Below are 230,686 nucleotides of genomic sequence, written 5' to 3'. Positions count from 1 at the left end.
GATCAGCGCGATAAGCTTACCAAAGTATCACGTTTTCCAAACAATTCCTTAGGCTGGCCCATCATTGTGAACAATCAGGTATGGCTTACCAGTAAAAATGGATTAATATGCTACAATCCCAAAACAAAACAGCGCTACCTCCTGAATCAATATGACGGTTTACCGGTCAAAAATCTACTTGGTGCCAAAGTCTTTGCCAGCAAAGCAGGAACACTATTCGTCACGACACTAAATGGTGTAGTTGCCCTGAATACCCAAAAAATAATTTTCAATCAGACTATCCCCGAGGTACTCTTCCGAAATATATTTCTCGAAGAGGCCCCATTAAACTACGGACGAATTCAGAAAACGATAGATCCCAACAGTTATCAGCTCAAGCTCCGACATGACGAAAACTTTGTTACGATCAATTTTTCCAGTTCCAATTTCATCAAACCGCAAAAGAATAAATACCGATACAAGCTTGAAGGTTTTGACAAAGATTGGATTGAAACTAGTACTCCTTCAATACGATATACCAATATTCCTACAGGTATGCATACCTTGACCATATTTGCCAGTAACAACGATGGTATCTGGAGCAGCATACCCCTGCGGATCAATATCGATATTAAACCTCCCTTTTGGAGGACCTGGTGGGCCTATCTATTCTATGCAGTTTTGTTTACCCTGGGTGTACATCTGGTCATTAAATTTGTCGTCGAACGTGAGATGCTGATTAATTCAGAACGGGAACAGGAAAAGAAAATAAAGTTCTTCACACAGATATCCCACGAAATTCGCACACCGCTGACCTTGATAACAGCTCCATTGGATGAAATTATTTCCGAAACAGCCAATCTTTCCGCTACCCAAAACAAAGTAAAACGAATAAAAAAGAATGCCAGTAAACTCCTAGGTGTCATAAACGAACTGCTCGACTTCAAAAAGTTCGATGACAAACACTTTGTCCTGAAGAAAACAGACATCTCTTTTCGGGAATATATAGAAGATACATTTTACCTATTAAATGACCTTGCCAAAGCAAAACACCTCAATTACTATATCCGGCAGCTGGATGCCGTAGGGCTACAATCCATAGATACTGTACAATTTGATAAAGTCATGTTTAACCTCTTGTCAAATGCGATCAAGTACACACCAGAACATGGTACAGTTTATCTGGAGCTGATCGAAAGCGATGACTCATTTTCCATAAACATAGTTGATAACGGCATCGGTATTGCCACAGACAATCAGTTCAAAATATTTGAAGAATACTATCGTGAAGAGCAAGGTAATGATGCCATCGGCACAGGCATTGGATTGGCACTGACCAAACAAATCGTACAGCAGCACAAGGGAGACATTCGTTGTTTCTCACAGGAAGATGAAAAAGGGAAATGGACGGTATTTACGGTAACCTTACCGAAAAAAGCTGGCGAGAAAATAGAGCCGCAAGCGATAGATCTCCTTGCAAAGGAAATAGAAGACGTTAACATACAAGGCTCCAGCACATTCGACACCTCCTTGCAACAAACTATCTTAATTGTAGAAGACAATAAAGAATTATTAGCAGCCGTTGTTAGCCTATTTGGGGAGAGCTTCAGCATTATTACTGCTGTCAATGGTGAGGAAGCCCTTTCTAAAGCATTGGAATATATCCCTGATCTGATTATTTCAGATCTGATGATGCCTTACATGGACGGTGCTCAGCTATGCCAAGCCATTAAAACAAATATGACGACCAGCCATATACCATTCATCTTGCTGACTGCTGTAACCGATAGCGATTCCCAAACGTTGGCCTTAGAGCATGGCGCAAACATCTATTTGACAAAACCCTTCGATAATAAACAGCTCTTCCTTTCTGCTCAAAATCTCTTGGCTATCAGCCAGAAAAAGAGTAAAGGATTTCAAGTCAAAACAACTTCATTCGACAATGAACTTGATGCGCAATTCATCTCATCCCTAAATCAGTTGATCGAAAAAAATATCCAGTCAGATGGCTTTGATGTTAATTTTATAGCCCGTACAATGGGAATGAGTGCTCCAATTCTCTATCGCAAGCTGAAGGCCATATCCAATTTATCGCTCAATAATTATGTAAAAACGTATAGGTTAAACAAAGCAAAAGAACTACTGAATTCTGACATGAACATCAGTGAAATCGCCTATGCTGTGGGATTTTCCGATAGAAAATATTTTAGTAAGGAATTTAAAAAACAATTCGGATACAATCCGTCAGAACAAACGGCGAATGCTAGCCAGACCACTGAAACTTAGCGATATTTGAAGATAACCCACATCCTGTTCCATAAAAAAAAAGAGATGTCCATAACATCTCTTTTTTTTGATCCGTGCCTGTGTACTTAAATCGAGTTAATTTATCATCGACACCCTTTTTCTTTGATGGTCCTATTTCGCGATCTCTTTGATCATAGGCTCTCCTGACAATAGGCGTTGATAACGCACCAAGGCTTCAACATAGTAATAATCTGCATAAGTCAAAGGCACATCGATTTCGGAATTCAATGGCAACGCTCCAACACTATGTTGTAAAATGTAACCGCCATTTTGGCCATAAGGAGCAAGATAAGGCGCCTTCGACAGGTTTTTAAGAATAATTTCTGCTTTGTTAAAATAGTTCACAGCCTCACTTCCTTTTGTGTATTGCGAAAGTTCTAATAAGGCCGATGCATACAATGCCGCCGCCGACACATCCCGCAGGTCCTTATTTGGATACATTTTGTCCGACTGCGCAATTTTATCTTTATCAAAATCCCAGTAAGGAACCAGATCAGCAGGCATATTTGGGTTACTTAAGATATATTTTGCGATTTGCTGTGCCTGCTTCAAAAATTCTTTCTTCTTGGTTTCACGATACATCATGGTATAACCATAGAGTGCCCATCCCTGCCCTCTTGACCATGCTGATTCATCAAATGCACCCTGATGTGTTTTTTTTCCAATAGCCTTACCTGTGTTCTTATCATAATCGATCACATGGTAAGAACTATAATCTTTTCTGAAGTGGTTTTTCAAGGTTGTTTCGGCATGAGCTACCGCAATGTCATAGAATTTTTTATCTCCAGTCATTTTAGATACCTGTGTCAAAAATTCCAAATTCATCATGTTATCAATGATTACGGGATACTGCCATGATCCGTGATCCCAAGAACGGATCGTTTTAGTAACGGGACTATAGCGAGATGCTAGAGAATTTGCACCGGTGCTGAGTATTGGCTCATACTTTTGCGTATCGCCCGTGAGACGAAGCGCGTTTCCAAAACTACAGAATAACATAAACCCTAAATCATGCGTACCCTTGTTGTTCTTTTCTTTCTCGAGATACGTCAATTTCTCGGTTGCTTTCTTTAATAATCCCTCATCCTTGGTGCCTTCATATAAATACAGCAATGTCCCCGGATAGAAGCCCGAACACCACCAGCTCGATGAAGAAAAGACCTCTTTTCCATTTTCGAAAGTTTTTGGAAACTTTTCTGCCGGCGTTTCATTCGCCAGGACTTTTATTTGCTTCGCTGCAGCATCTAACTGTTGCTGAATAAACTCTTTGGATAGATTCGGTTTTGCTGTTTGGGCCTGAACGGCAGTCGAAGTGCCCAAAACGGCCAATAATAACACAGAAAGTTGTTTTAATTTCATTATTTTTTATTCGTTTATTTTTATTTGGTCAGCACATAAGCGCGTCAATTCTATCGTTAAATAATCAGCTCTTTTCTCCATTTTAATATGGAGCGTTGGTTCACAGCATCTGCCTATCCAGCTTTTCCTGTCTTCCTCTCTTTAATCTCGGTTATTAATGTGTGTTGATCAAAGCGACTGCTCCCTTATTGAGCTGCAGATCAATCATTCCGTCTTGCGCTATATTAAATGTGCCTTTTCCCTGTATCTTCACCTCTGGTGCCCCAATGCCAGCTTTTAATCGTAGACGACCGCCATATTGACTTTTGATCTGGATGCCGATCGTTTTTCCATTTTTCCGCTGTGCCGATACGAGATTTCCACCATCCGCCAAAAAATTGGAAAAGGACACATTCTCCCATTTATGAGGAATAGCAGGAAACACGCGTAATACGCCATTCCAATACTGCATACACAATTCTTGAATACTTGCCATCGCTGCGAGCGGGGTTTCTATCACCGGACCGCTTTCGGCATATAGCGTATTGGGTTTAATATATTTCTGTAATAAAACATCCAGCGAAGCCAAAGCCGCATCTCCTCTCCCCATCATGGCATACATCGAGGCAGCACCCGTAAATGAATAGCCCTGCAACCATTGCTTTTTGCTCTGCCAATGTGCAATAGAACGCTCAATAAGCGCTTGGTTATTTGCCTGATCCCAGTTTATGTCGTAAAACGGATAAATCATCATGAGATGCGAATAGTGACGATGCGACTCGCCGTAAGGAAGGTCTTTTGCGATCATAAAGCCATCGGTATCTTGCGGATAATCGATCAAGTTGGCCAATACGTCTTTCCATACAGCATGAAGTTTATCCTTACCGCCTCCTTCTTGATCCAGCTCAATAAGTGTCTTGAGCCCCCATCTTAAAATGGAAAGGTCGTAGTTTGTATCATAAGCGTAGCCCTTAGGATACTCTGGTGAATAGGTTTTTACTCCGATATGGTATTTCCCCTGTTGATCCTTTTCCAATAAGTGCAAATGATAATTTATCGCTTCCTTCAGCAGCGGGAACAAGCGATTATATATGTCTTGCGACAGGGTCGCTCGGTAATACTGATAATAGCTATGCAAGAGCCAAACGAGATTTCCCAATTCTTTTTCACCATCGGAAGCTCCTTCAAGTGATACATTCTTAGCCAAAAGAACGGGGCTCCATAAAGATGGTCCCGAGGAGCGGCCTACAGCCAAACTATTGTAACGATAAGGTTCCGGAACATTTTGTTTTAGCTTATCTTTATTTCGATCAATCATCTGGATTAAAGAATTTGCGATACCGAGTTGGTTAGCTTTGAATACTGGTGAATAGGCAAGTTGCATATTAAGATTAAGCCAATAAGCTGGCCAAGGAGTTGGACTCGTCCATGGCCCCTGTAAATCCATAGCGGGTTTACCTGACCTTGTTGCACTGGCAAGCTTATACAACTGCATATCATAAAACCGCTGATAAACCGTATCTGGCAGCTCGAGTGTCGATGCCTTAAAATAATTGTTCCACCACTTGCGATGGGACGCCAATCCTTTCATTAACTTTTGCTTATTAAAGTTCTGAACATAATTGATCGCCTTTTTGACATAAGCGGTCCCATGCTGGCTATAATCTACAGTAATTAAATAGGTATCCACGTCTTTATCAGATTTGCTCCAATAAGCCGTTACATACCCTCCCCCGGCTAGAAGAGGCTGGTCAAAATATTTTGTTCCGCCCTGTGTCCCAAAACTGCCTTTTGGGTTCGCTGGATAATTTTTCGGTTTTTGCGTATAGCTGAATCCCATCCTTGGACTGATGGCTTCGTCGGGTTTCCAAGTAAGCTGGTAATTTCCCTTAAAATCTTTTTTAAATACCTCTAGCAAGATAATATTGTCATTCGATAAGGTAGTCGTCCGAATTCTCATCATGCCCTTATCCGTGCTGACTTTCGCCTCTGCATAAGCATCTTTTAAATAAATTTCTCCTTGTGCCTGCACAATCGGGCTTTCAAATTCCATTTCAAAATGACCTAACGACATACGCGCCTGATCAAACAATTTGTCGGTCGAATTTGCGCGATGATCAAACACATCAGTTCGTCCAATATCAACACGCATGGAATTCTTATCGGCTAAATAAGTCATTGTTCCCAATAGACCATTCCCGGTAAATACACCTTCATAAATGGTATGACCCAGTGTGGGAATTCTAAATTGTGCTGATCCAGAAATTGACTGGAATAGCGCGCAAATGAGAAAAAATAGTATTCTTAGATTCATCTTTAGGATTAAATGCTATCAGAGCGACCATAAAGATGCTGGATTATTCGACTGAAATCAAGCACCTTTTACGAAAACGATTGAGAAAAATCTAGATTCAAGCTCTTATCTGTCCATCACATCGAATAGCTACACCACTGAAATGTAACAATTTAGCAGATAAAACAACAAAGCATAGGCAATAATGGTGTGGCTATATATGAAAGAAATGAATTCAACAGTATTCTTTTGTTATTTTTTAATAAAACACAAATAAACAATACGTAAAATTTTAGTTATCAGTTTACATTTATCAGTTTTTTATCTATTTTTAAGATTAAATATCCAATGCCGTTATTTTTAACAGCCTAATAGTGGATCAATTATAAAACAACTAATCCAACCAAAATGAAAGAACAGAATTCATCAAGGCGTGATTTCATAAAAAAATCCGTGGTCGGTGCTGCGGCATTTTCTATTGTACCACGCTTTGTACTCGGAGGACAGGGCTATCTTGCTCCGAGCGACCATCTAACCAAAGGTGTAATTGGTGTCGGCAATATGGGCCGTGGGCACTTTGGCTACGCCGGAACTAAAACAGTAGCTATTTGTGATGTGGACAAAACCCATCTGGCGGCAGCACAAGCAGACTTAGGCGGTGGTGTGAAGGAATACCATGACTTTAGGGAGTTGATTAAATCTCCGGAAGTAGATATCGTACATATTGCTACTCCCCCACATTGGCATGGACTGATGTCTATTGAAGCAGCAAAAGCAGGAAAAGATATCTGGTGTGAAAAACCGATGACACGCACTATCGGTGAAGGTAAAAAAGTGAAAGAAGCCATTGCACAGCATGGTAATATCTTTCGTTTAAATACCTGGTTTCGTTTTAAGGATGATTTTTATGGAATGAATGTTCCCGTAAGCAAAATCAAAAAATTGGTTGATACAGGGATGTTGGGTTGGCCGTTGAAAGTGACAATAAGCAAACATACGGGCTTTGACTGGAAATTCTATTGGGTAGGAAAGGAAAACTTACCAGAAGAGAAAGTACCAGCGGAACTTGACTACGATTTTTGGTTAGGTCCAGCACCATACAAACCTTATAATAAGCACCGTGTACATACAACCTTTAGAGGATATTGGGATTATGATGGAGGCGGCTTAGGAGATATGGGACAACACTATATGGATCCTGTTCAATACTTCTTAGGTAAAGACAACGAAAGTCCTGTTACTGTCGACGTGGATGCTCCGCAGCAACATCCGGACGCTGTGGGCACATGGAGACGAATTACATTTACCTATGCCGATGGTTGTCAGATCATTCTAGACGGTGAAGCGAAAGATGAAAAGGCAGCTTATATTGAAGGTCCAAAAGGTAAATTATATCGAGGGTTTCAATCAGATATACCAGATTTGGAAAGGAAACTTGCACAGTACCCTGAACCAGCACCACAGATTACTGACTTCCTGGAATCCGTGCGCACAAGAGAAAAGTTTGCACTGAATGAAATCAATGGACACCGTTCTTGTACTTTGGTCAACATGGGATTAGCAGCATTGCGACTAAATAGATCATTAAAATATGACTCTCAAAACGAGCTATTTATCAATGATGACGCCGCAAATAGATTGATTCACCAACCAATGAGAGGCCCTTGGTCTATTTAAAAAGATATCCCAATGAAAAGAATATTCAATTCGCTGACTGTATTGCTTCTTATATCTAGTGCAACTTACGCTCAGCAACCACAAAATAGAACGACTGCAACCAAAATAGCAGACGTATTGGCACAGCAGCCTGCCGAAGAAAAAGAAAAATTTTTGCTTGCCATGCATGAGCTGGAAGGTTTTTCGTCTGACGACGTTGTCACTTTCCTCAAGGGACTTAAAGCACCGGGAAGCAATAATGCTCCGATAGAATTTGCAGCAAACAGCTATTCATTCTATGTAAATCAACCAGGTAAAGAACAGCAAAAAAGAGTTTTTGTTGAAGGTTTGGCAAAATCCATCTCGCAATTGAGTGAACCAACAAATCAGGTCTTTGCCCTACGCCTATTACGTCAATGTGCAGATAATACCGCTATACCTGCTGTCGCAAATTGCTTGGCAAACGATTATCTTGCCGATGCTGCAGCGAGAACTCTAGTATCTATTCGTACCCCTGAGTCGACAGCAGCCTTAGAAAAAGCTTTAGCAACGTCAACAACAGAGAAAACTGCTATCGCCTTAGTTACTGCGCTCGGAGATTTAAAGGATAAAAATGCTGAAAATGCTATTTTGGGATTGACCAAAAAATATAATTCGGACGGTTTTCAACGGACAGCATTAATCGCATTAAGCAAAATCGGTGGCACAGCTTCTGAATCGCTATTCCAGGAAAAACTAACTGCTGCAGGTTACAGCTACGACAAATTTGATGCGGTTGGTCTTGGTATCGACTATGCTCAAGCATTGATCGACAATAAGCATGATCAAGATGCAATCAAGTTTCTGAACAAATTTTTCCAAGAATCCCAAAAAGCCAAATCAATCAACGGTCAAATTGCATCGCTTAAATTATTGACAACCATTGACCCAGCGAAACAACAAAAGAACTTATTAGCAGCAGTTAAGAGCGATAATGGTGCTTACCGTAACATTGCTTTACAATTACTCGGAAAATACGGAAAGGGCAGCGACGCAAAAAGCTTGCTTGCTTTAGCAAGCAAGGGTACGCCTGAAGTTCAAGAAAGTGTATTGAACTACTTAGCCCACAATGGTTCGGCAAGCAGCTTAAAACTAATCCAGGCTTTAGTAAATAAAACACAGTCTCCAGTAACTAAATTAGCCGGACTAAATGCACTAAATACGCTATCACAAGGAAAAGAAACCAATACTTTAATCCAGGCTCTCAACGCAGATCAACAGTTCAACAATTCGGTAAAAGCGTTGATCCTGTCGTCTAAAGATGCAAATGTCGTTACCGATGTCAACAATGCGCTCGCTACGGTAGACGACGACAAAAAAATTCAATTGCTGGATATTTTAAGTAAACGTTCCAACAATGCATCATCCAAAGCTGTATTAGCAATAAAGAGTTCAAATCCTGCTGTCGAGGAAGCGATCAACAAAGCACTTCCCAATGTTGCCCAGGAGTCGGATTTAGAAGAACTATTCAATAGGCTAAACAATACGACCGATAATAAATCTGCCGTTCTATTGCAACGTGCCATTGTCAATGTGATTCAGTCAAGCACAAATTCAAAAGGATTAACAGAAAAACTAGCAGCTAATATAGCGAAATCAGCAGCGCCTAATACCGCCAAATATTTCCCTATTTTTGCTGGGCTTGGTGACGCACAGTCATTGAAAGCTGTAACAGCATACCTTAACAATAATAATACGAGTCTACGGTCAGCAGCAATTGAATCTTTGGCTAGCTGGTCTTCCTCCAATGCACTTCCAGAATTGGTATCTCTTTCCCGAACAGAAAAAGATGATAATCTGTTCAATACGGTATACCGGGGATTAATTAAATCAATTTCTTCTTCTTCGAATACGCCTGAACAGAAAACGTTGTTATTAAGAGATGCATTCAGCGTTGCCAAAACAGCAGATCAGAAAAAAGCAGCATTATCGGCGTTACAACCTACAGGAACATACCAGTCTTTAATTTTTGCCGCCGACTTAATGAACGATGCACAACTGGGCGGAACTGCCGCCAATGTAGCAATGAACATTGCCATGGACAACAAGTTCTATGGAAAAAAGGTCAGAGAGGTTCTTGAGCAGGTCATCGGTAAATTGTCGGGTAGTGAAAGTGGATACCTTAAAGAAGCCGTTGTTCGCTATCTCGCTGAAATGCCCATCAAAGAGGGGTACGTTTCGATGTTCAATGGTAAAGACCTAAGTGGCTGGAAAGGTTTGGTAGCGGATCCGATCAAACGCAGTAAGATGGACGAGAAGACTTTAGCAGCAGAACAAGCTAAAGCCGACGATATCATGCGCAAAGGATGGAAAGCATCCAATGGCGAAATTGCCTTCAGTGGTAAAGGAGATAACCTGGCTACCGTAAAGAAATATGGCGATTTTGAAATGCTCGTAGATTGGAAATTGGAGAACTATGGTGGTATAGAAGGTGATGCCGGTATTTACTTGAGAGGTACTCCACAGGTACAAATTTGGGATATTGCGAATACAAGAGTCGGTGCCCAAGTTGGCTCTGGTGGATTATATAACAACCAGAAAAATGAAAGCAAACCATTGAAGGTTGCCGACAATGCTACCGGCGAGTGGAACACGTTTAAAATCAAAATGGTAGACGATAAAGTCACGGTTTGGTTAAATGGACAGTTAGTAACCGATAATATTCCTCTTGAAAACTATTGGGATAGAAACCAATCCATTTTCCCTACCGAACAAATTGAGTTACAAGCGCATGGTTCAGTTGTTTATTATAGAGATCTTTTTATCAAGGAATTCCCAAGAAAGCAAATCTTTAAGTTGAGCGATCAAGAGAAAAAAGAAGGTTTTGAAGTACTTTTTGATGGAACAAACCTCGACAAGTGGACAGAAAACCAAGCTTATGTCATCAATGACGAAGGTTATATCTGGGTGTATCCAAATGCAAAATTTGGTGGAAACCTCTACACAAAAGAAGAATACGCAGACTTCATTTATCGCTTCGACTTCAAATTAACCCCTGGTGCCAACAATGGTGTGGGAATAAGGGCTCCTCTAGAGGGGGACGCCGCATATGAGGCAATGGAAATTCAGGTACTTGATGATGGCGCAGATGTTTATAAAGACTTGAAGCAATACCAATATCACGGTTCGATTTATGGTGTTGTTCCTGCCAAAAAAGGTCATTTAAAACCTGTAGGTGAATGGAACTCTGAGGAAATAGTCGTGAAAGGAAATCGTATCAAAGTTACACTGAATGGCGCTGTTATTGTTGATGCGGATATCGCCGAGGCAAGCAAAAACGGAACCTTAGATGGCAAACAACATCCTGGACTTAAACGAACCTCTGGTCATATCGGCTTCCTTGGACACGGTACCGAAGTATTCTTTAAAGATATTCGAGTAAAAAAACTCAAATAGTCTTAACTTATACGTAGAGAGGGGATAAGGAATCTTATCCCCTTTTTGCTAATTAGCCCACTTGTTTGTCAAGTGAGAAAAATAACCAAATGATTCCAAAACTTTTGCTAAATTAAAGCCCTGAGGATTCTATTTCAAAATATGATGTTTTATGACTAAAGCCGTAAACTTACTGATTAACAAAAAATTGGAGAGTAAACCTGAAAAGAAAAATCTGTTCAATAAAATCTCCATTATAAAATTAATAGCCGAATTAGGATCTGTATCGGTAAATGACATTGTAAAAAACCTCTATTTAAGCCTGCCTACGGTGAATAGCCTCATTGCAGAGTTGCTGGAAGATGATTTTATCCGTCAATTTGACAAAGGAGAATCTATTGGCGGACGTAAACCCAATTTATATAAACTATGTGATGGATTGTTTCAGGTGCTTTCGATTGAGCTCCAACGTTTCTCCATCACGATGAGCATAATGGACAACAACCAGAACATTATTGCTGAAACTGTTGAGCTGGATAATGAATTATCTCGCAATGGAGAAAATCTAGCCGCTATCACACAAATCGTTGATCAATATCTTATCGATAAATCAGTTGATATCGAGAACCTAACAGGAATTATCATTGGTATGCCTGGGCTAATCAACGCTGAAGAAGGTACCAACGAGACTTTTTTACATGACGATAATCAATCCATAACAAGCTACTTTGAGCGTATATATAAAAAACCGGTCTTCATTCTCAATGACGTCAAAGGCGCTGCTTATGCTGAATTGAAATTTGGATTGGCAAAAAACACAAAAAACAGTTTAATTATCTTAATGGATTGGGGGATTGGTTTAGGAATCGTCTCCAATGGCGAAGTCTATCTGGGACGTGATGGCTACTCTGGCGAAGTGGGACATATGCCCTTTATCGATAATGGCGAGCTATGCTACTGTGGGAAAAGAGGTTGTTTGGAAACCGTAGCTTCCGGAATTGCTTTGGTCAACAATGCTAAACAGGAAATCCAGAAAGGAGAGCTGACTAAATTAAATGAATTGCAACCCGATGAATTACAACACTTAACACCGACACATATTATTGAAGCTGCAAACAAAGGTGATCAATTTGCAATAAACCAGATTTCAAAACTAGGGACAAATCTAGGGAAAGCATTTGCATCCTTGATACAGCTCCTCAACCCCGAATTGATCGTATTGGGTGGTAAGATTGCAAAAGCAAATGAACTGATCACGATTCCCATACAGCAAGCCATAAATTCGTATACCATGGCGATCTTGAAGGAACATTGTGACATTAAAGTTTCAAGTCTAAATCTTGACAGCAATACCGTGGGGCTAACAAATTATTTTATCACGAAGTATCTTTCGGTTGAATTACTTCATAAGTCCAAAATCTAAAATTGCCCTGTACTCAACAAGACAAGAGTACAGGCTCTTTCTGTTTTAATGCCGTGCTCCATAGCGAGCTGTTCCAATGTTGAATTCTCTGCACCAGGATTAAATATGATTCGTTTTGGCTTCGTAGCCAATATATAATCATAGTATTCTTTCTGATTAGGCTCGCTAAGGTACATTGTCACCGTATCAATATCTGTATAGATCTCACCTTTCTTTTCAATGGGAACTCCAGCAGCTTCACCTCCACTCAGGCCAATATTGACAATAGCATGCCCATGTTTATGCAGCATATTTGCCGCTTTATTCGAATAACGCGAAGGATTGGTGCTAGCACCCAAAATCAATGTTTTTTTCATCCCTATATATCTTTTGTATGTACCTATTGCCCCGTCCATTTAAGGTATTTCTATTATCTCCTTTGCGCTCTAGTTTACAATAAGGAAGATAGATAAAGAAAATAACCTCCATGCTCAAAATGGCATCGCTCAGAAATTACTCATCGATGATAAAATCACCATGGGTGCTATAGGCATTTTTACGCAATACCGGCATTCCCATGATTTTATAAAGCTCATCCAATTTGACCAAGCTTCCATTGGTCATATTAGAAAGTAAAACAATAACAATGTTTCTTTTTAAATCTCTTACATAAATATGTCTAAAACCGTGCCACCAGCCTGTATGGTATACGATATGATCATTACCATGCTCAAAGGTACGCCAACCATAACCATAGCTAAAAATTCCCTTTTTGGCATCGGGATATCCTCGGTATGCTGAATCCAATGTTGACTGCTTTAACAATCGTCCATCTCTCAAAGCCAGATCAAAACGATAAAGGTCACGCACTGTACTATAAATTCCTTTGTCACCAAGCGGTCCATCCTGAAAATTTTGCACCACCGATCTTCGCCATACCTTATCATGTCCAATAACGTTGGTCGGAATTTTATCATACACGGCCTTAGAGAGTGCGGCTGTATTTGTCATTCCGGCAACATTGAATACGCTATCTTTCATATACGTCGCATAATCTTGCTTTGATATCTTTTCAATAATGGCCCCTAAGACCATAAAGTTCGAATTATTGTAAAAGAAACGGCCTCCTGGCGCACCATAGCGATTAGGCTTAAATTCGGTCAGCATTTTCATCACATCTTGATTTGTCATTCCTTTCTTGCGATCAGGCCAATGTTCCTCCGAAAAATAAACATAATTAGGTAATCCCGAGCGGTGTGTCAATAACATTTTTATGGTAATACCAGGATAAGGAAAATCCGGATAGAAGTCATTGATCGTTTGATCGAGACGTAGCTTTCCTGCCTCCACTAACTTCAAAATTCCGACAGCTGTTAACGGTTTAGAAACGGAAGCGAGTTCAAATTTGTCATCTATTTTTAGACTATCCCGTTTTAAGTAATTGGCCCAGCCGAATGTATTCTGATATAAGATTTTCCCATCTTTAGCAACAAGAACGTTCCCATTGAATGCAGCTTTTGAATGAAGGTTTTTCATAAAAGCATCGATTTTCTGATCTGCATTATTTGGATTATAGACGAGTCTCGTGCTATCTACTTTTGCCTGCGCTATTGCTGCTTCCTTCTGTTTTTTCTCTTTTGAACTACAAGCCACTGTAGATACCATCAAAAGAGCGACCATTCCCTTTAAAAAAAATAATTTCACTATACTAAGTCTCCCGGATTTTTGTGTTTTATGTATTGTTTATCAATAAATACCTCCTATTTCCTTTGTTCTAAACAACATCAAATTATTGAAGCTCGTAATAGAAGGACCAGCCTACTGATAATAATGCTAAAATGAAGATTTTAGTATAAAAAAACGAATTTTTCATCACAATAATTGATATTCATCGGATATGTTACCTTTTTTAAGTGCGCAGTCTCTTTCACTCTAGCAACGGACAACCTGGGCTTACTTCAAACAAATGGATAACGATGGAAAACTATAGGTAAAAAAACTTTTCCCTATCATAAGATTAACCAATTAAGGCCATAAAAAAAGCCACCTTATTACTAAAGTGGCTTTTAATTCCTCAACTAAAGGATTATGCTAATAATCTTACTGGATTTTCAACCAAAGATTTTAATGTTTGCAAAAATGCAGCTCCAGTTGCACCATCGACCACGCGGTGATCACAACCCAATGTCACTTTCATTACATTACCAGGAACTACAGCACCGTTTTTAACAACAGGAACTGCTTGAATAGCACCAACAGAAAGGATTGCTCCATCTGGTGAGTTGATAATGGATGTAAATTCGTCAATTCCAAACATACCTAAGTTGGACACTGTAAATGTAGATCCTTCCCAATCCGCAGGCTGTAATTTTTTAGCCTTCGCTTTTTGAGCGAAGTCTTTCACCTCTGCAGAGATATGCGACAATGATTTACCATCTGCAAAACGCACAACAGGAACTAATAAACCATCTTCAACAGCCATTGCAACACCAATGTTGGTATGCTCATTGAAACGGATTTTATCGCCTTGCCATGAAGAGTTTACAGCAGGATGTTTTTTCAAGGCAACAGCAACAGCTTTTACAACGATATCATTGAAAGAAACTTTTACTGGAGCAACCTCATTGATCTGCGCACGAGCAGCCATTGCATTGTCCATGTCAATTGATACAGTCAAATAGAAGTGTGGAGCTGTAAACAATGACTCTGCTAGACGACGCGCAATAGTTTTACGCATTTGGTTAACTGGTTTTTCAGTATAACGCTCTTCACCAACAAATGTAGGTAAAGTGATTGCTTTTGCTTCTGTTGCAGGAGCGGCTGCAGCTTTTGTTTCCGCAGATTGTGCAGCAACAGGAACAAATGATTCTACGTCTTTCTTCACAATACGGCCACCATCTGCAGAACCTTTGATATCACTTAAGTTGATACCTTTCTCCTGCGCAATTTTACGTGCTAAAGGAGAAGCTTTCACACGAGAATCATCGCTTGAAGTCGATGCTACCGGTGCGGCAGTTACAGCAGCAGCTGAGTCAGCTTTAGGAGCTTCAGCAGTTTCTGCCTTTGCAGGTGCAGATTTTTGATTTAACAAAGGTGTGATATCAGTTCCTGCAGGACCAACGATCGCGATGATGTCGTTAACCTTTGCCGCTTGTCCAGCTTCAAGACCAACATATAATAAAGTACCATCAGCATACGCTGTAACTTCCATTGTCGCTTTATCAGTTTCTACATCAGCAATAGCATCGTCAGATTTAATCGTATCACCAACTTTGAAGTTCCATTGCGCAATGACACCCTCTTTCATGGTATCACTTAACAAAGGCATTGTAATTACCGTACATCCCAATTCCTCAGGAGTTACAGTACTAGCCGAAGATTCTGGACCAGAAACTTCTTCTGCTTTTTTTTCTTCTGTTTTTTCCGGTGCTTTTTCAGCAGCAGGCGCATCACCGCTCAACAATGCTTGAAAATCTTCACCTGGCTCACCTAAAACAGCGATAACAGCATCAATAGCTACTGCTTCGCCTTCTTTAGGACCAATATATAAAAGAGTTCCTTCTTGGTAAGACTCAAAGTCCATTGTAGCTTTATCTGTTTCAATCTCAGCTACTAAATCACCAGAATTTACTTTATCGCCAACTTTTTTGTGCCATTTCGCGATGACCCCTTCGGTCATTGTATCGCTCATTTTCGGCATTCTTACTACTTCAGCCATTCTTTATTATATTATCAAGTTAAAGAGTATTAATCTAAAATAAATGGATAGTCTTGTTGTACATATACATCTTTGTACAATTCATCTGCAGTTGGATAAGGTGATTCCTCTGCAAATTTTACAGACTCTTCAACGACCTTTTTCACATCAGCCTCAACCTCTGCAAACCAAGCGTCATCCGCATAGTTGTTTTCTAAAATAGCATGTTTAGTCGACAACAATGGGTCACGGTCTTTATATGCTTCTAGCTCTTCTTTCGTACGATATTTAGCCGGATCAGACATCGAGTGGCCTTTGTAACGGTATGTGCGAATTTCTAAGAATGTTGGACCTTCACCCGCACGAGCACGTTGAACCGCTTCGTCCATCGCATTGTGTACAGCAACCACATCCATTCCATCAACCGGAGCAGAAGGCATATCGAAACCTAAGCCCATTTTGTAAATATCCTGCATGTTCGTTGTACGTTGTACAGAAGTACCCATGGCATAACCGTTGTTTTCACATACGAAGATAACCGGGAGTTTCCACAACATCGCCATGTTCAATGTCTCATTGAATGCACCTTGACGCACAGCTCCATCACCCATATAACAGATATTTACATTATCTGTACCAAGATATTTTTCAGCAAATGCGATACCAGCACCTAAAGGAATCTGACCACCAACAATACCATGGCCACCCATGAATTTGTGCTCTTTAGAGAAGAAGTGCATAGAACCTCCTTTACCTTTTGAACAACCAGTGATCTTTCCATATAATTCAGCCATACAAGCATTTGCAGAAACGCCTTTAGCCAAAGCGTGGGCGTGATCACGATAAGCAGTGATTAGAGAATCCTCAGGTTTGATTACTGACATCGTTCCAGCGACTACAGCCTCTTGTCCTATGTACAAGTGACAGAAACCACGAATCTTTTGCTGTCCGTAAAGTTGACCTGCTTTTTCTTCAAACTTACGCATAAGTAACATAGACTTATACCACTCCAAATATGTCTCTTTTGTTATAGGTGTTGAACTCATTTCAAAGTTTTGATTTTCTTACTATTCTAGACTACAAATCTAATAATTTTGGACGAATTTCCTTACCCAAAAATCAATTTTATTTATACTTTAAGACACTTCTAAGACATTTGATTTAAAGTATATAGCATTTGATTACAAATAAATGAACGGCACAATCAAATAAATCAAAAACTTATGAAAATAAAAAAGCCAAAGGACTTAATAATCATTTGGCTTAATCTATTTTATGCAAACTGTTTGCTATCGAAGTTTTTGGATCAGCTCACTTTCAGTTACCTTTACCTGCTCCCCGCTTTCCATGTCCTTTAATGACAATTGCCCCGATGCAGCCTCCTCTTCACCGACTAATAACACATAGGGAATACCTTTCCCATCCGCATAGCCCATTTGCTTTTTCAATTTTACAGGAGAAGCATAGAGTTCCGAAGCGATATTTTCCTTGCGAAGTTTGTTGAGTAAGCTCAGGGTATAACTTTCCAGCTGTTTGTCAAAATTGATGATCAGGAGCTTGGTAGAATCAGCTTTCCCAGCAGGAAATAAGTTCAGCTCTTCCAGCACATCATAAATGCGGTCCGCACCAAAGGAAACCCCGACCCCGGTCAGTCCCTTCAAACCAAACATACCTGTAAGATCATCGTAGCGACCACCTCCACCTATACTTCCCATGGCAACTTCATTCGTCTTGACCTCAAAGATACAGCCCGTATAATAATTGAGACCTCGGGCCAATGTAATATCCAGATCTATGATTTGATGAAGCAACTTTTCTTCAGCACCTAATTTGGCCACATAGTCAAACACGTCCTCAATCTCTGCAATACCATTTAAGCCGACAGCAGAAGTTACTAAAATCGCTTTTAAGGAAGCAAGTTTCTCATCATTTGAGCCTTCCAATAAAATTATAGGTTTCAAAATAGCAAGATCTGCTTCTGTAAAACCTCTTTCCAACAACTCTTTGTTGACACCTTCCAACCCGATTTTATCCAATTTATCGATCGCGACAGTCATGTCCACAATCAGCTCCGGTTTGCCGATGATTTCAGCAATACCCGAAAGAATTTTCCGGTTGTTGATTTTGATATTAAAATCTTTCAGTCCAAACCGTTCGAAGGCTTCTTGATAAATCAAAATAAACTCCGCTTCATTCAATAAACTTTCTGACCCGACCACGTCGACATCACATTGATAAAACTCGCGGTATCTTCCGCGCTGCGGACGATCTGCACGCCACACAGGTTGCACCTGAAAGCGCTTAAACGGTAAAGTAATATCATTTTGGTGCATCACAACATAGCGTGCAAAGGGCACTGTAAGATCATATCTTAGTGCTTTCTCTGTTATATGCGGAATGAGCTTATTGGAATTTTTATCGTGAAGCAGGCTGTCGGGCGCTTTTGTCAGGTAGTCACCCGAATTAAGAATCTTAAAGATCAATTTATCGCCCTCGTCGCCGTATTTACCGGTAAGGGTCGTCAAATTCTCAAATGAAGGGGTCTGTATTTCATTATAGCCATATTTTCTGAATACCGTTTTCAGTGTATCGAAAATATAGTTGCGTTTGATCATTTCGGAAGGCGAAAAATCACGCGTTCCTTTTGCCAAAGAAGGTTTTACTACTGCCATATTTGGCAAAGTTAATAAAATCCTTTATTCTACTTCCAGAATTTTAAGGAATTCACAGGCTTTTTCGGCGGCAGATTTCTCGGCAGACTTCTTATTAAAATCACGGCCAAGTCCACAAACAATACCATCCACGACCGCTTCAATACTAAACATCTTAGAAGATTCCCCTTCTGGGTTGTCTGTTTGCCTAAATACGATCTCTTTGCCAGTATGTTGACACCACTCAATCAACCGACTTTTAAAGTTTGTTTCCGTCTGTTCCAATAGGTGAATATCGACGTGCGGTTTAATAATTCGATTCAACAAAAAGCTCTTGGTAAAAACATAGCCCCTATCCAGATAAACTGCCCCAATCAATGCCTCAAAAGCATCACCCAATAAAGATCCTTGTTTATTCGGAAAACTGATCATTCGCGCATCAAACTGGATAAGCTCATTAAACCCCAATTTTCTGGAAAGCTGGTTTAGGTTTGCTCTACTGACAATTTTTGAGCGCATTTCTGTCAGGAACCCTTCATCTTTATAAGGATATTTCTTAAATAACAGTTCGGCCACAACCGAACCCAAAACAGCATCACCTAAGAATTCTAAACGTTCGTTGCTATTTTTTGCGCCCTCTTTAATTGTAACGGCGACAGACTTGTGTCTAAACGCCATCTTGTACAGATGTACATTTCCGGGAACAAATCCAAGCAGGTTTTTTAGTTTTCTAACGTATTCCCGATCTGGCGAAAAATATAATTTATATATCCTTGCAAAAGGCATCTCTTCTAAAAATAAGGCGACAAGTCCTAGTTAAAGAACCTGTCGCTAGCTCATATTATCAAACCATGTTTGAAGGATCAAACATTAAGCTTTATATTTTTTCACAATAACGGTAGCATTATGCCCACCGAAACCGAATGTGTTGCTCAAAGCGGCATTAACGATACGTTTTTGCGCTTTGTTGAATGTAAAATTCAAGTTGTTATCAATTTCCGGATCGTCTGTAAAGTGATTGATTGTCGGAGGGACAATATCATTTTGAACAGCCAATATAGAAGCGATAGTTTCAATAGCCCCTGCAGCCCCCAAAAGGTGTCCTGTCATTGATTTAGTTGAACTGATATTCAATTTATAAGCGTGTTCACCAAACAGGTCAACAATAGCCTTCGTTTCACTAATATCACCGACCGGTGTAGATGTTCCATGAACATTGATATAATCAATATCTGAAAAATCCATCTCTGCATCATTTACAGCCATTGTCATAGCCAGTTTTGCGCCCAATCCTTCAGGATGCGAGGCTGTGATGTGATGTGCATCTGCACTCATTCCACCCCCTGCAATCTCTGCATAGATTTTTGCTCCACGTGCTAAGGCGTGCTCCAAACTTTCTAAGATCAATGCACCCGAACCTTCTCCCGAAACAAAACCATCTCTATCTTTATCAAAAGGACGTGAGGCTGTTTTAGGGTCGTCATTCCGGGTTGACAACGCATGCATAGCATTGAACCCACCAATTCCAGCTTCATTGACTGTCGCTTCTGATCCACCTGTAACAATCACATCAGCTTTGCCCATACGAATATAGTTAAAAGCATCTATCATTGCATTGGTAGCCGAGGCACAAGCCGATACGGCAGAAAAGTTAGGGCCACGTAGACCATGACGCATTGAAATATGTCCTGGAGCAATATCAACGAGCATCTTAGGAATGAAGAAAGGATTGAAACGAGGTGTTCCATCTCCCTTTGCAAAGTTTGCAACCTCTTCAGTGAAAGTTGTTAAACCTCCAATTCCTGATCCCCAAATTACTCCGATACGATTTGTATCTAATTTTTCAAAATCTAAGCCAGCATCTTTAATTGCCTCATCTGTTGACGCAATTGCATACTGTACAAAAGGATCGACTTTACGAGCTTCCTTACGATCCATAAATTCATGCGGATCAAACCCCTTTACCTCACATGCAAACTGAGTCTTGAATTTTGACGCATCAAAATGCGTAATAGGAGCAGCTCCGCTTACACCATTTATTAACGCCTCCCAGTAAGCTGAGACGGTATTACCAATTGGTGTAAGGGCGCCTAATCCTGTTACTACTACTCTTTTAAGCTCCATTTATTACGATTAGCCTAATTAAATTAGTTAGTTAACGTTTTTTTCTAAATAAGCGATTGCTTGACCAACAGTACCAATAGTCTCTGCTTGATCATCAGGAATAGCAACGTTGAATTCTTTTTCAAACTCCATGATCAACTCAACAGTGTCAAGTGAATCAGCACCTAAATCATTAGTGAATGAAGCTTCTGGTGTTACTTCGTTTTCGTCAACACCTAATTTTTCAACGATAATTGCTTTTACTCTTGAAGCGATATCTGACATGATTTTATAGTTTAATTGTTTAATAAATCTGTGCAAAGAAAAATAAATTTCATCAAAATTCAAACCTAAATTGATATTTAGATGAAAGTCACCATGTTAGGCGACCGAACTTATTCGCGTCTTATACTAGCTAACCCACTCTATATTAACTTAGTTCAAGTATAACAAAAAATATTTTGTATTCCAAACGCTCAGCTAATTAACTCAAATTTTACACAAAAAGTATATTCCTACCTCAAAATTATTAGTACCTTCGTTAGCAGAGGGACATATATTTAAACAATAAAGTGGTCAATAAGTTAGTAGCAAGATTGGATATGGACATGAATGAAGAGTTGGATTTTACCCTACTCGCCATCACCTGTTCGTTGAAAGATTACCGACTCTGCCATTTCATCAACAAAGAGACTAACCTGAATTTTTCCAGAGGAAAAGAAAGCAAATACGACCATGATGGTCGACAAAAAAACAAAACCGAAGAAGAGCTTGAATATCACATTGTCTTTGATCCAAAGAAAAAAACAAGCTACCACTTCACTGCTTTTCATTACCTTATCCCCGATGCCGACACCGAATATTTTCTGATCAATAATAAGAGCATCGAAGGCACTTATTTAATCCCGGAAAACCCCCACTTCGATTTTTTTATCATCATCAAAAACTACATCTGTGAGGATGACGTGGAACATATTATCAAAAGGATCAACAAATTACCCGAAGTCGTCATTGCAAAAGAAATATCACCAAAAATATTGAAATCTAAAGAAAATCTCATATTTTAGCAAACTGTAGGTTAGTGTAGCAAATACACCCCAACTTAGATCTAAATTAATTCGATTTAGTTTTGACAAAACACAACAATATAGTAGGCTATTTGTTGTGATTAATGAAGAACATTTAAAATACAAAATAACAGATGGAAAAAGTTCAAAAAAGGACTAAAATTGTCGCAACATTAGGCCCTGCCTCGGCAGACAAACAAGTTTTGACCAACATGATTGCCAAAGGGGTTGATGTGTGCCGGTTGAATTTCTCTCATGGCAGCCAGGAAGATCACCTTAAGGTAATCGAAACTATAAATGCAATAAATAATGAAACAGGATTCAATGTTGCCATCTTAGCCGATTTACAAGGTCCAAAAATTAGGATCGGAAAAATGAAAGAAGGTGGCGCTATTCTCGTGAATGGTTCAAAAGTTGAAATTACAACACAAGAACTTATCGGAGACGAAAACAGAATCTACATTACATACGAAAACTTTCCAAACGATGTTGAAGCCAACGAAATCATTTTACTTGATGACGGAAAACTTCAACTTCGTGTTTTAGAGACCAATCATAAAGATACTGTTACCTGTGAAGTTGTACACGGAGGTGTCCTTACTTCACGTAAAGGCGTTAACTTACCGAATACCAAAGTTTCTATCCCATCGTTGACGGAAGAAGATTTAGACAACTTGAATTTTGCCCTGGATCATGGTGCAGACTGGATCGCGATGTCTTTCGTACGTTCGGCAGATGATATTTTTCAATGTAAAAAAATCATCGAGGCAAAAGGAAGCCATGCACGTGTCATCGCAAAAGTTGAAAAACCAGAAGCGATTGAAAATATTGATGCCATTATAGAAGCTACAGACGCTGTTATGGTTGCTCGTGGTGACCTGGGTGTTGAACTTCCAATGGAAGAAGTACCAGGACTTCAAAAGATCATCGTACAGAAATGTAGAGATCTTTCAAAACCAGTGATCATTGCGACACAAATGTTGGAAAGTATGATTACTACACCGCGTCCTACACGCGCTGAAGTAAACGACGTAGCCAACTCCGTATTGGATGGAGCGGATGCTGTGATGTTAAGTGGCGAGACTTCAGTTGGTGAATTTCCTGAAATCGTTATCGAAACAATGAGTAAAATCATTATCCACGTGGAACAAACTTCTTATCCTTATTATAATGAGAAAGTTAGTGAAATCCACGACGGAACACTTATTCCGGACGCGATTTGTGCATCTTCGGTTTATCTTGCTCAAAAAACAAATGCTTCAGCAATTGCGGTATTAACATCATCTGGAGCAACGGCTTTTGAAATTACAAGTTATAGACCAAATGTAGATATCTTAGTTTTCACAGGAACACAAAAATTGCTAAAACAACTCAGCTTACTTTGGGGTGTAAAAACATTTATTTACGACAAGTTCGAAAGCACGGATGGATCTATCCATGATGTTAACAAATTTATTGTAAAAAATAACTACGTTAAACCTGGATCTATCATTATCAATACAGCGTCGACACCGTTGATCGAAAAAGGTAAAACAAATACAATCCGTGTTTCCCAGCTATAATGGACAATAAGGATTAAAGCAAAAAAAATAGCGTTCTAAATAGAACGCTATTTTTTTTGCCTATTTGGATACAAGGAGTCGATTTTTAATTTAAAATCCTTCACCTTTAGTGAATCATCTAAGCGCCTTAACGGAAGATTTTCAGCTTTATTCTCCCCTTTCGGCATTTTTTCAGTCCCTGGCATTGGCGCCAGACCATCCACGCGATTTAGCTTCTTAATGGGCATATGATACTTCCCATCTGAAGAATCCAATTTAAGGACAGGCATTTTTGATTCTTTTTGTTCCATTAAAGGAATCTGCGGTTTCACCCTCACTTGCCCTAAAGCAATGGTTCCGACTGAAGATAATACCAATAATAATATGTAACTTTTCATCTTTATATAGTTATTAAAGAGCACTCATTGTACCAATGAACGCGTCATATTCGGCTTATTCACTTCTCCAGCAGTCAGACTCAACCGCGTAGATTAAAATTTGTTCACAGCGTAATTCAGCCCATAATCCATTTCTATTCACTAATTTACAAAGAACAGCATCTATATTTAAACAGATTGCTGTTAAACATTGTTAAAACAGCTTCAAAACACATTAGCATCTTTATATTTGTAACAATTTAAGAAAAAATGAGCTATCGCACCTTAAATGGCCGCTCACATGGCATAAGGGATGAATACGCAAATGGTAAATAAACTGAGCGTTATAAACTTTGTGATATATTCAAAATACATTTATTTAATACCCAACACTAATGAAGAAAAATAGCATTGTATTAATCATTGGACTGATGTCTCTCGCTCTAATTGGGGTATTGGCCATGCAATTCTATTTTCTGAGAGATTCTTATCGCCAAAAGTCTCAATTATTTGATGAGTCCGTCAATGCTGCGATTACAGCTGTAGCCGGAAAGCTTGAAAGACGGGAGGTAGTTGACTTTGCTAAGGTTCAACAGGAGCGTAATATTGAAAAATCCAAGCAGGAACAAGCCAAACAACGTCTTTTGGCCGAGCAACTCGAAATACAGTATAGAATTGAAGAATTAAAAAACAAACAACATGTTGTTTTCTCAAACTTTAAAGAGCAAGAAGACCAATTGCGTGCTTTGTATCCAAATGTAATTGAAATCAAAAATTCATTCTACGAGACATACATCAAAAGACCGGAGTACCAGAAATTCATCAAATTTTCTGTTTCAAATGAGCTTACCGACGATAATTTGGTACAAGCATATATCATGTTAAATGCGTCAAAGGTGGATGATCAGATTAGCGGAAAAGACGATAGCACACGGTTTGTTATCCCATTAATGGACCCGCTGGTCAATCAACAGACAAAATTCAGGGTAGCCACATTGCCACCTAGGGAGAATGCGAAGCTTGCAAAGACAATTTCTGATCTCGAAAAAAGATTGGATGTTCTCAACAGAAAAAACGCGTGGAGCGGTTTTAATGTATACGATTCCGTTGCGATGCTGGGAGGCAAAAAAGCAGACTACATCGAAGATGTTGCTATTGGAATGGAACTGGCTAAACGTCCGTTAAAGGATCGATTGAATGTGATCATCGTCCAAGAACTTATCAAAGAAGAGTTAGCTCAACGCGACATTAAAGCTCCTTTTAATATTGAAATATGGAGCACAAACAATATATTACTAAATAATATTTTAAACGAAGCCGCTTTAAATAATCCAACAAATACAACTAAATACTCGACGGCACTTTTTAAAGGCGATATCGGTGCTGCACCTGGAAAATTAACCATCTATTTCCCCAATAAAAAGGCGATAATCGCGGATAATATGGGCTATCTGTTGCTGCCTATGCTGGCGCTACTTTTCTTATTGGTGGGTTGTTTTGCATATACACTGATTATCATATTCAGACAAAAGAAAGTTTCGGAAATGAAAACAGATTTCATCAACAACATGACGCATGAGTTTAAAACACCTGTTGCGACGATTATGATAGCCAGTGAGTCCCTTAAAGATCCAGACATCAATGCCGACCACAAGCGGGTGCAGAAATTGGCTAATATCATCTACGATGAAAATGTTAGACTCGGAAATCATATTGAACGTGTGCTCGATTTGGCAAGACTAGAAAAAGAAACGCTAAAACTCGACCAGGTAGAAGTATGCATCAATGATCTTGTTTCGGCAGTAACGGACAGCATGCAGCTACGGATGCAGAATATTGGCGGCAAATTCAGTATAGATCTTGCAGCGACCAAGGATATTGTCATCGGTGATGAATTACATTTTTCAAATGTATTTTACAATCTATTGGATAATGCCATCAAGTACAGCAAAGGAGATTTACATGTCAACATCCATTCAAAAAACGTTGGCGATACCATTATTGTCACCATAGCCGACAACGGTATTGGGATGAGCCGGGATCACCTGCAAAAGATTTTCGACCAGTTTTACCGTATTCCAACTGGAAATGTTCATAATGTCAAAGGGTTTGGTCTTGGCTTAAGTTATGTACAGGATATCCTGAGAAGGCTTAACGGAAAAATTACAGTTAAAAGTGAAAAAGATAAGGGCACGACCTTTGAAGTAATTTTGCCTATTAAAAAATAAAACGTTCCTTTTTTGTATATTTCCTCTTTAAAAAATTTCAAAGGTTGAGGAAAGCTGATTTATCAGCATCAAGGGACATTGGTGAAAATTAATATATTCATTATGCAAAAGATATTATTAGCAGAAGATGATCCTAATTTGGGGGATCTTTTAAAAGACTATCTCGAATTAAAGGGAAAATTTGACGTCACATTATGCACGGATGGAGATGAAGCGATTTCTCAATTCAAAAAAAATAACTACGACCTTTGTATTTTTGATGTCATGATGCCCAAAAAGGACGGATTTACAGTTGGACGTGAAATCAGAAAAACAAACAATACTGTTCCTATTATCTTTGCCACAGCAAAGGGGATGATGGAAGATAAGACCGAAGCCTTTGAGCTAGGAGGAGATGATTATATCACCAAGCCTTTTCGAGTGGAGGAATTATTGCTCCGCATCAATGCTTTGCTGAAACGCAGTGTTCGAGACAAAGAAGAAGAAGTGGTTGCTGATAAATTTGAAATTGGCGATTATTTCTTTGATTATACAAGTCAGCAGATTTCTTACAAAGGACAGATGCAAAAACTATCCACGAAAGAAGCTGAACTACTCCGCTTGCTTTGCTTAAAGAAAAATGATGTGCTGACCCGGGAAGAAGCCTTGTTAAAAATATGGCATGATGATAACTACTTTACGGGTAGAAGTATGGATGTATTTCTCAGTAAACTTCGTAAATATCTAAAAGAAGACAGCAAAGTTGAAATTGTCAATGTGCACGGAAAAGGTTACAAACTTTTGGTAAGCTAAAAAAAAGGGGAATGAAAAATATAGTCATTCCCCTTTTTATACTACACACGTATTGTAGCGTGACTTACTCGAATTCGTGGATGAAAATAAAAGAACAAAACAATTTCATCCTTAGTAGAATATAAAAAATTGACGCACTTTTATAAAAAATTTGCATTTCAAAAAGAAATGTTCTAACTTAGCGTCGCTTATAGAGAAAGGCAGAGGGAATAGACCCGATGAAGCCTTAGCAACCTGTCCCTTGACAAGGTGCTAAATTCTACCCTACTTGATATGGGAATGATAAGCCGAAGTCACCAAATTCTAGTGTGTCCTTCTCTCTCTAGCAAGAAATATAGTTGAAAAAGAAATATTAAAAACATTCATTATGTTATTGACTAACAATTTAGGTTACCCTCGTGTGGGCGCGTTCCGCGAATTGAAAAAAGCCAATGAGGCCTATTGGGCTAAAAAATCTTCTGTTGAGGAATTATTGGACACAGCAAAAAAAATTCGTGAAGGCAATTGGAAAACACAAAAAGATGCTGGAATAGATTTGATCCCTTCCAATGATTTCTCTTTTTACGATCAAGTATTGGATTTAACCCTCACTGTTGGTGCAATTCCTGCTCGCTACCATTCTTTATTGAATAAAGTAGACAACAATTACAGTTTAGATCTATATTTTGCCATGGCACGCGGTTTCCAACAAGAAGGAATCGACGTGACTGCAATGGAAATGACCAAGTGGTTGGATACGAACTACCACTACATGGTACCAGAATTCACCAAAGATCAAGAATTCAAATTGACTTCCGAAAAATTCTTAAATGAATACAACGAAGCAAAATCATTGGGCATCGATACTAAACCAGTTCTATTAGGTCCTATCACATACCTTTTGATCGGTAAAGAAAAAGAAGCTGGCTTCGACCGTATCGATTTATTGGATAAACTTATTCCAGTATATGAGCAAATTCTAGCTAAACTAGCTGATGCTGGTGCACAATATGTTCAGATTGACGAGCCTTTCTTAGCATTGGATTTAGATGCTAAAGTAAAAGCTTTATATCAACCTACTTTCGAAAAATTAGCTGCAGCAGCAAAAAATATCAAATTAATCGCAACGACTTACTTCGAAGCTTTAAAAGACAACGAAGATATCGCAGTTAACTTACCTATCCATGCTTTACATTTGGATCTGGTACGCGGTGAAAACCAATTGGATACGGTATTGGCTAAAGTTCCTGCTTCATTAACATTATCTTTAGGTATTGTTGAAGGCCGTAACATCTGGAAAAATGATTACGAAAAATCATTGGTCAAAATCAAACAGGCTGTTGATGCATTAGGAAAAGACCGTGTATGGGTAGCTCCTTCTTCATCACTGCTGCACGTTCCTTTTGACTTGGACAATGAACACAATGAGCAATCGCTACCGGCTGAAGTAAAAAACTGGTTAGCATTTGCTAAACAAAAATTAGCTGAAGTAAAAGATTTAGCCGTACTAGCGGAAGGTGAAGTTGACGCTGAAACAGCAAAACGCTTCGAAGCGAACAAAGCGGCTGCTGAAAGCCGTCGTACCTCTCCATTGATCCACAAACCAGAGGTCAAAACACGTACAAGCAATATCACTGATGACGATGCAAAACGTACTTCAGCATTTGCTGAGCGTAAAGCGGCGCAACAAGCAAAATTCAACTTACCGGCATTCCCGACCACAACTATCGGTTCATTCCCACAAACGAAAGATGTTCGTAAATGGAGAGCAGACCTGAAAAAGGGTGCTATTACGCAGGCAGAATACGATAAAGCAATCGCAGAAGAAACAGAAAATACCATCCGTCTTCAAGAGCAATTGGATATCGACGTATTAGTACACGGCGAATTCGAACGTAATGACATGGTTGAATACTTCGGTGAACAATTGGCTGGTTACGCATTCACACAAAATGGTTGGGTACAATCTTACGGTTCACGTTGTGTAAAACCTCCGATTATCTATGGTGACGTATACCGTCCTGAAGATATGACTGTCCGTTGGTCTTCATATGCACAATCATTGACAAATCGTCCGGTTAAAGGTATGTTGACTGGTCCTGTAACAATTTTACAATGGTCTTTCGTACGTAACGATCAACCGCGCTCGACAACGACTTACCAAATTGCATTGGCGATCTTGGATGAAGTACAAGCCTTGGAAAAAGCAGGTATCAAAATCATACAAATCGATGAACCAGCTATCCGTGAAGGATTACCGCTACGTAAAGCTGATCAAAAAGATTACTTGAACTGGGCAGTACGTGCTTTCCGTGTTTCTTCATCAAATGTTGAAGACGATACACAGATTCACACACACATGTGTTATTCTGAGTTCAATAATGTGATCGAAGATATCGCTGCAATGGATGCCGACGTTATCACGATTGAGACTTCACGTTCTCAAATGAAATTATTGAATGCTTTCGCCGGTGATTTCAAATATCCAAATGATATTGGTCCAGGTGTTTATGACATTCACTCACCACGTGTTCCAAGCAAAGATGAGATGGTAGATCTATTGCGCAAAGCAAAAGCAGTAGTTCCAGCAGAACAACTTTGGGTTAACCCTGACTGTGGTTTGAAAACTCGTGCTTGGCCAGAGACCAAAGCGGCTTTAGAGTCGATGGTTGAGGCTGCAAAAATCTTAAGAGCAGAATAATTCTTAACTATATTGATAAAGCCCTAGCTGAAATTTCAGCTAGGGCTTCTTTATTGGGCTTCGTTCAAAATAAAAACTGTTATCCGAATAAGGTGAGATTATTTTCGGCTGCTCTTCCGTTCTTTCTTGTTTTCCTTTTCTTTCCCGTTCTTAATTTCCTGTTTTCCTTTAATCCGATCTTCAATCGCCTTCAGGCTTGACGAAAAATCGAGGTCAACATTTTCAAGTTTAGCCTTTTTTAACGCCTTCAATGCCTTTTTGTATTTTCTCATTTTTTCAAATAGAAGTGCTTTCTTGATCCAGATTCCTGTCAAGGGCATGGCCGGAAGTGTCAAAGCAAATTTGATCGTCTTTTTTGCAGCTTCATACTCCCCCATATCAATCAATGTCTGAATGAAATAAGGATATACTTCCAGTGCCTGCACATTATGCACCAAAGCTTCCTGGAAATACCTTTTTGCCTGCTCATAGTCCAATAGCTGTTCGGCATGAACTCTTCCCATCAAACACAGCGCCATTGTATTGGACTCATCATAGGATAGCGCATAGGATAAGGATTCCATGGTCTCCTCCAAATACATCGGATAGTTATCCAGCGCCTGAAGGACATATTTATTTACTGAATTCATAAAATTTTCTAAAACATAATATTCATATCCAGCTTTCACGATAACGTTGAAAGTAACTGGATTTTTAAAACTCCTGAATAAGCTAAGCATATTGGAAAAGTGGACTACCATTTCGAGCGCCACGTTTTAGCCAATATCAACCTAAGTTACTTAACGTATTAAGAAGAAGATTAGGAAAGGGCCGTATTCCGAAGAATATTCCCGAGAATCTTCTCAGTGGACGAAGCGGGATTTTCTAATATTGCAAACATATTCTTCCGTTTTTATTAATTACTCTATTGAATTGCAAAGATTCAAAATATTTACCAAATTCCAAAAACTTTTGATTATTAATCTGTTATATTGTTCAGCACGATATTGGCATATTATTGTCGCATCAATTTCACTAAACTTAAGCGACTATTTCCCCATCTTTGAACCATGGAAAGTCAATCAGCTAATCAATTAATCAAACTAGCAAGAAAACGTAAGGGACTAACGCAGCAGGAACTCGCCGATCAAGCGGGGGTATCGCTAAGAACAGTGCAACGCATAGAAAAAGGCACGGAAGAAATCAGTGGATTTAGTCTCAAACAGATCAGTCAAATTTTGGAAATACCATTAGAACAACTCATTATGCCAAATGTAAATCAAATCAGTATCGACAACAATCAAACAGGAAGTATTAAAGCGCTATATTTAGCATCGCTCACCTTTTTGGTCAATCCATTATTCGGGTTATTGGTCCCAGCAATTATGGGTTATACGAAACAAAATAAAGACGCCTTATACAGTAAGCACCTAAAAAAAATAATTGTAATACACGCTGTTGGACTATTTTTTCTCGGAAGTTTCATCGGCTATATCATTCTTGCAGATTTTTTTAAAATTGCACTACCGTCTTTTTTAACCAATATCTTTAATAGCGCCTATTTTTTACTCATCCCAGTATGCTATTACATATTGATTCTAACGTTTACTATTTTTAATTATATTGCAATAAGAAAAGCCAAGCTCAGTTCTGCAAACTAAACCAATACAAATGAACATGTTGCGATCAACATCACAGCGGTTTCTTTTGAACAATCAATACCCAATCATTCTCCAACAACAGATAGCCTGTTTCGTAAATAAAGCTATAGGTCTGCCCCTTGTTATTGGAAAAAGTATGTGTATGAAACTTAAAATCAAATCCCAACCGCTTTAACTTTTCCCGTTGTATCTTCACCATACCCTCCCCACTCAACGCATCTAATAAAATACGGCGGTTTTTTCGTAGGATATTATTCACATTGCGCACCAGATTGGTCTGGTCGCTATTTAATTTATTGTTATAGGCGTTCCGGCAAGCATCATCACAAAATCGCTTGTCCGAACGGCCATATATTACTTTGCCACATTCAAGGCAGACTTTTTCGACAGCACTCATAACGGAAGATTAAACGACAACAAACGGTTACAATCGACTATAGTCGAATACAAATGGTAAATAGACGACTATAATTATTTCCCCGCCCCACCTTTGCTTAAGATCATTGGGCATTCATAGCCAATGACCATCAACTAAAATAAGAATTATTAAAAACTTTTAAAAATTAGACACATGAGCACATTACGCAACAAAGTACAATTGGTTGGGCATTTAGGAAACGACCCGTTAATCAAAACAACTTCCACTGGCACCAATTACTCCATATTACGTCTCGCCACCAATGATCTTTTCAAGAACAAAGCCGGTGAATGGGTTGAAGAAGTTCAATGGCATACACTCGTGGTTTGGGGTAAGCAAAACAATACCATTGAAAAGAAATGCCAACGTGGGACCAAACTCATGGTTGAAGGCAAACTCACCTATCGTAACTATGAGAACGCAGATGGGGTAAAACAATATGTCACAGAAATTAAAGTAGATAATTTCATGATTTTATCTGATTCGAACGGTGCTAAAGAAGACATTCCAACACCTCCAGATGAAAATGAAGATGATCTGCCCTTCTAGTATGATCAGCGAGGTAGGTTTTCAAGCCCCTACCTCGTCGATTGTTTCCAACTTATTTTGTCAGGCTTGCAGTCAACGCTCTTCCTAGGTTCTCTGCATAAGCCTTCCATAATTTAGCATCTTCTGGCGTAAACTTAGCAACAGCTTCAGTTTCTTTGGTCGCCCATTCCTGTCGCTTCGCCGCAAGCTCCTTAAGCTTAACAACATCGCCGCTTTTAGCAACAGCGATAAATTCTTTAATATATTTTGTGTAATCCTCCGCCAATTTTTGTGTTTCAGCAGAACTAAATTTCGGTATTGGCACTTCGCCACCGCTATTTTCTGCCGACGTTTCGGCCGTATCTTTTTTTAAGTCAATAGCGGCAGTTGTATCTTTTACGTCGACTTTTTTAGTCGTGGAATTATTGCAGGAAATAACAAAAAATCCAGCAATTAATGCTGATAAGGCTACTTTCTTCATTTATTTAAATTTAGTTTTTTATGTCTGGTCATTTATCCGTTTATGCGTGTTGTTCTAAAACTAAATAAATCACTCTAGTTTTATCGGATCGACAAGTTCACCATCATCTTAATCACAACCCTACCTTTTTGTAACGTTACTTTATTATCGAACTAATTTAATTACAATGCCCGACTCTACGAAATTTTTTGTGGACACTCACATTCTGCAGGCCTGATTTAGGAGTCTTCTTTTCTTGTAGGCAAGTCCACATCAGATCAACTCCAAGGCCGTATATATTAGGGGTATTACAAGGGGTTAACAGGGGTATAACAGGGGTATAACAAGGGTAAACCCCTGCAAACCCCTTGTTAATACCTTGTAAGTGGACTGCAATTACGTAATTAACCATGGATATGATAACAACATGGAAATACGCCCGATACCGGCAAAACAGAATAAACAATAGGAAAAAGTTCCGCGCAATTAGATTCGCTCAAACCTACCATACAATTTCCAGAAATATGCTTTTTCCCCCATAGTGAGATCAATCTTCTTCCAGGCATTTAAGGCTAAACTAATCTCCTTTTCCTGCAAACTGTATTTTCCAATAAAGAACTCTTCTTCGGAAAAATACAAACCAAATGCTTTATCCAACGTATGTAGGCTCTGAACATCTACCTCTTCAAAAAATAAAATGGATTGAGGGCCAGCCAAAAAATCACTCGGCACCGGAATAGCGTCAGCGTATTCGATTGCGATGAGGCGGTTCCTACTTTGCAAAGGAAATTCAATTATCGGAAGCTCTTCTAATTTCGAAAAATGACTACCCGCCTCAAAAATACCATCTCGTTCCAGCAGCGGGATTTGTAACAATCTTTTACGTCCAATAAGAGAAACATTTGGATCAAAATAATCATTGAAATTAAGAATTTCATTGACAGATAGATTTTTTTCAATAAGATGCTGCACAGGAATGCCAAAATAATTTGCAATCTTCAGAACAATCTCAATTTTTGGCTCTGCGCGCATTTCTTCGTAGGACGAAATATTACCTCTAGTAAGATTAAAAATATCCCCAAATGCCTGTTGACTCATTCCTTTCACTTTTCTTAATTTCTTAATATTGTTGCCTACGTTGCTCATTTTAAAAAAAATTGAATATTTATTGCAAAATATTTTTGCATTTTTATTACCTTTATGCAAAGAATATGTGCAATATATAAAAAACTTGATTATGTACTTCTCAAAAATTGAAAATTATATCGCCAATATCGGTTACACCATCACCCATAAGGATACAAAAGAAGGAATCTTCGTCATCGAAAATGAAGACGACGGAATCCGTAACCTGATTGTAGGCATTGCCCAACCCATCCTGATTTTTGAGCAATATCTTTTTACAATCAGCAATGACACCATGGATATGTTCAAATCACTATTGATAAAGAATAGAGATATTATACACGGTGGGTTTGCATTAACAGAAGATGGTACCAAAGTTATATTTCGGTATACCTTACAAATACATAATCTCGATCAGAATGAGTTTGATGCAGCCATTAATTCGCTGAGTCTTTTGATGAGTGAATATTATAATCAGTTAATAAGTTTTTCAAAATTATAGAATAATGAATATTTTTAAGAGAATTTTCAGAATTGGTCAAGCCGAGATCCACGCAGTCGTGGACAAAATGGAAGACCCCATCAAAATGACGGAACAGGGTATCCGTGAGATGAAAGAGGACCTGGAACAATCGTTAGAAGCCTATGCTAAAGTTAAAGCGTTAGCCATACGTACCCAAAACAATGGTGAAAAGAAAAAAGAAGAAGCCAATGAATTCGAAAACAAAGCTATTCTATTACTCCAAAAAGCACAAAAGGGAGAATTAACGACAGAAAAGGCAGAAGGTCTTGCAAAGGAAGCGCTGTTGTTGAAAAAACAGTTATTAATCGAAGCTGGTGAATTGGAGAAACAAGCCGTGATTCATCAAAGTTCAGCGGATGAGCTACACAAAAATGTAGACATTCTCAAATTCAATATATCGAAATGGGAAGGTGAACTCTCTACTTTAAAGGCACGTGTAAAGGTATCCAACGCAGCTAAAATGGTCAATCGTCAGCTCGCTAATATCGATTCCAATAGTACGATTTCCATGTTAGAACGTATGAAAGAGAAAGTCGAAGAAGATGAAGCACTAGCAAAGGCCTATGGTGAGATTGCACTAGGTAACAAAAGTAAAGTTGATGAGATCAACGAGACCATAGGCGGGTCTGAAGCCGTCAACAACGAATTAGAAGAACTAAAAAGAAAATTAAATAATGATGAAAAGATTTGAATATAAAACACTAAAAATTGAACCTAAAGGTTTCTGGGGAACAAAGTTGGATCCCGAAAAAATTGATGAAATCTTAAATGATCTTGGAAATCAGGGCTGGGAATTGGTAACCATGCAGGACCTTGAAGTCAATGGGAATTCCTGGTCGTTTCATTACACGTTCAAGAGGGAGAAAATTTAAACAATAACACTATGACAGAATTAATCAATATCTTATTCAATCCATTGTCCAATGGAATTATGACAGTCTTAACTGGCATGTCTGTAGTGTATTGGTTATTTATGTTTCTGATGGGTGATGGAGTACATCTATTTGATGCCGATGCAGATATAGACCTCCATCCTACACCTGATGTCACGGACGTTGATGGCTCACATGATATCGCAACTGAGGGCGGCGATCATACACACCATCATCATACGGATACGGACGCTAATACAGAACCTGGCTTCTTTGCGAAAGCAATGGATTACATCAATGTTGGCAAAGTACCCATCATGCTTATTGTAACACTGTTCAAATTTATAGGCTGGATAATTACCATTGTTTCTTCACTCTTTATAGACGTTGCTTCATGGGGAATAAAGTCCGTATTAATCCTCATCCCTGTTTTTATTGTTACATTTATTTTAATGCATTTTCTGACCAAACCTTTAGCTAAAATGTTCAAAAGTATAGGTTACAATGGCGAAGAAAGTCACGATTTTCTTGGTCGCATGGGTAAAATGAGAGCCAGTATTGAAGGCAAGAAAATAGGTTCTGCCGAATTTATCATCCAACAGGATCCTATTCGCCTCAATGTTGTCAGCCATAATGGGGAGAAAATAGGCTATGGAGACGATGTCATTATTATTGACGAATCCAAGGACAAGAAATATTATTATGTGACCAAAGAAATCACGATAGACAATATTTAATGGAAAAGGAATAAACGCAAAGCCCCGACACTAAACAACTGTCCTAAAAGAGCGAATCTTTATTCTTTAAATTCTAATCGTAAACCCAAATATTAAAATCTAAATAAATACAAATCATATGCTATATCAACCTCTTTTATTTTTAAGTGGCTTAAACGGAATTATACTTTTAATTGTCGGTTTGGCTGTCTTTTTAATTTTTGCATTCTTTGTTGTATTGAGTGCATTCTACAAGAAAATTCCACAAGGGAAGGCGATTGTACGAACCGGTGTTGGTGGTACAAAAGTAGCATTCAACAAGGGAATGTATGTTGTACCTGTATTTCACAAGATGGAGATCATGGATATCTCAATCAAAAAAATTGAGATTGCCCGTATGCAGGGTGAAGGTTTGATCTGTAAGGACAATATTCGTGCAGATATCAAAGTTGCTTTCTTTGTTCGTGTCAATAAAAATGTAGATGATGTGATCAATGTAGCCCAAAATTTAGGTTGCGACCGCGCCAGTGAACCAGAAACATTAAAAAGTATTTTTGAATCTAAATTCTCCGAAGCACTCAAAACAGTAGGTAAGAAATTTGATTTCATTGAATTATACGAAGCCCGTCGCGAATTCCGTGATGAGATACTGGACGTCATCGGAACTGATCTTAATGGTTATATTTTGGACGACTGTGCGATTGATTACCTTGAACAGACCGACATCGAACATCTCAATCCAAATAATATCCTAGACAGTGAGGGTATCAAAAAGATCACCGAATTAACAGCCAAACAAAATATAAACGCCAACTTCATTCGTCGTGATGAGGAGAAACTAATCAAAAAACAAAACGTGGAAGCAAGGGAAGCGATTCTAGAACTAGACCGTCAGCTTGCCGAAAAGGAAGAGAAACAAAAACGGGAAATTGACAACATCAGAGCACGCGAAGAAGCAGAAATAGCAAAGGTCCGTGAAGAAGAACGTCTCAAGTACGAAAGCGTCCGGATTTCTACCGAAGAGCAACTCGCTGTTCAAGAAGAAAATAAACTGCGGCAGATTATCATTGCTGAAAAGAATAAACAACGTACCGATGCTGTGGAGGCCGAACGTGTAGAAAAAGATCGCGCCTTAGAACAAACAGAACGCGAGCGCATTGTTACCTTAGCACAGATCGACAAAGAACGCTCGATCGAAACCGAAAAGAAAAGTATCCAAGGCGTTATCAAAGAACGTGTACAATTGGAAAAAGGTGTTGTTGAAGAGCAACAAGGCGTCAAAGACATCGAGGTATTCCGTGAAGTAGAACGTAAAAAACAAGCGGGTGTTATTGCGGCATCACAAGAAGCAGAAGAAAAATTAATTTCAACTGTTAAAGCTGCCGAAGCTGCAAAAATTGCGGCAGAACAGGAAGCAGAGAAAAAAGTAATCGACGCGGAGGCTGCTCGTAAAATCGCCGAAAAGCGTGCACAAGAACTATTGATCGATGCGGAAGCGAAAAAAGAAGCATCGCTCAAAGAGGCCGAAAGTCGTAAGATTATTGCCGAGGCACAAGCCAAAGAAGAAGCTGCGCTTGGCTTATCCGAGGCCGAAGTTATGGTTGCCAAAGCTGAAGCTGAAGAAAAACAAGGTACTGTAGAAGCTAGTGTCATTGAGAAGAAAGCGGAAGCGATGCGTAAAGAGGGCTTAGCACAGGCGGAAGTTGTGCGCGAGAAAGCACTTGCTGAAGCAAAAGGTATCGAAGAGAAAGCTGAGGCTATGAAGAAATTGGACGGCGTGGGCAGAGATCACGAAGAATTCAAATTGCAATTGCAAAAAGAACGTGATATTGAACTCGCACACATCAATATCCAAAAAGACATTGCTCAAGCACAAGCCGGCGTATTATCGGAAGCACTTAAAACAGCAAAAATCGATATTGTTGGTGGTGAAACCATGTTCTTTGAGAATATCGTCCGTCAAGTATCCAACTCCAAAGGTTTTGATCACTTGATTGACAACTCTAAACATGCCACAGCTATTAAAAATTCTTTGATAGGTCCAGATGGACAAGGAGACCTCGCAGAGAAGGTGCGTGGATTAGCCGATAAATATGGAATTTCCACAAACGATATTAAGAACCTCACCGTTTCAGCAGCATTGATTAAACTTCAACAAGCGGCGACTGACGCTGAAAATGGCGAAGACAGCAGCTTTATCAATTCTTTGTTCGGATTGGCGAAAAACTTGGGCATATCAAACAAGAAACTGTCCTAGCCCATACCCAATTCACTATTGCCTGCAATGCTAATTAGCATTGCAGGCAACGAACACAAGATTTTATCACATATACCAAGTCGAGAAAGCTCATTTTATGCCAGAAGAAAACGTAATAAATCAGAACGACTCCCTTGATCAAGGTGCATACGAGATTATTCGAAAGCGGCTCCTTACACAAAAGGAAGAGCTTTCTATCAAACTCCAGCAACTAAATAATGCCCGCAAGGAAGTATTTAATGCGACAAGTTTTATACTCAAAGCCAATCAACGGATCACGACAGAAAATAACTGTGTTGCTCGCGGTATTTTGGCCCTGGACAAGCTATGTATATTTGGTTATAACGTCCATTTTGGGTTACGTACCGAAATTAAACTCGAAGATGTTTTCAGTGTATATACGTTCGAAAACAATCAGTTTATCCCACAATCACTCGATCTGATCAATGATCCTAATTTCATTGGCGATTATCAAAATTTATACAAATACTATCGCGACTCGATCTTTTCCAAGTTTCGACGTACGGAAAACTATCTTTATATGATCTTTCAGACCAGCAAAAATCCTGCTGACCTGAAGGCATTCAAGTGGTTGATTAAAGACGGAAAGCTCCAATATCAGGATGACCGCAGCATCCACGAAGTCAAATTGCCCAACCAATTTGAATTTGAATGGACAAAAACAACCTTGGAAGACCGTCGCCTCGGAAAACACCCACACATATCCATTAAGGACAAGATCTTTATAGAAGCGATCAATGGCGATATTACTTTCAAAATTGAAAATAACACCGATACAGGGAAAGGAATCTTCTCTGAAAAAGTTTCAAACGCCGACCAACAATTGGATGATGCGGATTACTACTATGCAGACCTTGGCAATTTGATTGCCGTTCGCATCAAACCGTATCAAGAAGATTTCCGTGCATTTGTCTTTAATCAACGGACAAAAGAAGTGGTGAATCTTAAATCCCTGAATGAATCAGCCATTTTACTACCCGATAATCAAGGAATCATTTTTTCTAACGGATACTACCTGCAGAATGGCACCCATAAAATCTTTGACGTCCAGTTTGACCGGGTTAGTTTCCTTAGACGCATCGCATCACCAAACGGTGAAGACTTTCTCTATATCTTTTGTCAGGAGGAAACGAATACCTACATCTTACTGTCTTATAACATCATTCAGCAGCATGTCGAAACGCCGATCATCTGCAATGGATTCACACTTTTTAAAGACGGTAGTTTAATTTACTTCCATACAGAGGCCGAAGCAACAAGGCATCATCAGGTTCAGATCTGGGAAACCCCTTACATGGCCGTGCTCAAAGAAAATGAGTTAAAAAAAGACGACCCACTTTATAAGGTTGGTAATAAACAGATCGTACAGGCCATGGCCGAGGCACAAGAAGTCATACAGCTCATCAACAAAGAAGACAGTTATGAAGGTCTTTACGAGGATATACTCAAAAAATCGACAGTCCTGCTTGACTCTTATTTTTGGATAAAGGATGAAGCCTTGTCCAACCTTGGTCAGCCGTTGGCTCAGATCAAGGAGGTCGCCAATACGGCAATTGACGAATTTGTTAAGGTCCAAGCCCAACGTAAATACGCCACAGAACTCAATAGCAGTGCCGAGAAGAAAATGGAAGAGCTTACCTTTTCCATCAATAGTACAGTAGTCGAAAAGCTGGATCAACTTGTTCATCAATTGGCAGATTCACGACGTTTACAGGGCGAAATCATTGACCTCAAAAATGTCAAATATATTGATATAGTCCGTATCGATGCTTTACTCGAGAAGCTACAGTCAATCACCACCGAACTTGCCGAAAAGACAATCGCTTTCTTACTTCGCGACGAGGCTTTACAACCCTATGAGCAGAAAGTGGAGCAGCAGAAAAACAATGTTGCAGCAATTGTCAAAGTCTATGACGCCAAAGCGATCGAGGAAGCCAATTCGACTATATCGAGTGAGCTGGAGCTGTTGATTGATATTCTAAACAGTTTAAAAATCGACGACTCCACCCAGACCACCAAAATCATCGAAAAGATAGCCGTTATTTTCTCTTCTTTGAATGAGGTCCGGGCGCAGCTTACGCGCAAACTCAATTCATTAAAAAGTACGGAAGCCATTGCAGAATTTTCTGCCCAACTTACCCTATTGGAACAGTCTGTCACCAACTACCTTGAACTCTCTACGACAACAGAAAAAGTAGACGAGTACTATACCAAGGTCATTGTCCAACTGGAGGAACTCGAAAGTAAGTTTTCAGAATTTGAGGACTTCGCCCTGAAGATAGCAGATAAACGCGATGAGATCATCAAAGCATTTAATTCCCGCAGAGAGCAAATCGTTGAACAGATCAACAAACGTAGCTCTTCACTCGAGCAAATTGGACTTCGCGTATTAAAGAATATCGAAAACAAATCAAAGACATTTGCAACGCGTGAGGAAATCCTAAGTTTCTTTGCTTCAGATTTGATGATTGACAAAATCAGACAGCTTGTGCAAGAACTGAAAACGCTCAGTGATGTTTCAAAAGCCGAAAATCTTGAAAACCTGCTCAAAAAATCTCAGGAGGATGCATTACGCATTTTACGTGACAAGAATGATCTTTTTGTAGATGGAGAGAACATTATTGCGCTTGGCAAGCATAAATTTGCCGTCAATAGTCAGTCACTCAGTTTAACACTCGTACGCAAAAATGACGAACTATTCTTCCATCTTACCGGAACGAGCTTCTATCAAAAAGTCAAAGGATCCGAGATCGAAAACTTTAGCGATATTTGGGATCAGGAACTGATTTCCGAAAACAAGGACGTATACCGGGCTGAATATCTCGCCTATAAAACATTCCTTGCTTCCAAAGGACAGTTAGATTTTGATGCCAACCTGTTTATCAATCAGACTGTCGAGCAAAGTTATTCGGAAGGTTATGTCAAAGGAGTGCATAACTTTGATGCCTTAGTAATCTATGATACCATCAAACAGCTAGATAGCAAGCTTGATCTTCTACGTTACGATGCTCATTTGCGTGCTATGGCACAATTGTTTTGGCATTCACTTGCGCAAGACGAGCAGGAAAAACAGAAAGCGTTGATTCAATCTACACATTCGGTATTAAAAGCATTTCCAAATTCCACACGCTACCAATCTGTCGTTGACGAACTCACAAAATTATTCATCAATTGGGACACCCATTTGGATCGTTCGACATTTCATGCGGAGGACGTCGCGAGCTATCTCTTCCAGACTTTCACAAGCTACAGCAAGTTTGTCGTCAGTGAGCAATCGGATGAACTTAAAAAGGCTTTCATCCGGCTATTGGAAAACAAAAAGAGTTTTAAACTCTTTGAAGCAGATATTCAGCATACACAATTTAGTCTCGTAGACCGCTTCTATTTGACCTTAAATTGGCTAAATTCTTTTATCGACGAGCACGACGATTACCAGGATTTCCAAAAGTACGTGGAGGAAACTGCAGTCACGCTTCTTTATCCGAAGGATGAATACCAATTGATCATCGCCAAAGACAATGCACTCATCCAGGGATTAAAGGGAAATCACGCGATCTTGAACAATGGAGAAGAGCAGATTCAATACCATCAATTTCTGCGTAGATTGAAGACTTTTGCCGAATGGAATGTTCCTCGTTTTCAAGAATTCGCTTCTTTGAAGGAGCAGCTCGGAAAAACATACGCCAAGGAGCTGAAAATCGGCGAATTTGAACCAAAAGTCCTAACATCTTTTGTCCGAAATAAGTTGATCAACGAAGTTTACTTCCCATTGATCGGAAATAATTTGGCCAAACAGCTGGGGGCAGCTGGCGACAATAAACGTACCGCCAGGATGGGTATGCTTCTCCTCATTTCTCCGCCAGGTTACGGAAAGACAACATTAATGGAATACCTCGCGAAAACCATGGGATTACATTTTGTGAAAATCAACGGACCTACAATAGGGCATTCCATTACTTCAATAGATCCTGTGGAAGCGAAAACCTCTGGTGAACGTGAGGAACTTAAGAAGATCAATCTTGCTTTCGAAATGGCCGATAATGTGATGCTTTACCTCGATGATATCCAACATTTGAATCCCGAATTCCTTCAGAAATTCATTTCATTGGCTGATGGGCAACGTAAGATCGACGGTATTTTTGAAGGTGAGAGTAAAACATACGATTTGCGTGGGAAAAGATTCTGCATCGTAATGGCAGGAAACCCTTACACCGAAAGCGGATCCAAATTTCAGATTCCAGATATGTTGGCCAACCGTGCAGATGTATACAATCTTGGGGATGTGATCGGTGATACCGAAGCCCTTTTCAATCTCAGCTTAATTGAAAATGCGGCAATTGAAAACAGCTACCTTGAAAAAATAGCAAGCAAATCCTTCAACGATTTCTATGCTTTAGTGAACTATGCACAATCGGTTGTAGATCAACTTCCCGATTTAGAAGGCAATTACCTGAAGCAAGATATCGATGATTTTATCACGGTATTAAAACATGTATTAAAGATCAGAAACGTTGTCATCAAGGTCAACCAAAATTATATTCAAAGTGCGGCCATGCAGGACAATTACCGAACAGAACCGCCGTTCAAACTGCAAGGGTCTTATCGGAATATGAGTAAGCTCGTCGCACAAGTTGTGCCGATGATGAACGAACAGGAAATCGATCAAGTTCTCCTCGCACATTATGAAAGTGAGTCACAAACCCTTACTGCCGATACGGAAAGTAATCTTTTAAAATTGAAAGAACTTGCTGGATTAATCAATACAGTGGAACAAGAACGGTGGGAACACATCAAAGAAATATTCCGCAAGAACAATAAACATGGTGGACTTGCCAAAGATGATAAGGTCTTTGCACAAATGCAGGACTTTAACGAAAACCTAGAGGGTATCATACAAGCTATCCGTGCCTACAGGAATTAATATTCGTCCTGATTATTCCAGCTGACGCAATAGGAAGCGTTAGCTGGAATAATCATTAATTACCCTAAACAAAGGCATAACTTTTCACTGTTAAGATACTGGCTACCACTTTACCGTTCCCGAAGACACCGTAAATATACCAAAGTCATCGATCAACATACGTTCCTTAACGACTCCGTTGTAAGCCATCAGACGATCTAATTCTTTCTGCGAACGACGGCGCATCACCCAATCTTTTTTCTGATGGCTGTTTAACACATAAGCAATCATCTTCAGCTGTGGATGCCATGGCTGTCCAGTATAAACCAAATGACTGCTTGCTTCGCAAATCGAAGTTGCACCTTTTACAGCCCTACTTGCCATTTCATTGTCACCAAAAAGTTCAAAGATGCCTGAGATAATAACAATATTAGGTTCAAATTCCAGTTTGGAATAAGTAGCTGGATCAAAACAATCGTAATTGGTAAATCGCATCCCCTGCAATCCATTTCTACGGATAATCCTCTCTCCCACCTCAATATTGGACAACAGAAACTCATTAATCACGATTTCGGCTTCGGGATATTTCTCTTTGATATCAAATAAGTAATTTCCGGTACCGCCAGCAATATCCAATATCTTCACGGCCTTTCCAGCAGCTTTGACCTTCGCGATATTCTCTTCCAATAACTGTAATAAGTGCTGTTTTCGAATGCGAATTCCTTTCCATCCAATCGCCTCCAGATAACCCCGGTCGAGCATACGGCCGAAGCGATTTTTTCCCTGCGATTCATTGCGATAGACGTAGTCCAGCGATATCCCCGAATCAAATCCAAACTGCAGGCCTAAATTCATTCCTTTACTTAAGGAACCTATTTTACCTAATGCCCATTTTTGGACAGCATAATTCAATTTTTCACCTGCAGGAAGTAGCTTATGGTATAATTGTTCATACTCTTTCACCGAAAATTCATCGGGTTCAAGCGTCAGTTCAGGACTTTGTCGGGCATAGGCCTTGTCGATAAAATTTCGCAGATAGTGATAAACTTTCTGCCGATTTGTTTCAAATAGAATCCCGTGGTAGAAATTACGTAAAGTGATAAAAGTCTTCAACTTTGAAGCTATTGTCACAAAGAATTTTTTCTGTAACGAATTTTTGACTACATAATCTTTTTCAGCAGAAAGGACAATCACAGGGATATCAATCGCCGCTGCGTCTTCAACGATTCGCTCACCGGCTTTTAATAGATCAACCAACAAAGCGCCATTGATAGATTTGGAAATCAACGAATCGGCATCGTACGCTTTCTGCTGATCCACATCATGAGTCAATACCTTCGATTTAACATAACTCTGGATAATCAGATCTTTTTTTAGCTTTGTTCCCAAAGCAATCATCTGATTTGCTAGGGGCACATATAATTTAATTTCAAATGCAGGTGCCAACAATGCAATGCCCGCGACTTTAGGCGCAAAATCATGTACCCACGCACTGACAATAACCCCCGCAATACTATTGGCGATAACGAAAATGTCTTTCGAATCAACCAAATATTCACGACCTATATAATGAACGAAACTATCCAAATCCCGCACATAATCCATAAAGATCGGTGAAACTGGTTCTTTCGTATAACCATGTCCGCGCAAATCAAATGCAAAGATCGAATGATCGGCAAACTGGGGATCCGTAGCCATCTCCTGCAGACGTTCCGAATGCTCATGCCCACGGTGCATTACGACCAATGCCCGCTGTCCGGCCTGATAATTCCAAACGCGATATAATAACTCTCCTTGATCAAAACTCTTGAAGTAACCTGATTTCATGTATAATTTTTACGTACTAATATCAAATAGTATATTTCATAACAAAGATCATGCAAAGGACCGTCTAGCTATTTCTCTCGACCAGCACCTCCATCAACTCAAGTGCATGTTTATGCAATACAAGATGCTTATTATGAGATTTAACCCGATCTATAGCATCCATTAAATCTAAAGATAATATTTTTTGTGACAATAGAACAGCAAAAATCATACTCCTGCTGTAACCCATTGTACAATGTATAATCATATTTTCACCTCTCTTCAATTGTTGATAACTGATTACGAGCGCTGCCAATATCCTTTCGGCATCCGACAATTTAATTGCTGCTATATCCAACAATGGAAACGAATGATAGTTTTTCTCCAAATGTAGAATAGGCATTTCTTCCAATTCAGCAGCCAGATCAAAAACAACCAGATGCTTATTCAGACCAAGCACACGGAGATCTCCTGCAGTCATCCTCGGCCCCACATAACAACCTGGTAAAATTTCAAATAAAGGCGGATTATTGCTGCGTCTGACAAAACGCCACAGTAACCAATATATGCATTGATATGGACAATAAAACCATTTTTTAAATCCAGGTATCCAACCTTTATCATCTTTTAGAAACCTTGGATTATTGATAACATAATTCCTTCCTACCGCAATGCAGACCAGGGATGGCCAACACAAAAGATATAATCCAAAAGCATGAGCTCCGCCCCACAATGCCAGTAACAATAAACTCCAGCCAATGGCATAGTAAACGTTACCAATTCTTTGGTTTCTACGACAAATCTCCGCTTCGAGGTCTAATTTCGTCTTTTCGTATAAATTTGCCTTTTCGGTACCAGCCAAAAAGGGCAAATTCCCGGCCTTTAACATAGATAATGCACTGTCATGAAGCAGTCCCGATGGAGATGGGAATAGAACGAATCCCATGTGAACCAAAATCAATGCGGTCAGCACATCCACCAGATGGTGCTGATAAACGGTGAGTGTAGCAATCCCCATGAGCAGCAGCCAAATTCCCACAGCCCCTTTTTTCCATCCTTTTAGCTGCCTACCGAGCACCGACCAAAACAGACATGCATAGGCCACATGCAACGAAGGTGCTTGATTAAATGGGGAATCGTACTTCCCTAAAAAGACGAAGAAAAATTCAAAAACTGGATATTCAACGCTAGGCCGAACAAAGGAAAATCGCAAAGGGAAAATAAAAAAACAACAAATAGAAACAATGGTAATAAAGCTGAAACGCTTTGTATAAACCCAGAGTTCCTTTCGACTTGGACAACAGAAGGGAACCAAAGCGAAGAACAAACCACTGCTCATGTAGGGAATAATCATCCAAGATACAAACGGTATAAAGCGTTCAAAAGGAAACGCAAATGAAGATACCCATACCTGATTTGCAGCATGGATCGAAGCAGCAGAATAAGTCAACTGGAAAAATAGCGCACAATAAAGGAAAACAGCAAATTGCAGTCCCCTATTTTTCAGTCGTTTTTCATCCATTTGGCCTTCCTCGACATAATTTTATTCAATACGATATTTGGAAGTAGTCCCAGCGATGCCATTAGCCACTTCATACGCTTCGGAAACACTACTTGCTTCTTCTTCTGTTCGATAGCTGCCATTATACGCTGTGCAGCGTCGTCTACGGGTATTAAAAATGGCTTTTTAGACAAATCTTGCTTATTGAGCGCTCTCAGTTTATCTGTATCAACATAGCCCGGGGCGATAACAGTAACCGCAATTCCATACGGCTGGAGTGCCCTCCGATATGCATCAGCCACTTGGATTGCAGCACGCTTGGTCTTACTATATAGGCTTGAATTTGGAAAATGAAGCGTTCCCGATACCGATGCGACGATTGCAATCTGTCCTTCCGAATGACCCTGCATAACCATTCTTGCCGCTTCGAAACAATTTATCGTACCCATCATATTCACCTGTAGCATGGCAACCACATCCTGATAACTTGTCTGTTGAGCAACGTCATCTGCGTAACTCCCGGTACAATTGATAAAGAGGTCCAAAGATGAATGTGCACAAAATGTACTGACCGCATCCTGCAGACTGTTTAATTGACATACGTCTACTTCAAAACTTTTAAGGCTATGCGTCCAGGAATATGCTGACATTTTCGTCAGATCACGACCACACACAGCGACCTCTGCTCCCTGTTCGAGGTAGCGCTTGGCCAAAGCAAGGCCTATTCCACTTGTGCCACCGGCAATAAATACTTTCATTTCAATGATTTTAATGTCACCTCATAGCCATAGTTCCATTGCGCTTCCATCGCTTCAGTAAATTCTTCCAGATCTCTCGGGAAAGAAAGCGTAACTTCAAATTTACGCCAATCAATTCCTTTTTTACAGTATTTCCCAGCTAATTGTTTCGCGGCATCCTGTGTATCTATCCAATGTGCATACGGAAAATGTTGTTCCAAATCTGCTAACCGTTTATTTCCGCTAAAGCCCAATACTGCCCGTACCAACGCTTCTTCTTGTCGTTTGTAAGGTTGTTTTCGCTCACATATAATGTTTTCAGCAAGCACATTTGCTAGCTCCATTGGAACGAGATCAATTGCTCCACCAGCGTAATGGGTATTATTGGAACATACAGGTTTAATATAAAACATATCGGACATCGAAATACGGGCCGCCTGTAGCACAGAAAATTCAGCACTCAAATGAACTTCTTCAGCCACTGCACTATGCACATAATTCTCATCCGCAATGCCTATTGCCTCAATAGGCACATTGGCCAATACATCCTTAGTTCCCATCAGCATTTTTTGATAGAGTTTCCGATCTCCACGCCGCTGCCCTACTTCAGACGGGCTGAACAGCATTTTAGCGCCGACCACCAGTGCCGGTATTGCTGCCGAGAATGGTCTATCTAAAGTAGGCAATAGTAAGGAAAGATCCTGTTCCATATCAACGAGATAGCGATTAAAGACATCCTCGATAAAGGGCGCCCGTTTTTCGTTCAGCTGTTTTTTCAAAACATACACGCCCAGCTTCACCAAACGACGCTGTTCAGTGAGCCGATGATGCAAGAAAAACCGATAAAATTCTTCAGATTGTAGATAGCACTTGCGGGCTTCATGTGTAGCAAAGGCCTGTATAACAGCGACTGCCATTGAACCGCCGCAGCTTGCTATAAGCAGATCTGGTTTTAAGCCCAGCTCATCTAACGCAGCGTACATGCCCATATATAGACTGAACCGCGTTCCACCCCCTGAAAATAAAACAGCACGTTGATAAGCCATCACATTGAAATTTTAATTAACCTTCTCTCCACTACATTCGTCAAATTTTATTAATTCCCCAACAACAGGATAATCAGAGCATAAAACAGTGGCGCATTGAAGATCAGACTATCGATACGGTCCAATAAGCCACCATGCCCGGGAATCAATGTTCCAGTATCTTTCACTCCTGCCTTCCTTTTCAGATAGGAAAAAAGAACATCTCCCCAGAATCCCAAAATACCGAAGAACAAACCGAACAACGAAAAGTATAGAAAATTCTGAAAAGGCAGTAGGAAATACCCCAATAAATTACTCAGTATAATTGTTAAGCCGATACCGCCCACACATCCAGCAATTGTCTTATTTGGGCTAATACGCGGAACGATTTTACGTTTGCCAAAAAACTTGCCCATCAGGTATTGAAAGACGTCATTCAGTTCCGTTAACACAACAATATATCCGATTAATTTTAGTCCTAGGAACGCGATGCCATCCATTTTAATGGATCGGATAAAAGCTAAATGGCTAAAGGCAAGCAAACAAGCTACGGCGCCAAAAAACAGTCCAAATACAGTTCCCTTCTTAACCTTTAAACCATATTTGAAAAATAAAGCAGTCCCTAAACACATGAAGCTGGCCAACACTAAATATTCTTGATAGGAACAAAAGTACAGAAGCAACGCTTGCAACAATGCCATGGAAAGGAATACAAATGGATTCGCCTTCCATTCAGGGATAAACATACGCGCAAATTCGCACATCCCTTGAAAGGTTATCCAGGCAACAAACAAAGGTGATAATGTTGGTGGGACGAAAGCAACCGCCAGCACCAAGACAATATAACCCCAGCTTCTAACACGAACAGGAACATCTGCAAACTTGCCATTGGCATCAGCCATGCGCCAAAGCCTTTCTCAATCGAGTTACCGAACTCAAAAGTAAGAGTAAGCACAAAACGCCAAAAATATAGCCCGAAATAGCAACGATAGAAATATGCAATAATGCTAAAATTCCATATACGCCCAACAGCAAAGCACGATCACTTTTGCCCATCGGCCCATCGTAACGACGATCATTGGCAATTACCTTCCCTATCAATCCACAAAATTCATTCACAACACTCAAGACAATAAAAGCGACAATTGGATACACGCTTTCCGGATGAAACTTCAACAAAGGAAAAAATAGCACGACATCCGAAACAATATCTCCGACTTCGTTCAAAACCTCTCCGGTCTTGCTGGTCTGATTAAAAAGCCTCGCCATCATACCATCTAAGGCATTCAAGGCCATGCGGAATAACAATCCGATTGGCAGGACCAAAAAGAAAATCGGGAAACGATCAGCATACCAAAAAAACAAAGCAATGATCAACGAGAATACGATCGATCCAATTGTAATTTGATTGGCCGTTATCTTCCTTTGATGCAAAAAGTTCAAGATCGGCATCAGCAACTGCTGAAATTTTGGTTTCAATTTATAAACAGAAATCATATAGCGCTAGCTGTAACTTATTTTTTATTTTTTTTTAAAAAAATTTGCATAGTGTAATAAATACACTATATTTGTGTCATCATAATTTAGGTTTATAATTGGTTATTTAAGGTTTTCATTCTCCCCGTTTGGAAACCTTTTTTTTTGCCCTAAATTACGGATTACCATCTTCCGCCTGCACCACCGCCACCAGAAGATCCGCCACCAAAACTACCACCACCGCCACTACTACTCGATCCTCCGCCAGAGCTACTCGATGTTGAGCGCACTTTAACTGGAGTTGAATGTTCACCATGGGATACCCGATGGCCACAGTTCTTGCATAAGTCAAAGCGTTCTTCCAATCCCTGCGAACTATACGTTGCTGCACGTATCGTCTTGGTACGCCCGGTCTCAAAAGTTCTGTAATGACATGCAGGACAATCACTGAAACCAACATTTTCATCCCAGGGAACCAGCTTTGTTTCATTGGTCGTCTGATCTATCCATATTTCGTACGAACGACTACCGATTTTTTCCTCCAAAAGCTGCCCCTTATCCAGGTATGCACTTTCTCGGGTAGACACATCATCCTTATTCATGCGCAACCAACGTCCAGATTGATCTGGAGGAGCCAATCGAAGTTGATTCTTCCGAATGCGTTTATTCAATCCAATGAGATCAAATAGCGCCAATGGACTAAGCAATAGCGGAACTAAGCCCCAGACACGAAATTTGCGCAAAGCTTTTTGTATATTTTCTTCGTCCTGATAAGAATTGACAATTTGCGTGCGGCTTGCATTATACTTCATCGCCAAGGTGATACTACCAAAAACACCAATAAAATAAGGTAAATTTTTCCACTGATAGACCTCCTCAAAATTATTGAGGGCAAATGCACAGATAAACACCGAGATAAACATTACTATTCCCATACAGCCGCATCCACTGACTAAAGGCGGGAAATATTTACTTTTTTTAGTCAACTTCCCTTTGATCGCTCGGGTCACTTCACCCAACCAGATATAACAGATTGCAAACAAACCTAAAACCAACAGTGAATTTCGCAGGATTGGACTTTTAAAGCTCCAGACCGGTGTTGCCTCTGGCATTAAGCGTTCCAGCTCGGCCTTACTATCCGGTGAGGTAAGGATGGTCTTTATAAATTCTGAAGCCTCCATAACACCGCGGTCGTAATCCTCATTCCGAAAATTGGGTACGAGATACTTTTCGCCAATGCGCTTTAAATAAGCATCGGGCAAAATGCTTTCCATACCATACCCAGTGATAAAACGGTATTCATGTCGGTCTTTAGCAATAAACAACAAAAGCCCATTGTTACTTTCCTTCTTACCGATCCCCCAGGCATTGAATAATTTTAAAGCAAATTCGAAATCACTGTCGCCAACGTAATCATTCACCACAACGATGGCAAATTCACTTTTTGTAGTAGCCTCAATCTGCGTTGATAAACCATCTAATTCCGCCACTGTACCCGAAGATAGAATCCCATCGGGATTGGACACAAAATAATCCTGCCCCTTTATTTTTGGACTGGGCAAATTGTCTACTGTATAAGCAATTGATTGTCCAAAAGACGGTAACCCAGATAGGCAGCTTACCAACAGGATTAAGCAATGTATATGAAATCGGTGTAATCTCCACATAATTTTAGAACAACAAAAATTCGGTTCATTGTCACGATATTAAGAAAAAAAAATCAAACAAAGGTTTCCGTCAAAAAAAAGCCCATAATCAACCGATTATGGGCCTGTATAATTCAATATTCGTTTGAGCTATTACTAAATATCCTTACGATTACTTCATATAATCACTTTGTTGAGCTACCGTGACAGTACACGATCATGTTTATGTTGTTTATAAAGAAGCAATGCTTAGAAAGGTAAGATTATTAACTAAAGATGTATGACAATAGGAAACTTTCCCATTCGCTGTCAATGACCAAGCCAATGTAAAATCAAGACGCCAATCAATCCAACAACAGAAACGAGCGTTTCCATCACCGTCCATGAGCGAAACGTATCCTTCATGCTCACTCCAAAATAAGATTTAAACATCCAAAACCCAGGATCGTTGACGTGTGAGAACATAAGACTACCCGCTCCCGTCGCCAGCACCATTAATTCAGGAGTAACCTTTCCTGCCTGCACAATGGGAAGCATAATGCCTGCTGCCGTGAGCCCAGCAACACTAGCCGAACCGATAACTAGGCGAATGATACCGGCTATTAACCATGCAAGTACAAGAGGCGACAAGCTCAGGTCTGCGGTTAGGTCAGCGATGTAATTCGCTACACCACTGTCTACCAAAATTTGCTTAAAGGCGCCTGATGCTGCAATGATAAAAAGGATCATCATTATCCCGCGGATCGCTTCTTCCACACTTTCTGACTGCTCCCGCAAACTTTTGCCTTGGCGGATACCCATTGTGTACATCGCCATTAGCGATGCAATCATTAAAGCCACCACCGGGTCACCCAAGAAACGCAGTGCCTTCTGCCAAGAGGAGCCTTCTGGAAATATTAGATGGGAAAATGAACCAAAAGCAATTAAAATTATTGGAAAAAGCCCCGTAAATATACTAATTGCAAACCCGGGAAGCTCCTTCCTATCCGCTTGATTGTGTTCCGGAAAAAACTCGGTCGGTGGGTTGGTCGGAATATCCTTAAGCATCCTGCCAAAGAGCGGCCCACCGATAATGATGGCAGGAATTGCCACAACAATACCATAGGCCATTGTTAAACCGATATCCGCTTTGTAGGTAAGCGCTATGGCCGTAGCTCCCGGATGCGGTGGCAAATAACCGTGTGTCACGGACAGCGCTGCCAGCAACGGAATGGCTACGTAAAGCAAGGGCATCTTATTGGAAACACATACCATGAAAACGAATGGTACTAAGACGATAAAACCGACATTGTAAAATAAGGGAATTCCTACTAAAAAGCCCGTGAGAACCATTGCCCAAGGTAAGTTCTTTTTGCCAAATACAGCCGTTAGTACCGTTGTAATCTTTTCTGCAGCACCACCCTCCGCCATCAATTTTCCCAATAGAGACCCGAAAGCCAACAATAGTGCCAACTGGCCCATAGTGGTACTCACTCCGGTTTCAACAGATTTAAGGATGTCGACGGCACTCATATTCATAGCAAAACCGACCGCAACAGAGGTTATCAGTAATGAAAAGATCGTGTTTAACCTGACAACGGTAACTAAAAGAAGTAGTAAAGCTACTCCCAAAATAACGATGATTAGAGGCATGATAATTTATATTTAGTTAAAACTCACCTTCCAATATATGGTATAGGCGTTCAAATTTCCTGAAGTTCTTCATATAGACAGCGTGATTCTCCGCACTCGGTTTATAATCGTGCTCGGTATCGTGCTCTGCTTCCGCTTGTTTGTTTTTTATAGTAGGCTCACCTCCCTGAATACCCAAGGCTTCCAAGCCTATCAATGCTGCTCCCCATGCAGAGCTTTCTACTGTATTTTTGGTGAATACAGGTTTATTGAAAATGTCTGCAAGCATCTGCACCAACAACGATGAACGCGCCAAGCCGCCGCTTGCAAAGATCGTATGAATGGGACCGGTGTTCTCCTCTAATGCGATTCCCACACTGTAAATTGCAAACAACATCCCTTCCATCATGGCACGTGCAAAGTGAGCCCTACCATGATGCAACTGTATTCCAAAATAAACGCCTTTAGCATTGGAATTCCAATGTGGTGCCCGTTCACCAGTTAGATAGGGCAAGAATATCAAGCCTTCTGCCCCCGGAACGACAGAGTCGATCAAAGCATTTAACGACGCCGAAGGATCTCCATCTGCTTCCATTTGGGTATATTCGCTCAAAAAGTTGTCCCGAAACCAGTTGCGTAATACACCGCCATTGTTAACCGCACCACCAATTATATATTCATTTGGTCTCAGTAGGTAGGTAAATAGTCTTTGTTTTTTTTCATGATTTGCCTGCGCGCTTGCTACGCGAATAGCTCCACTGGTACCGACCGTTACCGAAGCCACTCCAGGACTTATAGCTCCTACTCCGAGATTAGCCAAACAACCATCGCTACCACCTATAACAAAAGGGGTATCTTCGGGGATGTGCATCAAGGCCGCAATTTCTCGGCGAGGCATATTTAAAATATAATCGACCGGAACTGGCGATGCTAGCTGTTCTTCCGATATGCCCGCCAAGCTTAACGCCTGATCAGACCATCTTAGGTGATGTATGTCGAAAAGCCCTGTTGCAGATGCAATGGAATGATCAACCACATACACGCCAAAGAGCCGGTAAAAAAGAAATTCTTTGATACCGATAAACTTGTGTGACTGAGCAAATAATTTTTGATCATTGGACTTTATCCACATTAATTTGCAAAGCAAAGACATGGGATGTATTGGTGTACCCGTCTGCTGATAAAGCAACCTTCCCGCCTCACTTGCCTCCAAAGCTACCGCAATATGCTCGCTTCTGCGATCTGCCCATATAATGCAATTGCTAAGTGGCTGTCCCATCGAGTCAACAGCGATCAGCCCGTGCATAGCACTGCTCACCGAAATACATACAGGTTTCGGCATCTCCCCACTAGATTGCTTTAAGCTAATCATGACATGCATAATAGAATCAATACATGCACCATAAACAATCTCCGGATCTTGCTCATACCAGCCTTCCGCCGGGTTTATTATAGGATAAGGTATACTATGCTGCGACAAGATGTTACCTGCGTAGTCAAATGCAACAGCTTTCGCAGATGATGTCCCAATGTCTAATCCAATGATCATAAATAAAATTGATGTTTAGGAGAGCTCAATATACGGATTATCTGTTGGTTTACAACAAAAGGCTCAATACCAGCGAAGTAATTGAAGCGAAGAAAGTACCGCACACCAATCTGCTGATAATTGTCTTTCATAGTATCAACAAAAATGGTAAATTTCAACTTAGAAAAACGGTATTAAACGATGAGTATAGATAAAAAGAATAATTACGATTTTGGAATAGTTGGACTCGGCGTAATGGGACGTAATTTATTGCTGAACATGGCCGACAACGGTTTCGCGGTAGCAGGGCTAGACCTTGATCCACAGAAAGCGAAGTCATTGGAAGCTGAAGCAGGCGAAGGACATCGCATCAAAGCGACAACCCAGGTAGAAGAGTTTATAGGGGCTTTGCAACAACCCCGAGCAATCATGCTATTGGTGCCGGCCGGAAAGCCGGTTGATATGGCGATTGCCAGTCTTGTTCCGCTTTTGGATAAAGGAGATATACTCATCGACGGCGGAAACACGTACTTCGCGGATACGGACAGAAGATTTAATGAGCTTTCCGGGATGGGTATACATTTCTTCGGAATGGGCATATCGGGAGGAGAAAGTGGGGCTCGTCGTGGGCCAAGCTTGATGCCCGGTGGCGACCGAAAGGCATATGAAAGACTAAGGCCAATATTTGAGGCGGTTTCGGCCAAGGTAATGGGCGAGCCCTGTGTGGAATTTTTAGGCAACGGGTCGGCCGGAAATTATGTAAAGATGGTGCATAACGGTATCGAATACGGTATCATGCAGTTAATTGCAGAGACCTATGACCTGATGAAAAGATTATATGGTTTTGACACCCAAACCATACAGCAGACTTTCGAAGAATGGAACAAGGGCGAACTAAACTCGTTCTTGATTGAGATTACCGCTCAGATTCTGAAGAAGAAAGAAGGTGACCAGTATTTGGTGGACCTGATTTCAGATTGGGCAAGATCAAAAGGAACGGGTAAATGGACTTCGCAAAATGCGATGGATCTACAGGTGCCAGTGCCGGTGATTGATGCAGCGGTCAATATGCGCGATATGTCCAAATATAAACCCGAACGTTTGGAGGCAGCAAAATTACTTAAATGGGATGGACAAGCGGTTGATCTCCCAGCAGCAACGCTCATTTCTCGCTTAAAAAATGCGTTGTACTTTGTGATCATCACGACCTATGCGCAAGGTTTGGCACAGCTTACTGTTGCATCGGAAAGCTATAGCTATGAGTTAGACTTACAGGTGGTAACCAAAGTTTGGCGCGGCGGCTGCATTATCCGCGCGGCTTTGCTCGAGGATTTTAGAAAAGCCTATGCAGCTAATCCGGACTTGCGCAATATCCTACTCGATAGCAACATTGCGCAAAAGCTGCTGAGCACGCAGGCCAGCCTTCGCGAGGTATTGAAAGATGCTATCGCAAGCGGGATACCCGTATCCGGATACGTAAACGCACTCTCTTATTTTGATGCCTATCGATCGGAAAAATTACCGACAAATATTATACAGGCACAACGGGACTATTTTGGTGCACATACCTATGAACGCATTGATCGGGAAGGCATCTTTCACACACTTTGGGATTAAGGCAAAAAAGCTTGAAGACTCGATTAATATTCCTTTAAAATACAAAAAAGCGGCTTTTTTATATAAAAGCCGCTTTTTATAACTGAGCCCCTATCGGGTTTTACACGACGTTTATCTAGATGCTAACGTTCAATATCTTTCAAGCTACTCATCTTCTTGTATTCCAAGAAACCTTTAATATCTTCAAAATGCTCCCGTACACGTTTATTTCCGAATTCAAAGACTTTCTCGGCCAAACCATCCAAAAAGTCACGGTCGTGCGAAACAAGGATCAATGTACCATCGAAATCTTTTAAAGCATCTTTGATAATGTCCTTTGTCTTCATATCCAAATGGTTTGTCGGCTCATCGAGAATCAATACATTGACCGGTTCCAACAACAATTTTATCATCGCCAAACGCGTTCTCTCTCCTCCAGATAATACTTTCACCTTTTTAGTTGTATCATCGCCGCTAAACATGAAAGCCCCCAAAAGATCTTTCATCTTAACACGGACGTCGCCTACTGCAATTTGATCAATGGTATCAAAAACAGTCATTTCACCATCAAGTAAGGCTGCCTGATTCTGTGCGAAATAGCCAATTTTTGCATTGTGCCCAACTTTTAACGTACCTTCGAAATCAATCTCACCCATAATTGCTTTGATCATGGTCGATTTACCCTCACCGTTCTTCCCGACAAAAGCAACCTTTTCACCACGTTCGATAACCATATTTGCTTTTTGAAACACAACATGTTCATCATAAGCTTTGGTTAGATCCTCAACAATAACAGGATATTGACCCGAACGCGGGGATGGTGGGAATTTGAGACGCAATGCGGAGGTATCCACTTCATCAATCTCGATAATTTCCAGTTTCTCCAACATCTTTACACGTGATTGTACCTGCAATGTTTTAGAATAAGTACCTCTGAAACGATCAATAAACTCCTGATTGTCCGCAATAAAGCGTTGTTGTTCTTCATACGCTTTTAGCTGATGCTGGCGACGTTCCTGACGTAATTCCAGGTAATGACTGTACTTGGCACGATAATCATAAATCCGACCCATCGTCACCTCAATGGTCCGATTGGTGATATTGTCGACAAATGCCCTATCGTGCGAAATAACGATAACTGCTTTAGCCGAATTGACCAAGAAATCTTCCAACCATTGAATACTCTCGATATCCATGTGGTTAGTAGGTTCATCCAATAGAATCAAATCCGGCTTCTTCAACAATATTTTAGCTAATTCGATACGCATCCGCCAACCACCGGAAAACTCAGAAGTCTGTCTTGTAAAATCAGAACGCTCAAAACCGAGCCCCTTCAGGACCTTCTCAACTTCTGCATCATAATTAACTTCCTCAATCGAATAGAACTTTTCGCTTAATTCGGATACACGTTCGATCAATTGCATATAATCATCAGACTCATAGTCTGTACGGATATTTAATTGCTCATTCAGGTTTTCCAACTCATCACGCATACCATAGACTTCTTCGAAAGCCTTTGACGTTTCCTCAAAAACAGTCACGTTATCCTCTGTCAACAAATGTTGCGGTAAATAGGCTATAATGGCATCCTTCGGCCCTGCAACATTCCCTGTAGTAGGTTTACCCACTCCAGCGATAATTTTCAGTAAGGTGGATTTACCGGCACCATTTTTACCCATTAATGCGATCTTATCATTCTCATTGATGGAGAAGGATACATCGGAAAAAAGAGTTGTTCCCCCAAAGGAAACAGAAATATTATTTACGTCAATCACTGTATATACACTTAATTTTGGCACAAAGATAAGCGAATCAATCTTATAAATAGACAATGGTGCATTTTTGTGTATCTTTGCCCCATGCGTTTTGATATTATTACGGTCTTACCTGACCTCTTGGAAAGTCCATTTGCACACTCTATTTTGCAACGAGCAAAGAACAAAGGCTTGGCTGAAATATATGTTCACAATTTAAGGGACTATTCAACAAATAAACACAAAAGTGTCGATGATTATCCGTACGGGGGCGGATCGGGTATGGTCCTTCAAATAGAACCCTTTGCCAAGTGTATTGAGCAACTGCAATCTGAACGGAAATATGATGAGATCATTTATATGACTCCCGACGGTGAAACATTCAATCAGGATATTGCGAACGGATTATCGACAAAAGGAAATATGATGATTCTCTGTGGGCATTATAAGGGAATAGATCAACGTATCCGCGATATTTATGTAACAAAAGAGATTTCAGTTGGTGATTATGTATTATCCGGAGGTGAACTTCCCGCTGCAATTGTTACAGATGCTGTTATTCGCCTGATACCCGGAGTTTTGTCGGATGAAACATCCGCGCTTTCAGATTCTTTTCAGGATGGATTACTTGATGCGCCTATCTATACACGCCCTGCAGACTGGAAAGGCCACAAAGTACCTGATATTCTCCTTAGCGGTCATGAGGCAAAAATCGCTGCATGGAAAGATGAACAACAGTTAAAAAGAACACAAGAAAGACGTCCTGATTTATTAAATGATTAAGAAATAAGGTGAATTTTTGTTTTTTTGTCACAAAAAGTTTGCTTATTTATTTTTTTTTATAAATTTGTGTAATAATGACACGAAGATATACAAATACAAATTGGTGGTGGCCTGAAGCAATAAGCATCGGGAACTAATTGGTATTGTCATAATATTTCATAATCAACCAAAACCATTTATGGAAATTCCAACCCCGATGCTGACCAGTATCGGGGTTTTTTTATACATAATTTACAACAAGAAGATAAGACACAAAAATGAAGTATACATTCAAAACACAAACCAGAAAGTTGCTTGCGGATACAACTACCCCCGTGAGCATCTATCTTCGCCTAAGAGATATCTTTCCAAACTCCTTGTTATTGGAAAGCTCCGACTACCATAGTCGAGACAACAACATCAGCTACATCTGTTGTCAACCAATCGCCGGAATACAGCTCGATGAGAAAGAGCTGACGCTCACTTATCCCGGCAGAGAACGTATCGTAAAAAGTGCGCACAAAATCGAATTACGTCAAGAAGTTTCCGATTTTAGAAATTCCTTCGAAGATCATACAATTGCTGAACTTAACTTGATCTCCAATGGCCTATTTGGTTACTTCACCTTCGATTGTATTGAACACTTTGAGGACATCAAACTCACAACAACGGTAGATCCAGCGCGTAAAATACCGTTTATGCAATATCATGTTTATAAATATGTGATTGCCATCGACCACTTCCGCAACCAACTCTATATTTTTGAACATCTGCTGGATGACGAAGAATCAGAACTTGAAAGAATGCAGTTCCTTATTCAGAACAAAAATTTTCCTGAATATACCTTCAAACTAGCTGGTGAGGAAAGCTCCAATCGTACCGATGAAGAACACCGTCAGCTGGTCAAGAAGATGAAAGAACATATCCAACGCGGCGATGTATTCCAGATTGTTCCATCCAGAGGCTTTAAGACACCGTTCTCTGGTGATGAATTCAATGTCTATCGTGCGCTCCGCTCCATCAACCCCTCGCCTTACCTTTTCTATTTTGACTACGGTGACTTCAAACTTTTCGGATCATCGCCTGAAGCTCAATTGCGTATTCACGGAAAACAAGCGACGATTTTCCCTATTGCAGGAACATTTAAACGAACAGGCAACATGGCGGAAGATCAAAAAATAGCCACCAAACTCAAAGAAGACCCAAAAGAGACTTCAGAACACGTCATGCTCGTCGATCTTGCCCGCAATGACTTAAGCAGACATTGTACTCAAGTCAAAGTTGAGTCCTACATGGAGCCACAATATTACTCCCATATTATCCACTTGGTCTCCAAAGTAACGGGCACATTAAAAGATAATATCAATCCATTTGACATCGTAGGCGATACGTATCCAGCGGGCACACTTTCAGGTGCTCCAAAACATATGGCTTTGACATTGATTGATCGTTATGAAGGATTACAACGCTCATTTTATTCGGGTGCAATTGGGTTCATGGGTTTTAACGGCGACTTTAATCATGCCATTATGATTCGTTCCTTCTTAAGTAAGCAAAACACCTTACATTATCAGGCCGGCGGTGGTATTGTACTAGATTCAGATCCTGAAATGGAGCTACAAGAAGTAAATAACAAAATTGCCGCGCTACGAAAAGCATTACAATTAGCAGAAACATTATGATCAGACCATTGGAATACTGTGTCAACAAGCAACATATCCATGATTCGGTAGAAACCATTGATAACCGCATCGTTGAGCTATTGGCGTTACGAAAAACCTATATTAACAAAGGCAAGTCCTTCAAGGATGCGCAAAACGAAGAGCAGCATATTATTCGGAACCTGGGTATTAATTATGGAGTACTGGCAAAAAGATTTAATTTGCCAACCGAATTTATTCAATCGATATTCCAGGAAATTGAAAATTACATTAATCAAGATTTTATAGCAAAAGGTTATGAGCAACAATAAAATAGTCGTTATAGACAACTACGATTCGTTCACCTACAACTTGGTCCATTTGTTACAGGAATTAGATCAAGAGTACGTTGTATGGAGAAATGATAAATTTAAGCTGGAAGATATTGATGCTTTCGATAAAATACTTCTTTCGCCCGGCCCAGGTATTCCAGAAGAAGCTGGATTATTGCTTGATGTTATCCGTACCTACGCTCCACATAAAAGTATATTGGGCATTTGTTTGGGTCAACAGGCGATCGCAGAGGTTTTTGGTGGTACTCTGTTCAATATGGAAAAACCTTTGCATGGCGTAGCAACAAATATTACCGTTGTGGATGAGTCAGAAAAATTGTTTCAGGACTTCCCAAAAGATTCCAAAATAGGACGCTATCATTCTTGGGCCGTAAACAAAGACACCTTACCGGCAAGCCTCAAAGTAACGGCGATCGACGAGAATGGCATCATTATGGCCTTAACCCATACTGAATACGATGTAAGGGGAATGCAGTTCCACCCAGAGTCGGTATTGACCACAAATGGTAAGAAATTAATTGAAAACTGGTTGGGAATCTAACATCTAAAAAAATGACTATACTTGATAAAATCATTGAACGAAAAAAAATAGAAGTAGAACAAGCAAAAGCTTTAATTCCTTTGGAGGAATTATTAAACTATCCCTATTTCAGTGTAGCTTGTCTATCGTTGAGAGAATCTATTCTTGACCCTGAAAAAACAGGAATTATAGCTGAATACAAAAGAGCGTCGCCATCAAAAGGAGACATCAATAGCACTTCAGCAGTGGAAGATGTCGTAAAGGCCTACGAGGAGGCAGGTGCTTCAGCGGTGTCTGTTCTTACGGATGGGGAATTTTTCAAAGGCAATTTAGAAGATCTATCGAAAGCACGTGAGGCTATTAGCATTCCTATCTTAAGAAAAGAATTCATCGTAGATAAGTATCAGATCGCCGAAGCAAAAGCGTATGGCGCAGACATCATCCTTTTAATTGCAGCATGTCTGAAAAAGGAGGAAGTTCAGGAATTTGCAGCCTATGCGCATCAATTGGGTTTAAATGTCTTACTTGAGGTGCACAACGAACAGGAGCTATTAGATAATCTTTTCGATGACATTGACGCAATTGGTGTCAATAATAGAAATCTGAAAGATTTTTCAGTCGACATCCAGCATTCTTACGATCTCCTAGACAAAATACCAACAGAATATATTAAAGTATCTGAGAGCGGTATAGCTGACCCCTCGACAATTAAAGCCTTAAAAAAAGCAGGATTCCAGGGATTTTTAATTGGCGAAAATTTCATGAAGACAGGTGATCCCGGACAAGCTATCAAAGACTTTGTAAGAGAAATATAGGGAAATCGAACTCTGACAGCAGAAGGGCGGTACGTTCATTTAATTATCGATTTGGCAGGGCTGGCGATTCAAGCCGTCAACGTTCAACAGGGTCTGAAGAGAGCAAAAATAGGCTTTAAACTCGTGACAGTGAGTTAACTTTATACTAATGCCAAATTTTGTACCTTTGTAAAAAATTATCGAAGATGTCGGTCAAGATTGGTGAAAATATTGATTTGGGTAAATTCCCTTTGTTATTAGCTCCGATGGAGGATGTAAGTGATCCTCCGTTTCGCTATGTGTGCAAACAGAATGGTGTTGATTTAATGTATACTGAATTTATTTCTTCGGAAGGGTTAATTCGGGATGCTGCAAAGTCAATTCAAAAATTGGATATTTTTGAGTATGAACGTCCTATTGGCATCCAGATCTTCGGTGGAGATATTGAAAGTATGCGTCAGTCTGCTGAAATCTGCACAAAAGCAGGGCCTAATTTAATCGACATCAATTACGGCTGCCCTGTTAAAAAAGTAGTCTGTAAAGGAGCTGGTTCATCCCTGCTACAGGACATCGATAAAATGGTTGCAATGACCAAAGCTGTCGTTGAGGCTACGGATTTACCCGTAACGGTGAAAACACGTCTTGGCTGGGATGACAACACAAAAAATGTATACGAAGTTGCTGAAAGACTACAAGATGTAGGAATCAAAGCACTGGCTATTCATGGACGTACGCGCGCACAATTGTATAAGGGTCAGGCGGACTGGTCCATGATTCGGGATATCAAACGTAATCCGCGTATCAAAATCCCAATTTTTGGCAATGGCGATGTGGACTCTGTCGAAAAAGCTGCAGCATGGCGCCAGGAGTTTGAAGTGGATGGCATTATGATTGGCCGTGCAGCAATCGGATATCCCTGGATTTTTAGAGAAATCAAACATTTTTTCAATACCGGTGAACGTTTAGAAGGACCTACCATTGCCGAACGTGTCGAGGTTTGCCGAACACATCTCAACAAATCCATTGAATGGAAAGGTGACAAATTGGGTATTTTTGAAATGCGTAGGCATTATGCGAATTACTTCAAAGGAATCCCCAACTTTAAAGAACACCGCATGAAATTAGTCAGCTTACAAAGCCAGGCAGAGATTCTTGAGGTACTTCATGAAATTGAACACAATTTCTCAGCAGAAATGGTATAATCCTGAAGTCTGCGATTTATAAAGAAAAAGGTCGTCCTAAGTTGACTTAGGACGACCTTTTTTATTATGCATCTTTCTTGAGGAATCGCTTGAGCTGATTTCGTTCCATCAAAAATATACCTCCAATGTAAGCAACTAAAAGCCCATTGCCAATAAAGACATTATGATGAAACACAAAGTAGGAAAGGTAGGAGAAACATATTCCCGCAAATATATATATCAGGATCTTTCCCAATTTATAAGGTATAGGATAATGTTTTTGCCCCCATACATAAGATAGCACAACCATAGCAAAGTAGGCTAAAAATGTGACTATTGATGCTCCCACATAGCTGTATCTCGGAATCAGATAATAATTTGCCACGATGGTTATTCCCGCGCCTACCAATGAAATATACAAAGCGTACCGCGTTTGATCAGAAAGCTTATACCATACCGAAAGATTCATATAGATGCCCAGCAGCACATAATTGAACAGCAACAAAGGAACAATGAATAATCCAGACCAATATAAGTCACGTGTTTCCACATTTCCTTTAATAAAATACTTCAGCCAGTCAATATTCGCTGTAATCCCCAACATGACTAACATCATGGCAATGACGAAATATTCCATAATTAACGCATAGGTCTTTTTCGCATTTGCATTTTTTGCATAAGAAAAGAAAAATGGTTCTGCCCCCAATCGAAAAGCCTGAACAAAAATGCTCAGAAACATCGCCAATTTTCCAACGGCTCCATAGATCCCCAAATCGCGATCACCAATATCCTTAGGCAGGTAGATTGGCAATACAATTTTATCTAAATTTTCGTTGATGATATAAGAAATATTGGCTATTAAAATCGGAAAGCTATAGGATAGCATCTTTAAGATTAGCTGCTTTTCGGGTTTAAAATAAAACCCTTTCATTTCAGGCAGAAGCAACAGAAAGGTCGCCGCACTTGCTACAATGTTGGAAATAAATACATAACCTATCCATTCATTTCTATACCAGCCGGAACACCAAGTGCCCAAAGCACCACCATCTTTTATCAAATAGGGAACTAGCGCAATAAAGAATAGGTTAAGAATAACCATAATACCGATGTTGGCCAATTTAATAGCACCAAATCGAATAGGCCTTCCCTCCGATCTCAATTTCGCAAAAGGAACAATAGCTAAAGCATCCAATGCCAATATGAGGGCAAAATACTTCACATAGCTCTCGTAATCGGCATTATAGGTTCCCTTATTCAACCAGCTACCAAAAGTACCCGCAAAGACAAAGGCCGTTATAAAAAATAATATTGCCAGAGTAGCAATGACGATAAAACTATTATTGAAAACCTGCTTCTTATCCTTTTCTTCGACTTTTTGGAGAAACCTAAAAAAAGTCGTTTCCATACCAAATGCCAAAACGGCATTGATCATGGACGCCCAAGCGTACATATTGGTAAATATTCCGTAGGAAGCAGGTGGATATTTGAGGACATACAATGGCGTCATGACGAAATACAGCATACGTGCTATAATCGTACTCAGACCATAAATCATGGTCTGTCCAGCGAATTTTTTGAGTACTGACAAGGCGAAAAGGACTTAAGATTGAACTCTTTTAACTACTTCAAAATTGGAAAAGCCCTTCATTTCGCCTTCCTTTACCTCAACACTTTCAACAATTGCTCCCTCGGGCCCTTCTTGGCAGAACTCCAACAATGAATCCAGTGCAAAATCATCGCCCTCGCCCTCGATATAAACAGAACCATCTTTTAAATTGACAACAAAGCCCCTAACACCGACCTGATCCGCAACCGCCTTGGTTGTCAATCTAAAAAAGACTCCTTGTACTTTACCTCTTATTGAAATATTCAAATGTTTCATCCGTAACTTATTTTTTCTTCCATCGGTCAGATGGAACTTACCATGACTATAGTTTCGTTATTACAGCCATGGACGATTCAATAAGAGCAAAAGTACAGAAGTTTTAGGGAATTAAATACTACGCTAAACGTTTTACCTTAACATCTTCATTTAGGCGCATGTGTTCCATCCCTTGCAACAACACAATCCCTGGTTTTTTACCCACTTCGAGTGACCCAAATTCATCCTCAATGTTCAACGCGATAGCGCCATTGATTGTAGCCCATTGAATGGTCTGCAAGAAATCGAGATCTTCAAAGTGCGCATGCAATACCTTTAGCTCCTCCAAAATAGACAATGTGTCGTTTGAAGCTAAACTGTCCGTTCCGATTACTAAACGCTGTCCGGCATTCATAAAATTCTGAACCTTTGGTAATGTTCCTTCAATATAAAGATTGGCCTTTGGACAAAGACACCACATCACATCACGATCCATGCGCTCTACAAAATCCAGATCTTTCAGCGAGGTATAGGTATTATGAACCAACAATAATTTATTGGGGTAAGGTAAATAAGGAAGATAAGACTGAATCGAGTTTCTTGCCTGTGCCTTAATCGCATCGGCGTTTTTCCCTATACTTTTATAAAAGTCCAAGAACTCCCCCATTTTATAACGGAACAATTTATTCTCCTCTTCACTTTCTTGATTGTGAATACTGATAATATTTGTTTCCGGAACCATCTTCTTGAATTTTTTGAAAAGGACCTTCGAACAAGAATAGGGCGCGTGCGGCGTAATGGATACATGCCCATTCCTAAACTCCTGCGTCAACGATTTAGCCTCCTTTAACTTAAAGTCCGCTTCTTCAGGTTCAATTCCGAGTACCTCCACAAAGGTGTGATATAGGAGCTGTGAATCTTCTTTCAATTTTGAGGAATTATCTGTGTTGGCATGATCTCCGACTGCGACAATACCATTTTCGTACATCTCTCGATCGGCTTTTGCCATAGCGTCGTCTATTTTTTTCATCGACGCCGACCGCGTTGTCATCACCTTACTGAGAAAGCTCGGAAGCCCTGTACCTTTAGGAACAATACCTTTCATATGCGACAATTCAATGTGGCAATGTGCATTGATAAAACCTGGAATTATCACTCCTTCATATTTCTCAACCTTCGCTTTATCTGAAGGTGTAAATGAAGTTGGGTCATAGATACCTTGAATTACCCCCTCCTCATCCACCGAAACAATGCCATCTTTTATTGGCATTGAAGTAATCGGCAGAATATAATTAGCGCTTAAATACTTTAACATTTTATCTCCTCACTATCAATTTAGTAACTAAAAATTTTTGACCTGTATGAATACATACCCTAGTAGAAAAATTCATGCCAAGGTACCTAAAAAGAACAATAAATACCAAAAACAACAATTTGCACAAAATTTTAACCAAAAAGAAATAATAGCATAAATACCCGCTTTTGTATTTGTCATAAATTACTTCTTTATACTTCATTTCAATTTTAAATTTATATATTCGCAGCATCGAATAGGGGTGCCTTGTTTTGTCAGGAACACAAATAAAGGCTGAGATTATACCCAACAGATTAAATTCTGTACACCTGATCCAGATAATGCTGGCGTAGGGAGAGGTTAGTTAAATAGTGCGGTCATAGTAACCCCTTGCTATGATTTGTTTAACTCAAACAAAATACATTACCATGATCAAATTTTTGATTTGTAGCTCCTTAGCTACTATTTCAAGCCAAATTGCCATTGCGCAACAAAATCTGACAATTAAAGCTGTAGACAATACCAATCAGACCCCTTTGCAGTATGTTTCCATATCCATAGATGGACAAGCATCCTTCGCTGGCCAATCGGACACAAATGGACTGATCAAACTATACCGTATCAATACAGGTAAACACCAGATTCAGGTATCTTCTCTTGGATATAAAACATGGAGCCGAAATGTGGATGTTAAAGACAATTTGGAGCTCACCGTAGCATTAGAACCGAATACCATTCAAATGGAAGAAGTTCTTGTTCAATCTACCCGTGCCAAAAGGAATGCCCCAACAACCTTTAAAAATATCTCCAAAGAAGAAATAACACGTAACAACCTCGGCCAGGATATCCCATTTCTTCTAAATCAGACCCCATCCGTGCAGGTGAATTCCGATGCCGGTGCGGGCATAGGTTATACAGGAATGACGATCAGGGGATCCGACAATCAACGAATCAACGTAACACTCAATGGAATCCCCTTAAATGATGCGGAGAGCATGGGTTCCTTTTTTGTAAACCTTCCTGACTTTGCCTCTTCTACCGAGAGCATCCAAGTTCAGCGTGGTATTGGGACCTCGACGAATGGTGCCGGATCATTTGGAGCCTCATTGAATATTCAGTCCAATACTCTAGTAGAAACCCCTTACGCAGAACTCAACAATTCATTTGGCTCTTATAATACTTGGAAAAATACGGTCAAAGTTGGTACCGGACTAATTGACGACAAATTTGCCTTCAATGCCAGATTATCTCGAATAAGTAGCGATGGTTACATCGAAAGAGGTAGTTCAGACTTACAATCTTTCTATGTGGACGGAGGCTATTATGGCAAAAAACATATTTTAAAAGGAATTGTATTCTGGGGAAAAGAAAAGACCTATCAAGCCTGGAATGGCGTTCCTGAACCATTGATTACAGGAGATCGGTCGCGCATGGATGATTATGCTGATAATGCACTCGAAATTTCCGGTGCCGAGAAGGATCGTTTCATGAACGCTGGCCGGAATTATAACCTATACACGTATAAAAATCAAACAGATAATTATACGCAGAAACATCATCAACTTCATTATACCAATATACTGAACGACAAATTGACGCTCAATACAGCCTTACACTATACAAGAGGTTATGGTTACTATGAAGAAATGAGACCGGGAGATAAACTAAGTAAATACGGTTTGCCTAACGTCATCATTGGTAAAGATACCATACAAAAAACGGATCTTGTCCGCAGGAGATGGCTGGATAATTATTTTTATGGCATGACCTATGCCCTGAATTACAGACCGAATGATCAACTTGAAATGACTTGGGGTGGAGCTTATAACCAATACAAAGGAAAACATTATGGCCAGGTGATTTGGGCACAGTATGCATCGACAGGTTTTCTTGACGACAAATATTATTATGGGGAATCACAAAAAAATGATTTTAGCAATTTCTTAAAAGTCGATTACAAACTAGAAAAATGGATATTAATGGCCGATATTCAATATCGGAATGTAGATTACCACATGTATGGTGATGATGATAAGGTAAAAAATTATAATTATCATCCTAAGTTTAATTTCCTGAATCCTAAAGCCGGTGCAACTTATCTGCTAAATGACCATTCAAACGTATACGCTTCTTATGCCTTTGCACAAAAAGAACCTGTTCGCAAGGATTTTATAGAAAAAAATAGCGCCTTACCAGATCCTACCCCTGAGAAAATGCAGGACATTGAATTGGGTTATCGTTTTATCAATGAAAAATTCAACATCGGGTTGAATGGATATGGCATGTTTTACAAGGACCAGTTGATTCCAACCGGTGAAATCAGCGATACGGGCTCCCCAATTCGACAAAATGTCAATGATAGCTATAGAATGGGTCTTGAATTCGATGGATCATGGAACATCAGCAAACAGTTCAACTGGAAAGCAACCGCTAGTTTCAGCCAAAATAAAATTAAAGACTTTGAAGAGGTCATTGGCGATACAAGGATATTTTATTCGAAAACAAACATTGCTTTATCGCCAGGAACTATTTTGTCAAGTAATTTTTCTTACACCCCAATAACATCACTTACATTTTCGCTTCTATCCAAATTTGTAGGAAGACAATACCTGGATAATTCATCTGCGAAAGAAAGAAGCATTTCCTCTTATTTTGTCAACAATCTGTTAGCAAACTATAACTTTACAGCATTAGGTATCAAAAACATCAGTGCAACCTTACAGGTCAACAATATATTGAACGAGAAGTACGAGGCCAATGGCTATACCTTTGGCTGGATGGAAGGTGATACCCGGAAATATTATAATTTCTATTTCCCACAAGCGCCAACGAATTTCTTACTGGGCTTGAATTTCAAATTCTAAACCACACTGTATAAGAGCCATCTAATTCCAAACGCATTAACAGCTGGGAAGGCGGACTGAAGATCGCTTCCGACCAAATCCTTTAGCATAATTAGCGTCCCTTTTTCCTTCGGGAGAAAGGGACGTTTCTATGTACACCCAGGAGAAAACTGAATTTCCCATCGTGTTTAACAATCGGAATTTTTACCTTTGATTTTATACTTTTCATTATGCGCGCAGTTATACAACGAGTGAAAAACGCCTCTTGTACGGTAGATAATCAGATTACAGGCCAGATCCAGCAGGGTCTAATGATTTTATTAGGAGTTGAAGAAGCAGACACAATAGAAGATCTGAAATGGTTAGGACAGAAGTTCATCAACTTACGCATCTTCGAGGATGAACAAGGTCTGATGAATAAGTCGATACAGGATGTAGACGGAAACATCTTACTCGTCTCACAATTCACCCTATTTGCTCAAACAAAAAAAGGAAACAGGCCCTCTTTTATCAGGGCAGCAAAACCGGACAAAGCCAAACCAATGTATGAAGAGATGGCTTTATTATTAAGTCAATTGCTTCAAAAAGAGGTTCAACTTGGCATATTCGGAGCAGATATGAAAATCGACCTACTGAATGATGGGCCAGTTACCATCGTCATGGACACAAAAGATAAGGACAACTTTTAATTTTTTATTGAACAGGATGACAATTAAAGAAGCACAAGAGGTTATTGACAAATGGATCAATAGTACCGGAGTACGTTATTTCAACGAGTTGACAAACACCGCCATACTCATGGAAGAAGTCGGTGAAGTTGCCCGAATAATGGCTCGGCAATACGGAGAACAATCTTTCAAAAAATCAGACAAAGAAGTTAATTTAGCAGATGAAATGGCCGATGTATTATTCGTTTTGATGTGCCTTGCCAATCAAACGGGAATTGATCTAACAGCAGCTTTGGAACAAAATCTTCAAAAGAAATCAATTCGGGATGCCGACCGCCATAAAAACAACGAAAAACTTAAATAACCAAGAGTAGTATTGTTTGTACAACTCTCTGAGATAATATTTAAATTTTAAATCGCGTACGATGTATAAATTCATAACCTATTCGCTCATAGCAAGCATATGCTTTGCCTCTTGTGCGACAAGACAGCAGCTAAATACTAAGGTTGAGCAGGTCAGTACTTTTAATAAGGCTGCCGTTGTCACAGCACATCCTTTGGCTTCAGAGGTCGGGGTAAAGATTTTAAAACAAGGTGGGAATGCAATAGATGCTGCAGTTGCCGTACAATTTGCTCTTGCAGTTGTTTATCCCAATGCAGGAAATATTGGCGGCGGTGGCTTTATGCTCTACCGCGATCATCGGGGTAATTTAGATGCCTTAGATTTTCGTGAGAAGGCCCCTCTAAAAGCATCCCGGGATATGTATCTCGATGCCCAAGGCAATGTTATTCCTGAGTTGAGCCTTTATAGTCAATTGGCCTCTGGTATCCCTGGATCTGTTGCTGGTATGTGGGAAGCACACAGAAAGTACGGCAAATTACAATGGAAAGATCTCGTACTCCCAGCAATACAGCTAGCCAGAACAGGGTTTAAAATCAGTCAACGACAAGCCAATGAGTTTGAAAGCCATAAAGAGCGTTTTGTCAAACTGAACCCTGCCGGTGCTGCAATTATCAAAACCACAGTTTGGCGAGCAGGTGACCTATTTATCCAGGAGGAACTTGCAAAAACACTGGAAAGAATCGCAATCGAAGGCCGAGACGGTTTCTATAAAGGTAAAACGGCCGACTTCATTGTTGCCGAAATGGGTAAAGGGAAAGGTATTATTAATCATCAAGATCTACTGGATTATCAGGCGCTTTGGCGAACGCCAATTTCCACAAATTATCGGGGCCATAAAGTAATTTCCATGCCGCCGCCTTCGAGTGGGGGAACATCTCTTTTAGCCCTGCTCAAATCAGTCGAACAATTTCCACTTGAGCGCTGGGGCTTTCAAAGCGATTCAACCATCCGTGTCATGGTCGAAGCTGAACGTTATGTATATGCCAATCGGGCTAAGTATTTGGGAGATCCTGATTTCATTAAGGTACCCGTCCAACAGCTTATTGACTCTGCCTCAAATGCGCATAAACTCCATTCTTTCAATTTCCATAAAGCGACATTAAGCAAAGATGTCAATGCAGATGTCATTCCTGGCTATGAAAGTGAACAAACGACACATTTCAATATCGTAGACGAGCAAGGGAATGCAGTATCCATTACAACAACACTTAATGATTCTTATGGCTCAGGAGTATTTGTGGAGGGCGCAGGTTTTCTCCTAAACAATGAAATGGACGATTTCTCCGTAAAGACCGGTGTCCCAAACATGTATGGGCTTACTGGGGAAAAAGCGAACGAGATTCAGCCCGGCAAAAGGATGCTCAGCTCAATGACACCCACTATTGTAGAAAAAGATGGCAAACTATTTATGGTTGTAGGAACCCCTGGAGGATCAACTATTATTACCTCTGTTTTTCAGACCATCCTCAACGTTATTGACTTCCGACAAAATGCCCAATCAGCTGTGAGCCTGCCAAGATTTCATCATCAATGGCTTCCTGATCGTATTGACGTTGAAAATAACGCAATCGATGTCAATCTACGTGATCGATTGACAAAAGATGGCTATACGATAAATCCGAGAGGGACAATCGGTCGCGTGGAGAATATACTTGTATTACCAAATGGTAAATTACAGACAGGAGCCGACCCGCGTGGAGACGATATGGCAAAAGGCTATTAAGGAACAAAAAGAAAGGCTCATTTGGAATTCCAAATGAGCCTTTCTTTTTTATTTTAAAATGGGATGATCTTACATCATTCCACCCATACCGCCACCCATTGGAGGAGCACCAGCACCTACAGGGTTTTCTTCAGCTTCATCAGCCAATACACACTCTGTAGTTAATAGCATTGAAGCAACTGAAGCTGCATTTTCCAATGCTACACGAGATACTTTAGTTGGATCAATTACACCAGCAGCGATTAGGTTTTCGTAACGGTCTGTACGTGCATTGTAACCGAAATCTGCAGTTCCTTCTTTCACTTTTTGAACGATTACTGCACCTTCGATACCAGCGTTATTACAGATCTGACGTAACGGCTCTTCGATAGCGCGTTTGATGATGTCAATACCGATTTGCTCATCTTCGTTGTCACCTTTAAGGTTTACCAAAGCTTCAGTTGAGCGAATGAAGGCAACACCACCACCAGCGATAATACCTTCTTCAACAGCTGCACGAGTAGCGTGTAAAGCATCATCAACACGGTCTTTTTTCTCTTTCATTTCAACCTCAGTAGTTGCACCGACATATAACACGGCTACACCACCTGACAATTTTGCTAAACGTTCTTGTAGTTTTTCGCGATCGTAGTCAGAAGTTGTTGTTTCGATTTGTGAACGGATTTGAGCAACACGTGCCTTAATATCCTCTACATTACCAGAACCATTGATAATCGTTGTGTTATCTTTGTCAACTTGAACTTTTTCAGCTTGACCTAAGTAAGATAACTCCGCATTTTCTAATTTGAAACCTCTTTCTTCAGAGATAACAGTACCACCAGTTAAGATCGCGATATCTTCTAACATTGCTTTACGACGGTCACCGAAACCTGGAGCTTTAACAGCCGCAACTTTCAACGAACCACGGATTTTATTAACAACTAATGTTGCCAATGCCTCACCATCTAAGTCTTCAGCAATGATCAATAATGGTTTACCAGTTTGAACTTGTTTCTCCAAGATAGGCAACAACTCTTTCATGTTGCTGATTTTCTTGTCGTAGATCAAAATGTATGGATTATCTAATTCCGCTTCCATTTTGTCAGAATTGGTCACAAAATATGGAGACAAATAACCACGGTCAAATTGCATACCTTCTACAGTTTTTACTTCTGTTTCAGTACCTTTTGCTTCTTCAACAGTGATAACGCCGTCGTTACCTACTTTTTCCATTGCTTGAGCAATTAAAGCACCAATTACTTCGTCGTTGTTTGCTGAAATAGTAGCAACTTGTTTGATTTTATTATTGTCTTGACCTACTTCTTGAGATTGAGATTTCAAGTTAGCAACAACAGTTGCAACAGCTTTGTCAATACCACGTTTTAGATCCATTGGATTAGCTCCAGCAGCCACAGATTTGATACCTGGAGCAACGATTGCTTGTGCCAATACAGTAGCAGTAGTCGTACCGTCACCAGCTTGATCAGCTGTTTTGGAAGCTACTTCTTTTACCATTTGTGCACCCATATTTTCTAAAGCGTCTTTCAATTCGATTTCTTTCGCCACCGAAACACCATCTTTAGTAATTACTGGAGCACCAAATTTTTTCTCAATAATTACGTTACGTCCTTTAGGACCCAATGTTACTTTAACTGCATTCGCTAAAGTATCTACACCTTTTTTAAGGGCCTCGCGAGCCTCAACGTTATATTTTACTTGTTTTGCCATTTTTATATGAGTATTTAGTATTTCTAAGAAGTGTAATTCGAGTTTAAATTAAACCGTAAACCGATTTATTTTTTACACGTCCAATTTTACAGCTTCACTAAAATAACCTATTGAATTTTTAATTGAGCCAGTACGCTCGTTTTAAATAACCTGTTCCTATTAATTAGATAACCGCGTAAATATCAGACTCACGCATAATTAAGTACTCTTTTCCTTCGTAAGTAATTTCAGTACCTGCGTATTTTCCGTATAATACTTTGTCACCAACTTTCACAGTTAACGGTTCGTCAACTTTACCTGTACCTACAGCAACTACTGTACCTTGAGATGGTTTTTCTTTTGCTGTATCGGGGATATACAACCCTGAAGCTGTTTTTTCTTCTGCTGGAGCAGCTTCTACTACTACTCTGTCTCCGATAGGTTTGATACTTAATGCCATAATTAATTTACTTTTTATCTGTTATTGAATTTATTTTAATGTTATAATCGCTATAAACACATCATCTTTTATGCCAATTGTAAATAAGACAGCTTATAAGACAATTTTTCACAGAAAAGTTAATATCTCCATCGACAAAAATTCATTTTGCTGTCACACTGTCATTCCCAGTCTGTCAGTCTTACTTCCGTCGACAGACAGACCAATAAATTTATCGCTACATACCTGCCTTAGACAAAATATCGAACATAAAAAAGCCCCGTCTGTACAAACAAACGGGGCTCATCATTTTTTACTGACAACTATTTCTTAGCTTCTTCTACTGGTTTTGTTGTCGGTGTAGTCACTGGAGCCTTTTCTTGCGATTGAGCCGGAGCAGCTTGCCCTTGTCCCGCCGGAGCACCAACAGGCTGTTGTCCAGTACCCAAATTCAATGGACCTTGTTGTTTAGGCGCTTCGATTTGACCGCCCAATCCACCTTTAGATGTGCTTGGAGACGTACCAATAACATTTACACCTAAGCTAAATACCATAATGGCAATAACCATAATCCAGGTACCTTTTTCCAAAAAGTCACCTGTACGTTTTACTCCCATAAGATTCGTTCCACCTGAAAAACCTGATGACAAACCTCCTCCTTTTGGATTTTGGATTAAAACCAAAAACGCTAAAATAATACTAGCTAATATGATTAGACCGATTAATAATCCTTGCATCTCTTTATGTTATTAATTTAATTTCTTTTCTAATTCTGTTATGCGTGCCGCAAAGTAAGCATTTTTTTCTGGATATTTCAAAACTAATTTTTTGTAAACCTCTATTGCTTTTGGATATAAGCCCTGTTCCACATAGATCTTGGCAAGTGTTTCGGTAACAAGTGAATGCTGATCTTCCGAACTTTTTCTAGCTTTATTCTCCAAGTCTAACTTTTCTGCTTGCAGGGGCTGAATCATAGGTTCTTCACGAATAAATTTTTCGATTACCTCGTCTGTTTTACGCGGTATTTGAAAAGAGATTGTCGTTTTAACCTCATCACTTAACTTTGCTTCAGGCGATTGCAAATGAAAGATATTCTCCCTGATCTGTTGATCGAGTAGCTGATTATCCAGTTTCTCATGAATTTTAGCAATATCGTCATTCGAGGGCGTCATTGGGCGTAATGGAGATTTTACATAGGGCTGATAGGTATCAGCATATTCTAATCTCGTCTTATGCAACCACCATAAGAAACTGTAGGGCATGGTATCGTCATCATAGACCGAAACACGCTCCTGACCATCATCCATTGTATTGGCAACAGCTTCCGCTACAACAGGTACTACTAATGCAGGTTCCTCTGAATCGACACTATTTTCTTGCTGCTGATCGTTTGACCGAAAATAATCTTTTGCAACCCCGGCTTGAATCAAACGATCCAATTCATCAACCTCAATCTTGGATAAAACTGGTTCAGCTACCGTTTCACGATCAGCTTCAATTTCGATAATGCCATCATCGTCACGAAGTGCTCCATCCACCGGGAATTCATCTGACTGCATGACTGCATCAGGCTCTTCCACTGATTTACAATGCATAAATTCATACAACCAACTCGGAGAAGATGCATAGAGCAAAGTAGACGATAAATTCTGAACTGAACTTTGCTTGCCAAAAACTTTGCGTTCATAGACAAATCGCAGGCTTTGGGCATAAGGGTATTTTTCAATCAATGCTAAAACAACATCTTCCGCCACAGTGTCGGGACGATTGATTGCTTGAAAAAAAAGCTCGTTATTGGATAATGATATATTAAGATTCATCTTGGAAATAGAATTACCAATTAGCAAACGCTTTATTGTATATATCCTCAGTTAGCATTTGAATAATTTCTTTACCCAAGGTCTCTTCTTGCGCACTCTGAAGATTTCCCGCAAACTCTTTGAATCGCGTAAAAGGCTGTTCAAAATCGTCCTTTGGATTAATTTTATTATGATAGGTAACTTTGATTGTAATCGTCAATCTATTCATCGCTGCTCGGTCTGTGCCAGCCTCAACAGCTGCAGGACTTATCGAATACTCCGTAATAAATCCCTCAAAGGTAGCATCACCGTCTTGATTCACCTGACTCAATCGAGATTGGTTACGGATACGCTCTTTCAGTGCCTCCGTAAAATTCTGGCTTAAGGTCGGATAAACTAAAGGAGCTATATTTTCGAAATATTGAATATTGACTGTTTTCATTCCCTCAGGAATGGATCCCCCAGTAAATCCATATTTTACCCCACAACTATTCATTACAAACAAAAAGATTGTGGTGAGAAAAGCATATAAAATTTTTCTTGACAACATCTGTAAACCTTAATCTAAATTTAAGTCTTTAATTTTTCTGTACAAAGTTCTTTCAGAAATTCCCAGCTCTTGCGCAGCAGCTTTACGTTTACCACGGTGCTTTTTCAGCGCTTTCTTGATAAGATCAGACTCTTTATCAACAAGCGATAAAGATTCCTCAACTTCTTGAGCATCCTGCAGATATTCATCCTGCGCAACAGGATTTTTTAATACGTTTGTCGTATTTGCTGGAGAATGTATGGTGAGCGTTGGGGTTGTATTATAATTTTCTGGTTCTGCTTTCAATTGTGGTTCAATCTCCTGGTACAACTGATTAATGTAAGGGGAATTTTGATCAAATGTGCTCGAATCGACACCTTTCTGAATTAATTCAACCACCAGTTTTTTCAGATCAACCATATCCTTCTTCATATCAAATAAGACTTTATACAGCAAATCTCTTTCGGAGAAATCCTCTTTTCCGCCATTATTTGAAGGAACTACCGCTGGCAAACTCGTTCGGGATTCATTGGGCAGATAATTTTGAAGTGTATAGGCATCGACGACGCGTTCTTTCTCCAAAACTGCAATTTGCTCCGCAACATTTTTCAGTTGACGTACGTTTCCGGGCCAGCTATAGTTGCGCAGCATATTTTGTGCATCTTCTGTCAATTGAACCCCAGGTGTACGGTATTTCTCCGAAAAGTCCACAATAAACTTACGAAATAATAAGTTGATATCTTCAGGTCTTTCACGTAATGACGGTACACGCAACGGTACAGTATTCAGACGATAATAAAGATCTTCGCGAAATTTACCTTTTTGTACAGCTTCAAATACATTCACATTTGTCGCAGCAACCACACGTACATTTGTCTTCTGTACCTTGGATGACCCTACCCGTATATACTCACCTGACTCCAATACACGTAATAATCTTGCTTGCGTACCCAAAGGCAACTCACCTACTTCATCCAAAAAGATTGTTCCACCGTCAACGACCTCAAAATATCCCTTTCTGGCTTCATGGGCACCTGTAAAGGAACCCTTTTCGTGACCAAATAACTCAGAGTCAATGGTACCCTCTGGTATAGCTCCACAATTGACCGCAATAAAAGGGCCATGCTTACGTGAGCTTAATTGATGGATAATATGCGAAAAAACCTCTTTACCACTCCCACTTTCACCTTGTATTAGTACGGAGATATCAGTTGGAGCCACTTGTCGTGCAATATCAATAGCACGATTCAACAAAGGCGAATTACCAATAATTCCAAATCTATTCTTTATATCTTGGTTATCCATAAATTTCCAGTTGGAAATAAAACAAACTAAGTTTTCTTAATCAACAATCTTTCCCAATAATGTCGCAGAGGTACATGACTCGATAAGTACATTCACATAATCGCCTTGTTTAAATCGAGGATCAATTGGAAATACCACCAATGCATTTTGATCATTACGGCCACAGAAATCGAACTCAGATCTTTTCGAAAATCCCTCAACAAGCACTTTACAAACTTTGCCAATAAAATGTTGATAACGGTATAAACTATGATCGCGCTGTTTATTGATCACTTCTGTCAAACGACGTTTTTTAACATCTTCAGGAATATCATCTGCGTATCTTTTTGCCGCCAATGTACCTGGTCTTTCTGAATAAGCAAACATATAGGCGAAATCGTATTTGACATAATCCATCATAGACAATGTTTCTTGATGCTCCTCTTCTGTTTCAGTACAGAAACCTGTAATAACATCTGTGGAAATAGCACAATCCGGAATAATACGACGGATGGCATCGACACGCTCCATATACCATTCACGGTCATAGGTACGGTTCATTAATTCCAATACTCTAGAGTTCCCTGATTGAACTGGCAAGTGAATATAATTACAGATGTTTTCATGCGAAGCTATTGCATATAAAACTTCATCTGTAATATCTTTTGGATGGGAAGTAGAGAAGCGAATACGTAAAAGCGGGCTGATTTCAGCAACCATTGTAAGCAAGCTAGCAAATGTTATGATTTCATCCGGTTCCTCCCCTTCAGCTACTGGAGCAGTATATTTATACGAATCCACATTTTGTCCCAACAACGTAACCTCCTTATAGCCGGCATTAAAAAGATCTTGGGCCTCCTTCACGATAGATTGTGGATCACGGCTACGTTCCCGGCCACGTGTGAAAGGAACAACACAGAAAGAACACATATTGTCGCAACCACGCATAATCGAAATAAAAGCTGTCACACCGTTTGAATTCAAACGGACAGGGTTAATATCGGCATACGTTTCCTCCCTAGACAATAAAACGTTTACCGCTTTTGCTCCATCGTCAACTTTATCAATCAAATTCGGTAGATCGCGATAAGCATCTGGACCGACCACAACGTCCACTAATTTTTCTTCTTCTAAAAATTTCGATTTCAAACGCTCTGCCATACAACCCAGCACACCAACGATCATTCCGGGATTTTTTGCTTTAGCAGCTTCAAATTCCTTGAGACGATTGCGCACACGCTGTTCAGCATTTTCGCGGATTGAACAGGTATTAATAAAAACCACATCAGCTTCCTGATAATTCTTGGTTGTTTCAAATCCCTTATCCAACAAAATAGAAGCAACAATCTCACTATCCGAAAAATTCATCTGGCAACCGTAACTTTCAATATACAGTTTGCGTCCATTACTTAAAATCGGATCCTGTTCTAATAATAATGCCTCACCCTGACGAGATTCGTCGTGTTCCTTAGTGGTATGTGTTAAATCTAGCATAGCTCGATATTCAATAGAATATAATTTTTATTATTTTCGATGGAATAACTAATGCAAATACTCATCTTTTGCTGATCTGATTTTAAGCCCTTAGTTATTTCAAAGACTACAAAGTTAGAAATTTAAATCCATATAATGACAGTTTGTCAGACAGAAATATGGTTTATACTTTGTCAAATTTTAGGCGTAAATGGGCCGTATAAAAATTCGGACGGCTGTATTTCACAAAAAAAGCGCTGATAAATTCAGCGCTTTTTCTATAATTCGCAATCAAGTCAAACAGACTCCCAAAAGACCAAAGTCCTGAATCAGATTTATTGACCTGCTTGTTGTTTTGCTTCTTTCTTCATTTGATCACCTGCCACAATCACGATTTCAACACGACGATTTTGAGCACGTCCTGCTTCCGTATCGTTACTTGCAATTGGTTCAGAGAAGTTTCTACCTTCGGTTCTAATACGCGAAGATGCTAAGCCTTTAGATACCGCAAATGCACGTACAGAATTTGCACGGTCCAAAGATACTTTTTCATTTGCAGCCAACGTACCTACATTATCTGTATGGCCGATAACCAAGATTTCAGTACCCTGCTCTTTGTTTAAGGTTGTTACCAGATTTGCAATATTATCCTTAGCAGATGCTTTTAGGTCTGACTTATTGAAATCGAATAAAATACCTGAATCAAACTTAACCACGATACCTTCCGCAGATTGTGTAACTTCTGCTCCTTCAACAGTTTTAGAAATCTCAGCAGCTTGCTTATCCATTTTTTTACCGATCAATACACCGGCAGCTCCACCAATGGCGGCACCCGCTAATGTACCGATCGCCGTATTACCAGCTTTACCACCGATTAATGCACCCAATGCACCACCGGCAACACCACCGATAACGCCACCTTTAGTTGTATTATTCGTATTTTGGATGGTAGAACAACTTCCAAATAACATAGCTGAGGTTGCAACTGTCAAACCTAATACAGCCAATTTTCTATTCATTTTCATATGTATGCTATCTAAGACTTTTAATATTCAAATTAAATACCGTTCTACTAAAATCAAACAAAGTGCCAAAAGATATTTTTATCAACTTTTTTGTTACAAAACACGAAAAAAGGCCCTTAAAACTTCCGAAAATGACGTTGATACGCTACAAAATTTTAAATCATCTTTTGCGACCTTACAATCAGCTAACAGTAACAAAAGCAAAATGTTTTTATTTTTCTTGAGTCTTTACTTCAATATCAGGTAAAAGAGCCCCTTTAGGCCTTCCTTTGGCATTAAAATCGTCCAGCGACTGCTGCACATAATGCATCAGATCATATTGCCCCCAATGCTCAGCAAGATCAAACGATGGACGGTAGCGTATCATAAAAGCATCCAACTCCGTGCTGTCCAGTTTGGTCAAATTCCGAACAGCCTCCCGAGAAAAAATACGGTCAACTTGTAACTCATCCTTCTCTCTATCCATAAACCGTCCAAATCGTTTTGCATTTTTAGCTTCCCGCCCAAAAAGATTATAAAGCGCCGTTGCAGGACTACCCAAGTAGGTCCCGAACTTATTTTTACCCCCATTATAAACGCCCTTTTTAGCGTAATTGCTCATGGCATCATTTAATTCGGCCTCTTTCGTTTTTCGTTCAACGATGACGGTCTCCAATCGTATCCCTTCTTGTAACTCCACATAAAACTCGTTCAGGTTGGTCAGTACAGTTTTCACCGGTGAATACCCGACTTTGGTAAAAGACAAGGAATCTCCTACCGATGCATCAATCGTGAAAACACCAAAAGAGTTACTCAAGGTAGACCTGTGTGTGCGCATATTAAGCACCACAGCATCCCCAATGCGATTACCGTTACCCTTTTGTAGTACCATCCCCGAAACCTTCTGCTGTTGTTGCGCAGAAGCCCCGAAATAGGTGAATAACAGTAAAAAAAGCCCTAATATATGTATGTGTATTATCTTCATCCTATTATTTCTCTTCAATTACCCCAATTTGGTTTCCGTGCGACTATGGTTCTCAGCAATTTCATTGGATCCAACATTTATTTCCGCAAGAACAGCTTACAATTTATTTCAATCTTATTAATTCCCTGTTACACCTAACCTACTTTGCTAAAAGTAGTAATAGTTTGACACTTGTACTGTTAAAAAAGTTTAAATATTCTTTGTTGATCACTTGTATGGATAAAAAACAAAATTAGCGCCTTCAGCAACGACAACAAATAAGCACATATAGTCTTTCGCAGGTTTATAGTTCTGAATAAAAGAAGCCTTACGATCTTCTTGAATAATATCCATTTCTACAAACTCTTCCAATGTAGAGGCATTTATACTCCATTTTGTTTCCAATTCTTTATGATCCAATATCAGTTCACCAACAGAAACTTCATGCTGATGTGCAACAAAAATAGGATAGTCAGAATAACCTTCTTCAACAATCTCCTGCGCTACCTCACGGATTGATTCACTATAAAAATCGAGATCTACCTGCAAACTCTTCAATGGACTTTGCGCTGTAGACGCTGTATTTTCTTCTCTTGCAGATCCTGCAAATAAATCTTCTACTTCCATATGGTATCCTATTACTTCTTTAACTCCAATAAAACGACATTCTCAACGTGTTGCGTATGCGGAAACATATCTACCGGCTTGATCCGCTTCACCTCATATTTTTCGCCTAACAACACCAAATCGCGGGCCTGTGTAGCAGCATTACAACTGACATATACGATACGCGGCGATTCCATTTCCAACAAACGCGCTACAACGTCAGCGTGCATTCCTGCACGTGGTGGATCGGTAATAACCACATCCGGTTTACCGTGTTCGGCGATAAAGGAAGGGGTCAACACATCTTTCATATCACCGGCGTAAAACTTTGTATTCGTAATATCATTGATCGACGAATTCACTTTAGCGTCCTCAATGGCAGTGGGAACATACTCTACACCCACAACTTCTCTTGCCTTCTTAGCGACAAAGTTTGCAATTGTACCTGCTCCTGTATACAAATCATACACCAGCTCATCCCCCTTTAAATTGGCAAAGTCACGTGTGATTTTATACAGCTCATACGCTTGTGCAGAGTTTGTTTGATAGAACGACTTAGGCCCTACTTTGTAACGCAAGCCCTCCATCTCCTCATAGATAAAGTCACGACCGGCATATACATGAATATCCTGGTCGAAGATTGTATCATTGCGTTTCTGGTTTACGATATATAACAGGGAAGCGACTTGAGGAAACTTTTCTTTAACAAATTCCATCAACAACTCAACCTGTCCTTCTTCAGGATATGCAAACACAACGATCACCATCATCTCCCCGGTAGACGAGATACGGATAATCAAATTGCGCAATACACCGGTGTGTTCACGCAGATCGTAGAACGTCATACCTTGACTAAGCGCAAAATCACGAATGCTGTTGCGAACTTCATTTGACGGATCTTCTTGCAAAAAACAATGATCAATATCTAAAATCTTATCAAAACGCCCTGGCACGTGAAAACCCAGTGCATTCATTTCCAATTGGGACGCATCTTCATCAACTGAAGTCAACCATTTTTTGTTGGAAAATGTATATTCTAATTTATTTCTATAGTATTCCGTTTGCGCAGAGCCCAAGATACTTTCCATCGCTGAAGTATCCACTTTCCCAATACGCGATAGGGCATTATCGACAGATTGTTGCTTGAATTTTAATTGAGCATCATAGGTCATATGCTGCCATTTACATCCACCACACACACCGAAATGTTCACAAAACGGATCTACGCGATAAGATGAAGCCTCTTTTAAACTGGTTACCCGAGCTTCCGCAAAATTCTTTTTCTTGCGCATAAGCTCCACGTCAACAACATCACCGGGAACAGCTTTTTCTACAAACAAAACCAAATCTTCGGTTTTTCCAACACCTCTACCCTCTTCGGCAATATCAATGATGGCAATATCTTTCAAGAACTTTTTCTCTTGCGGAATTCTTCTACTCATAGGGTGCAAAAATACAAATTTATACCGATTTTTCATCTGCATAAATGATTTATAGCCATTGATTATCACTGGCATAAACGAGTACCTGACGGGTATGATAAGTTTCAAGCGAATAGAATACGGGGATCAGATTCGGACATTGTTCGCACCTTATTCGGACGCGATACAGATTGTGTACCAATACTGACCAGATTCTGACCTGACTCTGAACAGGAATTATCTGTTCAGAGTCAGGTCAATAATAGTTGCAAGAGTGTTCATCTCCGAAGGTGGTACGAACACAATACGAATACAACCCGGCAACAGCATGAACGTTGCAGAGCATCATAAAAAAGTGAGCATGCAAAAAAGATAAGATGTAAACCTTTTTCAGGAATGGACATAACGTCGCGAATTAGAAAGGGATGCGCGCGTTATAACAACTTTACTGAACTGTTGCCTGAACAAGATAAGGAAGGATTTCTTTCTGAAACGAAATAAAGTTTTTCCGCACATCGGCATCTGAGACAGCCGTAAAAGCAAAAGAAAACACAATACTTTTACTGGACTTGATCAAAAAGGTCAGCTTCTCTTCGCTAATCGCTTCATTTATCTTTTCATTCTGAATGAATGTACTTAAGAGCAGAAACTCCAAATCTTCAGACAGCGTTTTTAAATATTCTTGGGCATTTGCAGATTCCCGGATAAATTCCCAGCCGATCAATTCATTGCAAGCCGTATAGGTCAGTCGGCTTACCCGCAATATTGTAGACGCCAAAAACGAAGCCATATCATCTTCATATTTGGTTGTTTTCAAAATATCCTGCAGACTCGCACGAAGATAATCCATGAGAATGGCATGCAGGATCATTTCTTTACTATCAAAATACTTGTACACTGTCGCCTTCGCAATCTTAGCTTTTTTTGCCAATGTGTTCACACTGGTTTTATGATAGCCATTTTGACGAAAGAGCTCACGTGCTGTTCTTTTTATGGATTCAATAATATAATCTGGTTCCATATACGTTAGATCGTACGAATGTTGAAAGTCATCTACAAAGCCTAAAGACCAAAAAGCATCACATTGTTCTCTTGCCTAGTTATCGTAGAGAATAATGTGATGCCACAATCTTTACAATGAATAATTTATATTAATTCAGTCTCAAATTGAGACAAGAAACGTGTGTCATTTTCTGAGAAAAGACGTAAGTCTTTAATCACATATTTAAGGTTTGTGATACGTTCTATTCCCATACCAAAAGCAAAACCAGAATACTTTTTACTATCGATACCACAGTTATCAAGCACGTTAGGATCGACCATACCGCAACCTAAAATTTCTACCCAGCCAGAGTACTTACACAAGTTACACCCTGCCCCCTTGCAGATTGTACAGGAGATATCCATTTCGGCCGAAGGTTCAGTGAAAGGAAAATAGGACGGACGGAAACGCACTTTGGTACCTTCGCCATACATCTCTTGAACAAAATGATATAACGTTTGTTTCAAATCGGCAAAAGAAACATTTTCGTCTACATATAAACCTTCTACCTGATGAAAGAAACAGTGCGCACGGGCTGATATAGCTTCATTTCTATAAACACGTCCAGGCATTATCGCACGAAATGGCGGTTTACCGGCTTCCATTAAACGCACCTGAACCGAAGAGGTGTGCGTTCTCAATGTAATGTCATTACCTTCTTGTTTTTTGATAAAGAAAGTATCTTGCATATCACGAGCAGGATGTTCCGGCGGAAAATTTAGTGCGGAGAAATTATGCCAATCATCTTCAATTTCCGGACCTTCTGATACAATAAAGCCTAATTTCTTGAAAATTTCAACAATTTCTTTACGAACTAAAGAGATGGGATGTCTAGACCCCAGCTGAAAACCTTGACCAGGCAATGTTAAATCACCCACTAGTTCCTGGGATTTTTGCTTCTCACCAGACCCGAACTTTTCTTGTGCTTCTTTGAATGTATTTTCTGCTAACTGCTTAAATTCATTCAACACTTTTCCCAAAGTACGCTTCTCTTCAGGCGTAACTGTTTTGAATTCATCAAAAAGATTTTTCACAATCCCTTTGGAAACCAAAAACTTCAATCTGAAATTTTCTACATCGGCTGAAGAAGCTGGCGCAAATGCCTTAATCTCTTCAGTATACTGCGTAATTCTATCTTGCAACATAATTAGAGCAAACATAGCCAAAATTTCCACCAAAAAGAAATTTTGAACTTCGACCGGGCATTAAAAACATCACAACAGAAACAGCATGCTCGCTTGGGAGAAAGGAATCAGATTATACGGCTAAAATGCTGATAAAACAAAAGAGCAGGCTTAGTTGCCTGCTCTTTTGTTTTATAGATGATTTTACAATAGTTATTATACATGTAAAGTTTTTACATAATCTCAAATTCTTCAGCTTAAAATGGTAATGGATTATCCTCCTGATCATTCTCCGTAAAATCGACCTCCACTTCCTTATCTTCGACTTTTTGCGCCTGCGTGTTTGCTGTATTACCAGCACTTACACCAGCATTCGGTTCAAAATCCGATTTACGACCTAAAAGCGTGAAGGTTTCAGCGACAACCTCTGTAGCATATCGTCTAATACCCTCCTTATCCTCATAAGTACGCGTCCGCAGTCGACCTTCAATATAAACTAACTTCCCCTTTGTTAGATATTTTACAGCCACATCAGCCAGACCTCGCCACATTACAATATTGTGCCATTCGGTTTGTTCTACTCTTTTCCCGTCTTTGTTATACGTTTCTGATGTTGCCAATGGAAAACTGGCAACAGAGACATTACCTTCTAAATAGCGAATTTCGGGATCTTTTCCAAGATGTCCCACTAAAATGACTTTGTTAACTCCTGACATAATTTAAAAGCATAAATGGTTAAAAATTTGACCTTTCCAAAAAGGTAAAGATCAACTTGTGTTTAGCTAATTTATCTAAATCTTTTAGAAATACATAATCCCAATTGGATTTTTTTTGAATTAGATCGCCTTTTAACCGCACCTCAAAAAATGTCGCGTAGATATTCTGATGACTCAGGATATGTTTTGTCTGCTGCTGTAAAACATAAAGTTGTGCATCGGGGCCGAAACAGGAAATAAACCACTCATCGCTAAGAACATCCGGAATAGACAAGCTGTAGTTAGACTCCAAAAGCGGAAACTCATATAGGTTCTGCCAAACGTCACTTGCACCGCGTTTGGACATCAGTATCCGATCGTTGTCCTTCAAGATAAAATAATTAAAGTATCTATCTTTACTTGCCTTGGCTTTAAGCTTTACAGGCAACTGCTCTACCTGCCCCTGACTCAGCGCATAACAGGAAGGACGAAACATACAGAATTCACATAAAGGCAGCTTGGGCTTACAATGGGTAGCCCCAAAATCCATAATTGCCTGATTATACAATGCCGGGTGTTTACGATCAAGATTTTCTTTAGCGATAGCTGTAAAAATCTTCTTTCCTTCTGTAGAATTGATAGGTGTTTCTATGCCATAGTATCGCGCTAGTACACGAAACACATTTCCATCCAATACCGCCTGGGCTTCATCGTTCGCAAAAGAAGATATCGCCGCAGCAGTATACTCACCTATTCCAGGAAGCGTAATTAATGTTTGATAATCTACCGGAAAGACACCCTGATACTGATCGCGAACAATTCGGGCAGCCTTATGCATGTTCCGTCCTCGAGAATAATAACCCAGACCTTGCCAAAGATGGAGAATATCATCTTCATCTGCATTCGCAAATTCCACAACATTCTTAAATCGCTCGACAAAACGTACATAATAGGGTAAGCCCTGTTCGACACGAGTCTGTTGCAGAATAATTTCAGAAAGCCATATTTTGTAGGCATCTTTTGTTTCTCGCCACGGCAGATCTCGTTTATGCTGTCGATACCATGCTTGCAATTCCTCGCCAAATTTCATAGCGACAAAAATGCGCAATTTTTCGCTAAAACCAGCATTTCATCATTCGAGGATAGGTCTACGAATGGAGGTAATCTGCTCATCAGGTTCTAAAATCGTATTTTCCAACGTGATATAGCCCTTGTATTTTTCTTTTAGCGCCTGATAGAGACGTCCGTCATACGAAACAGCAAATCGCCCATCTGCTTTGAGATAAACCGGCAGATGCCGATTGCCCACGTCGAAGCAGAACTCGCCCACAACTGATAGATTCTGACAATCCAACAATACACAAAGACAAGGTAAAATGTTGACCTGGATGAATAAATCACCGCGATGATAAATACACTGTCCTGAACGCAGTGCGCTGCTATCATCGCGCTGTATGCGCACCAGATTACCCTTTCTTGTTTTTCGCTGAATAACGCGCTTATTTACTTCATAATAGGAAAGATCCAAAATATCTGAATCGCGGCCCAGCTTCAATTGGTCAAAATCAGGGATAACATCAATCCATATCTCCTCGTGCAGGCTCTCCTTATGCATAATTAGTTCCTTCCACCACGACAGCTTCCATCAACTCGGGCTTACTTTTTCGACGGGGTTTGCGCTGTTCAATGACGCTGATTTCCTCGGCCTTCGATTTCTCATCTTCCGCTATCGCTTCAACTGTTGTCCCTTCCTTCTTTTCAGAAAGCTTATGTTGTGTAAAATCCCAACACAATTGGCCCAACATATGTAAAAAGTCGTACAATAACTCTCCATCAGTACCCAAAGCACGCAGGATAACCACATCTTTTGAAGCCTGTGTAAAACCGTAAGAAATATCGTTGTATTCGACAGTTAAGATTTCATCCAATTCATATTTTAATTCTTGCGCAAAAAGAGCCGAGAACACAAAAGTGGCCTGATGGGTGTATCCCTCAAAAAACAACATCTTCTGTATCGGCTGACTTTTGGGCCGCAAAACCTGATTGTCAATAAAAGACAGTTTACCATTTCTAAAAATCTTGGTTTGCGTATGCAGACTATCAAACTCAAATGCCTCTTTCATATGGATTCTACCCACACTAATAATATCCCCCCACATCAAAACCGCATCTTCAGCCAAGTGAATATGATTGCTTGCCTTGAAAATAGAATCCTTAAACGGCGTTACTGGATGTGGAATGTAATGAAATAGGCCTCCGGCATCCACATGCACATCCGTATGTTGCTTTGCTCCCGTTTTCATGGGGTGAAGCTTATTGAAGGACTGTGTAAAAAGCTTCAATTGTGCATCTTTTTTCACACGAACATCAATGTGCAAATAATCCGTATCCATAATACCAGGCGAGGCACTCATGATGATCATTTCCAAATGGTTGGTCAATCCTGCCGCGCCATAATGCGTTAGTTTATAAGGTGCATTATGATAACTCTCCTTCAATCTGCTCCTGCCGTCCTCTTTGGCAACATTTAATACGATTTTGCTATCCATATACGATAAAATTTAGCCTACAGGCTCCAACAAAGCATACTTTTTGATCCATGATTTTACATCTTCCAAACCTTCTAAAGTCATTAAGTTGGTAAAAATAAAGGGTCGTTCACCGCGCATGCGGATGGTATCTTGCCGCATCACTTCCAAGTCGGCATTCACATAAGGCGCAAGGTCTATTTTATTGATCAACAACAGATCCGAGCGCGTAATACCTGGTCCACCTTTACGTGGCATTTTTTCGCCTTCAGCAACATCAAGAACAAATATGGTCAAATCGGCTAGATCCGGACTAAACGTGGCTGTCAGATTATCACCCCCACTTTCAACAAAAATCAGTTCCACATCCTCAAAACGACTCGCTAATTCTTCCACAGCTTCAATATTCATCGAAGCATCTTCACGGATTGCCGTATGCGGACAACCACCTGTTTCAACACCAATAATACGTTCAGCGGGCAGTGCCGAATTCTGCTGTAGATACATCGCGTCCTCACGGGTATAAATATCATTCGTTACAACACAAATACTATAATCTGCCGACATCGAACGTGTCAACCGTTCAATAAGTGCCGTCTTGCCAGAGCCCACAGGACCAGCAACACCAATTTTCACGTAATTTCTCTTAGACATCTTTAATTCAATTTTTTTACGAAATGTAAATTCGCGTGTATAATTTTTCATGTTGCATGCATCGAATATCCTGAGCGATACAACAATTTCCAATCAGATCCTCATCCAGTTCGGGCTGTAATCCGACCAATTTATTAATCAAGGGCTGCAGTTTAAACAAAATCTGCTGTGCATCCATTTGGCTAATGGGAACCAGTTTGGCACAATTTGTCATAATACCATTCAAAGAATTATAATAAAAAGCGCTCAATGCATCTGCATAACGAATTTCCTGCGCATGGGCAAACATGGCAAATGCCATCGCATAGTGACCATGCAGTTCTTGCGCATTGATGGCCTTTAGATAAGCCGAACAACGCTTGACCGGTTTTAACTTTTCTGTTAATTTCAAAAACCGTATTCCCAATTTTTTACTGGCATCCCGAATCTCATAAGGGGCTTTGAAAGCAGTAATTAATGCATCCAGTTCAGCGATCTTTTTCTTGGTTGCTCTTGATTCACACAATTGCCAGGCCTTATGAAAAAAAGCAGCATCGTTGTAATAGAAGCTATGCTCCAATAAAGTCTGTGCATATTCTTTTGCTGTTTTAGCATCATGTACAATCTCTTTATTGATATAGGTTTCCAAGCCATAGGAATGTGTGAAGCCTCCAATCGGAAATACAGAGTCGTTAATCTGCATTAATGTCAACAATGGATTCATATGTAATCGTTATTAATTAAGTATTAAAGCCCCTTGGCCAAGGTAATTTTATGCTGGACTACAGCATACTGATGTATGCGTAAAGTATGGGTTCTTTCGATTACCCGCAACTCTTTCGTCGGGGTAAAACCGGCCCTTTCTAAGGTTTCCCAAAGGGGGTTTTCATACGCTGCAATAATTTCATGTGCAGCGTTTATGAAAACAGGGATATGTTTATTGCCAATCTCGAGACATATCCGAGCCATATCCAAGAGGTTTTTGGGGCGTACAACAAGGCAAGGACAGGGCAATATTCGAACAGCGATGCGCAGGTCCTTTGTTTCAAACAAAATATCACCGTCGAACAAGGATTCCGTTCCTAGATTTTTAAAGCCTATTTCGCGGCCTGCAACAGTGAACCCCCGGATAATACGTCTTTCCGTATCGAACCATTCGAGTTCCAAAAAATCAAGTTCAACGCCGTTCTGATGGGTGCCATCGGTCCAAATATTCCCCTTAATGTCTCTTGCTAACAACATAAATAACCAATTAGAATAAGAAGTACCGTTGAGCCATTGGAAGTTCCTTCAACGGTTCACAGGTTGCCAACACACCATCTACTGTTACTTCGTATGTTTCTGGATTAACGACGATATTTGGTGTAGCATGATTATGGACCATATCTTTTTTCATTACAGTACGACATCCCTCCACAGGCAGACATTTACGCGATAAATTCAATTTTTGAATATTTCCGTTCTCCAACGAAATTTTCGAAACGAAATTGAAGCATAGTTTTGAAACCGCTTTACCGTAATTTCCAAACATTGGCCTATAAATAATAGGCTGTGGTGTCGGAATTGACGCATTGGCGTCCCCCATTTTAGCACCCAAAATCATACCGCCTTTGATGATCAACTCGGGCTTTACACCAAATAATTCCGGTTTCCAAAGGATCAAATCGGCATACTTTCCTTTTTCAATCGAACCGATATATTGATCAATACCATGTGCTTTAGCAGGGTTGATTGTAAATTTAGATACATAACGTTTGACACGGAAGTTATCATTTTCTTTGCCTTTATCTTCAGCTAAAGGGCCGCGTTGGATTTTCATCTTATGGGCCGTTTGGAATGTACGGGAAATAACCTCTCCCACACGTCCCATCGCTTGGCTATCCGAACTCATAATGGAGAATACGCCCATGTCTTGCAAAATATCTTCGGCGGCAATGGTCTGAGGACGTATACGTGAATCAGCAAATGCCACATCTTCCTTCACATTTTTATCCAGGTGATGGCAGACCATCAACATGTCCAAGTGTTCTTCAGCAGTATTTACCGTAAAAGGTTTTGTTGGATTGGTAGATGCAGGGAGGATATTGGGATACATGGCGATCTTAATAATATCCGGCGCATGTCCACCGCCAGCTCCTTCCGTATGGAAAGTATGGATCACACGACCATCTATGGCGGCAACAGTATCTTCCAGGAAACCGGCTTCATTCAGCGTGTCGGTATGGATTGCGACTTGTACATCGTATTTATCAGCAACTTTCAATGCCGCATCAATTGTTGCCGGAGTAGCGCCCCAATCTTCATGGATTTTTACGCCCAGTGCTCCAGCTTCAATTTGTTCTTCAATAGGTTTAGTAGTCGACACGTTACCTTTTCCGAAGAACCCAACATTGATAGGAAGGTTTTCAAAAGCTTCAAACATACGCTCGATATACCACTTTCCTGAAGTCACTGTCGTTGCCAGTGTTCCGTCGGCTGGTCCCGCTCCGCCACCAATAAACGTGGTTACTCCAGAATATAGGGCTGTTTCAATCTGTTGCGGCGAGATAAAGTGAATGTGCGTATCAATACCGCCGGCAGTTAGGATATAGCCTGCTCCCCCATGTACTTCCGTAGACGCACCGATGATCATGCCCTCGGTTACACCATCCTGTACATCTGGGTTTCCAGCTTTACCAATACCGACAATTTTACCATCCTTAATTCCGATATCGCCTTTTACAATACCCCAGTGGTCGATGATAATGACATTAGTGATACAAAAATCCAATACCCCCTCATCACGCAAGGCACGGGCAGATTGTCCCATACCGTCACGAATGGTTTTACCACCGCCAAATTTGTTCTCTTCTCCGTAAACATTGAAATCTTTTTCAATTTCAATGAAAAGCTCTGTATCTGCCAGACGAACCTTATCTCCAGTGGTCGGTCCAAAAAGAGCAGCATATTTGTCTCTTGGGATATAAAGTTCCCCATCAACATATTTTACAGATGATTTATCTAAACCTAGTTTATCTAAACCAAGCGCATGTAGACCAACGGTAGTACCCAACGTGGTGAGCCCTACGACTTTAATCCATTCGCGTCTATTCCATCCTCCCATAGTTACTTCGATTGTCTGAATTTTAATTTTTTCATTTTATCAATGGCTTTGCTTTTCACCGATTGATCTGTATACTTACCATTTGTCAATCCATTAAAACCGTAGATTTCCTTACTTCCGCCAAATTCAACCAGAACAACTGATTTTTGTTCCCCTGGTTCAAAACGAACAGCGGTACTGGCTGGAATATTCAAGCGCATCCCAAACGCTTTCTCTCTGTCGAAGGAAAGCAACTTGTTGGCTTCAAAGAAATGATAGTGTGAGCCCACCTGAATCGGTCGGTCACCTTCATTTTTCACAACAATGCTTGTGGTTCTGTGCCCAACATTAGCTTTGATTTCCTCTTTTTTTAAAATGTATTCTCCTGGAATCATATCATTCAATATTTATTAACGAATAGGATCATGGACAGTCACCAATTTAGTACCGTCCGGAAAAGTTACTTCGATCTGTACATCATGGATCATTTCGGGGACTCCTTCCATGACTTGGCTCCTTTTCAATAAAGTAGTACCATAAGACATTAAGTCCGCCACAGACCTTCCGTCCCTAGCCTCCTCCATGATCTGGGCACTGATGTAAGCGATACATTCTGGATAATTTAATTTTACCCCGCGTTTCAATCGCTTAGCCGCCAATTCGCCGGCCAAATGCAACAGCAGCTTTTCTGTTTCTCTCGGTGTTAAACGCATAAAAAATAGTTATTTGTTAATTTGTTAAAGGAATTATTATAAAACTGGAATGGTAAAATATGCCCCAAAGGCTAAGCGGTTGTACTGACTTTTAGCCATATCCATATAGCCCTTATAGTTGACGGTGTTACCGACGTAACCTAGATAGAACCGAAGATCCTGGTTATGAAACGGCTTATGTTGCAAAGCCGCAAAATAGGTCCAGTTTTGGCGAAAATTCTTACCGAGTTGCTTATCATCCCGGGATCCCGCGATCTCATAGCCCCCTTTCAAAGCAACCTCCCATTTTTTACTCAAAAATTGATCATAGCGTAATATGGCAGAGCTGTAGTTCACATCTTTGGCCAAGACACGGTTCTCGCCAGTTCGACCATAAAATTCGTTGATCGCGGAAGATGCGATCATCGCGTGGTCCACAGCAAGATAAGAGTACTGTAAATCAAGATATAGCATCTGCTTTGCTGTTTTGAATTTATTCGCTAATGAAACGGCATGATTGGTATGTCCATTTGCAAACTGAGCGATGTTGTAAGACCATTTCGTATTAAAACGTTTGTCCATAAATGCTCCCACCCAAGTGAAATAGGCTCCCATGGGAACACTAGAGCGTTCCAAATCACCTACAGCAAAACCATTTTTTGTATGGAGCTCCATAAAACTATCATTGGTTGTGTTGTAAACTTGCGCATGCAACGAATGATTCGGGTTGACTTCATAGGATAACATTCCACCGACGACAAAGAGATTCAATATACGGTCGACATAATCTGTGAATTTATATTCGTAAATTGGGTTATTTTCGAACTCATAACTCCCGACCATTGCACTTTGCTTACCGGCCGTAACGGACCATTTGAGATCCTTGCCAAATTTGTACTTAATATAAGCCATATCCAAGGCACGCGATCCATTATCCTGACTCGTTGGAGCAAATGACCTATTGAGGCGAAAACGTACTTTATAGGATAATCGATCATTGTATTCCCCGCTCATCAGAATACGGACGTCATCAAGGTTTGCTTTTGCTTGAGAAGCACCCTCGCCATTGTCCGTTTGCAGACCTGCTCTCAACAGGACATCCAATTGAAATGATTTTGCTCTCGCGGGTTCTTTCAGTAGCAAGCTGCTTCTCTGTGCCTGAACAGAGTCCGTTTGGACGTGCTCCTGCGCATGCAATGATGCTACGCCAATCCCAAGTGTTGTAAAAAGTAAACGTGTTTTTTTCATCCTTATAGTGTATTCCTCTAGGGTAAAGAAGCCATCCCGGGGTTTCAAAACAGAATTCGATTCAAAACAACAAGATAGATCCATGCTTTATACTTATCTCCGGTACAAGTATATCACAGCCACCTAAAAATGGAATAAGGATGAGATTAAAATGAAATTAGAAAGGAGTTTTTGGAATTGTAACAACGACCAAAGTGCCTTGACCTTCCGTTGAATGGAGGAGCAATTCAGCACCATGGAGGTCAAAGATATTTTTGGCTAAAACAAGCCCCAAACCATTGCCATAGATATCACCGACATTAGAAGCGCGGTAAAAAGAGGTAAAAATATGTGGCTGGTCTTTTTTAGGAATACCGATCCCTTGATCAAACACTTTTATCGTAATATTTTTGCTATCGCTACGTATTGCTACGCCAACCTGCAGTCCATTGCCGTACTTAAATGCATTTGAAATAATATTGCTAAAGGCAATAAAAAACAGATCCGGATTCGCCAAAACCGTAAGTTCATCACTATCTTCTGGAATTTCTGTTAGATCAAAAGAAAGCTTGAGGTCCTTATGAATACTTTTTTCCGCTTTATAAATTTCATAGAGTAACTCGTCAATTCGAATAATTTCTTTATTGTCCACCTCCCCCTTGAAACCCATGCGAGATAGCTGCAAAAGATTATTGATAATCAACTCCATTTTATCCGCATATTTTGCGATAGTCTCCAGGGAATAATAGGCTTCATGCTCTTTCGACAAGAGCTGTTGCGCCAATTCGGCTTCTCCCCCAATAATTGTAAGTGGGGTTTTTAGCGAATGTGAGGCATTTCCGATAAAACTCTGTTGCGATTGAACCGAAATATCCAATCGGTTAAGCATTGAATTTAAGTTTGCAATCAAAACACCCAATTCATCTTTGCTATTACTGAATTTACTGAACAGGCGATGGTCTAAATGGGCGATATCAACTTTATCTAAATCATTGTTGATATCTTTAATAGGTTTCAATAATCGGTCAGCAAAGTAAAAAGACATGAGTACGATTAAAAAAATCGCCAAAATCCCACCTGTGATCAGGGTACGATCCAATTGACGCTGTTCCTCATGACCGTAGTCATCGATCCCTTCCGATACAACAATCAAATTCTCGTGGTGAAGATGATCTTGAAAGAATACCGCTACAAAAGCAGTCTTACCATGCATGTATCTTCCCTTTCCATGGCGAATGACGTCGGTATAGAATGTTTCGGGCATGGGCAACTCAGGCCGCATTTGAACACGATCACTTCCCTTAACAACACGAATAAGATGGTCTGTTCCCTCAGATAATTGTTTCAGGTATTTACGTTTTACCTGAATATAGAGCGCTCTATTTTCATCCTTTTGATGGACGATGTGATCTCCAACAATTACGGCATTCTCTTCTAGCCGATGAAAAAATTTAGTTTGCAGACTGTCGTAGGTGAAATAAGACACATAAATGGCAAAAACAACAAGCAGCAGGGTACTGATGATAGAAAATAGAAGAACTATTTTGGTCCTAATTTTCATGACGGATTACATAGCCCATACCAATCACTGTATGGATAAGTTTACGTGAAAATTGTTTATCGATCTTTTTCCGCAGGTAATTCACATATACGTCAACAACATTGGTACTTAAGTCAACATCCATACCCCATACTTCCTCCAGGATATCGATCCGGCTCAATACCTTATTTCGGTTGAGCATTAAAAATTCAAGTAGACGAAATTCAGTAGCGGTAAGAATAATAGGACAATTGGCACGTTGAACCGATTTGCTGTCTCTATCCAATTGAAGATCGTCAAATACCAATATATTTTTCTGCTCGGTCACTGTTTTGGATTTGCGGCTGTAGCGGCTGATTCGAGCCTTTAATTCCTCTAAACGGAAGGGCTTCGTCAAGTAATCATCCGCATCCCTGTCAAATGCCTCGACGATGTCCTCTGTTTGATTTAATGCCGTCAAGATAATAATGGGGACTTCATTGTTAGACATCCGAATGTTTTTACAGACATCCAAACCGTTCATACCAGGCAACATTACATCCAACAGGATAAGGTCATAATGGTTCAATCCCGCCATTTTTAGACCAGTATAACCATCCATAGCAATACTAATATGATAGCCTTCTTCTTTTAAGCCTCTTTCGATCAATGATATGACAGATGGTTCGTCCTCTATTAGTAATAGTTCCACAGGTATCTTTTTTAAACAGTAAAAAATTCGAGGTTTGTAAAATACAAAATTAACATGTCTCCTTTTCTCAAAAAGCTACATTCTTAAATTATTTTCGCTTTTTCTTGACGATTATATGATAATAACCCATAAAATTAGTATAAAAACACATACCCCCTCAAGATCCCTTAACCATCGCCCTAATATCAATTTACTTTACATGATATAAAAAATATGTCCCCCTCTAGGTCTCTACTCAAAGGACGAGGCTACGTCTATCCCCCGAAAAAATAAGCACAGACCAAAAATCGGATTTTAAATATCCAAACACAATAATATCTATTTTTGAAAGAATTTCCACAAATAACGAAAGATTATTTCAAAAACCAATTGAATTTCAATATTTTTGTAGCTCAAAATCACACAATGAAACAATTTATCCTTTGTTTACAGTTGGCGTTTTTACTCTTTATAGGACAAGGACACGCTCAAGAGAAACTATATAAAATTTCATATCAATTTGCTGACCCTGAAACGGGCACAGATACAGCATCTTCAGAATTTATCAAAATATTGGCTGGGAATAAGGAAGTATTAATGCAGGCCTTCATCGCGAAAGACCAGATGCGCATTGAAAGTTTATTATTCGGAAAATCTATACAGATCAGCAATATCATCGAAGGGAGTTCTTTTCTACTGGATGAAATAAATAAAACCTATACCGCAACAGAACTGGCTACGGGCAAACTCATTGAGACTTCCGCAAACGAAGGCGATAATTACGCCTATTCAGGGGACTTTGAGATCAGCTTAATTCCCAATCAAAAGAAAATAATTGCAGGAATTACCTGCGAAAAAGCGACATTCAATCTAACGGGTAGCCAAGACCAACAAACAGAAATTACCGTTTGGTATGCACCCAAATTACCAAAGTTATACTGGGGCACTTACGATTATCTCGAAAAAGTGCCTGGGGCAGCGCTCTATATCGGATCGGCGGGTTTAGGAATTCAGGCCACTAAAGTCGAGGAGATACCATTCGACCAATCGCTCTTTGAAATTCCAGCGGATTACGAAGAAGGTGAAGTTACAGACGAAGCTGTAGATTCCACACTAAACGACCATCTATCTTGGTATCAAGATTCCAGTACATCATATTTTGGTGTACAGGACAGCTTAGGAAACAAATTAACACCAGCAAAATATACGGCAATATATAGCTATGTAGGAGACTATGCCATCGTAAACGATGCAGCGCAAATGTTTGGCTTGATAGATCTCCATGGCAAAGAAGTTATTCCATGTCAATATGAATCGCTCAGTTTAGAAACCGAAGGCGGTCCTGTGGTTTATATGAGCGATCTTAAGTATGGACTTCTGGATAAAAACGGTAAAATATTGCTGAAGGCGAAGTATGACTTTATTTCAGTACCTAGCCCAGCATACGCACTTTTTACGGAAGGAGAATACACGGGTATTATTGATCAAAAAGGCACTGTTTTACTTCCTGCCAAATATGAGACCATTTCAGATTATCGCGATAATCTCGCGTTAATTATCGTCAACCAATCCTACCAGCTTATTGATAAAACGGGGCACAATCAACTTAAAACGGATTATGAATTTCTGTCTTTTGCAGGAGAGAAACTTCTTTTAGCCTTTAAAGACGACAAGTACGGATACATTGATTACACAGGAAAAGTCGTGGTCCCAATTAAATTTCAGAACGCCCAAGCTTTTGACAACGGGCTAGCGCTTGTAACGGAGGATCTAGAGAATTTTTACTATATTGACGCAAAAGGGAAGTTTATCAAGAAATATGAAGAGTAATCCACAGACATTCCACTTGTCGACATTGCATCGTGGAAAATACATGTTAATCTTGCTGGTTTCAATCTTTTTGATCGGAATGGGCATGTCTAAAGTTCCCATACAAGAAATTCTCAAGATTATTGTTGCTCTTTTAATGATCCCTTTAGCACTGTATTTGGCCATAAAGTGTTCGACTTTATCATCGACTTGGGTCTTGGACGAAAATACACTGCAGATAAGCAATGCTAAAAAAACAATCGTTTTCCCTCTGAATAATATTTCTCATATCAGGAATCTTAAACGTTCTGGCGGCAACCTGATCATTATCAACCAAAACAAAGGACCGGCTTTTCGTACTTGGCGCAACAAATTGTTTCAAAAAGAAGATGATCTTCCTCTGCTAACCGAAGCCTTAAAGACCGCAGACATCGAATATTACGACCTATAAATTCTTTCTTCCTTCGGTAACATTTGTTACAGGCTTTTGCAAAGGCAGTATGTACCTTTGTAACATCACTTAAGAACATTGTTATGCTATTGGAATACATTAAACAACCGTGGCCCTGGTATATTTCAGGACCTTTAATTGCACTGGTCATGTACCTGCTGCTCAAACAGGGGAAGGATTTTGGCATGTCCAATAACCTACGTACCATGTGTACTGTATTAGGTGCCGGAAAAACTTCCTCTTTTTTCAGATTCGATTGGAAGACCCAATCATGGAATTTATTGGTGGTACTCGGGACAGCCATTGGCGGTTTTATTGCACATCATTTTCTGAGCGATGGCACTGCAAGCCAGATTAATCCCAAAAGTGTTGCCGATCTAAAAGAGCTCGGTATTATCGACCAGCTACAAGGCTACCTTCCTGAATCCATATTCGTTTTCGACGGATCTTTGTTTCAGTTTCTAATTTTAAGTATTGGCGGTGTATTGATCGGATTTGGAACACGCTATGCTGGTGGATGTTCATCAGGCCATGCTATTTCTGGGCTTAGCAATTTTCAGCTTCCTTCTTTGATTGCCGTTATAGGTTTCTTCCTAGGCGGGATCATCATGGTTCATTTTTTATTCCCACTAATTTTCGCATAAATGAAAGCACTAAAATTTATTTCCATCGGTATACTGTTTGGAATCATCTTATACAAATCGGAAGCCGCATCATGGTATAGAATCTACGAAATGTTTCAATTTCGTTCCTTCCATATGTATGGGATCATCGGTACGGCACTGACCACAGCAATTATAATCGTACAGATCATCAAGAGAAAGCGAATCAAAGATAGTAACGGGATGGAAATCGCATTCTATGACAAAGACAAAAGTATTACACGATACCTGGTCGGAGGAACAATCTTTGGCTTGGGATGGGCATTGACAGGCGCTTGTCCGGGACCAATGTTTGCCCTAATCGGTGCCGGTTATTGGACGATAGGAATTGTTCTTCTTTTTGCTTTGTTGGGTACTTGGCTTTATGGGCTATTGCGCAATAAGTTGCCGCATTAGTTTTAACAAACTGCGTTATATCAAATACCTCATATATCCGAAGCCTGAGGCCTGTACAAGGAGTTTAAATTTTAGAGAGAGAACATGGAATTAATATTTATAGCTGGTTTTATATTAGCTGTTCTGGTCGGGCTATCAATGGGTTTGATGGGTAGCGGTGGAAGTATTCTAACATTGCCCATCTTTGTTTATATTTTTCATATAGAACCTCAATATGCATTGGACTATTCGCTGTTTTCTATTGGAATATTAGCTTTGGTCGGATCAATTTCTCCGTTGCGAAAAAGAGAAATTGATCTGAAAACGACGGCCATTTTTCTCTTTCCATCGCTAATTTCGGTCTATTTGACTAAGCGTTATCTGCTTGTAGCCATACCAGAGTCATTCAAGCTGGGCGAAATAACGATCTCCAGAAACCATATCATCATGTTACTTTTCTCGATGGTGATTCTGATTTCTGCAACAGCAATGGTGCGAAGACGTAAACAGGTTCAGCATGATCGATTCAAGGGCGGAATTGGCCAGATTTTCAACGTTGTCCTCGTCGGATTGCTCGTCGGTGTCATGACTGGTTTGGTTGGCGCGGGAGGAGGCTTTATCATTGTACCTGCCCTCGTTTTACTCTTAGGAATCCCACTTAAGCAGGCCATTGCCACTTCGTTGTTTATCATCGGTTTAAACGCTTCATTCGGTTTGATCGCGAATTATCAGTTCCTAGAACATATGAATTGGTTTATATTAGTTACCTTTACCTTAATCACTTTAGTCGGCCTCCAAATTGGCTCCAAATGGAAAGACAAACTAGACGCAGCAAAATTAAAAGGTATTTTTGGATACTTTTTAATTAGTATCGGCATCTTAATCTTTGCTTTCGAATTCATTCAATTTGTAAATCATTAAAATCACACGTTATGTTTTTTCAACACATTTTTGAGTCATCTTTAGCACATTCGAGTTACATTATTGGTTGTCAAGCCAAGGGTGTCGCTATTGTCATTGACCCTAAAAGAGATGTAGACAGCTATCTTGAGATTGCACAAAAGAATAATCTGACCATAACGCATATTGCGGAAACACATATCCATGCCGACTACCTTTCAGGTACGCTAGAGTTAGCCGCATTGACAGGCGCCCAACCTTATCTATCCGATGAAGGTGGAGAAGATTGGCACTATGAATTCCCACATATTGGATTAAAACATGGCGATCAATTTCACGTTGGAAATCTGATTTTCCAGGTTATCCATACACCCGGACATACGCCCGAGAGTATCAGTTTTGTATTGATTGATACGCCTGCAACTATGGAGCCGGTCATGCTATTTACAGGTGATTTTGTGTTTGTTGGAGATATCGGACGCCCAGATCTGTTGGAAAATGCAGCGGGAATGGTCGGAACCAAGGAAATTGGGGCCCACCAAATGTACCGATCGTTACAACATTTCCTGACGCTACCTGATTATATTCAGGTATGGCCCGCGCATGGTGCCGGATCCGCGTGTGGAAAGGCGCTGGGCGCCGTTCCGAGTTCAACAGTTGGTTATGAAAAAATACGCAACTGGGCACTTCAATACCAAAACAACGAAACAGCCTTCGTGGAAGAACTATTATCAGGACAGCCCGAACCGCCACGCTATTTTGCCATGATGAAAAAACTCAACAAAATAGAACGGCCATTGCAGACGGCAGTTCCTCAGTACAACAAGTTAACGAACGAGACTTTTCTGGATTTATACCACCAAGGAACAACCGTCATTGATACACGCTACAAGTTTGACTTTGCCAAAGGGTATCTCCCCAATAGCATCAATATTCAGAACAACAAAACATTTAATACCTGGGCTGGCTGGATCCTTAATTACACAGATCCGTTTATACTCATTGTAGCAGAAAATCAATTGGACGATATTGCCCGCAAGCTTATGCGCATTGGATTGGATCAAGTCGCTGGATACGTTACGCCAGATACGATTTCGCATTTGGGAATTGCATTGGAGCATCAGCAACTCATCGGTTTCGAAGAGATGAATAGTGCATTGGGCAAATCCGATATCCAAATACTTGATGTGCGCAATTCTAGTGAGTTTGCAGAGGGGCATTTACCTCATGCTACTCATATCTTTGTCGGTACAATTGCAGACAATCTCCACAAAATTGACCAGAACAAACAGCTGTACCTGCACTGTCAGTCTGGAGACCGCGCAACCATAGCAGCATCCATATTGGCGAAAAACGGCATTAAGGACGTCAAAATTTATAGTCCTTCCATCAATGAATGGAAATTAAAGGGCGGAACTTTGGTGCAATAACCTTTAAAAAAAGATCCCAGGAATGTTTATCCTGGGATCTTTTTTTGAAGAATCAAACGATACCATCGAATTTGAGCTGCCAATGCATACGATAAGGAGCAACTCAACTCGGCAGTATGGTTCGTTTATAGACTATTTCTATTGATCCGCAAGAATTCGATAACCTCATCTTTCTTCTCTTCCATCTTGCCTTTCTTTTCCGTAAATTGATGATTATAGATGGTCAGATACTGATGGTCGTCCGTTTCAGATTCATATAATTCGGCAGTAGCAAAAGACAGATGTTCTTCATCATCCGAAAGATGATCATACACATAGGCAAAATCATGATTGCCCAAGGAGCTTACGACGGCGTCTTTATCCGCCACGAATTTTAACCTTCCGGGCAATGTCCGTTTATTCATCCAGACTTCGTCTTTTTCAGAGAAAGGATAAATGGTAATACCCCGAAAAGCCATAATAATTGGAGTAATCAGAATAATACCCATCTCAATCGCCCACACGGCCCACAACATACCACCGGAAACCGGGCTCTTTTTCAAGGTAAAGGTACCGACTTCGTTTAAACCTTGCATCGCTTCCCAAATAAATGAAGGGTGTAAGAAAAAGGCTTTGAACCCTTCCAGATTGAAAGATGATTTTACCCAGGTATCTCCGCCCATGGTTCCTTCCGCATTGTACATCAGCGAAACGAAAAGAGCCCATTGGGCATAAAAAGCTAAAAGCGCGACTAGCAAAGTGATCAATACTGCAATGCCCTTATTTCTTAATTTCCATTTTTTGAAACAGAAATTCAGCACATAGAATATCCCAGCACCAAATCCCAATGTAATAAATACATTAAAATAAATAATAGGGATAAACCACTGCAAAGCGATGTAAACAATTGCCAATACAACGGCACTAATTGTGCCTAGCACAAGAGATCCGATAAATGCCAAAGCAGGAGCCTTTCCCGAGGGCTTATAATATAGATTTTCCATAAAAACAGTAAAATTGATTTTTAACTTAACAGTTAAATTCCCTAACCAAAACCAAGCCAATTCCCAAAGAACAGTCAACTTTCGTCAAGATTTGATGACATTAACTTCGTTACATTCGTTTAAGTGCCATTTATTGAGACAATTTTGTAAGTTTGGGGCATGAAAATCAAAATAATATCCTTTTTTACACTTGCATGTGTATTGAATATTTGGGGGGCAGTAGCGAAGGCCCAAAGAAAAGGATTCTGGCAACAGAAAGTTGACTACCATATGGATGTCAACGTGGATGAAAAAGCATATCAGTACGATGGAAAAATGACCTTGAAGTACAGCAATAATTCAGGGCAGTCACTTAAAAAAGTATATTTCCATTTATATTTCAATGCTTTTCAACCAGGATCGATGATGGATTACCGCTTAAAAAACATCAGTGATCCAGACAAGCGCATGGTGACCAACCTTGGCACAAAAGAAAAGCCGGTATATCAAAGCCGCATCGGAGAGCTTAAGACCAATCAAATTGGTTATCAAAAAATCAAAAGCTTAACAATGAATGGGGCTAACACATCATTTAAAATTGACGGAACGATCTTGGAGGTCGCTTTACCAACTCCTATCCAAGATGGCGAAACAGCACGTTTTGATATGGAGTGGACCGCACAAGTTCCGGAACAAATCAGAAGAACTGGCCGGAATTCTGCCGAAGGTGTAGCATTATCTATGGCGCAATGGTATCCGAAGATGGCCCAATTCGATGAATTCGGCTGGCATTTGGATGAATATACAGGCCGTGAATTTATTGCTCCTTTTGGCAATTTTGACGTCACCATACACCTCAATAAAAATTATGTTGTTGGTGCCTCAGGTGTTCTTCAAAACCCATCAGAGGTCAAAGGTTATCAACAGAAAGCGAAAGTAAAAGCCGTCGACAATAAAGCGACCTGGCACTATAGAGCCCAAAATATCCATGATTTTGTCTGGGCCGCAGACCCCAAATTTGTTGTGGATTCCGCTTCAAGTAAAAATGGTATAAAAGTATATACCGTATTCTTGCCAACAGACAAAGAAGTTATTTCAAATTGGAAAACAGCAATAGGTCTTTCTACCGAATTCTTTGACTTCTGTAGTGCGAAGTTTGGTAAATATCCATGGCCAACTTATACCATCATTCAGGGTGGCGATGGTGGTATGGAGTATGGCACAGCTACTCTGATCACAGGCGGCCGCAATCTAAAAAGTCTTGTTGGTGTCATATTCCATGAATCGGCACACTCCTGGTACCAACAACTGTTTGGGATCAATGAAACCGTAGATGAATGGTTTGATGAAGGTTTCACCTCCTATGTCGAAGAGTTGGCCATGCAACATATCTTTGAAAAAAGAGGTGCTATTGCCTCCAACCCACAAATTGCCGCCTACCGTGGCTACTATAAATTGGCCCTTTCAGGGAAAGAAGAACCGATGAGCTTACTGGCAGATTATTATAACACCAACTATGGCTACAGCAACGAAGCATACAACAAAGGTGCCGTGCTTGCAGAACAGTTGGGGTATATTATTGGTCAGGAAAATTTAGAAAAAACCTTCTTGAAATTTTATGACATCTGGAAGTTTAAACATCCGACACCAAATGATTTTAAACGCGTTGCTGAAGAGGTTTCCGGCATCAACTTAAAATGGTATTTCAACCTATTTATCAATACAACACGTCAAATCGATTACGCTATTGAAAAAGTAACAGATACAGATATTCTGTTGGTTAATAAGTCAAATTTTGCCATGCCACTGGATGTGCTGGTAGAATACACAGATGGAAGCAAAGAGTTATTTTATATCCCTTTGCGTGAGATGCGCGGCGAAAAACCGGAAGAGCATTTTGACATATACAAAGATGTTAAAAGAATCGTGCTTGAGGATTGGTTCTGGACCAAACCCGACTATACTATCCATGTGTCGAAAACACCAAAAACGGTAACAATTGATCCTTCATTACGCTTAGCGGATGTAGAATCGGCAAACAACAGTTTTAGCAAGTAACCAAATAACTACAGGTACGTCCCCATTATCTGAACAGATCGGGGTAAAAAAAACTTCCAAACCACTTCACATATACCTGGTTTGGAAGCTTTTTTTGCTAATCACCTAACCTGAATTAGGTATTCTTAAGAGGAATAACCATATTCCATGTGCGTTCAAATTGATAGGGCGCCGAACCATCTCCCGTAGCAGCAAACAAATGCGTAGGTTTCCCATTTTCAAATAATAAAAACGGTCGTTCAAAATTGGCCTGATGACTCGTTGTGCCATCATCCCATTGAATCGTTTTCGAATAAGCTTTTACAGATTTCGAAAGATGCCAATCTATACCATCTTTCGAATAAGCGTGTATTCCGCCCCCCTCTTCACCGCAGATCTTTCCGTAACGGTCCTTCATAATAAGTTCAAACTGCTGACCATTATGCCACACAAATGGATCCTCAACATCGTTTTCATGGTTTTGGTCCGTATGGAATGAAAAAATGGGCTTGTCCGACAAACGGCGATAAGGTCCGAGAAAAGAATCTGCTTGTGCAGCTCCCAATAGAAGTGGCGGATTATAATTTAAGGGGGAAGATTTATACACTAAATAAACCTTTCCGTTCGGTAAGACAACTGGCGAAGGGTTCGATGTAATGGAGGCATCCCATTCTCCTTTCCGCGGATTCAGAATCGGTTGATCAACTCGTTTCCATGGCCCTGCAATTGATCTGGAATAGGCCATTCCAATACGTTTATGCATCCAGGCTTTCTGGCCTAGGCCCGACTCCCATACATTTTCTGTAAAGGCGGGACTTGGCTCATCGTAGTTATTGCCAAAGTAATAAAGTACATAATAATCACCGCTTTTTACAATGCGCGGATTGTGTGTTGTACAGCCATCAAAATATTGCTTCCCCCGAGCAGGCAGTACAACTTCAACAAATTCATATGGCCCTTCAGGGGTATCTGAAATAGCCCTGACGACTTCTGAGTTTGTCACCCAATTACCAAAACCATATTGTTTGCTCCAACGCGAAGCAAACATATGATATCGTCCATCCTCTCCTTTTATAACCGAAGGATCCCAAATCCAATAATCTTTCATCGCAAATCCGCCGCCTTTTGGTGCCGGTAACAACCGATCGATAAAAGAGTCCTGCTTAATAAAAGAGTCTTTAGGACTAGCCCCAAACGCATATCCATGGTTTGAAAACAGGAAGAGGCCGGAAACACCAGCAACATTTTTTAGAAAGTCTCGACGGGAGGTTTTCATACATTTTACTTTTATTAGAAGAAAATAATTCGTTTTCTAATCTATTTGATCGGCTCCCATGAAATAATTAACACGAGGCTGATACCCACAGTTTTTCAGAAAGAAACTCTTGAATTCACTTTCCTTCATCAGACATGAGGTGTTATATTGGTACTTCTACAAAAATATCGACAACAAGATAACGAATAACCAGCTCGTTGTCAACCTTCTTGTGGATGATTCTTCCATCCTATTGCACTTTCTTTTTGAATCCTATAATGAACTGTGGAAAAGTCCAACAGCTATCTTACCCGGAATTTATTCGGCTAGTGGCTACCGGAAATAGTTAAACCTATAAATTCCTCTTGCATCTAGGCATAAGTCTAGAAAAGATTTCAGGTATGCATACTCGAAAGAAGAAAAAATAAAGGGCGGTTTGGTCAGGTCTTGGTATATTTGTCCCCATGATTTATGTCCATATCCCCTTCTGTAAACAGGCTTGTCATTATTGTGACTTCCATTTTAGCACTTCACTACGATACAAAAGTGAGATGATCAATGCCATACGACGGGAAATTGAGCTCAGGGCAGCCTATTTGGAAGACAAAAAGGTCGAATCGATCTATTTTGGTGGCGGTACCCCTTCTTTACTGGAAGCGGATGAGATCGCGCAGATCATCGATACAATAGGGAAGCATTTTGACATCGCAAATCATGCTGAAATTACACTGGAAGCTAATCCCGACGATCTAAATGCCGCCAAAGTAAACAGTCTGCGGAATACAGCAATCAATCGATTCAGCATAGGCATACAGTCTTTTTTTGAAGAGGATCTCAAATGGATGAACAGAGCACATAATCAACAGGAAGCACTGGCTTCAATTATGCGGGTGCAAGATGCGGGCTTTGAAAATATTACCTGTGATCTTATTTATGGCTATCCTTTACTGACTGACGAGAAATGGCGCCACAATATGCAACAGCTGATTGACTTTGAAATTCCCCATATTTCTTCGTATTCCATGACTGTAGAAAATAAGACAGCATTGGATCACTTCATTAAAAAAGGCTTAAGTCCAGCAATCGATTCGGATCAGGCTGCGGATCAGATGAGCCTTCTTATCCATACATTGAAAGCTGCGGGATATGAACAATATGAAATTTCCAATTTTGCAAAAAATGGCCTTTATGCGCGTCACAATACAAATTATTGGAAAGGTAAACATTATCTTGGTATAGGCCCTTCGGCACATTCGTTCAATGGAATTTCCAGAGCCTGGAATGTTTCCAACAATGCGAAATATTTAACCTCAATCAATTCAAACCAACTTCCCCTGGAAATTGAGGAGCTTTCTACACTGGACCAAATCAACGAAAGCATCATGACTTCGTTGAGAACCATGTGGGGGCTCGATTTGATTGTGCTGGAAAGTAAATTCGGACAATCTGTCAAAAACCGCGTATTAAATGATGCAAAGCCATTTCTGACAGCGGGCAATCTCGTTTTGGAGGACAATAAGTTACGCTTGACAGATGTAGGTAAATTAATGGCCGATCACATCATGTCTGACCTATTCATTATAGAAGATTAGCAATTTAAATAGCTAAATATTGTTAAATTATTAATATTAATACGACATAAGGTTTAAAAATTATGAAAATAAAAATATAAGCCTATTATTCGAGCTGTTTGTGCTATGTTTGCAACATAATCTATTATAACATTATTATGTCACACAAGCCATCTTTTGACTTAGAGATCAAAAGTTACAAAGAGCAACAAAATGCAGCCGTAAGCTTAATTCAAATTGTTAGCAATCTATGGTATAACCAGGCCATTGAACTGGTCTTTTTTCGGAATCAACTCATTGATGTAAAATCGAGTTCAATTCTCCATCTGGTTAAGGAAAGTGTTCTCCTTACCGATGAGCCCCTCCATATTTTTGATATTCTTCAGGTGGCAGGGGTCTTGGAGAATCTCCCCCTATCTCCTGCACGTATCGATATCGGAAAACTTACCTTACAGGTCAAGAAACAGGCAATTGACAACAACGATCTGCCTAGTTTTATTGAAAATGAATTAAAGGATATCAATCAACAATCGGAATTAAAACCACGCGATGTCGTGCTTTACGGATTTGGCCGTATCGGTCGTTTACTCGCCCGAGAGCTCATGCATAAAGCCGGTGCCGGACAGCAGCTTCGCCTTAGGGCCATTGTAACACGGGACGCCAATGACAGCAAGTCCATATTGAAAAGAGCGACACTATTAAAAACAGATTCCATACACGGTGCGTTCGAAGGCGACGTACAAGCCGACATCCCAAATCAGGCACTTATTATCAACGGCATCACTGTCCATCTGATCACTGCCAAACAGCCAGAGGATATCGATTATACCGAGTATGGAATACAGCATGCTTTGGTCGTCGACAATACGGGTGCTTTTCGAGATGAGCAAGAACTGAGTCGTCACCTGCAATCCAAAGGTGTCGCCCAAGTTTTATTAACAGCACCGGGGAAAGGTGTTCCAAATATCGTATATGCAGTCAATGAAAATAATATTGACGTGCAAAAGCATGCGATCTTTTCCGCTGCTTCCTGTACGACGAATGCAATATCCCCTATTTTGGCGGTGCTTGAAAATAAAATAGGCATTGAAAAAGGGCATATCGAAACCATACATTCCTATACCAACGACCAGAATCTTGTCGACAATATGCACAAAAAGTCCAGACGGGGTCGTGCTGCGGCGCTCAATATGGTGATCACAGAAACTGGAGCGGGCGCTGCTGTTTCAAAAGTATTGCCTTCACTGAAGGGTAAACTGACCTCCAATGCCATTCGCGTTCCTGTGCCAAATGGCTCATTGGCGATTTTAAATCTCGAAATTAAAGCCAAAACTACTGTCAACGAAATCAATGCACTTTTAAAAGAAGCATCACTAGAGGGTAACCTTGTCGAACAGATTAAATTTTCTAAGGATCATGAACTCGTTTCTTCGGATATCATCGGCTCCACTGCCGCCGCAATCGTGGATGCTCCAGCGACGATCGTTTCGGGAGATGGCAGGAATGTTATTTTATATGTCTGGTACGACAATGAATACGGATATTCCCATCAGGTGATGCGCTTATCGCGTCACATTACTGGCGTAAGAAGATATACCTATTATTAGGAGCCAGTCCAAGAATAAGAAACCACGCGTAACCTGCAGAATATAGGCGGCGGCAGTACAGCTACCGCTTATATTTTCACGGAATTGCTTTTGAGGTATTTCATTATAATTGCTGTTGCTCCGGCCTTCTGCAGCACATACGCACGGGCCAGTTTTCCCGCTTCTTGACGGACAGCCTGATCTTGTAGAACAGCAAAGATTTTCTTTAGTTCTTTAGCACTACCAATGGCGAAACCGGATCCATTTTGCACCAGATCTTTCGCCTCCTGAAACTTCTTGAAATTTGGACCAAATAGCACCGGTATGCCATACGTTGCAGCCTCGAGTGTGTTATGTATCCCGACGCCAAAACCACCACCAATATAGGCCAATTGACCATAGCCATACAAAGACGAAAGCATACCAATATTATCGATAACCAGCACCTTTGAATCGGCAACTAATGCGGCATCGTAGGTAGCCATCTCCGAAAAACGGAGCGCCTTCGGCCAAAGGTTAAAAATGCTCGCCAAATGTGATTCATTGATTTCATGTGGCGCCAAGATCAGCTTATAGTCTGAATAACCCTGAAGCAATTCCTGTAGAGCCTGTTCATCTTCTGGCCAGGTACTTCCCGCGACAAGCGTCGGATTCTCACCAACAAATTGGCTGATCTCGGAAATCATTTTCCTGTTTTTAGGAATATCTACCACGCGATCAAAACGTGTATCTCCGGCTAAGCCAGCATTCCGTATGCCAAATTCTTTCAAAAGACGTACACTTTCTTCATTTTGCACAAAGAAGTAAGTCACATAACTTAATATTTTCAGAAAAAACGTTCCATAAGCCTGAAAAAAGATCTGATCGGGTCTAAATATTGCTGAGATCAAAAACAAGGGAATACCCCGTTTATACAGGGCTTCAAAAAAATAATACCAATATTCATATTTCGTGAACACCGCAAAACTTGGATTGATCAGGTCGAGAAAAAGCCGTGCATGCTGAGCAGTATCATAGGGGAGATAAAAAACATAATCGGCCAAAGCGGTGTTTTTTCTGATCTCGTAGCCCGAGGGGGAGTAAAATGTTACAATTATTTTGTGATCCAAATAATTATTTTTCACCGCTTCCAGGACAGGTCTTCCTTGCTCAAATTCACCCAATGATGCAAAGTGAAACCAAATATGTTTTTGGGAAGAATCAACCGTTTGTTTCATCCTCGAATACCAGTCTTTTCGCCCCTCTACCATAAGCTTGGCTTTGGCATGAAAAGGAGCCAAAATACGCAGTAAGAGTCCATAAAGAAAGATTCCAATTGAATAAAGCAAACGCATGTTTTTAAAATAATGTTTATCTTAGTCAAAGATATTAAACCCATTTCATTAAACGGAACCATTGAGTGGAAAATAAACATCGCAAACGGATTTTGATAACAGGAGCAGCTGGCTTCCTCGGTTCTCACCTTTGCGATCGCTTTATTGCGGAAGATTACGATGTCATTGGAATGGACAACCTGATTACCGGAGATCTACAGAATATAGCACATCTATTTAAGTTGGAAAATTTCGACTTCTATCATCACGATGTCTCGAAATTTGTCCACGTTCCCGGACACTTGGATTATATCCTGCATTTCGCTTCGCCAGCCAGTCCCGTTGATTATCTTAAAATTCCGATACAAACATTGAAAGTCGGATCTTTGGGAACACATAATCTCTTGGGCCTTGCACGCGCCAAACAAGCACGCATATTAGTCGCCTCCACCTCTGAGGTTTATGGCGATCCACTTGTTTCGCCACAATCCGAGGACTACTGGGGCAACGTGAATCCCGTGGGACCCCGCGGTGTATACGATGAAGCGAAGCGTTTCCAGGAGGCAATAACAATGGCCTATCATAATGCACATGGTCTAGATACCCGTATTGTCAGGATATTTAACACCTTTGGTTCTAGAATGCGCCTCAATGACGGCCGAGCTATTCCTACCTTTATCGCACAGGCGATTCGGGGGGAAGACATTACGATTTTTGGGGATGGTTCGCAAACACGATCATTCTGTTATATTGACGATCAGATCGAAGGCATTTTTCGCTTGTTGCATTCAACTTGTGCAACACCTATAAATATTGGTAATCCAGACGAAATCAGCCTACTGCAATTGGCCCATGAAATTGTTGAATTGACAGACAGCTCGAGTAAAATCGTCTACGAACCATTGCCGGTTGATGATCCAAAACAACGGAAACCGGATATTGGCCTGGCGAAATCTAAATTAGCCTGGGAACCTCAAATAGACCGAAAAACAGGATTGAAAAAAACCATAGCATTTTACAAAAAGATCCCTTTGGATACCTTATCACATAAAGACTTTACTTACTATAATCAACAATAATGAACAAAAAAATACTAGTCACAGGAGGAACAGGTTATATCGGTTCGCACACAGTGGTCGAACTACATCAAGCAGGATATGTACCTGTCATCGTGGATGATCTATCCAATTCAAACATCAAAATTTTGGATCAGGTTGAGAAGATCATCGGCGTTAGACCTGAATTTCACCAGTTTGACCTGTGCGACACAGACCGCGTGAATGAATTTGTAAAAAACAATACCGATATCTCGGGCATTATCCATTTTGCGGCCTCTAAAGCGGTAGGTGAATCTGTACAGAAGCCATTAAAATATTACCACAACAATTTTTTCTCGTTAATCAACTTATTAGAAGCATATCAAAATAAGCCGATTAATTTTGTCTTTTCTTCAAGCTGTACCGTATATGGTGAGCCAGACTATTTACCTGTCGACGAAAGTGCTCCCGTGAAGAAGGCAACCTCTCCTTATGGAAACACAAAACAAATTGCTGAAGAAATTCTACAGGAGACTGCCGCGGCATATGACAACTACAATATTATTGCACTCCGTTATTTCAACCCAGTAGGTGCTCATGAGTCGGCATTGATCGGTGAATTACCAAACGGTGTTCCTCAGAATCTGCTTCCATTTATCACACAAACGGCCATTGGAAAAAGAGAAAAATTAACGGTGTTTGGCTCTGATTACGACACTCCAGATGGATCTTGTATCCGCGACTACATCCATGTTGTTGATTTAGCAAAAGCTCACGTTGCAGCAATCAGGTTATTGGAACAAGGCAACCCGAACGGAAAATACGATGTCTTTAATGTTGGAACAGGAAACGGGTATTCTGTCCTTGAAGCGATCAAAGCTTTTGAGAAAGCTTCTGGACAAAAACTGAATTACGAATTTGGTCCACGTCGTGACGGAGATATTATCAAGGTTTATGGCGACGTTACTAAATCAGCCAATCAGCTGCATTGGAAAGCAGCACTTGGTATTGATGAAATGATGGCTTCTGCCTGGGCATGGGAAAAAAATCTAAAGGAAAATCCATTGGATTAAACAGTTGTCTATTATACGCACAACAAAGCATTATATTTAGCTTAATTTTATATGACCGTCTTAAAAAAACTGAGACGGTCATATTTTTTGCAGCATGAATCCTTAGACATCTTTTCTTTCGAATGATTCCCATCGAACTGCGCCCTTACTGTGCTTTCACCTTGCATACAGGTCGAAGCCGGCCACTATACCATCTTAACTTAGCCTCCAAAAAGCCCCCTCTGCCAACCGATGATCTACATTAAACAAACTCCTTGTCGGAAATATAGTCCATAAGCACCCCGGCTTGATCTCCAAGCTTCTTTTTCAAGCGCTGCATAGATTTTTTTATGGCGTCTGGAGTAACCCCCAATACATTGGCTACTTCCTTATTATTTAGCCCTAATTTCATCAGCACAATTACCCTCAAATTGGATTCCGTTATGTCGCGGAATCTGGATTGTATATCCTGCAGTAAATTGGGAAATTCTTTTACAATCAATAATTTAAATTCCTGCCATTTCTCTTCGGTAATGAGATGTGACTGCAACAATATTTTTAGTTCCTCACGATCCTTTTCAACAACATTACCTTTTTCCTCAAGCATCGCAGAGAGCACATTGATCTGTTCATTATTCCGCTTAAGGTAAGCGACGTACTCTTCCACTTGGCTTTTAGAACTTACCAGTTCCCTGTCCAATTCCGCTTTTGTATACTTTAGATTAAGAAGCTGATATTCATAGTCACGGATCCTTTTTCTCGCTCGATATCGAACAGTATTATAAACAAAAAAGAATAACACCAATACCAATAAACTTACGATTAGCCATAATCGTCTTTCCGCCTGCTTTTTCTTAATAACAGCTTGTGCCAAGGACAACTTATCGGCATACTTTTGCTTGTCGGCCATAAACTTCAATTGCGACAATACTGGATCGCCGTCTAAAAAGCGGAGTGAGTCTTGGAGACGTTCTATCCTTCTTCGTGCATTCAGCTCACGACCGATATCATTGCTTTGCATCGCCAAATTCAGCTTATGAATTTCCAGTTCAAGTATTGTCTTCTTATCATCCGAGCCCAACAAAAGGGATTCAGCTTCCGCAATCATAGAACGAACATCCTTTGTTTCCTTATTCGCTATATTCAATCGAATTCGCATCATTAAGGCAAAAATTGTATTTCGATCATTTCCAAGAGATCTTGAAATCTCAAGATCCTTATCCAGGAGCAATAAAGCCTTATGGTAATCCTTCATCCCTTCGAACACAGCAGCCTGATTGCCTAAAATCTTCGCGTAGCGTAATGAGTCATTTTCTGAAAGTGCCAACGTTTGTGCTAACTCAAAAATTTTCATCGCTTGCAACGTATCACCGCCACTTTTCAGTGTCAGTACACCTAAATTGTCTAAGATTTCAGCTTTCAGTCTTGGTGAAATTTGCTCTTGTCGTTGCCCTAAATCCAGATATTTAATTCCAGAAGTATAATCACCTAAAGTTCCAAAAAAATAGCCAAGCTTCTTGTAAGTCTGTGTTAGGTCTAAAACAAGTTCTTTAGGTATATCTTCTAGCCCTTTCTCCCCTTCCAAAATAAAAGGTAATGCCTCAGAGGCTTTCAGGCATCGATACAGATAAAAGCCATACATTACTTTCACCCAAACCCGTACATTTTGGTAGCTATAGCCTTCTTCAAGGTCCAGCGCTTTCAAATAGTATTTATCACTAAAGTTGTTTCTTGTACCTTCATCGTTAAACGACTGATCCGCCAGTAAACAATAATAGATTGCCAAAAGTGCTTTATCATTTTTTCGTACCGCTTGACTAAAATAGGGTGCAAGATACTTGCTCAACGACAGACTAGAGGATTGATACTGCGCTGATTCTTTTATAATTGTCTCGTAAAAGGTCTTCTCTTCGATCGAGGAATTGGAATCCATTAAATCCATCCCATAGACCACATGACAAGGTATGATTGTTAGGAAAAGAAAAAATAGAAGACATCGAAGCATATTGGCACAGGCATTGAATTTCGCAATAAAAATAAAAAATAATTTTAATTAAATCAGCATGCGGCAAAATCAGCCCACTACTTATCAAAAAAACGATAAATATGATCTGGCGTAATGACCTGCGTTAATTGGACATCGTATTCATTTTTATCCAAAATTACATCAATTGGATCAAAAAAAGATAGTCCAACACGCTGTACATCAACTTTGCAGGACGCGAAAAAACGGTCATAAAACCCCTTTCCGTAACCTACCCTGTAGCCCAAAAGATCAAAAATTAACAAAGGAACTATAATCATATCAATAAGCGATGAATCCACCTTAATGCCGGATACAGGCTCCGGAATACCCCAGTTGTTCGTCTCAAATAGGGTATGCTCATCCAATATGAAATGTTGCATCGAATAGTCCTCAAAATTAGATCGTGAAACGACGATCTTTATCTGTGGAAAAGATTCTTGAATATAGTTGATTATTAAATATGTATTGGGTTCGTGATATTTCCCTATGGGAATGAAAATATGCAAAAATTCGACCTCCGACAGATCAAGCTTTGTAAACTGCGAAAGTAGTCGTTCATTGAACGTGGTTTCTGTCTCTACAGACAATTGACAACGCTTAGTTTTATACTCAAGTCGTAATTCTTGTTTTGATTTCATTTGTAAAATAGTTATTCCTAAATTTTATTTCCCTTCTTCACCAAAATCCTCATTTAAGTCTACCACTTATGCTACGATTAATCAAAAATAGCATTCCTCCCAATTCAATTTTTATTTAAGCTTCAAAAGCTATTAAAAATTCTTATTCAGAATCGAAAACCATATGCTCAACTCAGTTGAAACTTTTGTAAAAAAAAACGGCCTTGTAGCGAGCGCTAACAAGACCGAATAATCAACCTAAACCTAAAATCTTTGTATTATTTTACGCGTTCGATATAATTACCTGTTTGCGTATCAACTCTTACTTTCTCACCTTGATTGATGAACAACGGCACCATAATTTCAACACCAGTCTCTACAGTTGCTTTTTTCAATGCATTTGTAGAAGTATCTCCTTTTACAGCCGGTTCAGTATATGTAATTTCCAATTCAACGCTTTTTGGAGCTTCTGCCATGATAGGCTCATCACTTTCAAAAGCAATAATTACAGTCATTCCCTCTTTCAAGAAACGAGCTGAATCACCGAACAAAAATTTAGGAATATTGAATTGCTCGTATGTATTGTTGTCCATTACCACGAAGAAATCTCCATCCTCATACAAATACTGATAATCGCTTGTTTCTACACGTGCAATCTCTACAGATTCGTCAACTCTAAAACGGTATTCAACTAACTTACCAGTTTTAACATTACGCATTCTCGCTTGATAAAAAGCACGTAAATTGCCTGGTGTACGGTGTATATATTCTTCTACGGATACTAATTCTCCGTTAAATCTTAAGATATTTCCTGATTTTACCTCTGATGCCTTAGCCATTCTTTGAATTGAACTTTAAACGGTTATCTCATTATTGAGTCGTCAAAAGTACAAAAACTAATTGTGTTATTAAAATTTCATTCGCTACTTTTTTTCTGAACGTGTTTGTTTTTTATGGCCGGAGGGAACCTTCAGCTCACTTTCGTAGCTGCTAATGGTTATGCCATCTTGGCGGTTCTACTGAAAATAAGCAGTTCTAACACAAGGCAAGAACTTTTCTCCTATTTTCGATGTGATAGCAACAAATTGTTGTCCCCTTAAGACTTAAAATCAACTATAGAAATACTTTCATCGCAGAATTCATACTCCTTCTTTTGGTTCGAACAGACGATAAACAATCTAGATTCCAATTTTGTACGCTCAATTAAACGAAGATACCATTCTTCACCTTCACTATCCAAATTACTCGTAGGTTCATCCAACAAAACCAAGGCAGATGCAGAACAACAAGCTAGCGCTAGCTTGACACGTTGACGCATACCTGATGAAAAAAAACGGATCTCTCTGTCAAGCGCATGTTCCAATCCCAATAGGCTGATAACAGTTGCTTTATCAAAAGAAGGAAGATAATTTTTAAATTTAAAATGAAAATCAATCAGCTCATTTAAAGTAAATTCCTCGATCAGTTCGACATAAGGAGCCGACAGAGACAGCTGCTGATATATCGTGTCCACACTTAGGGCTTGGTCTCCATCTGTGTAGATCAATTCACCCGCTGAGGGTGTCAAACTACTTGAAAGCACTTTTAGGAAAGTGGACTTCCCTGAACCATTATGGCCAAGGATGGCATAACTCTTGCCGGACTCGAAGGTATAGTTTATATGCCTAAAAATCCATTCATTGTTATACCTCCTACCAATATCTTTTAATGTAATTTTCAAATTCACTAGAATCGACAAAGCGACTACATCGCTCTATTATTGAATCCTTTCATGATACCGCGGCCTGAGTTTCGAATAAAATCCAAAATTTCATCACGGATTTCCGTTGCCTGATATTCAGCTTCTATAATTTCTATCGCTTTAGCCAGGTTTCTGTTTTGGACAAAAAGAATGCGATAAAGATTCTGAATCTCAGCAATTTGCTCTTCCGAAAATCCTCTTCTTCTCAATCCAACAGAATTAATGCCCGCATAAGAAATCGGTTCACGCGCGGCCTTAACAAAAGGAGGAATATCCTTACGTACCAATGAACCACCGGTAACAAATGCATGCGAACCAATTTTAACAAATTGGTGAACAGCGACCATCCCAGCAAGTACAACATAATCGCCTACCGTAATATGTCCAGCAAGTGTACTGTTGTTTGAGAAAACACAATTGTCACCTACTTCACAATCGTGAGCAACATGACTATACGCTTGGATCAAACAATTCTTTCCAATGACCGTTTTATACCTATCCTTGGTTCCTCTATTGATTGTTACACACTCACGAATGGTTGTATTGTCTCCAATTTCAGCTGTAGTAACCTCACCATCAAATTTTAAATCTTGCGGTTCCCCAGAGATTACTGCACCGGGATATATTTTACAGTTTTTTCCAATTCGAGCTCCATCCATGATCGTCACATTTGATCCTATCCAAGTGCCTTCACCAATGACGACGTCTTTATAAATGGTTACAAATGGCTCGATGACCACATTTTTAGCAATTTTTGCCTCCGGATGAATATAAGCTAAGGGCTGTATCATCTATACTACTTTAGTTGTTATTTACTCTTACGATCTGTGCCATAAGCTCCGCTTCGCACACAATTTTCTCTCCTACCATAGCCACACCTTTCATTTTTGCGATACCTCTTCGGATCGGCTCCATCAAGTCACATCTAAAAATAACAGAATCCCCTGGAGTTACCTGTGCTTTAAAACGTGCATTTTCAATTTTAAGGAATAAGGTCAACCAATTCTCTGGATCAGGGACCGTCTTCAGCACTAAAATTCCCCCTGTCTGTGCCATAGCCTCTACCTGCAAAACACCAGGAAATAATGGCGCACCAGGAAAATGTCCCATAAATAGATCTTCGTTCATGGTAACATTTTTCAAACCCACCACATGTGTTTCCGTCAATTCAAGAATTTTATCGACCATAAGCATGGGCTGACGATGTGGTAAGATCTTCATGATTTCTACCGTATCGTATAATGCAGGCATATTGGGATCGTAAACCTTGATTTTTTTACGTGTTTTATCTTTCTTGATCTGCTCCTTTATCTTTTTTGCAAAAGCTACATTCGCAGCATGGCCTGGTCGTGCAGCCATAATATGCCCTTTCAAAGGTCTTCCAACTAGCGCTAGATCGCCAACCATGTCCAACAATTTATGTCGAGCAGGTTCATTTTGGTAACGCAATTGATTATTGTTTAATATTCCTTCCTTAGCAACTGCAACGGTTTCTTTATGAAAAAGATGCGCTAATTTCTGCAATTCCTCAGGAGAAGTCTCCTTGTCCACAATAACGATTGCATTACTTAAATCACCACCTTTAATAAGGCCATGATCAACCAACATTTCCAATTCGTGTAAAAAACAAAACGTACGCGAAGAGGCTATTTCTGATTTAAAATCTTCAATCGATGTTATTGCGGCATGTTGACTTCCCAACACAGGCGAATTAAAGTCGATCATACAAGTCAAACGATAACCATCCATTGGCATACCCAGTATTTCAACTTTGCGATCTGGCTCTGCATAATGGATATTGTTGGATATCTCATAATAATCCCGGTCAGCATCTTGTTCTTCAAATCCCGCTTCCTCTAACAACTTCACAAAAATTGCTGAACTTCCATCGAGTATGGGTATCTCAGGGCCGTCAATATCAATCAGCACATTATCAATTTGTAAACCAATTAACGATGCCATCAAATGTTCAATTGTACTCACACTTGCTCCATTTTGCGTTATTGTCGTCCCTCTGGAGGTATCCGTCACATTATCCGCATCAACCAAAATTTCTGGTTGTCCCGCTAAATCTACACGTCTGAACTTAAACCAGTGATTTTCCGGAGCTGGCTTAATCGTCATCGATACAATTTTCCCTGTATGAAGACCTACCCCCGAAATTTCAACCTCGTTTTTGATGGTTCGCTGTTTTACATTCATTTCTAATAACATATTTTTAAATCAAAACTTCTTTTGACAAAACATTTACCCCTTAAGCTACATCGATGTTGCCATAGCCGTGCCTGGAATGCTTATTTCATCACCATTAAAGAACAGTTTATTTTCAATGAAAAATAATTATTTCAATTTTTTTTCTACTAACTTTTCTAACTCTTGGATTCGTTTTTCCAATTCAGGGAGGCGTGCAAAAATCACATTAGAACGCAATTGAGGCTGATAAGGCATCACTGGTGTACCGCCCCACTTTTTACCTTCTTCTTTAATCGATCTATTCACTCCTGATTGCGCCTGGATTTGAGAGCCCTTTGCAACAACAATATGCCCAACAACCCCAACCTGGCCTCCTAAAACCACATGTTCTCCAATTTTTGAGCTACCAGAAATACCTGTTTGCGCTGCGATTACAGTATTCTTTCCAATATCAACATTATGTGCAATTTGAATCAAATTATCCAACTTAACACCATCACGCACGATTGTAGCACCCATTGTTGCTCTATCGATTACTGTATTGGCGCCGATCTCAACATTATCCTCCACTTGCACATAACCAATCTGAGGTACTTTTTTATATGTTCCGTCTTCTTGTGGTGCAAATCCAAATCCATCCGATCCGATCACAACACCAGAATGTACGACGACATTTTTCCCAATCTTACAATCATGATAAATCTTCACCCCTGGATAGAGTGTTGTATTATCTCCAATCGTTACTTTATCGCCAATATAGACCTGTGGGTAAATTTTCACGTTATCTCCAATGGAAGCCCCGCGTCCAATATATACAAATGCACCAATATAACCTCCTTGGCCGATCTCCGCTTCAGTATGTATAAAATGAGGCTCCTCACGTCCGCTTTTGTCAAGACGGAACTCATTATACATATTCAAAATAGTAGAGAAAGCAGCATATGCATTCTTCACCCGTATGATCGTTAAAGTCGGCTTAGTTGCTTGGGTCAATTGTAAATCTTCATTCACAATTACAATCGAGGCGTCAGTAGTATAAATAAAATGCTCATATTTTGGATTTGACAAAAAAGAAAGATCGCCTTTTTTACCTTCCTCAATTTTGGCAAGGTTACCTACAGTAACTTCTGGATTTCCTTCAATCCGTCCTTCTAATAATGTCCCTATTTGTTGAGCAGTAAATTGCATGGTACAAATCTATGTTTTTTTATTAAAAAATAACTACTTGATGGAAGTAATTGCAACATATCCCACCTCTTTTGGATAACATAAGGCGTATTTAGCCACATTTTTCGATAGTGCTTCTAAATTCCCTAGATCAGAAGCCTCTGTTATATCCACGAGCTCACCGGATTTCAATAATATTTTTATTTGATCCTTGGAAGAATTATAGGCACGGTTTTGAATTTCCTGCATAAATACATAATAATGAATATCCTCCTGAGCCACACCCAGCTCAGCTTGTACTTTCGATTTCACTAAATCTACATATGCTGGCGAGAATGGTTTATTGCTCATGACAGAGCGATATAGATTACGTTTCATAACGCGCTGGCACATTGTACTTAAAATAGAATCCTCATGATGTTCCCATGTTTTTATGGCAGACATAATATCCGTATCATCTAAACGAGTAAACCAATCCAAATGTAACGGGTCATCCAAAAAATTAGTTTTGTTGACCTGCTGGCTTAAAAACCAATGAAAAGCCGGGGTAGAAAAGAGCTTATGACCAGCAGCCGTTAAATATTTTGCCCGCTGCAGAATTTTAATCAATAATTGTTCAGCACCGATAACGGTCTTATGTAAATAGACTTGCCAATACATCAGCCGTCGTGCAATCAGGAATTTCTCGACAGAATACAGCCCTTTATATTCCACCACGATTTCATCCGCCACGACATTGAGCATTTTTATGATACGATCAAATGAGATCACGCCTTCCGATACACCGGTAAAAAAACTATCTCTATTGAGGTAATCCATTCGATCAACGTCCAATTGGCTCGACACCAATTGATGGAGAAATTTGCGTTCATATTTATTGTTAAAGATTGTAATTGCCAAGCTTAACCTTCCGTCCAAATCCTGGTTGATACGATTCATCAACAGGGAGGACAATAACTCATGTGAAACTCCTTCAATCAAACTATGCTCCAAAGAATGGGAAAAAGGACCATGGCCTATGTCATGTAGCAAAATTGCCGAAAGAACAGCCTCCTCTTCATCAGCAGAAATGGTGACACCTTTACTCCGCAAAGTTTCCAAAGCCATCGACATCAAATGCATCGCTCCTATGGCGTGCTGAAAGCGAGTATGCAAAGCTCCGGGATAGACAAGATGTGTCATGCTCACCTGCTTAATATAGCGGAGCCTTTGAAAATAAGGATGTTGCACCAGGTCGAAGACCAATCCTGTAGGAATAGCGACAAATCCATATACCGGATCATTAATAATTTTATTTTTGTTCAACGTGGCGACAAATTAATACGATCATCAACACTATAAATTATGATACCGAGCGCTTTAATCACGAACCCTTGGGTAACACTAGTATAAACTTAAAACAAAGATAGTTAGTTCACCGTTAAGAAATGTTAAAAATAAAATCTAAAGCACGATATTTGCTTATGTTAGCATGAGATCGAAAATCAGATCCTCCCCTCTACTAATAGACATATAATAACAAGATGCAAAAAACACATATTCTTTGGGCTGACGATGAAATTGACTTTCTAAAACCACACATTTTATTTTTAGAAAGCAAAGGTTACAAAGTTGACACGGTCAACAATGGAAATGATGCCGTTGAAGCCTTTAAGAATGGTTTTTTCCATCTCGTTTTCTTAGACGAAAATATGCCTGGGCTAACCGGGCTCGAAACACTTGCCATACTCAAATCGATCAACCCTACAGTTCCAGTTGTTCTGGTCACAAAAAACGAAGAAGAACATGTCATGGAAGATGCCATCGGCTCCAAAATAGATGATTATCTGATCAAGCCGGTCAACCCCAAGCAGATCTTGATGACAATAAAAAAATTAACGGAGAACAAGCGTCTTGTCAATGAGAAAACATCCATGGCCTATCAACAGGACTTCCGCAATTTGGGGATGATCTTAAATGACAATCTGGATTTCAATCAATGGTCAGAAGTGTACAAAAAACTGGTATACTGGGAATTGTCCCTCGAAAAGCTTGAGGACAACAATATGCATGAAATTCTGACGATGCAAAAATCCGAAGCAAACATGCAATTCTCAAAATTTATAGAAAGCAACTATTTACAGTGGATTAACCGTCCCGAAAACGCGCCTATTCTATCCCACCAGCTATTTAAGAAGAAGGTATTTCCGACCATAGAAGATCATATACCGACATTTTTCTTCCTAATAGACAATTTGCGTTTCGATCAATGGAAAATTATCAATGAGGTCATCACCGATTATTTTCGACTTGAGGAGGAGATAACCTATTACAGTATTTTACCAACGGCAACACAATATGCTAGAAATGCCATCTTTAGTGGCTTAACTCCACTGGAAATGGAAAAACGCTTTCCAAAATTATGGCAAAATGATGAGGATGAAGGTGGCAAGAATTTATATGAAGATAAATTTTTGGAAGATCAGATCAAGCGACTTTACCGCAAGGCCATCAAACACTCCTACAGCAAAGTTTTGACGCTGGAACAAGGAAAGGACGTGTTAGACAATCTCGGCAATTTCATGCACAATCAACTGAATGTATTGGTGTATAACTTTGTTGATATGCTTTCTCACGCGCGTACGGACAGCTCTATGATTCGTGAATTAGCGAACGACGAAGCAGCATATCGCTCCCTCACATTGTCTTGGTTTGAACACTCACCTTTATTAGAGGCAATAAAATGGCTCTCGCAAAAGAAAGTGCGTGTGATTATTACAACCGACCATGGCACGATCCGGGTAAAAAAGCCCAGTAAAATCGTTGGTGATCGAAATACAAATACAAATTTGAGGTATAAGCAAGGAAAAAATCTGAATTATATCGACAAAGATGTTTTTGCTATCAAAAATCCCCACGAAGCACAGCTGCCTAAACTTCATGTGAGTTCAACATACGTTTTTGCCAAAGAAGATTCGTATTTTGTCTACCCCAACAACTACAATCAATTTGTCAACTATTTTAATGGAACGTTCCAACATGGTGGAATCTCGTTGGAGGAAATGATTATCCCCTTTGCGACATACCTACCGAAATAGTAATTTTGCCACATGGAAATTATTGTAAATACCACAGCAGATCTACCTCAAGCGGCGCAGACACTTTTAAATAGTTTTCCTAAGGCCCGGGTTTTTCTATTATATGGTTCCATGGGAGCAGGAAAGACAACTTTTATAAAATACCTGTGTAAACAATTGCATGTACAAGACAGTACATCCAGTCCAACATTCTCCATTGTTAATGAATATGAGTCCCCAATTGGACCTGTATATCACTTTGATTTTTACCGCATTAAAGATGAACAGGAGGCATTCGATTTTGGTTATGAGGAATATTTCTATTCAGGTGCTTATTGCTTTGTTGAGTGGCCGGAGAAAATCCCCAACTTACTTCCTGAAGAAGCAAAAGAGATACATATTAGCATCCTAGATGCAACAACACGTCAAATTTCTATTCGTTAACTACCTTTTTTTTCGACTCCCTACTATGGCTCATTCATCCTCTTGTCAATATATTCCAACTGATACCCATGTGCCCGGATTAGCGGCTATACATGCCGAACACCTGAGCTTTTCATTTCATGAGAACACGATGCAGTTTGCTGTTGAAAATAGTTCTTTCGATATCGAAGAGGGAAAAATAACAGCAATCATTGGTGAATCTGGCAGTGGAAAAAGTACATTACTGAGGCTTATATACGGTCTTTTAGAACCAACTGCTGGCATTGTACGCTATAAAGGGTGGCAAGTACCCACGCGCAAGGACAAGTTAATTCCCGGACATGATGCCATGAAATTAGTCTCGCAAGGCTTTGACGATTTGAATACGTATGCTAATGTATGGGATAATGTTGCCTCACAATTGCCAAACACAGATATCAAACGCAAACAAGACAAAACTGCGGAAATATTACAACGTCTACGGATCGACCATCTCGCTAAAAAAAGAGTAGCAGACATCAGTGGCGGAGAAAAACAACGCGTCGCCATCTGCCGTGCATTGATCAACGAGCCTGAAGTCTTACTCATGGATGAACCATTCAATCAGGTAGATGCCTCTTTTAGGGATACCTTGCAACAGGACATCAAGGATATTGTCAAAGAAACCGGACTAACCGTCATTTTAGTTTCCCACGATCCAACGGAAGTACTTGCCCTGGCAGATAATCTCATTGTGATGAAATCTGGCAAAATCCTAGATCAAAACAACCCACATGTATTGTATAGCAATCCATCGCATCCTTATACTGCCCAATTACTGGCAAAAAGCAATATATTACAGGTGGAACAGGCTCAAAGTTTAGGTATAGCAAGCGATAAACCAATCGCGATACATCAAGAATGGATTTCAATCAGTCCTGCTGAGCAGTCTACTTTTTTCGTAAAAGATGTCCGATTCAGAGGTTTTTATTATGAAATAGTCGTGAGCAATAATGAGATTAACTTACATGCGATAATAACATCGCAAATAATTCCACAAAAACAACAGGCTGTCGATCTAACAATATCCCACTGGATCTCTTTTGACCATTAATTGCATAACTTAGTCTTGTGTATCAAGCCAAGATAAAAATGCGTCAAACCATAACGTATCCGAAGTTTTGTTAATTAATCCAAAACCGTGTCCACCTTGCTCAAAGGTATAAAGCTTGTTGGGTACTTTTGACTTGTCCAGAGCAGCAATCATTCTATAACTGTTTTCTATCGGTACAGCTGTATCATCCTTGGCATGTACAAAGAAAACGGGACAAACTTCAGGAGATACCTGCAAATTGGAAGAAAACAGGTTGATTTGGTCTTCTGAAGGGTTTTCTCCGATGAGATTTATACGCGAACCTTTATGTGTGATATCATTTTGCATAGAGATTACAGGATAAATTAATCCAGCAAAATCAGGTCTTAGGGATACATGTGAAGGATTCACTATATAGTCTTTCTTAAACTTCGTTATTAAAGTGGAGGCCAAATGTCCGCCTGCGGAAAATCCGATAACCCCCACCTTTCGAAGTCCGGGGTGCAGGGTTCTGATCAATTGCATTGCCCGCTGCGCATCCTGAAGAGGCCCGATAGATTTGTCACGCATGATATTCGGCGAAGGCAATCGATATTGTAAAACATATGCCGAATACCCATTTTTCGCCAACTCTTTAGCAACGGCATGTCCCTCATGATCCATTGCGATATGAGCATACCCACCCCCAGGAATAACCAGTACGGCGATATTTTTATCCATACTTTTATCTGCTGTATAGACAAATAACTTGGGGACGTTCTTTTCTAAATTTACCTGCTCTTTATCAGTTGCATTTGGAATTGAATCTGTATAAAGGTTGATTGCCTCCTGCGCTTTAACAAGCGAAATCAAGGAACATAAAATCATAAAAATTTTTTTCATTTAAATAACATTTTAAAAAAGATCTCCAAACTATATCTACTAGAAATATGCGTCCCTTTCACATGTAACATCCTCCCGGAGTAGATCAAGAACGAGCTGGATACTTAGGGTTTATCTGGATACTTAGGGTTTATAACGAAGAAACGACTAACAAATCTAAGTCCTTCGCCGTCATATTAAACCTTGAGGCCATGTCTATATTCGTCAGGTTACCTTGATACAAATAAATAGAACTCCGAATACCAGGATTCTTCCAAATAGCATTTTTCAATCCCCCGAGTTCAGCGAAATCGAGCAAAATCGAAGTGAAGATATTGCTCATGGCATAGGTGGCTGTTCGCGCTACCCGAGACGCTATATTGGGAACACAATAGTGAATAACATCAAATTTTCGAAAGATCGGTTTATCGTGAGAGGTTACCTCCGAAGTTTCAAAATTGCCCCCTTGATCAATGCTTACATCTATAATAACGGAATTAGGTTTCATTTTGGAAACGGTCTCTTCCGAAATCACACAAGCGGAACGTCCGTTAAGCGCTCGTAAAGCACCAATAACAACATCTGAACTGATCACAGCTTTGTTTAAAATAATAGGTTGTATAACAGAGGTAAACACACGACTACCCAGATTATTTTGTAGTCGTCTAAGTTTATAAATGGAATTATCAAATACCTTTACCTCTGCTCCTAGCGCCAAAGCCGTCCGAGCGGCTTGTTCACCAACGGTGCCAGCGCCGATAATAACAACTTCTGTAGAGGCTACTCCAGTAACACCACCGAGCATCAGCCCCTTCCCGCCAAAAGCATTGCTCAGATACTCTCCAGCAATTAAAGTTGCCGTCGCCCCTACGATTTCGCTCATTGCACGAACCACTGCTAGGCAACCGCCCTCATCTCTTAAATATTCGTAAGAAATTGCCGTGATTTTTTTATGCATTAATGCCTTTAATACATCCAGATTCATGAGTGAGGGTTGCTGAGAAGATAATAAAAGCTGTCTTTCTTTCATCAACTTAACTTCACTAATCATTGGGCTACCAACCTTGATGATCAGATCCGCCTGGTACACCTCTTCTCTTGACGATACAATACGAGCCCCCTGTTCACTATAATGGTGATCCAAAAAATTGGCTCCTGCTCCTGCTCCCGTCTCAATGATTACTTCGTGCCCATTTTCTACCAATAATGCAACCGCCAACGGTGTCAGGCAAATTCGCTTTTCCTGAAGCGAGATTTCTTTTGGAATGCCAATAAATAAACTTTTTGCATTCTTTTTCTTTTCAAACAGCATCTCTTTTGGAGAAATCATAGCCTGACTCGCAAGCTTTCCTAACTCATTCATCTTGTAAAATTGATCGTTAGCTAAAATTACGATAAATAATCAATCTTATCAAACGAAGATAAATTTGGTTTGGCACAGCTTTGGAATGAAACAAATTTATCTACATTTGTTTTAAATTAATCAGATATAATACCATGCTCAGTAAAGTCAATATAGTGCCACGGTGGATCATTTTTTTATTGGACATCTTTAGTGTATCCGTCGCTTATCTCCTCGCAAACGTCATTTATTATGATTTTAACTTCGATTTTTTACTCGACATTGATTTTAGCATTCGTTACATTTTATTTATAGGTGTATCCTCTTTATCATTCTATCTCTTCAAAATGTATACTGGGATAGTTCGTTACACAAGCGCCATCGACTCCATACGTATATTATCAACGATAACATTCAGTGTTTTTGTTCTCCTGTTTATAAAACTAGTCATCCAGGCAAACGAAATGGAGCGCAATATTCCGACAGCACTCATCATATTCTTCGCTCTTTTCTCCTTTCTAATTCTAACTGTATACAGAACGATTATTAAGATTTTCTTTCTATACACCAAAAAAGTCAGCGGTTCCAGAAAAAAAACACTGATCTATGGGGCCGGTGATTTGGGAATTGCTGTAAAAAGAACCTTAGACCATGATGTCCGTTCCAAAAATGCTATTGTAGGGTTTATGGATGATAATGAGCAAAAAATCAACAAAGTAATTGATGGAACAAAAATTTATTCTTCCCAAAAGTTTAGCCACCTCATTAACACATTAAATATTGAGGAGGTCATCATCGCTTCGCACAATATCCCATCGGACCGCAAAAATGAAATCACAGATGTTGCGCTGGAAAAAAACGTCAATATTTTAACACTACCGCCTGTTAAAAAGATCATGAATGGCGACCTTAATCCCAATCAGATTCAGAAAATAAAAATTGAAGATTTGTTGGAAAGGGATCCGATCAAGATTAACGACGACCACATCCTAAGCCAGACCAAGGGCAAGAGAATCCTTGTTACTGGCGCAGCCGGTTCTATAGGAAGTGAAATTGCAACCCAATTGGGAAGATACGAACCGCAGATGATTATCCTTTGTGATCAGGCAGAGTCACCCCTGCATAACCTTCAGCTTGACCTTCAAGATGAATTCCCAAATCAAGTATATCATACGTACATCGCCGATGTCCGCAGCACAAAAAGGATGCAACTCCTTTTTGAGACCTTCAAGCCGCACTATGTCTATCATGCGGCTGCATACAAACATGTGCCCATGATGGAAAATCACCCGTTGGAAGCCGTGCAGACCAATGTGATGGGGACGAAAAATCTGGCTGATTTAGCCGTAGAATTTCAGGTTGAAAAATTTGTTTTTGTCTCTACCGATAAAGCTGTCAACCCGACCAATATCATGGGAGCTACAAAACGTATTGCAGAAATCTATGTACAATCGTTAAACAATCATTTGGAAAACACATTAGGGGCAAATGTTCACACCAAATTTATTACAACCCGCTTTGGCAATGTCCTGGGCTCCAATGGATCTGTTATCCCTCGATTCAGAGATCAGATTCAAAAAGGTGGCCCGGTAACCGTTACTCATCCAGAAATTACACGGTATTTTATGACCATTCCCGAAGCATGTCGACTAGTCCTTGAAGCTGGAACAATGGGACAAGGTGGCGAAATTTTTGTATTTGATATGGGTAAATCTGTCAAAATAGTTGAGTTAGCTAAAAAAATGATTCGCCTTTCAGGATTTAAACCGAATGAAGATATTGAAATAAAATTCACCGGATTAAGACCTGGTGAAAAGCTATATGAGGAATTACTAAATGATTTAGAGAATACCTTACCGACTCACCACGAAAAAATTATGATCGCCAAAGTCAGAGAAAATAATTATGATAGGGTGTGTATGAAAATCGGAGAATTGCAACAGCGTTTATCCACACAAAACAAAAACGAAGTTGTCTATCAAATGAAAATTATTGTACCTGAATTCAAAAGTAAAAATTCCATCTACGAACAGCTAGACAAGGAAATTGAATTGTCGAATGAATCGAAAAAGCAAAGTTAATTCACGTTAAAATTTGCAAAACACTTGCAAATTTGCTCGAAAAGTGTATTTTTGCAATCCATATTTTACTGATTAGTAATGTCTAAAAACACAAATAATACAAATCAAGGTTTCAAACCTTCAAAAGGATCTTTTTTTCAAGATAACCAAAAAAGTGTCGTGTTCATTTTAGGTGGTATCGTTGTATTGATCTTACTTTATTTTGGATATCAAAAGCTTTATCTTGATCCAAGAGCAGAAGAAGCTTCGAACCGTATGTACAAAGCAGAACAGCTTGCTACAATTGATTCTTTACAAAGTAAAGCAATCATGGGCGATGGTGCATTTCTTGGATTTAAACAAATTGCGGACGAATATTCAAACACCAAATCTGCCAATATTGCAAACGCCTATTTAGGAGGTTTGTATTTGCGTCAAGGTAAATTCGATGAAGCTGCAAAAGCGCTTGAAAAATATGCTCCGACAGGAAGTCAAATTCTAGATCCACTCGTAATTGGTTTAACAGGTGATGCTTATTCAGAATTAAAAGACTACAAAAAAGCTGCAGACTACTATAAGCAGGCTTCTGAAAAATCAAGCAACTCGTATACAACTCCACTCTTTTTGAAAAAACTAGGACTTGTATATGAAGCGCAAAATGACTACAAAAGTGCAGAGACTGCTTACAAGAAGATTAAAACAGATTTTCCGGAGAGCCAAGAAGCTTCAACAATTGATGGTTTATTAGGCCGTGTACAAGCACATTTATAATAGAATAAATATAAAAATATACGAAAAAGAGGCTATTTGATAGCCTCTTTTTTTGTGACCATCTAAAATCACTATCTTTGTTCCTATTATGGCAAGTAGCATTAAAAATTTATCCGACTTTTCGCATATTCAGGTTGCGGATGCAAGTCCATTCAAATTTGCAATCGTTGTTGCACAATGGAATGCAGAAATCACAGGTGCATTATTGAATGGTGCAATTACAGGCTTAGAGAAGCATGGCGCTCAAGAAAAAAATATCCAAGTCATCGAGGTTCCTGGAAGTTTCGAATTAATTTCGGGAGCAGATCTTGTGTTCAGAAACCAGAATTTTGATGCTGTTATTTGTTTAGGCTGCGTCATTCAGGGTGAGACGAGACACTTTGATTTTATCTGCGATGCAGTTGCAAATGGCATTGCCAATGTAGGGCTCAAATACAATAAACCAGCCATTTTTGGTGTATTGACTACTGATAACCTTCAGCAAGCATTGGATCGTGCTGGTGGAAAACATGGCAACAAAGGCGAAGAAGCTGCTATTACAGCGATACAAATGGCCCATATTGCCAAAAAATTCTAGTTTTGGTATTAATTTTGCCTACCATTCAATAATGAAAAGTATTGCTGAGTACAGCTTATTGCTCAGATACTTATATTTGAATAAATCGATTAATAATATATTCAGTTATCTTATTAATCGATTTTTATTTTTTCACTAGAATAAATTGTTATTGAATTATCTTGATTGTATTTTAAATAGTTGTAACGATAGGTAGTTTTATAGACAATGACGCAATGATGAAGTTTAACGCGATCAATTTTGATGCGGCTTACTTGATGATTGTTTTTAAAAAAAAGGATTATGAAAACATTATCGAATGTACTCTTGGTCATTATGCTGACATTATTCTGTCAGCTGGATCTTGTGGCGCAAGACGATAGTCTAAACAAGCAGATTTGGCAAAGTATCGGTGGCCAGGAAAAATGGGATTCTTTGCAATATTTGGCATTCTCAGCAAAGGGAAATACCATCTCCGACCAATTGTCAAAAGAAGAGCGAAAATTCTTGTTCAATCGCAGCACCGGAGCATGTCGATTTGACGGCTATAGCGGCACAGATCAGGTGACCTATCTGTTTAATTTTAAGAATCCAGGGGCCGATAAACTCTTTATTGGAGGGAATATAGCTGGAGATGGGCCGGAGCTAAAAAAGTCAATTAAAAGCCAATTATTTTCGGATCTTCATCTGCTCCTTTTACCGACGCTGATCGGACAGAAGAATGTGCAGCTAAAAAGTCAGAAAGAAAGTTTCAGCGCTGGACAGAAATTAACGATAGCAACGATCAGCTCGTCAGGCACTATCTTTGGTTCAAAGATGGATGGTTTGCTTTATATTGATCAAAATACCGGTGAGATTGTACGTTACGAATACATAGATAAGGGCGAAAAAACCACTTATGAAGTGAGCAAATATAAGGAGATTGGCGATGGTATGCGTTTACCTAGTTTCTTCAATTCGACAAGCAATGACCAAAAGAGTTGTATATTCTCCGCTATTTCGTCTTTTGTACAAGTAGAACAGAAAAAATTTACAGAACTATAATATGATTAATTGGATAGAATTAAATACAGAGGAACAGTTACAGGAGCTTTATCAATCTGATAAAGTTGCAGCCATCTTTAAACATAGCACGACTTGTGGTATTAGCAATATGGCTAAGCGCAGTCTTGAGCGTATGTCTGCGACTTCAGACCATGATTATGCAATCTATCTTTTAGATCTTTTGCGCTACCGTCCATTATCAAATGAGATTGCCCAACGTTGGAATGTAACACATCAATCCCCTCAGATACTGATTGTTGAAGGAAAAGAAAGTCTATATGATGCTTCCCATGGCGATATCCAATTTGATGAGATTGAACAATACCTGACGGCAATTTGATAGCATTGGCCATATCGCTGTTCAATAAAAAATAGTTAACAAAATTTATCCAAAGGGGTTAATATGTATTACATTGACCCCCTTGGGATATTTTATGATGATGAAAACAGCTGAATTGGCTATTTATAAATTTCTACTGTTATCTTACCGTCTTTAGTCACTGTACCGCGATACATCCCGGCGGTATTAAAAGGCATCGCAACATGTCCATTTTTATCCAGTGCGATCAGGCCTCCATTACCGCCCATTTCACCAATCCGATCGATTACTTGTCGGCTCGCTTGATCAACATGCTCACCTTTGTATTCCATTAAAGCTGACACGGAATATGCCGCCACGGTGCGGATATAATATTCACCCCATCCAGTACAGGAAACAGCACAGGTATTATTGTTCGCATACGTTCCTGCACCAATAATTGGCGAATCTCCGACACGTCCAAACTTCTTGTTAGTCATGCCTCCTGTAGACGTACCTGCCGCCAGGTTACCTGCTTTATCCAAAGCAACACAACCTACGGTACCAAATTTAGCATCTTTATTGATGATTCCTAAACGTGAACTTTGTTTTTGATCGTGATCTAGTTGCGTGCGCGTATTCTCCTCCTGCTTTATTTTCTGCAAAGCTTCCCAACGTGCTTTAGTCCAAAAATAAGAAGGATCTACGATGGTTAGCCCCACTTTTCTTGCAAATTCTTCAGCACCTCTCCCCACCATCATAACATGCTCAGACTGTTCCATCACCGCTTTTGCTGCTGAGATTGGATTTTTGATCGTCGTCACTCCTGCAACTGCGCCCGCAGCCAAGGATTTACCATCCATAATGGAGGCATCCAGCTCGTTGCGTCCGTCATGTGTAAAAACCGCTCCTTTCCCTGCATTAAACAAAGGTGAGTCTTCCATTACATGAATAGCCGATTCGACGGCATCCAAACTGGATTTACCTTCTTGCAACTTTTGATAGCCTATACGAAGTGCTTGCTCTAAGACAATCCGATAAGCTTGTTCCATCGAATCTGTCATATTCTTTTTCAAGATCGTCCCCGCTCCACCATGGATCGCCAAAACAAATTCGCCCTCGGTCACGCTTACAGATTTTTTATATGATTTGCAGGAGATTGCCACCAGACTCCCTACAAGTATCATGGCACATATCTTGAGCTTATTCATCTTCCTTCTCCCACCATTCTGAAGATTGTAAATCATCTATCTCACGACGGTCTTTTTTCGTAGGTCGCCCTGTTCCGCGGTCGCGTTTTAGTACGGGCGCATGAAATACGGATTTAAACCCTACCGTTTCTTCTACAGGTGTCTGATCTTCGTAGAATTGAACTGCAGTCTTGGCGTCAACACGACGTTCTAAAAGACCTGTCACGTGCACCACTTTTTTTTCGATTCCCTTTTGGATATGGTACACATCTCCGATCTTAACTTCATAAGAGGGCTTTATATTTTGGCCTTTGAGTTTTACTCGTCCAGCCTTACAGGCCTCCGTTGCCAAAGTTCTTGTCTTAAATAACCGAATTGACCACAAATATTTATCAATTCTCAATTTTTCTGATGTTCCAGCCATATTACAAAAATAATTATATTCAGAAACTATCGGGGTTCCTTCCAGATAAATTAACATATTTCCGTTATAAATATATGCTTAAAGCACAAGGGACCATGGATAAAGTTGCTTTTAACTGCAACTTTATCTAAGTTTGTACATCAAAATAAACTAATTCAAATAAGCAAACAAATAATATGGTAGAGCCACTTAAAAAATTGATTGAGGAAGCTTGGGAAGATAGACAATTATTGGAGTATAAAGAATATACAGAGGCGATCCGCGCTGTTATCATGAAGTTAGATAGCGGTGAAATCCGTGTGGCTGAAATGATCGGTACAAGATGGCATGTCAACGATTGGATAAAAAAAGCGGTCATCTTATATTTTCCGATCAATGAAATGCGTGAAATGACTGCTGGTCCTTTTGTGTTTCATGATAAAATGAAATTAAAAACGGACTACAAGCACACTGGAGTACGTGTTGTACCAGGGGCTTCTGCTCGTTTAGGGGCCTATTTGGCTAAAGGCGTAATTATGATGCCTTCTTACGTTAATATCGGTGCTTATGTAGACGAAGGAACCATGGTGGATACTTGGGCAACTGTTGGCTCTTGTGCGCAAATTGGGAAACATGTACACTTAAGTGGCGGCGTCGGAATTGGAGGTGTATTGGAGCCGGTACAAGCAGCTCCAGTTATTATTGAGGATAACGTTTTTATCGGTTCAAGAGCGATTGTAGTAGAAGGTATTCGTGTAGAAAAAGAAGCTGTATTAGGTGCTAATGTTGTATTGACAGCCTCAACAAAAATTATCGACGTTACGGGACCTGAACCTGTAGAATATAAAGGTTATGTACCTGTCCGCTCTGTTGTTATTCCGGGTTCTTACACCAAGAAATTTGCGGCAGGGGAATATCAAGTTCCTTGCGCCTTGATCATTGGTCAACGTAAAGAGTCTACAGACAAAAAGACTTCATTAAATGATGCACTACGTGATCATAATGTAGCTGTATAAAGTTAAAATTAGTATAAAGATAAGATGAGTGCATTCGTAGATCGTGAGGATTTGAATAAGGCCTTGGAGACATTAAAAAACGGCGGATTAATTCTATACCCCACTGACACCATTTGGGGAATAGGCTGTGATGCCACCAATCCAGAAGCCGTGGAGAAAGTTTTCCAACTAAAAGGAAGAGATAAATCCAAAAGTCTGATCGTCCTTTTACACAACGACAATCAATTAGCGAGTTATGTCAATGAAATCCCGGATGTGGCTTATCAACTTATTGAATATACAGAAAAACCCTTGACAATTGTCTATTCGAATGCCAAAAATCTTGCGCCCAATGCAATTGCTGAGGACGGTTCAATTGGCATTCGAATTGTCAAACACCCTTTTTGTGAACAGCTTTTACAACGGTTTCGCAAACCGATCATTTCAACTTCGGCAAATATCAGTGGTGAACCAACGGCGAAAGATTTCGACGAAATATCGGATGTCATCAAAGATGGGGTAGACTATATCGTCGCTTACGAAAGAGATGTTGCAACAGATGGCAAATCATCTACTGTCATGAAGCTGGACCCTAGTGGTAAATTTGAATTTATTAGAAAATAGCATGAAAAAGATCGTTTTATTTTTTGCATTAGCCTTTGCTGTTACCAATATATCTTTGGCACAGCAAAAGGATATTCCCGCCGCCAAACCTGGTGTAAAATATGGGAAAGAAATCTCTGCGTCCAATGCGATTTCAGTAGCAAAGCTTGAAAAAGAACTTACGCAAAAGAACGCATTCAACGGAAAAGTAGCCGGTAAGGTCGTTGAGGTATGTAAGAAAAAAGGCTGTTTCATGACGTTGCAACGGGAAGGTGAAGAGCCTATTACCGTTCGTTTTAAAGACTATGGTTTCTTCATGCCAGCAGACATTGTCGGTAAAACGGTTGTTGTCGAGGGTATTGCGAAGAAAAAAGAAGTTTCTGTCGCATCGTTACAACATGCAGCAAAGGATCTGGGTAAATCACAGGCTGAAATAGACCAGATTACACAACCTAAAAAAGATATTAGCATTATTGCCGAAGGTGTTTTAGTTGTCAAATAAGACGCTATTACACCACGCCTAGCTTTGTTCTGATGAAAAGATTCCACACTTCACCCTGCCATTCCATATTGGTCGATGGTACCTTGATGAGCTTCGAAAAGCCCATTATTATGGGGATACTCAATGTGACTCCGGATTCATTTTATGATGGTGGCGACAATACAACCGTCGAACTTGCGGTAGAGAAAGCAAAGAAGCTATTGCTTGAAGGTGCTCAAATTCTTGATATTGGCGCATATTCCTCACGTCCAGGAGCTCCATTGATTTCATCACAGGAGGAAATGGATCGAGCTCTTCCTGCTATTCGGGCGATTAAAACTGCATTTCCTGACGCAATTTTATCAATAGATACCTTTAGGGCAGACGTTGCCGCTGCGGCAATCGATGCGGGAGTGCACATCATAAATGATGTTTCGGGAGGTACACTCGACGATAACATGTTCGCCACGGTAGCAAAATATCAAGTTCCGTATATTCTCATGCATATGCGCGGTATTCCCGAAAATATGCAGGAAAAAACCGATTACAACGATATTGTAACTGACGTCGCCACCTTTTTAGGTGACCGCATTGCCACGCTAAAAAGTATGGGGGTAAAAGACATTATTCTTGATCCGGGATTTGGTTTTGCAAAGACAGTGGAACAAAACTATGAGTTACTCTATCGTGTCAATGAACTTCATTACTTTGAATTACCAATTTTGGGCGGAATATCCCGTAAATCCATGATTTATAAAAAAATCGGAATCACCGCCCAGGAAGCTTTAAACGGCACCACTGCTTTAAATACGCTACTTCTCGAAAGAGGTGTACAAATTCTCCGCGTACATGATGTAAAGGAAGCGAAGCAATTGGTTGATCTCTTCTATTCGTAAATCAGCATTATTTGCCTACAAATTTCGGATCACTTAATGTTTTAATAAAAGCGATGATAGCTTCCTTTTCTTCTTCTGTCATAGGAATTCTTTTGCCATTTTCTTTCAGAATCGGATCAAGGTTAGCTGCATCCAAAACACCCTTGTCGAAATAATCCAGCACAGATTTCAACGTTGGAAACTGCCCAAAACTTCCATAGGGCGCTGTGTATTCGGCATTTCGTAAAGACGGTACCCGAAAAGCCATATAATCTGTTTCGATACCTGTGATACGTGCTCGCCCAGCCTCATCTGGATGTTTGTTTAAAGGAAACCCGACATTTCTAAAACTCTGATCGGTAAATAATTCTGATGCATGGCAGCTTTCACATTTCAATTTAAACAGCTGATACCCCCGTTCTTCCTCAATAGTGAATTGCTCCCCTTCACCTCGTTTTACCTTGTCATATTTACTGTCGGCTGAAATTAGGGTATACTCATATTGTCCAATGCTTTTATAAATTCGTTCAGGTGTAATATTCTCATCGCCAAAAGCCTTCTTGAACAATACTTTGTAGTCAAAATCCCCATTAATTTTACCGATAACCTCCAAGATAGAAGAGTTCATCTCTTCATGCGTGATAATTGGAACTAAAGGTTGCTTTTCCAGTTCGAGTATATTGCCATCCCAATTATAAAATTTCATAAAAGCCAAATTCTGCAAAGGCGGCGTATTCCGAAATCCAACACGATCATCTATCCCTACCGCCTGCATTTTTCCATCGGAAAAAGCCAATGCGGGGTTATGGCAACTGGCACATGATATCGTATTGTTTCCACTGAATCTTTTCTCATGAAACAGCTTTTCCCCCAATTCAACACCATATTTTGTTGGCTTATTGCTCTTAAACACATTATTTAGACTCGGAAAATCCGCAGGAATGTTGAAAGTGACTATAGGGTTATCTTCCAGCTTAGAATCAACAATATCATCCCTACTACAGGATAAAGCAATCACTATAATGGTCAGGATTAAGATGACTTTTTTCATCCTATTAATTTTATCAAGGGTTGATGAATATTCAAAATGTACACAATAGTCTGATGCAGAAAGCATCCGTTCGCTTTTATGCCTAATGTATTTTTCATAAATGGCTACAATCGCATTCCAGATCATAGCCATTTACATCATATTTAGTTAGAAACACCTTCAACAGTGAACATCCCTGCTGTATCGCTGCTTCCGTTGCCGCCAAGATTATCAACAAACTTCACCATTTCCACTGCTGAATGAATACTAGGTGTAGCATTATTGGCCCCCAAGGTGATGGTATTCGTTTTACCGCTTAGGAGTTTATCGAAATCTGCCCTGATGTTAATCTGTGGTATACTTTTTCCAATAGTAACTATGGAAGGTAAATTCAACGTAATGTCCCGGTAAGCATCTACGCCCTGTTTATAAGTGGATTCATCGCCGTTTGTACCGTTGACCGTACTCCCTGTGTGAATAGACAACTCTTTATGATCAACACCATAAAAGCCCTCCAATTTCGTAAATCGGTAACCTGTCCCCCATTCCCAATGCATTTTAGTATCATTTGCTCCTGCTGTTGCATAGAAAACTGGGAATCTCAGTTGATCCAGAGTATTTATTTCCTGTTTTACCCCCAAACCGAATTTGATCTGTTTATACTCGCCAACAGGTATATTACTCAGTACATAATTTAACGTTGCTGCTTTCGCCTGATCAATTACTGTAGCCCCTTTATCCAGGTCATTTACATTATAAGGGATCTCAGACCCATCGGCTTTAATAAGTCTGATATTGCTAATTACATACTTTAGCTCAGAAAACTGATACAGTTGTCCGCTGGCGGATGTATTTGTCGTAGCAGCTGGGGAATCTGCACTACCCAGCACAATTGTTGTATTTTTAAATGTATTGTTGAAATGTAAGTTAACACTGTTAGCGACGTCTTCACTTTTGCTACAAGAAACCATAACCAAAGAGATCATCAGGAGTTTAATTGTATTGTTTTTCATTTTATTTTTAAGTTTTAAGGTATTTAAAAATTGATTTTTAAGGATGTAAAAATATTCCTACCCATGCGTGGTATATTTCCCCAATCCGCATAGGTACTATAGTATTCATTGAAAAGGTTCTCCGCACCGACCTGAAACGCGGCATTTAATTTCCCAATATTGAAGTTATAATCTGCCGATACATTCCAAATCTTATAGGATGCAGTTTGGTCCTCTCCGTATTCAGGACTAAAATTGACTTGACTAAAGTCCCCGTTCATTGAAGTTTGCATGCCGATCATTTTGTATCGGTAATGCAGTGATGTTTGATAACTTAAGGGACGTATAAAGGGCAGGTTTCCGCCCATATTGTCTTGCCCTCTGGCATAGGTAAGTATAGCCTTCCAATCTAGACCTGGCAAAATTTGATATTGCGCATTGAGTGCCAGATTAAACAGCGTCGCATGATCTAAAGAGGTATAGCCTTTTACGCCTACCGATTGATAGTTCATGGGGCTACCCAAACTCAAAATCCGGCCAATAATGTAGTCTTGTATAAAGAAATAATTGGCCTTGGCCCCAATGCTTAGCTTTCCGGTCTTAAATCCGGCACTGGCATTGGCTTCATAAGAAACTTCATTTTTTAAATCTGGATTTCCGATATAGTCATAACGATCGAAACTGTTATAGATGTAGTAACCATACGCTTCCGAAACAGAAGGAGCACGATGCCCAAACCCTGTTCCTAGAGAAAAGTCAAACTGACCAATATTTAACTGATAGCTAGCATGTAGGCTCGGCAGAATTCTATTTTTCTTCTGTGGAGAACCCGGATGGAAGATCCAGTTGAATTCAACGTATTTCGAATAGTTATAGTTCAAACCCAATGACCCCCCAAAGACAAGTCTACTGATATCAGAAAGATCTAACGAGTTATTAATGGCTACACTCGCGAATCGTGTGGTCACCCATGGCCAGCTATAGGCAAACATGGTCTGTTTGGATCGATCCTGCGGGTACATGCGCATCTCAGCTATCGATAGATTATCGTAAGCATTTACCTGTATTTCCGAAGAATAGCGGTCTTTCTGCAGATTAATTTTAGATAAAAGACCGTAGGTCGTACTCCAGCCTGGCATATCCATATGGACCAAATTCTCCGGACGGGTTGTATCATCCATATAGTGCTCAACAGCATTAAAATAAACTTTGGTGTCCCATACTTTTACCAAGCCCTCTTCAAACAACTGTTTGTATGTAGCGGAAGTGATGATCGCTCTGGATAAGGATAGGTCCATTGGTAAAGCAGGAAATCCCACATCTTTTGCCCGATCAAAAATAGCATCCACCCTAACGGCAGAGAGCGGACTTGTTTTATAGGCCAAGCCCAAAGACGCATTGAATTTATTATATTGCGAATGCCGTACTTCATCGTCATTTCCATCATAATAATTTCCAGCCTTCCGGAAGGCAATACTTCCATCTGCCACAAATTTGTCGCTTGAGTAATATAAATTTCCAAGATTGAACGTCTGCTTATTATTGAATTCAAAACCTGTCTGATAGGCTCCGCCAATTTTTTTCTGCAGCCCAAACGAGGTATTCCTTCTTTTTAGATCTATACTGCCCGCGACCGTAGCGCCATGCAGATTACCCTCCTGCCCCGATTTAATATCGATGGCAGCAAGATTATTACTTTCTACATAAGAGGTTATCGGGTCCATTTTATCCGTACATGCTCCAAAGACATGCATCCCGTCGATCGTAATTATCGAACGCTCGCTACTCATATTATTGAGTAGGGGTTCCCAAGCGTAGGCACCACGTTTGATGAAGCTGATATTACTTGCAGAAGCCAAATATTCATCCACGGAGACTGTCATCTTTAGATCGTTTTCGATCCTCTTTTTGGCAGCGGCATTGACTGTAACCTCCGCTAGACGTCTCGTGGTATCGCGCGTAATAGGATTGTTTTGTCCGTGTACGTTCCATCCCAAAGACAACATAAAGAGCATAACACTTATTTTCTTCATAGCCTCTAAAATAGAATGTCGATGTATAACTCACTTTTACGCCCTTCTACCCCCGGAGTGAAATCCTTCGGCACCTCAGTCCCTGCTATTGCCCTTCCATTTTGGTTGACCAAAATAAAATTCAGCGTCCAGTTGCCTGTCATGGTGTAATTGACAACACCTTGGTACAATCCGTTGGCCTGTTGGACCAAGTCCTTATTATTGGGGGAAGAATGGTTGCCCATCGAAGGTTCTGGCATACGCGGATCTAACTGCAAGGTGTATCCGTTGACTATTGTATAAGCCAATTGCGCAGTGTCTAATTTATAAATGCCTGCGACCAGTTTATTTTCAGCAACATTTGGTTTCCAAGGAGCAATCAAGGCGATTAAATAGTGTTCGCTATCTTTCCCGGTAAAGGTGGTTATGTTACGATTTTTATTTGGCTGTGGCATTACAGTTACAGGCTGTATAGCTGTGAAGGTCTGATTCCCAATTTTAAAATCGATTTCCAAACTCCAGTTTGCTGCTGCAGAACTTTCATCTGTAAACACACTGTAACCCGAAAAGTAGCTCCCATCCAACGTATGGTCCATTACGGACTGGTTTGGACAAACAATTTTCAGTCCTTGCATATTGGTTTGGATGGGCAGCAATTTGACTGCGGAAACGGCTACAGGTTCATTATTTTGCTGCTTATTGATTTTCACGCGGATATCATTATAACCGCGGTACAATACCCCACCCGGAGCTTCAATACGAATATTGTAACCGGAAGAAATAAGGCTTGTAACCTCTTTAAACTCCATATTCTCTTCAACGGTATTTCCCCTTTCGGCCTCATAGTCTGTTTTCGCCTTGGTACAGGCGACTACAAAAAAACCTATAATAGCGATATAAAAACCCGCTTTTTTTATAAATAAATCTCTCATCTATAATATTTCATGTATAAGGAAGCGATCCGATTTACTTCGTGAACTCGCAAGCTCGGTTTAAATAAATCATGCTGGTATCCTATATGACAAATGGATATATTTTTCTATCGAAATGAAATCATCCTGTTGATTTTAAGTAGATTACTAACCACGATCAACATTATAATGATTCAGAGCCACATCGCAATGTAGTCCAAATAACCATAATGGTTTCATTGAAATAAATACTGAATAAGTAGTTTAATCGGAAGATTGACTACTTTGACAAGAGATCGCTAAAGGCATTTTCACGACGCAATTATAAAGCGATGCTAGCCCTAGCTTACACTGTAAACCATCATCAGCGATCGATTACTTATTCAAATAAATTACTAGCTGGATTTAAACCAAAGGGGGGTGAAATATTGTAAAGATGGGATTATAGGAATAATCTTCTTTATATACTGGAAGCAGGCGCTCCACAGTGTCTTCATAAAGAGCCGTGTTTTTAAACGTAAAATCTTGCGTATTATTTATAAAAACAACATCAATAATACGTAATTCAAGATTTTTTTGTTCCTTTTCCTCATGCTCGCGCATTTTCTTCATCAAAATACACTGGCCTCGACAGGCAAGCGCATTATCGTTAAAGCGATTAATACATTCGTAACGTGCGATATAATCTCGATTCAACTCGAAGACTGTCCATAGCCATACCGTTGAGAAGCTCTGCAGGAGCATCAAGGGTAATAGAATCCATATAAACAGTCTGATTTTCATTCCAATATTTTATTCTCAATAGCAGCTTACATCAGGAAGATTGCTCTTTATCTTGTAAACTGACCAAATCAAGCACATGATGACTCGTCTCGAGTTTGTGCAAATATAACAAATGAAAGTTGGAATAAACAACTTCCATTCGAAAGAAAAAGTCCCAGATAGCAAACTACCTGGGACTTGGAAAAAATCAATCTTTATTATTTTGTCGCAATCGTCAAGACAGCTTCCTTATTACCTGCAGTTAAATCCAATGTAAAAACATAGGTTTTACCGGTCTCTAACACGTTACCGGTTTTGATGCCAAGATTGCCTGAGTCGCGTCCATTCTTTCCATCTCCCACAAAAACGATATCACTTGTCGTTGTCAGGTCTGTGCCACCAAATTCACCGCCCCATCCTTTTTGATGGAAAAATTTGAAATTGATGTTATCAGAATTTATAGACTCTCCTGCCTTAACAGTTACCTGGTATTTCTTGTTGCCTAGCGGCACCAAACAAAGCGCTTTATCTGTATTCCAGCCCACTTGATTACTGGATACCTTAGGCTTTCCGATTCCTTCACCAATAATCCAAACCGCACCACTTCCGTCATCTTGTAATTTTGCTAAATCATTACCTGTCATCGCTTCAACCACAAAATATTTTAAGGTAAAGTCTGCAGTAACGCGATACTTACCGTTCATTCCGTTGAAAGCGATTGATCCGTCAGGAGCTTGTGTAAAATAGTCCGGATCAATCCACCAATTCTTCAGATCTTCTATTCCGTCAAGAATTACCTTCTCGCCTTTTACCATATTCAACTCTGCCTTAAAGTGCTCATCATCAAGGCGACTGAATACCGTTCCATTAATGGCATAAGCAATAATAAACGGTGAAGCCTGATAAGTTGAGGTATTAAATGCGATGCTATAGATTCCAGAAGTTGAATTTGAAAATGGGATTTCAGCCGTAGAGCCGAGGTTTATAACATTATTGACCCAACCAAAATTCATCAGATTGCCTTGTGCGCCCACTTTTGGTGCTTGAATATAGCCCTTTACCGAAAATGGAAAATTCTCTTTTGCCGCATATTGATTAGGCCCTACCTTTTCCATACGATACGATTTAGATGCTGTGACTAAAGTTAAATATGGAAAGTCGGGTCTGCTCAGGTTAATATCAAAAGATTGTTCCGTTATTTTTTGGCTAATATTCTGTAAGACAAACTTAAGGGTTGCTTTTCCATCGGGAATATCTTTCAGGAACGGAACATAAATCTTTCCAGCATAGTCTCCATTTTGTTTGGTACGGATGACGGTTTCTGTTACCTTGTCGTCTGTAAAATACAATTGTGCTTTAACAGTTGACAGCGCAACTTCACTGTCCGACACGTGTACCTGAAATTCGAGACTATCCCCAAAATTTGCGGCTGAAATAGGTGATTTCAATTCGATTTTAGGATCCCCTATTTGATAGGTATATTTTTCATCCTTTTTACAGGAACTGACTGCGGCAATTGCAGCAGTTCCCAATAGTATATTGATGAGATATCTTTTCATTTGTTCATAATTTATGCGCTATCCATGTGATAGCGCTTAGGGTTTATCATCCTCCAGTTAATAGGTCCAGCGGTAAGAAACAACCGACTTAGCTGGCACATCATAGCTAAAATGATGTTTACCATCTGCCAACGTAATCTTACGACTATCGCCCGATTCGTTTAACAGAACAACAGCGTAGGTTCCGTCTGTATTTTGAAATGCTGTATAAACCAATCCTTCCGCTGTATATCCAGAAGCGCCAATCCTTGTAGCTCCTGATTTGACCACCGAGGAAAGATGACCAACAATATAATAGTGCGAATTACGTGTTATATTCTTATAATTTGCCTTACTAATATCCACGGCTCCATAACATGTCTGACAGCCTCCCTCGCGATTCGGTCCTTTGTCGGTATCTAGCATCAGATTCCATACAATGACCCCCTTGCTCCAATTGTTTACGGTACCGAGGGCCACTTCACGCATGTCTTCCATCAAACGTTTTTCAAGATTGCGTCCATCATTCCATTCCCCAATGGATGTTTCCGTAAATACCAGTTCCTTATCTGGGCGTTGATTATGAATATCGATAAGTTCAGCCTTATCCCCACCATAATTATGGTACGCCGCTCCGGCGAAGAATGAAGCCGCTCCGGCATCGTTATAGATCTTTACTGGGTAATCAGCCTGATCGGCAATGTTATCATAGTTATAATTATGATCAAATGCATAGATCTTTGTTGATAAGTTAGCCGCTTTTAACTGTGGGCCTAGCGCTTGTTTGACAAAAGCTTGTTGCTCTTGCCATGACATATAAAGCGAAGCGGAATTTTTTCTGTTCAATGGTTCATTTTGAACAGTAATCGAATAAATATTAATGCCTTCTTTCTTCATTGCTTGGATCCATTGAACGAAATACCAACCATAGTCCTGATAATACTTTGGATTTAACTGACCACTGGTCCACGAATCAAAGGGCTTTAAATCAGTTAAGTTGTTAACTTTCATCCATTTCGGTGGAGTCCATGGGGAGCCCATGATTTTTATGGATGGATTGATGGCAAGTATTTCTTTCAGCACTGGAATGATATATTGTGTTTCTTCCGACTGTAGTCCAAAATTTTCCTTTCCTTCCTTATCCCAGCAGGTATATTCACTCAAAGAGAAGTCGGAACATCCAATAGCAATACGGATGTAATTCATTCCCATTCCATCTTTATCTGAGAAAGTCTCCGTAAGAAATTTTGTTCGATCTTCCTTACTCATTTTCATCAGATTATAACAGGTAGAGCCTGTAACTGCAGCACCGAAGCCGTCCATTGTCTGAAATTTCTTAGCTGGATCTAACGTAATTGTATTGGGCGACATATTAAATTTGGAACTGAAATCAACAAAGCGTTTTCCAAAATCCAAAGACCGACTGCCTGTCGTCGTATAAATGGTAACATCACCACTTTTTTTAATTTCATCACCTTGTGAAGGTATATAGCTGTCACGGTTACAAGATGTTGCCGTCACTAGACAGGACAACAAGAATGTATATATCATAGTTTTTTTATTATTGCGTTTCATCTGTTAATAAATTTTCGCCATCCATCAAATGAGAATTTCCATTGTTAAATCAGTTAATACCCCGGATTCTGAACTAGATTAGGATTCTGATCAATTTTTGGTTGCGGAATCGGTAAACGGTAAGAGTTCTTCGTGAAGGGATACACCTGTGCCTTTCTTCCAGCATCTTTAGCATAAACAGCATTCATGACAGATTCCACCTTATCTAAGCGCACGAGATCAAACCAGCGTTGTCCTTCGAAGGCCAATTCAAGACGACGTTCTTTCAAATAAGCGTCTAATAAAGCATCCTTATTTGAACGTACGGCAGCGGATATTTTAGGCAATTTAGCACGGGTGCGAATTTTGTCAATAATGTCTGCCGCTCCAGATAGATCTGATCCCTGCTGAATTAATGCTTCCGCTTTTAACAATAAAAGGTCTGCGTAACGAAGCTTGACAATACTATTAAATGCAGAACGTAATTTAAACATGAATGGATAATGGTTTGACGGATAATAGTTGCTCCAAGTAGTGGAATAATAAACAATAGATTGCCCCAAACGAACCTGGTCCCCTTCATTCGTATACGCTTGAATCAAGTCCCGAGATGGGGTTATCCATTTGGCCCATGTGAAGTTATTATCATAATTGGACAAATCCCTTCCAAACATCCAAGTCGCCCAATTACCTCCACCCGAAGTAAACTGTGCTTCCAAAATCGATTCTTTCGTATTCCGCTGTGCAAGATCTGTGTTGCTTGCATTCATTGCATATAGATCTGAGTAATTGGTATTCAGATCAAATCCATCCGCAGTCAATGCGTCAACATATTGGATAACTTTAGCGTAATCGCGAATTGGTTTTTCGGCATAGATCTTTGCCAGCATCGCTCGTGCGACGGATTTGGTAAATAAAGTCTTATTCCCATTATTGTTGGCTGGTGCATCAGCCAATCCGTCCATCAAGTCTTTTTCGATCTGCTTATAGGCTTCTTCTTCTGTGGCTTGTTTTGGAAAATATTGCGGATAAACTTCATTGACATTGTCACCAGTAATATCGGGTGCAATTGTGGTAATGACAGGGATAGATCCGAATATACGGACCATATCAAACATCGCCAATGCTCTGAATAGTTTAGCTTGTGCCTTATACGTTCTAATATCCGTATCGCTCAACGATTTATCAGCAACACTATCAACGTAAATGATCAATCGATTTGCACGTCCAACATCTTCCAGATATCTTCCCCAATCCCGGTCAACAACCGAATTAGACCCTTCAATAGAATTATTTTCGAAAGGTACGACTTCAGCTCCCGTCGTTCCCGCATAGGAATTATCGGCATGGGAATCTCCGATTAGGAGCAGATCGAGATACCAATGTTCCTGCCGATCTTTCATTTGCTGATAAATCCCCGCCAAATAGGTCTCAACCTCAGCTCTATTCTTAAAAACAATCTGCGTTCCTGTCTCGGTCTTCCCTTGACTCACATCCGAATAATCTGAAAGTGGATCACGGTTCAAAGAGCAAGAAAATAAAAACAAAGAGCCGGTTAGCAAAGAAAGAGCATTACTTATATATTTTTTCATGATACAGACAATTAAAACTCAATATTAAGACCTAAAACAAATGAACGATTCTGTGGATAGGTACCCCAATCTATACCTTGGATTCTGGAATCGGATCCGCCCGAATATTGGTTTACTTCCGGATCCATACCTGAATACTTAGTCAAGGTAAACAGATTGCTTACAGATAGATAAGGCTGAATTTTATGGATACCAATACGCTTCAGTCTCTCCGGAGAAATCGAATAGCCCAAGGACACATTTTTCATCCGCAAATAACTACCATCTTCAACAAAATAGGTTGAATTTTTCATGTCAAACCCAGCTTTAGGAACATGTGTAATCTGTCCCGGTACCCGCCAGCGATCCAATACAACTGTCGTTTGATTTCGACCATCATACATCCCCTCTGTTTCCATACGGCTGGCATTGAAGATGTCATTTCCATAAGTTCCCTGAATGAATATGCTTAGATCGAAATTTTTCCAAGAGAAACTATTTGTCATACCATACACAAACTTTGGCAGGGGATTGCCGATATACGTACGGTCGCTTGACGAGATCTTGCCATCTCCGTTCAGGTCGCGATACATGAGCTCACCGGTTTCAGGGTTTACGCCATCTGAAATATAACCGAAGAATCCTGCAAGCGATCTTCCGGGCTCATTTTTCACCACAAAATCATTGACATAATCGTTCGTTTTGACATCATAATACACCTGTTGTAAGTCGAGCTGCTGAAGCTTATTTCTGTTGAAAGAGATATTAAAATCTGTATTCCAAGTCAAGTTACCGGTCAGATTTTTCGAATTTACCGCAAATTCAAAACCGTGATTGTTCAATCTTCCACCATTTCTTTGGATTGTATTTGCTTGTTGTCCTGCGGGCAGACTTGCGTTCATTAGAAGATTCTTCGTGTCTTTGTTATAATAATCTGCACTGATCGTCAATCTATTGCTTAACATAGTGATATCAAAACCGATACTGGTTGTACTTGTCGTTTCCCAAGTCAAATCTTTCGCTCTTAAGATTGTTGGTTTATTGATATTTGGCAATGAATTGTCTTTTCCCTCAACAAACCACTGTTGGCGTTGGATACCGCTCAATTGCAGGTAAGCATAATCGCCTAATCCGTATTGATTACCTGTCTGTCCCCATCCTCCGCGGATTTTAAAGTCGTTTATCCAGGTTACATCTTTCATAAAGTCTTCAGCAGAGATTCTCCATGCAGCCGACACCGATGGAAAATACCCCCAGCGGCGCTCTGGACTCAGCTTCGAAGAACCGTCTGTACGCATATTTGCTGTCAATAAATACTTGCCATCATAATTGTACATTGTGCGTGCGAAATAGGACATAATCCCCCAGTTGGATGCTGTAGATCCTGTTCCATCCCAAGAGATCTTATTTGCAGCATTCAGTGTTTCAATTATTCCATTAGCATAATGTGAACCATAGATGTAATTTCTGGAGTACTTCGAGTCCGTCCATGACGAACCGCCCATTAACTCCAAATTATGCTTTCCGAAGGTCTTCGTGTATGTCAAGAAATTGTCCCACGTCAATACGGTATTTGTATTACGAATATCTGAAGCCTCTCCGAATTGATTTCTTCCCCAAGCCGTCGTCCAGGGGTCCAAAAAGGTGGTCATCACACCGGATCTTCGATCTAATGAAAACGAAGTTTTCCATGTTAGGTTAGGCATAAAGGAGACCAATGCACTTCCTGTGGCAACAAGACGGTTTTCGCGGTTATTGTTATTCCTTGTCCGGGCTAAGTTTTCCAAAGGACTGGTAATGTTGTTGATCCCATAAAAATTATTATAGAATCGATCCGGATTCGTCGGATCCCAGACAGGTGCATAGGTCGGTGTTGTAATCACGGATGTGACTACCCCCCCGCGATTTGAGCCTAAGCCCGAAGTAATTCCATTATCATTGTTATCCGAATAATTGATATTTGCATTTACCTTCAGCCATTTTCGGACTTGATTATCAATATTAGCACGAAAATTATATCGCCTGAAGAAAGATCCCTGTAATGTTCCTTTTTCGTTCAGATAACCACCGCCCAAATAATAACGAAGCTTTTCATTACCATCCGATATGGATAACTGATGGTTTTGTTGTATACCTGTTTTATAGGTCTCTTTAAACCAGTCGGTCTTATCCAACAATCCTTCTGGCAGATTTACCAGACCGATTTCGTCCTGTAAATCTTTGTATTGGCTGGTGTTTAAAACTTTAACGGTATTATTGACAACATTGGCTGTCCACTGTGTTCCAAGTGTAATTTTTGCCTCCCCGGCCTTTCCTGATTTTGTCGTAACCAAGATGACACCATTCGAACCCCGAGAGCCGTAGATTGCTGCCGATGACGCATCTTTTAGAATTTGAATATCCGTGATATCATTGGGAGACAAGAACTTAATATCTTCCACAGGAACTCCATCAACAACATACAAAGGAGTGGTATTACTATTAAAAGACGTTATCCCCCGAATTTGAATCTGAGGTGCTGCACCTGGCTGACCACTCGGCTGAATAACAGTGACCCCGGCAGCTTTACCTTGAATGGCTTGTCCAAAATTGGTGACGGGCCTCTTTTCAAGGTCTTTCGTGGAAACAGAAGAGATTGCAGTTGTGACATCTTTTCTTCTGACGCTACCATAACCGATTACAATGACATCCTCCAGCATATTGGTTGATGAATTCAATTGGACGACCATGGTACTGTTGGCAGGTAATTCTTTGCTGTCGTAGCCAACAAACGTAAATTGGAGTATGCTGCCGGTGCTAGCAGAAATTTGAAAACGCCCATCTGCATTACTCGATACTGCATTATTACTTCCTTTTTGTGTAATGGTTACTCCTGAAAGTGGTTTCTGATCTTGGGCATCCAAGATACGTCCACTGACTTGAACTCGGTCTTGGGCAAAAACCAAATTCACCAAAGTAAACAAGAAAGCTAGCCCCATTGAAAAGGCAACTTTTCGTGTAAAGTAAATCATATGAAATAAAAAAATTGGTTATTGTTTCATCTTTTGGTTATTCCAAAATGGCAATGAGTTTCCCCTGCTGCATTGCTCAAAACAAAACTAAGATCACCTTGATGGAGAAAAAAGGGCGAGTACTTAAAAAGTACCAGCCAAAAAACACAAACTACTAAAAATAAGTATGATACAAAAAACAAATAGCGTTAAAAAGTACCTAAATGAGCGAAGGAAATCGGATTATCAAATGGTTTTTCCGTATTAAAGGAGCGTCTACGCCCGGTCAATCACCGCAATCTGACAAACGGCAGCTTCAAAGGCATCACGATTTCCCGCAGCCTTATTACGTACTTTTGTTCTGTAATTATACACTGTTCGAAGCGAATACCTGAGGAAACTTGCGATCTTTACCGAATCGTCGATGCCTAGCCGAATTAATGCGAAGATTCGAAGTTCGGTATTTAACAGTTCTGTTTTCTTGGGATAGATTTTCTCCTCCTCCTGAAGCAGCGCATTAAATTCATCAACAAAGGTTGGGTAAAGATTTAAAAAGATACGATCAAAATTAACATAAAGCTGCTGCACCTCTCTTTCTTCCATTTGCGTTGACTTTAACTGTTCCCGCAAGGCATCCCATTGCTGATTCGTCGCTTTTTTCAACAGTGCTTTTCTGATATCTTCCATTTTATCGATATAACTCGAGCACATATCAAAAAATTGCGCAATATATTCTTCTTTAATATGATTTGATTCAGATAATTTAAGGTTAGTCTGGTTTATTTCGTCATTCAATGATCGAAGTTGTCGGTTTGTAGCCGATAATTCTGATCGAATCCTTCTCAAATGTTGCACCTGTCTATATATAATAACCAGTCCAATGATTACACCAATCAATAAAATACTGACGATAATGACCAAGCCAACCAATTGCCTATTTTGGCTACTGATTTTCTGCTGATAGGCTGCATTGATGATGGGGTAAGAAGATGTACCTTCGATAATTCGATACCGCACTTTACATAACATCGCATCGTCTATGGCTTTTTCAATAAACTGAAAAGCACGATCAAAATCCTGTTGGTCGTAAAACGTTAGCGCTAGATCATGGAAAGATGCGTTGTCCCGATTAGCCATTTCAATATCTGCACTGGCCGATATGGAAAGATAGTAAATTTGACTTTTCGTATCTTTTTCATATTTATAAATGAGTCCCATAAAATAGGCGAGCAGCGCGCGCTGCTCCGTGTCTTTTTTGTTCTCATTCCAGAGGGCCAACAATTGCTTTTTAGCTTCGTCACGATTACCATTAAAAAGTGTTTTTATAGCAATGGTAGTACGGTACTCCAAGGAAGACTTCGGTAGTACCATTAACAAAGAATCCCGATACTTTTCACTTGCCTGGTAATATTCTGATCGATTATTGCTCTGACCGTAATGGCTATAAAAGGAACTGTAAGTATCGTAATATTTTGCCAGTAGATTCCTACCAAGGTGAGCCGGCTCGACCTGCTTCAACAGTTGTGCAGCTTCTATATACCGTCCGATGGTGGAATACACCCATGCCAAATCGAGATGAATCACTGTCTTTAAGGAGTCGTTATGCGGCGGAGCGAGCTTTTGACACAGTAAAATATAAGTGAGCGCTGCGTCAGAATCAAACTTCTTATAATTTTCAAAGATTTCGTAGTTCTTCTTCAAAAACTGAATGGGGTTACTTTCTAATGCTTTTGCTTCAAGTTTTAATTTCTCCAATTTATCTTCACGGTTTTTGATGTAAATTTTCTGATTTTCCATCAAATATTCCAGTCGTTGCAAGACCCGGGCACTATCGGAAGGCACTTGCGCAGATAGGTAAAGACTAAAATGAGCGAAAAGAATAAATAGAAAAAAGCGCTGCAACATAATAAACTCGGTTCAACATCGTGTAGACTAAACTACATAAAAATAACAACAAAAAAGAGGATGTCTCACGACGGCCTCTTCCCCTGACCCAGTTGAGGGTCCAAGAATTAACAAGTTAATTCTTATCGCATGAAAAATAGTTTTCTTTTTAATGTATGGCCCCTATTGCCAACCTCCTCCCAATGCTTTGTAAAGTAGAATCTGATTTAAGGTGTTTTCTTTCTCCAGTTCTACTTTTCCGATTTGGGCTTCCAGCGACTCCTTCTGTGCTGTAACAACATCCAAAGAGGTCACCCGTCCAGCAATAAATAGCTCCTGTGCGGCCTCGATAGAAAGCTTTAATGCTTGAACATGTTCATCGACAAAACCACGTCGTCTGCCTATTGCCTCTTGCGTCATAATCACATTAGAGACCTCATTATAAGCGTTCAGAACCGTTTTCTCATAATCCAAAAAAGCAATTCCATAGTCCGCCTTTGCAATCTCGTACTGTGTTTTCAGTTGTCTTTGGTTAAATATCGGAAGCGTAATGCCACCAAATAAGTTATAAGCAATAGATTTATCCAAATTAAACAACTTGTTAAAGCTAAAGCTCTGTAATCCGATAAATGGACTTATTGCGACAGAAGGCAGAAAAGCCAAACGTGATGCTTCCTGATTATTCGAAGAAGCCATCACTTTCAAATAAGCGGCCTTGATATCGGGACGATGGTTGACAAGATCATCGGGTGTACCAAAATGCATTGCATGATATAAATCCGCGTTTTCAGCATATGTACTTCTTACAACAGGTTGATAAAAACGGCCTAATAAACCATTAATATGATGTTCCCAAAGTGCTATCTCTTGGATCAATTGTTCTTTGGCAGCTTTAGAATTGGCCAAAAGCGCTTTAAACTGTTGGACAGAAAGTTCAGTTGCATAACCAGCATCTTTTTTTACTTCAACAACTTCCAGTGCATTTTTATGTAATTCAATATTCCGATCATATACCTTTATCTTTTGATCCAAAGCAATGAGTTCATAATAGGCTGTTGCAATATTAGAGACTAATTCCGTTTCCAAGAGACGCTTTCCCTCCTGCTCTGCTAAGAAGCTAAAATAAGCAGCTTGTTTTTGACTCTTTAACTTTCCCCAAAGATCGATTTCCCAGGATGAGCGGAGTCCAATGAAATAGTCAGGAATAAAGGGTTCGGGCAATTTTTCATCACTTTTCAAGTTCTCCGAGAAATTTGAATCGTAATTACCAATGCCCGATTCGGTATAATGTCCATATTTCCGTATCCCGCCCTCCACTGCGGCCTCTACAGTTGGCCCTAATGCTGCCTTACGTTGTTTGAAATAAGCTTGTGCAGATTCCAGGCGCAAGATGGATTGACGAATATCTAAATTGTTCTGTAAAGCCGAATCAATCAAGGAAACCAGCCGCGAGTCCTTAAAAATTTCTTTCCAGGATCGGTTTCCAATCGTTAAACTATCGGGCGAAAGATGTTTAGAAAAGGAAGCCGGTACGTTAACTTGCTCCGGTTGGAGAGCCTTTTTGGGAACTGAACAACTTCCAAATAAAATAAGCACAGCAATCACGAGAGAAGCCTGCTTAACACCCTGTTTCTTATCCTTTTTCGAAAATAAAATCACTAATCCTGGGATGACAAGAACGCCCAGAATGGTTCCGATAAGCATTCCGCCGACTGCAGCCGTACCGATACTTCGATTACCCAATGCACCGGCTCCGCTGGCCATCATCAAGGGTATCAGACCTGCAATAAAAGCAAACGAAGTCATTAATATGGGCCGTAACCGGGCAACAGCGCCTTCAATTGAAGCTGTCACGATATCCATTCCTTGCTTATATTTCAAATTGGCATATTCCACAATCAGAATCGCATTTTTGCCCAGCAAACCAATCAGCATGACCAATGCCACCTGCGCATAGATATTGTTTTCCAATCCAAAGACCTTCAAGAAAATAAATGCCCCAAATATCCCCGCTGGAAGACAGAGCAAAACTGGTAATGGCAATAAGAAACTTTCGTACTGTGCACATAACAACAGATAAACAAAGAGAAGACAAAGCGCGAAAATATACAGCGCCTGATTTCCCGAGATTTTTTGTTCCCGCGTCATTCCAGACCATTCGATACTGTAACCCTGGGGAAGAGATGAAGCTATTTTTTCCACTTCTTCGATCGCTTGTCCAGAACTAAAGCCTGCGGAAGATTGTCCTGTAATCATGGCCGAACTAAACATATTATAACGGGTAATCTGTTCTGGTCCATATATCCTTTCCATAGAAATAAACGCATTGTAGGGTACCATCTCGCCGGTCTCATTTTTCACATAAAGACGCAATACATCTTCTGGTCTCTGGCGATATTCGGGGCCAGCTTGTACCATAACTTTATACATCTGTCCATAGCGAATAAAATTGGTCGCATAGAGACTTCCCATCAAGGTCTGTAGCGTATTCATGGCATTTTCTACCGATATTCCTTTTTTTGCGGCCATATCGTAGTCCACTTTTAGCATATATTGTGGGAAGTTCACATCAAAACTGGAGCTGATATCCTGAAGAACTTCACTTTTCTCCATATCGTCCATAAACTTCTGCAGCACTTCGGCGGTCTTATTGAGGTCCTCATTACCGCTGCGATCTAAAAGCCGCAACTCAAAACCCGATGAATTACCGAAGCCCGGCACTGTTGGCGGCGGAAAGAAATCAATCTGTGCATCAGCAAAATCTTTGGTTTTTTCACGCAATTCCTTAATGACATCTTCGACAGTCTGATCACGTTCCTTCCAAGGCTTTAGGTTAATCATGCCCATTCCATAGGAAGCACCAGAGACTTCTGTTACAATACTATACCCCGACAGGGTGGAAACGGTTTCCACAATATCGAGTTTCCGCGATACGGAGTCAATTTTATCCAAAACACGTTCGGTACGGTCCACCGTTGCTCCCGGAGGTGTTGTTACGGCAACATAAATCATCCCCTGATCCTCGGTCGGGATAAAACCTGAGGGCAAAATAGCGCTACTACCCCAGGTTGCGACAAAGAACCCGCCCAGTAAGAGAAGTGTCAATCCACGTCGCGCACTTGTCTTTACCAAAATTCCCTTGTAACCAAAGGCAGTTTTATCATAAACTGCGTTGAATTTTTTAAAAAAACGATCGAGCCAATTATTCGACGGTTTACGGTCATGTGGTGATTTTAGAAAAAGTGCACACAACGCCGGGGTCAATGTCAAGGCGTTGATTCCTGAAATAACGATAGCGGCGGCGAGTGTCAACGAGAATTGGCGATAAAATATGCCAACCGGTCCAGAGAGAAAGGCTACCGGAACGAAAACGGCCGACATTACCAAGGTAATGGCCACCACAGCACCACCAACTTCTTTCATGGCTTCTAATGTGGCTTCCATGGGCTGAAGATGTTCCTCTTCCATTTTGGCATATACAGCCTCGACGACTACAATCCCATTATCCACCACAATACCTATAGCCAGTACCAATGCAAACAAGGTCAGCAGGTTGATGGAAAAACCTAGCATCTGCATAAAAAATAAGGCTCCAATCAAACATACTGGTACGGCCAAAATCGGTATAACAGTTGCCCTAAAGTCCTGCAAAAAGATAAACACAACAATAAAAACCAAGAGGAAGGCCTCCAATAAGGTTTTGATCACCGAGGAAATCGAGGCATCCAAAAACCGCGACACATCGTAACCCATGGTATAAGTCATGCCGGTAGGGAACTGGGTCTGTTTTAATTCGGCCATGCGATCTTTTACACGCTGAATTACCTCCTGTGCATTTGATCCTGGCAATTGCTTCAACATGATGGAGGCAGATGGTCGGCCATCCGTCTTGGATACCATTTCATAATCCAATGAGCCAAATTCAACATCGGCAACATCTTTTATACGGATAATGGAACCATTTGAAGTCGCTCGGATGGGGACATTCGCATACTCTTCAATTTCAGTGAACTTACCCGGATAACGTAACACATATTGTTGCATGTTGCGCATTTTATCCGAACTGATACCTGTTTGTCCTGGCGCGGCCTCGATATTTTGCTTTCGCAATGCAGCTACCACGTCCTCTGCAGAAATATTATAGGCTGCCATACGATCAGGTTTAACCCAAACCCGCATTGCATAGTCGCGCATACCCATAATCTGCGCAAGCCCGACCCCTTCTATACGTTTCAGCTCTTTCAGAATATTGATATCCGCGAAATTGTAAATGAATCTTTCATCTGCAGTTTCATCATCGGTAAAAACATTCAGATACATCAACATGGAGTTAACCTCCTTTTCGGTGGTTACCCCAGCTTTAATAACTTCTTCGGGTAGTTCATCCAATACCGTAGTGACCCTATTCTGCACATTTACAGCTGCGATATCGGGGTCTGTACCCACTTCAAAGAAGATCTGAATCACAGTGCTTCCGTTGTTGGTAGACACTGAATTCATGTAGGTCATTCCGGCGACACCGTTAATTGCTTTTTCCAAAGGAATAGCAACGGCATTTGTACTCACTTCGGCGTTAGCTCCGGTATAATTGGCATTGACGACTACCGACGGTGGGACAATATCCGGGAATTGTGTGATGGGCAGTGTAAATAAGGCCAACAGTCCCAGAAGTGTGATAAACACTGAAATAACCAACGACAATATAGGTCGTTTTATAAATGTTTCAAACATAATTTATCCTCCCCTACAGTTTCCTCATTTTTGGATTAATCTTCATTCCACTCCGCAGTCCCTGTACTCCCTCATAGACGACTTTGGCATTGGGATCCAACCCGCCATCGACAATGTAATAGTGTCCCACACGAGGGCCGGCAGTAAAAGGCATCATTTTAACCGTACTATCTGCCTGTAATATATACACATAGGTCTTATCCTGAATTTCAAATACCGATTTCTGGTGCACAAAAGTATGTTCACCAGTCTCCATAGGCACGGCAATCTTGCCCGTTGCTCCATGTTTTAAGATGTGTTCGGCGTTGGGAAACTGGACCCGTAGTGCAATGGACCCGGTATTGGCTTCAAATTCACTTTCCACAAGATGAGCAATTCCCTCATGTGGATACAGTTCGCCATTGGCTAAAATTAATTTAACTGACTTTTGCGTTTCCTTACCATTCAGCTTGTCACGCATGAGTGCCAGATATTCCCGTTCGGAAATATCAAAATAAACATTCACCTTGCTGAGGTCGGAAATTGTTGTAATCAAACTTCCCTCGGTTAATAAGGAGCCTTCTCGCAACAATATGCGATCTATACGTCCGTCAAATGGCGCTTGTATAACGGTATAATCCAATCTCGTTTGCGCCTGATTGACTAAAGCACGTGCTTCTTCAATTTTCGAATTGGCAGCTTTTAACTGAATTTTCAATAAATTATACTCAGAGGAGCTTACAATATTCTTGTCAACTAATTTTTGAGTCCGTTCCATTTCCAGCTTGATCTTTTGTGCTTCGGCAATGGCATTGTCATACTGTGCTTTGGCCTTAGCTAATTCCGAACGATATTCCTCATTATTATATTTAAATAAAATCTGTCCTTTCTTTACCCAAGCACCTTCATCGACATAAATTTTATCCAGAAAACCATTTAATTTCGAGCGAATCTCGACGTTTTTCAACGCTTGGACATCCGCAATATATTCTTGATAAACAGTTGTGTCCATCACCATCAAAGAGGCGACGGGTATATTTTTGAGTTCTTCTTTTTGATCAGCATTAGCATTTGTGGAGCGGCATGAGGCCAACATCCCGACCGCACCAAGCAAAAGGCACAGTATTCGTAATTTGTTCATATGGGAATAATCTTTTTTTTAAAGGCCATATGGAATACCCAGTTGTTTTTAATCCACGTTGGTGTTTGCCAAACATTGGTATTTCATAAACGATAAAAAATTTAAAATGTGAAATTCTCTTGCTAGCCATTAAATTTGAATGGCTGAGGAGATGATGTGAGCAGGGAGCCATGAAAGCTCATCAAGTTTGCGGGGGCCCAATAGCCCCCATTGTATGACGCACTAAAAACGGCCAAACTCAGCTTTAATGAAAAATAGCTCCACTGAAAAAGAAAAGGGAGAATAATTAGAATGGTCGAAATCGGTATAGGAATCGGTAGTACCCCGGTAGACAGAGGGTTTTGGAACGGTAAAAAGGATGTTCGTCATCCTTTATAAAACATAAGGCTGTAAAGACGATCCCAAAAACAAAAATAAAAATTGATAAGACTTGACTATTGAGCGAAAATATACGATAGTCATCTTGCAATAGTACTTTTTCTTCCTGGGAAGAATGTATAGGTTCCAAATCCAATACGTCATCCAAAAAATACTCCACAATAGTCTCACCTGCATGTAAAACCTGCCCCGTTGCCGAAGAGAAAGACTCATAAGTCAACAGATTGAGGTACGCAAAGAGTGTTAAAAAATGAAATATTTTACCTAACATATCGAAATTTCGAATCACAAAGGTAAGACTTTAAATAGCCAACATTATTGTATTCATGTAAAAAAACCATGACAGCCTTAAAATTAGCTGTCATGGTTTTCAACAAGGAAGTAAGCTTTCTGTTATCAAACTTAAAAGTCCATCAATTAAACAGTCGATATAATTACTTACAACTAAAGTACCATCATTGAATTCATTATTATGTATCGAATCCAGTCTTTATTTTCCTTTTATTTTTTCGTTACTAAAGGAATATGGAGCATCCTCTTTTTGAGTGCCTCTATTTCGATTCGGTCTAGCGCTCATTTTAAATTCAAGGTTGGCACCCTGCACTAAATCTTTATACCGGATATAATTTTTGCCATATGGTTTTCCATTCCAAGACAGCTGATCTACGTATACCTGATTTGGCTCCTGTTGTTTCGCGTGGATCAGGACTTTCTTCCCGTTTTCAAGACGGAGTGTCACTCTATCAAATTGAGGAGAGCCAATCACATATTCGCCAGATCCTGGTGAAACTGGATAAAATCCCAATGAAGAAAAGACATACCAGGCTGAAGTTTGCCCGTTATCTTCATCGCCACAATAGCCATCCGGTATAGGTAAATAGAGTTTATCCATTATCTTGCGTACCCAATATTGTGCTTTCCAGGGCTCTGCAGCATAGTTATATAGATAGGGCATATGTTGAATCGGTTGATTTCCATGTGCATATTGTCCCATATTCATCACTTGCATTTCGCGCATTTCGTGTATCATACCCCGGCTTTTCATCCCCTCATAGCTCGGAATGACAAATACCGTATCCAACATCGAAACAAATGATTTATTGCCCCCCATCAAATTAATTAAACCTTGGGGATCATGGAATACACAGAAACTCCAATGCCAGGCATTTCCCTCCGTATACTCCCGCGACCAAGCGCTTGGATCAAAATTCGAGACGAATGATCCATCTGTTTTTTTGCCACGCATCAGTTTGGTACTTGGATCAAACAGGTTTTTATAGTTCATCGCACGTGTTGCATAAATAGCTGTTTCAGCTTCTGGCTTGCCCAGTGCCTTACCAAATTCATAAATACACCAGTCATTGTAAGCATACTCCAATGAGCGTGCTACATTTTGGTCCACTTTTACATCCGCAGGTATATAGCCCAATTTATTGTAATATTCATAACCGAAGCGTCCCGTCGAAGAATGTTTCGGATACGCACTATTGGCTCCATGCTTGAGCGCTTCCCAGAGTAGATCTTTATCATAACCTTTTCTATCGGTAATAAGTGCATCTGCGACGATAGATGCGGAATTGTTTCCAATCATCGATGCCCGATGGCCTGGCGAAGCCCACTCAGGAAGGTAGCCACTCTCTTTATACGCATTTACCAAACCTTCCTGCATACGATCGTTCATTGAAGGGTACAATAAATTCAGCAGCGGAAACAAACTTCGGAATGTGTCCCAAAATCCTGTGTCTGTAAACATTTCTCCAGGCAAGACCTGGCCATTGTAGGGGCTGTAGTGAATACGTTTGCCTGTTCCATCAATTTCAGAAAAATCTCTCGGGAAGAGTGTTGAGCGGTAGAGACAGGAATAAAAGGTACGTAATCTATCCATATTGCGGTCTTCAACTTGTACACGCCCAAGAACCTCATTCCATTGTGCTTTACCTTCATCAACAACCTGTTGAAATGTCTTCGAATTCACCTCTTTCAAATTAATTTCGGCCTGTTCAAAACTAATAAAAGAGGAAGCAATCCGGGCGATGACTTTCTCGCCTCTCTTCAAGGAAGGAAAACCCACAACTGCTCCGGCGTGATTATCCTGAATTTCCAATTCATCGGTGCTTATCGCACCGCTTTTAACGGCAGCTTTGTAAGAGAATGGTCTATCGAAAGTAATGACAAAATAATTCTTGAAATTCTCTGGAACACCACCGCTATTTTTTGTCGAATACCCGACAATCTTATTCTCCTGCGGAATTATTTTAATATAAGACCCCTTATCAAAAGCATCAATAATAACATAAGCGCTATCGGTTTTGGGAAATGTGAATTGAAAGATTGCTGCACGTTGTGAAGGCGACAGTTCTGTTGTCACATCATGATCCGCAAGATAAACGCTATAATAATAAGGTTTGGCAATTTCCGCCTTATGTGAAAACCAGCTCGCACGTTTTTCTTGATCAAATCGGGGTGTACCTGTAACGGGCATGATTGAAAACTGTCCATAATCATTGTTCCAGGGACTTGGCTGATGCGTTTGCTTAAACCCCTTTATTTTATCCGCCGTGTAAGTATATACCCAGCCGTCCCCCATATTGCCCGTCTGCGGTGTCCAGAAATTCATTCCCCAGGGCCTTGCGATCGCAGGATAGGTATTCCCGTTAGACAATTCATACTTCGATTCGGTACCGATCAAAGGATTCACAAAATCAACTGGTGAGGCCTGCTGCGCCATCCCTCCATGTATAGCGAATAGAAAAAGAATGCTACCTGTTAGTTTTTTGATAGTTAACATATTTATGCGTTTGAGTTGAACGTATTTTATAAGCGAAAAGCTAAAACGTATTAGTAAATATAGGTAAGAAATTCAAATCTAGGGGATTGAACCGCTGTTTTTCACAAGATGGTTACAATAAAAAGGGTAGATCATATCCCTTCCAAACAAAAAACAGCCATAGAATACCACTCTTTCAAGCGCAGTATCCTACGGCTACTTTCTTTACCAATCCCCCTCTTGTTACTCACTACCTCAACTAGTTTGCTGATGTCGTCTTTTTGTGTCTACTGGGGCAGTTCCAAAAGTCTAAATTCACTCATTTGGAAATTTGACCCCGAGGAAACTGCTTTTACGACATACCTGTAATAACTATAAGGTTTTGAATTCACGAAGGTGAAATTAATGGACTTTCTTCTATCTGCTGAAGTAGTGCCAAAGCTATAACCTGTGATCGTGTGTAATGTCACCCAGGTCTCTCCATTGTCGGATCCCTGTATTTCCCAATCTTTAGGATCTCTTTCCGGGGAATCATTTCCAGTTGTTATGGTATAACCGTTGATTGTTTGCGGTTGATAGAACGCAAACTGCCAATACATACCCGATTGATATCCACCGATAAAAAGTTTTGTGGTAATATTGTTGTCGATTAATTTTTTCGAACCTTCGCCAGCGTCGGGGCCACTCGAGTTGTCCTGTGAAATGCGAAAGGTATTATCAATATTTGTCCAATCTTTTACAATTCCAAGGTCCGTTAGCATCTTGGTAATAACAATCTGGGATCCTTTAGGCGTTTTAACACGAAGTTGATAGGTCTCAAATTTACCCACTTCAATGGATATATCGGCTTTTGCCTTGTCGGACACCTCTTCATACTTATCTTTGTCCGTCATTTTTGACCAAGTGACAGCCTGTACCGCGATGTCGCTGTCATACGCCAGAATCAGCTTTCCAGTGCCGTTCTTTGTCGCATTGAATCGAATTAATTTCTCCGCATCAATTTTAATGACCTCTTCACGTTGCGCCCAATCGCCATTTTCATTAAGCACTTTAAGTTTGACGGTAAAATTACCGGTATTCAAAAAGGTATGTTGCGGCGAAACTTTCGACGAGGTACTGTCATCCCCAAAGCTCCAGCGAGTCTCGCTATAATCTTTTGACTGATTTGTAAATTCAAAAGTAAATGGGTCATCCTTAGCAACCTGCTTTATGGAAAAGGCTGACACTGGATTGGGTAGCTGGGGTTTGTCAATAACCACTTCCTTTTCTTTACTGCAGCTTAATACGGCAAACAGTAAAAGGATATAAACACTATATTTTATTAATTTCATCTTCATAAATTCATCGTTGTAATACCATACGTTGCCGTCCATTTATAAAAACTCAATCATCCTCCATTCAGAACATTGGAATAAGCTACTTCCAACATTTTCTGTAACATTTAGACGATAAAATTTATAACTACCCGGTTTTTGGACATTAAATCTTCGTGTCTGAATTCTATTTGGGAAGCTCTCATTGGTTCTTGCGTCAATCGTAACCCAATTTGTACCATCTAACGATCCCTCAAGAAACCAGCTTTTTGGATCACGTTCGATAGCATCATTTCCGGACGTAAGTGTATATGCGCCAATTTTCAGCGTCCGCGTGAATGTCAGTGTACACTGCAGGTCGCCCGTAAATGCACTTTGCAGAAATTTTGTACTGGTCAGGTCGTCCACGAATTTTAGGCTACCTTCGCCCGCGTTTGCTCCACCATTATTATCCCGGTTCACGGTTAGCGTTGCCTCCCCCGTTACATCAAATTCGACAACCTTTGCACAGTCGATTAAAATTGTCGTATAATTTTTCAGCGGATTGATCACATGCAGGGTAGGATCCTTTAAATAGACGGTTACAGCGAGAAACTTATCTTTATTTTTGGTAATAACATCCCAAGGAATCGATATATTGAAGGCCGCCGCCGATTTATTCCCCAGCACCTGCACGCGTGAAGGAAGTGCGTATTCATTTTCCTGTAAACCGATCGTATTCGCGGGAACCTTTTTCTGCGTTATCCAATTTGAAATTGAATCAGTTGTACCTCGCACTTCAACATAAAAAAATTTACTTGGAAACGATGCTAACGAAACGCCGATCGGGATTTCGATTCCTGAAGGCGTTGTATTATAATTCTTATGATCGCTTGCCAATATGATATTGCCAGGTGAATTTGTTATCGAAAGATAATGGATATCTGTCGCTGTTAGCAGACTCTTGGAGTCCATCGTTACAATGACACTGCTGGGATTTCCGAGCTGATTACCTTTTCCTGGATTCGATAATTTATAGGACAGCGCAAACTTCTTACCGTAAACACGTTCAATTTCTGTTCGCGAAATTGTTAACAAAAAAGAGGTGGTATCTGCACCATATTGAAACTTCACGATATTGGGAAAAGAGAATGCCGCGTTGGGAAGTGTAACCACATCTTTTAGTATTCCCGATTCGATTAATTTATTCACTGTATCCGTATTCAGTTGAAGTTCAACATCAAATGTCTTAGACGCGGGACTACTCAATTTTACTTGCATCGGAACCTGTACATAATCGTTTGTTTTGATCAGATCCTTGCCTCCACCTGCTGCGATAACTTGAACAGGAGTCCCTTCTTGTAGATTAAACACCTCTAGATTATTTTTTGAACAAGCCAAAAACTGACTCAAGAACAAAATAATCGTTGTATAATAAAATAGTCTTTTCATATTCGCTTTTTTAAGATTATTTATCTACCCAAACTCGTCCATCTAATTGCCAATTCTCCTGCCGAGCAATCTGCAGCCAGCTAAATATCTGGGCGGTGATATCGGTATTTTTTGGCACTAATGTACTTATTGTTTCAACCGATGGAGCGCAGAGGAAATCATTCAGCTTAGAAATTTCATAGGTGGCATTGCCCATCTTTAAGGTATTTCCATAGGGTCCATCGTCATAAAGCACACCATCAGTAACCGTTCCAACAATAGGCCAATTGGCCGCAAGATTCGGATAATAAGGATGTTCTTCACTTACTCCTACTTGACAATTATACTGCGTAATAACGGCCAAAGGCAGGGCAACTTTCCAAAACCGCACATCCGCCAGATAGTAATCACCTTCGTTCCAATTGCTCCCTCCGTTTAACAATCCTAACCTAAATTTTGCCGGGCTGCTGATTGCTCCCCACGAACTAATATCCATCTCATTGCCCGGGAGACCATTTGTATAGGTCTTCACGATGCGTTTACCATCGCTTGTCAAGGCCCCAACTATAGTCACGTTATTCCAAGTGGCGTTGTTCAATTTAGGACCATTTACTTCACCACTTCCATTTGGTCCGCGACCATTGAACATCCAATAATCGTCCTTGAAAGCCATAATCCATCCATTCGTTGGTGCGCCTGATTCCCATTTTTCACGTTTGCCTATAAAAGAAGGATAATTGGGAAATTTGTACGTGTTATTTGGCCCTTTATTCTTCTTAACTTTCAATTCAATGGTAAATTCTTCTTTATCGCCAAGATCAAAAACAGGATTATCGCCTTCGGTCAACTCGGCGTAAACACTGCCTTTAAATCGTAGAAAATCTCCAGAAAAGCGGCTGCCCAAATAAGGTTTATTGATATACCTTGAATTATATTTCGGTGAGTAGAAAATAGTGAAAGTATTCACCTTCGGGTTACTAAAGATTGTATTGTCATTTTGCGCCGGTGGAATCTCAAAAGGGCCACCTTTACTCGATGTGATGATAACCAGCCAATTTTCTTTCTTAAAAGCTGGCCGTTGCTCCAAAGCCTTCATAACTTCTCCAACCTGCTTATCGAAATTTTCTATCGCAGATTTGTAAATAGCACTACTATTGTCATAGGCACTAGCTTTTCCGGCCATATCAACTGTTGTAAAATGTGCAGTCAACATGGTTAATTCCGGTTGCTTTAAGCCTTCCTTAACACCATTGACAACCTCGTCGTCTGTATTCTCCAACTTAGCTACCGCAACAGGAGCAATATTTTCAACAAATAGTTTAGAACTGCTATACACTTTGAATTCGGGGTTTTTCATATTTGCTGCAACCCTTGTATAAACAGTTGGGAAGGTCTGAAAGTTATTGTTCTTAAAATTATCACCCACAACCAAATGTTTATTTTGGTTCACCCCAGTCATAATACTGGCTAAATCGGCACCTGTAGCTGTTGCATCGTCATGCTCCTCGCTTAACGAAACCCAGGAATAAATCGAATGGTTAAGCAATCCATTCATCGTTGGAATATTTGCTGTCCGAACAGATTCTCCCCTTGCTCCGTCCACAATGAGCATGAGCACTTTAGGTTTGCCATACACCAAATCTACGGTATCTTGTTTTCCTTCATTATTCGGTATCAATCGACCGAATTCATCTTTGCAGGAAATGAACGTCAATAATAGTATTAAAGACATTAGCCGGAGGCTTATATTTCGAAAATTAGCTTGAGATCTCATCTGTTTAAAATTTAAGTTACTGCTCCAATTTAATTCGAATCAGATTATGTACCTCTTCGTTATTAAATCGACCAAAAAAGCCCATCAAAAGTAATGCGCGTTTACCATCTTCTGTTTTTGTCTCAACAACTTTATTGATATAGCCAGAGAAATAGCCAGAAGTATTATAATCGCCATTTAATTCGCCATTGGAATTCAAGATCATAAAACCATTTCGGGCGATATTACTGTAGCGCGCAAAATCTCCGGAAACAACAATTAAACCATCATTTAATTGCATCGCATAGGAAGGATTGCCTCCCTCAAAGGTTTTGGCCTGAAACGTTGGATCCACTGTTCCATTCTGGTTCAGCATGATAACTTTTATTGCCGATACACCGTTATATTTACTAAAGTCTCCAACGACCATGTATTTATTTGTTACACTATTATAAGTAACCGAGGAGACATTGTAGTCTGCTCCAACTCCACCAGGATTAAATGTATCGTCCAATGTTCCATCCGCATTTAACCGTGTTATATATCCTTTTGGTTGGCCGTCGAACCTATTGAAGGAGCCATATACTACAATTTTGCCTTTTAAGGCCCCACTGGTATGATATACAGTGGCTACCGCTCCATTTCCACCAGCCATTGCTTTGCCGTCTGCCCCAAACCTGAAGGACTTATCCAACGATCCATCTAGATTCAAACGGGCAACATGTCTGATTTCGGTACTATCTAGGATAATCGTATCCCTTGTTTCCAACCGATTGGGCCTATCATAGGTGCGATGGATGTAATATCTAAAATTCCCCGTTGCTAAAATTTTTCCCTCCGACTCGTATATATTGCCGATATTGCCATCAAACCCACCGTTAAATGTCGGATAATACTTCAACGTATCACTTTGCCCCGGGCGTCGGAATGGTTTAATGCCCATGGTATCAATCGCTCCGGTGGTGTAAATTCGCGTCAGATTGCTGATATCTGAATTTCGCTGTCCATATCCTGAAAAAGAACCTGCCAAAAAGTAATAATTTCCTAGTTTGAGAATGCTATTCAGCGAATTATTAGCTCCGGTACCGATACGAAAGCTCGCATCATAGGTGCCATCTGCAAAAGTCCTTACAAGACGATTAATTGGCCGTATCGACCCTTTATTATTATAATTTGTGAAGGCCCCCGTAAAGATCATTTTTCCATCTTCCAAAAAAAGAACATCAGAAACGGTATTATTTGTTCCTACCCCCACTTGAAAAGTCTGATCGATAGATACGTTGCCTAAAACCGTAAATTGTGGTCCGAAAAAGACGATATCGTCAATTGTAACAGAAAGCACTCCTGTACTGGCAAAAGGTGGAACCTTCAGCTTTACATAATCTGCCGTTAGCTCGACAATCTGTGCTTTTTCACCGTTGAATCGAATGACAGCTTTATCTTTATATTTATCCAGACCTTTAATTCGCATAACGGTTTCTACTCCCGTTTTACCCGATTCAGGTTGCATTTTATCGGTTGGATTGATTTCTATATCCAATGGCGGTAGCCCTTCCTCGTATGGAGCTGAAAACATCTTGTTATTCTTATTGCACCCAAAACAAAGAGCAATAACAAACAACAGGGCTGTATACTTCCAAATCGTATTGTACATAACTTTCATAATTTAAACTACAACTGCTTATTGTTATTAACGCTTACTTTCTAATATATCCAACAGAATATCGCTCTGATTGAATCCAAACTGAGCCTTGGTATAATCGATTACATGGACAACCCCATTGTCGGGTTGAATATCTGAGGATGCGACTGGGCATGACCGCCAGTCGTTTGGCCTACTGATATCCGGGATATAAGAAATATACAATTGCCTGTATCCCATGTATTTCAACCGGGTAATATTGTTTTTGTCAGAATCGTTTATTGCATCGTTATAGACAACTCCAATATTGGAAACTGTATTTGCAAATGAGGTATAATTTTGGCCTTTATAGACATTTAGCAAATCAAAATCGATCTGGGGATAATCCATTAATTTTCGTTTTCCGTTAAACATATAACGCAATAAATACTTACGCCAAATTGCACTGTCGACATCCGCCAATGTTTTGATGGTATCGCGTCCTAAATCATAAAGTAACCAATTAACACTGGATTGATTGCCCGGCGCATTGGATTTAGCGCTACCAATCATTTTCCTTATATTTTCATCCCTAGGGGCAAAAAAAGTGAATTCCTTGGTCTTAAAATCTTCTTCTAAACCTGCCAACCTAATAATTGTGGCAATCGAATCAAATTCCCGGGGTTTGGAATCCAGGTAATCCATAATGGAGCCATCAAATTTTGCCTGTGCCAATCCGCCATCTTTATAATACGCATCCTTTTTACAGGATACTATGCCGAACAGTACCATCGTTAGTAAGGCATACCCTATTATCTTAACTTGTCTCATAATAAACTGATTTAATTTCCTCCTGTCCAATAATCGTTCAACACTATTTTTGAATTAAAATTTTTGGCCGAAGCATCCAGAGGCCAGGTCCATGCACGACGGTTATACTGATCGATCGTCATGGGGTTCATTGTCCATTGTGGATTGAGTATTCTTCGCGTCCGGATCAGATCAAAATATCTTACCCCTTCTCCGATCAATTCACGACAACGCTCTTCGAAAATAAAATTCTTAAGATCCGTACCGCCACCGGCGTAACGTGGAGCTTCAGCCCGATCCCGAACAATATTGAGCACTGTGATTGCCTCAGCCTCTCGCGCACCACCTAAATTAGCCAATGCTTCAGCCTCTAATAACAGCGCATCAGCATAACGAAATATCATAAATGTATTATCCGGATTTGAGTCCTCATTACCCGAAGCAAAGACATTGGCTGCAAATTTCTTTAAAACAAATAATCCATCATTCGCATACATGTCCTCATACCAAAGTTCTTTTCGCTTATCCGCAGGACCATTCAGCGGATAAATCCGATACATAAAAATAGACGAATAATAGGCAATGCTGAATTGTTGGTTATAGCGGGGAAACTTATATGGCCAGCGTAAAAAATGATCCCACAAAGGTGCATAGGCATTGTTCTGATCATTATAATTGATTGTTCGGTAGAATTCAAATAGCGATTCTTCCGTGCGTCCTTTTGAAACTTTCGCCCACTCCTCTGGGGTTAGCTTATACAAATGATGCACACCACTCGCGCGTAGCTCCTTTCCAAGGCTTGCCACACTTTCGTAATACTTCGCTGCATTAGCTGAGTCAAAATTGGCATTCCACATCTTCATATGCATCAACAGTGCAATAATGCTTCCGCGGCTCGCCCGGGCCCCACGCTGTGATGCCTCTCCAAACGTCCATGGCATTAGACCCTTAACAGATTCTAAGTCATCAATACTTTTGCTAATGACAGAAACCATATCTTCACGTGGGAGTTGCTTTGCAAAGTACGCATCGGTATAATAAACTACATCGCCATACAGACGTACCATCCAGAAGTAACTCAGGCAACGCATAAAAGTAGCTTCGGCTTTATAGCGGTCTTTATCTGCGGCAGACAACCCGGGAATTCCCTCATCCAATTTTGAAATGAGAATATTACAGCTCTGAATTACTTTGTAATAGGTATCCCAGATGGAAACCCGATACATAGCATAACCACTTGACCGACCACCACTCAATGTATTGTTATACACGGCATTCATATCATTGGTTCCCAGATCGCGAAGTATCATGCGATCCGATCCGGATGTAGGGGAGGGAAAAATTTCTCCCGACCTCGCTTCGCCAATCGCCCCGATTACCCATGACTCGTTCAGTTTTTCAAAAAACTGACTATAAATACGCGCGATATTTGCCTCTACATCCTCTTTCGACTGATAGAAATTGTTACCCGTAAGTCTATCGATCGGCTCCACGGTCAAAAATTTCTTACAGCCCACCAAGACGCTTGTACATAGACATATGACAAACGCTATTCTTCCTATATTTCTTTTTGTTTTCATCCTAAAGATCGATTAAAAATCAATATTAACACCAACATTATATTGCCTAGGCACTGGATATCCTCCAGAAGCGTCCCTTCCCATCGTGCTGACATTTTCGGGATTAGGCCCACTGTACTTTGAGAGTGTAGTTACATTGTCGGCTGATATATATATCCGTAGACGCTCAAGTCCATATCTTCTAACCGCATTTTTCGTAAACATGTAAGAGAGCGTCACACTATTTAACTTAAAGTAAGATCCATCTTCAGCCCATAAATCCTGGTCCATCCGAAACGGATTAACGCTTGAATATCTTCTGAAATCGTAAGCATAAGGATATTTGGCAATATCACCTGGTTTCATCCACATATTAATATCATCCAAGGGAACTACAGCCCTATCCCCATAGGGGTCACTCATCAATTGCAACCGCTCGGCAAGGGCATTGTTCAAGATGGTACGTTTTGCTGTATAGGATGCATATAAGTTTAAACCAAAAGATCCGAGGGTCTCATGATTGTAATTAAAATTCAATTGCATACCACCTGTAATCAACGGTTGAGAATTTCCCGTACGGGCATAGTCATTTTCATCTAAAACATAGTTGCCATCTAAATCTGCAAAAATTGGGTCCCCAGCCTGAAATTCTGTACCATTGGCCATTCGATAACGTCGCCCGGTCGCTGGGTCAACAGGTACATCTGCATCGGTACTGTATACACCTCGATTTAATAACATGTAATTGGACATTGTTGAAGTTCCTACCCTGAAAACAACATGTTGCTTATATTTGTCATTATTTTCCCAACGGACAAATTGCCCACCATAATGCTCGGGTAGCTTTAACAAAACATCCCGATTATATGCTCCATTTACCCCTGCTGACATGGTAAAACGACCTTCGGTCAAAGGTCTTAACATAACAGATAACTCATGACCATAATTGGCAATTGCAGCCGAGTTACTATTTACTTTGTCAAATCCCAACGATGAAGAAAGTCGTTCTTCAAATAGAATATTGTTTACTTTCTTATAATATGTATCATAGGTCAATTCAAACCTGTTTTGAAAAAAAGCGAGGTCCAACCCCAGGTTATACTGACTTGTTGTTGTCGGTTTAAGGTCCGGATTGGGAATTTGTTCATAATTGATTCCGATGCCGATCTTATCATTGTAGCTTCCTGCAATATCATATTTTCCATAAACACGCTCCAAGGTACTATTCGGCATAACATTTACACCCCAGCTGGTCCGCAGGGAGAGTAAATTAATCCAGTCCACATCTCTCAAGAAATTCTCATGATAGGCGTTCCATCGAAAACCAACAGCAGGGTTTTTAGTATAAAGATTTCCAAATCCATTTTGTGAAGACCCGTCCATTCTGTAAGAAAGATCGACCACATATTTCTTCATATAATCATACGTCCCGGCGATGGCAAAAGATAATCCTCTTTCCTTTCCGAAACCACGACGCAACAATCCCCCACCCTTGGAAAAATAGCCATCAAATCCAAGCGGCCCTTCAAACTGATCATTTGGCGTACGGGCCTGTAAAGTGGCATTAGCCTGTTTATCCAAGGTCCGAATCTCATTGAATAGATTGAAAAATACAGTATGCTTTTCATTAAAAGTATGGCTATAATTGATGGAGTTCCTATTATACAAGGAATTGTAACGGCCATAATAAGCATACACTTGTGCAAATTGACCATTTGCTGCTGCCGGTGTAAACGTATTTTCATTATCAGAAGTAGATTCATAGCTCATGGTTGTGGTCGCCCGCAAACCTGGAACAATTTCATAAGAAGCTTCAATGAAAGGCTTGATCGATTTCGACGAATTATCGTTTCGGGTCTTCAATGCAGAGTTATAGCCGGAAGATGCCAGATAAAAAGATGGACCCGGCAACAACGTTGAGGTCATCCCGTTTGTTGCCACACCAGATTGTAGAATACCTAAGCCATTACCTTTACTTTTTGAGCCAAGTGAAGCACTTACCTGCGCCGTGAACTTAAATTTCTCATTGGGATAATATTCAAATCGCATATTGGTCATATAGCGATCAAAACCCGTATTTTTGATGATACCGTTTTCATTATAATAATTCAGGTTCGCCTTATAGTTTAATTTCTGATTCCCACCATCAATTGCCACATTATGCGTCTGGTTGTAAGTCGTCGCATAAAATAGGTCCTGCCAATTCGTTGAATTGTTATAGTAAGGGTTCAAACTATCCGATAGCATGGGGGTTTGTGAAATTCGGTCCAAGTCGTCCTGCGACAGGGCATTCCCATAGATCTGTAATAGTTTTAGCCGTCGTTCTAGATTACCGCCTAAAGTTGGGCGTAACTGAGGAGGCGTTTTTAGAAAGAAATTGCCGGTATACCTGACCCTGGGAACTTCAGAATTCCCGCGTTTCGTATTGATAATAATGACACCATAGGCAGCCAATGATCCATATAGTGATGTCGCTTGTGCATCTTTAAGCACTTCAATACTTTCGATATCCTCAGGTGGAATTAAGGACAGTGGGCTGATTCCCGGCCCCTGCTGGCTTAATCCTAGTTCATTGGCTCGATCCGCATCCATTGGGACACCATCGATCACATACAATGGTGAAGTAGGGGTAAGAAATGACTGATCACCACTTCCGGTTACACTGATTGTCGAAAGTCCCCGGATCTGCGTCGATCCTCTAAATCCCGGTGCTCCAGTATTTACCTGTATGTTAAGCCCCGCAACCTTTCCCTGAAGCAAGTTTTCTACATTCGCCGATGGAATATCCTGAATTTCCTTTCCACTGATCTTAGTCGAGGATCCTGTCGTCGTCTCTCTCGGGCGTTTTACATAGCCCCTGACGACAACTTCATCCATTTGATTATCGATCTCCTTCAATTGAACAACGACATTTCGGTCGGCCCGCACCGTCATAGTGCTTCCATCATAACCAATTAAACGAAAGGCAACCGAAGTCCCTGTTGCTGTTGTCAAGCTAAATGCCCCCGAGGAATTTGTCGAGGTCGCTTCTTTTCCAGATTTGCCATAACGTACTGTGACACCCGCCAATGGCCGCCCTTTATTATCTGTTACCTTACCAGACATAATAACTGTCTGCGCAAAAACCTTTGTCGAAAGAAAGACACACAATATCAACAGCATGCAGCTGTTATAAAATATCTTAAATTGCATAGCTATTTCAATTATTCATTATCAAATCGTGGATTCTCCCGTTGAAAATGGAAAACAATTTCCCAATCTCCTTTGGTAAAAATTTTAAAGTTCAACCCAAAATTGGCCGTAATTAACCCTCCGCCAAACCCCTTTCTGGAGTAGGAAAAATCGACCTTTGCGCTGTTTCCATTAGTATACTTCGTTGGAAAACTTGTTAAGGGAATCGGATAAGCTACATCATATTGCACATAAGTAGCCGTTTTTTTCATGTTAAAGCCATGAACCAGTTCATTCCATTTTGTTTCATTAAAACTATCCGGATTTATGGGCTCCCCATTTTTATTCAAAAAGACAAAACGTAAATTATGTCCATTTCCTCCGGTAAATCTGCGGATATAAACGACCAGATCTTTAAACTGATCATCCGTGCGTAATAACTGATTGGAAGATTCTCCATAAATCCCATTCATATAGGAAGGCCAGATATAGCTTCTTTTCTTTGGGTTCTTAGGATCATTTGGATCTGGAGCAGTTTCACCGTTATATGGGTTCTTATCCGAATAAGGTTCATAATCCTGAACGCGCCAAGGGAGAATCATAAAATCTTTGATCACTGTAGAGCCCCCTGAATTGGAGACCTTTAAATCAAAATACCGGATATTCTGCACCAAATCTATACTGTCTTTCGAACGCGGTTCGATCAGCTCATTTGTCGAGGAATTCCACAAGATAAAGCTACCTGTAGAGTCAACCTCAAAAAGAGGTCGATACACAAGCTGACGTTTGGCTTCGATTTCTTCCAAGTTCTTTTCAGTACCGTCATACCGGTATATCCACCGATAGACAGGTTTTACTTCGAAAAGATCAGTATAAGGACGCCCATCACCATAACGGGGGTTAACAATTTCAAACCGCAGCGGTGTGGTCGAATGATCGGTATTAATATGACCCATTAGCGTGGTTCTACCCAGAATGGGGTAAAAAGATTTCCCGTCATAAGTCAGATTGACACTTAAAAATTCCTTTTCATCCGGTAAATTGTAAAGCTTTTTACATCCGTTTAAACCGACGCACATCAAGATGAGCAGTCCCAAGTTGCATGTCTTATTTATTGTATTAAATTTTCTAGCAATTTTCATGTCCATACATTCTTAAATTGGTTATTGATTACGGTTCATTGTCCAATCTGCCAACTGGAAATCGTTACCACCATGCATACGTGCAATATTCAAACGATAAGCTTTGTAGGTCTTTGTATTTGTAAAAAAGAACACACGCAATTGAAACCTTTCGTCAAATTCCTCCCCTTGTCGAGAGTCCAATAAGATCCATTTCCCACTTTCTCCATCAAGTCCCTGTAAGGTCCAATCCGTTGGATCCCGGTCTTGAATATCATTTGCTGACCGGAGTGTATAACTGTTAGCAAGTACTTCGACAGGAAAATCCCATTGCAAATAGAACTGTCCCGGACTTGATAAAAAGAACTTTGTTTCTGGATTACCATCAAATACATATTTTGATGCCTCGACAGCATTTGGTCCACCCGACGTTTCCTTCGACGCAGAACCCTGCCCTTTGAATTTTATGAAAAGATTTTCTGGCGGTGGGATATAGATGATCTGACTAACGAATTTATTGAAACCAAACACGTGGTCAGGGTTCAACACATGAACAACAGCATTGTCTGTTTGGATATTTAATGAGCTGGTCTCGGTCGTTACCCAGTTGCGGTTAAAAACAGATCTTCTCGTATCGGAAAAGTCAACAATCGTAGGACCGCCATTTATATATCCAGATGAAGATTGTTTGTTCAATCCAATATGCATTGGATAGCCGTATCGAATGCCCTGAACATCCTTGCCATCCTGACTATTGAGAGAATCACTCGCAATTCTGCCCTGGATAATATACTGGCATAGCAGTGAATCCAGTATTTCATACTTGACTGAATTCAGATATTGTGCAGGCTTATCAGAGACACTCAAGGTATTGTTCAGGTTTTGAATAGCCAGTTGAAAATTGGCATTGGTCAACGCAAACAACGTCACTGTGCTGTCTTCCAATTTTTTTTGCAGACCGACTCTGTCGATCACTTTCACCAAAGAATCATATACTCCAGGTTTACTTTTTAGATAACTATATAAATTACCCTTATAGGTCGGTTCTTGAGATATGGGCGAATAATAGCCTTTATCTTTAGCACAAGCGAATAGCAGGGCCGTCATTAAAAGTGTGTATACACCGTGTACAAAAAATAGGTTCTTTCTCATAATTGGTTACTCCTTTACTTCCAATAAGTATTTTGTTCAATCAACTTATTTTGAGCGAGAATTTCTCGAGCAATTGGCCAATAAATTCCGTCGTTAGCGATCAACTGTGCTAATTGAGGATTGTCATGTTTTATCTTTTCCCGGCGAATCATATCATACCATCGCTGTCCTTCACCCATCAATTCCCGCTTGCGTTCTAAAAATATAGCATCAACCAGATCTCCGTTTGTGGTTTCACTATAAACTTTAAGCCCTCTCCGCTCTCTAATTTCATTGAGCAGTTCAATGGCGGTTGATTTTTCCCCCAACACCGCTAACGCTTCGGCGCGCAAAAGCGTAATGTCTTCCAAACGAGTGAGTACTGTCGCACTGGTAAAGATGCGGAAGGTAGGATCCGAAGAACCTCCCATAATACATTTGATTTTGCTAAATATGGGATACTTGCCGTTGAAGTTTCGGAAATATACCTCTGTCGTAGGATTTCCCAGTGTATCGATACTAAACCGTTGATCCTTCTTTTCGTTGAATGTTTTTAAGATCGTTTCTTTTGGCATATAAATATCCGGCACGGTCTTATTGACAACAGGAGCAGCCAGTGTCAACTCTTCGATATGTCCTGTAAACGATGCCTCCACATGTGCCCATATATAAGGAAATGAGAACATTTGCTCGGAACGCTTCTCAAAGAAAAATCCATTGCCATCCGTTAAAAAAGAAGTAGACAAGTAATAGGCTCCCCCTTTACTATAATTGTCCATCACAAATTGTGAATAAGAAGCCGCATCCGCATAATTGGCTTGCCATGCAGCCAAATGTGCTAGGATCGCATAGACAGAAAGTTTCCTGACCAATGCCCCATTCCATCTTGAAGATGCTTCATTATAGTAGTTCCCAATTTGCTGTTCATCACCCGTACTATAGGAATAAGGTAATAATTGGGCTGCATCATACATTTCTTTTTCAATCCATGCATACAGTTTTAATCGATCCTCCCTGGGTTTATTCTCAAAATTTCCATCATGAGAATTTAGTATTAGGGGTACATCACCCCAAATGCGGACCATATTGAAATAAGCATAAGCACGTAGAAATCGAGCCTGAGCCACATCCACCACCAAATTGTTTTCAGTGTACCGCATATCCTTTTCTCTTACTCCCGGTGCGCGTTCCATAAAAATATTAGCAGCATTAACCACGGCAAACCAACGCCTCCAATTCGATAATGCATTTAGCGATTCATAATTCGCTTTGAGGTCATTCTTAATAATTGCTTTGAGATCCTGCCGATTGGGACTCTCAAAATCTCCCGACCGAACTTCGCCGTAAAGCCAATACGCATTATTGTCGTCCAGAGCCGCTTTGGTTAAACCATAAATTCCCATCAAGCCTGCACGTGTGTCTTCCAAAGCATTCCACATATTCTCTTCCTTGACCGTACGAGAAGAGTCTATATCCAGCATTTTCTTACAGCCCCCTAGAAGCAGTAAGAAAAGTAACAAAACACTAAATATGAGATGATATCTTTTCATTTCTTTGCATTTAAAAGTCAACTTTTATTCCTAGCGTATAAATTCGTGGTATCCTCATTTTTGACCCAATGTCATAACCTGTGTAATCGACGATCTCAGGATCCACACCACTGTAAGATGTAATCGTAGCAACATTGTTGGCAGACACATATGCATACGCATTTCTAATGGCCTGAGTCCGGCCCGCCAAAAGAGAAGTTAAGTTATAGCCCAACGTGATCGCTCTTATTTTAACAAATGAAGCGTTCTCTAGGAAAAGATCTTGATCGGCCTGATAGGCAATAACAGTACTCCAGGGATTATACAAAGGATATTTACTGTAATCACCCCTTTTTTCCCAATACGTAATCTCTTTGACAGCCTCTAGATTTTTCGCGCCTTCATTATTGATAAAATCAAAGCGATTGGCCATTTCCTGATTGATGAGTTGTCGACCAATATTATAATACATATTAACCCCTATATCCCATTTCCCAAACACAAAATTGTTGTACCAATTACCAAATACAGCAGGCAAGCGATGCCCTTGCAATTTCCGGTCTTGATCATTGATCGTATTATCGCCATTTTGATCCTTCCATATCGGATCACCCGCACGCAATTGGATCGCATTATAAGTCATTCCCTGAGGGACGTCGGCATCGGTTTTGTAAATACCTTCGTTAGAAAGGAGCCAATATTGGTCTAAGGGTTTGCCAACCTCCAAAAGGTTATTACCGATCACGAGTCGATCTAACCCATTGGGCAATGCCTTCAGTTTATTCTGGTTATGGGATACATTTAGCGCAGTTGACCACTTAAAGTTGTCCGATTGAATGGGATCAAGGCCAACGGTTAATTCGGTACCGATATTCTGCACATTCATTCCCGCTGCATAGCTCGATTTATAACCATACTCGCTATAGGATGGAATATTAATTAACTGATTCTTCATCTGTTTCACATACACATCAAGCGAAACATGGAAATTTTTCTTCTGAATGGCATAATCCAACCCCAAATTGCCCTGGTCTATATAGGCCCAGGGAATATTATAACCAACCCAACCCGATTCATAAGGTCGCACCAATCCCGCAATCGCATTATAGCCAGCAATAAGCTGATTACCCGTAAATCCCATTTGGGCAACGTAATTGGGGCCTTGCGCAAAATCATCAAACACATTGGCCAGCCCGATACGTCCAACACTAAAACGGGCAGTAAGATCTTTCAGGTTTGGATTGGTATTAAACCAGCTATTTTTAATATTCCAATTGACCGACAAGGAAGGCGTAAAAATCCAGCGGGCATCGGGCTGCGCATTCGATGAACCGTCAGAGCGCAGCAAAATCGATGTTTCAACCTTATTTCCATAATGATAAGTCGCTTTTCCGTAAAAGGAAACCAAGTTGTGCCGGATGCGATCTAAAAACTTAAATATAAGCGCTTTAGGATATGCTGTAGCTTCGAGATAATTTGAATTTAGCGCATCGTCTTCCAGCAGATTGACCTTAATAAAATCATTTACTCCTTTGTAAGCATATGCATAGTTGTAGCGATACGTATCCCATTGCAAACTATTGCCGACTAGCAGGTTTAATTTATGTTCGCTGTTTACATTCCAGTCGTAAAAAGCTTTATTGTCAAATACCGCCCGCTGATTATATCCATAATAGTTTGAAGCAAAATTATTGGATTCCATCAGCTTACTGTGGTAGAATTGGTCACGATAACCCTCATTATAATCGAGCATTCCTGTCGAAAGAAAATGAAAATTTCCAAAATCAAATTGAAGCTTTCCGTAGCCCTGCACAACGTTCGTCTTATTGTTATCAAAGCCTTTTTTATAATAACTCAGGTACTCATTGTAGACCTCCTTATTGGGGGACAAGGGTGCTGACAGGTCCGGAAAATAAGCTAACTGGGCAAATCTATCGCGCAGATTCAGGTTGCGATTGCGATCGAGCCGAGCTATATTTGCCTGCATGGAGAAGGTCAGCCAAGTCATCGGCCGCATATTCAGTCCAAACAAAGCATAGTACTTATTCAATTTTACCTGATCAGCCACGCCTTTATCCTGTGTTGAGCCTGCCGCAAATTGAAAATTTGCACGTGGCCCACCACCGGATAAATTTGCATTCAAATTGTAAACCAAACCACTATTGTAATACGAATCCGTCCAATCGGATTTTCCAAAATAATTCATATTAAGCGAGTCGCTTAAATACACGGGGTATGAATCTCCATCATTATATTTGCCGTTGGAGGTATATAAATCATAAAATTGCTTTCTGAACTTGTTTTCGTATTCACCATTGATTGTTGTGACATGGGGGCGCTCGGCCAAACCCGTATACATGTTGACCGCTATCCGGTTGCTCTTATCCGATTTATACGCTTTCGTACGAACAACTATAGCTCCATTTGCAGCATTAGGACCATACATCGCAATCGCGGCAACATCCTTTAATACTTCAATAGACTTAACCATATCGATATTAATATTCGCTAATAAATTGGTTGCAGGCCCAATGCGCTCTAGATTGTAGGTTTGAACGGCATAAGCAAAGGGATGCTCTCCAACCAAGGGAATTCCGTCCACAACAACCAGTGGCTGGTTCTGAAATACGTCCATATCAGAAAACAGTGCCCTCGAAATACCTCGAATATACATAGGCTGCTTGGTTCCGGGTTCGCCAGACGACTCCGTTACATAAAGCCCCGTGTTATTTCCTTTTAGGTATTGCTGCAAGGAAGAATAAGGTAATAAAGCTTGTTTCTTTATCTCTACTGGATTTACTTGGCTCGTTTTAATCTGGAATATAGAATCCAATTTCGAAGTTCCAATCTGAAGCTTAAGACTATCGGACGCGGATAACACCTTATCTTGACCAAAAGCAAAAGAATAACAGGCACAGGACCACCCTAAAAGAATAAGCCTATCCAAATACCTTTTTTTTATCATGTACATAGGAATGATATATAATTAGGTTATTTTTACTTTTCCACTATAACTGGTTAAAATCACCTCAAAATGGAAGTGAATTTTCACTGATTTTTCGAGATAGGAAAATTGGTCGATTCCCATCTAAAATTGATATTATGCAGTATCAAATAGAATTAATATCATAATTTAAGGTTTTAAGTCTACAATATAAAAACGTTTTAGCATAACACAACATCAGAAATGTTAAAACGGATCGGTTTACTAATTGGTTAGCACGTATCTCTCTTGGTTATATTGAAGATATATAGAAAAACGAGAAAAAAAAATTTTTTGTGTTATTTTTCTAATTTGCTAAACTGGTTTAGTTAGTAGCATTAAGCAATTTATAAGCTAAAAACTGGTTTTTTACGTAAAAAAATATGATTTTGCTAAAATGGCATATTCAATTAATTTTTTTTCTAATTGTAACGCCATGACGCAAACAAACCAAAAAACGAACAGAAAACTCAACAATTAGATGAATACCAGCTCGATAGTACCGACCATTCAGACTGTAAGAGAACATAAAAACCCCTCGTAAACGAGGGGTCTTCTTTATTGTAATCTTTCTTTACTCCTATTTGTTCGGTTTATTGCTCATTTCGAAGATTAATTCACCACCATTTATAATACTGCTATAGGGTAGTAGCAAATCAGCTAATTTTCGCCCATTTAAAGAAACGGATTTAACGTAAACATTCTTTTCAGACTGGTTACGAGCAACTATGGAAAGACTGCGTCCATTTTCAAGGTTAACCTTTGCCGATTTTACCAATGGACTGCCAATCCAATAACTATCTTCACCAGGTGCCACTGGATAAAAACCGAGTGCCGTAAATAGATACCATGCCGACATTTGTCCACAGTCATCATTTCCCCCTAAACCCGCATGGCCATTGTGATACTGATTCCGTATGATCTGTCTGACGCGGGCCTGGGTTTTCCATGGGCTCTTGGTTATATTGTACAAGTATGCCACATGATGTGAAGGCTCATTTCCATGCACGTAATTTCCGATAATGCCATCCCGGGTAATATCCTCCGTATGTTCAAAATATTTATCCGGTAATTCCATGGTAAACAGTGAATCCAAATAAGACTCTAAACGTCGGTGACCTCCCATTAATGCCATCATTTCAGTAGGTTGATGTGGTACATACAGGCTGTAATTCCATGAATTCCCTTCAATAAATCCTTGTCCATGTGTATCTAAAACATCAAATTTCTCCTGAAATTTACCAGCAGAACTCTTCGGACGCATAAATCCAATGGAGGAATCATAGAGTGATTTCCAGCTTTCAGCTCTTTTAGAAAAGGTCGTGTAAATATCCTCTTTTCCCAATTTTTTCGCCAATTGCGCTATGCACCAATCGTCATACGCATATTCCAATGTATTAGAAACGGATGTTCCCGATACATCTGCAGGAACATATCCCTTATCAATGTAAGGACCAATTCCCTCATACTGACGTGCATTTGCCGTTTGTACGCAAGCCGCTAGAGCGGCTTCTGCATCACCTTTGTAAACGCCTTTAAGTATTGCATCAACAATAACAGACACCGAATGATAGCCACTCATGCACCAATTATCATTCGCATAATGCGACCAAATCGGCAACATCTTCAATACACTCTGGTCATAATGAGCCATCATGGATGCCACAATATCAGCATTACGGGAAGGGTTAATTAAATTCAACAGCGGATGAAAAGCCCGATAAGTATCCCACAGCGAAAATGAGGTATAATTCGTAAAACCTTTGGCACGGTGCACCTCCTGATCCAAGCCTTTATATTCACCATTCGTATCCATATAGACTGTCGGCATTAAGCTTGCATGGTACATGGCTGTATAAAAATTAACCAGGTCTTCCTTGTTCAACATTTCAGCTTCTATCTTATGCAGCTCCTTTTCCCAGGCTTCTTGGCCTTTCTTAACGTAGCCATCAAAATTCCAGTCCGGAGCCTCAGCCTCCATATTGGCCAATGCATTCTTCATGCTTACTGGACTTAAAGCTACTTTCAGAAGGATGGATTCTTGTGCTTTTGTATCAAAATCCAAGTGTAGCTTAATATTGTGCGCTGCAAGGTCGGGGAAATTATTTTGTTGATCAAACTTACGCCAGAAACCATTATACACAGATTTTCCATCTTCATACTTGGCGCCATAATTCTTAAAAGCTTTTGAGGTCTTTATTGCAAAGTATACGGTGCGCGTTCTCGACCAACCGTTTGTTTGACGGTAGCCTACCAGTGTTGAATCGTTCAATACCTTGACAACGGTCCAAACATTCTTGCCATCATAATTATAAATCCCAGCAGTTAGATCTACGATAAGATGTGAAGCGTCAGACTCTTTGAATGTATAACGGTGGAGCCCTACACGTGTTGTAGTCGTTAATTCAGCCTTAATCTGATGTTTATCCAGTAAAACACTGTAATAGTTGGCCTCAGCTCGTTCATTGGCATGCGAATAGGACGATCGATAACCATCTTGTGGTCGATCAGCTGTTCCCGGGTTTAATTGAACTTTTCCTTGTGTCGGCATGATCTGTATATCACCAAGATCGGAGTGACCTGTGCCACTAAAATGTGTATGACTAAACCCGACAATCGTCGGATCATCATACTGATAACCAGCACAATATTTATAAACATCACCGTTGTACCGTCCATTGACAGCATAAGATAATGTATCCGTATCAGGACTTAATTGTACAGCACCGAATGGAACTGTCGCCCCCGGAAAAGTATGTCCCATTTTCGCCGTTCCGATGAGTGGTTTGACATACTGAACTAATTTAGTTTCTTGTGCCTTTAATAGATATGGGAAACTAATTAATCCCAAAAAGACTAAACTTCTGATATTCATCGCTTATGAATTATAGTGTGGGATTTTGGCTATAATCGGCCCATAGCTCATCAATAGTTTTACCCGTCTCCACTTTCCAAAAAGCATCACTATAGCTTTTGCTACGCATCGCTGCATCCAATTTTTTGACAAAATCCTTCTTTACATGTAGATTGATCCAGTACAAAAAGCGCGCTGTAATACGATAAGAATCGGTGTATTTCTGCTTTTCGTTATATTCTGGCAGCTTCCAGTTTGCCCCCGCATTATCTATGCCATCATCAAATCGGACAAAATCGGCTATCCCTTCCGTAATCCACCACGGGCCCGCCCCATCGGGGTATGCTTGAACAATATGCATGACTTCATGGGTAACCACGTCAATATCCCCTGGATTTTTGGCAAACCAGGCTGGACTATAACGGACAATCCCACCCGCTGTCGCTGCCACACCTTTATAGTCCGGATCAATAACAAAAGAGACCTTTTTTATAGTCTTTTTATTATATTTCTTGGCTAGTTTAGGATAGTTGGTAAAATATGCCGCTACCAGCCTTTCTTTTAAAGAAGCACTAAAATCTTTGTCTTTATTAATCCAAATTAGGGTATAACCACCTTTACTGATACTATCAATATCCACAGCAACCTTGCGGTCATTTTCGGTATGTTTCCAGTTGTCCTGCGCAAAAAGGGAACAAGAGTATACCAAGCCAAATACAGTAACAACGATTTTTAAGTTTTTTAAGTTTATCATAACCTAATGATTATTTCTTTTTGTTCGATTTCAACTTGATATTTGTTAGCAAATCTGTTGTCATTGAATAAGGCGCTGAATTTTTGGACGCTCCCCTCGTATAATTAGGCTTTGCCGCCATGTCAAAATTAAGTGTCCCACCTTCATGCAATGCTCTGTGACTTAACCAGTTCTTACCATAGTCCTTACCGTTCATTTGCAATGTATTTACATATACATTTTCAGTAGAATTCTTTGGAGCATCAATGGTCAACGTCTTACCATTTTCAAATGTTAAGGTCGCTTTTTTAAATAATGGCGCTCCGAGCACATATTCATCCGTTGCCGGACAAACAGGATAGAATCCCAGTGCTGAAAAAACATACCATGCAGAAGTTTGACCATTATCTTCGTCACCACAATAGCCATCAGGTGTAGGCTTATACATGCGATCCATCACTTGACGCACCCAATATTGTGTTTTCCAAGGTTGGCCAGCGTAATTGTACAAATATGGCATATGCTGAATTGGCTGATTACCATGTGCATATTGCCCCATATTCGCAACTTGCATTTCGCGTATTTCATGGATAATACCGCCATAATAGCTATCGTCGAAATCTGGAGACTGGACAAACACCGAATCCAACATGCTCACAAATGTCTTTTCTCCTCCCATTAGGTCGATCAGCCCCTGAACATCGTGAAATACGCTCCACGAATAATGCCAGCTATTTCCTTCGGTGAATGCGTCACCCCATTTTAATGGATTAAAAGGAGCCTGGAATTTTCCATCTTTATTCTTTCCACGCATAAGATTGGTCGATGGATCAAATAAATTCTTATAGTTCTGCGCACGCTTAGCATACAAATCAATTTCAGCCTTCGGACGGTTCAACGCTTTTGCCAATTGGTAGATCGTGAAATCGTCATAGGCATATTCTAAAGTACGTGCTGCATTTTCATTGATTTTAACATCATATGGCACGTACCCCAAACTATTGTAATAGTCAACACCTTTTCTTCCAACAGCACTCATTGGTCCTTCGTTATTAGCGCCGTGTTGTAAAGCTTCGTATAACTTATTGATATCATAACCGCGTAATCCCTTCATATAAGCATCCGAAACCACCGAAGCAGAATTGTTACCCACCATAATATCGGCATATCCAGGACTACTCCATTCAGGCAGAAAGCCTCCTTCCAAATAAGCATTGAGAAGACCTTCCTGCATTTCCTTATTAATGGAAGGATACATAAAGTTTAAGAATGGATACAACGCTCTAAAAGTATCCCAAAAACCTGTTCCTCCAAATAAATAGCCAGGAAGTGTTTTTCCATTATATGGACTGTAATGTACAACCTTTCCTTGCGCATCAATTTCATATAACTTGTTCGGGAAAAATAAGGTACGATACATAGTCGAATAAAATGTACGCAACTGGTCGATGTCATCACCTTCTACTTTAATTTTCCCTAAGGTAGAATTCCAGATCTGACGTCCGTCTTCTTTCACTTGATCGAAAGATTTATTTCCCAACTCATTTAAGTTCAATAAGGCTTGTTCGGCACTGATAAAGGAAGACGCTACCTTCACCTGTACTGGTTTCGATTTGTCTTTTACCTTAAACCCTACGATTGCACCAGTGTGATCACCTTTGATCTGAAGTTGCCCATCCTTCTTCTCTTTGCCTTCCCAAGTAGCGACACTTGCAAAAGGTTGATCAAAAACCAAAACAAAATAATTCTTGAAATTAGCAGGCAGTGGGCCCCGTGCATATTTCGAAGAATAGCCAATGATCATATTTTTTTCTGGAATAATCTGAACTTCCGATCCCTTTTCATAAGCATCCAAAACAATATACGCATCTTCTGTTTTATTAAACGAGATCCTAAACATTGCTGCGCGGTCTGTTGGAGTCATCTCAGCAGTCACATCGTGGTCCGCTAGATAAACCGAATAATAATAAGGTTTTACAATCTCCGCTTTGTGCGAAAACCAGCTCGCACGCTCCTCTTGATCAAATACGGGCTTTCCAGTCACAGGCATGATTGAAAAAACACCGTAATCATTCATCCAGGGTGATGGCTGGTGAGTCTGTTTTAAACCACGAATCTTATCCGCAGTATATTGATACTGCCATCCGTCGCCATTTTTCCCCGTTTGAGGTGTCCACATATTCATCCCCCAAGGTCGCGCTATTGAGGGATAGGTATTACCATTGGACAACTCAAATTTGGATTCTGTACCCATTAATGGATTAACAAGATCGACAGCTTCTAACTGCTGCCCTCTAAATTTCTGAGCCAAAACCGGTTTTGCGCAAAACAAACCAAAAGACAATAACGAACCCAGAAAAACACTTATAGATTTTTTCATTATTTAGGATATATAAAAATATTTCTACTAAAACGTATTAGTAAAGATATAAAAAAGAATATTAAATCAAAATAAAGACCTGTAATTGGACAAACGCGTCTTATGATTTTTACAATTCACTTTTTATATATCCATTGTTGCCCCATTTTAGCGCCGGATCAATTTTGTTGAGATGATATATTCTTTTGGTGTGGATATCCCTTGATCTATTTCCTTTAACAAAACTTTCACACAAGTTTTGGCCAGAGGTTCCAATGGTTGTTGTATACAGGAGATCTTAGGATTTAAAAGATCAAACAACTCATGGTCATCAAAGGAAAACATCGGAAAATCATAGTTATTTTCATCCGCCGACCGCAGGGCCTTTAATCCGAGAATACAAAGATAATTTGTGGTAAAAAAAAGACCATCTAATCCAGGCTGCTTAGTTGCCCAATTTTTCAACATACGTGTGCCTTTCTGTTTCAGATGCTGATAGGGTAATTGCAGTATGCGAGGCTCCATGCCATAAGCCTCACAAAATTCCAAATAAGCGCGTTTGCGTGCCAGCATTTGTGGTTGACCCGAATCGATGGTTACCAATCCAAAGTTTCTACAACCAATAGATTTTAAATGGTCACATGCAGTCTTCCCACTCTCTTCATTGTCAATATGCACATAATGGGTTTCAACTGCTGGAGAATTTCTATCAAAAACGACCAACGGTACCTTATGCTCCAATATTTTGCGCTGATAGTCCTCTAAATCTATCGTCGGGGCTAAGATAATACCCTCTACTTTCTTTTCCAACATCGAATCGATAATATCGCGTGCATTTTGCGAATCTCCAAGCGTACTACTGTAGAGGACGTGATAATTTTTCTTTCGGAACAATTCCTCTACATACAATGCAAATGGACCAAAAAAAGAATCCCCAATATTCTCTACAATTAGACCAATGGTATTTGATCGCCCCGTAGCTAAACTCTTCGCGAGAGCATTGGGCTTATAGCCAACTTTTTCAACGTATGCAAGTACGCGGTTTTCCAATTCCTTGCTAATGCGTGCTCGCTCGGCTTTGTGATTAATGACTAATGAAACAGTTGATTTAGACACATTGAGTTCCTGTGCTATTTCTTTAATTGATTTGGCCATAAGAGCATTTTCATAAAATTAGGGTGAAATTAGAAAATAAATATGAACATATCGGAGATTACAATTGATAGCACACAATAAATTATTACACAATCGTATGCGTAGACAGCAAAAAGTAACAGATTATCAAATTAAGGCTCTTTCATTAATGCTATTAGCCCTCCATGGATGCGAGCCCATGCGATCAAGAAGATATTTTGAGTAAATTTAACGCTCATTCTTTTTAGAATAATGCTTTTCTAAAAGAGACGTATTAAAAAGTATACGAACCATTATCAAAATAAACTAAATAGGTCCATCTTACTGTTTTATATGGATTAAGTGGCACTGCTATATAAACTGATGGACAGTATAAACTAATAGACAGTCTTAGCTAAGAAAAAAATTAATTTGAAGAAATAACCGAATGCAAATGAAAACATCTTTTATATTATTTCTTCTTTTGACCCTAGCCTCTCTTGCTATAGCTCAAAAGAAGGACCAAAGACCGAATATTGTACTTATTATGGCAGATGATCTTGGTTATGGAGACCTTGGTGTATACGGTCAGCAAAAAATTGAAACGAAGCATATCGATTCATTGGCCGCCAAAGGAATGAAATTTGACAACTTCTACGCCGGTACATCTGTATGCGCTCCGTCACGATCATCTTTAATGACAGGACAGCATACTGGCCACACCTATGTACGCGGGAATAAAGAAATTGAGCCCGAAGGACAACAACCGCTAGCCGACTCTGTACAAACTTTTGCTATGCTTCTACAACAGGCAGGATATACAACCGGTGCGTTTGGAAAATGGGGACTTGGAATGGTCAATACAACAGGTGCTCCTGATCAAAAAGGATTCGATGAATTCTATGGCTATAACTGTCAACGACAGTCCCATCGCTACTACCCAACTCACCTCTGGCATAATAACGAAAGGATAGAACTCCATAGCAACGGTTTAATAGTCCAAGGACAGTATGCACCAGCATTAATCCAAGAAAAGACCTTGGAATTTATTGATCAAAATAAAGAGAAACCTTTTTTCCTTTATGTACCGACAGTTCTTCCTCACGCCGAATTATCAGGTCCGGATGACAAATATTATCAATTATATGCAAACAGGTTTGAGGAAAAACCATATAAAGGAAATGACTATGGACCGCAAGCCACTGTTCCAGGTTATGCATCGGTAGAAAAGCCGCATGCCATGTATGCGAGTATGGTAAGCCGTATGGATGCTTATGTTGGCCAAATTGTTGATCGGTTACGCGAAAACAAACTATTAGATAACACTATTATCATTTTTACGAGCGACAACGGATCGCACAAAGAAGGCGGAGCAGATCCCAATTTTTTCAATAGCTCTGGGGGGTTACGCGGCAACAAACGCGACCTCTATGAGGGTGGTATTAAGACTCCTTTCATTGTGTATTGGCATGGTAAAGTTGCCGAAGGAAAAACTTCAAACTATCTGGGCGCTTTTTGGGATATTATGCCTACGATGGTCGAACTTACCGGAGCAAATAAACCGCATTATACAGACGGTATTTCATTTTTGCCAACGCTGCTAGGTAAAAACAAGCAACAGAAACAGCACCAATATCTGTATTGGGAATTTCATGAAGATGGAGGACGTCAAGCCTTGCGCCAGGGAGATTGGAAACTTATCTTACAAAAAGTTACAAGTAGTCAGCCTACAGCCGAACTATATAATCTCAAACAAGATCCAACAGAACAACACAATATTGCTCAGGAAAACCCAAAGAAAGTAGAAGAATTACGTCTATTGATTGAAAAAGCGCACGTTGAAAGTGGTATTTTCCCATTGACAAGTGTAACCGGTCATAAAAAATAAAGCAACGATTTTGGGGAGTAGCGAGCTGCGTTTATTCCCTAAAAAAACTAATAAATTCCTTGAAAATATAGAACTGTAGTCAGCACGTTAAAAATAGAGATTATCTTTCCTGTCACAAGAAATCATATTTTTTTCACTAAGTTTACTGCCCGAGTACACCCATGAAAAGTCAAAAATCATATCAATATCACGAGCTTCTCCCTCTTATACGCCAAGGGGACCAACGAGCATTTGTTGTATTATATGATCTATTTACGCCCGATTTAATCGCTTTTATCGCAAAAAAAGTTGCTAGCAGTGAAGCCGCTGAAGATATACTGCACGACCTTTTTATGTCTGTATGGAAAAATCGGGAAATGATTGAACAAATAGAATCTCTCCCAGCCTACCTATTTAGCTCCTGTAGATACCTCATCCTTGCTCATTATCGCAAGAATTTAAAATTAAAGGTATCATCGCTCTATTTTGACGAGCTCGAACTGGAAGACGAAACCGTTGCAATAGAAGACAAACTCTATTACCGTTATATTATTGATATTGTCGCCAAAGAAGTCGAGAACCTTCCTGAAAAATGCCGACAAGTATTTAAATTGAGTCGTGACTTCTACATGAGCAACAAAGCTATTGCGCAGCAGCTTAATATCAGCGAGTCTACTGTCGAAAAACACATTAATAAAGCAATCAAGCATCTTCGAGCAGCAACAAGCCATTTATTTCATTTTACACTATTCTTCTAGTCAACGCCTGCACCTTTTTGACAAGTATTTACATCGATATTTTTACCCATTTTAAAAGACACTTTTTTTCATTTTCGACTGGAGGTTCCACCTTATTTTACACACTTGTATAGTAACTGACCATTCCAATGGAACCTGTTATGAATCAAATGAACGAAATATACAAGCTGATTTCCGTCTTCTTGAACAGGAAGGATACTGTTCAAGAGAGAAAAGAACTACTTGACTGGTTTGAAAAACAGTCCGAAAATGGCATTGCTGAGACCGAATTCGCAGCTATTCAAAATAATGCAAAAAAGAGCCTTATCAAGGATATACAAAATCCAGCAAGAAAAATTATACGGCTCCGCACAACCCGGTATATAGCTATCGCCGCCAGCATCCTGCTGATTGGTTTTTCGGTCATACAGTTTTGGCCAAAGCCCGAGATCTTAGCTACCACAGCACAATTGGCATCAATCCCACCCGGTAAAGAAAGAGCGGTCATTATCTTGGGAAATGGCAAACGAATAGATCTCGAACATCTTTCGCTCAATCAAAGTATACAAACAGGCGATGTTATTATAAAAAAGGATGGCAATGGACAAATCAGCTATCATGATGTTAAAACAGGAAAAATAAGCATACAGCAAAATAGCATGTATACGCCAAAAGGTGCCACTTATGACCTAACCTTATCAGATGGCACATTGGTGACACTAAACGCTGATTCGAAAATCTCTTATCCAACCTCCTTTGACAATGGAGACAGGGAAGTTGAATTACAGGGTGAAGCCTATTTTCACGTACAGAAAACAATCAATAGAAGCAAATTTATTGTTAAAACACGTGGTCAGAAAATTGAGGTTTTGGGAACCCGCTTCAATGTCAATGCATATCCCGAAACAGATAGAACCCAAACAACCCTAGAGGAAGGGTCTGTGGTAGTATCAGCACAGGATATACCACAATCCGCTATTTACCTAAAACCAAATGAGCAGGCTACTTTGCAACATGGCACACTAAATTCCCGCCACATAAATCTTGAAGAAGTATTGAGTTGGAAAAAAGGTCAGTTTTATTTCAATGGTAATAATACAGAAGAGGTCATGCAACAAATTGCCCGCTGGTATAATATTGACATTATCTACAAACGAAGTAAAAGCAAGGAAGAATACACAGGTACAATCCCCCGCAATCTAAGCTTAAATAAATTGGTGCAGCTGCTCAACTATGCGGATCTCAATACAAAAGCTTTGGTGGGTGACAATAACCGAATTAAATTAATCATTACATAACCAATTACTAAAATTATGACAAATACAAAACTGCCACCATAAATCCTTATTGCCAATACCAATAAAAAACGGACCCTGTTGGCGCAGAATCCGTAGTAGTAATTGGTATTAAAGCATCGTATAACATCTCAATTATTAACACATTAAAACCAAACGAATTTAATGAAATTTTCAATAACTCCGTTCATGAAGAGGGAGAGGGATTTTCATGAAGGGTTGTTTGGCGTTAACACGACGCCTAATAAAAGCCTTAAAAGTGAAAAACAAAAACCTTTTTTTGCGCGACCATTACCTAGATCTCTTATGAGGATCAACTTAATCACTTTATTGATCGGCCTAGGACTATCCCAAGTGGATGCTCATACCTATGCACAGCAAATTACGCTTAAAAAGCATAATGCAAGTCTTCAAGTTATTTTAAAGGATCTTGAGAAACAAAGTGGCTATACTTTCTTTTATAAGAAGAATGAAATCTCTGCCAGTAAGGACATCTCTATTGATGTAAAAAACCAGCCATTTTCGCAGGTTTTAAACATTGTACTGGAGAATGCAGATTTTACTTACGATTTCTTTGACAAAACAATTGTCATTAAGAAGAAAAATGAACCACGGCGAGATGCCTTTAACAAGATTATTAGCAAGCCAATAATCAATAAGAGTTTAGACCTGCAGCAAGAAACTCAAGTAACAGGCTCTGTCAGTGACACCTTGGGCAGAAAACTTACCGGTGTAAGCGTCAGTATCAAGGGAAAATCAGGCCTTGGTACAGCGACAGATATCAATGGAGCTTTTGTACTAAAAGTACCCGCTAACGCGACCCTGACTTTCACAATGGTTGGATACGATCCACAGGAAGTTGCTGTTAACGGAAAATCAAAATTTGATATCGTATTAAAAGAATCTGCATCAAGTTCTATTGACGAAGTCGTTGTTACAGCATTTGGTCAACGCTCCAAGAAGAGCGACCTTATTGGTTCCGTTTCATCACTTAGCCCCAAAGAATTACGTGCCCCAGTAAGCAATCTTACAGCAGCATTACAAGGCAAAGTTGCTGGTGTAGTTTCATTTCAACGCAGTGGAGAGCCAGGAGGCGACAATGCCGATTTTTTCATCAGGGGTGTAGGTACTTTTGGAACAAATAATAAACCATTGATTCTTGTCGATAATATGGAGGTGACAGCAGATGATTTGGCACGCATCCCCGTTGATGACATCGAAAACTTTTCGATCTTACGTGATGCCACCGCATCAGCCGTATATGGCTCTCGCGGAGCAAACGGAGTTGTCTTAGTGACAACAAAGATAGGACGTGACGGACCTGCAACGATCAGTTTTAGAGCCGAACAACGCATATCAACACCTACCCAAACGCTGAAATTTGCGGATCCCGTCACTTGGATGAAAATGTACAATGAGGCTGTTACAACACGAGACCCTTTGGGGGTAGAACCCTATGGGCAATATAAAATTGAACGCACCGCTGCTGGAGACGATCCGATCACCTACCCGGCAGTCGATTGGCTCAATGCGCTTACTAAGAAGACTACAACAACCCAAAACTACAATTTAAGTGTATCGGGCGGTGGACAAATTGCAACGTATAACGTGAGTGGAAATTTTACCAATGACAATGGTCTACTTAAAATGGATGCGTTGAACAACTTTAACAATAACGTTAATTTTAAAGTTATGAACCTGCGGAGCAATATTGGTATCAACTTAACCAAATCAACATTCGCCATGGTTCGCACCGTGGCCAATCTGCAAAATTACAGTGGTCCACCGACAAATGGAGCAGAAGCCTACAATCTTGCACTTCGTGCAAATCCTGTTTTATTTCTTCCAGTATATCAAGCCGGTCCTAGTCAGTCCTATATTCAGCATCCACTCTTCGGAAATGCCGATAAGGGACAGTACGCCAACCCTTACGCACAGATTATGCGCGGATACTCGGAAAGAAAGCGGAGTGATATTCAGGTGCAATTGGAATTAAAACAAGATTTTTCAACAATTCTTTTAGAAGGTCTAAATTATAGAGGACTGTTCAATCTAAGCAGAAATTCTTATTTTGCCCAATCACGCCAGTACAACCCGTTTTATTATGAGCCAATAGGAACCGATCCAAAAAACAACTCTTTGCTCTTTCGTGAGATCAATCCTGAAACAGGAACAGAATATCTCGATTTCGTTCCTGGAGAAAGAACCCAATCCGCTGTTTTCTATATGGAGAATCAGCTCTCCTATCAACGGACCTTTAATGAGAAGCACAATGTATTTGGCATGCTGATCAACACTATTCGAGATAATATCAAAACACCCGTCGACAATAATATTTCCCTGATCAATACGCTTCCCAACAGAAATGTGTCCTTATCTGGTAGCTTCACCTATGGCTATGATAATCGTTATCACGCTCAATTTGCTTTTGGGTACAATGGCTCGGAGAAGTTTTCAGACAAATTTCGTTGGGGATTTTTTCCTTCCTTCGGTTTAGCATGGAATGTATCCAATGAGCAGTTTTTCGAACCAATTAAGGAGGTCGTCAGTAATTTAAAATTTCGCTTCACACGTGGCATTCTCGGGAATGACCAGATACTTGATACGAGATTCTTCTATCTTTCGGATGTCAACCTGAATAGCACAGACTATGGTTATTCTTTTGGCTTACCTGCCGAGTCAGGACGTAGAACCGTCAACGGTATTGTGGTCAATCGGTATGCCAACCCTGACATTCGATGGGAAATTTCCAAACAAACCAACTTGGGAATTGACTTAAGCTTATTTAAAGGCGCATTGACATTTACAGGTGATTTTTATCAACAACAACGTGACAATATCGTTCAAGCACGTTCATTATCCTCAATCAACGGTCTAACCGCCGCTGTTTTTGCCAATGTTGGAGAATATAAGAGTAAAGGATTTGACGGCGAATTGGTCTACAATAAGTCTGTAAACAGTGATTTATGGTTCCAAGGCAGAGGAACATTCACTTTTGCAACAGGAGAATATGCATTCTTCGAAGAGCCGGCATATAAAAACGCGTACCGTCAACGTCAAGGAACTTCCGTCAGCAATCAGTTTGGTTATATAGCGGAGCGACTGTTTATTGATGACAACGAAGTCTATAATAGTCCCGCCCAAGAATTTGGATCAACAGTCCGTGGTGGAGATATCAAATACTTGGACGTTAATCGAGACGGTTTAATTAATGACGACGACCGCATGCCAATAGGCTATCCTACGACGCCAGAAATCAATTATGGCTTTGGTTTAAGCACAGGCTATAAGGGTTTCGACTGCTCGTTCTTTTTTAGCGGAGTTGGAAGAACATCGTTATTTATTAATCCAACAACGAATAATACAAGCAGTCCATTGAGCCGAGGGATTGCTCCATTCGGTGTAGAAACATCACCCAACGCTGTCTTCCAAGAGTGGGCAAATAACTATTGGTCCGAAGACAATAAAAACATCTATGCAGCATGGCCTCGTTTAAGCGTCATGCCAATGGCCAACAATACAGTTCAAAGTACTTTTTGGATGCGTAATGGCAGTCTGCTTCGTTTAAAACAAGTCGAATTAGGTTACACATTCAACAAAAAACTAACGCAACGATACAAATTCAAAAACCTGCGTATTTATGCCAGTGCAACAAATCTATTGCGATTTAGCTCTTTCAAATTATGGGATCCTGAAATGGGTGGTAATGCGCTAAACTATCCACTACAAAGGGTATTTAACATTGGTATCAATGCTAATTTATAAGAAACTATGAAAATGAGATTTAAGAAAAGTATAATCGTGTTAGGATTGTTAGTAGGTCTTTCGACCTCCTGTAATAAGTTTCTGGATGTTGTTCCAGATAATGCACCTGTACTCGACCAAGCATTCGCAATGCGTACAATGGCCGAGCGTTATTTAGTGACCTGTTATAGTCAATTACCGCAAAGCTTTTCAATGACCAATAACCCAGGGTGGCTTTCGGGCGACGAATTCTGGCTAAACTCCGAATCAACCTATTCGGGGTATTTCAATTGGAGAATTGCTTTGGGCAACCAAAATGGTGACAACCCCTTGTTAAATGCTTGGGACGGGAACAATGGAGCAACAAATCTTTGGGTGGGTATCACAAACTGCAATACATTTCTCGACAATATTATGTCGGTACCGGATATGACAGACGAAGAAAAACAGATGTGGATCTCTGAAGTCAAATTTTTGAAAGCCTACTATCATTTTCTCTTAATGAAACAATACGGCCCTGTACCTATCAGAGACAAGAATATCCCTATCTATGACAGCCCAGGATCTTCCCAGCTGCCTCGAAATAGTATAGATGAATGCTTCAACTATATTATCAGTATGATTGATGAATCCATCCCCAATTTAATGGATGACGTTACTGCAGTGAACAGTGAAACAGGACGCATTACAAAAATCGTCGCCAAAGCAATGAAGGCTGAGATATTGGTTTATGCCGCCAGTCCACTTTTCAACGGAAACGTTGGTACCGAAGCTTCAATTAAAAATAACGATGGCAAGGAACTATTCAACCACAGTTATTCGTCCGAGAAATGGCAATTGGCAGCTAAAGCCTGTAAAGAGGCCATTGATTTTGCTTCCGAGCATGGTAAAAAATTACACACCTGGACACCCACTGGAGGATTTACACCTCAAGCCAGTACGCAATTTCAGATGAATATCCGGGAGGCTTATAATGAAAACACAGATAATCCAGAAGTATTATGGCTGGATACCAAATCAACCGCCAATGGAACCATTCAAGGTTATTTTATGCTTCCTCGCTACACAGCCAACGCCACGTCCGGAACTTTATTGGGCTTTATGTCTGCGACTTTAAATATTGTGGAGAAATTCTATTCCAACAATGGTGTACCTATTGAGGAAGATATTACTTATCCATATACATCAAGATTCGATTTGATTACAGTTCCCAACACAGATGCTTATAAATATGATTTGGTCGCTGGGAAACAAACAGCCCGGATGAATCTAAATCGGGAAAATAGATTTTATGGCACCTTAATGTTTGATGCCGGACGTGTATTTATGCTACAAGCTGGTTCGGATGCGAATGCCTACAATATTGATCTCAAATATTCGGGATCGTCAGGAAAAGTAGACCCCACACGATTCAATTGGACAGGCTATGCCTCAAAAAAACACTATAATTATCGGAGTACCGTAGGTGCAAGTAACGCCTACACAGCTCGGTTATTTGGGCATCCGATCATGCGTTTAGCCAATCTCTACCTTTACTACGCAGAAGCATTAAACGAAGCAAATGGCCCATCAGCAGAGGCTTATTCCTACATTGATGCCGTCCGAACACGGAGTGGTCTCAAAGGTGTTGTTGAATCGTGGCAAAATTACTCTTCTGCGCCAAACAAACCCACAACCAAAGATGGGCTGCGTGAAATTATCAAACGTGAACGTACAAATGAGTTTGCTTTGGAAGGTGTGCGTTTTTGGGATCTTCGCCGTTGGAAAGATGCCGTCAAAGAATTAAACAACCCAATTTTAGGATGGGATATCAATCAATCATCCGAAGGCTCTTACTATCGGACAACACTATTATATACACGGTCATTTATGGATCGGGATTACTTTTGGCCATTGAGCTTAAATGAAAGAAGACGCAACCCAAATCTTGTCCAAAGTGCAGGATGGTAATTAAATTACAACTATCGCATCATGAAAAATTTAATCAATAAAATCGCTCCCATCATGCTAGCAATCCTTTTGATGGCTCCATTACTATGGACAAGTTGCAAGGAAGACATAGGCATCACCGCAGCAAGACAAGGAGAAAAACCGAATACCTTAAAGAACCTTGCCTATGAAGAAGCTCCTGGCGGAGCGAAGATCAGCTACGATTTACCAACATCAGCAGACTTACGCTACGTCAAGGCAACGTATACATTGGAAAATGGGAAAGAAATGGTCACCAAGGCCAGCATATACGACAATCAACTTGCTGTGCAAGGATATGCAGCGATCGGTGAACATGACGTTAGACTTGTGGCTGTCGCGGTTGGTGACGTGGAATCTGATCCCGTTACTATTAAAATCAAGACAGGAAAGCCTAATTATATCATTTTAGCCGAATCATTTAAATCTAACGATTTTTTCTACAGCACATTTGGTGGAGTAAACCTTAAATTTGAAAATAAAGATGCTGCAAATATCATTTTAAGTATATTCAAATATGGGGAAAATCCGACTACCAAAGAGGTCGGCTGGAATGTCCTGAACGAGACCTATACAAAATCCAAAGAAGGTGTTATTCGCGTTCGTGGTGAACAACCGATTGCAACCACCTACGGTATTGTAATCCGCGATCAATGGGGTAACGTATCAGACACCGTTCGTCGCAATTTGACGCCACAAGAAGAATATGAAATCAACAATTTATTGATTTATAATGGTATAACGGCCTATAGTGATATGAATAGAAATGGTGATTACATCAGCAATTACAATGCACAAGGTGGAAGTGCCGAAATGCAGGTATCACTATTTGATGGAATTGAAGGATCCCCCTATTATATCACAAACAAGCAGTGGTGGGGTAAGGCTGCCCCGATCCCATTCCAATTCACTTTGGATGCCCGTAAAAAGGCACAAATAAGTCGGGTCAAACTCTGGGGTCGAAACGACAATTATGGGCTATTGTTTCAAGCTACACACCCAAAAGAATTCGAGCTTTATGGCAGTAATTCACCGGCACAAGATGGTTCTTGGGATTCTTGGACATTACTCGGAACATTTGAAGGCGTCCGTCCATCCGGCCTTGCCTTTGGCACTAACGCGAATAGTGAGGATCAAGACTACGCGCGTAAGGGAGAAGATTTTGAAGTCAACTGGGATAACCCGAGCGGATTCAAATATTTCCGAATAAAAGTAAACTGTACGTGGAATGGCGTTCGAGAACAACCGCTAGGTAATGCCCTAACAGTTGCTATATCGGAATTGAAATTATATGGAAAATACGTAGACTGATAAATTATGAAAAAAATATTAAATTATATACTGATCGTGTTGGGTACTGTCCTTTTAAACTACAGTTGCAAGCCATCAGACTACTATTATGGGGAATACCTAAAAAATGGGGAAATCTACTATCCTGGCCGCGTAGATTCATTATCTATTATCCCGGGCAATCAAAGGGGAATACTGCGTTTTAAAGTAACGACAGACCCCAAAGTGAATAGTGTGAGAGTATATCTCAGGAGCAGCCTCTCACCTATGGCAGAAGTAAAAAATTACCCGATAGAAGCCAGCGAACATGGTAGAATAAAATTCATCACCTTAGATGCACTTTCGGAAGCAACATACACGGCAAACGTTTATTCATTTACGAGTCAAGGTGATAGTTCTCGAGCAGTAGCCTCGAGTCAGTTTATTTACGGGCAGAGTTATATACGAACCCTTGTCAATCGCTCATTTTCAAAATTTGACAAAGCAAACGCCAGTGAGCATTTCCTGGTATTGGCTCGAGAAAATAACCTGCCCAGACAGGGTACATTTTACCCAATGCAGTTTACAGAAGTTACTTACCTGAATAATTCAGGAGATTCCACGACAGTTCGCATTACCCCTTATGAGGACTTTGCAAGCCTAAAAAATATTGTAAGTCCAAGTACAGTCAAATACAGAACTGTTTACAAACCTGTACAAGCTTCCATCGATTATTTTTACACTGCATTTACAGAACAGAAGTATAGCAAATAACACAAATGCCAACAAAATTGTAACTATTGCGATGATACGCAGTAAGGTAAATAATAGCTATTTCCTTACATGCATTTTTTGATCCCGTCGATTACAACAGAAAAGGTTAGACGGAAACGCTTCCCAAGCAGTTCCCTGTCTAACCTTTTTTAACTATCTTTTTTTAGATACATTTGTGCCATAATTGGAAACTAAAAATGGATAGTACAATTGCACTTTGGCTAAAACAAATCGCAGAAGGCGACCGAACTGCATTCGATGCACTATACAATCATTTCTGGAAAGCAATATACCAATACGTCTATCCCAAAACTAAAAATACCGAAGCAACCGAAGATATTCTACATGACCTATTCTTGAGTATCTGGAAAAATAGGAGTAGATTGCAAGAAATCAACAATATCGAATCCTACCTCAAAACTGGCGCACGCTACCTAACCTTCTCCTACTTCAATAAAAATAGCGAACAGCATAGGATGGATATCGATAAGGTAGACATCATCCTCGATGATGCGCCAATCGAAGATCGCTTACATTACCGCTATTTATTGGACCTCATTCAAGAAGAAATACAAAATCTTCCCGAACGTTGCAGAATTATTTTCAATGAAAGCCGTGTCAACCACAAATCCATCAACCAGATAGCCCTTGAATACGGCTTATCAAAAAGTACGGTTGAGAATCAAATAAACAAAGCGCTCAAGCGTTTACGCCTAGTTACCAAAGACTTCCACACCTTTCTCTCATTTTTTTAATTTTTTTTCATTTTAGCGTAGGTGCTTTCAGATGTTTCGATGACTATATCTATACAAGGCTAACCAAACGACTTGTAAAGTCATCATGATGTGTTCAAGTGATACGGGACAATGAATGTCACTGATAACTTCATCATAGCTGAAACAGTCGAATGCAAAATAAATCTCATAAAGAGACTGCTTACTAATGAATAAACAGATTTAACTAAATGAAAGTACCTAATACGCTGCAAAAACTAATCGGAAAATATCTATTGGGCTTCGAAAATAAAGCGGAATATGATAACCTAAAAAAATGGTTTGATGAATCCGATGCACAAAGCACGCCTAATGACAGCGACATTCAAGCAGGTCAACTTCGTGTCTTACAGCGTCTAAATAGAAATCAGGTATTTTATGCGCCTCGTACATTTAGTCAAAAGTATAAATATGGAGCCCGTATTGCGGCATCCATCACCATTGCGCTTGGTTTTGCTATGGGCTATTACTATTACCAATATGCTGTCTTCGACAAAATAGCTCCTCAACAACTCGCCTCAATCCGACCAGTTCAGGAAAATGTACAGCTTACTTTTGAAGATGGAGCAGTCGTCATACTCAATAACCAAGGTAAAGCTACCCAAGCCATTGAAGGCGTTCAGGAAATTAAAAACGGAGAACTTATCTATCATGACAATGCAAATCACATCGTTCAAAATACGCTTTCAACACCTCGGGGTCAACTATTTAAAATTGTACTTCCCGATGGGACCAAAGTATGGATGAATGCGAATAGCTCCCTGAGATACCCCTCGAAATTCATAGGCCCAGAGCGTTTAGTTGAATTACATGGAGAAGCGTATTTTGAAGTTAGCAAAAATCCGGAACAACCCTTTATCGTAAAAACAACAGAGCAGCAAATTAAAGTTTTGGGCACACATTTCAATATCAATGCCTACGATAATGATATGACAATCCAGACAACACTCGTTGAAGGAAAGGTCGAAGTATTACATCAGCAACAGAAAATGATCCTAATGCCGAATCAACAGGCTATTTCTACAGGATCAGCACTTAGTAAGAAAAATGTGGATGCCGCCGAATATATAACCTGGCGTGAAGGTTATTTTACCTTCCACAATGCCACAGCAAATGAAATCATGCAACAGTTGGCAAGGTGGTATGATCTCAATGTCCGTCCTGACGACTCCGAAATAAACGAACGATTCAGTGGAAAGATCAATAAACAGATGAATTTGCAGGAAATCCTAACCGTTCTGCAATCTGCTGGATTGAATTTCGACATCGTGCAGAATAAAAATCAACAAAAAACAATCCTACTGAAGAACTAAATTATTAATACTAAACTTATTAAACATTAACCTAATGCAAAACAACAGGAAGGCCACACCTTCGGTCCCATGGGACAACCATGTCCAAATCTCAGTAAACTCAAACGCCATCACCTGGCCTCGGGCTTTTGTGAAGAGTAGTAATGACAACACATTGCACACCGTATTTACCCGAAAAAACAAGCTGCGCTTTCACCTTGTTTCGGCGCTTTTGACGGTCAGTCTCCTGCAGCTTTATGGAACAACAAATGCACAGCGCATTTCTATTAACTCAAACAAATCGTCCATCAAACAAGTTTTCCAACAACTGGAAAAACAATCTGGCTATAGTTTTTTCTATAAAGACGTTGTACTCGAAAAGATCAAAGATAACGGTGTTAAATTTGAAAATGGGACCCTACAACAGGCACTGGATGCCATTCTAAAACCGAATGGTCTCGACTATGAGATTGTTAATAAGACCGTGGTGATTAAACCTGCGCCAAAAAAGGGTCTGAATAATAGCATAGTGAGCCGGATCCAGCAACAGTATATCACTGGAAAGGTAATAGATGAAAACGGGAAACCCGTTGAAGGGGCATCCATACGCCAAAAAAATGATGATAGAAAATCAGTTAAAACCAATACAGATGGCGTCTTCAATCTGCCAATCACTGCATTGAATGAAATGTTCATTGTCTCCTTCATTGGTTACGAAAGCCAAGAAATAAAAGTAACACTATCGGTCAATAGCATGTTTGTAAAACTTCGCAGGAAGGATAATACAATCGAAGAGGTTGTTGTTACAGGAACAGGAATCAATAGAAATAAAGACAGCTTTACAGGTACAACCACAAAATTCTCTGGTGCTGAATTAAAAGCAGTGAGCAACAACAATATTATTCAAAGTTTGAAGACATTGGATCCTTCTTTTTTGCAAATTGAAAACAATTTGGCAGGATCAAATCCAAACGTCATGCCAGTGATTGAAGTTCGCGGTAAGAGCAGTATCCCTAGCTCCACGTTAACGGACCAGTTTGGCGCTGATCCCAATCAGCCGCTATTTGTATTGGATGGATTCCCAACAACAATACAGACTATTGTTGACCTTGACATGAATCGCGTCGCATCAGTAACCATACTTAAAGATGCTGCATCAACGGCACTATATGGTTCACAAGCATCAAACGGTGTTGTGGTCATAGAGACAATCAAACCCAAACCTGGCGAATTGCAGTTTACATACACACAAGATTTTAGGTTCGAAATACCCGATTTATCAGCCTACAATATGATGAATGCGACTGAAAAATTGGAATTTGAAAGACTGTCGGGACGTTACAACTCATCATCAAGTCCCACACAACAGGTCTACCTGGATAGCCTTTATAATCAACACCTTTCATTTGTAAAGAAAGGTGTTGATAGTTACTGGTTAAGTGAACCACTACAAAATGGTTTCTCGACCAATAACTCGATCAATGCCGCTGGTGGAGACGAAACTTTTATCTACAACCTGGGCCTAAACTATCGGGCAGGAAAAGGAGCCATGATTGGCTCCGGAAGGGATAGCTATAGTGGTAGTATCAACCTAACGTATCGAAAAAACAAGGTAAATATTAACAATATTACCTATATCAGAGGTAACAAGACAACCGAATCCCAATATGGCTCATTCTCTACCTGGGTAAATACAAATCCATATTATGAAAAAAATTCGGAACAGCCCTATTTAGAAATTAGTCGAAAATCCAATTCCTCAGTTGATTTTTATATCGCTAATCCATTATATGATGCTTTGCTGCCACAATATAATAAATCCAAAAATTTGGAGGTACAAAATAACTTTAATGCCAACTATGATATCACAAGTTACCTAAGAGCAAATGCGGCGTTACAAATTACGAAGGGGACAACAGAAGGAAAAATCTATAAGTCACCCGAGATGAGTGATTTCTTTGATACGCCAACTTTACGGAAAGGAAAATATACAGACAGCAGGAATAGCAATTTTTCCTACCAAGGAAATTTTATGTTAACCTTTTATAAAACATTCGCGCAAAAGCATCAATTAAATGCCAACTGGCGTAATACCATCGCTGAAAATAAAAACGACTCGTATCAAACTGTCGCGGAAGGATTTCCTGCAGGAAGCACCGGTAACCCACGTTTTGCTTATAGCTACCTCTTAGATGGTGCTCCTCTCGCATCAAGTAGCACCTATCGTTCGGTCAATACAACACTAAGCGCGAATTATTCTTATGATAACCGCTACCTATTTGACATCGTATACAGGCTCGACGGATCAACGGCCTACGGAAGTAATAAGCAATTCTCTCCCTATTATGCCGTAGGGTTAGGTTGGAATATTCATAAAGAATCATTTGCTAAGCGAATGCCCTGGATTAACTCCTTACGGCTAACAGGAAATATGGGTATAACAGGGAATCAGAATTTCGCTAATATTAGCTCAATTTCTTTATACAACTATACCAGTGCTAATTACAACCAATTCGGCCAGGGTGTAACACTTAACATGCTGGGCAATCCCAATTTAGAACCCCAAAAGACACAGCAGATCAGCACCTCTTTAGATTTCAGTTTGTTCAAAAACCGTTTCACGGGTTATATTAATGCATATACCAAGAGAACAGATCCGTTAATTGTTCCGGTAGACTTACCATCCTCTACCGGCGTATTTTCCTATCCCTATAACATTGGTAGTCTAACCTATAAAGGACTGGAGACTAAACTTACAATTTATCCGATTTATAATCTTGAAAAAGGAATCACATGGAATATTGGGCTTACCGCCGCAAGCTATAAGAGTCAATATGGCGGATTTGGCGACATTCTGAGAACTCTCAACAAACAGCAGGAAACATCCAAATCCTTAATCAGATATATCGATGGAAATAGCGCTGAAGCCATTTGGGCGATTAAATCTCTAGGGATTGATCCGACCACGGGAAAAGAAGTTTTCTCGACTAAAGATGGACAATACACTTTTGATTATAGCGCTGCTGACGTAGCCAATGTTGGAAATACAGCACCTAAAGTGGAGGGAGTAATTTCCACGAACCTTCGAATCAGAGGATTTACACTCGGACTTGGCCTACGCTATAGATTAGGTGGCGATATCTTCAATACAGCATTATTTGATAAAGTAGAGAATATTAACTTCATCAACGTTGTAAACAACCAGGACAAACGTGCATTATACGATCGGTGGCAACAACCAGGAGATATTGCCCAATTTAAAGCGATCTCCCAAACGGCAACTACACCTATATCGTCACGATTTGTCCAATCGCTAAACACACTAAGCAGCGAAACCTTAAATATTGGCTATCTATTTGACAAAGGCCCTTGGCTGGAGAGCATGAGGCTAAAAGCATTATCTGTCAACCTAATGGCAAATGACTTCTTATATTTCTCCACCGTCAAAAGAGAGCGTGGTATAACCTACCCTTATGCTAGAACTTTCGCCTTCTCTTTCAGAGCATCATTTTAATTATTGATTTATGAAACGCACTATAAAATTACTCCTAATTCTGCTAACAGCCTTGACTTTTTTCTCTTGCAAAAAATTTTTAGATGTCCAGCCAGAAGATAAAGTCTCGGAATCTCAGTTATACAGTACCAAAAATGGTATCAGGTCCGTACTCAATGGTATTTACCTAGATCTTGCAGCAAATCAATTATATGGAGATAACCTGACACTTTCCACAATCGAAATCCTCGGCCAGCGCTACAATATCAGTTCTGAGCACAATCAGTATAAGACTTCAACTTATGCGTACAAAGACAAACCAACGGTAAACCAAATGGAAAATATCTGGTCTACAGCATATTCAACAATCCTGAATATTAATGTGTTCTTGGAAAATCTTGATAAATACAAAGGTGTTTTGGATCAATCCACAGAAAATGGCTATCGAGGAGAAGCTATCGCCATGCGTGCATTTCTGCATTTCGATCTGTTACGCTTATATGGTCCACGATATTCGACTGTTGATTCTACAAAGCAGAGCTTACCTTATTATAAAAACAGTAAAACTGAAGTAAATCCTTTATTACCTGCCAATCAATTTATGGATATCGTATTGGCCGATTTAAACATTGCTGAAACCTTACTTCAAAACGATCCTATTATCACGACGGGCGTGAACGTTTCCAAGCCAGAAGATCTCGTCGATTTTCAAAACAATAACAGAAATTACCGGCTTAATTATTATGCCGTAAAAGGCCTCAAGGCGCGAGCTTATCTCTATCGTGGTGACAAAACCGATGCTTTAGCAATGGCTAAGAAGTCATAGCTGTCAGCGACAAATTTCCGTGGACGACTTCCGCCAATGCATTGGTGGAAAAACAAAATCCCGATCGCATATTCTCAACAGAAATGTTATTTGGCGTGATGAATTCCCAGCTTTATAATCGTTACCTGAATTGGTTCGATCCCTCCATTAGCGAAAGACAAATATTAGCTCCAACGCCAAGTCGCTTAACCACCGTATACGAAAATAATGAAAATGATTATCGATACAATTTAAACTGGCAGATGCCTTCCAATGGATCCAAACCCTATAAAACTTTTCTTAAATATGCAGATGTCGTGGATAAGACCAAAACTTTTCGGTTCAGCATTCCTTTGCTCAAAATAAGTGAAATCTATTACATCGCGGCAGAATGCGAGCCCAATAGTGCTGACGGGATAGCGTTGCTCAATATAGTACGTGCCAACCGAGGCTTACTACCATTGGCAACAACGGCAAACATTTCAACCGAGCTCCAAAAAGAGTATCAAAAGGACTTATTCGGAGAAGGGCAGCTTTTTTATTACTACAAGCGGAGAAACGTAACATCTGTAGCCAACGGCTCAGCAACAAGTGGTAATGTAACGATAAACTACAACGTTCCCCTTCCAGATTCTGAATCTATTTATAGACAATAAAATGTTACCCATGAAAAATATATATTATCTATTCCTCGCCTGTGCAACTATTACTTGCCTCTTTTCATGTGAAAAAGAACTCCAAAAGTATGAAGGAAAACCTACCGTTTATTTTAATGAAACGGCCCGGCCCCTTGCCTATTCCTCAGAAGTCCTTAAAGATTCTACTGTTATTTCTTTCAGCCTGACGAAAGGAACAACCGTTGACTCCCTTGTGCATATGGTCATTGCCACAATAGGAGGTGCCGTGGATTACGACCGACCGTACAAAATAGTTTCAAATTCATCCTCTACTGCAATCGAGAGTAAGCATTATGAACTTATCACCAAAGATTTTTCCATCAAAAAGAATCAGCTTCGGGATACTATATGGCTCAGATTCCTGAGGACTCCTGATATGAAAGACCAAACTTTCTTACTCAGTTTTGACCTCCTTGAAAACGAAAATTTTTCGGTCGATATGCAGTTTAAAACTACCAACCAGACTACGGGTCAAAAGCTGAATTTTATCAATTACAGATGGTTTATTAACGATATAACAAAAAGGCCTGCCCGTTGGTTGGACTTCTATCTCGGAACATTTTCCCGTACAAAGCTCAACTTAATGGTTGAAATCCTTAATGTCGATCCACAATATATGGATACCAATATTTCAATTGCTGAAACATTGGCCTATGGCAAATTTATGCAACGGTATCTGAATGAGCAGAAAGCAGCTGGCAACCTCATCTTAGACGAAGACGGCCAACCAATGAATATGGGAAGTGCCACGCAATAGCCTACAAACTTAAAATGAAAAAAATGAAAAATATCTCATATTCAATTATTAGCTTCCTGATGGCATGTATGTTCCTTGGGGGCTGTAAAAAAGATCTTGGAAATTACAATTATTCACAAATAAATGAATTGGATACGATTACAGAACTGCCCAATGAAGTCACTGCCCTTGTCGGTAAAGACCTACTATTGACACCCAAGATACAATTTACGCAAGACAGCAAGTTTATTGAAGATAATTACCAATACCAGTGGACTTACATTGGCCCCAACGGTCTGGGAGGGCAGGAGATATTCTCCCTAAGTGAAGAAAAAAATCTGAATATTAAAATGAATCTCGTTGCAGGAAGCTATTTAGCTTATTTTTCGGTCACAGACAAACAGACCGGAATAAAATATACACATCCTTTTAAACTTAAAGTGGTCAACGAAATCAATGAAGGCTGGATTATGATGAACGAGGCCAATGGAAAGGCCAGAGTTGATATGCTCGTATTAAATTCCAACAATACTTTTGACTTGTACAATGATGTTTTAGCCTATACCGGATCTGAGCTGAAATTAACCGGCAAACCTGTTATGACCTATACCTATTCGACAGGATTATTACTCGGACCAGACAAGATCAGTTACGGACTATATTTTGGCACAACCACCGGAACAACAAAAGTAGACCCCAACACCTTTAAATGGACAAATACCATGGGTCTATCTTATGAAATGATTGGTACAATTCCGGCCGGATTTTATGCTGACGTCATCCAACAAAGAAATGGTTCATCTTCCTATTTAATAGGTGGTGGAAACGCTTACTTTTATGATCGGGCATTGAATATATTCTACTCATCCCCGATTAATTACATCGCAGCTGAAGAAAAAAGTTTTGAGGTAGCTCCTTTTATAGGAGGACGACATACAGATGTTTCCAATCCGGTTACATTATATGATAAAACCAATCGAAGATTTGTGCGCCATGTATCTACCGCTTCAACTTGTACCACACTTATCGACCCGGACAAGGATCTCAAGTTATTCAGTTTTAAAACAGGACTGGATATGGTATACATGCGTTGGATGGCATACAACGGTGGTGAGATCTTCGCTATCCTAAAAGAGCCTAATGGGTCAAAAAAATACCTCGCAAGGTTCAACGCTGTCAGCACGGCACAGACTTACTATAATGAAATCACCGGCACAGACATCGATAAAGCAGAATTCTTTGCATTCAATCCTGAATTTGGCTACCTGTTTTATAGTGCTGGAGGTAAAATTTATGAATACGATATGACTTATAAAACTTCCAAATTGATGGTCGATCTAGGAGATAAAAAAGTAAGCTATCTGAATTTTTATGAATTCAAGAATTCCACAAAATATACCAGTGGAAATAAACTCATGGTAGGATTTTATGACCCTAACAAGGCAGACGGTACCGAAGGGAGCTTAAATATTTATACCGTCCCAGGGCTGAATGCAAATATTGTGCTGGATAAATCCTATACAGGTTTTGGTCGACTCAAAAATTTAACTTATCGCGAACGCTAATATTCTAACTATACGTTTCTTCATACTATTCTCATCCTTAATTAATTCGAGGGAATAGTATGAATTTTAACAAGCTTCAGCCCGAAGTGGATTACGAGCTTGGTCGATAAATAAATAGTCATTGTATTATACTAAACAGATTAAATATTCCCTTAAGCCAATGAGCATCGGGAATGAAAGCGATTATAAGCGATTTTATGAAATATCTTCAAATTAAAAGGTCATTTTTGCTCGGTTTATATGTATTGGCAGGATGCTATTGTCATGCCCAAACCAAAAACATATTCGGCGAAAAACTGTTCCAAACTTTCCAACAGAAAGACACCACATTAATTGTGGCTGAACTGGCTTCAAATTTCTCCATAGCAGGACACACCGATGCTGGCGCCAAGTTTCGGTTAAACCAGATTATCAAAAATTATCCTGTTTCAAAAATTGAGGTTATAACAGAAAAAAAAACAGCAAAGGGAACACTCTTACAATTAAACGTTACAGCTGAGACGGATAAAAAGTCCAATACTGAGGCCTTACTCGATAAATCCGGCAAGTTAGTGCGCCTTTCCTTATTTGACCAACTTTATGGTATGCAACGTAAGGAAAAAGCACAATTACGGGCAACTATTCCTTTCGAAAACAAAAATGGATCCATCTATCTCCAGGTCAAAATCAATGGCTACGAAAAACCATTACGACTATTGTTTGATACTGGAGCGGACGGCATGGCTGTACACCAACAATTAGCCGATGCTATTGGCCTAAAGGTCACAAGAGAGAATAATGCTTCCGTGGTTGGTGGCAATACCAAAATTCAAGTATCGGACAATAACAGCATTCTTTTAGATACCTTAAAATTAAACGGACAGGGTATTGCCATATTCCCAGAAATGGGTAAAGAAGGCGATGGTATCATTGGTAATACCTTGATTCGCCAATTTATTACCCACATCGATTACGACAAAAACATTATCTCATTATATGATTTTGGCGATTTTCAATATAAAGACAAAGGAACTACCGTTCCGATTACAATGCCCGCGGGAGTGATGATTCTTCCCGGTCAACTCGAAATTATACAGGGCAAAGCGTATACCGGACATTTTGTTTTCGATACCGGAGCATCCTATGATCTGATCTGTTTCCGTCCCTTTGTACGCCAAAATAAACTACTTGTTAGTGGATTTAAGCCAGAAGCTCAAGCAGCAACCGTAAGTATGGGAGTTTCTTCACCCACCTTCTCCGGCAACAGCTTTCAATTTGCGATTTCAAAACTTCCAGCCATATCGGGCTTACCAATAACCTTAATGGGCGGTAGCTCCGCAAACGAGCAATGGCAACCAGGTTTTGATGGATCCATTGGCGTTCGTTTACTGAGTAGATACAATATGACCATCAATCTAGCAAATAATGAGGTCTATTTTTCACCGAATAAACTACATACCGCCCCGCAAGACTTTCTGGTAAAACACCATCAATTTGGATGGGACAATGCTGGTCAACTGAAAGCTTTAGGAATAATAGGTGCCCTTGAAAATCCCGACGGCTTAAAAGCAGGGACCATAATTCAAAGGATCGACAATTACACCGAAGACCAACTGAAGAAAAAACCGATGCTGATTGAAGAAATAAGACTAAAAGCGAAGGAACAGCCCATTCTCATTACCGTTGCGGACAATAAAATCATTACAATTTAAATTTTAACAGATCGTATAAATACGAACGCTCCAAACAATAAATAGATGAAAAGAATTATTCTTTATATGATCACAACCTATTGTGGTCTATTTCTGCCCTATTTGCTAAAAGCACAGGAAAAAGCCTTTCAAGGCACCTATGCGGAATGTCAAGCTCAAGCGAAAAAAGAAAACAAACTCATTCTTATTGACCTTTACTTTGTCGGCTGTATGCCCTGTGCCGAAATGGATAAACAGGTGTTTCCTGATCCAAGCGTGGTCGAAGAATTAAAAGCCAATTACCTGCTTTATAAAACAGATGTGATGAAGGAAATGGATGGCAAAAGGCTGGCCCGAAAATATGGTGCACCGGGTTTTCCAACTTATGTGATTGTCAATGCTGATGGTAAAACTATCCTAACAGAATCAGGATTCTTTGGTGTAGACCGATTTGTTCCCTTGCTAAAGGAAGCCGTTCAACGCAACAAATCCCAATTATTTCTAGCCTTTAATACCGATCTGGATAATGATTATCCAGCCGCTTATAGTGAACGCTTTATCAAAAGCAGTGAGAAGCACGATTTTCTAGAATTAGAAGGTTATCTGGATCAACAAAAAGACCTTTTCAGCGAAGCAGCATTTTTAGCCAATAGCATTACCTCATTCCCAAAATATACCAATTGGACCTATGATAACTTGCCCAAACTGATCAAAATGTATGGTAGAAATCTCCTCCGCAATAAAATTTCGGCGCTAGCCGCCAAGAAAAGTAAACAATTTGGTTCTACGCAACAGCTGGACAGCTTAGAAAGCATGCTCACATATATTCGTCCAACTTTTAATGACAAACTATGGGATGTCTTTTTGCCTGGATTCATTACAAATTATTACACGAGTTCCCAAGACGCTAACACTTATTTGACGCTGATCAATCAGTACAAATTGTACAATAACTGGGATCTGAAGAGCAATGCATTGGGGCAAGTCATTATAGACCAGGCAAAGAATACTGAAGTTCTAAAAAAGATACTGACTGAATTTCAACAACAGCAACTTAAACAGCAACTGGATGCAGTAGACAGCTACCGTTTGGCACTTTTATATTATTATTTACAGGATTTTAACCAGGCGACAAAAGCCGTTACTGCACTCCTAAAAGCAGATCTATCGCCCGCCTACCTTTCCACACAGAAAAAAGAATTTATAGCGTTGAAAGATGCAATTGACAAAAAGAATTCGACACAATTTCAAGCGAAAGATATCAAAAAAATTATTCCACTTAATATCAGTTAAACCCAAAGAATCATGATCAGAAAAACCATTTTATTATTGACCACATTTATTTCAACTTTTGCAGCACTAGCGCAACAACCGAGCAATGTCACCGGTACTACAGATCCTATCAAGGTGAAACGCGTCGGATTATTTAAAGTACTCAATGGACGATTGAAAGAAATTGCAACAGCTATTCCGGATGCTGCAGGTCGGTTTGGATTCCGTTTCACACCCGAGTACGAGGGTCTATATTCGATCGGTAGCGGAACCGCACAAAACCAACAAGGATTATTTCGCTTCTATTTCAAAGGAAATGAGGACCTAAACCTAAAATTGACCTCAAGCGACTATGAACTTACAGGCAAAAACAGTCCCGAAAACGAAGCGCTTTATACATGGGATAAACAATCAAAAAGTTTCCGCGATAAGGGAACAACGCCAGGTGGAATGAGTACTTACGTCGATTTCTTTCCTGAAGTCGAACAGTTTAAAGAAAAACTCACTGGAATAAAAAAATCCATTAACACTGGAAACGCTAACTTCGACAAGTTTTTTCCCGAAATCGTAGATTACGATTTTGCCTATTATGCGATCTCTTACTTATACATGCCTCGTACAGCGCACCCAAGCAAAGAAGAAATGAGCGATTATTATACACAATTCAGTGCCGATCGCTTTCTCACAACTGAGCTACTTAAATTTCCTTATGGCGATCGCTTTATGAGTAACATGATCTATAGAAAACTGGATCTAGCAACAAAACCAACATTTGACCAACAGGTCGCCGCGATAGGTCCCGATGTACTTAAAGGACAATATGTACTACAACGTTTGGAAGGAGCTCGCTCCTACAACGACTTTCAGGACATGAACACGACCTATAAAAAATATTTTACCTTACCCGAGCAGATCGAACGAGCCAAAACTGTTGAAGCCAAACTCGTGGAAACAAAAACGGGCGTACCCGCTTTTCAATTTAGTTATCCGGATATAACGGGCAAGAAGGTGAGTCTGTCAGATCTAAAGGGCAAAGTTGTGTTAATTGATATGTGGGCAACTTGGTGTGGCCCATGCCGTGCAGAAGAGCCCCATTGGGAAAAATTGAACGAAGAATTCATAGGAAAACCGGTCGCTTTTGTAGGCGTATCCGTAGACCAAGATAAACCAAAATGGGAAGCCTACGTCAAGGAAAAGAACTTAAAAGGTATCCAACTGCATGCCGGATCAGGAAATACTCTATCCGACGCTTACAAAGTCAATACCATTCCACGTTATATCCTCATCGACAAATCTGGAAACTTGATCTCTGCAGATAGTCCAAGGCCAAGCGACCCTAAATTGAAAGCTTTGCTTGAAGAATGGAGTAAAAAATAAAAACCGGATTACATCCTACCTATACAAAAAGATCCCAGTTGAAATAAAACTGGGATCTTCCATTATAAAGACAGTACATCAATCATCTAACGTTAATTACGTTCATCCCAATTGTGGATCAGTTTTCGAATGATTGCCCGTTTCCACACGACCCGCCAACTGGCGCACAAATTTGGTATTCTCCGCATGTACCGTAATATCATACCACCCATGGATTTTATGAGATTCTACAATCCACTTCGTAGATTTACCGGCAGCAAGGACAATCGATTTCTTCCATGTACTATAAGCATTATCTTCTACATGCAAACGGAATGATTTTTTACCATGATTATGAATCTCCACAACAAGATTACCCGTTAACTGCCCTTTCCTCCCGATTTCATAAGTTGTTTGAACAGTCAATGGTTCCTCATGTCCTTTAAATCCGCGCATAAATCCATTTGGGCCATATACGGTTAGATCGTAATGCCCATCTTTAAAGTCGGCCAGATTCCAGTCAAAGCTCAGATTCTGACCAGCAACAACTGCAAAAGGCCAAAATTTAACCCCTTCTTTATAACTTGGTCCACTATAGACATTAAAAGGGCTACTGAGCGATTTATCACCAAACACCTTATTGCCCGCTTCTAATCTTAAATGAATTCGGTTGCCTTCTTCAGCAAAGGCCTCTTGAACATAGAGCTCATAGGCCAACGCACTAGAATTTTTCTGACCTTTCTCCTGTCTCGCCAGTAAAGTTGAATGACCCTTAGACCGTAATGCTGCGGCATCCTCTTTCGACCAAACGTGAAAATTATTGGGCAGCGGTTTCGCTTTCGCCTGATCAATCGCATAGATCTGCTGATTCCGATCGAGGAAAGGCAAATCAACTGTATTCGATCCTTCAGCTTTCCGAAATACCGATGTCAAGTCACCTGTAATGGCCCGGCGCCAAGAGCTTATATTTTCCTCTTTAACCTGCTTACCCAACTTTTTCTCGAAAAAATGCTCCATAAACTGAATCGTCGACGTGATATCACAGATCTCCGAATTGACCCATCCGCCTTTAGACCAAGGGGAAGCCACAATCAAAGGGACGCGGTAACCAAGCCCCACTGGGCCCTCCGTTGCATTATCTTTTTCTTCACCATCGGCAAGCTCCTGTGCTAAACTCACATATTCTCCACTATAATCTAATTCCGGAGAAGTTTTTCCAGAACGGCTATCTGCGGGGTTAGGTGCTACAAAAGGAGGAATATGATCAAAGTAACCATCATTCTCATCATAGTTCAAAATAAAAATGGTCTTCTTCCAGATTTCCGGATTTTCTGTCAAAATATTCAATAGCTCCGACACATACCAAGCTCCATACATGGGCGCGCTCGGATGATCCGAAAAGCTTTGTGGTGCTACAAGCCAGGACACGGCAGGTAACTTCCCGGATTTCACATCATGTCTAAATTGGTGGAGTACATCGCCCTTAGGCACGGTAATCTTTTCACCCTCATGTGTCACCACGCTTGTCTCACGATAGAAAGAATCACCCTCGTTCGTCTGAAAAGCGCGTTCATGCAAAGCACGCTGCTCTTTAGGAAGCTGCTGAAAAGCATGCTCCGTAAGACGTGCCAAATGTTTTTGGTAACTATTCAGCTGTTCCTGCTTCTGCTTGAGTTTATTCTGCGTTTTTTGTACACTCTCGGTATTATTAGTCGCTAATGCTTTTTCTAGTTCTTGAATCTCGGCTGGTAGCTCTGCAACACGTTTACGCATAAAATCAAGATGGCTTTTCTTGAATTCAATATGATATTGTGCAAACCATTCCAAATTGTTGTCCGTGAAATTACCCAACAGATCCTCACCGTCTAAGCCACTTTCTATGCTGACTTCATTTTGGTAGACTTTCCAAGAGATCCCTGCTTCTTCCAGTCGTTCCGGAAAAGTCTTCCAGTGTGCCCAACGGTTAAAATAGATATCTGAATTCCGCACCAAAGGTTTAGCCCCTTTATGTGGCACACAGGTTCCCGTCCAGAAAAAATGACGATTAGTTGTTGTACCCGTAATAGACGAACAGAAGTGCTGGTCGCAGATGGTAAAGGCATCAGCCAATGCATAATAAAAAGGGATATCCTCGCGTGTATAATAACCCATTGTTAGTGGAATCTCTTTCAAGACCTTTCCTCCTGGCCGTTTTGCTTCGATCCAGTTATCGTGTTTACCCTGATTTCGGGCGGCCATCTGGTTTTCCCAGGAATGCGGTAAATTGCCGGTCCAGGCAGCATTTGAGTTTTTGATGTCCAGACGGAACGGCGAATAAGTCTTACCTGCAGCCGACGACTGCAACCAGACGGGATTACCGCTAGGCAATTTAATCGCCCGCGGATCATTAAATCCCCTAACCCCGCGAAGGGTTCCAAAACTATGATCAAAAGAACGATTCTCTTGCATTAATAAGACAATATGTTCGGCATCTAAAAAGGTACTTCCTGTTATAGGTTCAATCGCCAATGCACGCTGTATCGCATCAGGCATGGCATTTTGTAAACCAAAAACACCCGCTAACAACGAAGCCTTCTTGATAAAATCTCTTCTGCTATCCATAGATAAATGTGTTGTCTCTTCTACTAAATTCAATGGTCCACAGCGAATATATTCATTCGCTGTCGTTTTTAATGTAACGTTTTTAACAAAAATCCCCGCAAACGATTGATTTCATTTGCGGGGATTGTTTTTCCAAAGGCTTATTTCAAAAGCCACATCAATTGGTTGATCTCATCATTGCCTTTATATTGGCGCTGCATTGCCTCGTCCAAATTGGCAGAATTATAATTGTATTCTAACGACGGGTAGCGCCACCGCATCGGTATTTTATCCGGTGCGACTGAATTCAAACTTGATGTTGGATTGATCTTCCATTTAGGATAGCCCGTTCTTCGGTAATCATAATATGGAGTCATACGTCCCTGCAAGTAACTGGCTAAATACTTTTGTGTCATAATAGCCTCCAGTTGAGCTTCGAGTACGACCGGAAATTGATTTCCATAAGTTGCTACTGCTGTATTGATGTAGTTGGCATCTAACGGCATATTATGAGTGAATTGAGCCGTATTTGGCGTATTATCCGCGATAAATTTCATAGCGGCTTCAATTCCTTTCTTATACCAATTAACGGACGATTCGGCAACCCAGCCCCGTGCGGCAGCTTCGGCTATCACAAAACATAGATGTGCATAACTGTATTGTTGTGTTGGTTCACCACTAACTAGCTCAGTATAACGGTCATTCAACTTAGAATAATCATTTTTCTTTTTTAACTCAGCAATTTCACTAAAAGAAAGTGAAGGATCTGTCCCAACGTACGCGCTGAAATCATTCGACTGTTTACCGTTTGTGATTTGCAAAGCCGAAGGATTCGCATAATAAAATAGTCGTCTATCTTGATATTGTTTCAATCGGTCAATTATCTCTGTCGAAACAATAGGATAAATAACAAAGCTATTGCTAATCTTATAAAAAGGATAGGTTTGGCTGGCCTTGTCCTCATGAACCACTTGAAAATTATCTGCGTTACTACCAAAGATCGGTTTACTGCTTAAGATTGATTTAAAACGTTCCTTTATCTTCAGATCGGCATCACTTTCTTTTTTACTTAATTGGATTAGAACATTCAATGCAAAGCTGTTTACCAATTTGCGCCATTTCGTAACATCTCCAGCGAACAATGGATCACCATCAAATTTTTCACCTTCCGAGAAGAGCTTATCTGCAAGTTCCAATTCATTCAAAATACCCAGAAAAACATCTTTTTGCGTATCATATTTTGGAAAGTAAACTTTATCCGTTTCCCCTTTTAATGCATCTTTATAGGGAATATCTCCGACACTCATAGTCCCCTCGTAAAACTTCATCGCACGAGCAAAATACATCAAACCATTATAAGAGTTCTTAAGTTTTTCGCTTGTTGCAAACTCTCCCATAAAATGAGCATCGTTGATCGAAGTCATTGAGATATCCCATTCTCCTAAACTATTATATTGATATCCCTCCGTCAACTCCGTCCAAGCGATTTCTTTGGTGAGCATATAAGGCTGCATAAACCCTTTAGTAGAAGGTTGACGTACCAAATTTAAAATTATACGAGTAGCCAACATGGAAGGTTTTACCACGGATGGTGTCTCAGGATTAGTATTGATCTCATCAAACTTGGAACAACTTGTCGATACCGCCAAAGTACCAAGGGCGATATACGTCAATAATCTTTTCATGTTCATATTTGTTTTGTAGTTTTTAAAAAGTTAGGTTAATATTAAAACCAATGTATCGCATCGATGGTGAACTTAAATCCTCAGACCCCACATCTGGATCAGAGAAACGAAACTCTTTGGTCCACAACAATAAGTTTTGCCCAGTCACGCCAACACTTGCACGTTTCGCTTTAAACTTCGAGGCGATTTTATCCGGCATTCGGTAGCTAAGCGACAATTCACGTAGTTTAATGAATGTTTCATCCCAATAGTTCCATCGACCCGAATAGGCTCGTTTGTAATACCCTTCATATGAAACCACTTTATCATTTGGAGCAAATACACGCGTATCCTCTGTAATCTGACCATACTTATCATAGGTCACACTACCGGAAACGATTTTAACACCTGGAGCGATAAAGGTTTTATTGCCATTAACCACTTCCTCATAACGGTATGGTGTATCTGAATCAGGATGTGAACCTGTCTGCCACAAACGACCATTCATTGTTGAATAAGACATCCCTTTGATCCGTCCATCTAAACTAAAACCAAATGAGAAGTCTCTATAACGAAACTGATTTGAAAAACCCCAAAACCATTTTGGTGCAGTATATCCTATTAATTGATTCGCATACTGAGCTGAAATTGGCATCCCAGAACTATTTAATATCATTTGTCCGTCCGGAGAACGCTCCCAGTCCTTATATTCGATATAATCAGCCCGCAACCCTTCCTTAACATATAGAGCATCTTTTGAATACTGAGGATCTAGTTTATGAAAATAACGCATGTTTTGAGAGAGATTCATCGTGATATCCCACTGGAAATTTTCACGCTTAATCGGTGTACCACCCAAGGTGATTTCATGCCCTTTAGTCATCTCTTCCTCTTTCGTATTGATCAAACGCTCCTCAAATCCTGTAGTTTTTGAAATCTTAGCTTTGACGATCTGATTGTGCAATAAACGATAATAGCGGGTATAATTACCGTACAACCGATTATTCAATACCGCGAAGTCAAACCCGAACTCGGTCAAATCGCGTTGCGTAGGTGAAATCGAGTAGTCTTTGATAATATTTGGATAAGAGGCTGTTGGTAGGCCATTCCAAACATTGCTTGTTACCGAAAAAGTTGAATTTATCTCATATGGATTCAGTACGGATTTTGTAATCGCCCAAGATCCCCTTACCTTGAACATATCCAACCAAAGAGGTTTTGATGGAAGCAGGTCCGTAACAACAACACTTCCCGAAACTGAAGGATAAAAATAAGAACGATGATCCTTTGTTAACGTTGAGACCCAATCATTACGTCCAGTAGCTTCCAAAAAGATCGCATTTCGCCAAGACAAAGAAAGACGTCCATAAAGCCCATTCCGCATTTCTTTAATACGGGATTCTACCGCCTTTGCAGGATCGATTGAATTCCGTAATGAATAAAATCCTGGAATTGACAAACCGTTAACTGTATTCGCGATCAAATTATTATCCTTGCTATAGAAAATAGACCCCCCTAATAATCCATCAACTCCCCAGTCGCCAAAATTTTTCTTGGCAGTAAAAATCGCATCGTTCGTAGTCGCAAAGCCATCATAATCGGCTTTCATATACTTCCCTTTACTATCAAAACCACCGAAATCTTCAAATCCGCCCCGTGTTCCATATATTCCGATCGGATTTTGCTGTGTTCTTGACTTGCCATAATAATCATAACCCGATCGCACCATGAATTTCGCCCAATCGTTAACCTTATAATTCAAGGTAACAGCGGCATTCACCTTATTGATCAATTCGGGAGTAGTTTTTTCGTGCGCGATCAAGTACGGATTATCATACCACCCTTTATACATCCAGTTTTGAGACTGGTCTTTCACTAGCCAATAGTCTTTGTAATCTTTCAAATTATATTCGGGGCCGGTCCACACTAAGATATTATAGATGTATCCTTGATCATTATAGCCGGAACCAAAATTATTAGAGGAAGAACTTCGGTTATACCCAAGCCTAGTTTCTAAGTCAAATTTCTCACTGATCTTTGTTGTTCCTGTCACCGAAATATTTGTCAGGTTCAACTTTTGATTGGGATACTGTCCTTTATTATAAATATGATTAATGGATGTTCGTATGCTTCCATGGTCCCCTTGATTAGTAAAGCTGACAGTATTATTGGTGATAAACCCTGGTTCCAAAAAGTTTTTAAAATTGTCCTTACCCCTTGACGTAAGCTCACTTACTTCATACTGTTTGCTAATTGGATTCCATTGTTCGGCAGTTCGGCCAATATCCAATTTATCCCCCCAGACATAATCATCATTGTTAAATTTTCCGGACTCTCCCGAAGAATAGCTATGCTGCACCTCAGGCAACGCAAGATAGCCTGAAAAGAACATATTATTGGTATTCACCGTAATCTCTGTTCCTTTCTCTGCTAAACCTTTTTTGGTCGTGATCATGATGGCTCCTCCTTGTCCCTTACTTCCATAAAGGGCGGTAGCGGTAGCTCCTTTCAAAACGGTCATATCCTGGATATTGTCAACAGGGACATCCCTTAGGTCCATATTTTCGTAAGCCACGCCATCAATGACCAAAATAGGTGTCAGTCCACGTACTTCGATTTGTGGTGTTTTGTTAAATTCTGTACTATTCATAACGCGTACACCGGAAATACGTCCGGTCAAAGTCGTCCCGACATCTACTCCTTTAACACGCGTCAAATCTTCTCCCTTCACACTTTGAGTTGAATAGCCCAAAGCCCTTTGCTCTCTTTTTATACCCAACGCTGTCACAACAACCTCTTCCAATGCTTCGGAGGATTTGGCTAGTTTAATAGTCCCTGCTTGTGCCGCCAAAATTTCAATACTTTCATACCCTATATAGGAAATCTGAAGGATTGCATCGTCAGCAGTATTTGGCAATTTGAAAACACCACTACCATCCGTAGTAACAGCAACAGCAGTCCCTTTCACACGCACTGTGACACCAGCGATAGGCTGACCTGTTTCCTGATCGACAACCTTACCCCTAATCTCGTTGGAAACAGCGGAAATCGGCTTATCATTCTTACTTCTAACGTCATTATTGGTTCTCTTCGAGACCACATACAGCTTCTCATCAATTTTCTTGACCTCCAGATTTCCGTCCGAAATGGTCTGAATAAATTGAACAATCTGCTCCTTTTTCAATGTACTCAAATCAGCTAAGTCATTGACTTTTTGATTTGATATCGAAGCGTCATAGCCAAATTTGACATTAAATTTTTGTTCCATTCGTGTGAGGATTTTCCCAATTCCTTCACTGGTCGAAAATTGTGATGCCATGGTCTGAAGTGCAAGCGACTGAAAGAGCAAAGCACTTCCCATAAGTTTTAAATAGTAATTGGTTCTTTTCATAAATTACTTTTTATGGATAATTATTTGATTAAATGCGGTATTAAGCATCGTAAGTGATTTTTCTAGATCACTTGCTGGTAGATAACCTGTATAACTTTCCGTCCGGAAAGAGTCTATCAATTCGAGGTTACTATCCGGATAAAGGTTATTGAGATCGGCGACGATCTGGGTAAGAGGAACTTGATTAAACGATAAAAGATCACTCTTCCAATTTGTTGCGCTGGTCGTATCTGCTTTGGATACATCAAATTGCTTTTGTCGCTCATCATAGGCAACTTGCTGCCCAGGTTTCACAATGGAATATTCCTTCCCGCGAGATACACATACGCGGCCATGATTTAATACCAAACGACTGTGCCCCTGCGAACAGTTTAAGTTAAAGGCTGTGCCCAGCACACGAACATCAAAGTCGCCCGAACTGGCTATCACAAAAGGTTGCTCAGGATTTTTGGCGACTTCAAAAAAGGCTTCGCCTGAAAGTTTGATCCGACGTAAACTGTCTGTATCAAAATCTGACAACAATTCAATCTGTGCTCCCTGTCGCAGAGAAACATGTGTACCATCTGGCAGTACCAGCCTCTTCACAAATTTTGTCGGATTAGAATAATGGACAGTTGCGTAGGCTGCGTTCTTATGCTGCTCCCCAAACTTAAATTGAAATAAGAAAGCAAGACCGATCAACAGTAAACTGGCAGCGGCGGAAATGACAGACCAACGTCTTTTCCAAATAGGTACTACACGCGTCGTCAATGGCGTACCTGTAATCGTAAAGAAGATATCTTCAGAAGTTGTTTTGTTCAGTTCACAATCACGCTCATCCAACGCAACGACTTCCTCCACATTTGGAAGCTCATCCTTGTCGCAAGAAGTCAGTAAATCAAGAAATATGGCGTTTTCCTCGGGACCAAGTTCTCCCTTAAGGAATTTTTTATATAAAGCAGCTATTTTGGAATTCATCATCTATGTCGGTCTTTAAATACATATACGTATCTAAAGGACACGAAGACGATACATGTCTAAAATATTTTTAGAAAAATCAATAGGGCTATTGAAATCTCAAAATGATCAAGAATATATTGCCGGACAAACTTATTTCCCTTAACCAATTGATCACGGACAGTATTAACCGAAATACCAAGTCTATCTGCTATTTCCCGATTGTCTAAAAACTCCTCCTTACTCAAAAGAAAAATTTCAAGGCGCGCTTTTGGGAGTTTTGAAATGGCCTCACGGTAAACGCGCTCCAGATCTTTAAACCGAATAGCTTCCTCATTCGAATTGTCTATTAAATTAGCCTGGTTAATATCCCCAACCTGAAATTGGAATCTGACCTTTTGTTTCCGTAATTCGTCAAACACAAGGTTTCGCGCAATCGTATAAAGGTAAGATTGCGGGTTTTTACTTCCATCTAATTCCGTCCATTTTTTCCAAATTCGCGAGAATGTTTCCTGGACCAAATCTGCCGCCGCCGCCTCTTCTTTCAGATGCAAATAAGCATATTTATACACTTTATCCTTATACGACAAGAAGAAGGTTTTAAAGTCCAGGGCATTGTTGTTTTCAATAGGCATTCCTCATCAGATATAATTGATCCTACAAGTTTAGTTAGAATTTTTTGAAATATTCCAATGAAATACGCAGGATCTAAAGGCAAACCTGCTACCAACACAATGCTTAACCATTTAATTATAATTAATATATATAAAATTAACGCTCTCGCATGAGAAATACAGGCGACAAAAAACCACTCTTAAATCTAGAAGTACTCCAAAAACAGCGACACCATAGCTGTCGTATTGCATAAAAAGTCCCATCACATAGAAGCAATGGGACTTTTTTGTATCTCTTAAGAAATTAAGCCATTTATTTTAACAACGGAAATGGCCCCAAGAAGTAAGTTCCTCGTTTGTAAAAACGGAGAAAAAAATCAAGTACAGCATCATTCAACGGAAAGAAGAACTGTTTATCTACCTCCGCCTTAAATAGGTTAACATAGTACTTCGGCAATTCGCTTGGAAAAAAATCTTCAACCAAAAGATTCAAAAAATACCGCGCATAAGGCACCTCACTTTGATCATCTTTCTCCACAAACTTGTTATTCTTTAATGGAAAAAATTCCGCTATACCACCAAAAACTTCCAAACCCGTTTTTGGATTAAAGAATACCGTAACTTGGGCATCTTCCGTAAGATCCAAATTTGATTCCGGAAGTGGAGACTCTTCTTTACTCGGATATTTTTGCTGATATTTCTTAAAGAAATCCGTTGCAAATTCCTTCACTTCCTTTCCTTCCATAAACGCAACGGCCGCCTTATGCTCCGACTGGAACAATTTACCCATATCTTTCAGCTGCTTTTCCGTTTTCTTCAAGCTCTTATCCTTACCATTCAAGGCTTCAATGCGATAAGTCATCTCATACTGCTCAGGTAAATCAAAATTTATTTCCTCGGCATTGACAACGGTCATGATTCCCGACAGGTTCCATGCATCTTTCCAAGGCACAATTTCCATATAAAAAGATAAGGTTTCTGTCGGTTCAACAAATTGCTGTATAGAGTCCTTGAAGATTTTAAATGCAGTCTTTGTACCAATATGTTTTACATGCACATAAAGCTCATCCGTTTTAACGAATTCGAAAAAGCTATTCATACGATTACCTAATGTCTTGACAATATCATGCAGACGGTGCTCTTTCCCGATCACCGCAGCGACAAATTCAGATGCCTTCAATGCATATAGATGCAGTCTATAATTATTGAAATGGTTATCTCTAACCCGATAGATCATCTGTTGTAACTGATTCTGATCGTGTTGATATCGCCCTATTTCCGCAACCTGCATCAGATGATTGAGATTGGTATTATATTCACCTGCTGTCAGGTAATTTGTAGCGACAAGCTTTTCAATAAAATTGCGGACTTCGAAATAGTTGGCTCCTTCATCCAAAACATATTCTAGCTTTAACTTTTCGTTTTCAGGAGCAACTTCATAATGTTCTTCCAGAATCGCATAAGCTAGATCAGTCACCAACTGGATCAAACGCCCACGAGGATCGATAAATAAATGTGGATTACGTTCACTGAAAAACAACCAGGTCAATACAGCAACATCTTCGCTATTAATATCCTCAGCATAATAATCTGTTAGGTCATTATCCGCATGAAAAGGTAAAAGTTGATTGTATAGTTCTGTATGGATCGTTCTAAAAGCAGCAAAAATCCCTGTTTTCGCAATGACGTCTTCTAAGTAACATGTTAAATAGATACTTAATGTCTTTAAAGCATCGGTATGAATGAGTTCATTGGTTTCTTGCTCCTCAAACCATAGTGTCGATAAACTATCATTGATTTCATTTGCGACACGTAAGTAGTAACTATCTATCTCGTTTGTTTTTTGGTAAGTATGGTGTGCTATCCAGTCTTGAATAAAAATTCTGTTTCCTCTCATGTGAAAAAATGCTAAAACCAAAAGTAGCCAAATTTTCGAAATATCCATACGGGCAAAACACAAACGCAGGCGAAAATAATCTATATCAATCAGGGTGGCCACAAACAACAAACAAGCACTCAGGCATTCCTTGTAAAATTTTAAAATACAACCTCACGGCGGTTCAGGCTAATCGGATTAAAAGTGGGTGATGTCTGTTACGATACAGAACAACTGTCACAAAAAAAGAGATACCTAAAAGGGTATCTCTTTCTATAATGAATAGTTTTAATGTTAGCCTGTAGCAATCACATTCTTATTATTTCCTAAATGATCCTGCAATGTCGGATTCAATATAGTGCATGTTTTGAGTAAATCACGCACAGGATATTTAGCCACCACATCCTCCAGCGCAGCTAAATGCCGCTCGTGGTGCACGTCTGTCCCTACAAAATCATACATTCCAGACTTAATCATTGTCAAAGCTGCAGACTTTACCTCAACACCATAATACCGACTGATCGATAACAAGTTCAGCTGTAACATACAACCGGCATCTTTGATCTGTTTATACATGTTAAAGTTATAATGATAATAGTTATAACGTTCCGGATGTGCCAAGACAGGCTGATAACCGAGCTTTTGTATGTCCAATATGGTTTGAAATAGTGCCTTGGACTCCTGCAAATAAGACATCTCAATAAGCACATAACCTCCTGGCATAACACATAGCTCATTCGCCCCAATGAGGTTTGCAATTCCGTCATCAATCATATGCTCAGCAGCGGCATGAATCTCGGGTATATTTGGAAGACCTTTTAGACCAGCTAATAGCTTGTCCCTAGCAGCTTCAATCGTACGAATCGAATTTGGATGCACGCCATCCATAATATGCGGTGTACAGATAAATTTCTCGAAGCCCATTCGTCCAAGTCCTTTCAACAATGTCAAGGATTGTTCGATAGATTGACTTCCATCATCAATTCCAGGAAGGATATGGTTATGCATATCCACTTCCAAGAAAGCCAGTTTACCGACAACCTTTACTTTTGAATCCTGAGTTTTGTTTCCAAACAGTTTTGAAAATATCCCCATATTGTGATGTATAAATCGTTTAGTTTGTCTATTTATGCAGTGAATTAAATGTCAAAAGTACCATAAACAAGTTAAACGACATTAATATTATTTTAACATTATGAAAATATAACCATAATATTACAAAAGAAACCGAAACAATAGTGCAACAAAATTGTTTTTGAGCCCTCTTTAGTTACTTTTTATTTAATTCCGCCATAATTTGATCCAGTAAGTAACTGATCGCACCCTCGCTCGTCTGCGGCAGTCGTGTCGACATTTCAACCTCAGCACGGTTGCCTACTACACCCTTGGAAGTAATCGCTGTACTGCCATATTGATTGAGCTGCGCCACCGTTGCTTCCCATTGTCTTCCCGGTGTTACGCCCATTTCCTTTAACATACCCGGTAGCTTTTGCAGATCAATGGCTGCAGACATCTTATTTTGCTTCATTAGCTTTGCAAAATCTTTATTTAGGGGCGCATTCATCCTGTTCTGACGGATATCGTTCAAAGACAGCGAATCATTACTAACCATGACCAGGTCTTCTTTTAAAAGAACATATATTGGAAAATCCTTGGCTTTTTGTTTTGAAAACGCATAAATACCGTCATGAACCTGTCCGACTTGCTTTGAAACAGCCATTTCTAAGCCTTTTTTTATCAACCGTTGATCCTTCGATGTGAACATCCAAATAAACACTGGAAGCGTTTCTTCCTTCGTCTTTTTCACTTCGGTTGCATTATAATCATCGTCATAGGTGTAATCAATATAGTCTTTTTTGAACTTCCGAAGACCATTTACGACGACCAAGTGGTCTCCTGGCATCACCTCGGCAATGGCCTTTTCATCTAGCGCTATTTCGAGAGCCATCAATCCCCATTCCACAACGTCCTGTTGAGGTCCCAATAGACCGCTATAATATTTTGCCATATAAGCAGGCATCTCTTTTAGATACGCCTCCGAATTAATGTTCACATTAAAAAAACCTAAGGTTTTATCCGTTAAATATTTACTGAACTTCGAATTGGGTTTTCGCGCATACATTCTCTTGGTCATCTCAGCAAGGTCCCTATCTAAACCCACAGATCCCTTTAATTTCAGCACATTGCCCTCTTGCACTAAATCCAATAGACCGTCTTGATATCCCGTCTTGAACTTATCCAGTTTGATTCCCATATAATAGTAAGGAAGAGAGGTCGTATAAGGCAAAAGACCACGGTACAAATCCTCTACACGAGGAACATACAATCGAATAAGCCCGAGGTTCTTTAAAACCTTCTCCTGATCTGCAATTGACAAAGACTTATGACTCCCTGAAACCAAACGGGTAACTTCGTTCAATAACCATTTATCGCGTAAGCCGTTACGAATCGAATCGTTTTTCCGATTTTGATCTTCATAGGCCGTATAAAGTGAATCATAATAACTAGGATCATGTATTTCTGCCGCTTCATCCATCGCAATATCAGCAACAGGAGGCAGTACTTCCGTAGCACCTACTATCGTATCAGGCTCCGCAGCTATAGCAACCGGTGGAGATACCGGCACCGCTAGATTTTCATCTGCATCCCAGACTACCGCAGCAGAATCCATTGCGGCTACAGTTGTATCTGCCCAAGCATCTTCGTCATCAGCTGGACGCGCGACGTAGTCCACCTTTTTGATTCCATAACGACTAGCTATTGAATCATTGTCCAAAAAGGTGGTATTTGTCGTCGCCGAAACAAATCGAGCGATTCGATCGTTATATACCAACATACTCCCCGACTTGAGGCCTATGCTCGTATAGCCATTTGCAAATGCCTTGGGTTCACCCGCCTCATGAAGCAGTTTCTCAAATTGCCCCTTGTTGTTCAAGGAAAACATAAATTCCGTAAAACTGATACTATCGGTTTTTCTGGTATAAAAATAGGCTGTCTGGGATAGGTCTACCCCCAAATTTTTAATATCATTGTTCGCTGAAATTCCCGATTTCTCAAAAAAACCAGTCTTCTGAAGTAACTCGTTCAGTTTATTAGCATTTGCTTTCTGCACAATATCTTTCATATGGAAAGCTGCAATCATTTCTGCATCCTCGGGGATTTGTTTGATCAAGTCCTGCGCCTTTACAGTTGTCCCAAAAGACAAACAGGCTAAACCTAGCAGTATAAATTTTGATTTCATCGTATAAATAATTTTTCAGCTATACCGAACCTGCTCTATAGAAGCGCTTTCAGCAACTAAATGAAGTCCCGGTTTCACCAATGTTATAGGTTATTTTGTTAATGTGATTTTATTTGCCAAGCTCGATTTACCATAGACCAAATCCATAAATGGTAGTTTTAGCAAGACCCCTTTCTTATTTCCGGCAACCTTTGCAAGACTGTTTGCCTGAGATACAACCGGTTTTTCAAAACGTACAATCTGCGTATAGAATGCGTCCGCAAACTGAGTTGTATTATCGCTTCCCAGTTGATTAAATTTTGCTTTCCAGTCAGCAGAAGCCACAAATTTGCGTTCAAATACATGGCTTTGTGCATTATAATAATAGCGGTTTGAATTCGATATCTTCGTTTTAAACCGATTTGCCAATATATCCGAAAAGGCGTTCAAGGATTCTATCTGGCTGAAATCACAGGAGATATTAACGATATAATTGGAAAAATCTGTGCTGTACTGTACATTAGAAATTCCTTTAGTTTGTTTGAGTAGCTGAACAGCAGATCGAATCTCTTTCTCCATGTCCGCTTGAGAAGGTATACGGATTCCTTTAATACTTTTCATTTTCATTAAAGAAGACACCTTGGTTTTACTTTTACTCAAATTTAATGTGGCGGCAATATGTCCAGAACCGTCTGATTTTAAATCGATCTGCTCAACAAAATCAAAGCAGCTCGATGCTGTCAATACCATGACAACAGCACAGATAATCACATAAAATCTATTCAATTTTCCTTTTACTTTAAATACTTCTTCCATTACAGCAGTGTAACGATTAATAATTTGTCAAATCAATATATGTTTTGACATGAACAGCAAACATTGTGCTATTTTTTTCTTATTGACAAATTTATTAAAAACGAAAATGCATTTTACTACCTGATTTCAGGGAAAATGAAGACAATCGACACCTTGCTCTTATTTCTTCCAAAAGGTATTAAAAGCGTTAGCCTACCACTACGCATCACGAGGATAACAGGAAACTAAATGATTTTTTATACAAGTATGTAAAATATTTGCTGGCAAATATTTTTATGAATGATTATTATTGTCTTAACAACTGTTTGAAAAATGCGAAATATACATCCAATGAGACGCTATAAAAACCTAAAGAGTTACTAAAAAATATCTATCTCTAGATCAATTCAGTACAGATCTTACAACCAGTAGCACTGAAATATAGCTACGATTTATAGTCAACTTGCCTATTTTTGCCTTCACTTTATCAATATACACGAGCTATTCATATGACGAACAAGACCAAAGCGATACCGGATCAAAATATATTCCGGATAGCTTACTTTATAATTGCATTGCTTACTTTTAACTCCTGTCAGAAAACGGAAACTAGAATTGACCGAGCAGCAGTACAATTTACCCCTACTATTGTTGGCCAAATCAATACACAAACGACAGAGAGTTCCTGGAATAAAAATGATCAAATTGGTGTATATATGTACAGAGCCGACCAACCTTTGGCAGCTACGTCACTTATCAACCAGGTCCAAAATCACCCTTTCACTTTTAACGGTTCGCTTTTTCAAAGTAACAGCCTGGTTTTCTTACCCGATGAAAAAGTGGACTTCATCGCCTATTATCCTTACAAATCGCTAGCTGGCTTTCAATACCCCATCAATGTAAGTGACCAGTCCAACCCGGCAGCCTTAGACCTGATGTATGCAAACAATGCCAAAAACATCGGTAAAAACAACAATACAGTACCACTTATTTTTGTACGACAACTGAGCAAAGTCAACATTAAGCTATCCATAACCAATACAGCCGCATTGGAAGCCAATCAGATTATCGTAAAAATGCCAGCGATAAGCATCCAAGGAGGATTCGATTTGACAACAGGAAAATTGACTGTTAATTCAACCGAAAAAAAGGATGTGCAAAAAAAGGTATCACTAAATACCAATAAAACCGCTCGTATAGAATTTATGCTACTTCCTGGCGAAGATATCACAGGAAAGGCCATTAAGTTTATTGCCACTAATGGCGATGCCTTTACCTGGACAATACCCCAAAATCGGGATTTAAAAAATTTAACAGCCGGAAGCCAATATAGCTTTAATATCACCATTGACAATGGAAAACCAAGTGGCGGGATTGGTGAATCACAAGCTTATCTGGAAATACCCAAAATGAGTAATCTCAGCAGTGATGAGGTATTTATACAACATTTTATGCCCGACGCAAGCGACAGCAGAAATTATGCGATGCTATATGACAAAAAGCTAAAAATGGCATATTGGGTTGCATACCCCTTATACAACAGTGTGCTAGGGTCAGGCAACCGTACGGATGCCTGGGGTTACGATCCTGCCGTATCAACAGCATTTCAACCCAATCTATTTAAGGGATTTCAGCCAACAGGGTACGACAGAGGGCACCAATTGCCAAGTGCAGACAGAAATCTCAATATTGCTCAAAATAAAACAACATTTTATTTTACCAACATGACAGCACAGGTTTCACGACTTAACCAAGGTATTTGGGCAAACCTCGAAACGAAAGTCAGAACCTGGACTGCACAGTGTGACACGATGTATGTCGTAACTGGCGCAATACCTAAGGCCAGCACTGAAAACAGCCTCGATTTTGCGCAGGACAACGATGGAAAAGATATTGCCAAACCAAAATACTATTTCAAAGCCTTGGCAATGAAAAAAGGAAACGAATATTATACCATTGGTTATAAGATTGACAATGTCATTCCACCTTCAGGAAGCACGTTCGAAAATTATAGGTTAACCGTAAGCGAACTGGAAAAAATAACTGGATTCACTTTTTTCCCCGATCTAAATGATACACAGAAAGGAAATATAAATACCTCCATTTGGAAATAATTAAACTCCATTTAATCTCACTATTCTACCATGGTTCAACCGCAATTTTTACTAGATTTATCAAATGAAACTTATCATATTTGATCTGGACGGAACACTGCTAGATACATTACAAGACCTGGGGGACAGCTGCAATGCTATTCTTGAACAGCATGGATATCCAACGCATCCACTCGTTGCTTATAAGAAATTTGTAGGCAATGGCGTACAGAAACTCATCGAAAGGGCATTGCCCGAAGAAGCACGAACGGCAGAGACGATTACAGTCTTACTTGGAGCTTTTAAAAGCTATTATGAACAAAAACCTGTATCGCATACACGGCCTTACCCGGGAATTGTATCGCTGCTTCAAGAATTGAAGTCTTTAGGTTACCTCATCTCCGTGGCGTCCAATAAATACCACGAGGCAGTCATCCCACTGATGCAACAATACTTCCCCGATATTCCATTTGACCTTGTCCTGGGCCATCGCGCTGGTCATCCAGCCAAACCCGATCCCGCAATCGTCCTAGATAGCCTTGAGACATTAGGTGTCAACAAACAAAATTGCCTGTATGTCGGTGATTCATCGGTCGATATGGATACGGCCAATAATGCCGGGGTAACAGCAATCGGTGTTACCTGGGGCTTTCGCGATGAAGACGAATTGAGACAACACGGGGCAAAATACATTATCCATACCCCAAGCGAGCTCCTCAATATTACAGCAACAACACTGATATAACAGAAAAACGGCACTTTAACCGATAGCGATTTAAGTGCCGTTTTTATTAGATCCATCCTAATGTCGTTGATTCGGTACCATTGCTATTGGCGATCCGATGAAATCAGGGAAATTTCCTATAATGTCCTGAGCCTACATTTTTGCATCCATTAGTTGCTCACGCTGTCCTTTTGGATGACCAAGCTTCATTTTTATAACAAAAGCCTTATTGGCGACAAATGCGTCTGGAAGTACAATATCGTAGTACGTATTCTTATCAAGGTCTATGCCGATTTCAGCTTGCTTTAAAACCAAGGTTTGATCATTTTGAAGTAATGCTGCCGTTACCGGAACCGTTGTTGCATTCTTCGGTACAGCAATACGGACAATATTGTTGACCGGGCGATTAAAGACCGTAAGATAGAGATTATCCTCCTTTTTGGTAAAATAGCCCAATTTAGATGGAGCCAGCCCCGCATGCCGAACACCATACACGGCCTCTCCGTTAATCTTGATCCAGTCACCGATCTCTTTCGCCAGTTTATCCTCTCCCGGATGCATCCGACCATTTCCGTCCGGACCAAAATTCAACACGAAATTGCCGTTCATCGATACACAGTTCATCAACATATCGATCAAATCGTCGGATGTCTTTGTATAAATACCCGACCAATCTTTCATGTAACCCCAGCCATTGGGTGGTATCGTCATGACACAATCCCAATCACGTCCTTCCAACCATTCAAATTCCTTCGGCATTTTGCGTTCCCATCCTTGCTCATAATCTCCCAGCATATCGCCATTCGAATCGAAATGTCGTTTTCCAAATTCATCGTTTCGAAAACGGCTACCGATGATTAACCCCGGATGCTTCTCGCGGAGTTCCTTTTCCAGTTTATAGGTAAAGTCATAGGACTTAATCCAGGACTGATCCCAGGTACCATCAAACCAAAAACCTTTTATCTGGGGATAATTTTGAAGAAGCTCCAATAATTGATTACGGGTATATTCTAAAAACTTGTTGAATTTTGCCTTTTCTTCCGGTGTAGACGGCGCCTTTCCAATATAGTTTGAATTATTCCATTCCAAGATCGAAAAATACAAAAATACATCTATACCTTCGGCTGTGTAAGCGTCTACAACCTGCTTGACAATATCTTTTTTATATGGGCTTTTCTGAATGGTATAATCTGTGTATTTCGAAGGCCATAAGGCAAATCCGTCATGATGTTTGGTGGTAAAAATCAGGTATTTTGCTCCCATTTCTTTGGCCTGTTTAGCCCATAGCTTTGCGTCAAATCCTTTGGGGTTAAATTGCTTATATAAATTATCATAGGTGTTTTTCCAGTCCTTCGGTGCCGTAGGTCCGCTCCAGGTACGAATCCATTCGGAAGCGGCTGCACCTTTTCGAGCACTTACGCCCTCCCACTCATTTCCTGGA

180 protein-coding genes and 1 riboswitch (2 of these 181 running past the window's edge) are annotated in these 230,686 nt (G+C 40.0%); of the genes, 72 read left to right on the top strand and 108 right to left on the bottom strand.

The window, feature by feature from the left end; genetic code table 11:
• Positions 1 to 2,265 carry the 3' portion of a hybrid sensor histidine kinase/response regulator transcription factor gene (locus AAH582_RS02235; protein WP_343321122.1) on the top strand. 1,617 nt of this gene lie to the left of the window's left edge, so only the last 2,265 of its 3,882 coding nucleotides appear in the window; its start codon lies off the left edge, out of view; its stop codon occupies positions 2,263 to 2,265.
• Positions 2,266 to 2,397: 132 nt separating this feature from the next.
• Here AAH582_RS02235 and AAH582_RS02230 read toward each other — a convergent pair whose 3' ends face one another.
• Complete coding sequence (locus tag AAH582_RS02230; RefSeq protein WP_343321121.1) at positions 2,398 to 3,645, bottom strand: glycoside hydrolase family 88 protein; 1,248 nt, start codon at positions 3,643 to 3,645, stop codon at positions 2,398 to 2,400.
• Between the two features lie 154 nt (positions 3,646 to 3,799).
• Positions 3,800 to 5,938, bottom strand: a complete 2,139-nt coding sequence (locus AAH582_RS02225; protein WP_343321120.1) for a glycosyl hydrolase family 95 catalytic domain-containing protein — start codon at positions 5,936 to 5,938, stop codon at positions 3,800 to 3,802.
• 387 nt (positions 5,939 to 6,325) lie between these two features.
• On the opposite strand from AAH582_RS02225, the gene AAH582_RS02220 reads away from it, so the two are divergent.
• From AAH582_RS02220 to AAH582_RS02210, 3 genes are all read left to right on the top strand, one after another.
• The gene (locus tag AAH582_RS02220) at positions 6,326 to 7,594 is read left to right on the top strand and encodes a Gfo/Idh/MocA family oxidoreductase (protein ID WP_046674856.1); all 1,269 of its coding nucleotides are present in this window, start codon (positions 6,326 to 6,328) and stop codon (positions 7,592 to 7,594) included.
• Positions 7,595 to 7,606: 12 nt separating this feature from the next.
• Complete coding sequence (locus AAH582_RS02215; RefSeq protein WP_343321119.1) at positions 7,607 to 11,008, top strand: family 16 glycoside hydrolase; 3,402 nt, start codon at positions 7,607 to 7,609, stop codon at positions 11,006 to 11,008.
• A 151-nt stretch (positions 11,009 to 11,159) separates the two neighbouring features.
• Entirely contained in the window at positions 11,160 to 12,410 is a 1,251-nt protein-coding gene (locus AAH582_RS02210; RefSeq protein WP_286754805.1) for an ROK family transcriptional regulator, read from the top strand.
• Here the strand turns inward: AAH582_RS02210 and AAH582_RS02205 are convergent.
• The 8 genes from AAH582_RS02205 to AAH582_RS02170 form a co-directional block, all read right to left on the bottom strand.
• Positions 12,407 to 12,766 carry a CoA-binding protein gene (locus AAH582_RS02205; RefSeq protein ID WP_312746561.1) on the bottom strand — a complete coding sequence of 120 codons (360 nt, stop codon included), beginning with the start codon at positions 12,764 to 12,766 and terminating at the stop codon, positions 12,407 to 12,409. The genes AAH582_RS02210 and AAH582_RS02205 overlap by 4 nt on opposite strands.
• A gap of 136 nt (positions 12,767 to 12,902) precedes the next feature.
• Positions 12,903 to 14,093 carry a serine hydrolase domain-containing protein gene (locus tag AAH582_RS02200; RefSeq protein ID WP_046674852.1) on the bottom strand — a complete coding sequence of 397 codons (1,191 nt, stop codon included), beginning with the start codon at positions 14,091 to 14,093 and terminating at the stop codon, positions 12,903 to 12,905.
• Positions 14,094 to 14,475: 382 nt separating this feature from the next.
• The gene (locus tag AAH582_RS02195) at positions 14,476 to 16,107 is read right to left on the bottom strand and encodes a pyruvate dehydrogenase complex dihydrolipoamide acetyltransferase (RefSeq protein ID WP_046674851.1); all 1,632 of its coding nucleotides are present in this window, start codon (positions 16,105 to 16,107) and stop codon (positions 14,476 to 14,478) included.
• Positions 16,108 to 16,136: 29 nt separating this feature from the next.
• Entirely contained in the window at positions 16,137 to 17,132 is a 996-nt protein-coding gene (gene pdhA, locus AAH582_RS02190) for a pyruvate dehydrogenase (acetyl-transferring) E1 component subunit alpha (protein WP_046674850.1), read from the bottom strand.
• A gap of 243 nt (positions 17,133 to 17,375) precedes the next feature.
• A complete protein-coding gene (gene hisS, locus AAH582_RS02185; protein ID WP_343321118.1) occupies positions 17,376 to 18,758 on the bottom strand; it encodes a histidine--tRNA ligase in 1,383 nt (460 codons plus the stop codon).
• 24 nt (positions 18,759 to 18,782) lie between these two features.
• Positions 18,783 to 19,523 (bottom strand): ribonuclease III, encoded by a 741-nt coding sequence (gene rnc / locus AAH582_RS02180; protein WP_046674848.1) that lies wholly within the window; start codon positions 19,521 to 19,523, stop codon positions 18,783 to 18,785.
• A gap of 84 nt (positions 19,524 to 19,607) precedes the next feature.
• Positions 19,608 to 20,861: a beta-ketoacyl-ACP synthase II gene (fabF, locus tag AAH582_RS02175; RefSeq protein WP_046674847.1), complete on the bottom strand. Its 1,254-nt coding sequence runs from the start codon at positions 20,859 to 20,861 to the stop codon at positions 19,608 to 19,610.
• A 27-nt stretch (positions 20,862 to 20,888) separates the two neighbouring features.
• Positions 20,889 to 21,125 carry an acyl carrier protein gene (locus AAH582_RS02170; protein ID WP_028070665.1) on the bottom strand — a complete coding sequence of 79 codons (237 nt, stop codon included), beginning with the start codon at positions 21,123 to 21,125 and terminating at the stop codon, positions 20,889 to 20,891.
• Positions 21,126 to 21,412: 287 nt separating this feature from the next.
• On the opposite strand from AAH582_RS02170, the gene AAH582_RS02165 reads away from it, so the two are divergent.
• Together AAH582_RS02165 and pyk are read left to right on the top strand one after the other, a co-directional pair.
• Positions 21,413 to 21,907 carry an IPExxxVDY family protein gene (locus tag AAH582_RS02165; RefSeq protein WP_231585289.1) on the top strand — a complete coding sequence of 165 codons (495 nt, stop codon included), beginning with the start codon at positions 21,413 to 21,415 and terminating at the stop codon, positions 21,905 to 21,907.
• 134 nt (positions 21,908 to 22,041) lie between these two features.
• Positions 22,042 to 23,469: a pyruvate kinase gene (gene pyk / locus AAH582_RS02160; protein WP_046674845.1), complete on the top strand. Its 1,428-nt coding sequence runs from the start codon at positions 22,042 to 22,044 to the stop codon at positions 23,467 to 23,469.
• A gap of 47 nt (positions 23,470 to 23,516) precedes the next feature.
• Here pyk and AAH582_RS02155 read toward each other — a convergent pair whose 3' ends face one another.
• Positions 23,517 to 23,846: a hypothetical protein gene (locus AAH582_RS02155; RefSeq protein ID WP_343321117.1), complete on the bottom strand. Its 330-nt coding sequence runs from the start codon at positions 23,844 to 23,846 to the stop codon at positions 23,517 to 23,519.
• A gap of 374 nt (positions 23,847 to 24,220) precedes the next feature.
• On the opposite strand from AAH582_RS02155, the gene AAH582_RS02150 reads away from it, so the two are divergent.
• The 3 genes from AAH582_RS02150 to metE all read left to right on the top strand — a co-directional run bounded on the left by AAH582_RS02150 (position 24,221) and on the right by metE (position 29,525).
• Entirely contained in the window at positions 24,221 to 26,053 is a 1,833-nt protein-coding gene (locus AAH582_RS02150) for a sensor histidine kinase (RefSeq protein ID WP_343321116.1), read from the top strand.
• Between the two features lie 102 nt (positions 26,054 to 26,155).
• Complete coding sequence (locus AAH582_RS02145) at positions 26,156 to 26,845, top strand: response regulator transcription factor (RefSeq protein WP_172840643.1); 690 nt, start codon at positions 26,156 to 26,158, stop codon at positions 26,843 to 26,845.
• A 185-nt stretch (positions 26,846 to 27,030) separates the two neighbouring features.
• Positions 27,031 to 27,134, top strand: a riboswitch (SAM riboswitch).
• A 78-nt stretch (positions 27,135 to 27,212) separates the two neighbouring features.
• Positions 27,213 to 29,525, top strand: a complete 2,313-nt coding sequence (gene metE / locus AAH582_RS02140) for a 5-methyltetrahydropteroyltriglutamate--homocysteine S-methyltransferase (RefSeq protein ID WP_046674842.1) — start codon at positions 27,213 to 27,215, stop codon at positions 29,523 to 29,525.
• 98 nt (positions 29,526 to 29,623) lie between these two features.
• Here metE and AAH582_RS02135 read toward each other — a convergent pair whose 3' ends face one another.
• Positions 29,624 to 30,154 carry a hypothetical protein gene (locus AAH582_RS02135; RefSeq protein WP_343321115.1) on the bottom strand — a complete coding sequence of 177 codons (531 nt, stop codon included), beginning with the start codon at positions 30,152 to 30,154 and terminating at the stop codon, positions 29,624 to 29,626.
• A 420-nt stretch (positions 30,155 to 30,574) separates the two neighbouring features.
• Between AAH582_RS02135 and AAH582_RS02130 the strand changes: the two genes are divergently transcribed.
• The gene (locus AAH582_RS02130) at positions 30,575 to 31,165 is read left to right on the top strand and encodes a helix-turn-helix domain-containing protein (protein WP_046674841.1); all 591 of its coding nucleotides are present in this window, start codon (positions 30,575 to 30,577) and stop codon (positions 31,163 to 31,165) included.
• Positions 31,166 to 31,196: 31 nt separating this feature from the next.
• Here AAH582_RS02130 and AAH582_RS02125 read toward each other — a convergent pair whose 3' ends face one another.
• Positions 31,197 to 31,562, bottom strand: a complete 366-nt coding sequence (locus AAH582_RS02125; RefSeq protein ID WP_046674840.1) for a hypothetical protein — start codon at positions 31,560 to 31,562, stop codon at positions 31,197 to 31,199.
• 174 nt (positions 31,563 to 31,736) lie between these two features.
• Between AAH582_RS02125 and AAH582_RS02120 the strand changes: the two genes are divergently transcribed.
• A complete protein-coding gene (locus tag AAH582_RS02120) occupies positions 31,737 to 32,132 on the top strand; it encodes a single-stranded DNA-binding protein (protein ID WP_046674839.1) in 396 nt (131 codons plus the stop codon).
• 52 nt (positions 32,133 to 32,184) lie between these two features.
• Here the strand turns inward: AAH582_RS02120 and AAH582_RS02115 are convergent, their stop codons facing one another.
• Together AAH582_RS02115 and AAH582_RS02110 are read right to left on the bottom strand one after the other, a co-directional pair.
• Positions 32,185 to 32,592, bottom strand: coding sequence for a hypothetical protein (locus AAH582_RS02115; protein WP_336830151.1), 408 nt, complete (start codon positions 32,590 to 32,592; stop codon positions 32,185 to 32,187).
• Positions 32,593 to 33,057: 465 nt separating this feature from the next.
• Entirely contained in the window at positions 33,058 to 33,717 is a 660-nt protein-coding gene (locus tag AAH582_RS02110; RefSeq protein ID WP_343321114.1) for a helix-turn-helix domain-containing protein, read from the bottom strand.
• A gap of 91 nt (positions 33,718 to 33,808) precedes the next feature.
• On the opposite strand from AAH582_RS02110, the gene AAH582_RS02105 reads away from it, so the two are divergent.
• The 6 genes from AAH582_RS02105 (at position 33,809) to AAH582_RS02080 (ending at position 43,006) form a co-directional block, all read left to right on the top strand.
• Positions 33,809 to 34,198 carry a YbjN domain-containing protein gene (locus AAH582_RS02105; RefSeq protein ID WP_046674974.1) on the top strand — a complete coding sequence of 130 codons (390 nt, stop codon included), beginning with the start codon at positions 33,809 to 33,811 and terminating at the stop codon, positions 34,196 to 34,198.
• Positions 34,199 to 34,202: 4 nt separating this feature from the next.
• Complete coding sequence (locus AAH582_RS02100) at positions 34,203 to 34,910, top strand: PspA/IM30 family protein (protein WP_046674836.1); 708 nt, start codon at positions 34,203 to 34,205, stop codon at positions 34,908 to 34,910.
• Positions 34,894 to 35,091: a DUF4177 domain-containing protein gene (locus AAH582_RS02095; protein WP_083295781.1), complete on the top strand. Its 198-nt coding sequence runs from the start codon at positions 34,894 to 34,896 to the stop codon at positions 35,089 to 35,091. Before AAH582_RS02100 ends, AAH582_RS02095 begins: the two co-directional genes overlap by 17 nt.
• A gap of 11 nt (positions 35,092 to 35,102) precedes the next feature.
• On the top strand, positions 35,103 to 35,828 hold the full coding sequence (locus tag AAH582_RS02090; protein ID WP_343321113.1) for a hypothetical protein: 726 nt from the start codon (positions 35,103 to 35,105) through the stop codon (positions 35,826 to 35,828).
• 118 nt (positions 35,829 to 35,946) lie between these two features.
• The gene (locus AAH582_RS02085) at positions 35,947 to 38,064 is read left to right on the top strand and encodes a flotillin family protein (protein ID WP_046674833.1); all 2,118 of its coding nucleotides are present in this window, start codon (positions 35,947 to 35,949) and stop codon (positions 38,062 to 38,064) included.
• 97 nt (positions 38,065 to 38,161) lie between these two features.
• Entirely contained in the window at positions 38,162 to 43,006 is a 4,845-nt protein-coding gene (locus AAH582_RS02080) for a DNA repair ATPase (RefSeq protein ID WP_343321112.1), read from the top strand.
• A 102-nt stretch (positions 43,007 to 43,108) separates the two neighbouring features.
• Here the strand turns inward: AAH582_RS02080 and AAH582_RS02075 are convergent, their stop codons facing one another.
• From AAH582_RS02075 to AAH582_RS02035, 9 genes are all read right to left on the bottom strand, one after another.
• Positions 43,109 to 44,812, bottom strand: coding sequence for a bifunctional alpha/beta hydrolase/class I SAM-dependent methyltransferase (locus tag AAH582_RS02075; RefSeq protein WP_343321111.1), 1,704 nt, complete (start codon positions 44,810 to 44,812; stop codon positions 43,109 to 43,111).
• A gap of 64 nt (positions 44,813 to 44,876) precedes the next feature.
• A complete protein-coding gene (locus AAH582_RS02070) occupies positions 44,877 to 46,313 on the bottom strand; it encodes a phosphatase PAP2/dual specificity phosphatase family protein (RefSeq protein ID WP_343321110.1) in 1,437 nt (478 codons plus the stop codon).
• Entirely contained in the window at positions 46,295 to 47,050 is a 756-nt protein-coding gene (locus tag AAH582_RS02065; protein WP_343321109.1) for an SDR family NAD(P)-dependent oxidoreductase, read from the bottom strand. Before AAH582_RS02065 ends, AAH582_RS02070 begins: the two co-directional genes overlap by 19 nt.
• The gene (locus AAH582_RS02060; protein ID WP_343321108.1) at positions 47,047 to 48,075 is read right to left on the bottom strand and encodes a patatin-like phospholipase family protein; all 1,029 of its coding nucleotides are present in this window, start codon (positions 48,073 to 48,075) and stop codon (positions 47,047 to 47,049) included. Before AAH582_RS02060 ends, AAH582_RS02065 begins: the two co-directional genes overlap by 4 nt.
• Positions 48,076 to 48,125: 50 nt before the next feature.
• Positions 48,126 to 48,956: a phosphatidate cytidylyltransferase gene (locus AAH582_RS02055; protein WP_115047000.1), complete on the bottom strand. Its 831-nt coding sequence runs from the start codon at positions 48,954 to 48,956 to the stop codon at positions 48,126 to 48,128.
• Positions 48,949 to 49,533: a CDP-alcohol phosphatidyltransferase family protein gene (locus AAH582_RS02050; protein ID WP_197084073.1), complete on the bottom strand. Its 585-nt coding sequence runs from the start codon at positions 49,531 to 49,533 to the stop codon at positions 48,949 to 48,951. Before AAH582_RS02050 ends, AAH582_RS02055 begins: the two co-directional genes overlap by 8 nt.
• Before the next feature lie 179 nt (positions 49,534 to 49,712).
• A complete protein-coding gene (locus AAH582_RS02045; RefSeq protein WP_343321107.1) occupies positions 49,713 to 51,197 on the bottom strand; it encodes a TPM domain-containing protein in 1,485 nt (494 codons plus the stop codon).
• A 288-nt stretch (positions 51,198 to 51,485) separates the two neighbouring features.
• Positions 51,486 to 52,808, bottom strand: coding sequence for a gluconate:H+ symporter (locus tag AAH582_RS02040; RefSeq protein ID WP_046674825.1), 1,323 nt, complete (start codon positions 52,806 to 52,808; stop codon positions 51,486 to 51,488).
• A gap of 16 nt (positions 52,809 to 52,824) precedes the next feature.
• On the bottom strand, positions 52,825 to 54,336 hold the full coding sequence (locus AAH582_RS02035) for a gluconokinase (RefSeq protein WP_343321106.1): 1,512 nt from the start codon (positions 54,334 to 54,336) through the stop codon (positions 52,825 to 52,827).
• An 11-nt stretch (positions 54,337 to 54,347) separates the two neighbouring features.
• On the opposite strand from AAH582_RS02035, the gene AAH582_RS02030 reads away from it, so the two are divergent.
• On the top strand, positions 54,348 to 54,530 hold the full coding sequence (locus AAH582_RS02030; protein WP_156167683.1) for a hypothetical protein: 183 nt from the start codon (positions 54,348 to 54,350) through the stop codon (positions 54,528 to 54,530).
• On the top strand, positions 54,517 to 55,932 hold the full coding sequence (gene gndA / locus AAH582_RS02025; protein WP_343321105.1) for an NADP-dependent phosphogluconate dehydrogenase: 1,416 nt from the start codon (positions 54,517 to 54,519) through the stop codon (positions 55,930 to 55,932). Before AAH582_RS02030 ends, gndA begins: the two co-directional genes overlap by 14 nt.
• Positions 55,933 to 56,054: 122 nt before the next feature.
• Here gndA and AAH582_RS02020 read toward each other — a convergent pair whose 3' ends face one another.
• On the bottom strand, positions 56,055 to 57,686 hold the full coding sequence (locus tag AAH582_RS02020; protein WP_046674822.1) for an ABC-F family ATP-binding cassette domain-containing protein: 1,632 nt from the start codon (positions 57,684 to 57,686) through the stop codon (positions 56,055 to 56,057).
• 84 nt (positions 57,687 to 57,770) lie between these two features.
• Here AAH582_RS02020 and trmD point away from each other — a divergent pair, with 84 nt between their 5' ends.
• From trmD to dusB, 6 genes are all read left to right on the top strand, one after another.
• The gene (gene trmD, locus AAH582_RS02015) at positions 57,771 to 58,448 is read left to right on the top strand and encodes a tRNA (guanosine(37)-N1)-methyltransferase TrmD (RefSeq protein WP_343321104.1); all 678 of its coding nucleotides are present in this window, start codon (positions 57,771 to 57,773) and stop codon (positions 58,446 to 58,448) included.
• A 257-nt stretch (positions 58,449 to 58,705) separates the two neighbouring features.
• The gene (locus AAH582_RS02010) at positions 58,706 to 60,109 is read left to right on the top strand and encodes an anthranilate synthase component I family protein (RefSeq protein WP_343321103.1); all 1,404 of its coding nucleotides are present in this window, start codon (positions 58,706 to 58,708) and stop codon (positions 60,107 to 60,109) included.
• Positions 60,106 to 60,399 (top strand): hypothetical protein, encoded by a 294-nt coding sequence (locus tag AAH582_RS02005; RefSeq protein ID WP_046674819.1) that lies wholly within the window; start codon positions 60,106 to 60,108, stop codon positions 60,397 to 60,399. Before AAH582_RS02010 ends, AAH582_RS02005 begins: the two co-directional genes overlap by 4 nt.
• Positions 60,386 to 60,961, top strand: a complete 576-nt coding sequence (locus AAH582_RS02000; RefSeq protein WP_046674818.1) for an anthranilate synthase component II — start codon at positions 60,386 to 60,388, stop codon at positions 60,959 to 60,961. The genes AAH582_RS02005 and AAH582_RS02000 overlap by 14 nt, the downstream gene beginning before the upstream one ends.
• Positions 60,962 to 60,972: 11 nt before the next feature.
• Positions 60,973 to 61,755 carry an indole-3-glycerol phosphate synthase TrpC gene (trpC, locus tag AAH582_RS01995; protein WP_343321102.1) on the top strand — a complete coding sequence of 261 codons (783 nt, stop codon included), beginning with the start codon at positions 60,973 to 60,975 and terminating at the stop codon, positions 61,753 to 61,755.
• Positions 61,756 to 61,940: 185 nt separating this feature from the next.
• Positions 61,941 to 62,936 (top strand): tRNA dihydrouridine synthase DusB, encoded by a 996-nt coding sequence (dusB, locus tag AAH582_RS01990; protein ID WP_046674816.1) that lies wholly within the window; start codon positions 61,941 to 61,943, stop codon positions 62,934 to 62,936.
• 64 nt (positions 62,937 to 63,000) lie between these two features.
• On the opposite strand, the gene AAH582_RS01985 is transcribed toward dusB, so the two are convergent.
• From AAH582_RS01985 to AAH582_RS01975, 3 genes are all read right to left on the bottom strand, one after another.
• Entirely contained in the window at positions 63,001 to 64,470 is a 1,470-nt protein-coding gene (locus tag AAH582_RS01985; RefSeq protein ID WP_343322345.1) for a lipopolysaccharide biosynthesis protein, read from the bottom strand.
• A gap of 45 nt (positions 64,471 to 64,515) precedes the next feature.
• Positions 64,516 to 64,797: an acylphosphatase gene (locus AAH582_RS01980; RefSeq protein ID WP_046674815.1), complete on the bottom strand. Its 282-nt coding sequence runs from the start codon at positions 64,795 to 64,797 to the stop codon at positions 64,516 to 64,518.
• 118 nt (positions 64,798 to 64,915) lie between these two features.
• On the bottom strand, positions 64,916 to 66,091 hold the full coding sequence (locus AAH582_RS01975; RefSeq protein ID WP_343321101.1) for an amidohydrolase family protein: 1,176 nt from the start codon (positions 66,089 to 66,091) through the stop codon (positions 64,916 to 64,918).
• 407 nt (positions 66,092 to 66,498) lie between these two features.
• Here AAH582_RS01975 and AAH582_RS01970 point away from each other — a divergent pair, with 407 nt between their 5' ends.
• The 4 genes from AAH582_RS01970 (at position 66,499) to ggt (ending at position 71,707) form a co-directional block, all read left to right on the top strand.
• Positions 66,499 to 68,934 carry a TonB-dependent receptor gene (locus AAH582_RS01970; protein ID WP_046674812.1) on the top strand — a complete coding sequence of 812 codons (2,436 nt, stop codon included), beginning with the start codon at positions 66,499 to 66,501 and terminating at the stop codon, positions 68,932 to 68,934.
• 209 nt (positions 68,935 to 69,143) lie between these two features.
• Positions 69,144 to 69,602: a D-aminoacyl-tRNA deacylase gene (gene dtd / locus AAH582_RS01965; RefSeq protein WP_046674811.1), complete on the top strand. Its 459-nt coding sequence runs from the start codon at positions 69,144 to 69,146 to the stop codon at positions 69,600 to 69,602.
• Positions 69,603 to 69,618: 16 nt separating this feature from the next.
• Complete coding sequence (locus AAH582_RS01960) at positions 69,619 to 69,945, top strand: nucleotide pyrophosphohydrolase (RefSeq protein WP_046674810.1); 327 nt, start codon at positions 69,619 to 69,621, stop codon at positions 69,943 to 69,945.
• 61 nt (positions 69,946 to 70,006) lie between these two features.
• The gene (gene ggt, locus AAH582_RS01955; protein ID WP_343321100.1) at positions 70,007 to 71,707 is read left to right on the top strand and encodes a gamma-glutamyltransferase; all 1,701 of its coding nucleotides are present in this window, start codon (positions 70,007 to 70,009) and stop codon (positions 71,705 to 71,707) included.
• Between the two features lie 69 nt (positions 71,708 to 71,776).
• On the opposite strand, the gene groL is transcribed toward ggt, so the two are convergent.
• The 26 genes from groL to AAH582_RS01825 form a co-directional block, all read right to left on the bottom strand.
• A complete protein-coding gene (gene groL / locus AAH582_RS01950; protein WP_070561631.1) occupies positions 71,777 to 73,414 on the bottom strand; it encodes a chaperonin GroEL in 1,638 nt (545 codons plus the stop codon).
• A gap of 163 nt (positions 73,415 to 73,577) precedes the next feature.
• Positions 73,578 to 73,853 carry a co-chaperone GroES gene (locus AAH582_RS01945; RefSeq protein ID WP_028070710.1) on the bottom strand — a complete coding sequence of 92 codons (276 nt, stop codon included), beginning with the start codon at positions 73,851 to 73,853 and terminating at the stop codon, positions 73,578 to 73,580.
• 302 nt (positions 73,854 to 74,155) lie between these two features.
• A complete protein-coding gene (gene secG, locus AAH582_RS01940; RefSeq protein WP_343321099.1) occupies positions 74,156 to 74,569 on the bottom strand; it encodes a preprotein translocase subunit SecG in 414 nt (137 codons plus the stop codon).
• 12 nt (positions 74,570 to 74,581) lie between these two features.
• Positions 74,582 to 75,652 carry a hypothetical protein gene (locus tag AAH582_RS01935; protein WP_343321098.1) on the bottom strand — a complete coding sequence of 357 codons (1,071 nt, stop codon included), beginning with the start codon at positions 75,650 to 75,652 and terminating at the stop codon, positions 74,582 to 74,584.
• Positions 75,653 to 75,665: 13 nt separating this feature from the next.
• Entirely contained in the window at positions 75,666 to 76,181 is a 516-nt protein-coding gene (locus tag AAH582_RS01930; protein ID WP_046674805.1) for an LptE family protein, read from the bottom strand.
• A 9-nt stretch (positions 76,182 to 76,190) separates the two neighbouring features.
• Complete coding sequence (locus AAH582_RS01925; protein ID WP_046674804.1) at positions 76,191 to 77,465, bottom strand: sigma-54 interaction domain-containing protein; 1,275 nt, start codon at positions 77,463 to 77,465, stop codon at positions 76,191 to 76,193.
• A 36-nt stretch (positions 77,466 to 77,501) separates the two neighbouring features.
• Positions 77,502 to 78,938, bottom strand: a complete 1,437-nt coding sequence (gene miaB, locus AAH582_RS01920; protein ID WP_343321097.1) for a tRNA (N6-isopentenyl adenosine(37)-C2)-methylthiotransferase MiaB — start codon at positions 78,936 to 78,938, stop codon at positions 77,502 to 77,504.
• Positions 78,939 to 79,252: 314 nt separating this feature from the next.
• Positions 79,253 to 79,942: an OmpA family protein gene (locus AAH582_RS01915; RefSeq protein WP_172462318.1), complete on the bottom strand. Its 690-nt coding sequence runs from the start codon at positions 79,940 to 79,942 to the stop codon at positions 79,253 to 79,255.
• A 211-nt stretch (positions 79,943 to 80,153) separates the two neighbouring features.
• A complete protein-coding gene (locus tag AAH582_RS01910) occupies positions 80,154 to 80,906 on the bottom strand; it encodes a hypothetical protein (protein ID WP_046674800.1) in 753 nt (250 codons plus the stop codon).
• Positions 80,907 to 81,113: 207 nt separating this feature from the next.
• On the bottom strand, positions 81,114 to 81,512 hold the full coding sequence (locus tag AAH582_RS01905) for a hypothetical protein (RefSeq protein ID WP_343321096.1): 399 nt from the start codon (positions 81,510 to 81,512) through the stop codon (positions 81,114 to 81,116).
• A gap of 11 nt (positions 81,513 to 81,523) precedes the next feature.
• The gene (gene rlmD / locus AAH582_RS01900) at positions 81,524 to 82,933 is read right to left on the bottom strand and encodes a 23S rRNA (uracil(1939)-C(5))-methyltransferase RlmD (protein ID WP_070561796.1); all 1,410 of its coding nucleotides are present in this window, start codon (positions 82,931 to 82,933) and stop codon (positions 81,524 to 81,526) included.
• Positions 82,934 to 83,357: 424 nt separating this feature from the next.
• On the bottom strand, positions 83,358 to 83,933 hold the full coding sequence (locus tag AAH582_RS01895; RefSeq protein ID WP_046674798.1) for a TetR/AcrR family transcriptional regulator: 576 nt from the start codon (positions 83,931 to 83,933) through the stop codon (positions 83,358 to 83,360).
• A 125-nt stretch (positions 83,934 to 84,058) separates the two neighbouring features.
• Positions 84,059 to 85,099: a phenylalanine--tRNA ligase subunit alpha gene (gene pheS, locus AAH582_RS01890; protein WP_343321095.1), complete on the bottom strand. Its 1,041-nt coding sequence runs from the start codon at positions 85,097 to 85,099 to the stop codon at positions 84,059 to 84,061.
• Between the two features lie 236 nt (positions 85,100 to 85,335).
• Entirely contained in the window at positions 85,336 to 85,794 is a 459-nt protein-coding gene (locus AAH582_RS01885) for a single-stranded DNA-binding protein (protein ID WP_046674796.1), read from the bottom strand.
• Positions 85,795 to 85,813: 19 nt separating this feature from the next.
• Positions 85,814 to 86,863, bottom strand: coding sequence for an A/G-specific adenine glycosylase (gene mutY / locus AAH582_RS01880; protein WP_343321094.1), 1,050 nt, complete (start codon positions 86,861 to 86,863; stop codon positions 85,814 to 85,816).
• A 42-nt stretch (positions 86,864 to 86,905) separates the two neighbouring features.
• A complete protein-coding gene (locus AAH582_RS01875; protein ID WP_343321093.1) occupies positions 86,906 to 87,388 on the bottom strand; it encodes an urease accessory protein UreE in 483 nt (160 codons plus the stop codon).
• The gene (locus AAH582_RS01870; protein ID WP_313155001.1) at positions 87,381 to 88,322 is read right to left on the bottom strand and encodes an urease accessory protein UreD; all 942 of its coding nucleotides are present in this window, start codon (positions 88,320 to 88,322) and stop codon (positions 87,381 to 87,383) included. The genes AAH582_RS01875 and AAH582_RS01870 overlap by 8 nt, the downstream gene beginning before the upstream one ends.
• Before the next feature lie 12 nt (positions 88,323 to 88,334).
• Complete coding sequence (gene ureG, locus AAH582_RS01865) at positions 88,335 to 88,955, bottom strand: urease accessory protein UreG (protein WP_343321092.1); 621 nt, start codon at positions 88,953 to 88,955, stop codon at positions 88,335 to 88,337.
• Positions 88,956 to 88,971: 16 nt separating this feature from the next.
• Positions 88,972 to 89,658 (bottom strand): urease accessory protein UreF, encoded by a 687-nt coding sequence (locus AAH582_RS01860; RefSeq protein ID WP_343321091.1) that lies wholly within the window; start codon positions 89,656 to 89,658, stop codon positions 88,972 to 88,974.
• Positions 89,659 to 89,681: 23 nt separating this feature from the next.
• Entirely contained in the window at positions 89,682 to 90,176 is a 495-nt protein-coding gene (locus AAH582_RS01855; RefSeq protein ID WP_343321090.1) for an urease accessory protein UreE, read from the bottom strand.
• A gap of 10 nt (positions 90,177 to 90,186) precedes the next feature.
• Positions 90,187 to 92,037, bottom strand: coding sequence for an urease subunit alpha (gene ureC, locus AAH582_RS01850; RefSeq protein WP_046674791.1), 1,851 nt, complete (start codon positions 92,035 to 92,037; stop codon positions 90,187 to 90,189).
• 2 nt (positions 92,038 to 92,039) lie between these two features.
• Complete coding sequence (gene ureB, locus AAH582_RS01845) at positions 92,040 to 92,411, bottom strand: urease subunit beta (RefSeq protein WP_046674790.1); 372 nt, start codon at positions 92,409 to 92,411, stop codon at positions 92,040 to 92,042.
• A 15-nt stretch (positions 92,412 to 92,426) separates the two neighbouring features.
• Positions 92,427 to 92,729 carry an urease subunit gamma gene (gene ureA / locus AAH582_RS01840; RefSeq protein ID WP_046674789.1) on the bottom strand — a complete coding sequence of 101 codons (303 nt, stop codon included), beginning with the start codon at positions 92,727 to 92,729 and terminating at the stop codon, positions 92,427 to 92,429.
• A 36-nt stretch (positions 92,730 to 92,765) separates the two neighbouring features.
• The gene (locus AAH582_RS01835; RefSeq protein ID WP_343321089.1) at positions 92,766 to 93,956 is read right to left on the bottom strand and encodes a porin; all 1,191 of its coding nucleotides are present in this window, start codon (positions 93,954 to 93,956) and stop codon (positions 92,766 to 92,768) included.
• Positions 93,957 to 94,113: 157 nt separating this feature from the next.
• Positions 94,114 to 95,496 (bottom strand): sensor histidine kinase, encoded by a 1,383-nt coding sequence (locus AAH582_RS01830; RefSeq protein WP_046674787.1) that lies wholly within the window; start codon positions 95,494 to 95,496, stop codon positions 94,114 to 94,116.
• A complete protein-coding gene (locus AAH582_RS01825) occupies positions 95,486 to 96,166 on the bottom strand; it encodes a response regulator transcription factor (RefSeq protein ID WP_046674786.1) in 681 nt (226 codons plus the stop codon). Before AAH582_RS01825 ends, AAH582_RS01830 begins: the two co-directional genes overlap by 11 nt.
• A 405-nt stretch (positions 96,167 to 96,571) precedes the next feature.
• Here AAH582_RS01825 and AAH582_RS01820 point away from each other — a divergent pair, with 405 nt between their 5' ends.
• From AAH582_RS01820 to AAH582_RS01795, 6 genes are all read left to right on the top strand, one after another.
• Complete coding sequence (locus AAH582_RS01820; RefSeq protein ID WP_343321088.1) at positions 96,572 to 97,975, top strand: WG repeat-containing protein; 1,404 nt, start codon at positions 96,572 to 96,574, stop codon at positions 97,973 to 97,975.
• Positions 97,965 to 98,405: a hypothetical protein gene (locus AAH582_RS01815; RefSeq protein WP_286841492.1), complete on the top strand. Its 441-nt coding sequence runs from the start codon at positions 97,965 to 97,967 to the stop codon at positions 98,403 to 98,405. Before AAH582_RS01820 ends, AAH582_RS01815 begins: the two co-directional genes overlap by 11 nt.
• 83 nt (positions 98,406 to 98,488) lie before the next feature.
• Positions 98,489 to 99,049, top strand: coding sequence for a YeeE/YedE family protein (locus AAH582_RS01810; protein ID WP_197084072.1), 561 nt, complete (start codon positions 98,489 to 98,491; stop codon positions 99,047 to 99,049).
• On the top strand, positions 99,050 to 99,463 hold the full coding sequence (locus AAH582_RS01805) for a DUF6691 family protein (RefSeq protein ID WP_046674784.1): 414 nt from the start codon (positions 99,050 to 99,052) through the stop codon (positions 99,461 to 99,463). It abuts the gene before it with no gap.
• An 84-nt stretch (positions 99,464 to 99,547) separates the two neighbouring features.
• A complete protein-coding gene (locus tag AAH582_RS01800; RefSeq protein WP_343321087.1) occupies positions 99,548 to 100,363 on the top strand; it encodes a sulfite exporter TauE/SafE family protein in 816 nt (271 codons plus the stop codon).
• Positions 100,364 to 100,374: 11 nt separating this feature from the next.
• On the top strand, positions 100,375 to 101,772 hold the full coding sequence (locus AAH582_RS01795) for an MBL fold metallo-hydrolase (protein WP_343321086.1): 1,398 nt from the start codon (positions 100,375 to 100,377) through the stop codon (positions 101,770 to 101,772).
• A 125-nt stretch (positions 101,773 to 101,897) separates the two neighbouring features.
• On the opposite strand, the gene AAH582_RS01790 is transcribed toward AAH582_RS01795, so the two are convergent.
• Positions 101,898 to 102,755, bottom strand: a complete 858-nt coding sequence (locus AAH582_RS01790) for a hypothetical protein (protein ID WP_046674781.1) — start codon at positions 102,753 to 102,755, stop codon at positions 101,898 to 101,900.
• Positions 102,756 to 102,914: 159 nt separating this feature from the next.
• Here AAH582_RS01790 and AAH582_RS01785 point away from each other — a divergent pair, with 159 nt between their 5' ends.
• Complete coding sequence (locus tag AAH582_RS01785) at positions 102,915 to 104,792, top strand: M1 family metallopeptidase (protein ID WP_343321085.1); 1,878 nt, start codon at positions 102,915 to 102,917, stop codon at positions 104,790 to 104,792.
• A gap of 115 nt (positions 104,793 to 104,907) precedes the next feature.
• On the opposite strand, the gene AAH582_RS01780 is transcribed toward AAH582_RS01785, so the two are convergent.
• Positions 104,908 to 106,047, bottom strand: coding sequence for a glycoside hydrolase family protein (locus AAH582_RS01780; RefSeq protein WP_343321084.1), 1,140 nt, complete (start codon positions 106,045 to 106,047; stop codon positions 104,908 to 104,910).
• Between the two features lie 109 nt (positions 106,048 to 106,156).
• On the opposite strand from AAH582_RS01780, the gene AAH582_RS01775 reads away from it, so the two are divergent.
• From AAH582_RS01775 to AAH582_RS01765, 3 genes are all read left to right on the top strand, one after another.
• Entirely contained in the window at positions 106,157 to 106,372 is a 216-nt protein-coding gene (locus tag AAH582_RS01775) for a hypothetical protein (protein WP_343321083.1), read from the top strand.
• A 118-nt stretch (positions 106,373 to 106,490) separates the two neighbouring features.
• Positions 106,491 to 107,618: a radical SAM family heme chaperone HemW gene (gene hemW, locus AAH582_RS01770; protein ID WP_343321082.1), complete on the top strand. Its 1,128-nt coding sequence runs from the start codon at positions 106,491 to 106,493 to the stop codon at positions 107,616 to 107,618.
• A 137-nt stretch (positions 107,619 to 107,755) separates the two neighbouring features.
• Positions 107,756 to 109,204, top strand: coding sequence for a glyceraldehyde-3-phosphate dehydrogenase (locus tag AAH582_RS01765; protein WP_343321081.1), 1,449 nt, complete (start codon positions 107,756 to 107,758; stop codon positions 109,202 to 109,204).
• A gap of 68 nt (positions 109,205 to 109,272) precedes the next feature.
• On the opposite strand, the gene AAH582_RS01760 is transcribed toward AAH582_RS01765, so the two are convergent.
• Positions 109,273 to 110,517, bottom strand: coding sequence for a 3-deoxy-D-manno-octulosonic acid transferase (locus AAH582_RS01760; protein ID WP_046674777.1), 1,245 nt, complete (start codon positions 110,515 to 110,517; stop codon positions 109,273 to 109,275).
• A 65-nt stretch (positions 110,518 to 110,582) separates the two neighbouring features.
• Between AAH582_RS01760 and AAH582_RS01755 the strand changes: the two genes are divergently transcribed.
• Positions 110,583 to 111,575: a UDP-glucuronic acid decarboxylase family protein gene (locus AAH582_RS01755; RefSeq protein ID WP_046674776.1), complete on the top strand. Its 993-nt coding sequence runs from the start codon at positions 110,583 to 110,585 to the stop codon at positions 111,573 to 111,575.
• Entirely contained in the window at positions 111,575 to 112,606 is a 1,032-nt protein-coding gene (galE, locus tag AAH582_RS01750) for a UDP-glucose 4-epimerase GalE (protein ID WP_046674775.1), read from the top strand. The genes AAH582_RS01755 and galE overlap by 1 nt, the downstream gene beginning before the upstream one ends.
• A 241-nt stretch (positions 112,607 to 112,847) precedes the next feature.
• Here the strand turns inward: galE and AAH582_RS01745 are convergent, their stop codons facing one another.
• The 8 genes from AAH582_RS01745 to AAH582_RS01710 all read right to left on the bottom strand — a co-directional run bounded on the left by AAH582_RS01745 (position 112,848) and on the right by AAH582_RS01710 (position 121,634).
• Positions 112,848 to 114,518 (bottom strand): helix-turn-helix transcriptional regulator, encoded by a 1,671-nt coding sequence (locus tag AAH582_RS01745; protein ID WP_343321080.1) that lies wholly within the window; start codon positions 114,516 to 114,518, stop codon positions 112,848 to 112,850.
• A gap of 149 nt (positions 114,519 to 114,667) precedes the next feature.
• Entirely contained in the window at positions 114,668 to 115,249 is a 582-nt protein-coding gene (locus AAH582_RS01740; RefSeq protein ID WP_343321079.1) for a 5-formyltetrahydrofolate cyclo-ligase, read from the bottom strand.
• A 257-nt stretch (positions 115,250 to 115,506) separates the two neighbouring features.
• The gene (gene efp / locus AAH582_RS01735) at positions 115,507 to 116,067 is read right to left on the bottom strand and encodes an elongation factor P (RefSeq protein WP_046674772.1); all 561 of its coding nucleotides are present in this window, start codon (positions 116,065 to 116,067) and stop codon (positions 115,507 to 115,509) included.
• A gap of 257 nt (positions 116,068 to 116,324) precedes the next feature.
• Entirely contained in the window at positions 116,325 to 116,954 is a 630-nt protein-coding gene (locus tag AAH582_RS01730; RefSeq protein ID WP_316933109.1) for an ABC transporter ATP-binding protein, read from the bottom strand.
• Positions 116,955 to 116,971: 17 nt separating this feature from the next.
• On the bottom strand, positions 116,972 to 117,760 hold the full coding sequence (gene lpxA / locus AAH582_RS01725) for an acyl-ACP--UDP-N-acetylglucosamine O-acyltransferase (protein WP_046674771.1): 789 nt from the start codon (positions 117,758 to 117,760) through the stop codon (positions 116,972 to 116,974).
• Between the two features lie 10 nt (positions 117,761 to 117,770).
• Positions 117,771 to 119,171 (bottom strand): bifunctional UDP-3-O-[3-hydroxymyristoyl] N-acetylglucosamine deacetylase/3-hydroxyacyl-ACP dehydratase, encoded by a 1,401-nt coding sequence (locus AAH582_RS01720; protein ID WP_175441947.1) that lies wholly within the window; start codon positions 119,169 to 119,171, stop codon positions 117,771 to 117,773.
• Between the two features lie 138 nt (positions 119,172 to 119,309).
• Positions 119,310 to 120,350, bottom strand: a complete 1,041-nt coding sequence (gene lpxD / locus AAH582_RS01715) for a UDP-3-O-(3-hydroxymyristoyl)glucosamine N-acyltransferase (protein WP_046674769.1) — start codon at positions 120,348 to 120,350, stop codon at positions 119,310 to 119,312.
• Positions 120,351 to 120,383: 33 nt separating this feature from the next.
• The gene (locus AAH582_RS01710) at positions 120,384 to 121,634 is read right to left on the bottom strand and encodes an HD domain-containing protein (protein WP_046674768.1); all 1,251 of its coding nucleotides are present in this window, start codon (positions 121,632 to 121,634) and stop codon (positions 120,384 to 120,386) included.
• 218 nt (positions 121,635 to 121,852) lie between these two features.
• On the opposite strand from AAH582_RS01710, the gene AAH582_RS01705 reads away from it, so the two are divergent.
• The 3 genes from AAH582_RS01705 to AAH582_RS01695 are packed head-to-tail and all read left to right on the top strand — an operon-like array spanning position 121,853 to position 124,901.
• On the top strand, positions 121,853 to 123,406 hold the full coding sequence (locus AAH582_RS01705) for a bifunctional response regulator/alkaline phosphatase family protein (protein WP_046674767.1): 1,554 nt from the start codon (positions 121,853 to 121,855) through the stop codon (positions 123,404 to 123,406).
• Positions 123,407 to 123,418: 12 nt separating this feature from the next.
• Complete coding sequence (gene tsaE / locus AAH582_RS01700) at positions 123,419 to 123,829, top strand: tRNA (adenosine(37)-N6)-threonylcarbamoyltransferase complex ATPase subunit type 1 TsaE (protein WP_046674766.1); 411 nt, start codon at positions 123,419 to 123,421, stop codon at positions 123,827 to 123,829.
• A 25-nt stretch (positions 123,830 to 123,854) separates the two neighbouring features.
• Positions 123,855 to 124,901 (top strand): ABC transporter ATP-binding protein, encoded by a 1,047-nt coding sequence (locus AAH582_RS01695; RefSeq protein ID WP_046674765.1) that lies wholly within the window; start codon positions 123,855 to 123,857, stop codon positions 124,899 to 124,901.
• Between the two features lie 9 nt (positions 124,902 to 124,910).
• On the opposite strand, the gene AAH582_RS01690 is transcribed toward AAH582_RS01695, so the two are convergent.
• Together AAH582_RS01690 and AAH582_RS01685 are read right to left on the bottom strand one after the other, a co-directional pair.
• Positions 124,911 to 125,762 (bottom strand): alpha/beta hydrolase, encoded by an 852-nt coding sequence (locus AAH582_RS01690; protein WP_343321078.1) that lies wholly within the window; start codon positions 125,760 to 125,762, stop codon positions 124,911 to 124,913.
• A gap of 130 nt (positions 125,763 to 125,892) precedes the next feature.
• Entirely contained in the window at positions 125,893 to 127,104 is a 1,212-nt protein-coding gene (locus AAH582_RS01685) for an alanine dehydrogenase (RefSeq protein WP_343321077.1), read from the bottom strand.
• Positions 127,105 to 127,238: 134 nt separating this feature from the next.
• Between AAH582_RS01685 and AAH582_RS01680 the strand changes: the two genes are divergently transcribed.
• From AAH582_RS01680 to ytxJ, 5 genes are all read left to right on the top strand, one after another.
• Positions 127,239 to 129,164 carry a polysaccharide biosynthesis protein gene (locus tag AAH582_RS01680; RefSeq protein WP_343321076.1) on the top strand — a complete coding sequence of 642 codons (1,926 nt, stop codon included), beginning with the start codon at positions 127,239 to 127,241 and terminating at the stop codon, positions 129,162 to 129,164.
• Positions 129,165 to 129,242: 78 nt separating this feature from the next.
• Positions 129,243 to 129,914, top strand: a complete 672-nt coding sequence (locus AAH582_RS01675) for a tetratricopeptide repeat protein (protein WP_046674761.1) — start codon at positions 129,243 to 129,245, stop codon at positions 129,912 to 129,914.
• 88 nt (positions 129,915 to 130,002) lie between these two features.
• A complete protein-coding gene (gene ribH, locus AAH582_RS01670; protein ID WP_070561710.1) occupies positions 130,003 to 130,491 on the top strand; it encodes a 6,7-dimethyl-8-ribityllumazine synthase in 489 nt (162 codons plus the stop codon).
• A 282-nt stretch (positions 130,492 to 130,773) separates the two neighbouring features.
• Positions 130,774 to 131,514, top strand: coding sequence for a hypothetical protein (locus AAH582_RS01665; RefSeq protein WP_343321075.1), 741 nt, complete (start codon positions 130,774 to 130,776; stop codon positions 131,512 to 131,514).
• 1 nt (position 131,515) lies between these two features.
• Positions 131,516 to 131,854, top strand: coding sequence for a bacillithiol system redox-active protein YtxJ (ytxJ, locus tag AAH582_RS01660; protein WP_197084070.1), 339 nt, complete (start codon positions 131,516 to 131,518; stop codon positions 131,852 to 131,854).
• 119 nt (positions 131,855 to 131,973) lie between these two features.
• Here the strand turns inward: ytxJ and AAH582_RS01655 are convergent, their stop codons facing one another.
• Together AAH582_RS01655 and AAH582_RS01650 are read right to left on the bottom strand one after the other, a co-directional pair.
• Positions 131,974 to 132,999 carry an isoaspartyl peptidase/L-asparaginase family protein gene (locus AAH582_RS01655; protein WP_343321074.1) on the bottom strand — a complete coding sequence of 342 codons (1,026 nt, stop codon included), beginning with the start codon at positions 132,997 to 132,999 and terminating at the stop codon, positions 131,974 to 131,976.
• Between the two features lie 16 nt (positions 133,000 to 133,015).
• A complete protein-coding gene (locus AAH582_RS01650) occupies positions 133,016 to 133,426 on the bottom strand; it encodes an RNA-binding S4 domain-containing protein (protein ID WP_343321073.1) in 411 nt (136 codons plus the stop codon).
• Positions 133,427 to 133,602: 176 nt separating this feature from the next.
• On the opposite strand from AAH582_RS01650, the gene AAH582_RS01645 reads away from it, so the two are divergent.
• The 4 genes from AAH582_RS01645 to folP are packed head-to-tail and all read left to right on the top strand — an operon-like array spanning position 133,603 to position 136,380.
• Positions 133,603 to 134,421 carry a 2,3,4,5-tetrahydropyridine-2,6-dicarboxylate N-succinyltransferase gene (locus tag AAH582_RS01645; protein WP_343321072.1) on the top strand — a complete coding sequence of 273 codons (819 nt, stop codon included), beginning with the start codon at positions 133,603 to 133,605 and terminating at the stop codon, positions 134,419 to 134,421.
• A 24-nt stretch (positions 134,422 to 134,445) separates the two neighbouring features.
• A complete protein-coding gene (locus AAH582_RS01640; RefSeq protein ID WP_046674755.1) occupies positions 134,446 to 135,024 on the top strand; it encodes an L-threonylcarbamoyladenylate synthase in 579 nt (192 codons plus the stop codon).
• Position 135,025: 1 nt separating this feature from the next.
• Positions 135,026 to 135,505 carry a DUF4920 domain-containing protein gene (locus AAH582_RS01635; RefSeq protein WP_046674754.1) on the top strand — a complete coding sequence of 160 codons (480 nt, stop codon included), beginning with the start codon at positions 135,026 to 135,028 and terminating at the stop codon, positions 135,503 to 135,505.
• A 32-nt stretch (positions 135,506 to 135,537) separates the two neighbouring features.
• Positions 135,538 to 136,380: a dihydropteroate synthase gene (gene folP, locus AAH582_RS01630; protein ID WP_343321071.1), complete on the top strand. Its 843-nt coding sequence runs from the start codon at positions 135,538 to 135,540 to the stop codon at positions 136,378 to 136,380.
• A 7-nt stretch (positions 136,381 to 136,387) separates the two neighbouring features.
• Here the strand turns inward: folP and AAH582_RS01625 are convergent, their stop codons facing one another.
• From AAH582_RS01625 to AAH582_RS01485, 29 genes are all read right to left on the bottom strand, one after another.
• Entirely contained in the window at positions 136,388 to 137,410 is a 1,023-nt protein-coding gene (locus AAH582_RS01625; protein ID WP_343321070.1) for a cytochrome-c peroxidase, read from the bottom strand.
• Positions 137,411 to 137,553: 143 nt separating this feature from the next.
• A complete protein-coding gene (locus AAH582_RS01620) occupies positions 137,554 to 138,402 on the bottom strand; it encodes an MbnP family protein (RefSeq protein ID WP_343321069.1) in 849 nt (282 codons plus the stop codon).
• Between the two features lie 23 nt (positions 138,403 to 138,425).
• A complete protein-coding gene (locus tag AAH582_RS01615) occupies positions 138,426 to 140,414 on the bottom strand; it encodes a TonB-dependent receptor plug domain-containing protein (RefSeq protein WP_343321068.1) in 1,989 nt (662 codons plus the stop codon).
• Positions 140,415 to 140,419: 5 nt separating this feature from the next.
• A complete protein-coding gene (locus AAH582_RS01610; RefSeq protein WP_343321067.1) occupies positions 140,420 to 141,325 on the bottom strand; it encodes a hypothetical protein in 906 nt (301 codons plus the stop codon).
• A 384-nt stretch (positions 141,326 to 141,709) separates the two neighbouring features.
• Entirely contained in the window at positions 141,710 to 142,087 is a 378-nt protein-coding gene (locus AAH582_RS01605) for a hypothetical protein (protein WP_075990767.1), read from the bottom strand.
• Positions 142,088 to 142,284: 197 nt separating this feature from the next.
• Positions 142,285 to 143,625, bottom strand: coding sequence for a DUF5125 domain-containing protein (locus AAH582_RS01600; RefSeq protein ID WP_343321066.1), 1,341 nt, complete (start codon positions 143,623 to 143,625; stop codon positions 142,285 to 142,287).
• Between the two features lie 57 nt (positions 143,626 to 143,682).
• Positions 143,683 to 145,155: a glycoside hydrolase family 30 protein gene (locus tag AAH582_RS01595; protein WP_343321065.1), complete on the bottom strand. Its 1,473-nt coding sequence runs from the start codon at positions 145,153 to 145,155 to the stop codon at positions 143,683 to 143,685.
• Between the two features lie 77 nt (positions 145,156 to 145,232).
• A complete protein-coding gene (locus tag AAH582_RS01590) occupies positions 145,233 to 146,750 on the bottom strand; it encodes a RagB/SusD family nutrient uptake outer membrane protein (protein ID WP_286754751.1) in 1,518 nt (505 codons plus the stop codon).
• Positions 146,751 to 146,761: 11 nt separating this feature from the next.
• Complete coding sequence (locus tag AAH582_RS01585; protein ID WP_343321064.1) at positions 146,762 to 149,707, bottom strand: SusC/RagA family TonB-linked outer membrane protein; 2,946 nt, start codon at positions 149,705 to 149,707, stop codon at positions 146,762 to 146,764.
• A 288-nt stretch (positions 149,708 to 149,995) separates the two neighbouring features.
• Positions 149,996 to 151,624 (bottom strand): DUF6377 domain-containing protein, encoded by a 1,629-nt coding sequence (locus AAH582_RS01580; RefSeq protein ID WP_053003766.1) that lies wholly within the window; start codon positions 151,622 to 151,624, stop codon positions 149,996 to 149,998.
• A gap of 162 nt (positions 151,625 to 151,786) precedes the next feature.
• A complete protein-coding gene (locus AAH582_RS01575) occupies positions 151,787 to 156,334 on the bottom strand; it encodes an efflux RND transporter permease subunit (RefSeq protein WP_343321063.1) in 4,548 nt (1,515 codons plus the stop codon).
• A 13-nt stretch (positions 156,335 to 156,347) separates the two neighbouring features.
• A complete protein-coding gene (locus tag AAH582_RS01570; protein WP_046674744.1) occupies positions 156,348 to 157,454 on the bottom strand; it encodes an efflux RND transporter periplasmic adaptor subunit in 1,107 nt (368 codons plus the stop codon).
• Positions 157,455 to 157,740: 286 nt separating this feature from the next.
• Positions 157,741 to 158,103 (bottom strand): hypothetical protein, encoded by a 363-nt coding sequence (locus AAH582_RS01565; protein ID WP_046674743.1) that lies wholly within the window; start codon positions 158,101 to 158,103, stop codon positions 157,741 to 157,743.
• A 219-nt stretch (positions 158,104 to 158,322) separates the two neighbouring features.
• Positions 158,323 to 160,620 carry a GH92 family glycosyl hydrolase gene (locus AAH582_RS01560; RefSeq protein ID WP_046674742.1) on the bottom strand — a complete coding sequence of 766 codons (2,298 nt, stop codon included), beginning with the start codon at positions 160,618 to 160,620 and terminating at the stop codon, positions 158,323 to 158,325.
• Positions 160,621 to 160,886: 266 nt separating this feature from the next.
• Positions 160,887 to 161,930 carry a PKD domain-containing protein gene (locus AAH582_RS01555; RefSeq protein WP_343321062.1) on the bottom strand — a complete coding sequence of 348 codons (1,044 nt, stop codon included), beginning with the start codon at positions 161,928 to 161,930 and terminating at the stop codon, positions 160,887 to 160,889.
• 42 nt (positions 161,931 to 161,972) lie between these two features.
• The gene (locus AAH582_RS01550) at positions 161,973 to 163,343 is read right to left on the bottom strand and encodes a hypothetical protein (RefSeq protein ID WP_343321061.1); all 1,371 of its coding nucleotides are present in this window, start codon (positions 163,341 to 163,343) and stop codon (positions 161,973 to 161,975) included.
• Positions 163,344 to 163,359: 16 nt separating this feature from the next.
• Positions 163,360 to 165,054 carry an alkaline phosphatase family protein gene (locus AAH582_RS01545; RefSeq protein WP_343321060.1) on the bottom strand — a complete coding sequence of 565 codons (1,695 nt, stop codon included), beginning with the start codon at positions 165,052 to 165,054 and terminating at the stop codon, positions 163,360 to 163,362.
• Positions 165,055 to 165,112: 58 nt separating this feature from the next.
• On the bottom strand, positions 165,113 to 166,729 hold the full coding sequence (locus AAH582_RS01540) for a DUF5008 domain-containing protein (protein WP_343321059.1): 1,617 nt from the start codon (positions 166,727 to 166,729) through the stop codon (positions 165,113 to 165,115).
• 36 nt (positions 166,730 to 166,765) lie between these two features.
• Positions 166,766 to 167,527, bottom strand: coding sequence for a fasciclin domain-containing protein (locus AAH582_RS01535; RefSeq protein ID WP_084823216.1), 762 nt, complete (start codon positions 167,525 to 167,527; stop codon positions 166,766 to 166,768).
• 11 nt (positions 167,528 to 167,538) lie between these two features.
• On the bottom strand, positions 167,539 to 169,086 hold the full coding sequence (locus AAH582_RS01530) for a RagB/SusD family nutrient uptake outer membrane protein (RefSeq protein WP_343321058.1): 1,548 nt from the start codon (positions 169,084 to 169,086) through the stop codon (positions 167,539 to 167,541).
• 12 nt (positions 169,087 to 169,098) lie between these two features.
• The gene (locus tag AAH582_RS01525; RefSeq protein WP_343321057.1) at positions 169,099 to 172,257 is read right to left on the bottom strand and encodes a SusC/RagA family TonB-linked outer membrane protein; all 3,159 of its coding nucleotides are present in this window, start codon (positions 172,255 to 172,257) and stop codon (positions 169,099 to 169,101) included.
• An 11-nt stretch (positions 172,258 to 172,268) separates the two neighbouring features.
• Positions 172,269 to 173,378: a DUF5007 domain-containing protein gene (locus AAH582_RS01520; protein ID WP_231585287.1), complete on the bottom strand. Its 1,110-nt coding sequence runs from the start codon at positions 173,376 to 173,378 to the stop codon at positions 172,269 to 172,271.
• A 21-nt stretch (positions 173,379 to 173,399) separates the two neighbouring features.
• Positions 173,400 to 174,509, bottom strand: coding sequence for a fasciclin domain-containing protein (locus AAH582_RS01515; RefSeq protein ID WP_343321056.1), 1,110 nt, complete (start codon positions 174,507 to 174,509; stop codon positions 173,400 to 173,402).
• Positions 174,510 to 174,523: 14 nt separating this feature from the next.
• The gene (locus tag AAH582_RS01510; RefSeq protein WP_046674735.1) at positions 174,524 to 176,038 is read right to left on the bottom strand and encodes a RagB/SusD family nutrient uptake outer membrane protein; all 1,515 of its coding nucleotides are present in this window, start codon (positions 176,036 to 176,038) and stop codon (positions 174,524 to 174,526) included.
• Between the two features lie 10 nt (positions 176,039 to 176,048).
• Positions 176,049 to 178,964 carry a SusC/RagA family TonB-linked outer membrane protein gene (locus AAH582_RS01505; protein WP_343321055.1) on the bottom strand — a complete coding sequence of 972 codons (2,916 nt, stop codon included), beginning with the start codon at positions 178,962 to 178,964 and terminating at the stop codon, positions 176,049 to 176,051.
• 616 nt (positions 178,965 to 179,580) lie between these two features.
• Entirely contained in the window at positions 179,581 to 181,875 is a 2,295-nt protein-coding gene (locus AAH582_RS01500) for a GH92 family glycosyl hydrolase (protein WP_343321054.1), read from the bottom strand.
• A gap of 10 nt (positions 181,876 to 181,885) precedes the next feature.
• Positions 181,886 to 182,608, bottom strand: coding sequence for a basic secretory protein-like protein (locus tag AAH582_RS01495; protein ID WP_046674733.1), 723 nt, complete (start codon positions 182,606 to 182,608; stop codon positions 181,886 to 181,888).
• 10 nt (positions 182,609 to 182,618) lie between these two features.
• Positions 182,619 to 184,967, bottom strand: a complete 2,349-nt coding sequence (locus tag AAH582_RS01490) for a GH92 family glycosyl hydrolase (RefSeq protein WP_343321053.1) — start codon at positions 184,965 to 184,967, stop codon at positions 182,619 to 182,621.
• 147 nt (positions 184,968 to 185,114) lie between these two features.
• Positions 185,115 to 186,101: a LacI family DNA-binding transcriptional regulator gene (locus AAH582_RS01485; RefSeq protein ID WP_046674732.1), complete on the bottom strand. Its 987-nt coding sequence runs from the start codon at positions 186,099 to 186,101 to the stop codon at positions 185,115 to 185,117.
• Between the two features lie 412 nt (positions 186,102 to 186,513).
• Between AAH582_RS01485 and AAH582_RS01480 the strand changes: the two genes are divergently transcribed.
• From AAH582_RS01480 to AAH582_RS01400, 17 genes are all read left to right on the top strand, one after another.
• On the top strand, positions 186,514 to 187,947 hold the full coding sequence (locus AAH582_RS01480; RefSeq protein WP_343321052.1) for an arylsulfatase: 1,434 nt from the start codon (positions 186,514 to 186,516) through the stop codon (positions 187,945 to 187,947).
• Between the two features lie 161 nt (positions 187,948 to 188,108).
• Positions 188,109 to 188,684, top strand: a complete 576-nt coding sequence (locus AAH582_RS01475) for an RNA polymerase sigma factor (protein WP_343321051.1) — start codon at positions 188,109 to 188,111, stop codon at positions 188,682 to 188,684.
• 149 nt (positions 188,685 to 188,833) lie between these two features.
• Positions 188,834 to 189,961 carry a FecR family protein gene (locus AAH582_RS01470; RefSeq protein ID WP_197084068.1) on the top strand — a complete coding sequence of 376 codons (1,128 nt, stop codon included), beginning with the start codon at positions 188,834 to 188,836 and terminating at the stop codon, positions 189,959 to 189,961.
• Positions 189,962 to 190,264: 303 nt separating this feature from the next.
• Positions 190,265 to 193,723, top strand: a complete 3,459-nt coding sequence (locus AAH582_RS01465; RefSeq protein WP_343321050.1) for a TonB-dependent receptor — start codon at positions 190,265 to 190,267, stop codon at positions 193,721 to 193,723.
• A gap of 12 nt (positions 193,724 to 193,735) precedes the next feature.
• Positions 193,736 to 195,652 carry a RagB/SusD family nutrient uptake outer membrane protein gene (locus AAH582_RS01460; protein ID WP_343321049.1) on the top strand — a complete coding sequence of 639 codons (1,917 nt, stop codon included), beginning with the start codon at positions 193,736 to 193,738 and terminating at the stop codon, positions 195,650 to 195,652.
• A gap of 21 nt (positions 195,653 to 195,673) precedes the next feature.
• On the top strand, positions 195,674 to 196,981 hold the full coding sequence (locus AAH582_RS01455) for a DUF5000 domain-containing lipoprotein (RefSeq protein ID WP_046674727.1): 1,308 nt from the start codon (positions 195,674 to 195,676) through the stop codon (positions 196,979 to 196,981).
• A gap of 6 nt (positions 196,982 to 196,987) precedes the next feature.
• Positions 196,988 to 197,713, top strand: coding sequence for a DUF4998 domain-containing protein (locus tag AAH582_RS01450; protein WP_343321048.1), 726 nt, complete (start codon positions 196,988 to 196,990; stop codon positions 197,711 to 197,713).
• A gap of 197 nt (positions 197,714 to 197,910) precedes the next feature.
• The gene (locus AAH582_RS01445; protein WP_046674725.1) at positions 197,911 to 198,468 is read left to right on the top strand and encodes an RNA polymerase sigma factor; all 558 of its coding nucleotides are present in this window, start codon (positions 197,911 to 197,913) and stop codon (positions 198,466 to 198,468) included.
• A gap of 209 nt (positions 198,469 to 198,677) precedes the next feature.
• Entirely contained in the window at positions 198,678 to 199,799 is a 1,122-nt protein-coding gene (locus AAH582_RS01440) for a FecR family protein (protein ID WP_053003760.1), read from the top strand.
• Positions 199,800 to 199,833: 34 nt separating this feature from the next.
• Positions 199,834 to 203,292 carry a SusC/RagA family TonB-linked outer membrane protein gene (locus AAH582_RS01435; protein ID WP_343321047.1) on the top strand — a complete coding sequence of 1,153 codons (3,459 nt, stop codon included), beginning with the start codon at positions 199,834 to 199,836 and terminating at the stop codon, positions 203,290 to 203,292.
• Between the two features lie 10 nt (positions 203,293 to 203,302).
• Positions 203,303 to 204,097 carry a RagB/SusD family nutrient uptake outer membrane protein gene (locus AAH582_RS01430; RefSeq protein ID WP_343321046.1) on the top strand — a complete coding sequence of 265 codons (795 nt, stop codon included), beginning with the start codon at positions 203,303 to 203,305 and terminating at the stop codon, positions 204,095 to 204,097.
• Positions 204,098 to 204,141: 44 nt separating this feature from the next.
• On the top strand, positions 204,142 to 204,732 hold the full coding sequence (locus AAH582_RS01425) for a RagB/SusD family nutrient uptake outer membrane protein (protein WP_343321045.1): 591 nt from the start codon (positions 204,142 to 204,144) through the stop codon (positions 204,730 to 204,732).
• Between the two features lie 10 nt (positions 204,733 to 204,742).
• Complete coding sequence (locus tag AAH582_RS01420; RefSeq protein WP_197084067.1) at positions 204,743 to 205,510, top strand: DUF4843 domain-containing protein; 768 nt, start codon at positions 204,743 to 204,745, stop codon at positions 205,508 to 205,510.
• A gap of 23 nt (positions 205,511 to 205,533) precedes the next feature.
• The gene (locus AAH582_RS01415) at positions 205,534 to 207,054 is read left to right on the top strand and encodes a PKD-like family lipoprotein (RefSeq protein ID WP_343321044.1); all 1,521 of its coding nucleotides are present in this window, start codon (positions 205,534 to 205,536) and stop codon (positions 207,052 to 207,054) included.
• A 197-nt stretch (positions 207,055 to 207,251) separates the two neighbouring features.
• Positions 207,252 to 208,745: a retropepsin-like aspartic protease gene (locus AAH582_RS01410; RefSeq protein WP_197084065.1), complete on the top strand. Its 1,494-nt coding sequence runs from the start codon at positions 207,252 to 207,254 to the stop codon at positions 208,743 to 208,745.
• A gap of 45 nt (positions 208,746 to 208,790) precedes the next feature.
• A complete protein-coding gene (locus tag AAH582_RS01405; protein WP_343321043.1) occupies positions 208,791 to 210,017 on the top strand; it encodes a thioredoxin family protein in 1,227 nt (408 codons plus the stop codon).
• 12 nt (positions 210,018 to 210,029) lie between these two features.
• Positions 210,030 to 211,373 (top strand): TlpA family protein disulfide reductase, encoded by a 1,344-nt coding sequence (locus tag AAH582_RS01400; RefSeq protein WP_046674720.1) that lies wholly within the window; start codon positions 210,030 to 210,032, stop codon positions 211,371 to 211,373.
• 102 nt (positions 211,374 to 211,475) lie between these two features.
• On the opposite strand, the gene AAH582_RS01395 is transcribed toward AAH582_RS01400, so the two are convergent.
• From AAH582_RS01395 to AAH582_RS01355, 9 genes are all read right to left on the bottom strand, one after another.
• The gene (locus AAH582_RS01395; protein WP_343321042.1) at positions 211,476 to 213,953 is read right to left on the bottom strand and encodes a phosphocholine-specific phospholipase C; all 2,478 of its coding nucleotides are present in this window, start codon (positions 213,951 to 213,953) and stop codon (positions 211,476 to 211,478) included.
• A 140-nt stretch (positions 213,954 to 214,093) separates the two neighbouring features.
• Positions 214,094 to 215,617 carry a SusD/RagB family nutrient-binding outer membrane lipoprotein gene (locus AAH582_RS01390; RefSeq protein ID WP_343321041.1) on the bottom strand — a complete coding sequence of 508 codons (1,524 nt, stop codon included), beginning with the start codon at positions 215,615 to 215,617 and terminating at the stop codon, positions 214,094 to 214,096.
• Between the two features lie 22 nt (positions 215,618 to 215,639).
• Positions 215,640 to 218,987 (bottom strand): SusC/RagA family TonB-linked outer membrane protein, encoded by a 3,348-nt coding sequence (locus AAH582_RS01385; protein ID WP_343321040.1) that lies wholly within the window; start codon positions 218,985 to 218,987, stop codon positions 215,640 to 215,642.
• 3 nt (positions 218,988 to 218,990) lie between these two features.
• Positions 218,991 to 219,947 carry a FecR family protein gene (locus AAH582_RS01380; protein WP_343321039.1) on the bottom strand — a complete coding sequence of 319 codons (957 nt, stop codon included), beginning with the start codon at positions 219,945 to 219,947 and terminating at the stop codon, positions 218,991 to 218,993.
• A gap of 56 nt (positions 219,948 to 220,003) precedes the next feature.
• Complete coding sequence (locus AAH582_RS01375) at positions 220,004 to 220,558, bottom strand: RNA polymerase sigma-70 factor (RefSeq protein WP_046674715.1); 555 nt, start codon at positions 220,556 to 220,558, stop codon at positions 220,004 to 220,006.
• Positions 220,559 to 220,850: 292 nt separating this feature from the next.
• Complete coding sequence (locus AAH582_RS01370) at positions 220,851 to 222,434, bottom strand: DUF3843 family protein (RefSeq protein WP_197084064.1); 1,584 nt, start codon at positions 222,432 to 222,434, stop codon at positions 220,851 to 220,853.
• Between the two features lie 273 nt (positions 222,435 to 222,707).
• A complete protein-coding gene (locus AAH582_RS01365) occupies positions 222,708 to 223,508 on the bottom strand; it encodes a tyrosine-protein phosphatase (RefSeq protein WP_231585285.1) in 801 nt (266 codons plus the stop codon).
• 175 nt (positions 223,509 to 223,683) lie between these two features.
• Positions 223,684 to 225,654 carry a hypothetical protein gene (locus tag AAH582_RS01360; RefSeq protein WP_343321038.1) on the bottom strand — a complete coding sequence of 657 codons (1,971 nt, stop codon included), beginning with the start codon at positions 225,652 to 225,654 and terminating at the stop codon, positions 223,684 to 223,686.
• A 90-nt stretch (positions 225,655 to 225,744) separates the two neighbouring features.
• Positions 225,745 to 226,449: a hypothetical protein gene (locus AAH582_RS01355; RefSeq protein WP_053003757.1), complete on the bottom strand. Its 705-nt coding sequence runs from the start codon at positions 226,447 to 226,449 to the stop codon at positions 225,745 to 225,747.
• A gap of 488 nt (positions 226,450 to 226,937) precedes the next feature.
• Here AAH582_RS01355 and AAH582_RS01350 point away from each other — a divergent pair, with 488 nt between their 5' ends.
• Positions 226,938 to 228,542 (top strand): DNA/RNA non-specific endonuclease, encoded by a 1,605-nt coding sequence (locus tag AAH582_RS01350; RefSeq protein WP_343321037.1) that lies wholly within the window; start codon positions 226,938 to 226,940, stop codon positions 228,540 to 228,542.
• 64 nt (positions 228,543 to 228,606) lie between these two features.
• Positions 228,607 to 229,266 (top strand): HAD family hydrolase, encoded by a 660-nt coding sequence (locus AAH582_RS01345; protein WP_286709596.1) that lies wholly within the window; start codon positions 228,607 to 228,609, stop codon positions 229,264 to 229,266.
• 132 nt (positions 229,267 to 229,398) lie between these two features.
• On the opposite strand, the gene AAH582_RS01340 is transcribed toward AAH582_RS01345, so the two are convergent.
• On the bottom strand, positions 229,399 to 230,686 hold the 3' portion of the coding sequence (locus tag AAH582_RS01340) for an alpha-L-fucosidase (protein WP_343321036.1). It continues 221 nt past the right edge of the window; the window shows 1,288 of its 1,509 coding nt (coding positions 222–1,509); its start codon lies beyond the right edge, outside the window; the stop codon is at positions 229,399 to 229,401.

The organism is Sphingobacterium multivorum (assembly GCF_039511225.1).
Taxonomy (GTDB): Bacteria; Bacteroidota; Bacteroidia; order Sphingobacteriales; family Sphingobacteriaceae; genus Sphingobacterium.
The sequence above is the reverse complement of the archived record's forward strand: the minus strand, read 5'-3'. Positions and strand labels throughout refer to the sequence as shown.

Bases quoted from the DNA above. Each gene is read 5' to 3' on its own strand.
- AAH582_RS02040 (WP_046674825.1), bottom strand. From the start codon at position 52,808: ATGCCTCTAATCATCGTTATTTTGGGAGTAGCTTTACTACTTCTTTTA.
- secG (WP_343321099.1), bottom strand. From the start codon at position 74,569: ATGCAAGGATTATTAATCGGTCTAATCATATTAGCTAGTATTATTTTA.
- AAH582_RS01830 (WP_046674787.1), bottom strand. From the start codon at position 95,496: ATGAAAATTAGGACCAAAATAGTTCTTCTATTTTCTATCATCAGTACC.
- AAH582_RS01565 (WP_046674743.1), bottom strand. From the start codon at position 158,103: ATGTTAGGTAAAATATTTCATTTTTTAACACTCTTTGCGTACCTCAAT.
- AAH582_RS01380 (WP_343321039.1), bottom strand. From the start codon at position 219,947: ATGATGAATTCCAAAATAGCTGCTTTATATAAAAAATTCCTTAAGGGA.
- ytxJ (WP_197084070.1), top strand. From the start codon at position 131,516: ATGATTAATTGGATAGAATTAAATACAGAGGAACAGTTACAGGAGCTT.
- AAH582_RS01570 (WP_046674744.1), bottom strand. From the start codon at position 157,454: ATGAACAAATTACGAATACTGTGCCTTTTGCTTGGTGCGGTCGGGATG.
- AAH582_RS01545 (WP_343321060.1), bottom strand. From the start codon at position 165,054: ATGTCTTTAATACTATTATTGACGTTCATTTCCTGCAAAGATGAATTC.
- AAH582_RS01645 (WP_343321072.1), top strand. From the start codon at position 133,603: ATGGTAGAGCCACTTAAAAAATTGATTGAGGAAGCTTGGGAAGATAGA.
- AAH582_RS02210 (WP_286754805.1), top strand. From the start codon at position 11,160: ATGACTAAAGCCGTAAACTTACTGATTAACAAAAAATTGGAGAGTAAA.
- AAH582_RS01980 (WP_046674815.1), bottom strand. From the start codon at position 64,797: ATGAAACATTTGAATATTTCAATAAGAGGTAAAGTACAAGGAGTCTTT.
- tsaE (WP_046674766.1), top strand. From the start codon at position 123,419: ATGGAAATTATTGTAAATACCACAGCAGATCTACCTCAAGCGGCGCAG.
- AAH582_RS01445 (WP_046674725.1), top strand. From the start codon at position 197,911: ATGGATAGTACAATTGCACTTTGGCTAAAACAAATCGCAGAAGGCGAC.
- AAH582_RS02225 (WP_343321120.1), bottom strand. From the start codon at position 5,938: ATGAATCTAAGAATACTATTTTTTCTCATTTGCGCGCTATTCCAGTCA.
- hisS (WP_343321118.1), bottom strand. From the start codon at position 18,758: ATGGCAGTAGTAAAACCTTCTTTGGCAAAAGGAACGCGTGATTTTTCG.
- trpC (WP_343321102.1), top strand. From the start codon at position 60,973: ATGACTATACTTGATAAAATCATTGAACGAAAAAAAATAGAAGTAGAA.
- AAH582_RS01530 (WP_343321058.1), bottom strand. From the start codon at position 169,086: ATGAAAACAAAAAGAAATATAGGAAGAATAGCGTTTGTCATATGTCTA.
- AAH582_RS01435 (WP_343321047.1), top strand. From the start codon at position 199,834: ATGCAAAACAACAGGAAGGCCACACCTTCGGTCCCATGGGACAACCAT.
- AAH582_RS01855 (WP_343321090.1), bottom strand. From the start codon at position 90,176: ATGTTGTTAGCAAGAGACATTAAGGGGAATATTTGGACCGATGGCACC.
- galE (WP_046674775.1), top strand. From the start codon at position 111,575: ATGAACAAAAAAATACTAGTCACAGGAGGAACAGGTTATATCGGTTCG.
- efp (WP_046674772.1), bottom strand. From the start codon at position 116,067: ATGGCTAAGGCATCAGAGGTAAAATCAGGAAATATCTTAAGATTTAAC.
- AAH582_RS01720 (WP_175441947.1), bottom strand. From the start codon at position 119,171: ATGAATGTAAAACAGCGAACCATCAAAAACGAGGTTGAAATTTCGGGG.
- trmD (WP_343321104.1), top strand. From the start codon at position 57,771: ATGCGTTTTGATATTATTACGGTCTTACCTGACCTCTTGGAAAGTCCA.
- AAH582_RS02075 (WP_343321111.1), bottom strand. From the start codon at position 44,812: ATGAAATCAGGTTACTTCAAGAGTTTTGATCAAGGAGAGTTATTATAT.
- gndA (WP_343321105.1), top strand. From the start codon at position 54,517: ATGAGTATAGATAAAAAGAATAATTACGATTTTGGAATAGTTGGACTC.
- ribH (WP_070561710.1), top strand. From the start codon at position 130,003: ATGGCAAGTAGCATTAAAAATTTATCCGACTTTTCGCATATTCAGGTT.
- AAH582_RS01895 (WP_046674798.1), bottom strand. From the start codon at position 83,933: ATGGAACCAGATTATATTATTGAATCCATAAAAAGAACAGCACGTGAG.
- AAH582_RS01815 (WP_286841492.1), top strand. From the start codon at position 97,965: ATGAAGAGTAATCCACAGACATTCCACTTGTCGACATTGCATCGTGGA.
- AAH582_RS01760 (WP_046674777.1), bottom strand. From the start codon at position 110,517: ATGCGTTTGCTTTATTCAATTGGAATCTTTCTTTATGGACTCTTACTG.
- ureG (WP_343321092.1), bottom strand. From the start codon at position 88,955: ATGTCTAAGAGAAATTACGTGAAAATTGGTGTTGCTGGTCCTGTGGGC.
- AAH582_RS01405 (WP_343321043.1), top strand. From the start codon at position 208,791: ATGAAAAGAATTATTCTTTATATGATCACAACCTATTGTGGTCTATTT.
- AAH582_RS01590 (WP_286754751.1), bottom strand. From the start codon at position 146,750: ATGAAAAAATATATAAGTAATGCTCTTTCTTTGCTAACCGGCTCTTTG.
- AAH582_RS01765 (WP_343321081.1), top strand. From the start codon at position 107,756: ATGTCACACAAGCCATCTTTTGACTTAGAGATCAAAAGTTACAAAGAG.
- AAH582_RS01555 (WP_343321062.1), bottom strand. From the start codon at position 161,930: ATGAAATTAATAAAATATAGTGTTTATATCCTTTTACTGTTTGCCGTA.
- AAH582_RS01535 (WP_084823216.1), bottom strand. From the start codon at position 167,527: ATGAGACAAGTTAAGATAATAGGGTATGCCTTACTAACGATGGTACTG.
- AAH582_RS01650 (WP_343321073.1), bottom strand. From the start codon at position 133,426: ATGGCTGGAACATCAGAAAAATTGAGAATTGATAAATATTTGTGGTCA.
- AAH582_RS01360 (WP_343321038.1), bottom strand. From the start codon at position 225,654: ATGAAATCAAAATTTATACTGCTAGGTTTAGCCTGTTTGTCTTTTGGG.
- AAH582_RS01440 (WP_053003760.1), top strand. From the start codon at position 198,678: ATGAAAGTACCTAATACGCTGCAAAAACTAATCGGAAAATATCTATTG.
- pdhA (WP_046674850.1), bottom strand. From the start codon at position 17,132: ATGAGTTCAACACCTATAACAAAAGAGACATATTTGGAGTGGTATAAG.
- AAH582_RS01910 (WP_046674800.1), bottom strand. From the start codon at position 80,906: ATGAAGATAATACACATACATATATTAGGGCTTTTTTTACTGTTATTC.
- AAH582_RS01675 (WP_046674761.1), top strand. From the start codon at position 129,243: ATGTCTAAAAACACAAATAATACAAATCAAGGTTTCAAACCTTCAAAA.
- AAH582_RS01985 (WP_343322345.1), bottom strand. From the start codon at position 64,470: ATGATTTATGGTCTGAGTACGATTATAGCACGTATGCTGTATTTCGTC.
- AAH582_RS01885 (WP_046674796.1), bottom strand. From the start codon at position 85,794: ATGTCAGGAGTTAACAAAGTCATTTTAGTGGGACATCTTGGAAAAGAT.
- AAH582_RS01550 (WP_343321061.1), bottom strand. From the start codon at position 163,343: ATGAAAAGACTATTTTATTATACAACGATTATTTTGTTCTTGAGTCAG.
- miaB (WP_343321097.1), bottom strand. From the start codon at position 78,938: ATGCTAGATTTAACACATACCACTAAGGAACACGACGAATCTCGTCAG.
- AAH582_RS01525 (WP_343321057.1), bottom strand. From the start codon at position 172,257: ATGCAATTTAAGATATTTTATAACAGCTGCATGCTGTTGATATTGTGT.
- hemW (WP_343321082.1), top strand. From the start codon at position 106,491: ATGATTTATGTCCATATCCCCTTCTGTAAACAGGCTTGTCATTATTGT.
- AAH582_RS02170 (WP_028070665.1), bottom strand. From the start codon at position 21,125: ATGTCAGATATCGCTTCAAGAGTAAAAGCAATTATCGTTGAAAAATTA.
- pheS (WP_343321095.1), bottom strand. From the start codon at position 85,099: ATGTTGCAAGATAGAATTACGCAGTATACTGAAGAGATTAAGGCATTT.
- AAH582_RS01430 (WP_343321046.1), top strand. From the start codon at position 203,303: ATGAAACGCACTATAAAATTACTCCTAATTCTGCTAACAGCCTTGACT.
- AAH582_RS01595 (WP_343321065.1), bottom strand. From the start codon at position 145,155: ATGATATATACATTCTTGTTGTCCTGTCTAGTGACGGCAACATCTTGT.
- AAH582_RS01615 (WP_343321068.1), bottom strand. From the start codon at position 140,414: ATGAAGAAAATAAGTGTTATGCTCTTTATGTTGTCTTTGGGATGGAAC.
- fabF (WP_046674847.1), bottom strand. From the start codon at position 20,861: ATGGAGCTTAAAAGAGTAGTAGTAACAGGATTAGGCGCCCTTACACCA.
- AAH582_RS02130 (WP_046674841.1), top strand. From the start codon at position 30,575: ATGGAAAGTCAATCAGCTAATCAATTAATCAAACTAGCAAGAAAACGT.
- AAH582_RS01450 (WP_343321048.1), top strand. From the start codon at position 196,988: ATGAAAAAAATATTAAATTATATACTGATCGTGTTGGGTACTGTCCTT.
- folP (WP_343321071.1), top strand. From the start codon at position 135,538: ATGAAAAGATTCCACACTTCACCCTGCCATTCCATATTGGTCGATGGT.
- AAH582_RS01905 (WP_343321096.1), bottom strand. From the start codon at position 81,512: ATGGAAGTAGAAGATTTATTTGCAGGATCTGCAAGAGAAGAAAATACA.
- AAH582_RS01740 (WP_343321079.1), bottom strand. From the start codon at position 115,249: ATGAAATCAAAACAAGAATTACGACTTGAGTATAAAACTAAGCGTTGT.
- AAH582_RS01365 (WP_231585285.1), bottom strand. From the start codon at position 223,508: ATGGGGATATTTTCAAAACTGTTTGGAAACAAAACTCAGGATTCAAAA.
- dusB (WP_046674816.1), top strand. From the start codon at position 61,941: ATGTCGGTCAAGATTGGTGAAAATATTGATTTGGGTAAATTCCCTTTG.
- AAH582_RS01780 (WP_343321084.1), bottom strand. From the start codon at position 106,047: ATGAAAACCTCCCGTCGAGACTTTCTAAAAAATGTTGCTGGTGTTTCC.
- AAH582_RS01655 (WP_343321074.1), bottom strand. From the start codon at position 132,999: ATGATACTTGTAGGGAGTCTGGTGGCAATCTCCTGCAAATCATATAAA.
- AAH582_RS01820 (WP_343321088.1), top strand. From the start codon at position 96,572: ATGAAACAATTTATCCTTTGTTTACAGTTGGCGTTTTTACTCTTTATA.
- AAH582_RS01795 (WP_343321086.1), top strand. From the start codon at position 100,375: ATGTTTTTTCAACACATTTTTGAGTCATCTTTAGCACATTCGAGTTAC.
- AAH582_RS01695 (WP_046674765.1), top strand. From the start codon at position 123,855: ATGGCTCATTCATCCTCTTGTCAATATATTCCAACTGATACCCATGTG.
- AAH582_RS01370 (WP_197084064.1), bottom strand. From the start codon at position 222,434: ATGAGAGGAAACAGAATTTTTATTCAAGACTGGATAGCACACCATACT.
- AAH582_RS02005 (WP_046674819.1), top strand. From the start codon at position 60,106: ATGATCAGACCATTGGAATACTGTGTCAACAAGCAACATATCCATGAT.
- AAH582_RS02010 (WP_343321103.1), top strand. From the start codon at position 58,706: ATGAAGTATACATTCAAAACACAAACCAGAAAGTTGCTTGCGGATACA.
- AAH582_RS01515 (WP_343321056.1), bottom strand. From the start codon at position 174,509: ATGAGAAAGAACCTATTTTTTGTACACGGTGTATACACACTTTTAATG.
- AAH582_RS02215 (WP_343321119.1), top strand. From the start codon at position 7,607: ATGAAAAGAATATTCAATTCGCTGACTGTATTGCTTCTTATATCTAGT.
- AAH582_RS01785 (WP_343321085.1), top strand. From the start codon at position 102,915: ATGAAAATCAAAATAATATCCTTTTTTACACTTGCATGTGTATTGAAT.
- AAH582_RS02035 (WP_343321106.1), bottom strand. From the start codon at position 54,336: ATGATCATTGGATTAGACATTGGGACATCATCTGCGAAAGCTGTTGCA.
- AAH582_RS01665 (WP_343321075.1), top strand. From the start codon at position 130,774: ATGAAAACATTATCGAATGTACTCTTGGTCATTATGCTGACATTATTC.
- AAH582_RS01680 (WP_343321076.1), top strand. From the start codon at position 127,239: ATGCTCAGTAAAGTCAATATAGTGCCACGGTGGATCATTTTTTTATTG.
- AAH582_RS02105 (WP_046674974.1), top strand. From the start codon at position 33,809: ATGTACTTCTCAAAAATTGAAAATTATATCGCCAATATCGGTTACACC.
- AAH582_RS01420 (WP_197084067.1), top strand. From the start codon at position 204,743: ATGAAAAATATATATTATCTATTCCTCGCCTGTGCAACTATTACTTGC.
- AAH582_RS02085 (WP_046674833.1), top strand. From the start codon at position 35,947: ATGCTATATCAACCTCTTTTATTTTTAAGTGGCTTAAACGGAATTATA.
- AAH582_RS02100 (WP_046674836.1), top strand. From the start codon at position 34,203: ATGAATATTTTTAAGAGAATTTTCAGAATTGGTCAAGCCGAGATCCAC.
- AAH582_RS01620 (WP_343321069.1), bottom strand. From the start codon at position 138,402: ATGAAAAACAATACAATTAAACTCCTGATGATCTCTTTGGTTATGGTT.
- AAH582_RS02070 (WP_343321110.1), bottom strand. From the start codon at position 46,313: ATGGATGAAAAACGACTGAAAAATAGGGGACTGCAATTTGCTGTTTTC.
- AAH582_RS01575 (WP_343321063.1), bottom strand. From the start codon at position 156,334: ATGTTTGAAACATTTATAAAACGACCTATATTGTCGTTGGTTATTTCA.
- AAH582_RS01810 (WP_197084072.1), top strand. From the start codon at position 98,489: ATGCTATTGGAATACATTAAACAACCGTGGCCCTGGTATATTTCAGGA.
- AAH582_RS01870 (WP_313155001.1), bottom strand. From the start codon at position 88,322: ATGGATAGCAAAATCGTATTAAATGTTGCCAAAGAGGACGGCAGGAGC.
- AAH582_RS02145 (WP_172840643.1), top strand. From the start codon at position 26,156: ATGCAAAAGATATTATTAGCAGAAGATGATCCTAATTTGGGGGATCTT.
- AAH582_RS01495 (WP_046674733.1), bottom strand. From the start codon at position 182,608: ATGATAAACTTAAAAAACTTAAAAATCGTTGTTACTGTATTTGGCTTG.
- AAH582_RS01455 (WP_046674727.1), top strand. From the start codon at position 195,674: ATGAAAAATTTAATCAATAAAATCGCTCCCATCATGCTAGCAATCCTT.
- ggt (WP_343321100.1), top strand. From the start codon at position 70,007: ATGTATAAATTCATAACCTATTCGCTCATAGCAAGCATATGCTTTGCC.
- AAH582_RS02155 (WP_343321117.1), bottom strand. From the start codon at position 23,846: ATGAAAAGTTACATATTATTATTGGTATTATCTTCAGTCGGAACCATT.
- AAH582_RS01835 (WP_343321089.1), bottom strand. From the start codon at position 93,956: ATGAAAAAAACACGTTTACTTTTTACAACACTTGGGATTGGCGTAGCA.
- AAH582_RS01510 (WP_046674735.1), bottom strand. From the start codon at position 176,038: ATGAAAAGATATCATCTCATATTTAGTGTTTTGTTACTTTTCTTACTG.
- AAH582_RS01585 (WP_343321064.1), bottom strand. From the start codon at position 149,707: ATGGGGCTAGCTTTCTTGTTTACTTTGGTGAATTTGGTTTTTGCCCAA.
- AAH582_RS01610 (WP_343321067.1), bottom strand. From the start codon at position 141,325: ATGAGAGATTTATTTATAAAAAAAGCGGGTTTTTATATCGCTATTATA.
- AAH582_RS01625 (WP_343321070.1), bottom strand. From the start codon at position 137,410: ATGAAAAAAGTCATCTTAATCCTGACCATTATAGTGATTGCTTTATCC.
- AAH582_RS01350 (WP_343321037.1), top strand. From the start codon at position 226,938: ATGACGAACAAGACCAAAGCGATACCGGATCAAAATATATTCCGGATA.
- AAH582_RS01970 (WP_046674812.1), top strand. From the start codon at position 66,499: ATGATCAAATTTTTGATTTGTAGCTCCTTAGCTACTATTTCAAGCCAA.
- AAH582_RS02150 (WP_343321116.1), top strand. From the start codon at position 24,221: ATGAAGAAAAATAGCATTGTATTAATCATTGGACTGATGTCTCTCGCT.
- AAH582_RS01485 (WP_046674732.1), bottom strand. From the start codon at position 186,101: ATGGCCAAATCAATTAAAGAAATAGCACAGGAACTCAATGTGTCTAAA.
- AAH582_RS01465 (WP_343321050.1), top strand. From the start codon at position 190,265: ATGAGGATCAACTTAATCACTTTATTGATCGGCCTAGGACTATCCCAA.
- ureC (WP_046674791.1), bottom strand. From the start codon at position 92,037: ATGGGAGGATGGAATAGACGCGAATGGATTAAAGTCGTAGGGCTCACC.
- AAH582_RS02060 (WP_343321108.1), bottom strand. From the start codon at position 48,075: ATGGCTTATCAACGTGCTGTTTTATTTTCAGGGGGTGGAACGCGGTTC.
- AAH582_RS01805 (WP_046674784.1), top strand. From the start codon at position 99,050: ATGAAAGCACTAAAATTTATTTCCATCGGTATACTGTTTGGAATCATC.
- AAH582_RS01500 (WP_343321054.1), bottom strand. From the start codon at position 181,875: ATGAATATCAGAAGTTTAGTCTTTTTGGGATTAATTAGTTTCCCATAT.
- AAH582_RS01935 (WP_343321098.1), bottom strand. From the start codon at position 75,652: ATGAATCTTAATATATCATTATCCAATAACGAGCTTTTTTTTCAAGCA.
- ureA (WP_046674789.1), bottom strand. From the start codon at position 92,729: ATGCGTTTAACACCGAGAGAAACAGAAAAGCTGCTGTTGCATTTGGCC.
- AAH582_RS02125 (WP_046674840.1), bottom strand. From the start codon at position 31,562: ATGAGTGCTGTCGAAAAAGTCTGCCTTGAATGTGGCAAAGTAATATAT.
- dtd (WP_046674811.1), top strand. From the start codon at position 69,144: ATGCGCGCAGTTATACAACGAGTGAAAAACGCCTCTTGTACGGTAGAT.
- AAH582_RS01705 (WP_046674767.1), top strand. From the start codon at position 121,853: ATGCAAAAAACACATATTCTTTGGGCTGACGATGAAATTGACTTTCTA.
- AAH582_RS02120 (WP_046674839.1), top strand. From the start codon at position 31,737: ATGAGCACATTACGCAACAAAGTACAATTGGTTGGGCATTTAGGAAAC.
- AAH582_RS02115 (WP_336830151.1), bottom strand. From the start codon at position 32,592: ATGAAGAAAGTAGCCTTATCAGCATTAATTGCTGGATTTTTTGTTATT.
- AAH582_RS01475 (WP_343321051.1), top strand. From the start codon at position 188,109: ATGAAAAGTCAAAAATCATATCAATATCACGAGCTTCTCCCTCTTATA.
- AAH582_RS01580 (WP_053003766.1), bottom strand. From the start codon at position 151,624: ATGTTGCAGCGCTTTTTTCTATTTATTCTTTTCGCTCATTTTAGTCTT.
- AAH582_RS01470 (WP_197084068.1), top strand. From the start codon at position 188,834: ATGAACGAAATATACAAGCTGATTTCCGTCTTCTTGAACAGGAAGGAT.
- AAH582_RS02220 (WP_046674856.1), top strand. From the start codon at position 6,326: ATGAAAGAACAGAATTCATCAAGGCGTGATTTCATAAAAAAATCCGTG.
- AAH582_RS01605 (WP_075990767.1), bottom strand. From the start codon at position 142,087: ATGAAAATCAGACTGTTTATATGGATTCTATTACCCTTGATGCTCCTG.
- AAH582_RS01520 (WP_231585287.1), bottom strand. From the start codon at position 173,378: ATGAAAATTGCTAGAAAATTTAATACAATAAATAAGACATGCAACTTG.
- AAH582_RS01355 (WP_053003757.1), bottom strand. From the start codon at position 226,449: ATGGAAGAAGTATTTAAAGTAAAAGGAAAATTGAATAGATTTTATGTG.
- AAH582_RS01560 (WP_046674742.1), bottom strand. From the start codon at position 160,620: ATGTTAACTATCAAAAAACTAACAGGTAGCATTCTTTTTCTATTCGCT.
- AAH582_RS01540 (WP_343321059.1), bottom strand. From the start codon at position 166,729: ATGTACAATACGATTTGGAAGTATACAGCCCTGTTGTTTGTTATTGCT.
- AAH582_RS01860 (WP_343321091.1), bottom strand. From the start codon at position 89,658: ATGAATCCATTGTTGACATTAATGCAGATTAACGACTCTGTATTTCCG.
- AAH582_RS01945 (WP_028070710.1), bottom strand. From the start codon at position 73,853: ATGGCATTAAGTATCAAACCTATCGGAGACAGAGTAGTAGTAGAAGCT.
- AAH582_RS02095 (WP_083295781.1), top strand. From the start codon at position 34,894: ATGATGAAAAGATTTGAATATAAAACACTAAAAATTGAACCTAAAGGT.
- AAH582_RS01415 (WP_343321044.1), top strand. From the start codon at position 205,534: ATGAAAAATATCTCATATTCAATTATTAGCTTCCTGATGGCATGTATG.
- metE (WP_046674842.1), top strand. From the start codon at position 27,213: ATGTTATTGACTAACAATTTAGGTTACCCTCGTGTGGGCGCGTTCCGC.
- AAH582_RS02230 (WP_343321121.1), bottom strand. From the start codon at position 3,645: ATGAAATTAAAACAACTTTCTGTGTTATTATTGGCCGTTTTGGGCACT.
- AAH582_RS01390 (WP_343321041.1), bottom strand. From the start codon at position 215,617: ATGAAAAGATTATTGACGTATATCGCCCTTGGTACTTTGGCGGTATCG.
- AAH582_RS01930 (WP_046674805.1), bottom strand. From the start codon at position 76,181: ATGTTGTCAAGAAAAATTTTATATGCTTTTCTCACCACAATCTTTTTG.
- AAH582_RS01345 (WP_286709596.1), top strand. From the start codon at position 228,607: ATGAAACTTATCATATTTGATCTGGACGGAACACTGCTAGATACATTA.
- AAH582_RS01875 (WP_343321093.1), bottom strand. From the start codon at position 87,388: ATGCATAAGGAGAGCCTGCACGAGGAGATATGGATTGATGTTATCCCT.
- AAH582_RS02030 (WP_156167683.1), top strand. From the start codon at position 54,348: ATGTTTAGGAGAGCTCAATATACGGATTATCTGTTGGTTTACAACAAA.
- AAH582_RS02065 (WP_343321109.1), bottom strand. From the start codon at position 47,050: ATGAAAGTATTTATTGCCGGTGGCACAAGTGGAATAGGCCTTGCTTTG.
- AAH582_RS02205 (WP_312746561.1), bottom strand. From the start codon at position 12,766: ATGAAAAAAACATTGATTTTGGGTGCTAGCACCAATCCTTCGCGTTAT.
- AAH582_RS02195 (WP_046674851.1), bottom strand. From the start codon at position 16,107: ATGGCTGAAGTAGTAAGAATGCCGAAAATGAGCGATACAATGACCGAA.
- pyk (WP_046674845.1), top strand. From the start codon at position 22,042: ATGGAAAAAGTTCAAAAAAGGACTAAAATTGTCGCAACATTAGGCCCT.
- AAH582_RS02110 (WP_343321114.1), bottom strand. From the start codon at position 33,717: ATGAGCAACGTAGGCAACAATATTAAGAAATTAAGAAAAGTGAAAGGA.
- AAH582_RS02000 (WP_046674818.1), top strand. From the start codon at position 60,386: ATGAGCAACAATAAAATAGTCGTTATAGACAACTACGATTCGTTCACC.
- lpxD (WP_046674769.1), bottom strand. From the start codon at position 120,350: ATGCAATTTACTGCTCAACAAATAGGGACATTATTAGAAGGACGGATT.
- rnc (WP_046674848.1), bottom strand. From the start codon at position 19,523: ATGCCTTTTGCAAGGATATATAAATTATATTTTTCGCCAGATCGGGAA.
- AAH582_RS01600 (WP_343321066.1), bottom strand. From the start codon at position 143,625: ATGAAAAGATATCTCATCAATATACTATTGGGAACTGCTGCAATTGCC.
- AAH582_RS01460 (WP_343321049.1), top strand. From the start codon at position 193,736: ATGAGATTTAAGAAAAGTATAATCGTGTTAGGATTGTTAGTAGGTCTT.
- AAH582_RS02080 (WP_343321112.1), top strand. From the start codon at position 38,162: ATGCCAGAAGAAAACGTAATAAATCAGAACGACTCCCTTGATCAAGGT.
- AAH582_RS01480 (WP_343321052.1), top strand. From the start codon at position 186,514: ATGAAAACATCTTTTATATTATTTCTTCTTTTGACCCTAGCCTCTCTT.
- AAH582_RS01490 (WP_343321053.1), bottom strand. From the start codon at position 184,967: ATGAAAAAATCTATAAGTGTTTTTCTGGGTTCGTTATTGTCTTTTGGT.
- AAH582_RS01395 (WP_343321042.1), bottom strand. From the start codon at position 213,953: ATGGATAGCAGAAGAGATTTTATCAAGAAGGCTTCGTTGTTAGCGGGT.
- AAH582_RS01690 (WP_343321078.1), bottom strand. From the start codon at position 125,762: ATGAAAAAAATTTTTATGATTTTATGTTCCTTGATTTCGCTTGTTAAA.
- AAH582_RS02090 (WP_343321113.1), top strand. From the start codon at position 35,103: ATGACAGAATTAATCAATATCTTATTCAATCCATTGTCCAATGGAATT.
- AAH582_RS01925 (WP_046674804.1), bottom strand. From the start codon at position 77,465: ATGGATAACCAAGATATAAAGAATAGATTTGGAATTATTGGTAATTCG.
- AAH582_RS01915 (WP_172462318.1), bottom strand. From the start codon at position 79,942: ATGAAAATGAATAGAAAATTGGCTGTATTAGGTTTGACAGTTGCAACC.
- mutY (WP_343321094.1), bottom strand. From the start codon at position 86,863: ATGAAATTTGGCGAGGAATTGCAAGCATGGTATCGACAGCATAAACGA.
- AAH582_RS01375 (WP_046674715.1), bottom strand. From the start codon at position 220,558: ATGCCTATTGAAAACAACAATGCCCTGGACTTTAAAACCTTCTTCTTG.
- AAH582_RS01410 (WP_197084065.1), top strand. From the start codon at position 207,252: ATGAAATATCTTCAAATTAAAAGGTCATTTTTGCTCGGTTTATATGTA.
- AAH582_RS02045 (WP_343321107.1), bottom strand. From the start codon at position 51,197: ATGTGGAGATTACACCGATTTCATATACATTGCTTAATCCTGTTGGTA.
- ureB (WP_046674790.1), bottom strand. From the start codon at position 92,411: ATGATTCCAGGAGAATACATTTTAAAAAAAGAGGAAATCAAAGCTAAT.
- rlmD (WP_070561796.1), bottom strand. From the start codon at position 82,933: ATGAGTAGAAGAATTCCGCAAGAGAAAAAGTTCTTGAAAGATATTGCC.
- AAH582_RS01960 (WP_046674810.1), top strand. From the start codon at position 69,619: ATGACAATTAAAGAAGCACAAGAGGTTATTGACAAATGGATCAATAGT.
- lpxA (WP_046674771.1), bottom strand. From the start codon at position 117,760: ATGATACAGCCCTTAGCTTATATTCATCCGGAGGCAAAAATTGCTAAA.
- AAH582_RS01640 (WP_046674755.1), top strand. From the start codon at position 134,446: ATGAGTGCATTCGTAGATCGTGAGGATTTGAATAAGGCCTTGGAGACA.
- groL (WP_070561631.1), bottom strand. From the start codon at position 73,414: ATGGCAAAACAAGTAAAATATAACGTTGAGGCTCGCGAGGCCCTTAAA.
- AAH582_RS01385 (WP_343321040.1), bottom strand. From the start codon at position 218,987: ATGAAAAGAACCAATTACTATTTAAAACTTATGGGAAGTGCTTTGCTC.
- AAH582_RS01685 (WP_343321077.1), bottom strand. From the start codon at position 127,104: ATGAATGAGTTAGGAAAGCTTGCGAGTCAGGCTATGATTTCTCCAAAA.
- AAH582_RS01400 (WP_046674720.1), top strand. From the start codon at position 210,030: ATGATCAGAAAAACCATTTTATTATTGACCACATTTATTTCAACTTTT.
- AAH582_RS02135 (WP_343321115.1), bottom strand. From the start codon at position 30,154: ATGAATTCAGTAAATAAATATGTCCTTCAGGCGCTGGATAACTATCCG.
- AAH582_RS01745 (WP_343321080.1), bottom strand. From the start codon at position 114,518: ATGGATTCCAATTCCTCGATCGAAGAGAAGACCTTTTACGAGACAATT.
- AAH582_RS01790 (WP_046674781.1), bottom strand. From the start codon at position 102,755: ATGGAAAATCTATATTATAAGCCCTCGGGAAAGGCTCCTGCTTTGGCA.
- AAH582_RS01635 (WP_046674754.1), top strand. From the start codon at position 135,026: ATGAAAAAGATCGTTTTATTTTTTGCATTAGCCTTTGCTGTTACCAAT.
- AAH582_RS02055 (WP_115047000.1), bottom strand. From the start codon at position 48,956: ATGGCTGATGCCAATGGCAAGTTTGCAGATGTTCCTGTTCGTGTTAGA.
- AAH582_RS01975 (WP_343321101.1), bottom strand. From the start codon at position 66,091: ATGTTAAAGTATTTAAGCGCTAATTATATTCTGCCGATTACTTCAATG.
- AAH582_RS01800 (WP_343321087.1), top strand. From the start codon at position 99,548: ATGGAATTAATATTTATAGCTGGTTTTATATTAGCTGTTCTGGTCGGG.